This window comes from Paludisphaera mucosa (genome assembly GCF_029589435.1).
GTDB lineage: Bacteria > Planctomycetota > Planctomycetia > Isosphaerales > Isosphaeraceae > Paludisphaera > Paludisphaera mucosa.
This window is the reverse complement of the sequence record NZ_JARRAG010000002.1, coordinates 4,253,663-4,481,399: the sequence shown is the minus strand read 5'-3', so window position 1 is coordinate 4,481,399 and position 227,737 is coordinate 4,253,663. Positions and strand designations below refer to the sequence as shown.

186 protein-coding genes and 6 pseudogenes (2 of these 192 cut by a window edge) are annotated in these 227,737 nt (G+C 70.1%); 101 read left to right on the top strand and 91 right to left on the bottom strand.

Features of this window, described 5'->3' with window-relative positions:
• On the bottom strand, positions 1-764 hold the 5' end (the start) of the coding sequence (locus PZE19_RS27315) for a hypothetical protein (protein ID WP_277863768.1). 1,123 nt of this gene lie to the left of the window's left edge; 764 of the gene's 1,887 nt are visible here — the first part of the coding sequence; it begins with the start codon at positions 762-764; its stop codon lies off the left edge, out of view.
• A gap of 298 nt (positions 765-1,062) precedes the next feature.
• Between PZE19_RS27315 and PZE19_RS27310 the strand changes: the two genes are divergently transcribed.
• Positions 1,063-1,335, top strand: a complete 273-nt coding sequence (locus PZE19_RS27310; RefSeq protein WP_277863767.1) for a hypothetical protein — start codon at positions 1,063-1,065, stop codon at positions 1,333-1,335.
• A gap of 107 nt (positions 1,336-1,442) precedes the next feature.
• Positions 1,443-3,653 (top strand): annotated as a pseudogene (locus PZE19_RS33225) (AAA family ATPase); the annotation flags it as partial.
• Between the two features lie 51 nt (positions 3,654-3,704).
• Here the strand turns inward: PZE19_RS33225 and PZE19_RS27300 are convergent.
• Positions 3,705-4,871 carry an ISAs1 family transposase gene (locus tag PZE19_RS27300; RefSeq protein WP_277862715.1) on the bottom strand — a complete coding sequence of 389 codons (1,167 nt, stop codon included), beginning with the start codon at positions 4,869-4,871 and terminating at the stop codon, positions 3,705-3,707.
• Positions 4,872-5,010: 139 nt separating this feature from the next.
• Here PZE19_RS27300 and PZE19_RS27295 point away from each other — a divergent pair, with 139 nt between their 5' ends.
• Complete coding sequence (locus tag PZE19_RS27295; protein ID WP_368411342.1) at positions 5,011-5,697, top strand: tetratricopeptide repeat protein; 687 nt, start codon at positions 5,011-5,013, stop codon at positions 5,695-5,697.
• Here PZE19_RS27295 and PZE19_RS27290 read toward each other — a convergent pair whose 3' ends face one another.
• The gene (locus PZE19_RS27290; protein WP_277863764.1) at positions 5,698-6,636 is read right to left on the bottom strand and encodes an alpha/beta fold hydrolase; all 939 of its coding nucleotides are present in this window, start codon (positions 6,634-6,636) and stop codon (positions 5,698-5,700) included.
• Positions 6,637-6,861: 225 nt separating this feature from the next.
• Between PZE19_RS27290 and PZE19_RS27285 the strand changes: the two genes are divergently transcribed.
• Genes PZE19_RS27285 through PZE19_RS27275 form a run of 3 tightly spaced genes read left to right on the top strand, consistent with a single transcriptional unit; the run spans position 6,862 to position 8,688 of the window.
• On the top strand, positions 6,862-7,353 hold the full coding sequence (locus tag PZE19_RS27285; RefSeq protein ID WP_277863763.1) for a dTDP-4-dehydrorhamnose 3,5-epimerase family protein: 492 nt from the start codon (positions 6,862-6,864) through the stop codon (positions 7,351-7,353).
• A gap of 34 nt (positions 7,354-7,387) precedes the next feature.
• Positions 7,388-7,813, top strand: a complete 426-nt coding sequence (locus tag PZE19_RS27280; protein ID WP_277863762.1) for a hypothetical protein — start codon at positions 7,388-7,390, stop codon at positions 7,811-7,813.
• Positions 7,810-8,688 carry an alpha-1,2-fucosyltransferase gene (locus PZE19_RS27275; protein WP_277863761.1) on the top strand — a complete coding sequence of 293 codons (879 nt, stop codon included), beginning with the start codon at positions 7,810-7,812 and terminating at the stop codon, positions 8,686-8,688. The genes PZE19_RS27280 and PZE19_RS27275 overlap by 4 nt, the downstream gene beginning before the upstream one ends.
• A gap of 84 nt (positions 8,689-8,772) precedes the next feature.
• Here PZE19_RS27275 and PZE19_RS27270 read toward each other — a convergent pair whose 3' ends face one another.
• Entirely contained in the window at positions 8,773-9,327 is a 555-nt protein-coding gene (locus PZE19_RS27270) for a superoxide dismutase family protein (RefSeq protein WP_277863760.1), read from the bottom strand.
• A gap of 66 nt (positions 9,328-9,393) precedes the next feature.
• A complete protein-coding gene (locus tag PZE19_RS27265; RefSeq protein ID WP_277863759.1) occupies positions 9,394-9,903 on the bottom strand; it encodes a transposase in 510 nt (169 codons plus the stop codon).
• Between the two features lie 599 nt (positions 9,904-10,502).
• On the opposite strand from PZE19_RS27265, the gene PZE19_RS27260 reads away from it, so the two are divergent.
• The 7 genes from PZE19_RS27260 to PZE19_RS27230 all read left to right on the top strand — a co-directional run bounded on the left by PZE19_RS27260 (position 10,503) and on the right by PZE19_RS27230 (position 19,430).
• On the top strand, positions 10,503-10,709 hold the full coding sequence (locus tag PZE19_RS27260) for a hypothetical protein (protein WP_277863758.1): 207 nt from the start codon (positions 10,503-10,505) through the stop codon (positions 10,707-10,709).
• Positions 10,710-10,767: 58 nt separating this feature from the next.
• Positions 10,768-11,844, top strand: a complete 1,077-nt coding sequence (locus PZE19_RS27255) for a DUF1559 family PulG-like putative transporter (RefSeq protein WP_277863757.1) — start codon at positions 10,768-10,770, stop codon at positions 11,842-11,844.
• Between the two features lie 350 nt (positions 11,845-12,194).
• Positions 12,195-13,472 carry an IS701 family transposase gene (locus tag PZE19_RS27250; RefSeq protein ID WP_277863756.1) on the top strand — a complete coding sequence of 426 codons (1,278 nt, stop codon included), beginning with the start codon at positions 12,195-12,197 and terminating at the stop codon, positions 13,470-13,472.
• 305 nt (positions 13,473-13,777) lie between these two features.
• Positions 13,778-14,830, top strand: coding sequence for a hypothetical protein (locus PZE19_RS27245; protein ID WP_277863755.1), 1,053 nt, complete (start codon positions 13,778-13,780; stop codon positions 14,828-14,830).
• The gene (locus PZE19_RS27240; protein WP_277863754.1) at positions 14,827-16,638 is read left to right on the top strand and encodes an AAA family ATPase; all 1,812 of its coding nucleotides are present in this window, start codon (positions 14,827-14,829) and stop codon (positions 16,636-16,638) included. Before PZE19_RS27245 ends, PZE19_RS27240 begins: the two co-directional genes overlap by 4 nt.
• A 26-nt stretch (positions 16,639-16,664) precedes the next feature.
• On the top strand, positions 16,665-18,089 hold the full coding sequence (locus PZE19_RS27235) for a hypothetical protein (RefSeq protein ID WP_277863753.1): 1,425 nt from the start codon (positions 16,665-16,667) through the stop codon (positions 18,087-18,089).
• A gap of 249 nt (positions 18,090-18,338) precedes the next feature.
• Positions 18,339-19,430 carry a YiiX/YebB-like N1pC/P60 family cysteine hydrolase gene (locus PZE19_RS27230; protein WP_277863752.1) on the top strand — a complete coding sequence of 364 codons (1,092 nt, stop codon included), beginning with the start codon at positions 18,339-18,341 and terminating at the stop codon, positions 19,428-19,430.
• Between the two features lie 34 nt (positions 19,431-19,464).
• Here PZE19_RS27230 and PZE19_RS27225 read toward each other — a convergent pair whose 3' ends face one another.
• The 6 genes from PZE19_RS27225 to PZE19_RS27200 all read right to left on the bottom strand — a co-directional run bounded on the left by PZE19_RS27225 (position 19,465) and on the right by PZE19_RS27200 (position 27,623).
• A complete protein-coding gene (locus PZE19_RS27225) occupies positions 19,465-19,770 on the bottom strand; it encodes a hypothetical protein (protein ID WP_277863751.1) in 306 nt (101 codons plus the stop codon).
• Between the two features lie 160 nt (positions 19,771-19,930).
• Positions 19,931-20,959, bottom strand: coding sequence for a hypothetical protein (locus PZE19_RS27220; protein ID WP_277863750.1), 1,029 nt, complete (start codon positions 20,957-20,959; stop codon positions 19,931-19,933).
• 119 nt (positions 20,960-21,078) lie between these two features.
• Positions 21,079-23,814, bottom strand: coding sequence for a bifunctional acetate--CoA ligase family protein/GNAT family N-acetyltransferase (locus tag PZE19_RS27215; RefSeq protein WP_277863749.1), 2,736 nt, complete (start codon positions 23,812-23,814; stop codon positions 21,079-21,081).
• A gap of 176 nt (positions 23,815-23,990) precedes the next feature.
• Positions 23,991-25,118 (bottom strand): DUF1559 domain-containing protein, encoded by a 1,128-nt coding sequence (locus PZE19_RS27210; protein ID WP_277863748.1) that lies wholly within the window; start codon positions 25,116-25,118, stop codon positions 23,991-23,993.
• Positions 25,119-25,294: 176 nt separating this feature from the next.
• The gene (locus PZE19_RS27205; RefSeq protein WP_277863747.1) at positions 25,295-25,513 is read right to left on the bottom strand and encodes a hypothetical protein; all 219 of its coding nucleotides are present in this window, start codon (positions 25,511-25,513) and stop codon (positions 25,295-25,297) included.
• A gap of 499 nt (positions 25,514-26,012) precedes the next feature.
• On the bottom strand, positions 26,013-27,623 hold the full coding sequence (locus PZE19_RS27200) for a sigma-54-dependent Fis family transcriptional regulator (RefSeq protein ID WP_277863746.1): 1,611 nt from the start codon (positions 27,621-27,623) through the stop codon (positions 26,013-26,015).
• A gap of 474 nt (positions 27,624-28,097) precedes the next feature.
• On the opposite strand from PZE19_RS27200, the gene PZE19_RS27195 reads away from it, so the two are divergent.
• The 6 genes from PZE19_RS27195 to PZE19_RS27170 all read left to right on the top strand — a co-directional run bounded on the left by PZE19_RS27195 (position 28,098) and on the right by PZE19_RS27170 (position 33,779).
• Complete coding sequence (locus PZE19_RS27195; RefSeq protein ID WP_277863745.1) at positions 28,098-28,517, top strand: hypothetical protein; 420 nt, start codon at positions 28,098-28,100, stop codon at positions 28,515-28,517.
• A 113-nt stretch (positions 28,518-28,630) separates the two neighbouring features.
• The gene (locus PZE19_RS27190) at positions 28,631-29,638 is read left to right on the top strand and encodes a DUF1559 family PulG-like putative transporter (protein ID WP_277863744.1); all 1,008 of its coding nucleotides are present in this window, start codon (positions 28,631-28,633) and stop codon (positions 29,636-29,638) included.
• A 121-nt stretch (positions 29,639-29,759) separates the two neighbouring features.
• Positions 29,760-30,812 carry a sulfate ABC transporter substrate-binding protein gene (locus PZE19_RS27185; protein WP_277863743.1) on the top strand — a complete coding sequence of 351 codons (1,053 nt, stop codon included), beginning with the start codon at positions 29,760-29,762 and terminating at the stop codon, positions 30,810-30,812.
• Positions 30,813-30,815: 3 nt separating this feature from the next.
• On the top strand, positions 30,816-31,646 hold the full coding sequence (gene cysT, locus PZE19_RS27180; protein ID WP_277863742.1) for a sulfate ABC transporter permease subunit CysT: 831 nt from the start codon (positions 30,816-30,818) through the stop codon (positions 31,644-31,646).
• Positions 31,633-32,538: a sulfate ABC transporter permease gene (locus PZE19_RS27175; protein WP_277863741.1), complete on the top strand. Its 906-nt coding sequence runs from the start codon at positions 31,633-31,635 to the stop codon at positions 32,536-32,538. The genes cysT and PZE19_RS27175 overlap by 14 nt, the downstream gene beginning before the upstream one ends.
• Positions 32,535-33,779 (top strand): sulfate/molybdate ABC transporter ATP-binding protein, encoded by a 1,245-nt coding sequence (locus PZE19_RS27170; protein WP_277863740.1) that lies wholly within the window; start codon positions 32,535-32,537, stop codon positions 33,777-33,779. Before PZE19_RS27175 ends, PZE19_RS27170 begins: the two co-directional genes overlap by 4 nt.
• 677 nt (positions 33,780-34,456) lie before the next feature.
• On the opposite strand, the gene PZE19_RS27165 is transcribed toward PZE19_RS27170, so the two are convergent.
• From PZE19_RS27165 to PZE19_RS27155, 3 genes are all read right to left on the bottom strand, one after another.
• Positions 34,457-35,284: a hypothetical protein gene (locus PZE19_RS27165; RefSeq protein ID WP_277863739.1), complete on the bottom strand. Its 828-nt coding sequence runs from the start codon at positions 35,282-35,284 to the stop codon at positions 34,457-34,459.
• A 14-nt stretch (positions 35,285-35,298) separates the two neighbouring features.
• Positions 35,299-36,348 carry a DUF1559 domain-containing protein gene (locus PZE19_RS27160; RefSeq protein ID WP_277863738.1) on the bottom strand — a complete coding sequence of 350 codons (1,050 nt, stop codon included), beginning with the start codon at positions 36,346-36,348 and terminating at the stop codon, positions 35,299-35,301.
• Between the two features lie 66 nt (positions 36,349-36,414).
• On the bottom strand, positions 36,415-36,612 hold the full coding sequence (locus tag PZE19_RS27155) for a hypothetical protein (protein ID WP_277863737.1): 198 nt from the start codon (positions 36,610-36,612) through the stop codon (positions 36,415-36,417).
• A 452-nt stretch (positions 36,613-37,064) separates the two neighbouring features.
• Here PZE19_RS27155 and PZE19_RS27150 point away from each other — a divergent pair, with 452 nt between their 5' ends.
• The 3 genes from PZE19_RS27150 (at position 37,065) to PZE19_RS27140 (ending at position 39,805) form a co-directional block, all read left to right on the top strand.
• Positions 37,065-37,331 carry a hypothetical protein gene (locus PZE19_RS27150; protein WP_277863736.1) on the top strand — a complete coding sequence of 89 codons (267 nt, stop codon included), beginning with the start codon at positions 37,065-37,067 and terminating at the stop codon, positions 37,329-37,331.
• Between the two features lie 90 nt (positions 37,332-37,421).
• Entirely contained in the window at positions 37,422-38,351 is a 930-nt protein-coding gene (locus PZE19_RS27145) for a ketopantoate reductase family protein (protein WP_277863735.1), read from the top strand.
• 95 nt (positions 38,352-38,446) lie between these two features.
• Positions 38,447-39,805, top strand: coding sequence for a sulfatase family protein (locus PZE19_RS27140; protein ID WP_277863734.1), 1,359 nt, complete (start codon positions 38,447-38,449; stop codon positions 39,803-39,805).
• 29 nt (positions 39,806-39,834) lie between these two features.
• On the opposite strand, the gene PZE19_RS27135 is transcribed toward PZE19_RS27140, so the two are convergent.
• The 4 genes from PZE19_RS27135 to PZE19_RS27120 form a co-directional block, all read right to left on the bottom strand.
• Entirely contained in the window at positions 39,835-40,464 is a 630-nt protein-coding gene (locus PZE19_RS27135; RefSeq protein WP_277863733.1) for a DNA alkylation repair protein, read from the bottom strand.
• Positions 40,465-40,529: 65 nt separating this feature from the next.
• Positions 40,530-41,207, bottom strand: coding sequence for an alpha/beta hydrolase family protein (locus PZE19_RS27130; protein ID WP_277863732.1), 678 nt, complete (start codon positions 41,205-41,207; stop codon positions 40,530-40,532).
• Between the two features lie 10 nt (positions 41,208-41,217).
• The gene (locus PZE19_RS27125) at positions 41,218-41,625 is read right to left on the bottom strand and encodes a hypothetical protein (protein ID WP_277863731.1); all 408 of its coding nucleotides are present in this window, start codon (positions 41,623-41,625) and stop codon (positions 41,218-41,220) included.
• Between the two features lie 369 nt (positions 41,626-41,994).
• A complete protein-coding gene (locus tag PZE19_RS27120; RefSeq protein WP_277863730.1) occupies positions 41,995-42,555 on the bottom strand; it encodes a TetR/AcrR family transcriptional regulator in 561 nt (186 codons plus the stop codon).
• 131 nt (positions 42,556-42,686) lie between these two features.
• On the opposite strand from PZE19_RS27120, the gene PZE19_RS27115 reads away from it, so the two are divergent.
• Positions 42,687-43,421, top strand: a complete 735-nt coding sequence (locus PZE19_RS27115) for an SDR family NAD(P)-dependent oxidoreductase (protein ID WP_277863729.1) — start codon at positions 42,687-42,689, stop codon at positions 43,419-43,421.
• Between the two features lie 80 nt (positions 43,422-43,501).
• Here the strand turns inward: PZE19_RS27115 and PZE19_RS27110 are convergent, their stop codons facing one another.
• Positions 43,502-43,969 carry a MarR family winged helix-turn-helix transcriptional regulator gene (locus PZE19_RS27110; RefSeq protein ID WP_277863728.1) on the bottom strand — a complete coding sequence of 156 codons (468 nt, stop codon included), beginning with the start codon at positions 43,967-43,969 and terminating at the stop codon, positions 43,502-43,504.
• Between the two features lie 154 nt (positions 43,970-44,123).
• On the opposite strand from PZE19_RS27110, the gene PZE19_RS27105 reads away from it, so the two are divergent.
• The 5 genes from PZE19_RS27105 to PZE19_RS27085 all read left to right on the top strand — a co-directional run bounded on the left by PZE19_RS27105 (position 44,124) and on the right by PZE19_RS27085 (position 48,575).
• Complete coding sequence (locus PZE19_RS27105) at positions 44,124-44,759, top strand: NADPH-dependent F420 reductase (RefSeq protein ID WP_277863727.1); 636 nt, start codon at positions 44,124-44,126, stop codon at positions 44,757-44,759.
• Between the two features lie 46 nt (positions 44,760-44,805).
• Complete coding sequence (locus tag PZE19_RS27100) at positions 44,806-45,771, top strand: SDR family oxidoreductase (RefSeq protein WP_277863726.1); 966 nt, start codon at positions 44,806-44,808, stop codon at positions 45,769-45,771.
• Between the two features lie 56 nt (positions 45,772-45,827).
• Complete coding sequence (locus tag PZE19_RS27095) at positions 45,828-46,226, top strand: nuclear transport factor 2 family protein (protein ID WP_277863725.1); 399 nt, start codon at positions 45,828-45,830, stop codon at positions 46,224-46,226.
• 527 nt (positions 46,227-46,753) lie between these two features.
• Positions 46,754-48,121, top strand: coding sequence for an LbetaH domain-containing protein (locus PZE19_RS27090; RefSeq protein ID WP_277863724.1), 1,368 nt, complete (start codon positions 46,754-46,756; stop codon positions 48,119-48,121).
• 16 nt (positions 48,122-48,137) lie between these two features.
• On the top strand, positions 48,138-48,575 hold the full coding sequence (locus PZE19_RS27085) for an SRPBCC domain-containing protein (RefSeq protein ID WP_277863723.1): 438 nt from the start codon (positions 48,138-48,140) through the stop codon (positions 48,573-48,575).
• Between the two features lie 132 nt (positions 48,576-48,707).
• Here PZE19_RS27085 and PZE19_RS27080 read toward each other — a convergent pair whose 3' ends face one another.
• The 4 genes from PZE19_RS27080 to PZE19_RS27065 form a co-directional block, all read right to left on the bottom strand.
• The gene (locus PZE19_RS27080) at positions 48,708-49,322 is read right to left on the bottom strand and encodes a GDYXXLXY domain-containing protein (protein ID WP_277863722.1); all 615 of its coding nucleotides are present in this window, start codon (positions 49,320-49,322) and stop codon (positions 48,708-48,710) included.
• Positions 49,309-50,694 (bottom strand): DUF2157 domain-containing protein, encoded by a 1,386-nt coding sequence (locus PZE19_RS27075; protein WP_277863721.1) that lies wholly within the window; start codon positions 50,692-50,694, stop codon positions 49,309-49,311. Before PZE19_RS27075 ends, PZE19_RS27080 begins: the two co-directional genes overlap by 14 nt.
• Positions 50,695-50,871: 177 nt before the next feature.
• Positions 50,872-51,618 (bottom strand): hypothetical protein, encoded by a 747-nt coding sequence (locus tag PZE19_RS27070; protein ID WP_277863720.1) that lies wholly within the window; start codon positions 51,616-51,618, stop codon positions 50,872-50,874.
• Positions 51,619-51,714: 96 nt separating this feature from the next.
• Positions 51,715-52,677, bottom strand: coding sequence for a hypothetical protein (locus PZE19_RS27065; RefSeq protein WP_277863719.1), 963 nt, complete (start codon positions 52,675-52,677; stop codon positions 51,715-51,717).
• A gap of 416 nt (positions 52,678-53,093) precedes the next feature.
• Between PZE19_RS27065 and PZE19_RS27060 the strand changes: the two genes are divergently transcribed.
• From PZE19_RS27060 to PZE19_RS27045, 4 genes are all read left to right on the top strand, one after another.
• Positions 53,094-54,446: a lactate racemase domain-containing protein gene (locus tag PZE19_RS27060; protein WP_277863718.1), complete on the top strand. Its 1,353-nt coding sequence runs from the start codon at positions 53,094-53,096 to the stop codon at positions 54,444-54,446.
• 52 nt (positions 54,447-54,498) lie between these two features.
• Positions 54,499-54,822: a DMT family transporter gene (locus PZE19_RS27055; RefSeq protein WP_277863717.1), complete on the top strand. Its 324-nt coding sequence runs from the start codon at positions 54,499-54,501 to the stop codon at positions 54,820-54,822.
• Between the two features lie 110 nt (positions 54,823-54,932).
• Entirely contained in the window at positions 54,933-55,388 is a 456-nt protein-coding gene (locus PZE19_RS27050; protein ID WP_277863716.1) for a hypothetical protein, read from the top strand.
• A gap of 191 nt (positions 55,389-55,579) precedes the next feature.
• Positions 55,580-56,068 (top strand): YciE/YciF ferroxidase family protein, encoded by a 489-nt coding sequence (locus PZE19_RS27045; RefSeq protein WP_277864391.1) that lies wholly within the window; start codon positions 55,580-55,582, stop codon positions 56,066-56,068.
• A 30-nt stretch (positions 56,069-56,098) separates the two neighbouring features.
• On the opposite strand, the gene PZE19_RS27040 is transcribed toward PZE19_RS27045, so the two are convergent.
• Positions 56,099-57,892, bottom strand: coding sequence for a glycosyltransferase family 39 protein (locus tag PZE19_RS27040; protein ID WP_277863715.1), 1,794 nt, complete (start codon positions 57,890-57,892; stop codon positions 56,099-56,101).
• 835 nt (positions 57,893-58,727) lie between these two features.
• On the opposite strand from PZE19_RS27040, the gene PZE19_RS27035 reads away from it, so the two are divergent.
• On the top strand, positions 58,728-58,901 hold the full coding sequence (locus PZE19_RS27035) for a DUF1328 family protein (RefSeq protein WP_277863714.1): 174 nt from the start codon (positions 58,728-58,730) through the stop codon (positions 58,899-58,901).
• A 208-nt stretch (positions 58,902-59,109) separates the two neighbouring features.
• On the opposite strand, the gene PZE19_RS27030 is transcribed toward PZE19_RS27035, so the two are convergent.
• Positions 59,110-60,075, bottom strand: a complete 966-nt coding sequence (locus PZE19_RS27030; RefSeq protein ID WP_277863713.1) for a PLP-dependent cysteine synthase family protein — start codon at positions 60,073-60,075, stop codon at positions 59,110-59,112.
• A 259-nt stretch (positions 60,076-60,334) separates the two neighbouring features.
• Between PZE19_RS27030 and PZE19_RS27025 the strand changes: the two genes are divergently transcribed.
• Positions 60,335-62,014: an OprO/OprP family phosphate-selective porin gene (locus PZE19_RS27025; protein ID WP_277863712.1), complete on the top strand. Its 1,680-nt coding sequence runs from the start codon at positions 60,335-60,337 to the stop codon at positions 62,012-62,014.
• A 7-nt stretch (positions 62,015-62,021) separates the two neighbouring features.
• Here PZE19_RS27025 and PZE19_RS27020 read toward each other — a convergent pair whose 3' ends face one another.
• Positions 62,022-63,008, bottom strand: coding sequence for a DUF4349 domain-containing protein (locus PZE19_RS27020; protein WP_277863711.1), 987 nt, complete (start codon positions 63,006-63,008; stop codon positions 62,022-62,024).
• A gap of 268 nt (positions 63,009-63,276) precedes the next feature.
• On the opposite strand from PZE19_RS27020, the gene PZE19_RS27015 reads away from it, so the two are divergent.
• Positions 63,277-64,728, top strand: a complete 1,452-nt coding sequence (locus PZE19_RS27015; protein WP_277863710.1) for a glycosyltransferase family 39 protein — start codon at positions 63,277-63,279, stop codon at positions 64,726-64,728.
• Here PZE19_RS27015 and asnB read toward each other — a convergent pair.
• Both asnB and PZE19_RS27005 read right to left on the bottom strand, forming a co-directional pair.
• The gene (gene asnB / locus PZE19_RS27010; RefSeq protein WP_277863709.1) at positions 64,710-66,623 is read right to left on the bottom strand and encodes an asparagine synthase (glutamine-hydrolyzing); all 1,914 of its coding nucleotides are present in this window, start codon (positions 66,621-66,623) and stop codon (positions 64,710-64,712) included. The two genes, PZE19_RS27015 and asnB, sit on opposite strands and share 19 nt — an antisense overlap.
• Before the next feature lie 78 nt (positions 66,624-66,701).
• Positions 66,702-66,893, bottom strand: coding sequence for a hypothetical protein (locus PZE19_RS27005; protein ID WP_277863708.1), 192 nt, complete (start codon positions 66,891-66,893; stop codon positions 66,702-66,704).
• Positions 66,894-67,061: 168 nt separating this feature from the next.
• Here PZE19_RS27005 and PZE19_RS27000 point away from each other — a divergent pair, with 168 nt between their 5' ends.
• Complete coding sequence (locus PZE19_RS27000) at positions 67,062-68,408, top strand: hypothetical protein (RefSeq protein ID WP_277863707.1); 1,347 nt, start codon at positions 67,062-67,064, stop codon at positions 68,406-68,408.
• Between the two features lie 250 nt (positions 68,409-68,658).
• The gene (locus tag PZE19_RS26995; RefSeq protein WP_277863706.1) at positions 68,659-69,402 is read left to right on the top strand and encodes an Npun_F0296 family exosortase-dependent surface protein; all 744 of its coding nucleotides are present in this window, start codon (positions 68,659-68,661) and stop codon (positions 69,400-69,402) included.
• A 107-nt stretch (positions 69,403-69,509) separates the two neighbouring features.
• Here the strand turns inward: PZE19_RS26995 and glgC are convergent, their stop codons facing one another.
• The gene (gene glgC, locus PZE19_RS26990; RefSeq protein ID WP_277863705.1) at positions 69,510-70,742 is read right to left on the bottom strand and encodes a glucose-1-phosphate adenylyltransferase; all 1,233 of its coding nucleotides are present in this window, start codon (positions 70,740-70,742) and stop codon (positions 69,510-69,512) included.
• 297 nt (positions 70,743-71,039) lie between these two features.
• Here glgC and PZE19_RS26985 point away from each other — a divergent pair, with 297 nt between their 5' ends.
• Entirely contained in the window at positions 71,040-72,782 is a 1,743-nt protein-coding gene (locus PZE19_RS26985; protein WP_277863704.1) for an alkaline phosphatase, read from the top strand.
• 443 nt (positions 72,783-73,225) lie between these two features.
• Here the strand turns inward: PZE19_RS26985 and PZE19_RS26980 are convergent, their stop codons facing one another.
• From PZE19_RS26980 to PZE19_RS26965, 4 genes are all read right to left on the bottom strand, one after another.
• Complete coding sequence (locus tag PZE19_RS26980; protein WP_277863703.1) at positions 73,226-73,624, bottom strand: hypothetical protein; 399 nt, start codon at positions 73,622-73,624, stop codon at positions 73,226-73,228.
• A 544-nt stretch (positions 73,625-74,168) separates the two neighbouring features.
• Complete coding sequence (locus tag PZE19_RS26975) at positions 74,169-76,655, bottom strand: Calx-beta domain-containing protein (RefSeq protein WP_277863702.1); 2,487 nt, start codon at positions 76,653-76,655, stop codon at positions 74,169-74,171.
• Between the two features lie 432 nt (positions 76,656-77,087).
• Positions 77,088-78,584, bottom strand: coding sequence for a sulfatase family protein (locus PZE19_RS26970; protein ID WP_277863701.1), 1,497 nt, complete (start codon positions 78,582-78,584; stop codon positions 77,088-77,090).
• A gap of 22 nt (positions 78,585-78,606) precedes the next feature.
• Complete coding sequence (locus tag PZE19_RS26965; protein ID WP_277863700.1) at positions 78,607-79,437, bottom strand: glycerophosphodiester phosphodiesterase; 831 nt, start codon at positions 79,435-79,437, stop codon at positions 78,607-78,609.
• A gap of 186 nt (positions 79,438-79,623) precedes the next feature.
• Between PZE19_RS26965 and hisD the strand changes: the two genes are divergently transcribed.
• Positions 79,624-80,952 (top strand): histidinol dehydrogenase, encoded by a 1,329-nt coding sequence (hisD, locus tag PZE19_RS26960; RefSeq protein WP_277863699.1) that lies wholly within the window; start codon positions 79,624-79,626, stop codon positions 80,950-80,952.
• Positions 80,953-80,994: 42 nt separating this feature from the next.
• Entirely contained in the window at positions 80,995-81,546 is a 552-nt protein-coding gene (locus tag PZE19_RS26955; protein WP_277863698.1) for a hypothetical protein, read from the top strand.
• A 162-nt stretch (positions 81,547-81,708) separates the two neighbouring features.
• Here PZE19_RS26955 and PZE19_RS26950 read toward each other — a convergent pair whose 3' ends face one another.
• The gene (locus PZE19_RS26950) at positions 81,709-82,173 is read right to left on the bottom strand and encodes a hypothetical protein (RefSeq protein ID WP_277863697.1); all 465 of its coding nucleotides are present in this window, start codon (positions 82,171-82,173) and stop codon (positions 81,709-81,711) included.
• Between the two features lie 148 nt (positions 82,174-82,321).
• The gene (locus PZE19_RS26945; RefSeq protein ID WP_277863696.1) at positions 82,322-83,143 is read right to left on the bottom strand and encodes a M15 family metallopeptidase; all 822 of its coding nucleotides are present in this window, start codon (positions 83,141-83,143) and stop codon (positions 82,322-82,324) included.
• Between the two features lie 190 nt (positions 83,144-83,333).
• Here PZE19_RS26945 and PZE19_RS26940 point away from each other — a divergent pair, with 190 nt between their 5' ends.
• The 3 genes from PZE19_RS26940 (at position 83,334) to PZE19_RS26930 (ending at position 85,664) form a co-directional block, all read left to right on the top strand.
• Complete coding sequence (locus tag PZE19_RS26940; protein ID WP_277863695.1) at positions 83,334-84,245, top strand: alpha/beta hydrolase fold domain-containing protein; 912 nt, start codon at positions 83,334-83,336, stop codon at positions 84,243-84,245.
• Between the two features lie 104 nt (positions 84,246-84,349).
• Positions 84,350-85,051 (top strand): metal-dependent hydrolase, encoded by a 702-nt coding sequence (locus PZE19_RS26935; protein WP_277863694.1) that lies wholly within the window; start codon positions 84,350-84,352, stop codon positions 85,049-85,051.
• A 373-nt stretch (positions 85,052-85,424) separates the two neighbouring features.
• Positions 85,425-85,664 (top strand): Imm32 family immunity protein, encoded by a 240-nt coding sequence (locus PZE19_RS26930; protein WP_277863693.1) that lies wholly within the window; start codon positions 85,425-85,427, stop codon positions 85,662-85,664.
• A gap of 126 nt (positions 85,665-85,790) precedes the next feature.
• On the opposite strand, the gene PZE19_RS26925 is transcribed toward PZE19_RS26930, so the two are convergent.
• From PZE19_RS26925 to hpt, 4 genes are all read right to left on the bottom strand, one after another.
• Positions 85,791-86,675 carry a cysteine hydrolase family protein gene (locus PZE19_RS26925; protein ID WP_277863692.1) on the bottom strand — a complete coding sequence of 295 codons (885 nt, stop codon included), beginning with the start codon at positions 86,673-86,675 and terminating at the stop codon, positions 85,791-85,793.
• Positions 86,676-87,074: 399 nt separating this feature from the next.
• On the bottom strand, positions 87,075-88,232 hold the full coding sequence (locus PZE19_RS26920) for a glycosyltransferase (protein ID WP_277863691.1): 1,158 nt from the start codon (positions 88,230-88,232) through the stop codon (positions 87,075-87,077).
• Positions 88,233-89,402 carry a glycosyltransferase family 4 protein gene (locus PZE19_RS26915; RefSeq protein ID WP_277863690.1) on the bottom strand — a complete coding sequence of 390 codons (1,170 nt, stop codon included), beginning with the start codon at positions 89,400-89,402 and terminating at the stop codon, positions 88,233-88,235.
• Between the two features lie 28 nt (positions 89,403-89,430).
• Complete coding sequence (hpt, locus tag PZE19_RS26910) at positions 89,431-89,946, bottom strand: hypoxanthine phosphoribosyltransferase (protein WP_277863689.1); 516 nt, start codon at positions 89,944-89,946, stop codon at positions 89,431-89,433.
• 123 nt (positions 89,947-90,069) lie between these two features.
• On the opposite strand from hpt, the gene PZE19_RS26905 reads away from it, so the two are divergent.
• From PZE19_RS26905 to PZE19_RS26895, 3 genes are all read left to right on the top strand, one after another.
• Positions 90,070-90,648 (top strand): RNA polymerase sigma factor, encoded by a 579-nt coding sequence (locus PZE19_RS26905; protein WP_277863688.1) that lies wholly within the window; start codon positions 90,070-90,072, stop codon positions 90,646-90,648.
• A 21-nt stretch (positions 90,649-90,669) separates the two neighbouring features.
• The gene (locus PZE19_RS26900) at positions 90,670-91,143 is read left to right on the top strand and encodes a hypothetical protein (protein WP_277863687.1); all 474 of its coding nucleotides are present in this window, start codon (positions 90,670-90,672) and stop codon (positions 91,141-91,143) included.
• Between the two features lie 116 nt (positions 91,144-91,259).
• Complete coding sequence (locus tag PZE19_RS26895) at positions 91,260-91,730, top strand: hypothetical protein (protein ID WP_277863686.1); 471 nt, start codon at positions 91,260-91,262, stop codon at positions 91,728-91,730.
• Positions 91,731-91,781: 51 nt separating this feature from the next.
• On the opposite strand, the gene PZE19_RS26890 is transcribed toward PZE19_RS26895, so the two are convergent.
• A complete protein-coding gene (locus PZE19_RS26890; protein WP_277863685.1) occupies positions 91,782-93,683 on the bottom strand; it encodes a sialate O-acetylesterase in 1,902 nt (633 codons plus the stop codon).
• 370 nt (positions 93,684-94,053) lie between these two features.
• Between PZE19_RS26890 and PZE19_RS26885 the strand changes: the two genes are divergently transcribed.
• The 4 genes from PZE19_RS26885 (at position 94,054) to PZE19_RS26870 (ending at position 97,585) form a co-directional block, all read left to right on the top strand.
• Positions 94,054-94,233: a hypothetical protein gene (locus tag PZE19_RS26885; protein ID WP_277863684.1), complete on the top strand. Its 180-nt coding sequence runs from the start codon at positions 94,054-94,056 to the stop codon at positions 94,231-94,233.
• A gap of 52 nt (positions 94,234-94,285) precedes the next feature.
• Positions 94,286-95,386 (top strand): DUF1559 family PulG-like putative transporter, encoded by a 1,101-nt coding sequence (locus PZE19_RS26880; RefSeq protein WP_277863683.1) that lies wholly within the window; start codon positions 94,286-94,288, stop codon positions 95,384-95,386.
• Positions 95,387-95,993: 607 nt separating this feature from the next.
• The gene (locus PZE19_RS26875; protein ID WP_277863682.1) at positions 95,994-96,614 is read left to right on the top strand and encodes an RNA polymerase sigma factor; all 621 of its coding nucleotides are present in this window, start codon (positions 95,994-95,996) and stop codon (positions 96,612-96,614) included.
• Between the two features lie 32 nt (positions 96,615-96,646).
• The gene (locus PZE19_RS26870) at positions 96,647-97,585 is read left to right on the top strand and encodes a hypothetical protein (protein WP_277863681.1); all 939 of its coding nucleotides are present in this window, start codon (positions 96,647-96,649) and stop codon (positions 97,583-97,585) included.
• A 486-nt stretch (positions 97,586-98,071) separates the two neighbouring features.
• Here the strand turns inward: PZE19_RS26870 and PZE19_RS26865 are convergent, their stop codons facing one another.
• A complete protein-coding gene (locus PZE19_RS26865) occupies positions 98,072-99,136 on the bottom strand; it encodes a class I fructose-bisphosphate aldolase (RefSeq protein ID WP_277863680.1) in 1,065 nt (354 codons plus the stop codon).
• Between the two features lie 329 nt (positions 99,137-99,465).
• Complete coding sequence (locus PZE19_RS26860; RefSeq protein WP_277863679.1) at positions 99,466-99,909, bottom strand: hypothetical protein; 444 nt, start codon at positions 99,907-99,909, stop codon at positions 99,466-99,468.
• Between the two features lie 331 nt (positions 99,910-100,240).
• Between PZE19_RS26860 and PZE19_RS26855 the strand changes: the two genes are divergently transcribed.
• Positions 100,241-100,432 (top strand): hypothetical protein, encoded by a 192-nt coding sequence (locus PZE19_RS26855; protein ID WP_277863678.1) that lies wholly within the window; start codon positions 100,241-100,243, stop codon positions 100,430-100,432.
• Between the two features lie 59 nt (positions 100,433-100,491).
• Here the strand turns inward: PZE19_RS26855 and PZE19_RS26850 are convergent, their stop codons facing one another.
• The gene (locus PZE19_RS26850; protein WP_277863677.1) at positions 100,492-102,687 is read right to left on the bottom strand and encodes a DUF1254 domain-containing protein; all 2,196 of its coding nucleotides are present in this window, start codon (positions 102,685-102,687) and stop codon (positions 100,492-100,494) included.
• Positions 102,688-103,021: 334 nt separating this feature from the next.
• On the opposite strand from PZE19_RS26850, the gene PZE19_RS26845 reads away from it, so the two are divergent.
• Positions 103,022-104,092, top strand: a complete 1,071-nt coding sequence (locus PZE19_RS26845) for a tagatose 1,6-diphosphate aldolase (protein WP_277863676.1) — start codon at positions 103,022-103,024, stop codon at positions 104,090-104,092.
• 21 nt (positions 104,093-104,113) lie between these two features.
• On the opposite strand, the gene PZE19_RS26840 is transcribed toward PZE19_RS26845, so the two are convergent.
• The 3 genes from PZE19_RS26840 to PZE19_RS26830 form a co-directional block, all read right to left on the bottom strand.
• Positions 104,114-107,989: a hypothetical protein gene (locus tag PZE19_RS26840; protein ID WP_277863675.1), complete on the bottom strand. Its 3,876-nt coding sequence runs from the start codon at positions 107,987-107,989 to the stop codon at positions 104,114-104,116.
• Between the two features lie 106 nt (positions 107,990-108,095).
• Positions 108,096-108,662, bottom strand: a complete 567-nt coding sequence (locus tag PZE19_RS26835) for a KdsC family phosphatase (RefSeq protein ID WP_277863674.1) — start codon at positions 108,660-108,662, stop codon at positions 108,096-108,098.
• Positions 108,663-108,667: 5 nt separating this feature from the next.
• Positions 108,668-109,690: a KpsF/GutQ family sugar-phosphate isomerase gene (locus PZE19_RS26830; RefSeq protein WP_277863673.1), complete on the bottom strand. Its 1,023-nt coding sequence runs from the start codon at positions 109,688-109,690 to the stop codon at positions 108,668-108,670.
• Positions 109,691-110,148: 458 nt separating this feature from the next.
• Here PZE19_RS26830 and PZE19_RS26825 point away from each other — a divergent pair, with 458 nt between their 5' ends.
• Together PZE19_RS26825 and PZE19_RS26820 are read left to right on the top strand one after the other, a co-directional pair.
• Positions 110,149-110,676 carry an RNA polymerase sigma factor gene (locus tag PZE19_RS26825; protein ID WP_277863672.1) on the top strand — a complete coding sequence of 176 codons (528 nt, stop codon included), beginning with the start codon at positions 110,149-110,151 and terminating at the stop codon, positions 110,674-110,676.
• Positions 110,666-111,292, top strand: a complete 627-nt coding sequence (locus PZE19_RS26820) for a hypothetical protein (protein ID WP_277863671.1) — start codon at positions 110,666-110,668, stop codon at positions 111,290-111,292. Before PZE19_RS26825 ends, PZE19_RS26820 begins: the two co-directional genes overlap by 11 nt.
• Before the next feature lie 68 nt (positions 111,293-111,360).
• Here PZE19_RS26820 and PZE19_RS26815 read toward each other — a convergent pair whose 3' ends face one another.
• On the bottom strand, positions 111,361-112,290 hold the full coding sequence (locus tag PZE19_RS26815; protein WP_277863670.1) for an exosortase-dependent surface protein XDP2: 930 nt from the start codon (positions 112,288-112,290) through the stop codon (positions 111,361-111,363).
• A 402-nt stretch (positions 112,291-112,692) separates the two neighbouring features.
• On the opposite strand from PZE19_RS26815, the gene PZE19_RS26810 reads away from it, so the two are divergent.
• The 3 genes from PZE19_RS26810 to PZE19_RS26800 are packed head-to-tail and all read left to right on the top strand — an operon-like array spanning position 112,693 to position 115,140.
• Positions 112,693-113,472 (top strand): lysoplasmalogenase, encoded by a 780-nt coding sequence (locus tag PZE19_RS26810; RefSeq protein WP_277863669.1) that lies wholly within the window; start codon positions 112,693-112,695, stop codon positions 113,470-113,472.
• A gap of 13 nt (positions 113,473-113,485) precedes the next feature.
• Positions 113,486-114,232: a peptide-methionine (S)-S-oxide reductase MsrA gene (gene msrA / locus PZE19_RS26805; RefSeq protein WP_277863668.1), complete on the top strand. Its 747-nt coding sequence runs from the start codon at positions 113,486-113,488 to the stop codon at positions 114,230-114,232.
• Between the two features lie 8 nt (positions 114,233-114,240).
• Positions 114,241-115,140, top strand: a complete 900-nt coding sequence (locus PZE19_RS26800; RefSeq protein ID WP_277863667.1) for a hypothetical protein — start codon at positions 114,241-114,243, stop codon at positions 115,138-115,140.
• Positions 115,141-115,230: 90 nt separating this feature from the next.
• On the opposite strand, the gene PZE19_RS26795 is transcribed toward PZE19_RS26800, so the two are convergent.
• Both PZE19_RS26795 and PZE19_RS26790 read right to left on the bottom strand, forming a co-directional pair.
• Entirely contained in the window at positions 115,231-117,234 is a 2,004-nt protein-coding gene (locus PZE19_RS26795) for a S53 family peptidase (RefSeq protein WP_277863666.1), read from the bottom strand.
• Between the two features lie 421 nt (positions 117,235-117,655).
• Positions 117,656-119,755 (bottom strand): hypothetical protein, encoded by a 2,100-nt coding sequence (locus tag PZE19_RS26790; RefSeq protein ID WP_277863665.1) that lies wholly within the window; start codon positions 119,753-119,755, stop codon positions 117,656-117,658.
• A 162-nt stretch (positions 119,756-119,917) separates the two neighbouring features.
• On the opposite strand from PZE19_RS26790, the gene PZE19_RS26785 reads away from it, so the two are divergent.
• Positions 119,918-120,718: a YkgJ family cysteine cluster protein gene (locus tag PZE19_RS26785; protein WP_277863664.1), complete on the top strand. Its 801-nt coding sequence runs from the start codon at positions 119,918-119,920 to the stop codon at positions 120,716-120,718.
• A 148-nt stretch (positions 120,719-120,866) separates the two neighbouring features.
• The gene (locus PZE19_RS26780; RefSeq protein ID WP_277863663.1) at positions 120,867-121,874 is read left to right on the top strand and encodes a Gfo/Idh/MocA family protein; all 1,008 of its coding nucleotides are present in this window, start codon (positions 120,867-120,869) and stop codon (positions 121,872-121,874) included.
• 123 nt (positions 121,875-121,997) lie between these two features.
• Here the strand turns inward: PZE19_RS26780 and PZE19_RS26775 are convergent, their stop codons facing one another.
• Complete coding sequence (locus tag PZE19_RS26775) at positions 121,998-122,735, bottom strand: hypothetical protein (protein WP_277863662.1); 738 nt, start codon at positions 122,733-122,735, stop codon at positions 121,998-122,000.
• A gap of 420 nt (positions 122,736-123,155) precedes the next feature.
• Here PZE19_RS26775 and PZE19_RS26770 point away from each other — a divergent pair, with 420 nt between their 5' ends.
• Positions 123,156-124,691, top strand: a complete 1,536-nt coding sequence (locus tag PZE19_RS26770; RefSeq protein WP_277863661.1) for a hypothetical protein — start codon at positions 123,156-123,158, stop codon at positions 124,689-124,691.
• Between the two features lie 148 nt (positions 124,692-124,839).
• A pseudogene (locus PZE19_RS33220) lies at positions 124,840-125,808 on the top strand (sulfatase-like hydrolase/transferase); the annotation flags it as partial.
• Between the two features lie 354 nt (positions 125,809-126,162).
• On the opposite strand, the gene PZE19_RS26760 reads toward PZE19_RS33220, so the two are convergent.
• Complete coding sequence (locus PZE19_RS26760) at positions 126,163-127,581, bottom strand: IS4 family transposase (RefSeq protein WP_277862227.1); 1,419 nt, start codon at positions 127,579-127,581, stop codon at positions 126,163-126,165.
• A 238-nt stretch (positions 127,582-127,819) separates the two neighbouring features.
• Complete coding sequence (locus PZE19_RS26755; RefSeq protein WP_277863659.1) at positions 127,820-129,781, bottom strand: beta-L-arabinofuranosidase domain-containing protein; 1,962 nt, start codon at positions 129,779-129,781, stop codon at positions 127,820-127,822.
• 208 nt (positions 129,782-129,989) lie between these two features.
• Here PZE19_RS26755 and PZE19_RS26750 point away from each other — a divergent pair, with 208 nt between their 5' ends.
• On the top strand, positions 129,990-131,216 hold the full coding sequence (locus PZE19_RS26750; protein WP_277863658.1) for a glycoside hydrolase 5 family protein: 1,227 nt from the start codon (positions 129,990-129,992) through the stop codon (positions 131,214-131,216).
• 78 nt (positions 131,217-131,294) lie between these two features.
• Here the strand turns inward: PZE19_RS26750 and PZE19_RS26745 are convergent, their stop codons facing one another.
• Complete coding sequence (locus tag PZE19_RS26745; RefSeq protein ID WP_277863657.1) at positions 131,295-133,049, bottom strand: hypothetical protein; 1,755 nt, start codon at positions 133,047-133,049, stop codon at positions 131,295-131,297.
• A gap of 558 nt (positions 133,050-133,607) precedes the next feature.
• On the opposite strand from PZE19_RS26745, the gene PZE19_RS26740 reads away from it, so the two are divergent.
• Positions 133,608-134,249, top strand: coding sequence for a PEP-CTERM sorting domain-containing protein (locus tag PZE19_RS26740; protein WP_277863656.1), 642 nt, complete (start codon positions 133,608-133,610; stop codon positions 134,247-134,249).
• Positions 134,250-134,332: 83 nt separating this feature from the next.
• Here PZE19_RS26740 and PZE19_RS26735 read toward each other — a convergent pair whose 3' ends face one another.
• Together PZE19_RS26735 and PZE19_RS26730 are read right to left on the bottom strand one after the other, a co-directional pair.
• Positions 134,333-135,073, bottom strand: coding sequence for a hypothetical protein (locus PZE19_RS26735; protein ID WP_277863655.1), 741 nt, complete (start codon positions 135,071-135,073; stop codon positions 134,333-134,335).
• A 20-nt stretch (positions 135,074-135,093) separates the two neighbouring features.
• Complete coding sequence (locus PZE19_RS26730; protein WP_277863654.1) at positions 135,094-135,867, bottom strand: sugar phosphate isomerase/epimerase family protein; 774 nt, start codon at positions 135,865-135,867, stop codon at positions 135,094-135,096.
• 178 nt (positions 135,868-136,045) lie between these two features.
• Here PZE19_RS26730 and PZE19_RS26725 point away from each other — a divergent pair, with 178 nt between their 5' ends.
• Positions 136,046-136,648 carry a DUF1877 family protein gene (locus PZE19_RS26725; RefSeq protein ID WP_277863653.1) on the top strand — a complete coding sequence of 201 codons (603 nt, stop codon included), beginning with the start codon at positions 136,046-136,048 and terminating at the stop codon, positions 136,646-136,648.
• A gap of 38 nt (positions 136,649-136,686) precedes the next feature.
• Here PZE19_RS26725 and PZE19_RS26720 read toward each other — a convergent pair whose 3' ends face one another.
• Positions 136,687-138,555 (bottom strand): glycosyl hydrolase family 28-related protein, encoded by a 1,869-nt coding sequence (locus tag PZE19_RS26720; RefSeq protein ID WP_277863652.1) that lies wholly within the window; start codon positions 138,553-138,555, stop codon positions 136,687-136,689.
• 221 nt (positions 138,556-138,776) lie between these two features.
• On the opposite strand from PZE19_RS26720, the gene PZE19_RS26715 reads away from it, so the two are divergent.
• The gene (locus PZE19_RS26715; protein ID WP_277863651.1) at positions 138,777-140,474 is read left to right on the top strand and encodes a glycoside hydrolase family 140 protein; all 1,698 of its coding nucleotides are present in this window, start codon (positions 138,777-138,779) and stop codon (positions 140,472-140,474) included.
• Positions 140,475-140,496: 22 nt separating this feature from the next.
• On the opposite strand, the gene PZE19_RS26710 is transcribed toward PZE19_RS26715, so the two are convergent.
• Both PZE19_RS26710 and PZE19_RS26705 read right to left on the bottom strand, forming a co-directional pair.
• Positions 140,497-140,871, bottom strand: a complete 375-nt coding sequence (locus PZE19_RS26710; RefSeq protein ID WP_277863650.1) for a hypothetical protein — start codon at positions 140,869-140,871, stop codon at positions 140,497-140,499.
• A gap of 54 nt (positions 140,872-140,925) precedes the next feature.
• Complete coding sequence (locus PZE19_RS26705) at positions 140,926-141,423, bottom strand: hypothetical protein (protein ID WP_277863649.1); 498 nt, start codon at positions 141,421-141,423, stop codon at positions 140,926-140,928.
• A 438-nt stretch (positions 141,424-141,861) separates the two neighbouring features.
• Between PZE19_RS26705 and PZE19_RS26700 the strand changes: the two genes are divergently transcribed.
• Both PZE19_RS26700 and PZE19_RS26695 read left to right on the top strand, forming a co-directional pair.
• On the top strand, positions 141,862-143,313 hold the full coding sequence (locus tag PZE19_RS26700; RefSeq protein ID WP_277863648.1) for a hypothetical protein: 1,452 nt from the start codon (positions 141,862-141,864) through the stop codon (positions 143,311-143,313).
• 112 nt (positions 143,314-143,425) lie between these two features.
• Positions 143,426-144,754, top strand: coding sequence for a glucuronyl esterase domain-containing protein (locus PZE19_RS26695; RefSeq protein WP_277863647.1), 1,329 nt, complete (start codon positions 143,426-143,428; stop codon positions 144,752-144,754).
• Here PZE19_RS26695 and PZE19_RS26690 read toward each other — a convergent pair.
• The gene (locus PZE19_RS26690; protein WP_277863646.1) at positions 144,739-145,503 is read right to left on the bottom strand and encodes a PEP-CTERM sorting domain-containing protein; all 765 of its coding nucleotides are present in this window, start codon (positions 145,501-145,503) and stop codon (positions 144,739-144,741) included. The genes PZE19_RS26695 and PZE19_RS26690 overlap by 16 nt on opposite strands.
• A 1,337-nt stretch (positions 145,504-146,840) precedes the next feature.
• Here PZE19_RS26690 and PZE19_RS26685 point away from each other — a divergent pair.
• The 8 genes and pseudogenes from PZE19_RS26685 (at position 146,841) to PZE19_RS26650 (ending at position 152,395) form a co-directional block, all read left to right on the top strand.
• Positions 146,841-147,215: a ParA family protein gene (locus PZE19_RS26685; protein WP_277863645.1), complete on the top strand. Its 375-nt coding sequence runs from the start codon at positions 146,841-146,843 to the stop codon at positions 147,213-147,215.
• A gap of 124 nt (positions 147,216-147,339) precedes the next feature.
• A complete protein-coding gene (locus tag PZE19_RS26680) occupies positions 147,340-147,564 on the top strand; it encodes a hypothetical protein (protein ID WP_277863644.1) in 225 nt (74 codons plus the stop codon).
• A gap of 39 nt (positions 147,565-147,603) precedes the next feature.
• Positions 147,604-147,831, top strand: coding sequence for a hypothetical protein (locus PZE19_RS26675; RefSeq protein WP_277863643.1), 228 nt, complete (start codon positions 147,604-147,606; stop codon positions 147,829-147,831).
• Positions 147,832-148,762: 931 nt separating this feature from the next.
• A pseudogene (locus tag PZE19_RS33215) lies at positions 148,763-149,194 on the top strand (efflux RND transporter periplasmic adaptor subunit); the annotation flags it as partial.
• 307 nt (positions 149,195-149,501) lie between these two features.
• Positions 149,502-149,795: an efflux RND transporter periplasmic adaptor subunit gene (locus tag PZE19_RS26665; RefSeq protein ID WP_277863641.1), complete on the top strand. Its 294-nt coding sequence runs from the start codon at positions 149,502-149,504 to the stop codon at positions 149,793-149,795.
• Positions 149,796-149,888: 93 nt separating this feature from the next.
• Positions 149,889-150,212, top strand: a pseudogene (locus PZE19_RS26660) (efflux RND transporter permease subunit); the annotation flags it as partial.
• Positions 150,213-150,486: 274 nt separating this feature from the next.
• Positions 150,487-152,253: an efflux RND transporter permease subunit gene (locus PZE19_RS26655; RefSeq protein ID WP_277863640.1), complete on the top strand. Its 1,767-nt coding sequence runs from the start codon at positions 150,487-150,489 to the stop codon at positions 152,251-152,253.
• Entirely contained in the window at positions 152,198-152,395 is a 198-nt protein-coding gene (locus PZE19_RS26650; RefSeq protein WP_277863639.1) for a hypothetical protein, read from the top strand. The genes PZE19_RS26655 and PZE19_RS26650 overlap by 56 nt, the downstream gene beginning before the upstream one ends.
• 124 nt (positions 152,396-152,519) lie before the next feature.
• Here PZE19_RS26650 and PZE19_RS26645 read toward each other — a convergent pair whose 3' ends face one another.
• On the bottom strand, positions 152,520-155,888 hold the full coding sequence (locus PZE19_RS26645) for a PAS domain S-box protein (RefSeq protein ID WP_277863638.1): 3,369 nt from the start codon (positions 155,886-155,888) through the stop codon (positions 152,520-152,522).
• Between the two features lie 288 nt (positions 155,889-156,176).
• Here PZE19_RS26645 and PZE19_RS26640 point away from each other — a divergent pair, with 288 nt between their 5' ends.
• Complete coding sequence (locus tag PZE19_RS26640; RefSeq protein ID WP_277863637.1) at positions 156,177-157,112, top strand: hypothetical protein; 936 nt, start codon at positions 156,177-156,179, stop codon at positions 157,110-157,112.
• 264 nt (positions 157,113-157,376) lie between these two features.
• Positions 157,377-158,447 carry an RNA 3'-terminal phosphate cyclase gene (rtcA, locus tag PZE19_RS26635; protein WP_277863636.1) on the top strand — a complete coding sequence of 357 codons (1,071 nt, stop codon included), beginning with the start codon at positions 157,377-157,379 and terminating at the stop codon, positions 158,445-158,447.
• Between the two features lie 72 nt (positions 158,448-158,519).
• On the opposite strand, the gene PZE19_RS26630 is transcribed toward rtcA, so the two are convergent.
• Positions 158,520-158,945, bottom strand: a complete 426-nt coding sequence (locus PZE19_RS26630) for a ribosome-binding factor A (protein WP_277863635.1) — start codon at positions 158,943-158,945, stop codon at positions 158,520-158,522.
• Between the two features lie 1,155 nt (positions 158,946-160,100).
• Between PZE19_RS26630 and PZE19_RS33210 the strand changes: the two are divergent.
• Positions 160,101-161,204, top strand: a pseudogene (locus PZE19_RS33210) (recombinase family protein); the annotation flags it as partial.
• Between the two features lie 848 nt (positions 161,205-162,052).
• Here PZE19_RS33210 and PZE19_RS33205 read toward each other — a convergent pair.
• The 3 genes from PZE19_RS33205 to PZE19_RS26615 all read right to left on the bottom strand — a co-directional run bounded on the left by PZE19_RS33205 (position 162,053) and on the right by PZE19_RS26615 (position 165,519).
• Positions 162,053-162,367 carry a transposase gene (locus PZE19_RS33205; RefSeq protein ID WP_368411387.1) on the bottom strand — a complete coding sequence of 105 codons (315 nt, stop codon included), beginning with the start codon at positions 162,365-162,367 and terminating at the stop codon, positions 162,053-162,055.
• Positions 162,368-162,443: 76 nt separating this feature from the next.
• Positions 162,444-163,355, bottom strand: a complete 912-nt coding sequence (locus tag PZE19_RS26620) for a class I SAM-dependent methyltransferase (protein WP_277863633.1) — start codon at positions 163,353-163,355, stop codon at positions 162,444-162,446.
• A gap of 103 nt (positions 163,356-163,458) precedes the next feature.
• Positions 163,459-165,519: a TerD family protein gene (locus tag PZE19_RS26615; protein ID WP_277863632.1), complete on the bottom strand. Its 2,061-nt coding sequence runs from the start codon at positions 165,517-165,519 to the stop codon at positions 163,459-163,461.
• 215 nt (positions 165,520-165,734) lie between these two features.
• Between PZE19_RS26615 and PZE19_RS26610 the strand changes: the two genes are divergently transcribed.
• Positions 165,735-166,127 (top strand): hypothetical protein, encoded by a 393-nt coding sequence (locus PZE19_RS26610; RefSeq protein WP_277863631.1) that lies wholly within the window; start codon positions 165,735-165,737, stop codon positions 166,125-166,127.
• Positions 166,128-166,298: 171 nt separating this feature from the next.
• Positions 166,299-168,437 carry a hypothetical protein gene (locus PZE19_RS26605; RefSeq protein WP_277863630.1) on the top strand — a complete coding sequence of 713 codons (2,139 nt, stop codon included), beginning with the start codon at positions 166,299-166,301 and terminating at the stop codon, positions 168,435-168,437.
• Positions 168,438-168,452: 15 nt separating this feature from the next.
• Here PZE19_RS26605 and PZE19_RS26600 read toward each other — a convergent pair whose 3' ends face one another.
• The 7 genes from PZE19_RS26600 to PZE19_RS26570 all read right to left on the bottom strand — a co-directional run bounded on the left by PZE19_RS26600 (position 168,453) and on the right by PZE19_RS26570 (position 175,991).
• The gene (locus tag PZE19_RS26600; RefSeq protein ID WP_277863629.1) at positions 168,453-170,129 is read right to left on the bottom strand and encodes an alkaline phosphatase family protein; all 1,677 of its coding nucleotides are present in this window, start codon (positions 170,127-170,129) and stop codon (positions 168,453-168,455) included.
• 1,019 nt (positions 170,130-171,148) lie between these two features.
• Complete coding sequence (locus PZE19_RS26595; RefSeq protein WP_277863628.1) at positions 171,149-172,165, bottom strand: lipase family protein; 1,017 nt, start codon at positions 172,163-172,165, stop codon at positions 171,149-171,151.
• Positions 172,162-172,521, bottom strand: coding sequence for a hypothetical protein (locus PZE19_RS26590; protein ID WP_277863627.1), 360 nt, complete (start codon positions 172,519-172,521; stop codon positions 172,162-172,164). Before PZE19_RS26590 ends, PZE19_RS26595 begins: the two co-directional genes overlap by 4 nt.
• Complete coding sequence (locus tag PZE19_RS26585; protein ID WP_277863626.1) at positions 172,460-173,518, bottom strand: hypothetical protein; 1,059 nt, start codon at positions 173,516-173,518, stop codon at positions 172,460-172,462. The genes PZE19_RS26590 and PZE19_RS26585 overlap by 62 nt, the downstream gene beginning before the upstream one ends.
• A gap of 344 nt (positions 173,519-173,862) precedes the next feature.
• Entirely contained in the window at positions 173,863-174,363 is a 501-nt protein-coding gene (locus tag PZE19_RS26580) for a DinB family protein (RefSeq protein ID WP_277863625.1), read from the bottom strand.
• 110 nt (positions 174,364-174,473) lie between these two features.
• Entirely contained in the window at positions 174,474-174,866 is a 393-nt protein-coding gene (locus tag PZE19_RS26575; RefSeq protein WP_277863624.1) for a hypothetical protein, read from the bottom strand.
• A 93-nt stretch (positions 174,867-174,959) separates the two neighbouring features.
• Positions 174,960-175,991 (bottom strand): DUF3500 domain-containing protein, encoded by a 1,032-nt coding sequence (locus PZE19_RS26570; RefSeq protein WP_277863623.1) that lies wholly within the window; start codon positions 175,989-175,991, stop codon positions 174,960-174,962.
• Positions 175,992-176,258: 267 nt separating this feature from the next.
• On the opposite strand from PZE19_RS26570, the gene PZE19_RS26565 reads away from it, so the two are divergent.
• The 4 genes from PZE19_RS26565 (at position 176,259) to PZE19_RS26550 (ending at position 182,254) form a co-directional block, all read left to right on the top strand.
• Positions 176,259-176,840 carry a sigma-70 family RNA polymerase sigma factor gene (locus PZE19_RS26565; RefSeq protein WP_277863622.1) on the top strand — a complete coding sequence of 194 codons (582 nt, stop codon included), beginning with the start codon at positions 176,259-176,261 and terminating at the stop codon, positions 176,838-176,840.
• The gene (locus PZE19_RS26560) at positions 176,837-180,250 is read left to right on the top strand and encodes a WD40 repeat domain-containing serine/threonine protein kinase (protein WP_277863621.1); all 3,414 of its coding nucleotides are present in this window, start codon (positions 176,837-176,839) and stop codon (positions 180,248-180,250) included. The genes PZE19_RS26565 and PZE19_RS26560 overlap by 4 nt, the downstream gene beginning before the upstream one ends.
• Before the next feature lie 258 nt (positions 180,251-180,508).
• Positions 180,509-181,369 carry a hypothetical protein gene (locus tag PZE19_RS26555; RefSeq protein ID WP_277863620.1) on the top strand — a complete coding sequence of 287 codons (861 nt, stop codon included), beginning with the start codon at positions 180,509-180,511 and terminating at the stop codon, positions 181,367-181,369.
• A gap of 216 nt (positions 181,370-181,585) precedes the next feature.
• Positions 181,586-182,254 carry a CAP domain-containing protein gene (locus tag PZE19_RS26550; RefSeq protein WP_277863619.1) on the top strand — a complete coding sequence of 223 codons (669 nt, stop codon included), beginning with the start codon at positions 181,586-181,588 and terminating at the stop codon, positions 182,252-182,254.
• Positions 182,255-182,479: 225 nt separating this feature from the next.
• On the opposite strand, the gene PZE19_RS26545 is transcribed toward PZE19_RS26550, so the two are convergent.
• Positions 182,480-183,475, bottom strand: coding sequence for a malate dehydrogenase (locus tag PZE19_RS26545; protein WP_277863618.1), 996 nt, complete (start codon positions 183,473-183,475; stop codon positions 182,480-182,482).
• A gap of 78 nt (positions 183,476-183,553) precedes the next feature.
• Positions 183,554-185,035 (bottom strand): MFS transporter, encoded by a 1,482-nt coding sequence (locus PZE19_RS26540; RefSeq protein ID WP_277863617.1) that lies wholly within the window; start codon positions 185,033-185,035, stop codon positions 183,554-183,556.
• 450 nt (positions 185,036-185,485) lie between these two features.
• On the opposite strand from PZE19_RS26540, the gene PZE19_RS26535 reads away from it, so the two are divergent.
• From PZE19_RS26535 to PZE19_RS26510, 6 genes are all read left to right on the top strand, one after another.
• Complete coding sequence (locus tag PZE19_RS26535) at positions 185,486-186,379, top strand: hypothetical protein (protein ID WP_277863616.1); 894 nt, start codon at positions 185,486-185,488, stop codon at positions 186,377-186,379.
• A 267-nt stretch (positions 186,380-186,646) separates the two neighbouring features.
• Positions 186,647-187,732, top strand: coding sequence for a hypothetical protein (locus tag PZE19_RS26530; RefSeq protein WP_277863615.1), 1,086 nt, complete (start codon positions 186,647-186,649; stop codon positions 187,730-187,732).
• A 137-nt stretch (positions 187,733-187,869) separates the two neighbouring features.
• Entirely contained in the window at positions 187,870-188,400 is a 531-nt protein-coding gene (locus PZE19_RS26525; RefSeq protein ID WP_277863614.1) for a hypothetical protein, read from the top strand.
• A gap of 328 nt (positions 188,401-188,728) precedes the next feature.
• Positions 188,729-192,292, top strand: coding sequence for a Tex-like N-terminal domain-containing protein (locus PZE19_RS33385; protein WP_277863613.1), 3,564 nt, complete (start codon positions 188,729-188,731; stop codon positions 192,290-192,292).
• 401 nt (positions 192,293-192,693) lie between these two features.
• Positions 192,694-193,911 (top strand): ABC transporter permease, encoded by a 1,218-nt coding sequence (locus PZE19_RS26515; RefSeq protein WP_277863612.1) that lies wholly within the window; start codon positions 192,694-192,696, stop codon positions 193,909-193,911.
• A gap of 46 nt (positions 193,912-193,957) precedes the next feature.
• Complete coding sequence (locus PZE19_RS26510) at positions 193,958-194,677, top strand: ABC transporter ATP-binding protein (protein ID WP_277863611.1); 720 nt, start codon at positions 193,958-193,960, stop codon at positions 194,675-194,677.
• 18 nt (positions 194,678-194,695) lie between these two features.
• On the opposite strand, the gene PZE19_RS26505 is transcribed toward PZE19_RS26510, so the two are convergent.
• Positions 194,696-195,679: an NAD(P)H-quinone oxidoreductase gene (locus PZE19_RS26505; protein ID WP_277863610.1), complete on the bottom strand. Its 984-nt coding sequence runs from the start codon at positions 195,677-195,679 to the stop codon at positions 194,696-194,698.
• Positions 195,680-195,914: 235 nt separating this feature from the next.
• Between PZE19_RS26505 and PZE19_RS26500 the strand changes: the two genes are divergently transcribed.
• The 4 genes from PZE19_RS26500 (at position 195,915) to PZE19_RS26485 (ending at position 201,086) form a co-directional block, all read left to right on the top strand.
• Positions 195,915-197,228, top strand: coding sequence for a M48 family metallopeptidase (locus PZE19_RS26500; RefSeq protein ID WP_277863609.1), 1,314 nt, complete (start codon positions 195,915-195,917; stop codon positions 197,226-197,228).
• A gap of 208 nt (positions 197,229-197,436) precedes the next feature.
• Positions 197,437-199,461, top strand: coding sequence for an MMPL family transporter (locus tag PZE19_RS26495; RefSeq protein ID WP_277863608.1), 2,025 nt, complete (start codon positions 197,437-197,439; stop codon positions 199,459-199,461).
• Complete coding sequence (locus tag PZE19_RS26490) at positions 199,446-200,390, top strand: MMPL family transporter (RefSeq protein WP_368411386.1); 945 nt, start codon at positions 199,446-199,448, stop codon at positions 200,388-200,390. Before PZE19_RS26495 ends, PZE19_RS26490 begins: the two co-directional genes overlap by 16 nt.
• A 258-nt stretch (positions 200,391-200,648) precedes the next feature.
• Positions 200,649-201,086 carry a hypothetical protein gene (locus tag PZE19_RS26485; protein WP_277863607.1) on the top strand — a complete coding sequence of 146 codons (438 nt, stop codon included), beginning with the start codon at positions 200,649-200,651 and terminating at the stop codon, positions 201,084-201,086.
• A gap of 106 nt (positions 201,087-201,192) precedes the next feature.
• Here the strand turns inward: PZE19_RS26485 and PZE19_RS26480 are convergent, their stop codons facing one another.
• Together PZE19_RS26480 and PZE19_RS26475 are read right to left on the bottom strand one after the other, a co-directional pair.
• On the bottom strand, positions 201,193-202,275 hold the full coding sequence (locus PZE19_RS26480; RefSeq protein WP_277863606.1) for a TPM domain-containing protein: 1,083 nt from the start codon (positions 202,273-202,275) through the stop codon (positions 201,193-201,195).
• A gap of 184 nt (positions 202,276-202,459) precedes the next feature.
• A complete protein-coding gene (locus tag PZE19_RS26475; RefSeq protein WP_277863605.1) occupies positions 202,460-202,741 on the bottom strand; it encodes a hypothetical protein in 282 nt (93 codons plus the stop codon).
• Between the two features lie 183 nt (positions 202,742-202,924).
• Between PZE19_RS26475 and PZE19_RS26470 the strand changes: the two genes are divergently transcribed.
• Positions 202,925-204,406 carry a hypothetical protein gene (locus PZE19_RS26470; RefSeq protein WP_277863604.1) on the top strand — a complete coding sequence of 494 codons (1,482 nt, stop codon included), beginning with the start codon at positions 202,925-202,927 and terminating at the stop codon, positions 204,404-204,406.
• A gap of 43 nt (positions 204,407-204,449) precedes the next feature.
• On the opposite strand, the gene PZE19_RS26465 is transcribed toward PZE19_RS26470, so the two are convergent.
• The 3 genes from PZE19_RS26465 to PZE19_RS26455 form a co-directional block, all read right to left on the bottom strand.
• Positions 204,450-205,244 carry a class I SAM-dependent methyltransferase gene (locus tag PZE19_RS26465; protein WP_277863603.1) on the bottom strand — a complete coding sequence of 265 codons (795 nt, stop codon included), beginning with the start codon at positions 205,242-205,244 and terminating at the stop codon, positions 204,450-204,452.
• 85 nt (positions 205,245-205,329) lie between these two features.
• The gene (locus PZE19_RS26460) at positions 205,330-205,923 is read right to left on the bottom strand and encodes an SMI1/KNR4 family protein (protein WP_277863602.1); all 594 of its coding nucleotides are present in this window, start codon (positions 205,921-205,923) and stop codon (positions 205,330-205,332) included.
• Positions 205,924-205,959: 36 nt separating this feature from the next.
• Entirely contained in the window at positions 205,960-208,206 is a 2,247-nt protein-coding gene (locus PZE19_RS26455) for a glutamine amidotransferase (protein WP_277863601.1), read from the bottom strand.
• 801 nt (positions 208,207-209,007) lie between these two features.
• Here PZE19_RS26455 and PZE19_RS26450 point away from each other — a divergent pair.
• Positions 209,008-210,354 carry an NPCBM/NEW2 domain-containing protein gene (locus PZE19_RS26450; protein ID WP_277863600.1) on the top strand — a complete coding sequence of 449 codons (1,347 nt, stop codon included), beginning with the start codon at positions 209,008-209,010 and terminating at the stop codon, positions 210,352-210,354.
• 406 nt (positions 210,355-210,760) lie between these two features.
• Here the strand turns inward: PZE19_RS26450 and PZE19_RS26445 are convergent, their stop codons facing one another.
• The 3 genes from PZE19_RS26445 to PZE19_RS26435 form a co-directional block, all read right to left on the bottom strand.
• Entirely contained in the window at positions 210,761-212,983 is a 2,223-nt protein-coding gene (locus PZE19_RS26445) for a BatA domain-containing protein (protein WP_277863599.1), read from the bottom strand.
• 5 nt (positions 212,984-212,988) lie between these two features.
• Complete coding sequence (locus tag PZE19_RS26440) at positions 212,989-213,885, bottom strand: DUF58 domain-containing protein (protein ID WP_277863598.1); 897 nt, start codon at positions 213,883-213,885, stop codon at positions 212,989-212,991.
• Between the two features lie 164 nt (positions 213,886-214,049).
• On the bottom strand, positions 214,050-215,015 hold the full coding sequence (locus PZE19_RS26435) for an AAA family ATPase (RefSeq protein WP_368411385.1): 966 nt from the start codon (positions 215,013-215,015) through the stop codon (positions 214,050-214,052).
• A gap of 643 nt (positions 215,016-215,658) precedes the next feature.
• Between PZE19_RS26435 and PZE19_RS26430 the strand changes: the two genes are divergently transcribed.
• Both PZE19_RS26430 and PZE19_RS26425 read left to right on the top strand, forming a co-directional pair.
• A complete protein-coding gene (locus tag PZE19_RS26430; RefSeq protein WP_277863596.1) occupies positions 215,659-216,777 on the top strand; it encodes a hypothetical protein in 1,119 nt (372 codons plus the stop codon).
• A gap of 124 nt (positions 216,778-216,901) precedes the next feature.
• Positions 216,902-219,229, top strand: a complete 2,328-nt coding sequence (locus tag PZE19_RS26425) for a DUF4159 domain-containing protein (RefSeq protein ID WP_277863595.1) — start codon at positions 216,902-216,904, stop codon at positions 219,227-219,229.
• 131 nt (positions 219,230-219,360) lie between these two features.
• Here PZE19_RS26425 and PZE19_RS26420 read toward each other — a convergent pair whose 3' ends face one another.
• The 8 genes and pseudogenes from PZE19_RS26420 to PZE19_RS26385 all read right to left on the bottom strand — a co-directional run bounded on the left by PZE19_RS26420 (position 219,361) and on the right by PZE19_RS26385 (position 224,084).
• Positions 219,361-219,924: an IS5 family transposase gene (locus tag PZE19_RS26420; protein WP_277862100.1), complete on the bottom strand. Its 564-nt coding sequence runs from the start codon at positions 219,922-219,924 to the stop codon at positions 219,361-219,363.
• Positions 219,885-220,184 (bottom strand): annotated as a pseudogene (locus PZE19_RS26415) (transposase); the annotation flags it as partial. The pseudogene PZE19_RS26415 and the gene PZE19_RS26420, both read right to left, overlap by 40 nt.
• Before the next feature lie 109 nt (positions 220,185-220,293).
• Positions 220,294-220,704, bottom strand: a complete 411-nt coding sequence (locus PZE19_RS26410) for a hypothetical protein (protein WP_277862101.1) — start codon at positions 220,702-220,704, stop codon at positions 220,294-220,296.
• Positions 220,705-221,305: 601 nt separating this feature from the next.
• Positions 221,306-221,722: a transposase gene (locus PZE19_RS26405; RefSeq protein WP_277863594.1), complete on the bottom strand. Its 417-nt coding sequence runs from the start codon at positions 221,720-221,722 to the stop codon at positions 221,306-221,308.
• A 180-nt stretch (positions 221,723-221,902) separates the two neighbouring features.
• The gene (locus tag PZE19_RS26400) at positions 221,903-222,037 is read right to left on the bottom strand and encodes a winged helix-turn-helix domain-containing protein (RefSeq protein ID WP_277863593.1); all 135 of its coding nucleotides are present in this window, start codon (positions 222,035-222,037) and stop codon (positions 221,903-221,905) included.
• A complete protein-coding gene (locus tag PZE19_RS26395) occupies positions 222,034-222,336 on the bottom strand; it encodes a helix-turn-helix domain-containing protein (protein ID WP_277863592.1) in 303 nt (100 codons plus the stop codon). Before PZE19_RS26395 ends, PZE19_RS26400 begins: the two co-directional genes overlap by 4 nt.
• Before the next feature lie 334 nt (positions 222,337-222,670).
• Positions 222,671-223,072, bottom strand: a complete 402-nt coding sequence (locus tag PZE19_RS26390) for a hypothetical protein (protein ID WP_277863591.1) — start codon at positions 223,070-223,072, stop codon at positions 222,671-222,673.
• A 583-nt stretch (positions 223,073-223,655) separates the two neighbouring features.
• Complete coding sequence (locus PZE19_RS26385; RefSeq protein ID WP_277863590.1) at positions 223,656-224,084, bottom strand: hypothetical protein; 429 nt, start codon at positions 224,082-224,084, stop codon at positions 223,656-223,658.
• Positions 224,085-224,692: 608 nt separating this feature from the next.
• Between PZE19_RS26385 and fabG the strand changes: the two genes are divergently transcribed.
• The 3 genes from fabG to fabF all read left to right on the top strand — a co-directional run bounded on the left by fabG (position 224,693) and on the right by fabF (position 227,555).
• The gene (gene fabG / locus PZE19_RS26380) at positions 224,693-225,472 is read left to right on the top strand and encodes a 3-oxoacyl-[acyl-carrier-protein] reductase (RefSeq protein WP_277863589.1); all 780 of its coding nucleotides are present in this window, start codon (positions 224,693-224,695) and stop codon (positions 225,470-225,472) included.
• Positions 225,473-225,926: 454 nt separating this feature from the next.
• Positions 225,927-226,166 (top strand): acyl carrier protein, encoded by a 240-nt coding sequence (gene acpP, locus PZE19_RS26375; protein WP_082858282.1) that lies wholly within the window; start codon positions 225,927-225,929, stop codon positions 226,164-226,166.
• Between the two features lie 129 nt (positions 226,167-226,295).
• A complete protein-coding gene (gene fabF, locus PZE19_RS26370; protein ID WP_277863588.1) occupies positions 226,296-227,555 on the top strand; it encodes a beta-ketoacyl-ACP synthase II in 1,260 nt (419 codons plus the stop codon).
• Between the two features lie 51 nt (positions 227,556-227,606).
• On the opposite strand, the gene PZE19_RS26365 is transcribed toward fabF, so the two are convergent.
• Positions 227,607-227,737, bottom strand: partial view of a 3-keto-disaccharide hydrolase gene (locus tag PZE19_RS26365; protein WP_277863587.1) — the 3' portion only. 538 nt of this gene lie beyond the right edge of the window; the window shows 131 of its 669 coding nt (coding positions 539-669); its start codon lies beyond the right edge, outside the window; the stop codon is at positions 227,607-227,609.

The window sequence follows — 227,737 nt, the reverse complement described above, 5'->3', positions numbered from 1 at the left end:
CAACGGTCGCCGAACGGGGGCGTGTAGGCCGGATCGAAGTCGGTGACGCGGACGTAGCCGTCGACGGCGTGTCGGCCGCCCCCCAGCCGCGTCAGCCAGCTCGAGAAGAGGACGGTGAACCGGCCGTCGCCGTCGGCGTCGTCCGCCAGGCCGATGGTCCGGGCCGCCACCGGGCGGACGCGGGCGTCGAACGTCTCGACGGCGTCGGCGAGCGTCGCCGCGTCGACGAGCGCCACGTCCTCCTCGGCCACGTAGACCTGCACCCGCTCGCCCACGGCGCGGAGGGTGCCGCGGACGTCCTGGTAGTTGCTCGCCCCGGCGACGTCGCCCTCGCGGACCATGATGTGGAAGTCGCGATGCGGCTCCGGGGCCGCGCTCGGCCTCGGCGGCTCGGACCCGGGCCGGAACGGCGCCAGGGTGGGCGTGCGGCCGGGGCTGGCCTCGGCGCGCTCGGGGGGCGTCGCCCGGTCGACGGCCCGCGCCGAGAGTCGAACCGGGAACGGCCCGGCCTCGCGAGACAGCGACGAGACCACGACCAGCAATTCGTGCGATCCGCCGTCGTTGGGGGCGGCGAAGGAGGCGACGCCCTCGTGGACGGCGATCGGGACCGCTTCGCCTGGCCGCCAGCCGGCTTGCACGGGAGCGGGAGCGGTCGATCGGTCGTCGCCCCCCGTCGCGAGGCCCGTCTCGGACGTCGCCAGCCCCAGCGCGAGGAGCGCGGTGGCCGAGGCCCCCAGGGTCCGACGTCCGGAACGATTCGTCATCCCAACCCCTTCCCCGCGTGCACCTTGCCGACCCGACCCGGGCGGTTCCCCCGCCGCTCCGATCGGCCGCGACAGGCATTTCGATCGGTCGCGCCGCTTGTGCGGCTTGAATGGTTTGCGAGGCCCGCCGCGGTTCTCGCGAAGGCCCAGGGACTTGAGCTTTTCGGCGGGAATCGGCGGGTCTCGGGCGGGCGAAGTCCGGGTGGGGTGATGAGGATCAAGTCGATCGTCGCGGATCGCCGATACCTGGGGGAGAAGCCGTAAGATCGCTCCCCAGGACAGGAAAGGCCCGGCCGTCATGGACCAGCCCCAGCCCCGCCGTCCCCACCCGTTCGCGACGGTCGCCGCCGCGCTCGGGCTGGCCTGGGCCGCCGCCCTCTCCGGCTGCGCCCGCGACCGCTATTACACGTCCACCCCCGAAGCCGGAACCGGCGTCGGCCGCGTCGCCCAGCGTCCCGTGCTGGAGACCCCGCAGGCTAAGCCCCTCTTCGTCGGCGGCTACGCCGGCGCCGACTACAACCGCGCCACCCGGCCCACCCCGCTCCGCAATCGCCCCATGTCGGGCGAGTAAGACCCGACGGCTCAACCGGTTTTCCGTCGCCCTCTCGCCCCGTCCTCGTATGATGTGGAAAGTTCGATTCCCCTCATGCATCAGGTCGTTTTGGCGAGAGGTCCTTCATGGCGGGTCGGCGGGTCCTCATCATCGGCTCGCAGTGCGAGGCCCTGGGCAGGCTGAGTTTCCTGCCCGACGTCGCCCTGCGGCTCCACGCGCTGATGACCGACGGCCCCGGCGAGTGCACGGGCGTCGTCACCGAGGGTCATCCGGCGGGGCTGCTGATCGATCCGAGCGTCGATCAGGCCAGGGCCGCGATCGACGAGGCGATCCGAGGCGCGGCGCTGGCCGAGGAGGCGCTGATCCTCGCCTACGTCGGCCACGGCGACTTCCAGAACAGCCATTTCTTCCTGATGCCGACCGACGCCCAGAAGGCCACCAGCAAGCGTGCGGTGCATCTCGCGAAGTGCATCGGCGAATGCCTGGAAGAGTACCCGGGCTTTCGCGGGCTGAGCGTGCTCATCGACGCCTGCCATGCCGGCATGGGCGTCGAGCAGGCGATGGCCTCCTGGGCCGAGTTCGTGAAGGGCGTGAGCGGCTTCGAGCTGCTGACCGCGACCGATGACCTGGAGACGGCCGGCGCGCCGCTCTTCCGGACGTTGATCGAAGTCCTCGAACACGGCGACCCGAAGGCCGGCGATCGATTCACGTCCCTCGACGTCTTCCGCAGGCTGAGGGCCGCCCATCATCCCGCGCGACGGGCGGCCTTCAACGCCGATCTCGACCTGGGCCGCAACCCGGCGAGGGATCCCGGCGACGTCTTCTGGAAAGAGAGCGAGGGACGCCCCACGATCCTCCAGCGTACCTGGTATTTTCAACCCACCGAGCAACTTCGCCAGGCTGTCGAAGCGAGCCTGGCGGAGCCGGTGGTGGTCGTGATCGGCGCTGCGGGAGTGGGAAAGTCGACGCTGGCGTCGGCCCTCGTGAGGCCCGAGCTGACCGCCGGGGCCGTCCCCGAGGCATTCGTCCAGGCGATCGGGATCCTCTCGGCCCAGACGACCGAGGTCGGCCTCGCCCGCGACCTGGAGGCGCAACTGAAACGATCCGTCCCCGGCTTCGCGGAGGCGGTCCGGGCGTTTCACTTCGCCATGACGGACGAGGAGCGGAAGCGGCTCGACCACCTCGCCCTGAAATTGCTCCGTCCGCTCGCCTACCTGCCGGAAATCGCGGCCGTGCGGATCGTCCTCGACGGCTTCGATCAGCTCGGCGAGGCGACCCGGACCTTGACAGGGGCGGCGTTCGGGGCGAGGCCGAAGTCCCTGAGCCTGATCGTCACGGCGCATCCGGAGACGCCGGGATGCCCGCCGGGGCGTCGACTCGCGCTGGAGTCGACCGACGGATCGGCCCTCGACGCCTATTTGACGGCCCGCGGCATCCCGAAGGCGACGCGCTCGGCCATCCTTGCCAGGGCGCAGGGCCAGTGGCTGGTCACGACGCTTCTGGCCGACGCCGTGATCGCCCAACCGGACCTCGATCTGACCCGACTGCCCGGCACCCTCGCCGAGGCGTATGCGAAACGCCTGGAGCAGACGACCGGCGGGACGGCCGCCGGCTGGCGCGATCGCTTCGGTCCCGTCCTCGCCTCCCTGGCCGTCGCCGGCCCCGGGCCAGTCCTGCCCCTCCCGCTCCTGGTCCACGCCGCCACGACCCTCGAAGGCCCCGCCGACGAGGCCGCCGTCCGCGCCGTTCTCGACTCCCTGGGAGGCCTCGTCGTCCGCGGCGACGCCGGAGCGGCCGTCGAACACGTCGGCCTCTTTCACGCCACCCTCCCCGAATACCTCCTGAGCCCGACCGCGGCCGATGCGGGCTATGACATCGACGCCACCGCCGCCCATCGCGCCATGATCGAGGCCATCGACGCCCTCGCCCCGAGCACGGAACGCCTGCTCGACGGCCCCCTGCACCGCTATGCGTTTCTGCGCGAGGTTCACCATCACTGGATGAGCGGGAACGCTGATCGGACGATTGCCTGCACCGGTCAGCGAATTGCAGACGATCCCCGTGCGAATCTTGCCAGATGGCAGGAATGGCTTCCCGCGTTTTGTGAACGATACGAGGACTCCCACCCTTGGATTTTTGAAGTTAGATCGGAGATCGCGACATGGACGGGTCGGGCTGGCGACGCGCGGGCGGCTCTGGCTGCTTTTGAAGCTCTTTTACGCGATCAAGAGCATTCCCTGGGCGTTGGGCATCCGCTTGTGCTCACAACCCGCAGCAACATCGCATCCTGGATGCGCGAGGCAGGAGATGTGTGGAAGGCACTGCAGGCATACGAGCGATTGCTCGCGGACGAGGAGGTTCAACTAGGTGTCCAGGGCCAGCGCTCACTAACATGTCGATCCTCTAACGACTTCCATCAAGTAGTCGTCGCTCCATCCGCATCCGCGTCGCTTCATGGCGACGCTGTCCCGCCCGGGGTGCCGCTTGAGCAGGGACAGGCAGAAGCGATTCAGCCAGGCCATGTTCTGGCGCAGGTGCTCCTCTCGGATTCGCGACTCGTCCTCGCGGAAGGTCACGTCGAGGGTCCAGTGGCAGCCGTTCTCGATCCCCCAGCGCGAGCGGACCGCGTGGGCGAACGCCTTAGCGTCGGGCTCGACCGGCAGGCTGCTGATGTAGTAGCGGACGTCCTCCGCCGTCTTTCCCTCGCGGACGACCTCGGAGATCGCCACGCCGATCGACCTCAGCCCCCGCCACGCCTCGAAGCCGGGGAGGTCCTTCGGGGCCTCGAGCTGGATGTACGTCCGCGACTCGCGACGGCCGTGGGCCGCCTCATCGACCTGGAGGCGGCCGACCGGCTCCCCCGCGAACCCTTCGTCCCAACGCCCCAGGACGTGGGCGACGGCCGCCCGATGCAGCGTCCCCTGGTTCCCCTTCAGCGCCAGCACGTAGTCGCCGCCGGCGGCGACGACCGCCCCGGCGACCTCCCTCTGGCAGCCCATCGCGTCGATCGTCACGACGCCGCCGGAGACGTCGATCAGCTTCAGCAACTCGGGGATCGCAGCGATCTCGTTCGACTTCTCATCGCAAGCGACCTGGCCCAGCGACAGGCCGTACTCGCTCGCCCAGGCGGTCACCGAGTGCAACGCCCCCAGGCCGTTCTTGCGGTCGTGGCTGCGACGCAGGGTCTTGCCGTCGATCGCCAGCGTGGGCCGCTCGACGCCCGTCTCGGCCGCGGCCTCGTCGCGCAGCGACCGCAGCCAGGCGGCGAAGCACGGCTGGAACGCCTCGGGCCGCAGGGCCATCAACACGCGCCGGAAGACGTCCTTGCACGGCACCCCGTTCGGCAGCGGCAGGATCGACTCGAGCAGACCCCGCTTGAACGCCGCCCACCGCGCGATCGCCGTCGGCCCGGAGGCCCCCGCCAGGACCGCGACCAGGGCGATCACCACCACCGAGGCCAGCGGATGCTTGCGATTGATCTCCGACCGCGGGTCATCCAGGTCCTGGAAGAACGCCGCCACCTCGTCCATACCGAACCGGCTCGCATCCGCCATCGACCGACCCCCGTCCCCCGCGCCGTGACGCCGCCTGGAGATGGTCTAACCGATGACTCGATCCGGCGCAAGCCGCCAGACTCCGCCGAATCTACCTATAAGTGCGCGCTGGCCCTGACTAGGTGTCGACCCCGCCGATGTGCTCGCGACTCGCCACAATATCGCCACTCTCACGAGCGAGGTCGGGGATCGCGATCGCGCGTTGGAGGCGTTCGTGAGTCTTCTGCCTGACATCGTGCATACTTTAGGAGCCGACCATCGTGAGGTTTTCGCCGTCCGTAATAATATCGCGTCCCTTGTCGGGGAAAGAGGGGACGCGATGGGTGCCCTGTCGGCTTTCGAAGCCCTGCTGCCCGACCACCAACGAGTCTTTGGCGACGATCATTCAGATACTTTGAACATCCGCAGCAACATTGCAACCTGGAAAGGGCTCACTGGGAATAAGTGGGGAGCATTGGCAGCTTTCGAAGCCCTGCTTCGCGACCAAACGCGTGTCTTAGGAAGCGACCACCCCTACGTTTTCAGAACTCGCAGCAACATCGCGTACTGGAGAGGCAGGACCGGAAATCCGCTGGGAGCCTTGACGGCGTATGAGGCCCTTTTACCTGATCGCGAACAAGCTCAGGGTCGTGATCACCCCGATACGCTCGCGATGCTTGCCTCGATGGGGGACGTCTCGATTCAAGTCGGCTGTCGCGCTGAAGGATGCCGACGATTCCGCGAGGCTTTGGCGCGTGCGAGAAGGCGCTTTGGCCCCGATCACGACTTAACTCGTCGGTTTGAGCAGATGATCGACGAACATGGCTGTGAAAAGACTGACGGTTGATTACGTCAGAGCCCCGACGGTGGCTCGACCTACAGCCTTCCGTCCCAGGTAGGTCCGGGGGTCATGGGGGTTTCCGCCGGGCTCCTGGTAGCGGGAGCAGACGAGGCGGGAGCCTTCGGGCACGCTTCGGCCGGAAAGCGGATGCAGGTCGGGGTCGGCGGCGACGACGTCTTCGAGGTTGGCGTGGTTGAGCCAGGTCTGGACGGCACGCGGGAAGGACGGGGGCGGATCGAGGCGGTCGGCGACGATGGTGCGGAGGCCGAGGGGGGAGCCGAGGGTGACGAGGAGCGGCAGCGGGCGGGGCAGGCGGTGGGCGCACTCGTAGGCGACGACGGAGCCGAGCGAGTGGCCGATGAGGACCGCCGTGTCGACGTCGAGCCTGTCCAGGACGATCTGCCGGACCTGGTCGCGGAGGTCCTCCTCGGTCAGATAGCGTGTGACCTGCTTCAGGGTCGTGATCAGGAACCGCTCGACGAAGGCCATGCCCGGCCGGGCGACCAAGGGGAGGCGGGCGAGGGTCCTGAGGATCGTCCGCGTCGCGTTGCCGACGCCCTGGGCCCCGACGGCTTCGGGGTCGCGGACCAGGTCGAGGGCTCGGGACGCCTGGACGGCCGAGGCGCTCTCGTCGGGGGCGCGCTCGGCGACGCGTTCGAGCCACTCCGTTAGCAAGGCCGCGGCCAGGGCGGCCTGGTCGGCGGTCAGGTCGTCGAGGTCGTCGCGGGCCCCCTGCACGTCGGGGGCGCGGAAGAGGTGGCCGTAGTAGGCGACGCGGACGTCGATCCGCGCCGGGTCGTTCGTCGGGAACTGGAGCCGGTCCGCCAGGTCGCCCCGGCCCGCGAGCCGGACGCCCCCCGCCAGCGCCGGGATCCAGGCGGCCCGGATGCCGTCCTCGGTCTCACGCTGATTGTCGATCCCGTGCACCAGGACGATCCGCGCCATGAAGCCGCCTCCTCGAAGGGTCGTTTCTCGGGCATCGATGATACCCTCGACCTTCCGCCCGGCGCCGGCGGAAATCCGTCCCGGTGTTGACGGGTCGGGCGGGATCGGGGAAACATGGTGAGGCCGGGCGAAGGGATCCCGCCGACGGGAGCGGAGCGTCCGGGACGGTGGTTCGTTTCCATATTCAACGGAGGGCGGTCAGGGACGATCGCTCGGGGAAGACGCATGTCTGAAGAGACCATCCAGTACGTCGACGGCGCGATCGAGGGCGTCGAGATCCGCTATTTGAAGACCTTCAGCGACAGCCGCGGGTGGCTGATCGAGATCTTCCGCAACGACGAGCTGGCCGAGGACCGCTGGCCGGTGATGACGTACATCTCGTCCACCCTGCCCGGCGTCGCGCGCGGGCCCCACGAGCACGTCGACCAGACCGACGGCTTCGCGTTCATCGGCCCGTCCAACTTCAAGCTCTACCTCTGGGACACGCGCAAGGACAGCCCGACCTACGGCCGTCGCTACGTCGAGGTCCTGGGCGAGGTCAAGCCGGCCGCCGTCTGGATCCCGCCCGGCGTCGTGCACGCCTATCGCAACGTCGGCGACATCCCCGGTCTGGTCCTCAACGCTCCGAACCGACTCTATGCGGGCAAGGGCAAGAAGGAACCCGTCGACGAGATCCGCCACGAAGAGGCCGTCCCGCCGCGGTTCGTCCTGGACTGAGCCGAGGCCCGGCGTACCGCCGAAAGGGTCTGGCATGTGCCGCTACGCCTGGCATCGTTACCGCGACCATTTCGCCTGCTTCGTCTGCCGCAAGGCGTTCAAGCACCGGCTGTGGGCGAGGACCGACGGCGCGGGGACGGCCGGGTCGCGATGGTCTTACGTCGCCCGCGCGGTCCCCTGCCCCGACTGCGGCCGGCCGATGGTCGACGTGGGCCTGGACTTCAAGGCCCCGCCGAAGGCCGACCTCAGGGCCTGGAGGATCCTGGAAATCCTCGCGGGCCGCGGGTTCACGTTCGACGGCTGTGGCTGCTACGTCGGCTACTCGCCCCCCCATCGCCTCCGGCAAGTCCCCGCATGGATCGCGGATCGCCCCGGCGCGAACCCCGGCGAGACGCTCGCCCGCACGTTCGCGGCCCGCGCGCCGCGTCGCCGACCCCCCGAAACCAAGGGCCATCGATGATCGCGTTCTCCAAGCTGGGCCGCTACGGACGACTCGGGAATCAGCTGTTCCAGTATGCGTACCTGCGGACGACGGCCCGGCGGCTGGGGACGAAGTTCTACTGCCCGACCTGGGACGGCGACGCCATCTTCGACCTTCGCGACGAGGACGAGCGGGCTCTCGAGCCGTCGGGGATCGTGCGATCCTACGACCCGCATCCGGAGGCCGGCTACACGCCCGAGGCGCTCAAGGTCGGCGACGGGACCGAGATCCAGGGCTACTTCCAGTCCGAGAAGTACTACGACGACCCGGCCGCCGTCCGCGACTGGTACACGTTCCGCGAGCCCGTCGTCGCCGAGGCCCGGCGCAAGTACGGCCATCTGCCCCTGCGGGACTTCACGAGCTTCTCGCTGCGGCTGGACGACGACTACAACAACATCCGCGACTACCTGCCGCTCTACCCGGTGCGGTATTACGAGCAGGCCGACCGCCGGCTGGGCGGGACGTCGCCGCTCCTGATCTTCGCCGACGGCCCCGCCCGCGCCCGCGAGTTCCTCAAGGGCTATCCGACGGGCGGCCGCGAGATGATCTTCGTCGAGGGCCTGGGGGGCCCGGAGCAGCTCTACTTGATGACCCAGTGCGGGGCGAACGTCATCACCAACTCGACGTTCGCCTGGTGGGGGGCCTGGCTCAACGCCGCGCCGGGGTCCCGGATCGTCGCGCCTTCGCACTGGAACCGGCCGGGGATCCCGATCCCGATCCGCGACATCCTCTGCGAATCCTGGATCAAGGTCCCGGGGACCATCCCGGTCTGGGACCACTTCCAGGTGTGGCGACTCCGCCACCCGGTCGCTCTGATGCAGCGAGTCCGGGCGAAACTCCGGAAGGCGCGCTGAGCGTCCCCGGTCGACGCGAAGGGCCGCGGGCGCCCGATATGGGGCGGCCCCGCGGCCCGATCGTCGATCACATTTTCCGATCGATCAGGGCTTGGCGACGCCGACGACGCCGACGGCGAGCCGGCCGCCCGCGTTGCCCGAGGGCTGGGTGGTGAAGTCGTCGGCCTTCTCGTGGACGACCAGGCCGCGGCCCAGGATCGAGGTCGGCCCGTGGAACTTCAGGTGGGCGTCCTCCAGGTCGATCGTCGCCTTGCCGCCCTCGTCGGCCGTGATGTTGCCCAGGTCGCCGACGTGCCGCATCGGCGCCTCGAACGCGGCGTGCTTCTCCTCGGTCGGGTTGAAGTGGCCGCCGGAGGCCATCCCGTCCTCGGACCACGCGCCGTACTCGTGGACGTGGAAGCCGTGCTTGCCGGGCGTCAGGCCGGTGATGACGCCGGCGACCTTGACCTTGCCCTCGTGCTCGGTGAAGGTGATGCGGCCCTCGACCTTGCTGTTCTTGGTCGGGATCAGGACCGCCACGGCCTTCGTGATCGGCGGCGCCTTGTGCGCCTTCTCCTCCGCATGCTGGGCGCGGGCCGCGGAGCCCGCTCCGATCAGGCCGCAGAGGGCCAGCGCCGCAGCGCTTCGATGGATCGCCATTGTCGCAATTCTCCTGGGTTGTTTCGATCCGACGGCCGGACGTCGCGCCGACGCGTCTTCGGGGGATCATCGAAGGTAGCCGCCGGGCCCACGGCCCTCAAGGGGGCGCACCCCGATGCCTCGGTACGACTCGCCAGCAAAGTCCGGGCCCATCGCGACGATTCCCCGGCCTCGTCCAGGGTGTGCTTCGTCCCCCTTCCGGCCGCGGTCGACGGGGCTCGGGCCGGTCGCCTCGCCGCCGCCGAAGGCCCGGACGGTCACCCCGTCGACGACGACCGTGTCGGCGTCGAGCTTGCCGGCCCGCTTCAACGCCCCGAGCAGTTCGGCGTGCAGCCGGGCCCAGACGCCGAGAAGTTCCCAGGCCCGCAGCCGTCGGGCCGCCGTCCGGCCCGAGCATCCCATCTCGACGGGGACGTCCTCCCAGCGGCAGCCGGTCGCCAGGACCAACCAGATGACCCGCAAGGCCTTGCGATGCTGGATCGGAGGCCGGCCCCCCTTGCGACCGACCGTCTGCTCCGGCGGCAGGTGGTGGGCGACCTGGTCGTAGAATTCCTCGGGCATGCGGGCGGCGACCATGGCGTGGGCCCTCCAGCGAAGGATCGACGCCCGTTCGATCCTTCAGATCGCATGCCGATCAGGAGGTTTCGTCCGAGACTATTAGGAGTCGTGGCGGTCCATATCTGTAAAGGGTTAAGGAATTTAGGTCTCGGATCGACAAATTGTCAAAACTGCCGAGACAATTATGTTCCGATTTCAGAAATGCACTTTGTATCCTGCGGCCCGAGGCTGTATAAAGTTCTTAGACACTGTCGGACATGCGGCCGACGGTCGCCAATCGTGCTCATCTTCGGCAATCGCCGAGACCGTGCAACTTCATCGCACCCCAAGGGTGATGATCTGGCCGAAGTACAGCCCCGAAAAGGGGTGAAGCTTCATGCTTTGGGTGGTGCCCTGCGGTCGCCATGCGAACCAGCCCGGCGATCACCATGCGCGGATGACCTGAACTAGTCGGCACTGTTCCGCGGGACAACCACAATACCGCCGCGTCCTCTCACCATGCGAGGCGAGTATTGGCAGGCGCAAGACTGCGGCTGTTTATCGGGCTCATGCTTTCCCCCGGGCGGCTTCTCGTCCAGGCCGTGACCAGAAGCCAATTATATCGAAAGAATGCAGACATGAGAATGTTGCGATTCGTCTTGGTGGTCCTCCTCTCGGGAATCGTCCTGGTCGGCGCCGGCTGCGGCAATTCCGACCAGATGGATGGTCAACTGGTGACCCCGACCGAGGATGTGGTCAAGTCGCGAGCCGCCATCGAAAAGGCGGTTCAGGAGCGGCCGAACATGTACGCCCCGTCGAAGGGCGAGCAGGCCAAGCGCCGGTGAGGCGGGCGAGGCAGGAAGCATCTGACTTCGATCGGTCCTTTATTCAAGGAATCATGAAATGATAACGAGGAATTTGCGGCGAGGGTTCACCCTGATCGAGCTGCTGGTGGTGATCGCCATCATCGCCGTCCTGATCGCCCTGCTCCTGCCCGCCGTCCAGTCGGCGAGGGAGGCGGCCCGGCGCTCGCAATGCATCAACAACTTGAAGCAGATTGGGCTGGCGATGCACAGTTACCACGGCGCCACCAACTCATTCCCGATGGGCTCGTCACGCGCCCCCATCGCGACCAACCCCCGGGAAAACGCCTGGTGGGGCGACTGGAGTGCGCATGCGATGCTCCTACCCTACCTGGAGCAACAGCCCCTCTACAACGCCAGCAACTTCATGGTCACGGCCATGGGCCATTCGCCGGCCGGCGAGATGAACTCGACGGTCGTCGACACGAGGCTGGCGGGCTTCCTCTGCCCGTCCGACGGCAACGCCGGCCGCAGCTACACCAACAGCTACTACGCCAGTGCCGGCACGACCACCCACCGGTATCACGATGTCGACTTCACGGGCGTCTTCGGGCGGAACTACTGCTACGGCGTGCGCGACATCACCGACGGCTCGTCGAATACCATCGCCTTCTCCGAGGGGCTGATCGCGAGCAACACCGGGGGGCGGACTCGGGCCCACTCCGTGGTGGATGTCGCGGCTGTCAATGGCGACCAGATCCGACTCCAGTCGGATGTCTACTCGCTGGTGCCGATGGGTGGCGCCCCTCCGGGGCCGGTGGTCTCCAGCGCCCTTCAGTCCTGCGTGACTAGTCTCCGGGACCCTGGGAATGCCAACAACGTCAAGAATAACAAGGGAGAGCGTTGGGCCTGGGGCGAGACCGGCATGACCATGTTCCACACGATCGTCCCGCCGAACTCGACGCAGTACGCCTTCGCCTCGTGCCGGAATGACTGCGCCGGCTGCAGCCCGGATGCGTCGGTCTTCACCAACGCCCAGAGCAACCACTCCGGCGGGGTGAACATTTTGATGGCCGACGGTAGCGTCCGCTTCGCCAAGGATTCGATCTCCTGGGGCACCTGGTGGGCCCTGGGGACCAGGGCTAACGGCGAGGTGATCGGCGCCGACAGTTATTGAGCGACTGTTTCACAAGGGGCGTCGGTCGCACGTTGGGTAGGTGAACCGCAAATCCTGTCCCAGCGCCCTGACCGACGCCCCGTCGCGACCGATCGATTCGAAGAGGAGTCGGTAACCAGCCGACCCACTACCTACTCAGTCCTCGTCCAAGCAAAGGATAGTGATTACCTGGCTCGGGTCGTCCCCCGGCCCACACACCGCACGCATCTTGACCAGGGGCGGGGCACCCGGCCTGTTGCTGTTCCTCACGTGCAACGAGAAGAAGACCGTATCGTCGTCCAGCCCCTCCCGCTTAGCACTACTCCGTTAGAGGGCACGAACGATCGGCTCGGGCGGCTCGTAAGAGGCGTATGAACCGCACCTACACCCCCGACCTCGCACCCGCCGTCCTCGACCGCCTGGCCGCCTATGCCGGGCGCTTCCGCCGCCACTTCAAGCACCCCAAGCAGGCCACCTATTGCTCGGCTTACCTCCAGGGCCTCCTCCTCGATGGCGAGCGCAAGAGCATCGAGCCCATGACCCGGCGGGTCCACCTCCCCAACGGCGTCAAGGTCGCCGACCTCGACCAGGCCCTCCAGCAGTTCCTGGGGCAGAGCCACTGGGACGACAGGGCCGTCATGCGGGCTTACCGCTCGGCCATGACCGAGGCCTTCGGCTCGCCCGCCGGCATCTTCGTCGTCGATGACACCGGCCTGCCCAAGCGGGGCGAGCACTCCGTCGGCGTGGCGCATCAGTACTGCGGCGCCCTGGGCAAGAAGGCCGACTGCCAGCTCGCCGCCTCGCTGCACTATGTCGGCCCTCAGGGGCACTCCCCGCTGGCCATGCGGCTCGACCTGCCCAAGAAGTGGGCCGAGGACTCGGAGCGACTGGAGAAGGCCGGCGTCCCGGTGGACCAGCGGCGGATGCTCACCAAGGGGCGGATCGCCCTGGAACTGCTCGACCAGATGAAGTCCGAAGGCATCGCCGGTCGGTTGGTCCTGGCCGATGCGGGTTACGGCGTGGCCGAGGTGTTCCGAGACGGCCTGGACCAGCGGGGCCTGCGCTATCTCGTCGGCGTCACCGGCGAGATGCCGGCCTTCCAGGATGAGCCGACGTGGGACGACCCGTCGCCACGGCGGGCGGGTCGCAACGGTCGCCCGCCGAGCCGCAGCAAGCTCGCCGAGGCATCGGCTCGCCCCGTGACACCGACCGCCCTGGCGGCCAAGCTGCCCCGATGTAAGGTGAGTTGGCGGGAGGGGGTCAAGGAGCGGCTGACGGGTCGATTCACCTGGGTGCGAGTCTGGCGGGCGGGCGGCTGGGAGAAGGGGGAGCGCCGGGGCAAGAAGCCGGTGTGGCTTCTGGTCGAGGAGCAGGCCGACGGGTCGATCCAATTCGCCCTCTCGAACTTGCCGCCTCGGACGAGCCGGATCAAGGCGGTGCGGTTATGGAGGAACCGCTGGAAGGTTGAGCAGGGCTACCAGCAGATGAAGGAGGAACTCGGGCTGGACCACCATGTGGGGCGGTCGTGGCGGGGCTTCCACCACCATGTATGCCTGGTGATGCCGGCCTTCGGCTTCCTGGCCCTGGAACGAGATCGAGAGGAGCGTGACTCGGCGATGCCGGGTAAAAAGGGGGGCACCGCCCGGTGATCACGCTGCCGGCGATCCGTCAGGCGTTGCAACGACTGCTGGCGCCGCTGTGCCTGCTCGACTGCCCCTACTGCAAGGGCCGATTTTACGCCCTCCAAACCATCCTAACGGAGTAGTATTAAAATCGATCGATTCATCATTCCCCGATATGAACGTCGTGAAGGTTCGCCGACGCCGCGCCCCGCGCCATCCGCCGCGCGGAGCCGAACCCGCCCGCTTGCCCCGGCCCCCGGCCGCTGGGATCATGGGGCCATGACCCGCCCCGCGCGCGACGCCCGGGGGGGGATGTGACGGAAAACCGGCCCATGTCGACGCCCGACGCCACCTCGCCCGCCCCGACCGAAGGCCTGATCCTGGCCCGGCTCCTGCTCGCCGGCGCGAAGGGGGCGAAAGCCGCGGACCTGCGCAAGGACCTGGAGCCGATCCTCGGCCGTCGATGGCCGGCCATCGAGCTGGCCGCGGTCGTCGATCGCGCGCTGATCAAGCTCGCCGCCGGCGGCCTGGCCGTCCAGACGCCGGGCAAGACGAAGCGCGCGCCGGCGACCTTCGCGACGACCGACGAGGGCCGCCGCGCCGCGCTGGCGTTCCTGGGCGTCGCGAGGCTGCCCGACAGGCCCAAGCCGACCTGGGCGGGCGTCAAGAAGTCGCTCCTGACGGCGAAGGCGCTGGGGCTGGACGCGACCGCGGCCGTCGCCAGGGACGACGTCCTCCGCGCCGTGCTGCTGGATCGCCAGGCCGGCCTGGGGCTGGGGGGCTCGCCCACCCTGAAGCAGGCCAGGGAGGCCTGGACGCGCAAGCACCTGGGCATGGACCCGAGGGAGAAGGTCACTCTGGAGACGGTCCAGGCGGCCCTCTTCCGCCGCGCCCTGACCGCCCCGCCGACGCCCCCCCCGCCCTCCAAGGGGGCCCTCGACCGGCTGCTCGCCGAGCGCCTGGGCGCGGCCGGCGCGGCCTTCAAGGACCTTCGCGACGAGGTCCTCCGCCGCTGGGCCGAGGGGGGCTCGTCCGCGACCGAGGCCGCCGACGCCCCGCCCGCCCCCGCGCTCGACCTGGCCGCGTTCGCCCGCCGGGTCCGCGAGGCGGCGAAAGGGTGCAAGACGGGCCGGCACGGCGACGACAAGGTGTTCGTCGTCCACGTCTGGAGGTCGCTCCAGGGCGACCAGGCGTTCCGCGGCGGCGACTTCGCGCTGTTCAAGAAGCGGCTCGCCGAGGCCAACAACGCGCGGCTGCTGAGCCTCTCCCGCGCCGACCTCGTCCAGGCCATGAACCCGGAGGACGTCCTGCTCTCGGAGGTCCCCTACATGAGCACGTGCTTCCATTTCGTGCGCGACGAGCCGGGACGGGAAGGCCCGCCATGACGACCGATTTCGACCGCCGCGTCGCCGGCTTCTGCTCGCCGACCGCACCCGACCCGTTCCACGCGGTCGCCTCGGCGACGGACGTCTGGCGTCCCGACCCGTTCGACGTCGAGACCATCCACGGCCGCGTCCGGGCCTGGTTCGACCGCGCGGTCGAGCGGGCTCGCGACGTCTCGGGGCCCTCGACGGGCCGCCTGCTGCTGCTCCTAGGCGAGTCCGGCAGCGGCAAGACGCACCTGATGCGCGCCTTCCGCAGCCGGGTCCACGGCGCGGGCCGTGGCTACTGCGCGTACATGCAGATGACCTCGTACACCGGCGACTACGCCCGCTATGCGCTCAACAACGTCATCGACTCGCTCGACCGCCCGTACTTCGAGGGACGCGACCCCGAGTCGGCCCTGCGGCGGCTCTCCGACCGCCTGGTCGACCTGCTGGGCGACGCCCGCCGCGAGGCCGTCGAGCGGCTCCGCGAGGGGGGGCTCGGCCAGGCCGCCGTCGACGTGATCGTCGCCGAGACGGCCGACGACCTCATCCGCGACGAACGTCTGGCCCGGGTCGACGTCTACCTGATCCAGGCCCTCCTGTACCTGCAGGCGGGCGACCCGGCCATCCACGCGCGGCTGGTGAAATACCTGCGCTGCGAGGACCTGAACGACCGCGACCGTCGCTACCTTGGGGACGTCGACCCGAACACCTACGCCGACGCCCCTTCGCGGATGATCGCCCGGATCGGCGGGCTGATCCACGCCGTCGAGCGCGCCCCGCTGGTGATCTGCTTGGACCAGCTCGAAGACGTCTTCGACCTGGACCAGGCGGCGGCGAAGTTCCGCCGGGCGATGGCCACGCTCTGCGACCTGCTGAGCCGCGTCCCCTCGGCGATCGTCGTCGTCTCCTGCCTGGAGAACTTCTACGACGAGCTGAAGCCGATGCTCACGCGCTCGACCCGCGACCGCGTCGAGAACGACCCCCGCCCCGCTGTGCTGGAGACCCCCTGCGGCCCGGAAGACGTCCGCGCCCTGATCGCGCGGCGGCTCGAATCCCTGTTCCGGTCGGGCGGCGTCGATCCCGACCCCGACGAGCCGACCGCGCCGGTCCCCGAGGCGCTCGTCTCGGCCCTGGTCGGCCTCCGCGCCAGGGACGTGCTCCAGGAGTGCCAGGCGTACCGCGAGCGCTGCGTCGAGGAAGGGAAGATGGCCGTGTACCCTCGTGACGACGCGGCGCGGGCACCCCGCCCGGGCCCGACCGACGAGGCTCAGCGGGCCCTGATCGAGATCGAGCAGGCCTGGAACGACTTCCGCTCCGCCCAGGTCGAGCCCGTGCCGACCGAGGAGCCCGAGCTGGCCCAGGCCCTGACGTGGGCGCTCCGCGACGCGAGCGACGAGGCCGGCGACGCCCCCGATGCGGTCCGCGTCCAGGTCGACGGCCGGTTCGTGACGTTCGAGGGCCCCCGCGCCCGATTTGTCGCCGGCCTCTGCAACCGGGCGGCCCAGGGAGGCTGGCTCGGCAAGCAGATCGATGAGCTGGAAGGTCGCGCCGCGGCGCTCGGCTGGCGCGCCGTCGCGGTCCGTTCGACGCCCTTCCCGCCCCGTCACGGCAAGACCCAGGTCGCTGCGACCCTCGCCGAGTTCGAATCCCAGCGCGGCCGCTGCGTCGTCGTCGAGGATTCCGCCTGGCGCGCCATCGCCGCGTTCGCCGCCTTCCGCGACCGCCGCGGCGCCGCCCCGGTCTTCGAAGCCTGGCGCCGGCGCAACCGCCCCTTGACCGGCCTGGATTCGCTGCGAACGATGCTGGATCAGGACGCGCCCTAGGTAGGATCAAGACGATCGGGACCGCCATGCTCAATCACACCCGCGCGCTCGACGCCCCTTTCTCCCGTCGCGACGTCCTCGGCGTGCTGGCGGCCGCGATTAGTGGCCCGCGGGCCCTGTCCGCCGGCCGCGAGGCGGGCCGGCCTTGGGAGCTTTTCACGTTCTCGGCCGACGTCACTCCGCCGATCGGGCACCCTTGCATGGGGGGCGGCATCGCGGCGGTCAAGGGCGTCGCCGACCCGCTGGAGGCGATCGGGCTCGTCCTCCGCGGCGGCTCGCTGGAGAAGCCCGTCGTGCTGGTCGCGGTCGACTGGTGCGAGATCCGCAACGACGCCTACGATCGCTGGCGTGAGGCGATCGCCGAGGCCGCCGGCACCGATCCGCGCTGCGTCCTGCTCTCGGCCGTCCATCAGCACGACGCCCCCATCGCCGACCTGGAGGCCGAGCGGATCCTGGAGCGGCACGGCTGCGCGGGGCGGGTCTGCAACCTGGCCTTCCACTCGCTGGTCGTCGGCCGGGTCGCGCGGGCCGTCGCCAAGGCCGTCGCGAAGCCGCCGCGGCGGGTGACGCACGTCGGCGTGGGCCGCGCGAAGGCCGAGCGGGTGGCGTCGAGCCGACGCTACGTCCGCCCCGACGGGACGGTCGTCCACGACCGCACGAGCGCATCGAAGGACCCTCGGGCGCGCGAGGCCGACGAGGGGCTCATCGACCCGTTCGTCACCGTCGTCGGCTTCTGGGAAGGCGACGAGCCGCTGGCGGCCTTCAACCACTTCGCCATCCACCCGATGAGCTACTACGGCAAGGGCGAGGTTTCGGCCGATTTCGTCGGCATGGCCCGCCGCGCCCGCCAGAAGGCCCTGCCCGGCGTGGTGCAGGTCTACGCGTCGGGCTGCGGCGGCGACGTCACGGCGGGCAAGTACAACGACGGCGATCCCGCCCGCCGGCCTGAACTCGCCGCCCGCCTCGAAGACGCCATGGCCCGCGCCTGGGACGCCGCCCGCCGCGAGCCCCTCGAACACGCCGCGCTCCGGATCGAGCCCCTGAAGTTCACCGCTCGCGACGACGCCGGATTCACCGAGGCCGACCTGAACGCGCGACTGCTCGATCATGCGAAGCCGTTCGGCCAGTGCCTCGCCGCGATGGGCCTGAGCTGGCGCAAGCGCCTCGCCGACGGCCGCCCGATCGACCTCCCCGCGCTCGACCTCGGACCCGTCGTGCTGGTCCTCTGCCCCGGCGAGACCTACGTCGCCTACCAGCTCCTCGCCCAAAAGCTGCGGCCCGACAAGGTCGTCGTCGCGATCGGCTACGGCGACGCAGCCACCGGCTACATCCCCACCGCCGACCGCGTCGCCGAGGACGACTCCAACCTCCGCGACTGGTGCTGGGTCGGCCCCGACGCCGAGGCCGTGCTGACCAAGGGCCTCGAAGCGGCGCTCAAGCCCGGGGCCTGATCGATGGCCCGCTGCAGCCTTGAGGCGCGGCCGGGTCTCGAGTTTTCCGCCTTTGCGGCGGCGGGGACGCTCGTCGACGTCGTGATTCTGACGACCACGGAAACGTGATCTATGGTTCGTGAGGATGGTTCGCGGTGAGGCCGTTCCCGGACGTCGGAGTCCGCCGCGGGCCTCAGGGCCCGCAGGCGGCCGAGGCGGCTGAGCGCGGGTGATTTTCGATTGCGAACATGAAGCGAGGGCTGCTTCACGATGCGGTACAGTCGACCGAAGAAGACCTGCAAGCCGTCGATGGACGTCATGGAGCGACGACAGCTCCTCTCCGCCGCCCCGCTCGGCGCGATCTCGTGGCGAGACCTTCATGGTCTGGCGACGGAGGTCGACCGGGCGCAACGCGGCCCGATCCAGGCGCAGGGCTCGGTCGCCCGGCCGCGGGCCCCGCTCGGTCATGGGCATCTCCGGTCGTCGCGACCGGGATCGGGCGTCGGCGCGGGGAGCATCGAGCAGCAGGCCGACATCGCCAATGCGATCCTGCGGATCGCGGATCCCGTTCTCCAGGATCTCGCGAAATCCCGGCCCGGGGCCGACGCCGCCGTCACCCAGGTGCGGCAGTCGCTGGCCCAGATCGTCGCGACGAGTCGGGCGCAGCCCTCCGCGGTCGTGTCGGCGGCGAGCGACGACGTGCTGGACACGCTCCTCGACACGTTCGGCCCGGGCGATCCGTTCGCCTCGCTCGGGGTCGTGTCGGCCGACGCGTTGAAGCCCGGCGACATCATCGTCCGCTGCACGCCGGGCCTGACGTCGCAGGGGATCGAGCTGGCGCACTGGTCGCGGTACAGCCACGTCGCGCTCTACATCGGCGACGGCCAGATCATCGACGCGGTGGGCGCCGGCGTCCATACGCGCAGCCTGGCCGACCTGCTGAGCGAGTCGAACCGCGTGGGCGTCCTGCGGGTGCCCGACCTGTCCGCGGCCCAGGCCCGCACGGCGATCCGCGCGGCCCAGGCCCAGGAGGGCGACGCCTACAACTTCGTGGGTCTCGCCGCCCTCGAGGCCCAGAAGCTGTCCGCCGTGATCGCCCACCTCTCCGAGGGGCTGCCGGGCGTCGTCGGCGTCCTGAGCCGGGCCGAACGGCTCCCTTCGAGCATCATCGACAACGGCACGTTCGCCTGCTCGCAGCTCGTGCGCTACGCCTTCATCAAGGCGGGCGTCACGCTGAGCCAGGCCAACGGCCTCGCGCCGGGGGACGTCGTCCGGCTGGGGATGGTGGGCGTCCTCGACGAAGTCGGCCGCCTGGAGATCCCCGCCCAGACCACGACCACGGCCGGCGCCTGGCTTCCCTGATCGCATCCATCGAACAGGCTGCCGGTCGTCGGCCTCAGAACCACCACCGGCCGGGGAACGTGCCGAAGCCCGGACGACGGTCATGGTGATGGTGGACTCCCGGGTGGCTGTAGAAGTCGAAGCCGCACCAGCAGAAACGAGGGCCGCGTCCCCGGCGGAAGTCGCCCGGGAACGGCCCGGAGTTGCGGGGGAAGCCCGGCCGGAAGCCGTCGTCGAAGTTCTTGAATCGGCCCGGGGGCCGGAATCCGCGGCGGTCGTCCGCCCGGGCGGGATGATGGTCGAACAGCCCGAGAATGGCGATCACCGCCAGGGTGGCCAGGAACCGTTTCGATCCGCGCATGGCAGCCTCTCCGTTCGTTCGTCAGAGGGGTAAACATCGGTTTCGCGGCTCGTTTCGGCCTTCGCGGCCGCGAGCCCCGTCCGTACTTACCTGTCTTCGGACGCTCGACGGAGACAACCCTGGGACGGATTCCCGGGCAGAAGCGGCCGTCTCCTCCGGGTTACTTCGCGAACTCGGCGTGGGGATGGGTCGTGTAGAAATGCAGGCCGCGCTTCGCGTCGAAGAAGCGATAGAGCGGCACGGCGCCCTCGGCCGGCGCGGAGAGGACGTGGAAGGCGACGCCCTCGGTGCGGTAGAGGCGGGGGCGGATGTGTTCGGACTTCGCGTCGGTCGTGTAGAGGTGGTCGATGCGGCCGCGGAGCAGCTCGACGGGGACGGCGCCCGGCGTCTCGGCGGCGGGGACGTAGCAGGCCACCCCTTCGGCGGTGAAGGCCCCGCCGACGTCGATCGTCTCCGAGAGCGTGTAGCGATGCCCGCCCGTCCGCACGTTCATCCAGCGGTGCAGCGGCAAGGCCCCCGGGCGCGGCTCGGCGTAGACGTATCCCAGTTGCCCCTGGCGGTCGAGCCGGGTCAGGTCGAAGCGGAGGACGACGAACTCGGGCGCGTAGTCGAGGCCGCAGAGGACGCCGTAGTCCTTGAACATGGCGGCGCGCTTCAGCAGCTCGGCGTTGAGCTTCTGGTTGACCGACTCGGCCTTGCCGTCGACGACCTGGGTGGCGATGGCGTCGAACTGCTTGCCCAGCAGCTTGGCCAGCAGGCCGGCGACGCCCTCCAGCTCGGTCCGCTTGACCTCGTCGACGTCGACCCGGAACTTGGGCGAGCCGTCGAGCCCGGCCTCGATGTTGACGCTCGCCTTGATCTCGAACCGGAACTTCCGCCAGCCGTCGACGTGGTCCTTGGCCCGCGCCGCGTTCTCGCCGATCGGCCCCGAAGCCGGCGGCCGATACTCCCCCTCGGCCGTGAACGCCGCCAGGAGCTTGCGCATCCTGGGGTCGATCCCCACGAGCCGGTACGAATGGACCGACCCGCGGTACTTCCCGTCCTGGTCGAATCGGTTCGGCGGCAGCTTCTCCACCACGCCGGCCAGGTAGCCCTTCTCCAGCTTGATCTCCGTCGCCGCCCGTGCGGGGACGGATGCGGCGACCGCGACCGCGAGCCCGATCAGAAGCCGATGGGGATTGCGCCTCATGCCCGCTCGATCCGAGGGTGGAAGATGGCCGCGACCCGACGTCCGCGGCGTTTTACCACCAAGCCCGGGATCCGGCCAGAGGAACCCGTCCCCTCGCCGGCCGCCGCGGATGGACGGGCCTACAACTCCATCTCCGCCCGGACGACGCCGTCGTCGATGTCGCGGGCGAGCCTGAAGCCGATCTTCTCGCAGACGCGGAGCATCTCGACGTTCTCGGGGAGGACGTCGCCCCGGACGCGGCCGACGTGCTCGTCGCGGCCGACCTGCAAAACCCGACGCAGCAGCTCGCTGCCCAGGCCGCGGCCCTGGAACTGGTCGCTGACGAGGAGGGCGAACTCGGCCTCGTCGGTGCCGCGGATCTTGCTCAATCGGCCGACGCCCAGCACCTTGCGCTCGCCCGTCTCGGGGTCCTTGCGGTCGGCCACCAGCGCCATCTCGCGGTCGTAGTCGATGAAGCAGATGCGCGTCAGGCGCTCGTGGGCGACGCGGGTGCTGTACTTCATCGCGTGGAAGTAGCGGAACGAGACGCTCCGCTCCGACAGCGTGGCGTGGAAGTCCACCAGCAGCGGCTCGTCCTCGGGGCGGATCGGGCGGATCGTCAGCGCCTCGCCCTTCTTCGAGGTCCACGGGAAGGTGTACTGCGAGGGATACGGCCGGATCGCCGTGCGCGGCAGGTCCTGGGCGTGGATCACGGGGCCGTGGACGATGATCCTGGCGTCGAGGACGATCAGGCGGTCGGGCGAGGCGAACAGCGGGTTGACGTCGATCTCCTTGATCCAGGGCTGCTCGACCACCAGGTCGCTGAACCGGACCAGCAGCCGCTCCAGCGCCGCCATGTCGACCGACGTCTGGCCGCGCACGCCCTTCAGGGCGGCGAAGATCCGGGTCTGCTCCATCATCCGCCGGGCCAGGGTCGTGTTCAGGGGCGGCAGGCCGAGCGCGCGGTCGCCCAGGACCTCGACGTGGCGGCCGCCGGCGCCGAAGAGGAGGACGGGGCCGAACTCGGGGTCGAGGCTGCTCCCCAGCAAGACCTCGACGCCCCCCTCGGGCTGCACCATGGGCTGGACGCCGACGCCCTGGAAGTGCCCGGGCCCGGCGTGGGCCTCGACCGACCTCTCGACGGCGCGGAAGGCGCCCCGGACGGCGTCGGCGTCGTAGAGGTTGAGCCGGACGCCGCCGACGTCGCTCTTGTGGGTGATGGTCGTCGAGTTCAGCTTGACCGCGACCGGCCAGCCGAAGCCCTCGGCCGCCGTCGCCGCCTCGTCGGCCGTCTGGACGACCGTCGTGGGGACGGTCGCCACGTCGTAGAGCGTCAAGATCCTCTTCGACTCGGCCTCGGTCAGGATCGTCCGCCCCTCGGCCCGGACGGCCGCCAGGATCGCCTCGGCCCGCTCGCGGGGGGAGTCGGCGGCCGCGTCGTCGGCGGGCCGCGTCGGGGTCTCGTAGAGGCCCTGCAGGTTGTAGGACGACCGCCACATGAGCGCGAAGACGCGGGCGGCGGCGTCGGGATGGGGGTAGGTGGGGACCCCGGCCTCGTTGAGGAGGGCCGTCCCCGGCTCGATCGACTCGCCCCCCATCCAGCAGGCGAGCACGGGCTTGCCGAAGACCTTCGCGTGCTTCCTCAGCCGGCCGGCGACGGCCGTGGGGTCGGTGACGGCCTGGGGGGTGAGGATCGTCAGCAGGCCGTCGACCGCGTCGTCGCCGGCGAGGACCTCCACCGCCTTGCCGAAGCGCTCGGCGTCGGCGTCGCTGAGGACGTCGACCGGGTTCTCGCGGCTCCAGCCCTCGGGGAGGAACAGGTCGAGGGCCCGGATGGCGTCCGGCGAGGGCTCGGCCAGCGCGCCGCCGTGCTCGACGAGGGCGTCGGTCGCCAGCACGCCCGGGCCGCCGGCGTTGGTGACGATCGCCAGCCTGGGCCCGCGGGGGCGGGGCTGCTTGGAGAGGACGTCGGCCATGTCGAAGACGTCGGCGATCGAGTCGACCCGCAGCACGCCCACGCGCCGGAAGGCGGCCTCCAGCACCTCGTCACTGCCGACGAGCGCCCCCGTGTGCGTCGCCGCCACCCGCGCCGCGGCGTCGGTCCGCCCGGCCTTCAGGACGATGATCGGCTTCGTCAGGGCCACCTCGCGCGAGGCCGACAGGAAGGCCCGCGCGTCGCCGATCGACTCCATGTAGAGCACGATGCTCTTGGTGTGCGGATCGTCGCCCAGGTAGTCGATCAGGTCGCCCCAGCCGACGTCGAGCATCGAGCCGACCGAGACGAACGCGCTGAAGCCCACGTTCTCCTTGCGGCTCCAGTCGAGCACGGCCATGTCGAGCGCGCCGCTCTGGCTGATGTAGCCGACGCTCCCCGCCCGCGGCGAGCGGGGGGCGAACGAGGCGTTCATGCCGCTGTGGGGCCGCATCACCCCCAGGCAGTTGGGGCCGATGATCCGCATCCGTCCCCGCCGCGCCCGCTCCAGGACCTCGTGCTCCAGACGGAGCCCGTCCGGCCCGACCTCGCGGAAGCCGGCCGAGATCACCACGGCCCCCTTCACGCCGGCGTCGACGCACTCCGAGATCAGCCCGGGGACCGTCGCCGCGGGGGTCGCCACGATGGCCAGGTCGACCGGGTCGGGCACCGAGGCGACGTCCTTGTACGCCTTGATCCCCAGCACGTTCCGGCGGTTGGGGTTGATGGGGAAGATCGTCGCGCCGAACGGGTTGCTGATCAGGTTCCAGAGCACCGCGCGGCCCGGGCTCCCCGCCTTCTCCGTCGCCCCCACCACCGCCACCGTGCGCGGCGCGAAGATCGCGTCCAGCGGCCGTCGCGCCTCCGGCTCGGCGTCGATCCGCCCTCCGCCCGAACGATTCATCCCGATGCCCCCCGGACGGCTGGTCCCCCACCTGCGCCTCATCGTAACGCGGCCCGCGGCGCTTCCATAGGCCGCTGCGGGGCGGGTCTCGGGATGCGCGCGAAACGACCCGCCGCGGGCGGGCCGCGACGGGTCGGTGTGGAGACGAGGGGAAACTCGCGGGGGCGTCCCGGCGATCAATAGGCGTCGGAGCTGATGATCTCGCCGCCGTTCTTGGTGCCGAGGGCCCACCAGATGTTCATGGCGACCGAGTTCTTGACGAACCGGGTGCTGCCGTCGCCGAAGAGGACGTTCACGCCGCCGGAGTGGTTGCTGTTGGCGTTCGTCAGGTGGGTGTGGTCCGCCGAGCCGACGCCGCAGGTGCCGCAGCCGAACCGGCAGGTCGACCAGGTGTACTGCGTCGAGTTGGGCGGGACGAGGGTGTTGAACAGCGTGAAGCCCTCGGTGCCCCAGGCCCAGTGGCCGCCGCGGTTGGAGGAGAGGCCGCCGCCCGACGTCGCGGTCTGGAAGGCCTGCGAGCACGTCTGCAGGACGCTTGAGAACGCGGCGCCCGGCGGCATCTCGCCCATCGCCAGCATGCCGCCGGCGTCCTGCGACTTCGTCGGGTCGGACCCGATGCTGCTCAGGCTGTCGACGTTGACGCCCGTGAGGAACGGCCGGGCGCGGTTGTCGTTCGCTCCGACCAGGCCCTCGCTGAAGGCGACCGTGTTGGACGTCCCGTCCGTGATGTCGGAGATGCCGTAGGTCGTCTGGTACGAGAAGACGCCGGTGCTCTTGGTGCCGCCGCAGTTCGGCGGCGCGTTCTGGCTGACCTGGTAGTCGGCGTCGAACGTCGTGCCCCGGCTGGCGTAGTAGCTGTTGTAGCCCGCCTTGCCCGCGTTGCCGTCGGAGGGGCACAGGAACGAGGCGATCTTGGTCGACCAGGAGGTCTGGTTGATGTCCCAGCCGACGCCCTGCAGCGGGTCGAGCTGGAAGTTGGCGGCGTTGTAGATCGCCGTCTGCTCCATCGACGTCAGCAGCAGCGAGTGGACGCTCCAACCGGACCAGGCGACGCAGGGGTTCGACCCGTTGAGCGTGTTGTACGAAGCCGCGACGCCCATCGGGAACGAATTGTTCGCCGAGTGGTAGTTGTGCATCGCCAGGCCGATCTGCTTCAGATTGTTGATGCACTGGGCGCGGCGGGCGGCCTCGCGGGCCGACTGCACGGCCGGGAGGAGGAGGGCGATCAAGACGGCGATGATGGCGATGACCACCAGCAGTTCGATCAGCGTGAAGCCACGCGCTTTCCTATCGGAACGTAGCATGAAGGAGACTCCTGAACGGAACCGGCCCGCAAGAGAGGCCGGGGGTGGGGAGGCGTCGACGCACCGCCGCGAAGGGCGGATCGATGATGACGAGGGCCGCGTCGGCCGGCCGTGGGTTTCCTTCCCTTCCGGCGTCCCCGTCCCCGCCCGGGGCCGGGAGCGTCGCGACGTCGGCCTCACCGCCGGGCGGTCGACCGCTTCGACGGCTTCTGCTTCTGATGCAGGGCCTGCGAATACTTGAGCGAATCCCTCAGGGATTCGCGCGGCGGCGTGTCGAACTGGGCCTGGGCGACGGCCCCCGAATCGCCGCACCCCGGCGCGGCCGTCAAGGCGCAGGCGGCGACCACCCAGGCGACGGCCGCCGTCGCCCAGCCCAGATATCCTCGTTTTCGCATGATCGACGGACCTTTCTCGGTATTCCTGCGGGTCGCTCCGACCCGGCGCGACGAACGACGAGAGGATCGATGACCCGACGAGGGGGCCGAGCCGGTCTCGGACCGGAATGCTCCGCGGCGACGACGTTGGGAACACGCCGGACGTCCGGTCGTCTCCCCGTCCCTGATCGGATCGGAGAAGACCACCGGCACGCCGAGGCCTCCGCTCGCACCGCGACGCGGGCTGAGCCGAGGAGCCTCGATGAAGGCGCGTCACGCCACCCACCCGCCCGCTCGCTGTCGAACGGGCCGCGGGCCCTCATCAGGGTCGATTCAAATCTCGCACTACTTATGAGTATAGGAGTCGATGGAACCCAGGCAAGTGCTCGTGAACGAAATTCTTAGGGGTCGCGGCCTGCGTCGACAGCGTCGGAAATCGACGCCTCTCGCAAGAATTCGCGACGCGTGGATGTTCCGCGGGCCGGATGTCGCCCGGCCGCCCGTTTGCCCGCCGTGCGGGTCAGGGCTGGGTCGGGGATGCGGAAACCCTGGCCGCGACGAACGGCTGCGGCATCGCATCCTGTCGGTAGCGCTCCCAATCGACACCGAGCTTGCGCATGCGGGACCGGAGGGTGTGCGGGTTGACGTCGAGGATGGCGGCGGCGCCGCGGGAGCCTTCGATTCGCCCGCCGGTGCGGATGAGGGCCTGCTCGATGTGGCGGGCGGCGGCCTGATCGAGGGTGGGCAACGGATCCAGGGCGGCGGACGAAGCGGCCCTCGTCGGGGAGGCCGTCTGCGGTCGCAAGCCGGCCGGGACGCCGAGTGCCCGGACGACGTCCAGTCCCGCCCCGTTGCCCAGGATGGCGGCGCGTTCGATGACCGCCGCCAGCTCGCGGACGTTGCCCGGCCAGGGGTACTGGACGAGCAGGCCGATGTCGTCGGCCGTGGGCGAGAGGTGGTGGAAGCCCAGCCGCTTCGCCGCGCGATGGGCGAAGTGAGCGGCCATGGCCGGCACGTCGGCCAACCGATCGCGCAAGGGGGGGAGGTGGACCGGGAAGACGGCCAGGCGATACCAGAGGTCCTGGCGGAAGCGACCGTCGTGGACCATCGCGTGGAGGTCGCGGTGGGTCGCGGCCACGATCCGCACGTCCACCCGCCGGGGCTTCTCGCCGCCGACCCGTTCGAAGCAGCCGTCTTGCAGGATTCGGAGCAACCGCACCTGCGCGGCCGGGGGGAGTTCGCCGCACTCGTCGAGGAAGAGCGTGCCGCCGTCGGCCCGCTCGAACCAGCCCTTGCGCTCACCGACCGCCCCGGTGAACGACCCCTTCTCGTGCCCGAACAGCTCGGAGTCGACCAGCTCTGACGGGATCGCGCCGCAGTTCACGCGGAGGAATGGGCCGGAGGCCCGTCGCGAGCGGGTGTGGATCGCCCGCGCGACGACCTCCTTGCCCGAGCCGGTCTCGCCCAGGATGAGGACCGGGGCGTCGGACGTCGAGACCAGCTCGATCTGCTCCATGACCTCGCGCAGGCCGGTGCCTGCCCCGATGATCGAATCGGCGACGTCCTCGCGATCGAGCTTCGAGCGCAAGGTGCGGTTCTCGGCCTCGGCCGCTTCCCTCAGCTTGACCAGCTCGCGGAGTCGGTGGTCGTTCTCCACCGCGACCGTCAGGGGATCGACCAGGGCCCGCACCAGCTCGACGTGCTCGGGGGCGAAGCGGTGCGGCGGGCGCGGTGCCAGCAGCAAGATCGCCGGGGCCCCCTCCTCCGGGTTCAGGGGGGCCGCCAGGATCGCCCCCTCTAGCCCGACCGGGGCCAGCCCCGGGAATCGGGCGGAGAACGCGCGAAGGTCCTCGACCAGAATCTCGTCCCGCTCGCACCAATGCCCAAGCCTCGCCAGGATTTCGGCCGCGACCGGCGTCCTGGCGTCGGCCCGGCCGTCGCTCTCGCCGATTCGCTTGAACGCCACCGTCTCCAGGCATCCCCCGGCCCGATCCACCGACCGGATCGCGGCGACTTCCAGGGAGAGGTGATCCGCCAGCAGCGGCACCGTCTCCTCCAGAGATTCCGTCAGCGTCCGGTGCCGCGAGACGACCCGCCAGATGGTCAATAAGAGAGGGCCAATGTCGTTCATTCCCCTAGTCAACCAGGAAATGTCATGGGTTTCCAGGAAATAGCAAGGGCGAGACCGTGATATTTCCCAGCAAGGTCGTTTGCCGGAGTATGCAAGCCAGGAATTCTTCGCCGTTAAGATTAGTTTTCCACCTTGGATAGTCAGGTTTACAGGGATTCGGCCCCGGTCGGGGTCCTTGGCACTCCGGTTGCTCAAAGGCATGCAGGTTCTCGATCTTCCCTACCGAGAAAGTTTGGTCCTGGGCTCGACAACGGACCGATTCTGGAAGTATAAGCGGCCGCAACGCCGCGGTGGTCCGGGTCGACGAGGACGGGACCCGGGTGGGGAAGCGAGGCGGGCGTTTCGATGGCATTCAGGACGACACGGACGATGGACACGGCGAGAGCGAGGTCGGGTGCGAGGCGGCGACGTGCCGGCGCGGGGCGGGACCGGTGGAATCCGGCCGACGTCGCGGGAGCCTTGGGTCGGGCCGCGATGCTGGCGGCCGCGACGGGCCTCTGGGGGTGTAGCGACGCCGGGCTCGCGGGCCCGGACGTGCCGGTCTACCCGGTGAAGGGCAAGGTCACGTTCGAGGGCGAGCCGGCCGCCGGCGCGTTCGTCGTGTTCAACCCCAAGACGGCCCCGAAGCCCGGCCAGCAGGCTTTCACGCCCCGGGCGACGGTCCAGGCCGACGGCACGTTCGCGCTCACCAGCGCGACCGAGGGCGACGGCGCCCCGGCCGGCGAGTACGCCGTCACCGTCCAGTGGCTGAAGCCGGTCAAGCAGGGCGCCGACCTGGTCGCCGGCCCCAACGTCATCCCCAAGGCCTACGCCACGGCCGAAACCACGCCGCTCAAGACCACGGTCCGCCAGTCGGACAACGCCCTCGAGCCGTTCGCGATCACCCGTAAGTGAGTACGGCGGCGGCGGCCGTCGACTAATCGACATATCGCTCTGCATTCAGGCCTGCGGCGAGCGTCGTCGAGGCCCGGTCTCCTTACGTAGCCAAGATATCCCAGGAGTCGAAGATGATTCGTTTCCGTCGCGTTCGGGCGGGCTTCACGCTGATCGAATTGCTGGTCGTCATCGCCATCATCGCCGTGTTGATCTCGCTCCTGCTGCCGGCCGTCCAGGCCGCCCGCGAGGCCGCCCGCCGCGCCCAGTGCGTCAACAACCTCAAGCAGATCGGCATCGCGTTCCACAACTTCCACGACGTCAACAACAACGTCCCCTACAGCCTGCGTCCGTCGGGCCTGACGACCGCGCCGCGGGTGGCGGCGATCCTGACCATGCTCAACTACATGGAGCAGACCCAGATCTTCAACGCCCTGAACATCGGCATCACCTGGGGCGACCCGTCCAACGCGACGGCCGTCAAGACGCGGATCAACACGCTGGTCTGCCCGTCGAGCCCGGCCGACGCGAGCCGGCTGGACGGCATCCCCGAGGTGCAGCCCTACTCGCCGACCTGGTCCGCCACGGTCGCCGCCATCACCGACTACTCGCCGATCGTCGGCATCGACGCCCGCCTGGGCGGCCCCCCGTACAACGTCTTCCCGGCCGGCGCCACCCCGCCCGAGTCGCTGATCGTCAAGAACAAGAAGACCCGCCTGGCCGACGCCACCGACGGGCTCTCGAACACGATCGTCTTCGTCGAGTCGGCCGGCCGGCCGTTCGCCTATCGCCGGGGCGGCAAGGTCTTCGGCTCGGTCCCCGACCACCGCGTCAACGCCGGCGGCTGGGCCCGTCCCGCCAGCGACGTCAGCCTCAACGGCTCGACGGCCGACGGCTCGGTCTTCCCCGGCCCGGTGGTCATCAACGCCGCCAACGGCGAGGACGTCTTCGGCCAGCCGTTCCCCCACCCGTACTACGTCAGCGAGGGGACCGGCGGCCTCTTCTCGTTCCACACCGGCGGGATCAACGTCCTGCTCGGCGACGGCTCGGTGCGGTACATCAAGGACAGCGTCTCGCTGCAGACGATCGCCGCCCTGGTGACCCGCGCCGGCGGCGAAATCGTCTCCGCCGACCAGTATTGACCTGGACGGCGAGGCGACGACGCCCGACCATCCGGATCGAATCGGCCGGCCCCCCGCGTCACCCCGACGCGCCGGGGCCGGCTCCTCCGCCTTCCCGCCCCGCCCGATTCCGAGGGATCCCATGGAGTTTCGCACCCCCCGCCCCGCCCGGCTCGGCCTCCCGGCCCTGGCCCTCTTCGCCCTGGCCGGCTGCGGCGGCGAGCCCGTCCCGAAGGCCGACGCGCTGAAGATCGGCGCCTACTCGGTCGTCAAGGAGGTCTTCCACGAGGGCCTCATCCCCGCCTTCGCCGCCAAATGGAAGGCCCAGACCGGGCGCGAGCCCGAGTTCGAGGAGTCGTACAACGCCTCGGGCGCGCAGGCCCGCTCGATCGCCTCCGGCTTCGACGCCGACGTCGCGGCGCTCTCGCACTCGGGCGACATGGAGCTGCTCGTCAAGGCCGGCAAGGTCGCCCCCGGCTGGAGAGAGGGGCCGTACAAGGGGATCCTCAGCAACAGCCTCGTCGTCGTCGGCCACCGCGAGGGGAACCCCAAGTCGATCCACGACTGGGCCGACCTGGCCAAGCCCGGCTTGGGCGTGCTCTATCCCGACCCCAAGACCTCGGGCGGCGCCCGCTGGAACATCAACGCCATCTACGGGGCCGCCCTGCTCGAGGCCCGCGCCAAGGACCCGGCCAACCCCGACCTCGCCGCCGTCCGCGACCGGCTGGCGAAGGTGCAGGCCAACGTCGTCAACATGGACCAGTCGGGCCGCCAGAGCATGGCCAACTTCGTCAAGTCGCAGAACGCCGACGCCGTGGTCACCTATGAGAACGAGCTGCTGCTGCGGGCCAAGGAGGGCGAGGCGATCCCCTACGTCGTCCCCCCCTCGACGCTCCTGATCGAGAGCCCCGTGGCCCTCGTCGGGCCGTCGGTCGCCAAGCACGGCAACGAGGCCCTGGCCAAGGCGTTTCTCGAGTTCCTGCTCTCGGCCGAGGGCCAGAAGATCTTCGCCGCGTACGGCTTCCGGCCCGTGAACCCCGAGGCCAAGGACGCCGTCGCCGGCCGTCCCGAGCCCGCCCACGTGTTCACGACCGACGACCTCGGCGGCTGGGCGAAGCTCGAAGAAGAGCTGTATTCCACGAACGGCCTCTGGTCGACCATCGCCGCCCAGGCCGTGCAGAATCGGGGGAAGTGAGGCATGGCCGCCAGCATCGCCCGACGTCGGCCGCACCCGGGCCTGATCCTCCGGGGCGGGAGCCTCGCCTACCTGGGGGTCATGGTCGTCCTGCCGATGCTGGCGATGACCTGGCAGGCGGTCCAGCCCGGCCCCCGCGCCTTCTGGGCGGCCGTCGCCGAGCCCTACGCCTGGCACGCCCTCAAGCTGACCTTCGTCACGGCCTTCATCATGGTCCTCGTCGGGGCGGTCACCGGCACGGCCACGGCCTGGGTGCTCGTCCGCTACGAGTTCCCGGGCCGGAACCTGGTCAACGCCCTGATCGACCTGCCGTTCGCCGTTCCGACCGTCGTCACCGGGGTCATGCTGGTCGCGCTCTACGGGCCCGACAGCGTCGTCGGGGCGATCATGGGGAAGGCCGGATGGAAGGTCATCTACGACCAGCCGGGGATCATCCTGGCGCTCCTCTTCGTGACCTACCCGTTCGTGATCCGCAGCGTCCAGCCCGTGCTCCTGGGGCTGGACAAGGCCGAGGAAGAGGCCGCCGCGACCCTCGGCGCGGGGCCCTGGACGACCTTCCTCCGCGTGACGCTCCCCACGCTCTGGCCCTCGATCCTGACCGGCTCGGCGCTCTCGTTCAGCCGGGCGCTCGGCGAGTACGGCAGCGTCGTGATGGTCGCGGGCAACCAGCCGCTGCTGACCAAGACGGCCCCGATCTACGTCTTCGGCGAGATCGAGAGCGGCAACCGCCACGGGGCGCTGGCCGTCTCGGCGGTGCTCCTGGGCTCGTCGCTCCTGATCCTCATCATCCTCAACGCGCTCCAGCGCCGGGGGGAGATCCATGACGCGGCCTGACCCCGACGCGGCGCCGGACCTCGAACGGACCTCCATGCCCCGGGCGGCCGACCTGCCCGCCCAAGGCCGCGAGACGGCCTCGTCGTGGGGGCGTCGGCTGCTGATCGGGGCGGTCCTGCTCTGGTTCGCGGCCCTGATCCTGATCCCCGGCGGGGCCCTGGTGAGGCAGGCGCTCGCGGGCGGCTGGAAGCCCCTGGTCGCGGCCCTGGGCGAGCCGGCCGTGCGGCGGGCCTTCGCGATGTCGCTGGGGATCACCCTGGTCGCCACGGTCGTCAACACGATCTTCGGCATCGCCATGGCGCTCGTCCTGGTCCGCCAGCGGTTCTTCGGCCGGGCCCTGGTCGACGGCATGGTCGACATGCCGTTCGCCGTCTCGCCGATCGTGGCCGGGCTGATGCTGATCGTCCTGTACGGCCCCGACACCGCGGTCGGCGGCTGGCTGGAGTCGCGGGGGTTCCCGGTCATCTACGCCCTCCCGGGGATGATCCTGGCGACGATGTTCGTGACGGTCCCGTTCGTGGTCCGCGAGCTGGTGCCGATCCTGCGCGAGCTGGGCGACGAGTACGAGCAGGCCGCGCACACGCTGGGGGCGGGCCGCTGGCGGACCTTCTGGAGCGTGACCCTGCCGTCGATCCGCTGGGGCGTGGCCTACGGCGTGACCCTGACGGTCGCCCGCTGCCTGGGCGAGTTCGGGGCCGTGCTGGTGGTCTCGGGCAACGTCATCGGCCACACCCAGACGGCGACGCTCTACATCGCCGAGGGGATCGACAGCTTCCACGCCGAGGGCGCCTACGCCGCGAGCCTCGTGCTGGCCGCCGCGTCGTTCGTGCTGCTGGTGGGGATGGACCTCGTCCGGGTCCGCCTGGAAGGGGCCAAGGAGGTGGAACCGTGAGCGCCGCGACGTCGCAGGGGACGGGGCTGGATCGCGCGAGATTGTCGCCGGGGGCCGACCTTTCGTACCATCGGGGGGCGTGGCTCTCGCCGCGGCGCGAGGCCGCGGCGAGGCCGGGGAGCGAGGAGAAGGCCGTGGCGATCGAGGTCCGGGGGCTGTCCAAGAAATACGGCTCGTTCCAGGCGGTGAGCGACGTCTCGTTCGAGGTCCAGGCGGGCCAGCTCGTGGCCTTGCTGGGCCCCTCGGGGTCGGGCAAGAGCACGATCCTGCGGACGATCGCCGGCCTGGAGGCCGCCGACTCCGGCAGCGTCCTGCTGACCGGCGAGGACGCGACCGAGCTGCCCGTCCAGCAGCGCGGGGTCGGCTTCGTGTTCCAGCACTACGCCCTCTTCCGGCACATGACCGTCCGCGACAACATCGGCTTCGGCCTGAAGATCCGCGGCGTGTCGAAGCCCGAGATCCGCCGCCGCGTCGACGAGCTGCTCGACCTGATCCAGCTCGGCGGCTACGCCGGCCGCTACCCCTCGCAGCTCTCCGGCGGCCAGCGCCAGCGCATCGCCCTGGCCCGCGCCCTGGCCCCCCGGCCCAAGGTCCTGCTCCTCGACGAGCCCTTCGGCGCGCTCGACGCCAAGGTCCGCGACGAGCTGCGGACCTGGCTGCGGCGGCTCCACGACGAGGTCCACGTCACCAGCCTCTTCGTCACCCACGACCAGCGCGAGGCCTTCGAGGTCTCGGACCAGATCGTGGTCCTGGCCGACGGCAAGGTCCAGCAGATCGGCCCCCCCCAGGTCCTCTACGAGAAGCCCGCCAACCCCTTCGTCGCCGGCTTCCTCGGCGCCGTCAACGTCCTGCCGCTGGCGTCCTTGAAGGCCGGCGCCATCGGCCGCGGCCCCGAGACCTGGCTCGACCGGCCCCCCGCCGAGCACGCCGAGGCCTACGTCCGCCCCCACGACCTCGACGTCTACTCCGAGCGCGACGGCAAGCCCTACTGGCCGGCCACGATCGAGCGCATCACCCCCCTCGGGGGCGTCGTCCGCCTCGACCTCCGCATCGCCCCCGACCACCCCCTCCAGATCGAGCTGCCCCGCAACCGCTCGCACGGCGTCGGCTTCGCCGCCGGCGACGAGGTCTACGTCTCCCCCCGGCACCTCAACGTCTACGACCGCGCCCAGGGCTCCTTCCAGCCCGTCGACGTCCACCGCGCCCTCGGACTCGCGCTCCAGGACGGCGCCGGGATCTGAGCCGGAGATCGGCTCCGAATTGGCTTCCTTCGGGATCGAGTTCGGCGTCGATTTCGACGCAAGTCGTTGTTGTGTCGATGCTTGAGTTTCTGAAAATCGGCTTCGATCCTCGTTTTCGGCGTTGAATTTTTCGGTTTCGCCATCGACCTCGTCGTCGCGTCTCGCCCCTCCGCGCGCAGGCCTCCACGGGATAGGATGGTCCCGATTCGCATTTGGGGGGACCAATTCCCCGCGGAGCATGCGGAGATCGGACGCGAGGTCGCGACGCCGGCGGAGGGTTGCTCCGTCAAGAAGCCCCTCGCGAGACCGCTCGCTCGTCCTTCCCCCCTCGTTGGAGAAAGTGGCCCGACGGGCGGGATGAGGGGGACCCCGATGGGCCTTCCGGACTTCGAGGTCGCTTCGGGCTTGTGAATGCGATCGCCCCCGTCGGACGAGGGGGATCCCATAAGGGACTCGGATTTCGAGGCCGGCGCGGCATCGTGGAATGCGAGAGGGCGGGGTCGGATGATGAGCCCCTCATCCGGCCTTCGGCCACCTTCTCCCACGAGGGGAGAAGGACGATTCGCCCGGGCCCGACCAATCGGGACCCACGGCGAAGGGCGCGACCCGCGACGGCTGGGGCGGCTTCGAAAAGACGCGAGGACGTGCGGTGTCCTCAGGCCGCACGCCCCCGGGTCTCACTTGTTCCCCCGCCCCGGCGCGGAGGGTTCGCGCCGGGGCGGGCGGGGCGTGGCGAGGGATCGGCCCTCGACGGGGCGGGCGGCGACGCCGAGGGCCGCGCCGGCCGAGGTGAAGGCGGCGACGAGCAGGTGGGCGGAGAGGCGGGCGGGGGCGGACGCGGCGACGGGCTTGCTGGTCTCGGCGAGCGGGAACGCCAGGGCGCCGAGCAACTGGTAGGCGACGACGCCCGCGACGGCGCCGACCAGGCCGCCGACGAGGGCGCGGGGGAGCGACCGACGGTCGAAGCCCAGGCCGAACGCCGAGCCGGCCGCGGCCCCGGCCAGGCCGGCGATCGCGCCCTGGAGCAGGACCGCGGCGACGAGGTCGTCGCCGTCCGGGGGCTGGAGCCGGAGCCCCAGCGGGACCGCCATCTGGACGGCCGCGACCGCGACCGCGGCGCCCAGGAAGCCGCCCAGGAGCGCCGCGGCCCCGGCGGATCGAGGCGAGCGGCCGGCGAGCCCGCCGGCGGCGCCCAGGGCCAGGCCCAGGAAGCCGCCCAGCAGGCCGAAGGCCAGCGACGATTCGGCGACGACGCCCGCGCGGTAGCGGGCCGTGGCGGCCGCCGCCTCGCCGGGGGTGGGGATGCCCGCCGTGGCGGACAGCCGCGGGGCGTAACGCCCGTAGACCGCCTCCCCCGCCGGCCCCGAGGCGAACGCCGCCAGCAGGCCGGCGGCCAGGGCGGCCCCCAGCAGCCGGGCCGTCGCGGGCCGGGCCCCCGCGACGACGGCGTCCGCCCCCGCGGGCGGCGGGGCTTCCGGGATCAGGTCGGCGTCGAGGGTCGACATGGTGGCCTCGCGCCTCAGTAGGAGTCGGAGCCGACGACCTCGCCGCCGGCCTTGGTGCCGAGCGCCCACCAGACGGGCATCGCGACCGAGCTCTTGATGAACTTCACGCTGCCGTCGGCCATGCAGGCGTTGACGCCGCCGGGATGGTTGCTGGTGGCGTTGTAATAGCCGCTGTGGAGCGCCCCGCAGTCGGGCCCGCAGTCCATCCGGCACGAGTTCCAGGGGTAGTCGTTCGAGTTCGGCGGGACCAGCGTCTGGAACATGCTCTCGCCGAGGGCGCCGAGGTTCCAGCGGAACCCACGCTGGCCCATGCTCCGCTGGGTCCGGAACCAGTCGTTGCAGATCTGCCAATCCGCCTTCAGCGCGACGATGTTGGCGGGGGTGGAGGGGGCGTCGAGCAGCGAGTAGGCGACGCCGGCCCCGCCGGTGTTGGAGGGGCCGTCGCGCCACTTCGCCTGCCTCGGGCTGTAGATGGGGCCGGAGACGAGGGCCTCGGAGTAGGCGATGGTGTTCGACGAGCCGTCGGTGACGTGCTGGATGCCGTAGTTCGCCTTGCTGGCGAAGATCCCCGTCGACTGCTGGTTCGGGTAGAACCCCGCGGTCGTGCCCACGGAGCCGAAGTAATTGTTGGTGTTCTCGACCCCGGTCAGGCCGTCGGAGGGGCACATGAACGCGGCCACCTTCGAGAGGAAGACGGTCGAATTGTGCACTGCGCCGGTCCCCTGCCAGGTCGTCCAGCAGAAGTTGGCCGCGTCGTAGAGAGGCCGCTGCTCCAGGTAGGGGAGGAGCATGGCATTGGCCCCCCAGGTGCCCCAGTCGGCCGTCTGGGCGGAGCCGATCTCCTGGTAGGCGATCGTCGCCGTCATGGGGAACGAGTTGAGGGCGCTGTGATAGTTGTGCAGCCCCAGCCCGATCTGCTTCAGGTTGTTGATGCACTGCGCCCGCCGCGCCGCCTCGCGCGCCGACTGCACGGCCGGCAGCAAGAGCGCGATCAGCACGGCGATGATCGCAATGACCACGAGCAGCTCGATCAGCGTGAATCCTCGGGAGACATGCCGTCGCATCGTCGACTCCTCTCAAGACCGAAGTACGTAATAATTAGCAGAAGAACGCTCGTCGAACGGTCCCGATCAGGGTCCCGCCTTGGGCTTGGACGCGGTCTTGGCCCCCGGCCGCTTGTCCATGTAGCCCCCCATCGCCTTCATCAGGTTCTGGTCCTTGCTGTTATCGACCTCGACCTTGCCGGACGCCTCGCCGCCGCCGCATCCCGCGATGGCGATCGAGCCGACCAGCACCCCGACGAAGCCCACTTTGCCTCGATACCTCATCAAAACCCCTCCCCCACCTCGCAAGTCGACGAATGATCGAATGAAGATACGGAAGCCGTCCCCGCCCTCGGCGCGCACCCCGACCGCCCGGCCTACCGGCCCGATCCGCGTCGGATTCCTTGCACGCATGAAGGGGGAGGGCGCCGCGGGCGACGGCCGCTCGGGCCGAACGCATCGACGTCATCGGTAGGTTTGTCATGCACGTATAAGATGGCAAGAAAAAAATCTTAAGGAGACCTCGATTTCGACACGGGGCGTGGATGCGGCCTTGCGGGCGCGAGGTCTTCGCATCCGTCTCCTAGACGGCCGGCGTCGTCGACTCGGGCCGCCGACCGGCAAGGCGGAATTTTCCCGAAACGTCGGATTTTCTCGTCCGGTCGCCGCGCCGACGTGGATAACCCCCCGTGGCGAAGACGAGACGCATCACGCGAATGACGCCGAGGGGGTGGGCCATGGTGGTGAGCATCACGACCTTGAAGCTGATCTGCGAGCTGGCCAGCGTGTGGATGGTGGGGATGGTGGCGATCCTGGCCTTCGTCGTGGTGACGGTCGACCGGCTCAACGTCCGGATCGCCGAGCTGGAGGATCGGATCAAGGTGCTCGGCGGCGAGACCCGGACGCCGGCGTCGGCCCAGGTCGTCCGTCGCGACGCGGTCGCCGCCCGGTACGACGCCGATCCCCGCGCCGATCGGCCGGCCCCGGTCCTCGTCCGGGCCTGACGGGGCGTTCCCGGCCGTCCGGCCGCCTGGTATCGTGGGACGCGGCGAGAAGCGCCCGCGAGCCCGGCGCAGCCCGAGGAGAGCAAGACGGTGCGAATCCTGGTCGTCGGCGCCGGCGGGATCGGCGGGTATTTCGGGGGCCGGCTGGTCGAAGCGGGCCGCGACGTCACGTTCCTCGTCCGCCCCGGTCGGGCGGCGAAGATGGCGGCGACGGGCCTGGCGATCCGCAGCCCCGCGGGCGACGCGGACCTGCCGGCGTCCTCCGCGGTCACGGCCGAGGGCCTGGCGACGCGCGGGCCGTTCGACCTCGTGATCGTGACGTGCAAGGCGTACGACCTCGCCGCCGCCGTCGAGGACTTCGCCCCCGCGGTCGGGCCGAGGACCGTCGTGCTGCCGCTGCTCAACGGTTTGCAGCACCTCGACGCGCTCGACGCCCGTTTCGGCGCGGGCGCGGTGTTTGGCGGCCTCTGCTTGATCTCGTCGCGACGCGACGAGCACGACCGGATCGTGCACCTCAGCGACGTCCACCGCCTGACCTTCGGCGCGCGCTCGCCGGGCCAGGCCGACGTCGTCCGCGAGGTCGCCCGGGCGTTCGAAGGGGCCCGGTTCGAGGCCGTCGCCAGCGACGACGTGACGCTCGCCATGTGGGAGAAGTGGGTCTTCCTCGCCACCCTCGCCGGCGTCACCTGCCTGATGCGCGCGGCCGTCGGCGACGTGGTCCGCGCCGGCGGGACGGACCTCGTCACGACCATGCTGGAAGAGGCCCGCGCGATCGCCGAGGCCAACGGCTTCGCCCCCCGGGCGCCCTTCCTCCAGATGTCGCGCTCGCGGCTCGTCGACCCGGATTCGACGCTCACCGCCTCCATGCTCGACGACCTGGAACGCGGCGGCCCGACCGAGGCCGATCACATCCTCGGCGACCTGCTCCGCCGCGGCGAGCCCGGCCGCGGCGCGACCCCTTCGCCGCTCCGGACGGCCCTGCTCGCGATCCGGGCCCAGGAGAACCGCGCCCGCCGCTGAATCGGGCCCATTCCCGACCCGCGCGACGCCCGGGTAGACTGCTCGGTCGCCGCGCGGGGATAGGTCCGGCGCGGGGTGGCGAGGAGGGTTCGGGCATGACGGGCTTGAGCGTGCTGGCGATCGTCGCGGGGCTGGTGCTGGCGTCGGACGCGCCTGAGGCGGACGTCCGGCCCAACATCGTGGTCGTATACGCGGACGACATGGGGTACACCGACCTGGGCTGCTACGGCGGCGACCTGGCGAAGACGCCGAACCTCGACCGCATGGCCCGCGAGGGGGTCCGGCTCACGCGGTACTACTCGGCCTCGCCGATCTGCTCGCCCTCGCGGTGCGGGCTGCTGACCGGTCAGTTCCCGGCGCGCTGGCGGATCACCAGCTACCTCCAGACCCGGGCGGGCAACCGCGCGTGCGGGCAGGCCGATTTCCTGGACCCGGCCGCGCCCAGCCTGCCGCGGACGCTGAAGTCGGCGGGCTACGCGACGGCTCACGTCGGCAAGTGGCATCTCGGCGGCGGCCGCGACGTGGTCGACCCGCCCAAGTTCGCCGCCTACGGCTATGACGTCGGCCTGGGCACCTGGGAGAGCCCCGAGCCCCATCCCGACATCACGGCGACCGACTGGATCTGGTCGGACCGCGACCCGGTCAAGCGATGGGACCGCACGCGATGGATGGTCGACCGGACGCTCGACTTCCTGAAAGGCCACGCCGACCGGCCCTGTTTCGTGAACCTGTGGCTCGACGACCCGCACACCCCCTGGGTCCCCTCGGCCGAGGACCAGGCGGCCGGCAAGGAGGGCCGGACCGTCGGCAAGGCGTCGACGCCCGGGCGGCTCCGCGGCGTGCTGGAGGAGGTCGACCGCCAGGTCGGTCGGCTGCTGGACGCGGTCCGCGCGGGGGGCTCGGCCCGGCCCACGCTCGTGCTGTTCCTCTCCGACAACGGCCCCCTGCCCACGCTCGACCGCCGCCGATCGGGCGTCTTCCGCGGCAGCAAGCTGAGCCTCTACGAGGGGGGCGTGCGGCTGCCGTTCCTCGCCTGGGGGCCGGGCCTGGTCCCCTCGGGCGTGACGAACACGGCGACCGTCCTCTCGGCCGTCGACCTCTTCCCGACGCTCTGCGCCCTCGCCGGCGCCCCCCTGCGCCCGGGTTACGAATCCGACGGCGAGAACCTGCTGTCCGTCCTCCGCGGCGAGCGTCCCCGACGCGCGAAGCCCCTCTTCTGGGAGTACGGCCGCAACCCGTCCTCGTTCGACTACCCCCCGGGCGACGACCGCTCGCCGAACGTGGCGATCCTGGACGGCGACTGGAAACTGCTGGTGAACGCCGACGGCACCGGAGCCGAGCTGTACGACCTCGCCCTCGACCCCGAAGAACGCCACGACCGCGCCGCGGCCGAGCCCGCCCTGGCCCGCCGCCTCGCCGACCAGGCGCTCGCCTGGCGGCGCGCGATGCCGTGAAGTCGGGCGCCGGCTGATCGTCGCCCGCTTCAGGCCTTCTTGCGCTTGAGGATTGCGGCGATCCAGTCCGGCGCGTAGAACGGCGTGCATCCCTTCGGAACCGGCCGGTCGTCGATCAGGCCCCAGCGGGTGCCGATATCGATCGCTCGCGGCCGGTGTTCCGGGAAGCGCACGCCGATCTCCACCAGGCACCGCATCATCGACTCCGCCTTCTCCACCGGGGCCGACTTGCAACCGGACTCGATGGTCTCCAGGATGTCCGCGCACTCCCCGGCGGCCAGCCGCTTGCTGAGGAGTTTCGCCACCAGCAAGTTCCAGCCCGCTCGCCCGATCAGCGGCTGCTCGGCGCCCGCCCACTTCCGACACGACTCGTCCGCGCAGGGCGCTTCCGCGACGACCTTGTAGGTCAGCTCGTCCACGACCTGGACGTCGACGACCGAAGCGAGCATCGACTCGGCGTCCTCGGCCGTGAGTCGATCCGGCGTCATGGCCATCGTGGCCAGGAGCCTCGCATCGAGCCGCCCGGTGTCCCACAACGCGAGCGCGAGGGCGTGGTCGGCCTTGAGCTTCGCGCCCAGCGCCCGCAACGGCCCCATCATCACGCGCGTCTTGCCCGCCGCCTGGGCGTCGAGCCGTCCGAGCACCTCCGCAAGCTCCATCGCGCCACCCTCCTTGTTTCGTCTCGGCCAGCTCTGCGTTTCGCAAGTTCGTCGGCATGTCGTCTTTACCTCAAGCCCGCCGCCCAGGCCTGAGCGACGCGAGCCATCTCGACGAAGACGTCCTCGTCGCTCGCGCGGGATTTCTTGAGGATCTTGTAGCCGTGATCGGCCGTGTCGAGGAGATGAAGCGTCGCGCGGCGCCCGAGCCTCTCGCAGACCGGCCTGAGCAGGTCCAGGTCCGCCAGTTCGTCGCGCGTCCCGCTCAGGAAGAGCATCGGCGCGGCGACGTCCGCGAGGTGGTCGGCCCGCTTCGTCTCGGGCTTGCCCGCCAGGTGGAGCGGGAAGGAGAAGAAGACCAGGCCGTGAACGCCCTCGATCGGCGATTCGGACGCCGCCGTCGAGGTCATGCGTCCGCCGAAGGAATGGCCGCCCGCCAGCAAGGGCAGGTCGGGAGAGGCCTTCCGCGCCGCGGCGACCGCCGAACGGATGGTCTCCGTGCAGACGGCCTGCCCGTCCCGGCCCTTGCCGTGCTCCGAGTAGGGGAAGTTGTAGCGGAGCGTCGCGACCCCGACCTCGGCCAATCGATCGGCGATCGACTGCAGCGTGGCATGCCGCATGTTCGTGCTGGCGCCATGGCCGAGGACGAGCAGATGCGTCGCGCCTTCCGGCCGGATCAGGAGGGCGGAGACATCGCCCTTCTCCGGCGTGGCGAGGAACTTCAACTCCTGGACGTCGTGCGGCATATCAAGGGCCTCAGGACAGGGCGTGCATGAACGAGACGTGTCCACCGAGGAGCCATACGAACCAGCCGATCGCCCAGAACGCCAGCCGAACCGCCCGCCGGCCCCGTCCGAAGGGCGGCGCGACGACCTGGACGGTGAGCCCCAGCGCCAGCGCCGGGCCGCAGACCGCCGCGAGCCGGAGCGAGGATTGAAGACAGCAGGGCTGTCCATTGCGGGCGATGGCCCCGATGAAGGGGCCGGTGATCGTCGCCAGCGTCGTGAGGGCCACGGGGCGGTCGCGGACGTCGCCGGGTGATCCCGAGCTTACCGCGAGGTAGGTCAGGACCGTGAAGGGCGCGAGCAGGCCCAGGAAGATGAACCGACGAGCCCGGGACGTGAGGTTCTTCGGCGGCCCGAAATCGGCGAAATCGGCGTGCATGGCTGTGCCTCGATCGGACTGAGCGAAGCCCCGAGTTTGCGGAATTCGAGGGGGGGCGTCTGCCGGGCGGTGCCGCGTATGACCCGGATCTTTAGGAGTCTCGCAAAATAACCTATCCAATTCGGCACCCGATTGGCCTTCGTGGACGGGGGGCCGGATACACGGCTTGGAGGCCGCCGAATGCTGGAAAATACAGATGGAAATTCTTGGGCGAGAAGGTCCATCCCGCCCCTGAAATTTCACCAGCCGAATTCCAGTTCGGTCTTTCGTGCGTCTTCGCACTCGGACCCGCCATGTCGTTGGCGATAAAAACGCTCATCCCGCCGAATTGCACCTGCGCCTCCGCCGCAGGTAGGAATCTCACCGATCTCATCCAGCTGGTTGCTGCTTAGTCAGGATGGAACTCGTGATAACTTGAGAGAGATGATCCCCCCGTGGCGCGAATGAGGGTTGGCCGTAGAGCCAGGCGAGCGCGGACACCAGGGCGAAAAGGTCGACCCCATCCATATCGGCGCGCGCCGTCCCCTCGGCTTGAGCACGGAGCAATAGTCGCGCGCCCGCCGAGTGCACCGCTGAGCATGTGGCGTAAAGCGCGGAGTCCGGGTCCGCGTGGGCGCTCGCCATCAAGGCGACAACGCCGCTATAGCTATGCGTGAATGCCACCACTTCTCGAAACCAGGAGACGAGTGCTTCATCGGGTGAGTTCTCCGTTTCGAGCTCGTCTGCCTTCTGCGTCAGCGCGTCCAGATTTGAACGCAGCAACGCTTCGAACAAGGCTTCTCGCGTCGGGAAATGGCGTAGCAGCGTGGCAAACCCGACGTCGGCCCGGCGGGCGATTTCTCGCATGGACGTGTCCGCGCCATGCTCCGCAACGACGTCACGCGCGACTTCAAGCAGGTGGCTGTAATTCTTTTTGGCGTCGGCTCGCATGAGATGCCTTGACAAACGGACCAGTGGTCCGAATACTCCGGGTCGGGATCTGGACCGGTGGTCCATTATGCACCGCCCTTGTCGCGATGGGAACAAGGGCGCCAGCCGACGACACATTAGGGAGGAATGTCATGGGAAAGCTTGAAGGTAAAGTGGCGGTCATCACGGGTGGGGCTACCGGCATCGGCCGCGCCGCTGCAAAGCGCTTTATCGATGAGGGCGCCATCGTCTTCATCTTCGGCCGCAGGCAGGAGGCGCTCGACGCCGCTGTGGCGGACCTCGGGCCCAATGCCCGCGCGGTGAGGGGATCGGTCGCCGATGAGGCCGACCTCGACCGATTGTACGCGGCGGTGAAGGCCGAGCGCGGGACCCTCGACGTCGTCTTCGCCAATGCCGGGGCGGGAAGCCAGGCTCCGCTCGGCAAGATCACCGCCGAGCACATCGACGAGACCTTCGACACCAATGTGAAGGGTACGATCTTCACGGTCCAGAAGGCGCTGCCGCTCTTGCGCGAGGGCGGTTCGATCATCCTGACCGGGTCGAGCGCCGGCACCACGGGCGCACCGGGAATGAGCGCTTACAGCGCGAGCAAGGCGGCAGTCCGCAACCTCGCGAGGACCTGGGCGGAGGACTTGAAGGGCACCGGCATCCGGGTCAACGTGCTCTCGCCCGGGGCGACGGCGACCGAACTCGCGAAGGCAGCGCTGGGCGAGGAGGGCCAGAAGGCCTATGCCGCGATGACTCCGCTTCAGCGCATGGCCGATCCGGCGGAAATCGGAGCGGTGGCCGCCTTCCTCGCGTCGTCGGACAGCAGCTTCATGACTGCCAGCGAAGTCGCCGTCGACGGAGGCCTGGCTCAACTCTGACGCCCTACGTCGCTCCATCCGATTATTCCGAGCGACGTTGGGCGTGCTAAGCCCAAGGAGAATAAGAGCTACGGACGGCATCACGTCTCATCCTGCTTGCCCCTCGTGTTGCGCAGCAGATTGTCGCGCAGCCTGACGACGTTCGTCTGCACGGCGGAGAACTCGTCACCCAAGCCGCAGGACTCGACCAGCGCCCTACCGAGATCGTTCTTGAGCAGGCGCCGGCCGGCCGCGGTCAGGCTCACCCTCACCTGCCGCTCGTCGGCGGGATCGCGGGTGCGGCTGATCTTGCCGGTCTGCTCCAGCTTTTTGAGGATCGGCGTCAGCGTGTTGGATTCCAGGAACAGCTTCTCGCCGAGCTCGCTCACGGTCTGCTCGTCCTGCTCCGACAGGGCCACCATCGCGATGTACTGGGTGTAGGTCAGGCCGACCGCATCCAGGATCGGCTTGTAGGCGCGGCCGAACGCCAGATTGGCCGAATAGACCGCAAAGCACAGATATTTCGAGAGTTTCGGGCCTTCGGCTTCGGCCTTTGGGGAACGGGTCATGGGTCCCTCCGGAGCTTGTGACGTCGCGGCCACCATGTATCGCACCCGATTATAGCGGATGCGATTGACTTGATCCAGGCGCGAGCTAACATTGAAACGCACACGATTAAGTCGGACGCGATTTAACAACCCGACTGGAAGGGGGAACACGAACATGAGCACCATCAGCATCATCGGATCAGGCGGCATGGCCGCGGCGATCGGCGGCCTTGCCGCCAAGGCCGGACATGCCGTCGAGGTGATGAGTCGCGACGCCGCGAAGGCGCGGGCGCTGGCCGAGCAAGTCGGAGCTGGCGCGACGACAGGAACGTTCGGCGCCGCCCCGGCCGGGGACATCGTCATCCTGGCGGTCCCTTACGCTGCCGTTCTCGACGTGGTGAAGCATTACGGTGAAGGGTTGGCGGGCAAGCACCTCGTCGACGTCACCAACCCCGTCGCCTCCGACCACATGAGCCTTGTGACCCCCGAGGACAGTTCCGGCGCGCAGGAGATCGCCAAGGCCGCCCCTGCCGATGCGGATGTCGTCAAGGCGTTCAACACCCAATTCTCCCACGTCCTGGCTGCCGGTCCCACCGAAGGCCACCCGTTGGACGTGTTCCTCGCCGGGGACAACGCGGAGGCGAAGGCACGCGTCTCGGCGTTCATCGAGAGCCTCGGACTGCGCCCGAGGGATACCGGGCCGCTGAGCCTGGCACGGACGCTGGAGCACGTCGGCCTGCTGTCGCTGGGCCTCGTCGCCCACTCCATCAAACATACAAACTTCTCAATTGGCGTCAGTCTTCTCGGCTGAGCGCGCCCGGAGGCCTACTACTCACATCCCTCACAAGGAGCATGAAATGCGTGTTTTCGTCACTGGCGGGACCGGCCATATCGGTTCGTACATCATCCCCGAGCTCATCGCCGCCGGCCACGAGGTCACCGGCCTGGCCCGATCCGACGAGTCCGCGGCGGCGGTGTCCGCGCTCGGCGCCAAGGTGCGTCGGGGGGATCTTTCCGATCTCGAAGGGCTCAAAGCGGCGGCGGCGGAGTCCGACGGCGTCATCCACGTCGCCCACAGGCAAGACTTGCTTCCCTCCGGTGGGATGGACGCAGTGGCCGCCGCGGAGCTCCAGATCATGCTCGCGTACGGCGAGGCCCTGGCCGGAACCGGAAAGCCCCTGGTCGCGTCGGGGAGCATTGGCTCGCCCACGAACTTGGGCTGGCCAGCCCCCGGGGCCCACTTCCTGGGACGACCCGCGACCGAGGAGGATCCGGCCCTTCCCCCCGGCGGCGGTGAGTACAAGGGTTCCCTGCGGGTTCGCAACGTCGTGGAGCTCGCCGTCGTCGGCCTCGCGGAGCGGGGCGTGCGGTCTTCGATCGTGCGGATCCCTCCCATCGCGCACAGCACGACCGATGCCGGCTTCCTCCCGCTTCTGATCGGGCTCGCGAAGGAGAAGGGCGCCGTCGGCTACCCCGGGGACGGAGCGAATCTGTGGCCGGCCGTGCACGGCCGCGACCTCGCCTCCTTGTTCCGCCTGGCGCTGGAGAAGGGCCCGGCCGGCAAAAATTGGCACGGGATCGAGGGCGAGGGCGTCCGGTTCCGCGAGATCGCCGAGGCCATCGGCAGCCGCCTGGGCCTGCCGGCCGTCAGCATCCCCGCGGACGTGCTGATGCTGCCGGGATACTTCGGGTTCCTCGCGAATTTGGTCACGCTGGACCTCCCGGCGTCCAACCTCATCACGCGCCATGCCCTGGGCTGGGAACCCGCTCAGCCCGGCCTGCTCGCCGATTTGGACAACGGCCACTACTTCCCTGCCCACTGAGCTGAACTGAACCAACGCCACCACGAATCCAATCTAAGAGAGAGGGAGATATTTCAATGAGCCTTCAAGAGAACGTCCTGACGGTGAAAGACTTCTTCGCCGCGATCGGCCGCGGCGACGAGGAGAATCTGCTGGCGCTGGTCGCCGAAGACATCGAGTGGATCATCCCGGGCGAGGACTGGCCGCTGGCCGGCACGTACAGCGGGCACGCGGGATTGGCAGCTCTGCTTCAGAAGGCTTCCGAGACGGTGGAAACTTCGACAGAACCCCGCGAATTCGTGGCGCAAGGAGACCGGGTTCTGGTCGTCGGCTTCGCCACGGGGAGAATCAAGGCCACGAATAGGACGTTCGAGGACCATTGGGTCTTCGCCATCACCGTTCGAGATGGCAAGCTGACGAACATCCGGGAGTATATCGACACCCAAGCGTTAATGCGGGCCTCCGAGATGGCGTGATCCCCGGGCCTGAACGATCGGCACCGATACAACGCGTAAAGGCACGTTGCAGGTCGACCTCAACGAGGCTGGCTCGTCCCTCGGTCCCAACCCAACAGGATTGCTCGGCGCGAATCGAGAACCGCTCGAGCGGGGGGGCGGCATGTGAACTTCGAGCCGTATTTCCGGCCCCCGGCGACGACGGCCAATCGGGTGCCGAGTTGGATAGGTTACTCTGGCGAACCACCTTGGTATCGCAAATCCCCCCCTGCTTCCTCTTGATGGCGATCGGGACCGAATCGATTTGGTTTCGTCAGCCCGTGCGACGAGAGCCGAACTCGCGTGGGTGCCGTTCTGGTCATTCCGGCCTCGCCGACCGGCTCTCCAGGGGTTACCTCGCCACGCGACGTCCTCAGGCCGTTGGCGGCTATAAGGATTAATGTTCAATCAGGAAGACTAGAGAGACGGCGGGGGTGCGTCGATATAGGTAATCATCGCGTCGAGTCCAGGGGGCCAGAGCCCGACGAATTTGATCACGGATGATCATGATGCTCAAACGATCGCAACCCTCGAAGCGGCGTTCGCAGGCGCTCCTTCCGGGGGCCGAGGGCCTGGAGGCGCGACGGCTGTTGACCTCGGGCAACTGGCCGACTTACATCTCGTCGGCCGAGTTGAAGTCGTTGCTGAACCAGCCGGTGGGCTACCCGGTGGTCCGGCCGAACACGCCGGTCCTGCCGTACGGCTACACGGCCGCCGCGGCGACCTACATCGACCCGTCGGTGGGCGTCACGAACGGCTACGCGGTGATCGTGAGCGCCCGCAGCTTCATCGGGCCGTACGCCAAGCTGAATGCGTCGGACGGCGTGGTGAAGATCGGCGGCGGGACGGCGATCCTCGACAACGTCGCGATCACGGCGAACCCGACGCACTCGAAGGGGTCGGACGTCCCCGAGGTGCGGATCGGCAGCCAGGTCGAGATCAGCTACGGGGCGACCGTGAACGGCCCGGCCGTGATCGGGGCCTACGACGAGGCTTCGAAGCCGACCTACATCGGCCCCGGCGCGGTGATCGACGGCGCCGCCATCGCGCCCGGCGCGTTCGTGTCGGCCCTGGCCCGCGTCGGCCCCGGCGTCACGGTCCCGGCCGGCATGAAGGTCCTGGCGGGCGCGAACGTCACGACGGACGCCGAGGCGTCGGACCCCGCGCTCGGCAAGGTGACGCCGGTCACGGCCGCGGACCTGTCCGACCTGGGCAAGACGATCACCGCCAACCTGCAACTGGGCGTCGGCTACATCACGCTGTACCAGGGGCAGTCGGCCACCGGCGTCAGCCCGGGCGTGCCGACCACCCGGACGGGGATCTTCAACGGCAACCTGTCGACGATCCTGGGCTCGAACTCGCAGCCGGGGCCCGCGACGACCTTCCTGCCGGCCGGCACGGCGCCGAAGTTCCCCTCGCCCCACCGCGGCCAGGTTCCCGCCGCCCTCACGAGCTTCCCCGCCCGCGCCACCGGCAACGCGTCGATCACCCAGCGGGCCCACCAGGTCGCGTCGAGCGTCGGCCGCCGCAACGCGATCCGGGCCGACCAGGGCCAGTCGATCACCATCGGCTCGATCGCCCAGACCGCGAACAGCGTCACGATCAACGCCCCCAACGGCGGCGCGCTCGCCATCGGCCAGCGGTTCGTCGCCGGCCCCGGCGTGGTGATCCTCGACGGGGCGAGCGGGACCAGGTCGGTCCTCGGCGACGACGTGACCGTGGGCGGCGGGGCCGTCGTCCAGGGCTCGTCGCTCGGCGCCGGCTCGACCGTCGGCCCGATGGCCTACCTGCTCAACTCGACCTTCCCCGCCGGGACCAACATCCCCGCCGGCGCGATCTACGTGAACAACGCCCTCGTGGGCTTCGTCAGCCGTTGACGACAGGGAGGCCTGGATGACGACCTTCTCGACGGAACGCGCGATCCCCGCCGGCCCGAGCGCCGTGTTCGCCGCCTTCGAGGATCCCGCCCGCCTCGCGAGATGGTGGGGCCCCGACGGCTTCAGCAACACCTTCGACACGTTCGAGTTCCGTCCGGGCGGCCTATGGATCTTCTCCATGCACGGGCCCACGGGGACGACGTATCCCAACGAAGCCCTGTTCGCGTCGATCGTCCCGGACCGCGAGGTCGTGATCCGGCACGTCTCGCAGCCGCATTTCGAGCTGACGGTCCGCTTGCAGGAGCATCCCGCCGGCACCCTCGTGGCCTGGGATCAGGCGTTCGACGACGATGCCGTGGCCGAAGCGGTCCGCCACATCGTCGTCCCCGCGAACGAGCAAAACCTCGACCGCCTGAGCGCCGAAGTCGCCTCCGACGCCCTCTCCGCGACATGACGGACGGCTCGTCCCGCGGCCCCTCCCCCGGGGACGGTCGCGACGCTTGATTTACGTTCCGACCGCGGGGCCGTGAGCGATGAACCCCATCGCACCGGCCCCGCGTCGTCGTTTCGAAGGTCGTCGCGCCTCTCACTCGATCGCGAGGCCCTTCAGGATCCCCTGGCCCTGGGCGGTCAGGCCGATCTCGGCCCAGAGCTTGTGGTCGCGGGCGGCGGCCTCGTACTCCGCCCCCCGGCCCTCCTGCACGTAGAACGACTCGACGCCGAACGCGATCTGCGACTCGTCGTCGAGCGTCCCCTGGAGGTACGGGACGTCGCCCTCGGGGGGCGTGCTGCGGGGGGGCCCGGAGCGATAGTGTTTGCCGTCGGGCTCGGCCGTCAGGGGGACGAAGACGGGGTGGTTGCGCCAGGCCGACTCGTTGTCGTAAGTGTAGGGACCGGGGAGGCCCTCGACCCCGCCCGGCGGGACGCGGCTGAAGTCGTACGACAGCGTCACGTATTCGCCGCGGAATAGGTCCCGGGGGTCGACCGGCGCAACCTTGACGTAGACGGTCCGCGTCTCGCGGAACGTCCACAACGTGCCGGCGATCATCCAGCCCAGGACGGCGAGCTGGAAGGCCGCCGCGGCGATCAGCAGGGCCGACTCGCGGCCGGCGAACGGGCCGAGGGCGCGACGGGCCGGCGCGTCGAAGTCGGGGTCGATCGCGGCCGAGGCCGGCGCGGGGCGTGGTTCAGGCGGGAGCATGCGGGACCTCCTTCAGCCGGCGCCAGAGCAAGGCGGCCCCGACGAGGCCGGCGCCGCAGGCCAGGAACATCAAGGCGGCCCCCGGCATGCCGCCGAACCCGCTGAACAGGTCGAGGTAGCGGGCGATCGCCCAGAGCAGGAAGTAGGCCACGCCTGCCGCGAACGGCCGGCCGCGATCCTCGCGGGTGCCGACGATCGTCAGCCAGATCGCCAGCGAGGCCATCGCCGCGTTCGCCCCGATCGTCGTCGCGATCGGCTCGTCGACCACGGCGTTCCAGAACCCCAGCGCCGCGAAGAGGGCCAGCATCGCCAGCGGGAACCACCGCCCCGGCGCGGCCAGCACGCTGCGGCCCAGCGAGACCCCCCTCCCCTCGCGGCGGCGGTCGCGGTCGGCCGCGACGACGAACAGGACGGCCGCCAGCACCACGGCCGCCGCCGTCTCGATCGCCAGCGGCGTGGGGAGCACCTGCCCCCGAATCTCCGAGTTGAACGCGTACGTGCTCAGGGGGATGAGCACGCCCCCCACCAGCAGGACGCCGAGGAACCGGTACGGGATCCCCAGGCCGGCCTCGGGCGGATGGCACGCGGCGATCAGCATGAGGATCGCCCCGACCAGCCCCGCCCAGTAGATCGGCGTCGCGTCGAACTCCCAGGCCGACGGCTGCACGAGGACCCAGAACGTCCCGAGCGCGACGTACAAGGCCAGCACGCTCCGCGACTTCCTCGCGTACGCCCAGGACAGCCCGAACGCCGTCAGGATCGGCACGCTCCAGGCCGGCTCGGCGACCTTCCAGGCCGCGCCGAACCAGCCGAGGGCCGGTCCCAGGGCCGCGCCGGCGGTGTAGGCCGCCAGCGTCGTCGCGACCAGCGCGTGCAGCGGCCAGGTCCCCACGATCAGGGCGAACGGCAGGACGCCGACGGCCCACCACCAGAAGCCCTCGACGCCCGTGACGTTGAAGTTGAACATCTGCGCGACCAGCCAGATCCCCGCGCCGTAGAGCAGGCAGCCGAGGAAGCAGACGACGTCCGACGCCGTCCTCGCGCCCGCCCGATACCGCAGGGCCCAGGCCCCCGCATACGTGCCGCCGAGCGTCAGGAGGATCAGGGCGATCCGGACCGACGTCGACAGCTCCTGCCAGTTGAACGCGACCGCCGTGAGGACGGCCAGGCCGATCATCAGGGCGCCCAGCCCCATGACCGCCGAGCTGGCCCGATCGGTCCGCCTCGCGGCCTCGCCCTCGGGCGTGCCCCCCTCGTACAGGCCGAGGACGCCCTTCGCCTGGTCGCCCGAGAGCAACCCCTGCGTCGTCCAGGCCTCCAGCTCGCCCACCAGCCAGGCGCGCCGGTCGGCCGTGATCTCGCGACCGCCCATGGTCCGTTCCCGTGCGCCGACGCCGGCGCGGCCCGTCCTCGATTCCCGGCGCGCGCACGACGCCGCGCCCCTGAAGACTCTCTAGCACGCCTATGGCGAGATGGCGCGAAATTGTGACGGGCCCGTCCAGGGCGACTCGTCCGGTCGCCCGCCGCCTCGATCGTCGCTGCGGGCCGATCAGCTCATCGTTCCGGCCTTGCCTCGACCGGATCGGAGCGCCTTCCAGGCCGTCGCCGCAGCCTTCCAGACGAGCCATAACATCAGCGGGACGATGAAGACCAGGGGCAGGAAGACCGCCGTCAGGCCGTGATACCAGCGTGCGGGACGCGCCCCGCTTTCCTCGGACGTGGTGCAGGCGGGCAGGTAGGCCATGAGCCCGTACACCCAGACCCACATGCCGACCTGGATCAGGTTGTGCGGGCCGAAGCTGAGCGTCTCGGCGAGCGTGCCGTTCAGGCCGAACAGGAGGAGGACCTCGGCCGGCCGGAAGTCGTAGCGCGAGAGCAGCCATCCCCAGGCGAGGAACATGGGGACGAAGGCGACGACGCTGTTCAGGAGGACGACCTCGAAGTAGTTCCGGGACGCGGTGATGCGGGCGGCGTCGGTCGCGGCGCCGAACAACGGCGCGAGGTTGGTCAGCGAGGTCGTCACCGCCTCTTCGAGCAGGGCGAAGCCGATGCAGAGCACCACGAACCGGGTCCGCCATCCGAGCGGGAGGCGGGTCACGAGGCGGACGAACCGATCCCGGAGCAGGCGCATCGCCAGGCCGCCCAGGACGCACCAAATGAGGATCAGCGCGACCCCCATCTTGATGATGGCGCGGTGGTCGGGGTTCGTTTCGTTCGTGAGGATGAAGACCGTCACGGCCGAGGTCGTTAGCACGCCCCAGGCGGAGATCGCGATCAGGAGTCGCCGAACCACCATCGCTCTCTCGGGCGGTCGCAACCCCAAGGACGCCTCCGCTCCCGCGACCCGGGCCCGGACGAGGGACCCTCGTCGGGGCGGGGTCGTCTCACGGTTTCAGTCTTCCTCGCCTCCCAGGTCGTCGTCCTCGCGCTCCTCGACCGCGTCGCCGTTGATGGAGCCGGGGCGGCGGGAGGAGGCCTCGGCGGCGAGGCGTGCGCGGGCGTGGGTCGGCTGCTCGGCGGCCTCGGCGCGGGCGCGGCGCTGGGCCTCGACGGCCTGGGCGAGCTGCTCCTGGGCCTCGGCGACGTAGGCGGCCCAGTCGGTGGAGAAGTCCTGGCGGAAGGCCTCGATGTAGCCGGGCTCGTACTGACGCGAGAGCCATTTGAGCTGGTGGAAGACCTTGTGGGCGAGCGTCTGGACGTCCTCGCCGTTCTCGGTCTCGCGGTCGGGGCCGGCCTGGTGGTAGCGGAAGCGGCCGATCCAGACCTTCAGGCGGGCGTACTGTTCGAGCTTGGCCAGGTGGGCGTAGGCGTTCAGGCCGGCCTCGACCTCGTGGGCGAGGAGCTGGAGCTGGCCGCCGGGGAAGTGGCTCTCGGCGTCCCAGAGGAGGCGGTCCTCGTCGGCGAACTGCTCGATCAGGCCGGGCTGGAGCCGCTCCAGCTCGCGGCGGAGCTGGCGGTACGCGTCGACGGCCGCGCGGAGGTCGCGGCGGGCCTCGTCCAGCTCGCGGCCGGCCGAATCCAGCTCGGCCTTCGCATCCTGTCGCGTCCGGTCGATCTCGGCCTGGGACGTGGCGATGAGCTGCTCGGCGTCGGCGTCGGAGGTCAGGGACGACTTGAACTGGGCGAGCTTGCGGACCAGGTCCTTCAGCAGTTGCTCGTCGGCGTCGGCCTGCTCGAGGGCCCGGGTGCAGGTCGGCCGGGCGACGCGCATCCGCTCCAGCGCCTGGCGCGACCGCTTCTCGGCGACGCGGAAGTGCTCGGCCGCGTGCTGGGTCTCGGCCTCGATCTTCCGGGCGCGGGTCTTGGACTCCGCCTGACGGACCAGCTCGGCGAGTTGTGCCAACGATGGAGTCATTTTCCGATCTCTTCCACGATTTCTTTCGTCGCGATGGATCGAGCGGCGTCCGGGGCCGGATTCGAACGACGTCGCGACCTGAAAAGGGCGAAACTCGGCTGGAACTCGCGTGGGGACGGTCGGACGACGTCGGCGGGCGGTCGAGACCGCCGGGGACGTCGCGAGGCGTCGAGGATGGCCGATTCCTTGGGGGATTGCGTGGCGCTGGGCGGCGTCTGAGCCGACGGCCGCGCGGGGCGTCCGTCCCCGTCATCATACACTCGACCACCCGAAAGTTGAACGGCCGGGCCCCCGCGCCCGAGGTTTCCCGGCGGAGGCCGTCCCGGTTGCGGGCCGGGCCGACGATGCCGTACCGTGGCGGTCCCGGCGGCCCGCCGCAGTCCGCGTCGGCGTCGCCGGGAGGATGGGGACGACGGATGACGAAGGGAACGATCGAGGCGCCCTGGGGCGTCGAAGGCAGCCTGGCCCTGGACCTCCCCCGCGCCTGGGGCGTGGGCCGCGACGACGTCGTCGAGCCCGACCTCGCGGGCACCGTGGACGACTATCCCGCGGCGCTGAACGGGGCCCTCGACGCGCCCCGGGACGCCCCGCGGCTGGAGGAGCAGGTCCGGCCCGGTTCGAAGGTCGCGATCGTCGTCGACGACCCCTCGCGCTGGACCCCGGTGCGCGAGGCCCTGCCGATCGTGCTCGACCGAATCCTCCGCGCGGGGGTGGCGGCCTGTGACGTCACGATCAGCGTCGGCGTCGGCCGCCACCACGCGGTCGACGACGCGGCGATGCGGCGTCGGCTGGGCGACGGGCCGGCGGCGGCGCATCGCTGCTACAGCCCGCCCGTCGACGACCTCTCGGCGTACGAAGATTTGGGGACGACCTCGCGGGGGATCCCCGTCCGCGTCTTCCGGCCCGTCGCCGAGGCCGATCTGCGGGTCCTGATCGGCTCGGTCCTGCCCCACCTCCAGGCGGGCTTCGGGGGCGGATACAAGCTGATCTTCCCGGGCACGAGCCACCGCACGACCCTGGGCGCCCTGCACCGCCAGGGGCTGGGCCGCGACGCCGACGCCGGCCGGCTGCTGGGGGGCCTCGCGGCCGAGAACCCGATGCGCCAGGCCGTGAACGAGGCGGCGGGGTCGCTCGGCCCTTGCTTCTCGATCAGCCACCTGATCGGCGCGCCCGGGATGATCTTCCGGGCCTGCGCCGGGCGTCCCGAATCGGTCCAGGATACGCTCGCGGACGAGGCCCGCACGCGGTTCCGGGCCCCCCCCGCCCCGCCGGCCGACGTGGTGGTCGTGGGCAACAACCCCTGGCCGGGCGACCCGATGCAGAGCTTCAAGACGCTCCTGCACCACCGCGCCGCGAGCGTCCCGGGGGGCGTGACCGTGGGCCTCTTCTGGACCGACCCGGACGAGATCGACCGCTCGATGCCGCGCACGGCGATGCGGCTGATCGCCGGCTCGGGCGCGCCCGGGGGCTGGGCGATCCGCCGGCTCGTGCCGCTGATCGAACGGGTCCTCTCGGCGCGCGAGTCCTCGGCGGCGTTCATGCTGCGCTGGGCGCGCGAGCTGGTGGTCGACCGCACCGTGATGGTCTACTCGCCCCCGCTCCACGCCCGGCTCGGCGGCCGCCTCGGCCCCGTCCGCCTCTTCGCCGACCAGGACGCCCTGTGGCGGGCCGTCCGCCGCGCCCTGCCCCGCGACCGCCGCGACTCGCCCCGCGTCCGCATCTTCCCGCGCGGCGGGCTGACCTACGCGCCGCAGGACGCATCGGGATGATTCCGACGACGGCCGATTTCCTCGTCCTTCCTCTCCTCTCCGAGGTGTTTCGATGGCCTGGTTGATCCTGATCGTGGCGGGGCTGTTCGAGGTGGCCTGGGCGTACTTCCTGAAGACGTCCAAGGGGTTCACGCAGCTCGGGCCGTCGCTGGCGTTCCTGGCCACGATGGGCGTGAGCATGGCCGGGCTCGGCTGGTCGCTGAACCACCTGCCGATGGGGACCGCCTACGCCGTCTGGACGGGCGTCGGCGCGGTCGGCACCGCGCTGCTGGGGATCTGGCTGTTCGGCGAGCCGGCGACGGCCCTGCGACTGGGCTCGATCGGCCTCATCTTGCTGGGGATCGCCGGGCTGAGATACGCCGCCGGCGCGGGTTGAGCGCCGGGGCGGTCGCGACGACGGCGCGGGAGTTGCGGATTATGAAGGGCTTGTCGAGAGGGTTCTCCTCGAAGGTCCCGACGAAACGCCTCCAGCCAGGAGCCGCCACGATGCGCCGATCGACCGTCCGCAACAGCCTTTTCGCCTTCGCAACCATCCTCGCGGCCGCCGCCCCGGCCCGCGCCCAGGCCGTCAACGAGCTGAAGCCGGCCGACCTGGTCGGCGGCTACGAGATCGTCTCGGGCGAGAAGTTCGGGACCCCCGAAGCGGCCGATCGCATCAAGGGGTCGACCGTGCTGTTCACCGAGGACCGCGTGGTCGTCATGGACAAGGACAGCAAGGAAGTCTACGGCGCGAGCTACTCGATCGAGCCGGGCGAGTCGGCCGCCAAGATCAAGATGACCAGCAAGCTCGCCGACGCCGAGAACCAGGTCGCCCTCGGCCTGATCGACAAGGACGGCGACAAGGTCCGGCTCATCTACGGCCTCCCCGGCGCCGAGACGCCCCGCGAGTTCAAGACCAAGGACAAGCAGCTCATGTTCGTCCTCAAGAAAAAGGCGAGCTGACGCCGGCCGCCGCGCACGCCGCTTCCCGACGGCCTCCCGGACGCCCCGCCCGCGCGGGGCGTTTCGCTTTCGAAGACGGCGAAATCGCGGCCGACGAGCGACCGTCGTCCCCCGGCGCGTCGTTTGCTAAACACCTGGGCATGCCCCGCCCGAGTGAATCGACGACCCATCCAGGAGACGACGAAGTGAAGATGCAATCGCTCAATGATTTGTTCGTGGACGTCGCCCGCGACATGCTGGACGCCGAGAAGCAGCTCGCCAAGGCGCTGCCGAAGATGGCCAAGGCGGCCTCGAATCCGGAGCTGCGCAAGGCCTTCGAGAAGCATCTCGAGGAGACCAAGATCCACGCCGAGCGCCTGGCCCAGGTCCTGGAGGCGCTCGGCCAGGCCCCCCGGGGCAAGAAGTGCCACGCGATGGAGGGGCACATCGAGGAGGGGAAGGAAATCCTCGAACTCGACGCCGCGCCCGAGGTGAAGGACGCCGCCCTGATCGCCGCCGCGCAGAAGGTCGAGCACTACGAGATCGCCGGCTACGGCACGCTCAGCACCTGGGCCGCCACGATGGGGATCCCGGAGGTCAAGAAGCTGCTGGGCGACACGCTTGCCGAGGAGAAGACCACCGACGACCTCCTGAGCGAGATCGCCGAGACGGTCGTCAACGCCCAGGCCGCGACCACCTGAGGCGGCGCGGATCGACCCGCCCCCGGGTCCTCAGCGCCTGGCGACGCGGCTCGACGCCGTGGCGTAGGCGTCGAGGATCCCGGTCCGGCCGGGGTGGATGGCCTCCAGGCCCAGCCGGGACTGGAGGCTGTACGACAGCCGGCTGCCCGCCCCGTAGAGCACGACCAGCCGCTGCTCGTCGGGGAGCGTGAGCAGCTCGTCGACGTCGGTCAGGTCGATCTGCGGCAAGGCCGGCAAGGCCGTTCGGAGGATGAAGCGGAGCCGGCCGCCGGGATAGGGCGCGGTGAGCGACCCGGGCTCGCCGTCGGACTCGAACCGCGACGACGGCGGGCTGACGACCGCGATGTGGTTGAACGGCCGCTCGCGGTTGCGGCGGAGGATCATCGTCCGGAGCATCAGCAGGTCGCTGGTCTCGCTGTGGCGGAAGACCATCTCGCGGACGCCCAGGCCGACCGTCGCCACGAGGGTCGCCAGCAGGAACGTCGCCAGCACCTGGCGCTGGCGGTCGTCGCGGTTGCGGGCCCAGCGCTCGACGCCGCGGCCCAGGATGATCGAGACGACGATCAGGTCGAACGTCATGTGCAGGCTCAGGGTCGTCGCCGCGCTCGCCCGGCCGGCGAGCAGGTCGTCGAGGGCGCTGCGCAGGTCCTTGCTGGACCACCAGGCGAGGCAGAGCGCCGCGGCCGGCGCCAGGCCGATGAGCGCCCGGACCGAGACCCGACGGTTGACCAGGTCGGCGACGGTCGCCGCCGCCAGCAGGTTGAGCGGGATGAGCAGGAAGATCTCGAGCGCTTGCCGCGGGCCGGTCGTCCAGAGCGAGAGCGTCAGCGCCGCGACGCCCGCCCAGGCGGCCCAGAGCGACCCGCCGATGGTCTCGCGGTCGTCGCTCTCGGCGATCAGGGCCGTGCGGACGGCCCGCGCCGCGCCGAAGACGGCCAGGGGCGCGGCCACCGGGGCCAGCTCCAGGATCCGCGCCGCGAGGTTGTACGAGTCGGCCCAGCCGGAGGCGGGGAGCGTCAGCGGGGCGAAGAGGCTCCAGCCGTGGGTGAGGAACATGCTCAGGTGCCAGGGCGCGGCGATCGCCGTCGCGACGCCCAGCGCCAGCGCGGCGTCGATCGCGCCGCCGTCGCGGATCCAGGCGTGCCGTCCGCCCGTCGGCGAGGGCCGATAGCTCGGGTCGGCCGAGGCGCTCACCCGCACGTAGACCTGGTGCAGGCCGATCGCGGCGACCACGATCAGGCCGAAGGCCTCCACCGTCAGCAGCGACGCCCCCAGGGCCACGCCGCCGGCCGCCGACCAGAGCAGCGAACGCCCCCGCGGGTCGGCCGACTCGGCGGCGATCCGCGTCCGCGCCGCGTAGGCGTAGAGGGCCGCCAGCGCGCCGGCCGTCGCCAGCAGGTGGGGCGTCATCTCCTGCTCGCGCAGCAGCAGGCTCGGGCTGAACGCCATCAGGAGCGCGGCCGTGAAGCCCATGCCGCCGCCCCGCCACAATCGGCCGTGGAGGTAGACGAGCATGACGATCGCCGCGCCCGCCGCATAGCTCGGGAGCACGCAGGCGAGCGGGTCGCAGTCGCCGCTCAGGGTGAGCCCGACCGCGGCGAGCCACGGGTAGAGCGGCGGCTGGAACGCCACGCTGCGATACCCGGCCGACTCGCGCTCGGGCTTGATGGCGTCGCACGCGCCCGTCTGGTCGACGAACATGCCGTCGACCGCGACCGCCATCGCCCGAAGTCCCCAGAGCGGCCCGGGGACGGTCAGGTCCCACGACCGCATCGCGGCCAGGCCCGGGAGGATCGCCGCGAGCACGACGAGCGGGAAGAACATCGCCGAACGCGGCGCCGGGCGGATCAGCGGACGCGGCGGTCGCGGGACGGCCGGTTCGAACCGGGTCCTCGGCGACGCCGACCTCCGCACTGGTCGCAGCACGCGCGTTCCCATCGTCTCATCCGTCCGGATCGTGATGGAGGGCGACCCTGCGCCCGGGGCCTTGACCTCGGGCGTACGTCCCATCGAAGCCGAAGTGGGTTTCGACGGACCATACCATATCCGAAGAGTCCGGGGGATAGGCGTTCGCTCGGTTCCCAGATGCACAGGGCCGTCCTTATCCCGCCTCGTCGCGACCCCTCTTCGGCCTCGGCGGAATCCCGCGAGGCGGCCGGAGTCGGGACGAAAGTCGAATGCGACGTGACCTCCGGCCCATCGCGTCGGCCGTCGAAACGGCCTGGGCCCGACAATTCATTCGAAAGTCGCGACTGCGACGCGTCGCTCGCGCCGTCGTCACCCCTCGATATCGGCCGCCCTCCGACCCGCGGTCCATTGAATTCCCTTCACGTCGAGTTTCGGGTCGGCGACGGCTTGGCCCTGCGCACCCCGCTGCGCGATGGGCGCGTCGTCCCCTGCGAGTCCCCGCAAGAGGGTCGGAGTCGCGTCCGGCGCAATCGTCGCGACGCCACTCGGACGTCGCGGCGACGTCGATGACCGGGAACAAAAATGCTTGCGCCGATTTCTTTGGATGGAAGTCGGCGCTATGGCATCACGTTTGCCTTACAGATCCAGCAAGAACGACGGCGTCGTAGAGACCCGCCGAGGATCGAAACGATCCGGGCGAGGTCGGCCGCCGAAGACTTCCCCATGCCATTGAGGCGAAAGGACCCCGACCATGTTGCGCTGGGCTATCGTATTCTTCGTGCTCGCTCTGATCGCGGGCTTCCTGGGCTTCGGCGGCCTTCAGGGCGACCTGGCTTCGATCGCCAAGATCTTGGTCTTCGTCTTCCTGGTCCTGTTCGTCGTCTCGCTCGTCTTCGGCCGATCCGCCGGTCCGCCGGCGATCTGACGCCGGACGAGCGCCGAAAATAAGGGCCGGGCGGGGAGGATGCGAGGATGCTCGCGTCGTCTCCGGCCGGCCCTTTTCGTTTTCTTGCTTGTGGGGGAAGGCGGTCGTCGGGGAGGCGGAGCTTCACAGGTTGGCGCCGTAACTTCGTCGACTCACGGACGTCCTTCCCCCACAAGCAGGAAAACGAAATAACCGCCCGCCCCCCCCGTCAAGCCTTCGACGCCCTGGCGAACAGCTCCGTGGAGAAGTAGCGCTCCATCCGGTCGGGGAAGACGGTGACGATGTGCGCGTCGGGGCCCAGGCGCCCCGCGACCATCAGGGCGGCCTGGAAGTTCAGGCCCGAGCTGGGGCCGACCGGGAACCCCTTGCGGATCAGGCGGCGGGCGACCTCGACGGCCTCGTCGTCGGGGACGTCGATCTCCACCAGCGACGCCGAGCGCTCGGCGCGGAACTTCGTGTAGATCGTCGACAGGCCGTCGACGACGCCCGGGATGCGGCCGCTGAACGAGCAGCACTCCGCCCCCCCGCCGCCCAGCGACGTGCCGGTGACGGGCCGCGCGGCGAAGGCCGTCGGCGCGCAGCCGTGATCGCACAGGCCCTCGAACAGGCCGACGAGCGTGCCCCCCGTCCCCACCCCGCTGACCACGGCGTCGACGCAGCCGCCGGGGATCTGCGTCAGGACTTCCTGGGCCGTGCGGCTCCGATGCGCAGCGGGGTTGTCCGGGTTCTCGAACTGGAGCGGCAGGAAGGCCCCGCGCTCGGCCGCGGCGGTCGCCGCGCCGGCCAGGGCCCCCAGGATCCCCTCGGCCCGGGGCGAGAACTGGACCTCGCCGCCGTACGACTCGATGATCATCCGCCGCTCCGGGCTGACCCCCTCGGGCATCACCGCGACGAACCTCAGCCCGAGCTGCGCCGAGGCCAGCGCCATGGCGATGCTCGTCGAGCCGCTCGACGCCTCGACGACCGTCCCACCGGGGGCCACCCTGCCGGTCCGGACCGCCTTGTGGAGGATGTAGCCGGCGATCCGGTCCTTGGTCGAGCCGCTGGGGTTGAGGAATTCGAGCTTGCACCAGATCGTCGGCCCGCTCGAGTCGAGCCGGACCGGGATGAGCGGCGTCGCCGCGATGCGGTCGAGATAGTGGTTGCAATCGGGCAGCCGGGCGACGGTGTTCACGGGACTCCTCGCGGGATGGCGTCGGGACGCTTCGATATTCGTCCCGATCAGGTTACCACACCGCGGGCGTCGGCCGTCGGGGCCGCTTGCACGGCGCAATCGGCGGATTCGTCAAAGTCGACGCGTTCCGCGCGCCGATGAAGGATCATGGCTCACGAATGCGTCGACGCCCGTTCGGGCCTCGGACGCAACACGTCTCGTCGTGGCCGCGCCCGGCTCGAAGGCATCCTCCCGCGGACCCCGGAAGCCCGATCGAATCATGTGCACGTACGTCTTCAAGAGGCCCGGCCTCGCCGTTCTGCTGGGTTTCGGCGTCGTCCTCGGCGGCTCGCGAGGGATGGCGCAGGAGGCTGCGGCCCCGCCCCTGCCGGCCGTCGATCCGACGCCGGGCCCCGAGGACGTCTCGACGGCCGAACGCCTGCGTCGGATGGAGGCGATCAATCAACACCTGATCCAGAAGCTCGAAGAACTGTCCAGGAAGAACGACGAGCTGTCGGGCAAGGTCGACGAGATGGCCCGTGGCGCGGCCGGCTCGACGAGCGCGGGCGAGGCGGAGGGAGGGAAGGACGGCGGCGGCACGGGGACCGACGACGGATCGTTCCCGTCGGCGGCCGGCGGCGGTTCGAAGGCGAGCGGCGGCGACCCGACCGACACCGGGACGGCCCAGGAGGTGGGCTCCCCCGCCGTCGCCACGATGCCCCTCAGGTCGTATTACGACTTCGCCCACGACGGCTTCAAGTGGACGACCCACGACGACGAGTTCACGTTCGGCATCCGGGGCATGACGCAGGTCGACGCCCGCATCTACCAGCAGCCCAACCAGAACCCGGTCTCCTCGGGGTTGTACAACCCCCGGAGTCGCATCTATTTCTTCGGGAACTTCACCAGGCCGATCCAGTACGAGTTCTCATTCCAGAACACGTTCGACAGCGTGGGCCTGCTCGACGCCTATCTCAACTTCAATTACGACTCGCGGTTCCAGGTCCGCGTGGGCCGCTACAAGACGCCCTTCTCGTACGAGTGGTATCGCATCCACGTGTGGCACCTGCTCGCCCCCGAGCGGTCGCTGTTCGCCAACAACTACGAGGGGAATCGGCGTTTCGGCCTGATGGGGACGGGCGACCTGTTCGAACGCCGGATCGAGTACGCGGTCGGCACGTTCAACACCCAGCGCAATTCGTTCAAGCCGTACGACAACCGCCAGGACGTCATGGCGTTCATGAACTTCAAGCCGTTCTACAACCGCGAAGAGGGCTTCCTGCTGCGCGACCTGCAATTCGGCGGCTCGGTCGACGCGGGCCGCGAGAACCAGCCGCTGTCGCCCGCCGCGCTGCGGCTGAGCGCGCCCCCCGCGACCTCGGGGATCACCGGCGACACGGCCGCCAACTCCGCCAACGTCCCCTGGATGGTCTTCAACGACAACGTCCGCGAGCGGGGCCGGCGGGCGCTCTGGGAATTGCACGCGGCCTACTACCTCGGCGGCCTGACCCTGATGGGGGCCTGGCAGGGCGGCCGGGAGAGCTATTCCACGAAGACGTCCGGCCCGTTCACGACCGTCCCCATCAGCGGCTGGTTCGCCCAGGCCGGCTACATCCTCACCGGCGAGACGATCCGCGACCGCACCCTGATCCAGCCGCTCCACCCCTTCGACCTCCGCAAGGGGAAGTTCGGCCTCGGCGCCTTCGAGGTCACCGGCCGCTACAGCACGCTGGCGCTCGGGGAGCAGGTCTTCACCGCCGGCCTGGTCGACCGCAACAACTGGACGAACCACACCCAGATGACCGACCTCGGCTTCAACTGGTACATGAACAAGTTCGTCAAAGTCTACTTCGACTGGGAGCACGCCATGTTCGCCCAGCCGGTCCTGTACAACGTGCAGCAGGGACTGCGTCAGTCGACCTCGGACCTCTTCTGGATGCGGTTCCAGGTCTACTTCTGAGCCCCGGTCAGACGCTCGGGGGGACGGGCCGGGCGGGGACGAGGAGCGGCCGGAGCCGGGCGATCAGCCGCCGCACGCCGATCCAGGCGACGAGGAGCCCCACGATCCAGAACGGGGCCCAGACCGCGTTGGCCACCGCGAACAGGATCAGGCCCTTGCCCACGTCGACGAGCTGCGTGATCGAGGCGTGCCAGGTGCGGGCGACCTGGGTCGGGAAGTCGGCGACGACCGGCGCGGGGGGCTCGAAGCGGTCGCGCTCGCGGAGCGTGAGCGTCAGCGTGGCCAGCGACGAGAGGGCCTCCAGCACCCGCATGCGGCCCTGGAGCTGCTCGATCTCGCCCCGCACGCGGGACAGCTCGACCTCGACCTTCAGCACCTCTTCGAGCTGGCCCGATCGCTCCTCCAGGATCTTCTGGAGCGTCAGCTCCTGCACCTTCTTGTTCTTGACGTGGGCCTCGATGTCGTAGAACTCGGCGGTCACGTCCTGCGACTTGCGGTTGAACTGCTCCAGCTCGCCCAGGGCCTTGACGGCCTCGACGAAGCCGTCGAAGCGGTCCACGGGGATGCGCAGCCGCCAGAAGAGCGCCCGATTGGCGCCCGGCGAGCCGGACATGTTCTCCTCGGCGATGTAGCCGCCCGACGACCCGACGAGCGCGACGACCTTCGAGGCCACGGGGTCGACCTTGTCGACGGCCAGGTCGAGCGTCGCGTCGTAGATCACCTTCCGCGTCACTCCCGCCGGCGCCGCCGCGGTCGGCGGGGCGGCCTCGGACTTCGCCTGGGCCTGGCCGGCCATCCCCATCATTCCGCCCATCATGGCGGGGCCGGCCGCGGGGGCCGGGCTTGAATCGGCCAACGCCGGGGACCTTGCGGCGACCATGGCGCTCTTCGGGGCCGCGAAGGTTCTCGAGGCGGTCGTCGCCACGATCCCCTCGCCGCATCCGGTGAGCGGCAGGTACGCCAGCGTCAGCAGGGTGGTCGTCAGTGCTCGCATCGGCTTCGAGCCTTTCGGAGAGAGGCGGTCTCGGCGGATTCGCAGGAGCGTGGTTCTCAATACCATAGACGACGAGTGCGGACGATTTGTTAGAGGGAAATTGCCGATTCGTCCGATCTTGAGGATCGGTGAAGGCGTCGTCCGGGGGACCTTTCGTATCTTTCAAGGCGAGATCGACATGCCGGGCCGCGAACGAAAGCCCGATGACGGCCGTCCCTCGCCCTCTGGGGATGACGCGTCGATCCCGCCTACGGGGTCAGGCCCCTGGATGCGGCGGACGTTCGGGATCTCCCTGGGGGTCATTTTGATTCTCGGCGCGGCCCTGAGATTCGGCGCGCTCGGGATTCATAGCTTCTGGTTCGACGAGGTCGTCGCGATGCGCGTCGCCGGGGCGCCGACCCTGGGCGAGTTCGCGGAGCGGCTGGCCCGGCTCGACATGGTCGCTGCGCCGTTGCATCCGCTGCTCCTGAGGTACTGGACCGCCGTTTGGGGGACCTCGGAGGCGGCCGCCCGGGGCCTCTCCGCCGCGATCAGCGTCCTGGGGTTGGGCGCCTTTGCGGCCGCCGCCTGGCAGGCGTTCCGATCGCGGGCCGCCACGTTGACGGCGACGGCCCTGCTCGCCGTCTGCCCGCTCGACCTGGCCTACGCGATGGAAACCCGGATGTACAGCCTGCTGGCCTTCTGGACGACCGCGTCGTGGGCCCTGCTCTTCTCGTTCCGTCGCGGTCGGAGCCGGGGCCGGGAGCTGGCCTTCGGGCTCTGCCTCGTGGGATTGGCCTACACGCACCCGCTGGGCGGGCTGATGATCGTGGCGCTGGCCGCGGCTTACGGGATCGACGCCCGGCGGTCGATGCTGCGGCCCTCGCGGTGGCTGGCCATCCAGGCGCTGGCGTTCGCGGCGATCCTGCCCTGGGTCGGCCGCTACCTCGACCATCCGCCCGACCCGAAGACGGCCGGAGGCCTGGGCACGGCCTGGCTCAACTGGGTGGCCTACGGCCTCGGCTGGCCCGTCGGATGGCTGCCCCCGGTGCTCGGAGTGGTCGCGCTGGCCTGGCTCGTCCCGGACCGGCGTCGACCTGCGGGCGCGACCACGGGCGACGGGACGTCCGGCGAGGAGCGGCTGCGCACCGGCCTCATGCTGTGCGCGTGGGTCGCCTCGCCGATCGGCCTGATGACCGCGTATACGTGGCTCCGCCATCCCATCCTGGGGCCCCTACGATATCATCTCTTCCTGATGCCCGGGGCGATCCTGCTGGTCGCGGGCGCCGCGAGGTTCCGCCCCCTGGCCGTCGGCGGCCTGGCGACGGCCCTGGTGCTCGGGTTCACGCTGCCTTCGCTCAAGTCCGGGGTCTACGACGAGCAGAGGAAGCCCGCGTGGCGCGAGGCGACTCGCGAGATGCTCCGGTCGGCGCGGAACCCGGTCGTCGTCCTCGACGCGCGTGAGCCGAACATGTATTTCCAGACCGTCGCTTACTACCTTCCCGAGCGGGTGCCGGTGATCTCGCTCCAGGTCTACCTGGACCGGCTCGCCGCCGGCACGCTGGACCGCGCGGGCGACTACTGGCTGTTCCGCGACGCCCTGATCGACAAATCCCGCGCCGTCCCCGAGCCGGCCTCGGCGACGGCGGGCGTGCGACCGGTCGTCGACCTCGGCAGGCTGACCGTCGCGAGGCTCGCCCCGCTGGTCAGGGCCGCGTACGCTCACGACGCGTCGAGGTAGTTCCGCATCCAGAGTTCGAGCATCAGCAGCGCCCAGAGGCGGTGGCCGTGCTCGCGGCGGCCGGAGACGTGCTCGTCGACCAGCTCGCGGATCCGCTCGGGCCGGAAGAGGCCGCGGCCGAGGGTGGCGGGGTCGAGGAGGATCTCGGTCAGCTCGGCCTTCAGCTCGTGGCGGAACCAGCGGCCGACCGGGACGCCGAAGCCCATCTTGGGGCGCTTCCGGATGGATTCGGGGATGAGGTCGGCGAAGGCCCGCTTGAGCACGACCTTGGACCGCCCCGGGCGCAGCCGCAGCTTGCGGTCGAGCGGCATCGCCGCCGCCAGCTCGACGACCCGATGGTCCAGGAACGGCCCCCGACACTCCAGGCTGTGGGCCATGCTCGCCATGTCGACCTTGTACAGCAGGTCGCCGGGCAGGTAGGTGAGCAGGTCCGAGACCATCGCGCGCGTCACCACGTCGCGCCCGCCCGCCTCGCCCATGGCGCGGGCGAGCACGGCGGCCGGGTCGGTCGCCTCCGCGGAGGGCTGGAACCGGTCGATCAGGTCGTTCGTGTAGAGGCCCATCGCCTGGTCCTCGTCGAACGTCGCCATCCAGCCGAGGTAGCGGTCCGACGCGGGCTCGTCGATCCGCTCGGCGAGCCGTTCCAGGGCGCGCAGCCGCGACTTCGCCTTGCCCGTCCGCGGCACCAGCCTCCTCATCGTCCCGCCCAGGAGCCGGCGGGGCCCGGCGGGGATGCGCTGGTAGAGTTCGGTCAGGGCGAGCGCGCGATAGCGGTCGTAGCCGCCGAACAGCTCGTCGCCGGCGTCGCCGGTGAGCGCCACGGTGACCTCGCGGCGGGTCTCGCGGGCGACGTGCCAGGTCGGCAGGGCCGAGCTGTCGGCGAACGGCTCGTCGAACTGGCGGGCGAGCGCCGGCAGGGTCTCCCAGGCTTTGGGCTCGACGATGAACGTGTGGTGGTCGGTCCCGAGCGCCTTCGCGGCGGCGGCGGCGAAGGCCGTCTCGTCGTAGGCGGCGTCGGGGAAGCCGATGGCGAACGTCTTCACCGGCCGCGTCGACGCCCGCTGCATCAGGCCGACGATGATGGTCGAGTCGACGCCCCCCGAGAGGAACGCGCCCAGGGGCACGTCGGCGATCATCTGCTCGCGGACCGCGTCGTCGAGCGTCGCGCGCAGCTCCTCGGCGTCCTCCTCGAACGGCCGCCGGCGTTCGGCGTTCCAGTCCGGGCTCCAGTAGCGCTCGACGCGCAGCTTTCCGTCATGCCAGACCGCGTAGTGCGCCGGCGGGAGCTTGCGTACGCCTTCGAGGATCGTCCGGGGCTGCGGGACGTATCCAAATGTGAGGAATTGATCGAGCGCCGCCGGGTCGATGCGGCGGGGGACGTCGGCCTCGGGCAGCACCGTCAGCGCCTTCAGCTCGCTGGCGAAGGCCAGCCGGCCGTCGTGCTCGCGGTAGAGCAGCGGCTTCTGGCCCATCCGGTCGCGGCCCAGGACCAGCGTGCGGCGGGGGGCGTCCCAGATCGCCAGCGCGAACATGCCCCGCAGCAGCTCGAACATCCTCGGACCTTCGTCCTCGTAGAGGTGCACGAGGACCTCGGTGTCGCCGGTCGAGCGCAGGACGTGGCCCTTCGCCTCCAGCCGGCGCCGGAGCGCGGGGAAGTTGTAGATCTCGCCGTTGAAGACGGTCCAGATCGTGCCGTCCTCGTTCGAGAGCGGCTGATGCCCCCCCGGCAGGTCGACGATCGCCAGGCGACGGAACCCCAGCGCGGCGTGCCCGTCGCGATAGACGCCGGAATCGTCGGGCCCGCGATGGACGATCCGGTCCATCATCGCCTGCAGGCGGTCCTCGCCCAGCGCCTTGCTCGGATCGCCCCAGACCGCCCCGCAGATGCCGCACATGGCCCGCGCCTTTCGCCAGATCCCACCCGCGCCGCTCGATCGGACGGCCGAAATCCAGGATAGCAGGCGGAGGCCGGGTCAGCGACGTCGGCTCGACATGGTCGTGGAATCGGGCGCGAACTCGGGAGTCCAGGGCCCCCAGTGCGCGCCACCCAGCGGGCCGCGCAGGAAGTCGACGAGCCCGTTCTCCTCGCCGACGTCCGTGTGTTGCGTTGTGGCGCAGCCTGCGAGGAACAGTATCGCGACGAGCAACCCGGCGAGACGTCTCATGCCCAGCCCTCCCCCGCGTCGGTCGGATCCCGAGGCCGAGCATAGAAACCCTTCCCCTCGCGTCAAGTTCGACCGGCGGCCGGCCGATTGTCCGGACCCCGCGGCCCGGGTAGCCTGGAGCCCGCTTCCCCCCCGGATCGTGCGGGCTGGTTCTCGGAGGTTTGTTCCATGCGTCGGTCCTGGCTCCTGGCGGCCCTCCTGGTCGCGTCGACGTCTCCCCTGCCCGCCCAGACCCTCCGCGCCGGGTTCGGCGAGGTGGACGTCACGCCGCCGGACGGGACGCCGCGGCAGGGGTGGAACACGAAGCTCACGGGCGAGGGGGCGCTCGACCCGATCTTCGCGCGGGCGGTCGTCTTCCAGCTCGATCGCGACGGCGTGGGCGACGAACGCCCGCTGGCGATCGTCCAGCTCGACGTGGCGCTCGTCGGCGAGAAGGATACGGCGGCGATCCGGGGGGCCGTCGAGACGCAGCATCGGATCCCGGGCTCGCGGGTGATGGTCGCGGCGACGCACAACCACGCCGGGCCGGCGATGATCGACGAGGCCCTGCCCCGCGACGAGAACTACATCGCCCGCATGGTCGCCGCCGCGGCCGAGGCCGTCGCCAGGGCGCTCGCCGACCGCGAGGACGCCGAGATCGCCGTCGGCAAGGCGGTCGAGTGGGACGTCGCCTACAACCGCCGCGTCGTCATGCGCGACGGGACCGCGCGCACCCACGGCTCGTTCCGCGACCCCGACGCCCTCGCCCACGAGAGCCCCATCGACCCCGAGGTCGGCGTCCTCGCGGTCCGCGGCCGCGCGGGGAAGATCAAGGGCGTCCTCGTGAACTTCGCCTGCCACCCGACCCACCACGGCGGCGAACGTTTCTTCAGCGCGGGATACCCCGGCGTGCTCGCCCGCGAACTCAGGACCCGCGGCTTCCCGATCACGCTCTTCCTCCAGGGGGCGGCCGGCGACGTCGCCTACGACGACCCCCGCGGCAGGCCCGACAAGACGATGGAGGAGATCGGCCGCATGCTCGCCGCCGACGTCGCCAGGGCCCTCGAATCGCCGAAGTGGACGACGCCCGCGACGCTCTCGGCCGCGACGACCCGGGTGGCGATCCCCTATCGCCGGGTCACCGACGACGACGTGAAGGGGACGGCCCGCGGCGCGCAGCGATTCGGCGAACCGGGCTACTACGACCGCAAGATCCCCGGCCTGCTCGCCATGATGAAGGCGAAAGGGAGCGTCGAGGCCGAGGTGCAGGTCTTCCGCGTCGGCGAAGCCGCGTTCGCCGCCCAGCCGAGCGAGTCGTTCACCCGCCACGGCCTGGCGATCAAGGAAGGGTCGCGGCCGGTGCGGACCTTCGTCGTCTGCTATGCGAACGGGATGCTCGGCTACCTCCCCCACGAAGAGGCCTTCGCGCGGGGCGGCTACGAGTGCACCTTCGGTCCCCCCAGCCTCATGGCCCCCGAGGCCGGCCGCCTGCTCGCCGAGGCCGCCGTCGCCCTGATCCGCGCCGCGACCGAGTGAGGCCCGGAGGCGGCCTCGGGCGGATGCGGAGTGGATAAATCGCGACGCCCCGACATGTCGGGCACCCCGCGACCTAGTCCTTCTCATGTGGCGACTTGCAAAAGCCGGCGGCGAAGGCGCCGCAACGCCCCGACGCGATCGGCCGGGTTCGATCGACGTTTCTGCACCCTCTCGATCGTCCCCGGCCCCGTCCGCGTCGCGCGGCCCGCCGCCCCGTGGATTCACCGATTAAGAAAGAAGGATTGGCTTGATGCGAATGGCTTCCCTGCGCATGCAACTTGGGATTGCGTCGGTGGTGCTGGGCCTCGGGACGGGGACGGCGTATGCGGATCTGGTCCTCAGCGTCGAGCCGCCCAAGGCGCAGCAGACGTCGGTCGCCGACGTGACGACCGAGGATTTCGACGGCTTCGAGACCGGCTGGCAGTCGTCGTTGACGACGGCCGTCGGCACGATCACCTCGGACAGCATGTTCGTGAGGACCGCCGACCAGTACGGCGGCGCCGGGGGCGTCGGCAAGTACCTGGCGGTCGCCGGGGACGCGCCCACCACCCTGACGTTCAACACGGCCCAGTCGTTCTTCGGCTTCTGGTGGTCGGCCGCCGACCCCACCAACGCATTCGCGATCTACTCGGGCTCGACCCTGCTCGCCAGCTTCAACCCGACGACGGCCCTGGGCGCGCTGGACTACCACTACAAGGGGAACCCGACCGATGACTTTTCGGGCCAGGATTACGGCGAGAAGTTCGCGTACCTGGATTTCACGGGGACCGATGGGACGACCTTCGACAGGATCGTCTTCATGAACCCCAACGGCGGCAGCCGGCTCGAGCTGGACAACTTCAGCATCCGCGCGGAGGCCCTCGAGACCCCTCCGGGGACCGGAATCGACGGCGTCGGCGTGGTCCCCGAACCGTCGTCGCTCGCGATGGCCGGGGCGTCCATGCTGGCCGCCTGCGGCTTCGCCGCCCGCCGGCGAGGCCGCCGCCCCGCCTGATCGGCCGACCGCCGATCGTCATGGTCTTCCAAACAGACCCACGAGCCGCCGCGACCGGACCGCCGCGAGGCCCGTCGCGGCGCCCCCGCGCGCCGGCCGACGGCCTCTCAGACGAACCGTTCGAGGTCCTCGTCCTTGGAGACGACCGTGACGCCCTCGGGGGTGATGGTGAAGCCGCGTTCGAGGTCGAGGCGGCGGTCCCAGCCGATCGTGAAGCCGGCGGGCACGCGGACGTGCTTGTCGACGATGGCGCGGCGGATCTTGGCGTGGCGGCCGACGTCGACGCCCTCGAAGAGGATCGAATCCTCGACCAGCGAATAGCTGTGGATCCGGACGCCGGGCGAGAGGATGCCGCGGTAGACCTGGCCCCCGGAGACGATCACCCCCTGGCAGACGATCGAGCTGTACGCCGAGCCCCGGCGGTCGGGGTCGGTGTGGACGAACTTGGGCGGCGGCGAGGCCGGCTGGTAGGTGTGGATCGGCCATTCGCGGTCGTACAGGTTGAGGATCGGGTCGACCGCGATCAGGTCCATGCTGGTCTGGAAGTAGGCGTCGAGCGTGCCGACGTCGCGCCAGTAGGCGGCGGTCTTGCGGTTCTCGTCGCGGAACGGGTAGGCGTACACGCGCATCCCCTTGGCGACCATGCGGGGGATGATGTCGCGGCCGAAGTCGTGGTCGCTGGCCTCCTTCCGGGCGGCGTCCTGGAAGAGCAGCTCGTACATGGCGTCGGTGTTGAAGACGTAGATGCCCATCGAGGCCAGCGCCTGGTCGGGGTGGCCGGGCATGGGCGGCGGGTCCTTCGGCTTCTCGACGAAGCGGGTGATCCGGCCCTCGGCGTCGGTCCCCATCACGCCGAAGTCGCGCGCCGCCTCCAGCGACGAGGGCTGGCAGGCGACTGTCAGGTCGGCGCGCTGCTGGCGGTGGAAGTCGATCATCCGGGCGTAGTTCATCTTATAGATGTGGTCGCCGGCCAGGATGATGGTGTCGCGGGGCGCGGCCTTCTCGATCGTGTAGACGTTCTGATAGATCGCGTCGGCCGTCCCCTGGTACCAGGTCTCGGCGATCCGCTGCTGGGGCGGGATGACCTCGATGTACTCGTCCAGCTCGCGGCAGAGGAAGTTCCAGCCCTGGTCGATGTGGCGGTTGAGGCTGGTGGCCTTGTACTGCGTGAGGACCAGGATGCGCCGGATGTCGGAATTGATGCAGTTGGAGAGCGTGAAGTCGATGATCCGGTAGATGCCCCCGAAGGGGACGGCCGGCTTGGCGCGGTCCCGCGTCAGGGGATCCAGCCGCGATCCCCGCCCGCCCGCCAGCACGATCGCCAGTACGTCGCGATACACCGTCCCCCTCCGTTCGTCGCCGTCCCGTCCGTCGGTTCGCGGCCCTTCGCCTTGTACGGCGTCCTCCATCTTAACTCGCGCCGCAGGCCGCCCCAACCTACCGCCGCGCCCGGCGCTGCGGAACCGGCGCGTCATCCGTTAAGCTATCGTCCGAGCCGCGGCCGCCGTCCCTCCCCCAAGGCTCGCGGGATCCACCCGGAATCTTCGCGGGCCGTTCGTATCCTGGGGTGCGGACGACGCGACGTCGGCCCGCCGCGGGCCCCCCGGAATTCGTTGATTCGAAAGGCGCGACGCTTGATGACCCGACACGCATCCCGACCCGTTCGCGCGACCGTCGCCTCGCTGGCGGCGGCGCTGCTCGCCTGGGGATCCGCCTGCACGGCCCGGGCCGAAGACCTCTTGAAGGAGCTGCAGACGGAATATTCGACCCACGCCGGCGAGAAACGCGACCGCGTGTATCATTTCGGCTCGCAGGGGCCGGGCGACGTCTTCTCGAACCACGGCAGCCACTCCAACCGCCAGATCCCGGTCTACGCCTGGGGGGCCAAGGCCGACCTCGGCCTCATCATGGGGCCGGCCAGCAGCTATCGCGACGCCGAGAAGCTGCGCGCGATCTACGGCTACGTCCCCGAGAACACCGTCAACCCCGAGGCCGACTACGCCGACCAGAGCGACATCCGCAAGGTCCTCGAATCGGCCGCGGCCAGGGGGGGCAAGCATATCTTCATCGTCTGGTTCGACGGCATGGACTGGGTGACCACCCAGGCCGCCGCCGTCGCCAAGTCCAAGAAGGTCTACACCGAGGGCAAGGGCGCGGGCCTGATCTTCCAGGACTACGCCGGCGCGGGCTCGAACCCGCAATACGGCTACGTCGTCACCAGCCCGACCCACGACGACAGCGACCTCGACGTCGACGCGCAGACCGTCTCCATCCCCAAGACCAGCATGAAGGGGGGCTACGACGCCCAGATCGCCGGCCCGAACCCCTGGACCCTCGGCCCGCTCGGACCCCAGGCGCCCGGCTATTTCAAGGGCCAGTCGGCGAACGACAAGGATAAGGAGGGGGTGAAGGCCGTCGGCCGGCTGCTGCACTCGTACACGGACTCCTCCCAGAGCGCCGCGGAGATCGTCAGCGGGGTCAAGTCGTACAACAACAGCCTCAACGTCACCGACGACGGCCGCGTCGTGACGACCCTCTTCCACGACCTCCAGGCCAAGGGCTGGAAGACCGGCGTCGTCACCAGCGTGCCCTTCCCGCACGCGTCGCCCGCCGGCATGTACGCCCAGAACGTCTATCGCGACGACTACCAGGACATCGCCCGCTCCATGCTCGGCATCCCGGGCGCCATCCAGGAGGCCCGCAAGGTCCCGCTCCACCCGGGGCTCGACGTCGTCGTGGGCACCGGCTACGGGATCATGATGGAGGAGAAGCACTTCAAGGCGCAGGGCAAGAACTCCGTCGACGGCCACCTGTTCCTCGCCGACGCCGACCGCGCCGCGATCGACGTCAAGAACGGCGGAAAGTACACCGTCGTCGAGACGAAGCTGGGCAGCAACGGCGGCGAGGCCCTCGCCCGCGCCGCCGAGGAGGCCACCAGGACCGGCTCGCGCCTCCTCGGCCTCTTCGGCGACAAGGGGCTGGACCACCTCCCCTTCCGCACCGCCGACGGCAACTACGACCCGCCTCCCAACCCCGCGAAGCTCGGCAAGGAGCCGGTCGCCGAGGTCTACTCCAAGGAGGAACTCGACGCCCAGCCGACCCTCGCCCAGATGACCGACGCCGCGCTCGCCGTCGTGGCCCGGCCCGATCAGCGGTTCATCCTCTTCGTCGAGGCGGGCGACGTCGACTTCGCGCTCCACGCCAACAACCTGGACAACGCCGTCGGAGCCGTCTACAGCGGCGAGGACGCCATCAAGCGGATCATCCGCTGGGTCGAGACCCGGAGCAACTGGGAAGACTCCGTCCTCGTCGTCTCGTCCGACCACGGCCATTACCTGGTGCTCGACCACCCCGAAGGATTGCTCGCGCCCGCCAGGTGAGCAGGCCGCCGCCCGACGCGTCATCGACGGCCGCCGCGCCCCGCCCGGCGGCCGTCCCTTTGCGCCCCGGCGGACGGCCCCCCGACGATCCTCGCCGACTCCCCGACGCGGCCTGCGCAATATGGCCTTTTGTTCATTATCTCCGCTCGGTCGTTGCGGGCCCGCGACGCAATCCATTGGTCGGATCGCGAACCCCTGAAATCCCCCAATCGTTCCGACTCATGAGTGGCCGAATCAATGTGGCCGAATCAATATTGTCGGATTCTGCGTCGCGCATCGTAGAGGCCGGAAGCGTGTCGAAAAATCATGAGTTGTGCGATTGCACGATGCGATTCGTCCCACCCTCTTCGGCGAGCGAGAGGGAGGCCTGAGGCGGCGGGATTCGAGATGGAGGAGATGGGCGGATGCGAAATCCGCCCGGAGGGGGGCGACGGATCGGCGGCTCAGGAGAGCAGTTCGGCGAGCTTCTTGACGTTCTCGACGCCGACCTTGGCGACGAGCGGCTTGAGGGCCCGCAGCGCGTCGATGAGGTCGCCCTCGCCCGTGGGCGTGAGCCTGGCCGGGGGGGCGAGGTAGCCTTCGACCGCGCCCTTGGGGCGGCGTCCCCGGCGGGGGGCCTCGCCGGCCTTGCGCTTGGTCTGCGACTTGTAGGCGGAGATCTGCTGCCTGGGGATCTCCTTGCCGTACTGGGTCCGGACGAAATCGTCGATCTCGTCGATCTTCTCGTGGCCTTCGGACAGCGCGTTGCGGACGGCCTGCGCGTTGGAGAGGCCGTCGCTCTCGGCCGCGATCTCCTCGATCGGATCGGGCTCGATCACGGCCGTCTTGCTCTTACGACTCATAGAAAATCCTCCGGTAAGATCCGCAAGGCGCAGCAGGATCGTCATCCGGCCCGATCGGGCCGACGATGTCCTGGAATGACGACCCGAAGGGATGCCTCGGCTTGGGACTTACGATATTTCCTACGCTATCCGCGGATGGTGGCGAATTCAATATAGCTTCTTGCGCGAATATCGACGAACGGCCCCCGCAAGTCGCACAGCCCGACCTGCACCTGCGCAAGCGGACGATAGCCGCAATGCTCTCATCCCCGGCCTGGACTCCCGGGGCCGAGAGCCGCGAAGACATTCAAGGATGATGCTGCTTGTCAGCGATTGGTCCCTGTTCGGCGGTAGCCTCGCGCGCGGCCCACGCCGGCCGAGGCGCGTCGGGTCGGTGAAGGCGTCGGGGGGACCCGGCCGCGCCCGCGAAGGCGCGCGGCCGGAGGTCCTCATCGCTCATGGGCCTCGCGCCGCGCAACGACCTTGGCGGGATCGAGAGGTTCTCGATGGGCCGTAGGGATGGGGCGTCCCCGTACATGATCGCGGAGACGCCCCTCCTCCGCCGTCAGCCTTCGAGGCGCTGGGAATCGATGGGGTCGATCATCTCGAACAGGCCGGAGGGGCCTCGGCGCCAGACTCCGAAGGGGCCGAAGTCGATGTAGATGAATCCGTCGCGGGCGACGTCGAACCCGTCGGGGTTCGCTCGATTGATCTGGCTGAAGCCGCCGGCCTTCCAGCTCCACAACCCGTAGGCGCCGAAGTCGATGTACAGCGAGCCGTCCGGCGCGGCGGCGAGGGCCTCGGGATCGGCGGCGTTGAGCTGGACGAATCCGTTGCTCCAGCGCCAGAGGCCGTAGGGGCCGAAGTCGACGAAGACGGACCCGTCGGCCGCGGCGACCAGGGCCTCGGGGTTGGCCGGGTTGACCTGCGCGATCCCGGCGGCGTCGCGCCGCCAGAATCCGTACGGGCCGAAGTCGACGTAAAGGATCCCGTTCGGGGCGACGGCCAGGTTCTCGGGATCGGCGGCGTTGATCTGGACGATGCCTTGCGCGTCCCGCCGCCAGAGGCCGTAAGGCCCGAAGTCCACGTACAACGTGCCGTCGGCCGAGGCGGCGAAGCCCTCGGGGTTGGCGACGTTGAGCTGCGCGAGGCCGGCCGCGTCGCGGCGCCAGAGGCCGTAGGGCCCGTAGTCGACGTAAAGCGAGCCGTCGGGGGCCGCGGACAGGCCCTCGGGGTCGGCGGAGTTGATCTGCACGAGATCGGCGCCGGTCCGGGTCCAGAGGCCTCGGAGACCGAAGTCGACGTACAGGGTCCCGTCGGCCGCGACGGCCAGGCCTTCGGGATCCCAGGCGCTCAACTGCTGCGAGCCGACCCCCTGGATCCAGGCCCATAGGCCGTCCGCGCCGCGGTCCAGGTAGACGTTCGGGAGCGTCGGCCCGCCGGTCCCGTCCGGGTCGTCGACGATCGTCACGCGAAGCGCGAGCGTGTCGCCGAACGCGACGCCGATCGGGTCGCTGAGCGTGACGAGGAACGTCTCGTCGCCTTCGACCTCGCGGTCGCGCAGGATCGGGATGGTGATGCTGGCGGTGGACTGCCCGGCGGCGAACGTCGCCACGCCCGAGGAGGCCGTGTAGTCGAGCCCGCCCGAGGCCGACTCGGAGAGCGTGGCGTAGCGGACGCTCGCGGCCGCCGCGGCCGAGCCGTCGCGCGCCACCGTGAGCGTCGCCAGGCCGCTCGACTCGCCGACCCGGATCGCGGAGGTCGTGAAGCCGATCGTCGAGACGTCGGCGAACGCCTGGGCGTAGATCTCGCCGTTGTACGGCGGGTTGGCCTGGTCCCCCCACGCGATGACGAAGGACGACCCTCCGGTGGGGGCGATCCGGACGTTGCCGAGGTAATAAGCCGTCACCGAAGGCATAGAGATCCGCGGCGTCAGGGGGTCTCCCTCCGGGTTGAAGACCCGGAAATCGCTGGTGTCGGCCTCGAACGCGGTCTCCTGGACGGCCGCCGCCAGGATGTTGCCGTCGCTCAACTGCTTGAGGGTGACGGTGTCGCCGTGTCCGTAGCTGGCCGAGGATGTCGGCGAGAACGTGATCAGCCGGTCCTGGGGCGTCGCCGACGCGTCGAACCGCCGGCCGACGAACGCGGATCCGCCGGGGCTGTAGGCGTACCAGGCCGCCAGGAACCCGCCGTCGGCGAGCCCCGTGACGGCCGGCTTGAGGTTTTGCGCCACCTGATAGTCCGTCTCCGCCTCCTTCGAGACGACCAGCACGTCGGGGCCGACCGCCTGGCCGTTCGCGTCGATCCGCCGCGCCCAGACGCGGCCGTCGTAGCGGGTGCCGACGTCGGGTATGCTCTGGGTCCGGATCTCCAACCACGTCACGACCAGGTTGTTCCCCGCCATCGCCGAGGGGAGCTCGCCGGAAAAGGTCTGGAAGCTCCATCCCGGGCGATCCAGGGGCAGGGTGGAGCTGGCCGCCAACTCGCCTGCCGCGGTATAGCGGCGGTAGGCGGCCGTTCCCCACGCGCCGACGTCGTTCCCCAGCACGATGAAGCCGCCGTCGGGCAGCACCCGGAGGCTGAAGTAATTGATGATGCCCGCCGTGCCCGGCAGCAGCGTGTTCTCGCCGAGCTTCCGGCCCTGCGGATCGAAACGCTGGACGAAGAACGAGGTGCCGCCCTGGTCGTCCTGCCAGAGCACGAGGACGTTCCCCTGCGCGTCCGACCCGACCGTGGCGGCCCCCTGGTTCCCGACCGTGTTCGCATTGACGCGGAACTGCGAGCCGAGCGGGCGCCCCGTGGCGTCGATCCGCCGGGCGTAGACGCCGTTGCCGTCGCCGTCCAGGCCGAAGTCCGTCCAGACGATCGTCGTCACGCCGTCGGGCCCGGTCGTGGTCTGGGCGCCGTACTGGCCCCCCTCCGCCACCTGGTTCACCTGATAGGCGGCGACCGTCGGCGCGTACGACAGCAGTTGACGCCGCTCAAGGCCGAACTCGCCGAAGGCGAATCGCCTCGAACGCCTCGGCCCTCGTCCTCCCCGGATCCCGCGCATCGGCCATCTCCCTCGCTTCGGTGCATCGAACGGCGATGTCAAATGATCGAATTCATTCGACGATTTTTCCGCATTCTCGACGAATGAGTACGCAAATGAAAGATTGCATGTTACAAATGATCGAAAATTCAGGGCGCGTCGAGCCGCGCGATCAGGTCCCGGACCTGGGCGGGACGTCCGGCGACCGATCCGGCGAGGAGGTGGGCGGACGCGGCCCCGACCAGGGCCCGGCGTGGAGCCGGAGGTCGACGAGGACGGGCTGGCGGCCGGAGGCGGTCGCGGCCGCATCGACCCCGCCCGAGCCCGCGACGAGGCCCGGGGGGGATGGTTCGGATGTCGAGTCGGAGCCCTGGCTGCGCTGGATGTTGATCGCCGCCCCCGCGATCGTCGCTGGCGCCGGGGCGGGTGGGCGCGATCGCGGCCGGTCGACTCTCAACGGCCTTTCCGTGCCTCGGCCAGGTCCTTGCGGAGCCGGTCGAGCGCGTCGGGGTGGTCGTCGGCGACGTTGCGCGTCTCGCCCGGGTCGGCGTCGAGGTCGTAGAGCTGGGGCTTGTCGTCGTTGCCCAGCTCGGTGTTGGTCGCGGGGTTGGTCTTGCGGCCGTCGGTCGCGGGGATGAACTTCCATTTACCCCGCCGCACCGCCAGGCCGCCGGCGTGCTCGATCAGGACCTCGCGGCCCTTCGGGTCCTCGCCCAGCAGGGCGCGAAGCTGGTCCTGCGCGTCGGGAGCGGTCGCTCTCGGGGCGGTGCGGCCGACGAGCGCGGCGAAGGTGGCGAGGAAGTCGACCTGGCCCACGAGCGCGGCCGACTCGCCGGGCTTCACCCGGGCGGGCCAGCGGACGACGAACGGGACCCGCGTCCCCGCCTCGAACTTGCTGTACTTGCCGCCCCGGAACGGCCCGGCCGGCTTGTGGCCGCCGAGTTTCTCCGCGGCCTCGTCGCGATAGCCGTCGTCGACGACCGGGCCGTTGTCGCTCGTGAGGACGACCAGGGTGTTCGCGGCCAGCCCGGCCTCGTCGAGCGCCTTGAGGACCTCGCCGACGGACCAGTCGAACTCGACGATCGCGTCGCCGCGCGGGCCCATGCCGGACCGGCCCAGGAAGCGGGGGTGCGGCAGCCGGGGGACGTGGACGTCGTGGGTCGCGAAGTAGAGGAAGAACGGCCGTTCCTTGTTCCGCCCGATGAATCCCACGGCCTCGCTCGTGAACGTCTCGGCCATCGTCTCGTCGCGCCACCTGGCCTTCGCGCCCCCCTTCATGTGGCCGATCCGGCTGACGCCGTCGACGACGGCCATGTCGTGGCCGTGGCTGGGACGGAGCCGGAGCAGCTCGGGGTTCGCCTTGCCGGTGGGCTCGCCCGCGATCGGCGCGTCGTACCGGACGACGATCGGGTCGGCCGGGTCGCGGCCCACGACCTCGTGATCCTTCACGTAGACGCAGGGGACGCGGTCGCCGGTCGCGGCCATGATGAAGCACTCGTCGAACCCGACCTCCAGCGGCCCGGGCTTGATCGGCCCGTTCCAGTCGAGCTTGTCGTCCCCCAGCCCGAGATGCCACTTGCCGACCGCCGCCGTGCGATAGCCGGCGTCTCGCAAGACGCTCGCCAGGGTGGCCCGGCCGGGCTCGATGATGAGCCGCGCGTCGCCGGGGAGGACGCCCGTCCCCTGCCGCCGCCAGGGATACTCGCCGGTCAGGATCGCATACCGCGACGGCGTGCAGGTCGCCGACGACGCGTGAGCGTCCGTAAATTTGATCCCCTCCTTCGCGAGCCGGTCGACGTTCGGCGTCAGCCCGGTCTTCGCGCCATAGCAGCTCACGTCGCCGTAGCCCAGATCGTCGGCATAGATCACCACCACGTTCGGCGGCGCGGCGGGGGCCGGAGAGGCGAGGAGGACCACCAGCGACGTCAGCGCCAACGCCCATCGGGACATGCTTCGGGGCTCCATCGTTCGCTCAAGGGGACAGGGATTTCTTGACGTCCAGCAGCAGGCGGGGCCGGCCGGTGTAGATGCGGTCGACGCCCATGCCCAGCAGCTTGCGCATGAGGTCGGCCTCCTGGACGGTCCAGGCCCCGGCGGAGAGGCCGGCGGCGTGGATCCTGGCGACCTTCCCGGTCGTGAGCCCGGCGTGGTTCACGACGAGCGCCTCGAAGCCCCGCTCGCGGGCGATGCGGAGGTCGGCGTCGACGTCCCAGCCGGCCGGGCGGTCCCAGAAGACGGGGATCCCCGGCGCGAGCCGCTTCACCTCCGACATGTAGCCCAGGTCGCCGTCATTGAAGCCGACCCACGCCTCGGCGCCGAGGGCCTTCACGAGCGCGACGGCCTCGCGGACGCAGTCCATCTTGGGCTGGATCGAGACCCGCGCCCGGCGCTGGGCCATGGCCAGCCGCAGCACGTCTTCGAGCCGGGGCGTCGCCAACGGCGGGAGCTGGGCGAGCGTCAGCCCCTCGCGGCGGCGGAACTCGGTCGCCACGTCGACCGTCTTCAATTGATCATAGGTCGACTCGACGACCACGAGGTCGCGGTCCCCGACCCGGCCCGTGGTCTCGTCGTGGGTGACGACGAGCTGGCCGTCCTTCGTGCGGAAGATGTCCAGCTCGACCCAGTCGGCCCCCGATTCCAGGCCGCTGGCGAGCGCGGGCATGGTGTTCTCGGGGTGCTCGCTCGAATTCCCCCGGTGGGCGGTGACGCCGTTTTCGAGGAACTGCTGCGGCCCGTCCTCCGCTCGCGGGGACGTCGCGAGGCCGAGGGCCAGGAGCAGGCGGCACAGAGAGCTTCGGGGCATGGTCGAGGTCTCGCCTCGTCGGGGAGGTCTTTCGCGACGGAGGTCCAGTATCGGCGAATGCGGACGGCTTGGGTAGCCTCGGGCGCGGCCCCTCGGCCCTGGTGTCGAGGCCGGCCGACGCGTAAGATCCCAGCCGGGATTTCGCGTCGCCTCGGATCGTCGGGGGCCCAGGGTGAGGAGCGCGGGGTGGAGAACTGGCTGAAGCGCGGGGCCGATCAGGCGGAGACGGCCGAGGCGGACGCGAAGGTCCGCGAGACGGTCGAGCGCATCCTGGCCGACGTCGCCCGTCGCGGCGACGAGGCGGTGCGCGAGCTTTCCGTCCGCTTCGACGGCTGGGACCGCGACGACTACCGGCTGTCGCCGGCCGAGGTCGAGGGCTGCCTCGCCCAGCTCAGCCGGCGCGACGTCGCCGACGTCCGGTTCGCGCAGGAGCAGGTGCGGAACTTCGCCCGGCATCAGCGCGAGGCCCTCCGCGACGTGGAGGTCGAGACGCTGCCCGGGGTCGTGCTGGGCCACAAGAACATCCCGGTCGGCTCGGCCGGCTGCTACGTCCCGGGCGGGAAGTACCCGCTGCTGGCCTCGGCGCACATGTCGGTCGTCACGGCCAAGGTCGCGGGCGTGCCCCGGGTCGTCACCTGCGCCCCGCCGTATCAGGGCCGGCCCGCCGCCGCGATCGTCGCGGCGCAGCACCTGGCGGGGGCCGACGAGATCTACTGCCTGGGGGGCGTCCAGGCGGTCGCCGCGATGGCTTTGGGGACGCGATCGATCGCCGCGGTCGACCTGCTGATCGGCCCCGGGAACGCCTACGTGGCCGAGGCCAAGCGCCAGCTCTTCGGCCGCGTCGGCATCGACCTGTTCGCCGGCCCGACCGAGACCCTGGTCATCGCCGACGAGACGGTCGACGCCGAGCTGTGCGCCACCGACCTGCTGGGCCAGGCCGAGCACGGCCCCGACTCGCCGGCGATCCTGCTCACCACTTCCGAGAAGCTGGCGCGCGAGACGATCGCCGAGGTCGGGCGGCTGCTGACGATCCTCCCCACGGCGGCCGTCGCCCGCCAGGCGTGGGACCGCCACGGCGCGGTCTGCGTGGCGGCCGACGACGCCGAGATGGTGCGGGTCGCCGACCGGATCGCGTCCGAGCACGTCCAGGTCATGACCCGCGACCCCGACTACTTCCTGACCCACATGCGCAACTACGGGGCGCTCTTCCTGGGCCCGCGCACCAACGTCGCGTTCGGCGACAAGGTCATCGGGACCAATCACACCCTGCCCACGAGGAAGGCCGCCCGCTACACCGGCGGGCTCTGGGTCGGCAAGTTCCTGAAGACGTGCACGTATCAGAAAGTCCTGACCGACGAGGCCGCGGCGCTCGTCGGCGGCTATTGCTCGCGTCTCTGCGCCCTCGAAGGCTTCGTGGGCCACGCCGAGCAGGCCAACATCCGGGTGCGACGATACGGGGGCGTCGACGTCCCCTACGGTGGGGTCGTCGCCGGGGACGAGCCCGGGCCCGGTTGATCTTTCGCCCGCCGCACTCGAAACGAAACAGGAGCCGACGTCATGGCCGGAACCGGTCCTCGCCTCGAAACGCTGTCCTTCAAGCCCAACGGCATGGTCCCCAACAGCCGCTTCCCCGTGCTGATCCACCGGGGCGTCGTGACGGCGGCGGCCGGCGAGGACCTCGCCGACGCCATCGAGGCCACCTTCCGGCGCAACGACTGGCTCAACAACTGGCGCGAGCTGGGCGTCTACGACTACTACCACTTCCACTCGACGAGCCACGAGGCGCTCGGCATGGCGCGCGGCAGCATCACCCTGCAACTCGGCGGCGAGGGCGGGACGATCGTGAAGCTGACGCCCGGCGACGTCGTCGTCCTGCCGGCCGGGACGTCGCACACCCGCCTGGACAACTCGGCCGACTCGCACATGGTCGGCGGCTATCCCGAGGGCCGCGACTGGGACCTGATCCGCGACGAGCTGGTGACCGAGGCCGAGTCCCGCGCCGCCGTCAAGCTCATCGGCAGCCTCCCCATCCCGGCCCGCGACCCCGCCACCGGCGAGATCATGACCCTTTGGCGCGACGCGCCCCGGACCTACGGCATCCAGTTCTGACGTGCGAAGCTCGATCGCGAACCGCCCCACGCCTGTTGAAGGGCTGAAGATCCGCCCGCCGTCCGGATCGACCTCCGGGACCGATTGGCTCAACTGGCCCACGTCGGCGGTTCTCATTCGCGTGACGCAGCCTCGCCTGGACTGGTGGGCGAGCTTCTCGGTTCAGGGCTCGTAGGGTCGTAGGGAAGTCGGCAGGCGTGGATTCGCCGGACGCCTCACCAGCTTACCCTCGAAAAGGGCGTGGACGATCGCATTCAGCGCGTGCGTCGTAGGCGGATTTTCGGGATCCCCCTTGGACCACTCGTTTGCAAATGAACGGAGCCCGACCGCCAGGTCGTCGACCAGCCGTTCGACGACTTCCGCAGGGACCTGGGGGTTCAGCCGCCGGGCTTCCGAGTTTGCGGTGGAGACGAGCGCGCGCCAATCCGCAAGGACCCTCACTTCGGCCTTGAGCTGGCGTGGGACGGGCGAGACGCGCCAAGGGCTGGAGAAGATCCGGAACAGGACGGCGAGGGTCGAATCGACGTCCTGGGCGTCCGCCGCTCGCACCGACCACGAGTCGGCGGCGGACCTCACGATCCCGAGCGCGATCCGGAACTTGACGTCCCAGACGCGGTCACGAGTCATATATCGAGCCCCAGGCGACTTGCGTGACGACTTCGCCTCCCCAATCGTCGTGGGGACCCAGCGTGCCTTTCATGTAGACTCGAGGGAAGGCCGGCGGGTTCACGGCGATCCGCTCGTCCGAAGTCTTCTATCGGCGGCGAACCCCTCCTCAATCCTGGGCCCCCAGCTTCTCGAACGCGACGTTCTGGATCGGGTAGCGCCGCCAGTCCCTGTAGTCGTAATGCCACCATTCCTCGGGGAGGTGCAGGAAGCCCTCGGCCTCCAGCGCCTGGCGCAGGATGGCGCGGTTGGCGGCCTGGGTGGGGGTGGCGTCGGGGGAGTCGGAGTAGGCGCGTGCGGAGAAGTCGTCGTAGCCGGTGGGCATGTCGAGGGGGGCGGACGACTTGAGGTCGTAGAGCGTCAGGTCGACGGCGCAGCCTCGGTTGTGCCGCGATCCCCCGGCGGGGTCGGCGACGAACGCGTGGTACTTCTCGGGCGTGGCCACCCGAAAGAGCTTGGTGACGTGCCAGGGTCGGTAGCCGTCGTAGATCAGGAGGCCGAAGCCCCGCTCGGCGAGCCTCGCCTGGGCCCGAGCCAGGGCCTCGGCCGCCGGCCGTTGCAGGAAAGCCCGCGAGGTCGTGTAGACCGGGACGCCCAGGAAGTTGTCGGCCGTGGCGTAGCGGATCTCCAGCCTGATCCGCGGGTCGAGCGTCGCCAGGTCGACGAGGTCGGGCCTCTCGAACTCGCCCGTCTCCCGAGGCGGCTCGGCGGCGAGGGCCTCGGCGCGGATCTCGGCGATGGGCCGCGTGGGCTCGATGTGGAACGACTGATGGGGCTCGTCGACCTCGGCCTTCGCGGGCGCTTCCGCATCGGCGGCGACCGTCGCCGGGGGGGCCGGCTCCTGGCGGGCGCAACCGACCGCGAGGCCGCCCGACAGCAGCAGGACGGCCCGGGCGATCCGACGGCCCGCGTCGCGTTCGCTGGAATTCATCGCCACGTTCCCTCGCCCCACTTCGGTAATCCCCCTCGTCCGAGCCGCGACGGATGCTGAGGTTATGGTACCATCCCCGGGGGGCGGTTTCATGGCGTTGAAACCCGTCCGGGCTCGCGCAAGTATCCCCTTGTGGTCCTCGCCGACGGCGGCGGGGCGGGCGTCGGTCCAGCGAAGGGAGCGTCGGCACGTGAAGATCGGGTTGAAATGGGCGGGCCTGACGGCCTTGATGGTCCTCTGCGTCACGTTCGTGCTGGCCCGCCAGGAACCGACGCCGCCGGAGTCGATCGTCTTCGAGAAGGACGTCGTGTACAGGGAGGTCGACGGCGAGACGCTGCACGTCGACTTCGCGCGTCCGAAGGCCGGCGAGGGGCCGTTCCCGGTCGTCGTCTTCATCCACGGCGGCGGCTGGCGCGCGGGCGACAAGCGCGACTTCCGCGACGGCCTCTTCGGCGTCGCCCAGCAGGGCTGCGCGGGGGTCTCCGTGCAGTACCGGTTCGCCCCCAAGCACCCGTTCCCGGCGCAGCTCGACGACGTCAAGGCGGCCGTCCGGTTCGTCCGCGAGCACGCCAAGGAGTGGAAGCTCGACCCCGATCGGATCGCCGTGATGGGCGGCTCGGCCGGCGCGCACCTGGCCCTCTTGCTGGCGACGACCGCCGACGAGGACCCGAAGGACGCGAAGACGTCGAGCGCCGTCAAGGCCGCCGTCTCGCTCGCCGGGCCGACCGACCTCACCCGGCCCTACCCCGACGCCTCGCGTGCCATGGTCGAGGACCTGCTGGGCCAGGCGCGCAAGGCCGACCGCGCGGCGCAGGACGCGGCCAGCCCGCTCCACCACCTCAACGCCGGCGACGCCCCGGTGCTGCTGATCCACGGCACGAAGGACCAGCTCGTCCCCTACGATCAGGCGACGGCGTTCGAAGAGGCCTGCAAGAAGGTGGGCGTCGAGGCCGAGCTGTTCACGATCGTCGGCGGCGACCACGGCGGCGGCGGCGACAGGCCCGAGGAGTGGAAGACCGCCGTGGTGAAGTCGGTCGTCTTCCTCCGCAAGCACCTGGGCATGCCCCCCCTGCCGGGGACCGAGGCGGCCCCGAAGCCCTGACGCGGCGGCTGGCGGCCCGGGATTCGCGGGGTATGATGGGGGCCGGCCGTCGACCCGGGACAGAGAGGTCCCGACGGCCCGCCAACCCGGAGAGACGAACCGTCATGTCCACCCGCTTCCGCTGGCTCGGCCATTCCGCGCTGCTGTTCGAGAACGACGGCAAGCACGTGCTGATCGACCCATTCCTGACCGGCAACCCCAAGGCCGCCATCCAGCCCGACGACGCGCAGGCCGACCTGATCCTGATCTCGCACGGCCACGGCGACCACGTCGGCGACGCGGTGGCGATCGCCAAACGGACCAAGGCGACGGTCGCCAGCAACTACGAGATCGGCGAGTGGCTCAAGCAGCCCGAGCAAGGGCTTCTGAAAGTCGAGGGCCTCCAGCACGGCGGCGGGTTCACGTTCGACGACTGGGTCCGCGTCAAGTTCACGCTCGCCTTCCACGGCTCGGCGCTCCCCGACGGCTCGAACGGCGGCAACCCCTGCGGCTTCATCCTGACCTTCCCCGACGGGACCAAGGTCTACGACGCCGCCGACACCGCCCTCTTCGGCGACATGGCCCTCATCGGCGAGGAGGGCCTCGACCTCGCGCTGCTCCCCATCGGCGACTACTACACGATGGGCGTCGACGACTCGATCCGGGCCGTCAAGCTGCTCAAGCCGAAGTACGTGATCCCCATCCACTACGGGACCTTCCCGGGCATCGCCCAGGACGCCCGCGCCTGGGCCGAGCGCGTCAAGAAGGAGACCTCCGCCCAGCCCGTCGTGATGGAGCCGGGAGACTGGTTCGACATCCCGAAGTGAGGCCGGCCGGCACCGGATCTCGACGGCCTTCTCCCCTCGTGGGAGAAGGTGGCCCGCAGGGCCGGATGAGGGGGACCCCATAGTCGGGGCCTCGGACTTCAAGGCGGGCGCGGCGTCGTGAAATGCGAGAGGCCGGCGTCGGTTGACGAGCCCCTCATCCGGTCTCCGGCCACCTTCGCCCACGGAGTTGTTTTTTCCAGGAGATCACAGAGGCCTGGCTAGTTGCGTGATCCACTGGAACGGGGTGGGAGCGGATGCGAGGATGTCATCGGGGGCCCGCTCCGTTCGGGGGGGCAGGCAGTGTGGTAAACGCCATCGTCCCGACCGGGCCGGCCCCGTCCACTCAACGCCGAAGCGGCGAGGGCGAGGTGCGATGCCGGCCTATGGCTACCAGCGAGCGGTCGTCGATGCCGAGTACGGATTGCTGGAACTACGCGAGGTGAGCTTCGACCTGAGCCCCGACGGCCTGCGACGACTCGCGACCTTCCTCCGAGAATGCGCCGACAGGGCTGAGGCGGGCGACCTCCGTTCCGGCCACGTTCATATCGAGGAGTTCGACCGAGCGTGGAGGCGAGTCAGTCCCGACTTGGACGTCGTCGTCCTGAGACGCTGAACTAAGACTCCCGCGCATCCCTCGCGAAGCCGTATGACAAGGGAACGCTCCGACTTCCCAGTTGTTACGAAGTCCCGGAAACTGCAGACGAAGGGGAGAAGGACGATCCGCCCCACGTGACGAAGGTCATTCCTGAGCGGGCGGCGCCCCGTCGAACCGGAAGCGGGGCTTCCCCGTGATGGCCGAACTGGTGAACGTCGGGCACCAGTAGCGTTCGACGTGCTCGATCATCAGGTCGGTGCCGGTGAAGTGGGCGACGCCCGGGGGCCGGTCGGGGTTGTACATCGTGTCGGTCATGTCGCGCATCAGGGCGACCTTCTTGCCGAGCACGGTCAACTGGCGGATGGCGAACGGGCGGCCCAGCACGCACATGTTGAGGTGGACGCCGCAGAGGATGACGCGGTCGATCCCGCGGGCGGCGAGGAGGTTCCAGGTCTCCTGGCCGTCGTCCGTGATCGCGTCGGCCTCGGCGATCTCGATCGCGGCGGTCTGCCGGGTCCAGGGGGCGGTGATCTCGCACTTGACCTTGCAGTCGCAGCCCATGTCCGAGTCGTCGATCGGCAGGACGCCCTCGCGCTTCGCGTCGGTCCAGTACCAGGCTGTCCCCCAGCGGGGCGTCGTGACGAGCGGGACGGGCGTCGGGGCGTACGGGGCCTGCTGGGCGCGTCGTCGTTGCGGTGAGTCCTTGTAGAAGGCGGTCGTCGTGCTGGGGGCGTGGATGATGAAGACGCCGCGGTCCCGGGCGATCTTGAGGGTCTCGTTCAGCGGCCCGGCCATCTCGCCCACCCGGCTGGCGGCCGACCTGCACCAGTGCTGGTCCCACATGTCGCAGACGACGATCGCCGTCGTCTTCGGGTCCCAGTCCTCGGTCTTCTCGACCACCGTGACCTTGCCGGCCTCGACGCCCCGCGAGCGCAGCGTCAGCCGCAAAGGGGCGTCGTCGGCCAGGGCGGCGATCGGCAGGAACGCCAGGATCAGGGTCGGGACGAGGCGCGAGGATGTCCGGGTCATCGGTTGGTCCTGGGCGAGGTGTGGCCGCGATTCGGCGACGGGTCGTCCCCGCCATGATCGCGGGGCCGAGGGTCGAGGGGAAGGGCCTCCCTCTCATCCCGGACGGCGTCCCCGGCCTCGTTTCGACCCGGCCGGGAATCGGCTCCGTTCGCGCCAGGACGCCAAGGAAGCCGATCGACGCAAGTGGCTTGAAGGTATCGCGTTAAACCTGGAAAACGACTCGAAAAATTGGGTCCGGTCGTCGCATTTTTTTTATCCGCCGCACCCCGGGTCGTGGATCTCGCTCGCTTCCTGGTCCTGCTCGGGGCGCACCATCCCCCATGGAGATCATGGGCGACGAACGCCGATTGCGCACGCCGATCCCGAGATTTCGGGCGGATCCCGGCTGCCGCGGGGGCGTCAGGACGCCGTCGGCGACGGGGCGACGGCCAGGCCCTTGGCGGCGGCGAGGCGCTCGTAGAGGTCGGCGAAACGGGCGATCATGGCCCCGTCGTTGAACTCGGCCAGGGCGCGCTCGCGGCCGGCCGCGCCGAGGGCCCGGGCGCGGGCGGGGTCGCGGATCAGGTTGCGGAGCACCTTGGCGAGCGCGGGGATGTCGCCGATGGGCGCCAGCATGCCGGTCAGGCCGTCGGCGACGACCTCGGTCGTCCCCGGCGCGGCGGTCGCGACGACGGGCTTGGAGAGCATCATCGCCTCCAGGACGACGTTGGGCAGGCCTTCGTATTCGCTGGTCAGGACGACGACGTCGGCGGCGGCCATCAGGCGGGGGACGTCCTCGCGGTGGCCCAGGAACCGCACCCGATCGACCAGGTCGTAGCGGCCGGCGAGCTTCTCCAGCTCGGCGCGCATCGGGCCGTCGCCGACGATCGCGGTGCGCAGGTCGGGCTGGACGTGCTGCAACAGGTCGAGCACCTTGAGCAGGTCGCCCACGCGCTTCTGGGGCGCGAGCCGGCCGGCGAACAGGGCGAGCGACGCGTCGGGCGGGAAGCCGATCTCGGCGCGTACGGCCGCCGGGTCGACCTGCGGCGGGGCCTCGTCGGCGACGCCCGAGTAGATCATCTCCAGCCGTTCCGCGGGCACGCCGAGCTTGCGGTAGTAGTCGACCACGGCGTTCGAGTTGCCGACGAGCTTGTCGCAGGACGTCGCCAGCCGGCGGTCGACGGCCCGCTCGATCCGCCCCTTCCACAGGTCTACGGCCATCTCGGCGGTCACCACGACGGGCGTCCCGGCGCGCCTGGCGGCGATCCGGCCGTAGGCGTTGGCGGCGAAGATCCAGGTCTGGACGACGTCGAACTTCCCGGCCCGGATCAGCCGGGTCAGCCGCCCCAGGGCGAAGGGGTCGACCTTGCGGCGCTTGGCGATCGACGTCACCGGGATCCCGGCGGCGACCAGCTCGGCCTCCAGCGGGCCCGGTCGCGTCAGCACGGCGGCCTCGACGCGGAAGCGGTCGCGGGGGAGGCCCTTCGAGAGCATCACCATCTGCTTCTCGGCGCCGGAGCGGTCGAGAGTCGGGATCAGTTGCAAGACCTTGAGCACGGCGGCGGACCCCGTTTCCACTCAGCCCGATCGCTCGCGGGCGATCAGTTCCCGGAACAAGTTGAGATGACGCCGCGCGACCGTCCGGATCGAGTACTGCTGCTCGACGCGGCCCCGGGCCGCGCGGCTCATGTGGAAGGCCCGGTCGAACGTCGACCACTGCTCGACGACCGTCCGGGCGAGCGTCTCGGGCTCGCGCGGGGGGGCGAGCCGGCCGTGCTTGAAGTCGGCGATCAGGCGGCGGTTGCCCGGGATCGCCGAGGCGACGACCGGCACGCCGAGCGCCATCGCCTCCATCAGGGCGATGCTCATCCCCTCCTCCGTCGAGGGGAGCACGAACAGGTCGGCCCCGCGCAGCTCGTCCTCGACGTCGGCCGACGGCCCGGGCATCGCGAAGGCCGGCCCGGCCAGGCCCAGCTCGCGCGCCAGGCGGTCGAGGCCCGGGCGCTCGGGCCCCTCGCCGACGAGCGTCAGCCGGGCCTCGGGGAACGTCTCGCGGACGATCGGCCAGGCGCGGACGAGGGTGTCGAGCCCCTTCTCGGGCGCCAGGCGGCCGACGAAGATCGCCCGCGGCGACCGCTGCCAGCCCTCGCGGCGCTGCCAGGCCCGCGACGGGATCGGCACGCCGTTGGGGAGGTCGTGGATCGTCGCCTCGTCGTAGCCGGCGTCGACCAGCTCGGCGCGGACGGGCGGGGAGATGGCCACGAGGGCGTCGGCCCGCTTGCAGCGGCGGGCGATCCGCGCGCCGAAGTTCCCCTTCGCCTGCCAGGCGACGTCGCCGGTGGCGCCGGCGCCCTCGGGCCGGAGGACGACCGGGAAGCCTCGCTCCGCCCCCGCCGCCACGGCGACGTAGGCGTCGTGCTTGAGCATCGAGACGTACGCCAGGTCGACCGGGTTCGTCGCCAGCCAGCGGGCCAGGTTCCGCATGTAGGCCCAGGTGCCGACGAACCGCAGCGGCGACGTCTTCAGGCGGTGGATCGTCAGCCGGCCCCCGCCCTGCGACCGGGGGTAGTCGACCTCCTCGCGCGGGGCGAGCGCCGCCGCCTCGGCGACGGCCGAGGTCAGCACCGCGACGTCGGCACCCTCGCGCGCCAGGGCCTCGGCCAGGTAGCCCAGCACGCGCTCGGCGCCGCCGATCAACGGCGGATAGCGTCGGGAGAGGAGGGCTAGCTTGGGGGCTCGTTCGGTCACGGAGGGCGCTCGACTCGGTCCGGCTCGGTCAGTCCTGGAGGACGCCGACGTAGGGGAGGTGGCGGTAGTCGTCGTCGTAGTCGAGCCCGTAGCCGACGACGAAGGCGTCGGGGATCGTGAAGCCGCAGTAGTCGGGCTCGATCGGGACCGTCTGCCGGCCGACCTTGCGGAGCAGGACGGCCGTCTTGACGCTCTTCGCCCCCCGCGCGGCGATGTGGTCGACGAGCGCCGCGAGGGTCTGGCCGGTGTCGAGGATGTCGTCGAGCAGCAGCACGTCGCGATCGACCACGTCGGGGGCGAGGTTCTCGTTGATGATCAGCGTGGACGAGGTCGTCGACGCCCCGCGGTAGCTGCTGGCGTGCAGCAGGCCGATCCGGTGGGGGACGTCGACCGCCCGGACCAGGTCGGCCAGGACCATCAGGCTGCCGGTCAGGATCGCCACGATCGTCAGCGGCTTGCCGGCGTAGTCGCGCGCGACCTCGCCGCCCAGCTCGCGGACGCGGTCGTGGAGGGCGGCTTCCGGGATCAGGACCTCGACGGGCACGGCGGTCGGGACTCCTCGCGTTACAATGGGATGCGGCGGCCCGCGGAGGATCTAGTGTAACCGATGGCCCGGGGGATCGAATAGGAGCCGGGCCGGGATCGTCTCGTCTGGGTAGGAGATCGTATGCTGGACGCCCCGACGGTCGCATCCATCCCCGACGAGGTGCTGGTCCAGCGGGCGCGGGGGCGGGATCTCGCGGCCCGCGAGGAGCTGTTCCTCCGCCATCGGGACGACGCGTATCGGACGGCCTACCGGCTTTTGGGAGACGAGGCCGACGCGCTCGACGCGGTCCAGGAATCGCTCCTGAAAGCCTTCTCCCGGCTCGACGAGTTCGACGGCCGCGGCGGGTTCCGGTTCTGGCTGCTGCGGATCGTCGTCAACACGGCGCTCGACCAGGGGAGGCGGAGGAAGCGGCGTAAGTTCGTGACGCTGGAAGGGGATCCGACGAGCCCCAGCCCCGACGACGACCCGGCTCGGGGCCTCCAGCGGCAGGACCTCCGGCGGACGCTCGACGAGGCCCTCGGCCGGCTCTCCCCCACCCTCCGGGCGACGTTCGTGATGTTCGCCGAGGCGGGTCTGAGCTACAAGGAGATCGCCGAGGCCCAGGACGTCCCGATCGGCACCGTGATGAGCCGGATCAACGCCGCCCGCCGCAAGCTCCAGGAGATGCTCGATTGGGACCGCCTGAAAGGGCTCGATTGAGAAGATAGGATAGGAAGACCCATGCAAGCCGACCGCGACCGCAACGAGGCGACCGGCCTCGACCGACTCTGGGAAGCGACCCGGCCCCCGGCCCCCCCGGCCGAGGCCTGGGACCGCGTCTGGGCGTCGTTGAGCCGGCTGGACGACGAACCGGCCGCCCACGCCCGCCCCCTGACCCTCGTCATGCCGCCGCCCCGCGCCGGGCGCTGGGCCGCCGCCGGCCTCGTGCTGATCGCCCAGGCCGCCGCGATCCTGCTGGCGGTGGGGATCACCCTGAGGAACGGCTCCCGGCCCGACGCCGACGACGTCTCGCGCACGGCCACCGCCGTCGTCCGGATCGAGGAGGGCCAGCTCGTGCTGATCCGCTCGAACGCCGACGTCCTCCAGACCACCGACCTCTCCCCCCAGGCCGGGCCCGCCGGCGTCGACGCCTGGTACCTCGTCTACAACCTCCTCGAATCGATGGCCGGCCCGGTCGTCGCGATGTCGGAGTGAGCGGGAAGCGAGGGGCCCGGATGGCCGCTAACCACCGTCCGAACCCTTCTCCCCCCGGGGGAAGGTGGCCCGAAGGGCCGGATGAGGGTCGAGGCGCTTCGCGGACGCCTTACTCGTTGCTCGCGGCCATCCTCGTGCTCGCCTCGGGATGCTCGCAACGCCCGCCGTCGCCGGGAGCGGACCCCGTCCCCCCGCCCATCGTCGCCGTCAGCCCGGAAGACGCCCGCCAGGTGACGGTCTTCGCGATCAAGGCCGTCCCGGGGTCGTCGACGATCGACCCTCGGCTCTCGACGGTCCGCACCCAGCTCCGCAAGATCCTGCCGGACCACGGGTTCGAGCTGATCGTCTCGCTCAGCGAACGTCTCAACCCCGGCGCGACGCTGACGTGCGACCTGGGGGGCGGCCGGCTCGCCGACACCACGTTCGAGAAGGACGAATCCGGTCGCGTGACCCTCCGCTGCACCTTCAAGGACGGCGACGCCCCCCCCTTCTCCACGCTCGTCGACGCCCCCGAGAACCAGCTCTTCTTCTACGAGCGGGCCCTCCGCGACGGCACGCGGGTCCTGATCGGCGTCGGGGCCCGGTGACGAGACGCCGTCCCGCCCCGTCGGTCGGTCGCCGCCCTGCGGGGCGGATCGTCACCGATCCGGAATCGACAGGGAGAGCCGCTTCGACGCCTGGCCGCCGATGACGGCCTCCAGGACGGGCCCGCCTTCCGAGTCGCTCACGACGTCCACCCCGGTCACGAGCACGGCGGCGGCGTCGCGGCGAAGCTCCACCGGCTCGGCGTCGCCCCGTCGACGGACCGCGACCCTCGGGTGCAGGGCGATCCGGAGCCGGATCTCGTCCTTGCCCCGGTTGGCGACCGTCCAGTCCATGCGCCCGTCGCCGAACTCCAGGACCAGGTCGACGAGGTCGTCGCGGAACGCGACGCAACCCGGGCCGGGCTCGTGGACGTCGGCCAGCTCGCGGGGGGCCAGCCCCCCGGTGATGGTCGTGCCGCCGCCCCATCCCGGCTCGTTCGAGAGGAACTGTCGACCCCCGACGACCAGGCTCGTCACCGAGCCGACGCCGTTGATCGCCGTCTCGTAGGACCTCGTCCGGACGATGCGGCCGACGGGCGGCCGCTGGACGTCGGCGTCGGGACGGGTCGCGCCGTCCGTCCGGAACGGCGCGGCCGGCAGCCCGGCGCGATTGACGAGGTTCGCGCCCGGGGCGCCGCCCCAGGCGTAGCGGACCGTGAGGGGGGCGGGGACCGCCTCGCTGCGCAGCACCACGGCGTCGCCCTCGACGACGGCGTCGGCATACCGATATCGGCCGTCCGCCCCGGCCACCGCGAACCCGCGGATGGGGCCGCCGCCCCGCGAGGCCAGCCCGTCCCCGGCGGCGTCGAACGCCACGCGCAACGAGCCCCCCTCGGGCGTCGCCCTCTGGAACTCCGGGCCTCGCGCGACGACCGGGCGGCCGTACACGTCGTGGAGGGCCAGGAGTGCGGCCCTCCGGCCGATCTCGCGCTTCCGGCGAGGGTGCAGGTCGGACCCGTCGTTGGTGTCGATCCCGACCGCCAGCGAGGCGTGCTCCGTCGCCCGGACGGCCGACGCCTGGGCCTCGCGCATCCAGGCCCACGACACCCCGCCCCAGCCGGCCGCGTAGTCCGGCAGCTGGACGACGATGAACGGCAGGTCCGGGGACTCGAACCGGCCCCTCCACGAGGCGATGAGGGCCGCCAGGAGCCTCGGATAGCTCGCCGGGCGGTCCGAGTTGCCCTCGCCCTGATACCAGACCACCCCCTTGATCGGGGCCTTCCCCAGCGGGGCGATCATGCCGTTGTACAGCGCCGACGGTTTGACGCCGAACATCGAATCCCGGAGGTCGTCCCGGGCGAAACCCGCCAGCGCCTCCGCGGGCGTCCAGGCCTCGCACATCGTGCCGCCGAACGAGGCGTCGAGGACCCCCAGAGGGACGTCCCGGAGCGCGGGATCGGCCGACAGGTCGGCCGCGAAGAAGAATCCGACCCCGGAGAAGTCCCTCGCGGAATCGCGCGAGGCGACGCGCCAGCGGACGTCGCCGCCCGATTCCGGGGCCGCGCTCGCCCGACGGCCGATCGAGCCCAGGCGGAGCTTCGCGAGCGCCCCCGCGGCTTCGGCGGCCTCGAGCCCGCCGTCGCATTCCTTCAGGGTCATCTGCATGTTCGACTGGCCGGAGCAGAGCCAGACGTCGCCGACGAGGACGTCCGCCGCCCCGGCCTTCTCCCCGCCGGACTCGGCCGCCAGGACGTACGGCCCGCCGGCCGGCAGCGCCTCCAACGTCGCCGACCAGCGGCCGTCGGCCGCGGCCGCGGCCCTCGCCATGCGCGGCCCCAGGCGGACCTCGACGCCCGCCCCGCCCGCCGCCTCGCCCCACACCCGGACCGGGCGGTCCCTCTGGACCACCATGTGGTCGCCGAACGGGGCCCCGAGCCGGATCCCGGCGGCCCCCGCGGGCGAGGCCGCCGCCAGGATCAAGAGCGCAAACGCCGCGGATCGTCGTGGAGCGGGCATCGCGAACCCACCGAATAGCGACGGACGGAAGCGCGATCTCGGTACGGTCGGCGCGACGCCCGGCCGTCGTCCTCGATCGCCGTACGGCGGGACCGAGCGCCCGCCCGACGCGCAGTCTACCCCCGGGCGGGGCGGAGGTCGAGGCCTCGATCGCCCCCGGAGGGTCGTCCCCCGATCGGGAGCCTCGATCACATGTTAAGAATCAAAATATCTTGTTAATATGAATTGTATGTATACTAAATATTAGTTGGTTTGCATAACCTTCCTGTTTTACTCACGAAATCTTCGCGGCGACGGGATATCATCATCCTCCCTCGGGCCGATCGACGTCGATCCGCCGATTCGCTCCCCGCCCCCCTGAGCACCACCCATGCGCCCCAGCCTCTTCCTCGCCTTCGCATGCGCCCTCCTCTTCTTCGCAGGCCCCGGATGCTCGATCCAGGATCCGGATCAACCGGCCGTCGGGTCGATCTCGGTCGAGAACGACAAGACGCCGACGCCGGAGAAGAAGGGGCGGCTGGGGAAGAACGCGGGCTGGGGCAAGCCTTGAGAAAAGCAAGCCATCGCCCGTTCCCCAGCCCATCCTTTTCGCGGAGACATTCGTGATCGCCCATGCCCACCCCGAGGCGCGACGTCGCGCCTTCACGCTGATCGAGCTGCTCGTCGTCATCGCGATCATCGCGGTGCTGATCGCCCTGCTGCTCCCCGCCGTCCAGTCGGCGCGCGAGGCGGCCCGCCGCGCCCAGTGCGTCAACAACCTGAAGCAGTTGGGCCTCGGCCTGGCCAACTACGAGAGCTCGAACAGCTCCTATCCGTGGGCGTTCGCCGGCCAGCTCGCGCCGGGCTCGTCGCTGGGCTACGACAACGCGTACAGCTGCCTCGCCCAGCTCCTGCCGTACGTCGAGCAGGGTCCTCTTTTCAGCGCCTATAACACGTCGTTCGCCTACCGGACGAATGCCAATGTGACGGTCAGCGGCACCCAGGTGAACCTGTTCTTCTGCCCGAGCGACACCGAGATGGCGGGGAACACGTATACGGAAGACCCCAACGGCCAGCACGGGATCCCGCAGAAGTTCGCGTTCACGAGCTACGCCGGATGCTACGGCTACTGGGCCGGCAACTGGTACGGCACCGCGGCCACGAACCCGTACGACGTCGCGCAGGCGACGGCCGCCATGAACCAGCACAACGGGCCGATCGTCACGGTGGGCTACACCCAGATGCTCCCCGGCGCGAGCCGCAGCATCGTCCGGCTGGCCGCGATCACCGACGGCACCAGCAACACGTTCGCGTTCGGGGAGCGGGCCCACGGGCTGCTGAGCAAGTCGGACGCCCGGTCGTTCTACCGCTGGCACTGGTGGATCTCGGGCGACTACGGCGACAGCACGTTCACGACCTACTACCCGCCCAACATCCAGAAGAAGAAGGTGAACCTGCCGACGGTCACCGGCGGCTCGGCGTTCGTGCAGGCGGCGTCGAGCTTCCACCCCGGCGGCGCCAACTTCGCCTTCTGCGACGGCTCCGTGAAGTTCGTCAAGGACTCGATCGCGAGCTGGACCCTCGACGCGACGACGGGCGCGCCGGTCGGCGTGACCATCGGCGGCTCGGGCTACACCTCGGGCGCGGGCGCCCAGGGCCCGGGGATCTATCAGGCCCTCGGCTCCATCGCGGGCGGCGAGATCATCAGCGCCGACGCCTTCTGAGCCGACGCAGCGAGCGTCGCATCGCATCACATCACGCCGCGGCCGCGGGACGACTCACGCGTCGTCCCGCGGCCGCCGTCGGTTCGTGCGGATGCCGATCGAGGGCCCGCATCCGGACGACCCCATTTGGGGGCCGTGGCGCAAGGTCGAGGTGTCGTCCGCAGGTCCCGGGCGATGCGGCTGCTCCTCTCGGCGCGCGCAGCGTAGCAGGAGGGGGGCCGTCGAGGGGGACGCGGCGTCGCGAGCGAAGCGGCCGCCGCGCTCCGAATTCCGCCGGACCTCCCCTCCCCCCTCCCGATCGTCCGGCCCTTGCGAGCCACCTCCCCTCGCGAGGAAGGCGATTGCGGTCCGATTCTCGACGGCTTCGGCCCCTCGTCCAGGGGCTCCCCGAGGCGCCGTCGCCTGTGAGGACGATTCGCCCCACTCGCTCCGGAGTCCTCGACGGAGCGAGGGCCGTGGGAGAATGTCCGCGGGGGTCGACGTCCTCCGGATCGGGCCGGATGGCGGGGCCCGATCATGCCCGTGCAACCGAATGGGCATTGCGGCATCTCTCTTTAAGAGAGCTGGCCTGGGAGGCGATTGCGTGCGAGACGTGGCGGGTATCGACTTGGGATCGCCACCCGACGACCGGACGGCCGCCGCGCGAGGGATCTTGCCGGAAGTCGAGCTGGTCGCCCGCGCCAGAGCCGGCGAAGTCTGGGCGTTCGGCGTGCTGTACGAGCGCCACTACGACCGCGTCTTGGGCTATTTGTACCGCCAGACCTTGCGGGTGGCGACGGCCGAGGAACTGACGAGCGACACGTTCTACGCCGCCCTGCGCGGGCTGGGACGCTTTCGGGGCGAGGCCCCGTTCGGCCTCTGGCTCTACCGGATCGCTACCAACCAGCTCCGGATGAACCGACGTGCCCGGCGCCGGCATCCCGAGCCCGAACCGCTAGACCTGCGCGCCGAGGAGTCGGGGCGCGTGCGATTCAGTCGCGAGCCCGGCCGGGAAGACCCGGGGGCGGCCCGCGAGCAGGCCGAACGGTTCGCCAGGGTGCGTCGGGCCATCGGGCGGCTCGGCGAGTCCTACCAGGACGTGCTCGTCCTGCGCTACTTCGAGGGGCTCAACAACGATCAGGTCGCCCAGGTGCTGGGTCGTCGCGTCGGGACCGTCAAGTCGCTCGTCCACAGGGGCCTGAGCCAGCTCCGGGCGGCGCTCGACGATGGCGATGCAACCGGGACTTGATATCGGCATCACCTCCTCTGGAGGACATGGTCATGGCAAGCGACGACCGGGACATCGAGCGACGTCTCTCGCAGGCCGAGGCGCCGCGCCTCGTCGCGGGCGTTCACCGGGTGAGCCTCCGTGACGAACTGATGAGGCGGATGGAGGCGAGCCCCCGCCGTAGGGCTGGTCCGGTGGCCGCCTGGAGGTGGTGGGTCATGAATTTTTGCCCGTTCGGGCCGGTCCCGACGCGCCTGGCATGGGCGCTCGGCGCGGTCATCCTGTTGGGAGCGGCTGCCTGGGGCGGCGCCCAGGTGGCGAAGAAGGTCGAGAAGCTGTTCGTCATCGACGCCGGGAAGGCTTCGTCCCGGATCACCCGCACCGTGGAGAACCCCGATGGGACCACGACATGGTCCTCCATGGTTTCGGCGGAGTTTTTCGCTTCTGACGACCCGAATATGACCGGGGAGAAGGTCAAGGCGGCCCATGAAGAGGTTGACCGGCTCGTGGACGAGGGGAAGGCGACCGAGATCCGCCGTGAGCCGGACCCGCTCGGCACGCGCGTCTACCTGCAGGGGAAGCGGGCCGACGGCGCCGTATTCAATACCTCGCGCCTCCTGCCGGACGCTCCCGAGGCGCGCGAGCGGAGGATGACGATGTTTCTGGACGCGGTCGCCGCCGGAAAGACGGAATTCGTGCGCAGAATCGTCGGGGGCGATGGCACCACGATTTACGAGTACCGCGTGAAGCTGGCCGATGGAACCGCCGTCCCCCATTTCGAGAATCTGCCGATCCACGACAAGGCGCTGACGCAGCGCCATCGGGACGAGATCGAGCAGGCCCGCGTCGCGCACGCGGGCCTGTTGCTGCAAGATTTCGAGATGCCCGACAACCAGAGAATGAAGATCTATCAGGTGCGGCTGTCGGATGGCGACGTGGCCGTGTACGCCAGCCCCGAGCCCCCGCTGGCGAAGCCGTCCCCGGGGAAGTAGGAGCGTCGAGGGCCGGGTCAGGGAAGCGAAGCCGACGCACAGCTCGCGCAAGGTAACCACCTCCGACCGGCGGGACTCCCGCACCGAGAGGCCGCCACGCCGCCGGCAAGGACCCGTCGCCGGCGGGTCTCTCGTCCCAGGTCCCACGCGCCTGCGCCAGGGATCATCCCCTCTCCGTCGGTGCTCTGATCGTAGCATGGGCCGCAGGAGGGGGGGCCGGACGCATAACGTCGAGGTCCGGCCCGGCCTTCGAAAACGCCGGACGCCCCGGGCGGCTGGTGGGCCGTCGGGGCGTCCGGGATGAAACGCAGATATCGTGAGGCGGGGCCTTCCCTGGCCCTTCGGCCTTCGGGTCGCGCTTCCATCCTTGGCGGCGACCGCGGAGCGAGGGCCTTCGTCGTCCGGTCGTCCTTGACCGGCTCGGCGTCCCAGCCGACAACCTTGTTATCGGCGTGGGCCGGAATCCGCTTTACTTTTTCGGGATCGTCAGGCGATCGTGATCGCCTTGTCGAGGTAGACGTCCTGGATGGCGTTGAGCAGCTTGACGCCCTCGGCCATCGGCCGCTGGAAGGCCTTGCGGCCCGAGATCAGGCCCGTGCCGCCGGCCCGCTTGTTGACGACGGCGGTCCTCACGGCCTCGGCGAAGTCGTTCTTGCCGCTGGCTCCGCCCGAGTTGATCAGCCCGGCGCGGCCCATGTAGCAGTTGGCGAGCTGGTAGCGGCAGAGGTCGATCGGGTTGTCGCTGCTCAGCTCGGTATACATCCGCTCGTCGAGCTTGCCGTAGCTGGAGCCGCCCATGTTCAGGGCCTTGAAGCCGCCGTTGTTCTCCGGCAGCTTCTGCTTGATGATGTCGGCCTCGATCGTCACGCCCAGGTGGTTGGCCTGGCCGGTGAGGTCGGCGGAGACGTGATAATCCTTGTCGGTCTTGAAGGCGTTGTTCCGCAGGTAGCACCAGAGGACGGTCGCCATGCCCAGCTCGTGGGCCCTGTAGAAGGCCTCGGCGACCTCGACGATCTGCCGGCCGCTGTTGTCGGAGCCGAAGTAGATCGTGGCGCCGATCGCCGCCGCGCCCATGTTGTAGGCCTCTTCGACCTTGCCGAACATGATCTGGTTGGCGACGTTCGGATACGTCAAGAGCTCGTTGTGGTTGATCTTGACCATGAACGGGATCTTGTGGGCGTACTTGCGGGCGACCATGCCCAGCACGCCGAACGTGCTGGCGACGGCGTTGCAGCCGCCGTCGAGGGCGAGCTTGACGATGTTCTCGGGGTCGAAATACGCCGGGTTCTTGGCGAAGCTGGCACCGCCGGAGTGCTCGATGCCCTGGTCGACGGGCAGGATCGAGAGGTAGCCGGTGCCGGCGAGGCGGCCGGCGTTGAACATCCAGGCGAGGTTGCCGAGCACCCGCAGGTTGCGATCGCTGGGGACGAAGACGCGATCGACGAAGTCGGGGCCGGGGAGGTGCAGGGATTCCTTGGGGATCGCCTTGCAGGTGTAGTTGAGCAGGTTGTCGGCTTCGCTACCGAGCGCGTCGTGGATCGCGGACGCCATGTTCCTGGCACTCCGATGCGCGGGCGTCGCGGCGATCCCTCTCTGGGGGCGGAGGCCGGCGTCGGTCCGCGGACACGTGGAAAATTGGGGATGCGCGAGCGATGGAGTTCATCCATCACGCCCCGGACGACGGCCCCAGTCGAGCGGGCCCGGGGGCGATTCGCTGCGTCCGGCGTGGGATCCGTCCGGCCGCACGGTCCCGAGACCAGGACCGCCCTTGGAAGGGGCCCCGGACACGTTCAGGACAAGGCTTCATCATAGGGCCCGCCGGGCCGCGATGCAATGAGCGATCTCGGCCGTCCGCCGCGATTGTGGCCCCCCGCGCGCGGTCATCGCCGGCCCTTGCCCGCCGCGCCCGAGGGGGCGAGCAGGCTCGCCGGCGGCTTGGGGGCCTCGCGAAACTGCTCGGCCGTCATCGCGGCCGTGGCCCCGTCGCCCAGGATGACCACGCCCCCCCGCTCCGGCGTCTGCTTCTCGTAGCCGATCACCGACGCCCCGCCGTACTCGTCGAGGTTCAGCCCCCAAAAGATCACCACCGCGCCGGATCGCAGCGCCTCCAGCGCCTTCGGCAGGGCCGAGCCCGACTTTTCGGCCTCCTTCAACGATTTCGGGACCGGCCTGTTCTTCTCGCGATACATCCGCAAAAGTTGCCCCACCTGCTCCACCGCCGCCGGCTCCGCGCCGGGGGCGCCCGTCTCCGAGGCCGGCCCGCAGGCGGAGAGGAACGCGATCGGGCCGATGAGCAGGAGGCCGAGGGTCGTTCGAGCTGTCATGCGAGATGCGTCCGCGCGGGAGCCTGAGAGAATCGCCGAGGGCGCGGCGGTCGCGCCCCTCGACCTCCCAGGGGACCGTCGCCGCGCCTCGCCGTCAAGCGCCGGGGCCGTCGCAATCTCCATGAGGTCGCCCGATCTCGCCTGGAGGGCAAGCTCCGAGCCTCAGGATTGCAAACCTCCCCCGCCGCAGGGATGATCGGAGCCCGGCATATCGACGACGTCGGAAAGCCATCCACGCCTCGCGCTTCGGGGCGCACCGTGGCAGCCGACGGACGCCGCAACTTCGTGGACCGCCTCTCGCCTGAGACCAACCATCGGAGGATCGGCGACCATGCTCACGATGAAACACAAGACTCTGCAATCGGCGATGCGTTGGAAATGGAACGTGGTGCAGAACATGGAGGGCCCCGAAGGGGCTCGGGCGCAAGCGGAAGCCTTCATCAACTCGGTGGGGGCGGAAAAGGTGGTCTCCATCGCGGAAGACTCGCGATTCTTCACCGTCACGGTCTGGTACAGGGAGTAGCTCGGGCCGCCTGGTGCGACGGCTCGATTGCGCGCCCTCTCGGCTCGTGGTGAGTCCGTTCAGCTAATCTGCACCAGGGACGGCGGGATGTAGCTCTCGGGCAGCTTCGTGGTCCCCGATCGGTAGGGCAGGATCGAGGGGGCGGAGTCGCCGGGCGTCGGATAGTACATCCGCATGATGATCTGCAAGGCGGTGCTCACCGTCTTCCCCGGGTAGAGCGTGTTGAAGTAGGCGGTGGACGGCGTGGGGATCCAGTTCGAGGCGGCGGCGCCGGCGGGCAGCGTGGGGCCGACCCAGATCGTGAGGGAGCCGTCGGCGTTCTTGGCGAGCTGGCCGTCGACGAGCTGCGGCGAGCCGAGCTGGGCGACCGGCTTGACGACGCCGTAGCTGAGCGCGCCGGCCGCCGAGCCCTGCTGGAGGTCGACGATGGCCCCCGGGCCGCCCGAATACTGGATGGGGACGCCGGCGGACGACAGCGTCTGGATCCACTGCGGCGACACCGTGAAGGAGTAGGTCGTCGCCCCCGTCGTCGCGTCGACGTTCGTCGTGGGCGTGCTCGCGATGTAATACACCGTGTTCGGGCTCAGGCCGTAGGCCGCGGCGTTCGAGCCGAACAGGAGCGGCGTGCTCGCCTGGATCACGCCCCATGAGGGTGCACTCACCGTCATGACGTCCGTCGCGGGATCCACCGAGACGACGGCCGTGTCGGCGGTCGAGTAGGACGTGTTCAGCACGCCGGCCTGGCTCAGGTAGGGGGCGGCGACCTCCGAGGGGTCGGGCTGGTACAGGGTGATCGCCCAGAAGCCCCTGGGGTCGCCCTGGGCGTCCGTGACCAGCGGCGGGTAGATGCCGTCGGCCGGCAGGGTCCCGGCGGAGGCGGCGGGCGGGGTGAAGGTGATCGAGTAGGTGTTGTTGCCGTCCAGCTGCGTCGTGCCCAGGTACTTGTTCATGCTCGGGTAGACCGCGTCGAGCGGGACGTTGGCGGAGCCGCCGTTGAGCACGATCGCCGAGCGGATCTCGTATCCCCGCTTGTCGTTGGGATAGGTGCCGATGATGGTGTTCAGGATCGTCCAGTAGTTGGTGCCGGCGGACGTCGTGCCCTGCGAGATGAACGAGTCCAGATCCTGCTGGCCCTGCTCATACCCCGCCTGCAAGGCCTGGAGCTGCGCCTTGCCCCAGTTCCTGGGGATCCGGTAGCCGTTGGCGGTGAGGCCCAGGGGGGCGAACGCGCGCAGGACGGCCTGCTGGCCGTAGGAGGGGGCGAGGTAGCGTAGCCGGGCGTCGTACTGGGGCACGACCCAGGCCGGCAGCCGACTCAACGCCGAGCCCGACAGGCCGGCGTTCCGCGCGGGGATCGGGCTGGTCTTCACCGACGATCCGAGCTGGTTGAAGAACGCGACGGCCTGCGTCGGCGTGTTCCGGAAGGGCTCGGCCCTGATCAACTCCTCGGTGGTCGGCGCGGGCGTGTCGTAGCTCGTCGGGTAGACCGGCTGATGGCCGTTGGCTTCGAACTGCGCCAGGGTGTTGAGGGCGAATTTCTTGACGACGTTGTTGTAGACGTTGGGGACCGAATCCGCGGCCGAGGCGTCGGCCAGGGTGTTCGTCGCGACGCGGATGAGCATCCAGTTGACGTTCGTGTCCGACGCCATGACCCGATAGCGATAGCCGTGGACGTCGACGGTCCGGAACTTGGCGTACGGCGAATTGGGGCCGACGAGGAGGTACGAGGTCGCCGTGTCGGAGGGCGTCGTCCGCGTGCCGATGCTGCCGACGGTGTTGAGGTAGTCGTCCAGGTAGTTGACGACGTAATACTGGCTGCTGGACGGCGGGACGGTGAGCACCAGCGCGGGGGCCTTGGTGAAGTCGGTGAAGCCGTTGATGTACAGCACCGAAGCGTCGCCCGCGTTGGTGGCCGCGTCGTTCCAGGCCGCGGGCTGCGACACGTACTCGAGCGCGTTGAACGGGGCGCCGAGGGTCGTGTTGTACGTCGAGAACCGCTGGAGGAACTCGGGGGCGAGGCCCCACACGTAGGCGGCCGCCGCGAGCTTCTGGATGGTCGCGGGATCGGTGGCCGCGCGCGCCGGGGAAGGCGACGCGTGCGCGGTCATCAGGGTGCGGTCCTCGAGCCGTTCCGGGACGGCGGCCGGCGAGGGCCGGTTCGCGCGTCGGGGCCGCGGCGAGCGCCTCGCGAGCCTCCGGTCCTCGTCGCCGTAAAGGGTCCGCAACGTCGCGGCGAGTCTGTTGAGGGGGCTCATGTCGGCGACTCTTCCTGGGAGGGGATCGGGGACGTCCGGATCGCGCCACGGACGCGACGTCGAATCCGTGGGGTGGGAACGCCTGCGCGAGGGGCGACGTTTCGAGGCCGGTCTGCGGCATCGACCGTGAGGAACAAAGGACACGGTCGCGGCCCTGTCAAATCGACCGCGCATTCGGCGGGCGCGGGGAGCGCGTCCGGCCGCTCGCGGCCGGGGGGCGGCCGGGCCCGGTCCCCGGGCGGGGGCCGATCGGTTAGAATCGGGGCGATAGGGGTCGCGCCGGGTCGCGCGGCCCGGTCGGAGACGCGGCGACGAACCGGGAAGAAGGCGGGCCATGACGTTCGGGGACGGATCGAAGAAGCAAGGGGCGTTCGTGCTGGCGTCGAAGGGGCTGACGCCGGGCAAGCTCCGGGGCCTGCAGCGGATCAGCAACCCCGACGGCACGCTCACGATGCTGGCGCTCGACCAGAACAACTCGGTCGTCGACATGGCCGGCAAGGCCCTCCGGCGCGCCGGGGAGGACCGCGGCGCGACCTATGAGGAGGTCGTCGAGGCCAAGCTCGACCTGATGCGGGGGCTCGCGACGGCGGCCTCGGCCGTGCTGATCGACCCGTACTACGGCGCGTGGTCGGCGGTGGCCTCGGGGACGATCCCGCCCCACGTCGGCCTGCTCCTGCGCCTGGAGCGGACGAAATACGAGATGAGCAAGAAGGGCGCGCCGCTGGCGACGATCGAGCCGGGCTGGGGCGTGGAGAAGGCCAAGCGGATGGGGGCCGACGGGATCAAGTTCCTGGCCCAGTTCGAGCCCACCGAGCCCGAGTCGGCCGACGCCAACTTCGCGCTGGTGGAGCGGGTCTACGAGGAGTGCAAGCGGCACGACCTGCTGCTGCTCCTGGAGGCCGTCGCCTTCCCGCTCGACGGCGAGACCAAGCAGGACGCCTCGTTCCTGGACCGCAAGGCCGAGACGGTGATCGAGACGGCGCGGATGCTGAGCCGGTACTGCGACGTCTACAAGGCCGAGTTCCCCGGCACGCTCGACCGCGAGAGCGACCAGCAGCTCGAGGACAACCTGCAGGCGCTCGACGCCGTCGCCGAACGGCCCTGGGTGCTGCTCTCGGCCGGCGTGGACTACGACCAGTACCTCGAACAGGTCGAGATGGCCCTGCGCGCCGGGGCCTCGGGCGTGCTGGGCGGCCGGGCTTTCTGGAAGGAATACTTCCAGCAGGCCGACGCCCCCGCCCGCGCCTCGTTCCTGACCGACGTGGCACGCCGGCGCCTCGTCGACGTCGACGCCCAGGTCCGCGCCCACGGCTCGCCGTGGTTCGCCCGCTACGGCTTCACCCGCGAGGACCTGAACGCCGTCCGGGCCATCGAAGGCTGGCACTTCCGCTATCCGGGCGCGTGAGCCGGACGGCCCCGCGGCGGATCAACGTCCGGTGAAGCCCTTGCGCTCGGCCGGGTTGGTCTGCATGCGGACGGGGGGCTTCTTGGGCTTCGGGCCGGCCTTGGGGTTGGGATCGTAGGGCTTGACGATGCCGGGCCGGACGCCGGTCTCGTTGTCCACGAGGGCCCAGACCTCGGGGCCGACGAGGTCGGCGGCGCCCGACTTGGGGTTGAACCGGACGGCCTGGGCGCGGCCCGGCGACATGGTCTGGCCGGGGGCGTTCTGGCGGACGATCTGCACCGGCTGGCCGTTGAGGCCGTTGGCGAAGACCAGGTCGTTGAGCGAGTCGTAGGTGATGACGTCGGCCTGCAGGGCGGTGTCGCGGGCCTTGACGTAGGCGTTATCCCACGCCTTGAGGAAGTTCCGCCCGTTCGCGGTCTTCGCGGCGCCCGGCGGCGGCGGCTCGTTGATGACCCGGAGCATCTCCGAGGTCATGAAGTAGGCCTCGGGAGGCAGGCGGTCGAAGTCGAATCGGACCGCCTCGTTGGCGACGGTGCCGCGGGCCGTCTCGACGGCGCCGAAGAACTCGGCCCAGCGCTGCTCGTCGACGTCGTCCTGCTTGCCGGAGCCGAACCGGCCCCGCATCTCGCGGACGAACTTGATCTGGGTCAGCACCAGGGGCGCGAGCGCGGGCTTGGCCCCGGCCGCCCCGGCGCGACGGGGGGCGTCGGGATTGGCGGCGAGCTTCGGCTTCGAGCCGCCGGGTTCGTCCTGGCCGGGATCGAACGCGGTGGGGCGGACGACGGGCCCCGCGGCGACGGCCGCGTCGGCGTCCGGGTTCTGGGCCTTGGTCGGGTCGGCGTTGCGGTCGTAGAGGAAGACCTCGCCGGGGCCGGGCGCCTTGAACGTCCCGGTGCGGCGGTCGTAGATGAGCATGCCGGCCTCCAGGCGCTGCTGGCTGAGCAGCACCGGGCGATCGGGATGGACCTTCCGCGAGACCGCCAGGGCCGCGATCTCCTTGGTGCCCCGGACTTCCAGCATGGACAGGTCGGCCCGCGGCTCCGGCTCTTCGGCCCCGGCCTCGGCGTTCGGGTCCTTGGGCTTGGCCGGGGTCGAGAACTTGCCGGCGTCGACGAGCGGGATCGGCTTGTCGGTGTAGGCGGTCAGCGATTCCTCGCCGTGCAGGAGGGCGTCCTCCATCTGGGCATGGGCGCCGCCGATGAACTTGATCTTGGCCGCGGGCCGCTTGAGCGGGTCCTGCGAGACCCCCTCGAAGGTCATCATCTTCTTCCAGGTGATGACGATGGGGACCTTCTCCGAGAGCGTCTTGCCGCCGCGCTTGCGGATCTTCACCACGGCGGCCTCGGGCGCTTCGCCGTCCTTCGGCGCGTCGGCGGGGCGGTCGGTGAACAGGCCGCGGTCGGTGAGCTGGATGAGCTTGCCTTCGCCGTAGGCCCACGCCTGGTCGGCCTTCTGGTCGACGCCGATGGTGTCGGCCTCGATCGTCATCGTGTCGGTGGTGACGCGGGCCTTGGGGGCCTTGCGGGCGTCGACCATCCGGCCCTTGGCCGAGTGCTGGTCGTGGTGGTAGAGGTCGAAGACGACCTGGCCCTTGGCCTCGGTGCGGAGGACGAGGACCTCGCCCGTGGCGTCGGTGCCGACCTTCTTGCCCTCCCCGGGGTCCTGGTGGAGCTGGACGTCGCCGCGCATCTCGACGTCGCGAAGCTCGTAGGCCGGCTCCTCGCCGGTCTTCGCCGGGGTCGCGGCGCCGGCCCGGGCCGCCGACTTCGCCCCGACGATCACCACGGCCTGGGCGCGGTCGGCGCGGGCGGTCATCTTCGGGCCGGCGGGCTTCTCGGCCGCGGCCTGGCCGGGGACCGGCGTCAGGTCGGGCACGGCCTCGCCGTTCGCGGCGGGCGCCGGCTCGGGCGTCGGAGCCGGGTCGGCCTGCTTGGCGACCGGGTTGGGGTTCGTGATCGGCGGCGAGGCGGCGACGGTCCCGGCCTCGAAGTCGACGTCCAGGCGCTCCCGCAGGCGGAGGTCGCGGGTCGGGTCGACGAGGTGGACGTCCTGCACGGCCAGCAGCCGGCGAATGCTGGGGAGGGCCTCCTTGGGCGCGGCCGCCGCGGCGGGGTCGGGCTGGAAGAAGGCGGTGGGGACGACCTCGCGGCCGTCGGCCGTGAGCGCGGGGGCCTTCTCGGTCGGGTTCAGCCAGACCACGATGCGGTCGGCGGCCTCGAGCGACGACTTCTGGTTCCGGTCCTCGACGCGCGGGGAGCCCTTGAGGACCAGCACCTTGCCCGGCGTGCGGCCGTCCTCGGCGATCTCGTTCTGGAGCCAGAGCTGGTCCCGCCAGACGGCCGTGCGGGCGGGGGGGACGTCGTGCGGGGGGGCGGCGGCGCCGGGGGACGGACGGGTCTCCAGCAGCCCCGGGCCGTTGGCGACGAGCGCCGCGCGGCCCATGTCGCCGTCGTCGGTGAGCGTGGCGTCCGTGCACCAGACGTGCGTGACCGACTGGGACGCGGCGGGCTCGACGCCGGCCGCGGCGACGTCGCGCTTCTCGAACCAGAGCTTTTTGAGGCCGCCGCCGTTGAAGACGGTGGTGTTCTTGCCGGCCGCCGGATCCTTGTAGTGGAGCAGCTCCACGCAGCGGATCTTGACCCCCTTCGTCGGCGACTGGACCCAGACGACGTGGCCGCTCGCCTTGAGCCGCCGCAGCGTCAGGCCGCCGAACGCCCCGCCCTTCGCCTGGGCCTCCTGCGGCTCCCCGCCCTCGGCGGCCGTCGCGGCCCCGGCCTCGGCCTCGGCGACGACGACCGGCTTCTTCTTCTCGTCGGGGAGGAGCGTGAGGTGGAGGGTGTCGCAGTCGATCTGGTCGGGCAGCTCGGTGAGCTTGCCGCGGCGGACGACGACGTTGCTGCGGAACTCCACGTACGTCGGCGCGGCGGGCTCGGGGGGCCCGACCGAGGGCGCGGCGGGGCTGCGCGGCAGCTCGACGATCAGGGGCCCGGCGCACTGGACGTCGAGCGGGATCGCGTCGGCGGGGTCCTTCGGCCTGGGCTTCGCCCCGGCCTTGGTCCTGGCCTTGGCCGTCGCGCCGGAAGCCGGCTGGGCGTCGAGGTCGGGCATCATGCCGGTGCTGCCGACGTCGAGGAACGTGACGCGGATGTTCTTGAAGAGGGTCAGCCGCTGGGCGCCGTCGAAGCCGCTCCCCTTGCTCGCGCCGTGGATCTTGGGGCGGAGCTGGATCTCCATCCCGGTGCCGGTGACGCGGAGGTTGCGGTCGACGAGGACGACGTCGGAGTCGGTGCGGATGACCGGGTTGACGCCGTCGTCGACGTACTCGACGTTGGTCAACGGGCCGGCGACCAGGTCGTCGGACGGGTCGTCGGGCGTGCCGCGGTCGTCGCGGATCATGACGTCGCGCTCGAGGCGGGCCCGCTTGACGGTCAGGGGCTCGGCGTCGGCCTTGACGTTCAGGCCGAACGGCTGGTTGAAGTCGATGACGGCGTTCTTGCTGGTCATCGTCCGGGTGCTCCCCCCCTTGGGGGAACGCAAAACGACGGCCGCCGGATCGACCTCGATCCGCTTGCCGTCGAACCGGACGCCGTCGCGCTCGGTGGGCCGCGAGAAGTTCATGGCGAAGAGGATGACCCCCTTGTCGGGGGCGACGTATCGGAGCAGGTCGTCGGAGTTGGTCCAGTGGTCGGGCCCGAAGACCTGGGCGGCGACCCGCTTGACCATCGTCTTGCTCTTCGAGTCGTGCACCTGGAACGCCAGCTCGCCGCCGCCGCGGGCCGACCGCAGCCCGGCGACGGCGCGGTCGAACGCGCGGACGTACGCCAGGTGGGCCGCCGTCAGCAGGCCGAAGACCATCGCGAGCTTGGAGAGTTTCTTGAGCACGAATCGACTCGACATTCCGGAAGGTCGTCGGTCACCCGGCCCCCGCGTTCGAGGACCGGCCCGGTCGTTGGTGCCGGGGGATCGTCCCCCGGCGCGGGCGGGCGGACCCGCCGAAGCCTGCTCACGTCGCCGGCGAAAGGTACGAACCGCAAGCGACGTGCCACAGCCCCTGAGCCTTCAAGATCACCTCGACGATCTCGCGGATCACGCCGCTCCCGCCGGTCGAGCGGGTCGTGAGGTGGGCCGCGGCCCGGACCTCGTCGACGGCGTCGGCCGGGCAGGCCGCCAGGCCGACGGCCCGCAGGGCCGGCAGGTCGATCAGGTCGTCGCCGACGTAGCACACCTGCCCCGCCCCCGCGCCGGTCTCGGCCAGCAACGCGCGGAGCGCCTCGCCCTTGTCGGCGATCCCCTGGACGACGCGGTGGATTTTGAGCTCGGCGGCGCGGCGGTCGACGACCGCGGCCCGGCGGCCCGAGAGGATGGCCGACGTCTTGCCGACCCGGTGCCAGAGCACGAAGCCCAGGCCGTCGCGGACGTAGAAGTTCTTCGACTCGACGCCGGCGTCGTCGACGATGATCCGGCCGTCGGTCAGGACGCCGTCGACGTCGACCGCCAGCAGCTCGATCGCCGCGCACCGCGCTTCGAGGTCGGCCGGGATCGCGGCCGATCGGCTTGCCGGGGGCGTCATGCGCGTCACTCCTCGAAGTCCTCGGGGGACGTCCCGATCAGGTCGGTCACGTCGATCAGGCCCAGGAGCCGGCCCTCCCGGTCGACGACGGGGAGTTCGCTGATCTTGCGACCCTTCATCAGCTCGACCGCCTCGCCCAGCATCGCGCCCGCCGTGGCGCGGAACGGGTTCGCGGTCATGACCTCGCCGATCGGCCGGTCCAGCTCGGCCTCCCGGCGCTTCTCGAAGAGCCGCACCAGGTCGCTGTCCGTGAAGATGCCCAGCAGCCTGTCCTGGTCGTCGCGGACGAGCACCGCGCCCGAGCGGCGCCGCGGCCCGGCCAGGCGGACGAACACCTGGCGGACGGTCTCGCCGGGGGTCGCCGTGCGGACGTCGCGGCCGGTACGCATCACGTCCTCGACCCGCGTCAGCCGCCGCCCGAGCGTCCCCGCCGGATGATTGAGCGCGAAGTCCTCGGGGGTGAAGTCGCGCATCCGCGAGACCAGCAGCGCGAGCGCGTCGCCGACGGCCATCATCGCCGTCGTGCTGGCCGACGGGGCCAGGCCCAGCGGGCAGGCCTCGGCGATCGGGCCCATCGCGATGCAGACGTCGGCCGCCCGCCCCAGCGAGCTGCTCGCGCGTTCGGTGACGGCGACCAGCCGCGCGCCGATCCGCCGCACCGAGGGCAGGATCCGCAGCAATTCCTCGGTCTCGCCGCTCTGCGAGAAGGCGACGACGACGTCGCCGTCGCGGATCCGCCCCATGTCGCCGTGGACGGCCTCGCCGGGGTGCAGCGGGTAGGCCCGCGTGCCGGTCGACGCGAACGTCGCGGCCGTCTTCTGCCCCACCAGGCCCGCCTTGCCCATGCCGGTGACGATCACGCCCCCCTGGCACTGGTAGACCAATCGGGCCGCCCGCACGATCGAGCCGTCGAGCCGCTCGCGGACGCCGGCCAGCGCCGCGGCCTCGTCCCGCAGGACCCGGCGGGCGAACGCCAGGGCCTCGGCCTCCGTCTCCGGGACCGTGGTCGCTTCCGAGATCGTCGCCATCCTGGGCCTCCCTGCCCGGCTTGCGGCTCCATGCCCGACGTCGGATCGGACGAGGCCTTCGAGCGGCGGCACCATAGCCCATCCCCGGTAGGTCGTCAACGCGGAGTCCGGGGCGCCCTCGCACCCGCATCTCCCTGCTTCCCCCATCGCCCCTCTTTATCGTCCGACACTCAGCCTGAACTTGGGACGATTGCGAAAGATGAGCGAAATCCGGGGTTCCCTGGAAGCTGGCGAAAGATTGTCGAAATCGCAATAAATGCCGGTTGCGTCGAGGTGGCGGCGCGGTTGCGCGGGCGGCTTGTAAGAATTGCAAAAAAATGTAGAGCTTTTTGCTCAAGGAGGCCGCGAGAGCCACCGTCTTCTCGACGGATGTTCCTCTCAAGTGAAGGCGCGAGACGCAGGCTGATTCTTGTAAGGAACTGCGACCCGGGGCGACCAATACGGGCGGGAGGATCGCCGTGAGTCGCTGTGAAGACCCGGAATCGCGTTTCAAGAGCTGGCTCGACGAGCACGGCGGCGCCGTGTCGAAGGTGGCACGCGCCTATACGTTCACGAACGAGGATCGCCAGGACCTGGTCCAGGAGATCCTGCTCCAGGTCTGGCGGTCCTTGCCGCAGTTCCAGGGCCGCGCCGGCGCAGCGACCTGGATCTATCGCGTCGCGCTGAACACCGCGCTCGCCTGGCGCCGCAGGGAACACCGCCGCCAGGGGCCTCGACGATCGATCGTCGAGATCGAGGACCTATCGGTCGCCGGCCCGGACGGCCCCCAGCAGGCTCTTCAGCGCGAGGTCGTCGAACGGCTCTACGTCGCGATCCGCCGGCTGCCGAAGACCGATGCGGCGCTCGTCCTGCTCTACCTGGACGACCTCGGCTATCGCCAGATCGCCGAGGTGCTGGGGATCTCCGAGAGCAACGTCGGCGTGAAGCTGAACCGTGCGAAAAGAGCCCTGAGCGAACTGATGAAGGAGGATTCCCGTGGACCCTGACGACTTCCAGCAGGCCTGGCGGACGCAGTCGCCGCAAGCCGGGCCGACTTCCGAGGCCGCGCGACGGCTCGAAGACGTGCGTCGCGAGGAGCGGTCCTTCGCCACGATGATCTTCTGGCGGGACCTTCGCGAGGTCGGCGTAAGCCTTCTGATGATCCCCTTGTGGGTCTACCTGGGATCTCGGAACGGTTCGCCCTGGACGTGGTATTTGATGATCCCGGCCCTGGTGTGGGTCGCCGGCTACATGCTGGCGAACCGCCTGCGTCACAAGGCGCGACGGCCCGGGGCGGGCGAGCCGCTTCGCCGGTTCGTGGAATGCTCGCTGGCGGAGGTCGAGCATCAGATCCAGCTGCTCCGCAGCGTGCTGTGGTGGTGTCTGCTGCCCTTCGCCCTCGCCGCGCTGGCCTACTTCGCCCAGATCACCTGGCGGGAACGTTCGGGAGGATGGTTGACGGCCCTGGTCGCGGCGACGGCGACCGCCTTCGTCATCGCCGTCCTCTCCGGCGTCTACTGGCTGAACCTCCACGCCGTCCGCACCGACCTTGAACCGCGACGTCGGGAGCTTGAGACGCTGCTGAGGGGGCTCGAAGACGAAACCTCCGACGTAAGCCGATGAACCGCCGAGCGCGGGCGGGCGACGGCGCCGCAGCCCTCCTGGGACGAGGGCTGCGGCGCGGGGGCGGGTCAGACGTCGTTGCGGCGGCGGCGAAGCGCGGCGATCGCGACGCCGGCGGCGCCGATGCCCGCGAGGGCGAGGCTGGCCGGCTCGGGGACGGCCTGGGCGTGCACGGTGCCGACGAAGCCCAGGAAGTCGGGACCGTCGAAGTGGAGCGACGGGGTGTCGGCCTGGGCGAAGAAGCGGTAGCCGATGACGGCCTGGCCCGCCGTCAGGCCGAAGGCCCCCAGGTCCAGGCCGATGCCCGACACGGCCTGCGCCCCGTCGATCTCCAGCGTGTCGAGCTCGTAGTCGGTCAGGCCCCCGTTGCGGGCGACGCCGTAGTCGGAGCCCGTCCCGGTGCGGAAGTTCAGCAGCACGGCGTCGGTCAGGCTGCCGTCCGTGCGGATGGCCTGCACGCCGAGGATGCTGTTGGCCCCGCGCTCCAGCAGGAACAGCTCCATCGTCGAGGAGTCGCCGTCGGCGAAGACGCCCATCCCGGGGGCGTAGCGCAGGTCGAGCGTCCAGCTCACGTCCGACTCGCCGTCGAGCAGGTAGGCGAGGTTCTTGGGCTCGAACACCTCGGACAGCTTGGCCCCGCCCAGGTTCTCGGACGGGAACGGGGTGGCGGTGTCGCCGCGGTCGGGGTTCTGGGGGTAGAGGTTGCCGTCGCCGAAGTCGCTGGGGACGACGTCGTTCCAGTTGTACGTGCCGCTGCTGTTGACGAGCGTGCCGCTCTTGAACGTGTCGATGTCGGCGGCCGTCAGCGTCGAGGAGGTGCCGACGAAGCCGGTCTCGATGAAGGCGCGGTTCCCGGTCGTCGCGTTGCCCGAGGCCACGGACGTGAAGCCGCTGACGGCGCGGATCGAGTCGCCCCGCGCCGGGGCGGCGACGGCGACGGCGACGGCGGCGAGGGTGAACGCGGAACGTCGGAAGGCGGTGGCGGGCGAGGAAATCAAGGCGGTCTCCATTCGGCTGGGGTGGTCGCTGCGTCGTGAGGAGCAATCTCGTGCGGGGCCCCGCGCCGCAACCATTGCGACGCGGACGGCGGAGGCGTCCGGCGCCCCCGGGTCGTCGACCCACCGGCCGGGGCTCCGGGCCGGGGATGCACCCAAGCTACAGTCGGTCGCCCGCCGGCGTTCTTCGCGCTGCGGAGAAGCGACGAGCGTGGAGGCTCGCGCGCATCACGGCGTCGCCGCGACGAATCCTCGACGACTTTCGAGGACGTCGCGAGGCGGCGGCGATGCGTCGGGCCGACGGTGCCGCCTTGAACGAGCCGACCCGGTGTGCGACTGAAGATGAACCGCGCCGAGGGCCTCGGGCGGAGCGTCCCGCGTCACATTCCCGTCCGGAGCCGTCGGATGACGTTCAGGCGAGGTGGATTGGAGCCGGCGGCGGCCGTCGCGGCTGCAGTCGTCTACGGACTGGGCGCGTCGACGTCGATCGCGGGCTGGAGCCCGCCGCCCTGGGCGTGGGTCGCCGTGAAGATGGTCCCCGCCCTGGCCCTGGCGGCCTACACGGCGAGGCGGCTGGGGGAGTCGGGCCGGCCGGTCGCGGTGGGTCTGGCCTGGCATGGGCTCGGGGACGGCCTCCTGGAACTCGGCCCCGCCCTCTTCCTCGCCGGCCTGGGGGCGTTCCTGGTCGGGCATCTCTTCTACGCGGAAGCCTTCGCCCGGCGGTTGGGCCGGCTCCGCGAGACGCCGGCATGGCGGAAATTGGCCGCGGTCGGGACGATCGGCGCGTCGGTCGGCGTCCTGGTCGCGATCCGTCCCGCCCTGTCGGGCCCGCCGGCCGTCGCGGTCCCGATCTACGCCGTCACGCTCGCGGCCACGACCGTGCTGGCGCTCCTCGGCCGCTGGCGGCGCCCCTGGGTGGTCCTGGGCACCCTGCTCTTCCTGGCCTCCGACGCCTGCCTCGGCCTGCGTCTCTTCGGCCCGAGCACCCTCCACGGGGCCGGCCTCGCCGTCTGGCCGACGTACGCCGCGGCGCAATTCCTGATCGCCACGGGCTATGTCGCGGAGGTCCGCGACGAGCGGTGGATCGGTCGCCGCGGAGATCGGGGCTGGAATCCGCCGCGATCTCGGCGACAATGCTCCTGGACGCGCGTTCGTCGTCGCGGGCCGGATCGAACGTCTTCATGAGGAGCGCAGACGGATGAGCACGCTTCATCGGGCTTGGGTCTTCGGCCTGGCGTTCGGCCTGGCGCTCGTCGCGGGGGTCGCGCGGGGGCAGGACGGCAAGGCGGCGGAAGGATCGAAAGACGCGCCCAAGGCCGAGGGCAAGGACGATCCCGCTTCGAAGAAGGACGACGCCGGGAAGGCCCGGCCGGCCCGGCCGAAGCTGGAGGAGGCGACCTTCGGCGGCGGCTGCTTCTGGTGCACCGAGGCGGTCTTCGAGCGGATCCCGGGCGTGAAGTCGGTCGTCTCGGGCTACTCGGGCGGGAACGTGCCGAACCCGACGTACGAGATGGTCTCCACCGGCCTGACCGGCCACGCCGAGGTGATCGAGATCGCCTTCGACCCGAGCGTCATCTCGTTCGACCACCTTCTCGACTATTTCTGGATGGCCCACGACCCGACCACGATCGATTCCCAGGGGCCCGACCACGGAACCCAGTATCGCTCGATCATCCTCTATCACAACGAGGAGCAGAAGGAGATCGCGGCGAAGACCATCAAGGACCTGAACGCCAAGCGCGGGCGGAAGTCGCCGATCGTCACCCAGGTCGTCCCGTTCGAGGCCTTCTACCCCGCCGAGGACTACCACCAGGACTTCGCCCGCAACAACCCCTACCACGGCTACGTCGAGACCTACATCACGCCCAAGATGTACAAGCTCCGTTCCAAGCTGAAGGCGGAGGCGCAGTCGAAGAAGGCGGAGGCCGAGCCGAAGCCGAAGTGACGTCCGGCATGGGCGACGAAACAGGCCGGATCGGCCAGGAGTTCACCTTCCGGGGCAGCCCGGTCGGCTGCTTCATCGGCGAGCGCGCCCCGCTCTCTCCGGGGCTTCGCCGCTACGAGCCTTACCGCTGCCGCGGGCACTACGACATGCACCACGCCCTCCGCGAGGGGGGCTCGCCGCGATGCCGGTACGTCCGGGACGGCGAGCGTGTGGAGTTCACCGTTCGTGCCTGTCCGGAGCACGGCGTCCTGGATCTCGCGGATTTCGCCTACTTCCCGCCCGGACACCCCGGCGACCCGGCTTCCTGGAAACATCGGATGCCGCGTCCGCTCGCATCGCGGAAGGCCGGGAAAGAAGCCCATCGTAGGTATCGGCCCGAGGACGGCGGCGCCCACGATCCCGCCGGCCCCATGGACGTCGCCCTTGCCGGCTTGCGGATCGACCCCGATGCCGAAGGCCCCGACCTGTTCGCCGTCATGATCTTCGACCCGGGAGGCGAGGACCGCCCGGTTCTGGTCGATGGACGTATGGCCTTCGTGGCCGACCCTTCCCGCGTCGGTCGCGTGCTGGAACGGACGACGCCCGAGATCCGCTCCGTCGCGACGGCCCCGGAGCGCATCGCCGTCGTCTGCGACCTCGCGGCGGCGCTCTATCGCGTCCAGAGCGAGGATCGTGACGACGGCTCCCTGATCGTCGATGCCGTGAACGTCCTGCTCGATCTCGTCCGTGGCGCGGGCGCGGAGCCGCCGGCGGAACTCGGCCGCATGCTCTGGCTGTTCGCAGGCCACCTCGCGGACTGCGACGAGTTTCGGACCTGGTTCGACGATCACCGAATCCCCCGGCGCGACGTCCTGGACGCCCTCGTCTGGTGCGTCGGCAAGGTCGGGACGCTCATGCGAGTCTTCTAGAGGACGATCGCGGAAGAGGCCTCCCGACGCCTTCCCCGCGAGGGGGGAAGGCCGCCGTCAGGGTCGCAGCCGGCTCATGGAAACGGCCTCTCAATTCGGCGACGGCACGGGGGGGACGAACCGGCGGCGGTCGTCGTCGCGCCGGGCCCGATTCCGGATGCTCTGATGCCAGAGGAAGGCGGCCGATCCGAGCGTGATCGTCATGCCGGGGGCGCCGCCGCCCTCTTCCTCGTCTTCGGTCGCGCGGACGATCCCCGGCTCGGCGGCGGCCGGCCGCGCGATCCGGACCTCGGCGAGGGCCTCGTCCCACGCCTCCATCTCGTCGGCGGGGTCGGCCGCGGGCGCGGCGTCCTTGGGGTCGCGGTCGGGGACGGCGTCGGTCGGCTCCGGCGCCTCGTCCTGCGCCGGGGGGGCCTGGGCTTCGGGCTCCTCGGCCGCCTGCGGCGGGGTCGGCGTCGATTCGGTCGCCGGGGGTGCGGGCGGCGTTTCGAGCTCGGAATCGTCGGAGGCGGCGGTCCAGGGGGCGGTCGCCGAGAGCGACTGGTTGGGCAAGGCGGCGGGCGTCGCGGCGGCCGCGAGGATCGTCGTCACGCCCGCGCCGGCCGCGGTCGTCGCCGCCGGCGGGGCGATGGTCGCGGTCGTGCTCGTGGCGGTCGTGCCGATCGTCGTGGCGATCGCGACGGCCGTGGCGGTGGGGTCGGCGGTCGTCGCGGCGGTCGCCGTGGACGAGTCGTCGATGTCGTGGGCGCGAGCCCGGGCGCGGGGGCGGACGACCCGGACCGGGGCCGCGGGCGTCGTGGTCACGGTGGTCGCCTTGGCGGTGTAGCCGGCCGCGGCCGAGATGATGACGGAGGCGTTCGGCGAGCCCAGGCCCGTGACGACGTCGTATCCGCTCGTCGCAGCGCCGGCGAAGTTGCTCCCCGACGTGACGTCGTGGAAGGCCGCCGCGTAGCTCGACGACCGCGAGGTCGACGTGCCGTACAGGCTGTAGAGCAGCGTCAGCGTCTGGCTGGACCCGAGCGCGGCCTTGCCGGCCGCCGCGCGGGCCTGGTCGGCGTCGGCGATCAGGCCCGCCCAGACCGGGGCCCCGGCGCTGGTGCCGCCGAGCTGGAACCACCCGGACCGGCCCAGGCCGCTCGCCGTGGAGTAGACCGCCAGGCCGGTGCTCGGGTTGGCGTCCGACGCCACGTCGGGGACCACCCGGCCGCTGGCCGCCCGCGTCCCGAGGGCGCTCGCCTGGTAGGTCGGCAGCGACTCGACGCGGCTCACGCCGCCGGTGCTGCCGCTGTAACCGGTCCAGAGCGACCCCGACGCGCTCCAGCCCGACTCCGAGCCCGACGTCGACAGCGTCGTGCCGCCGACGCTCAAAACGTAGGGCGAGCTGGCCGGCCACGACACGCCCGAGGCCCCGCCGTCGTCGCCCGAGGCCGCCACGAACGTGACGTTGGAGTTGGCGAAGTACGACGCCGTGTCGTACGCGGTCTGGCCCGTCCACTCGCCCCCGCCCCAGCTCATCGAGACCACGTTGGCCAGCTTCGACGCCGTCTGCACGGCCGTCATCAGGTCCGAGGCGCTCGCCGAGGCGGCCTCGACCAGGACGATCCGGGCCCCCGGCGCGGCCGCGTGGGCCCACTCGACGTCCATGGCCGTCTCCAGCGACCAGCCGGCGTCGGCCTTCGGCAGGTTCGTCGTCTGGCCGTACTGGTTCACGACCGTCAGCGAGGCGGCGGCCAGGCCGTAATAGCTGCTGAAGGCCGCCAGGTCGGCCTGGATCGTCGGGTTGTCGTAGGCCCCCACGATCGCGATCGTCGTCCCCAGCCCGGCCGTCGACGACCCGCTGAAGCCGTAGGCGCTCAGCAAGGCCGAAGGCGAGAGCGCCGACGCGGCCGGCGTCGGGTTGGTGACCGCGGGGCCCATCGTCGTCGCGCTCGAATCGGTCGACGTGCTCAGCGTCGAGAGGTAGGCGGCGAGGCTCGGCAGGATCGTGGTCGTCGAGAGCACCGTGCGGGTTTCGAGCGATTCCAGGCGGACCTGAAGCCCTCGGGAATCGCGGCGGGGACGGCGCGCGAGGGACCGGCGGCGCAGCATGTTCATCGGTGTCGACCTCGGTTGTGTATCGATGATGTCGAACGCGGTCGGATGCAGATGCGCAAGCGCGGGGCGGATCAAGTCGGCGAGACGCCGGCGCAAAGGGGCCGCCGGAAGACCCCGCCGAAATCGCGGCGGAGGCCGACCGGGCGCGTCGCCCCTCGTCAGCTTCATGAAGCCATCTAAAGGAGAGATCGTTCGGAGCCGCCTCCGACCGACGCGTTTTTCCGCAAATTTCCTGTAACAGATTGTTAAGCGGCCGTATCTGCATCCACACTCGGCGGATGCGGCCGTTCAGCCTTCACGCCACGCGAGAACACGCGTCGCAAGGGCCGGATGAATTTGTGGAAGTCCAGAAGCCGCGGCGGGACTCACCCGCGTCCCGTACCGTGCTTGCGCACATCCTCCAAACCGAAAGCCTAGGTCATCATGGGGCCGCTCGCATGAACGCGACGCCGAGGCCGCCGAGCGAGACGATGACGCCGTCGGGATGGGCCGGGTCGGGGGCGAGGGCCGAGACGGCATGTTTCCCGATCCCGGGGACGGCGTCGAACGATCCGACGGATTTCGCGCCGGGGACGGCAAGGCGGAGCCCGTCCTCGCCGCCGAGCCACACGCGGCCGAGGCCGTCGCGACACAGGGTCGTCGCGGGCTTCGGCGGATCGGGGATATCGATCCTGGCGAGCGCCCCGGCGGTGGGGTCGTAGGTTCGCAGGCCCGCGTCCGTCGACAGCAGGACCGAGGCGTCGGTCCAGGGGGCCGCGGCCCGCACTCGCGGCGACGTCTCGCCTTCCTGCGGCTCGACCTCGAACAGCCACGAGCCCCGGGCCGACCTGCCGGGTTCGAGCCGCCACAGGCCCGCGACCCCTTCTCCCTCGACGATGTCGAGTAGGAGCCAGGGGGGGCCTTTCGCCCCGAACGGAGAGAGCCGGTACGGGTCCCGGAACGGTCCGCTCGGGGCGACGCGGCGCCATCGGCCGTCCTCGAATCGTCGAAGCCAGTCGCCGCTGTTCCACAGGCTTCCATCGGCCGTGAGGAAGGTCGACGACGCTCGCAGGCTCGACGTCTCCCGCCCGAGTCGGACGGATTTACCCCCCTCCCGCCGGCAGGTCTCGACCGTCCCGGGATAGACGCCGCTGTCGCTCACGGTGAAGGTCGCGCCGTGGGGATCGACGAGGACCCGGGTGCTGCCCCAGACCTTGAAGTCGCGCTCGAACTGTGGGGCGTCGCTGGCAGGGTCGACCTCGAACGGAGGTGCCAGTTCGATGGTTTCCCAGCCGTTCGCCCTGAACCTCCAGACCGGGAATTCGTCACCCTCGATGAAGAGCGTCCCTTCGTTCGCGTCCTCGATCCTCGCGATGCTCGATGCGCCCAGCCGACCAGGGACGACGTTCGGAGTCGCCTTCGCGCCCTTCAGAACGATGAGACCCTCGCCCGCCGTGGCGACGACGCAAGGTTCGAAGTCGCGGGCCGGCGGCAGAAGGGCGCGAACGGCCGGGTACGACCCCATGGCATCGGGCCGGCCCCACTCGTAGCGGATCGTGAGCCCGTCGCCCAGCCTCCAGCCCTTCAATCCCCGGTCGACCTGGAGGACGTCGCTGTACGAGACGACGAGGAGGCCGTCGTCCTGCTCGACCATGTGCGTGATCGGCATCGTCGGCCTGTCCAGGGGGGGAGGCGCATTCGGGTCGTCGTGCTGGTCGTACCGGTACAACATCCGGGCCGTCAGCCCGTCCACCCGGATGATCTTGCTGTCGCTGAGCCCCATGTGCGACGTACCGCCGAACGCCCAGACCTGACCGTCGCGCAGCTCGATGAAACCGTAAACGCCCGGCCAGGAGGGCTTTTCGAAGCGGCCGCGACGGTCGGGAGGCTCCGGCGGCGGGGGGACCTCCGAGACGGTCCCGCCCCGCAGGTCGACGCGCGCGACCCGGCCGCCCCACTCGCCCTTGTCGCCGCCGACCCAGAGGAGCCCCTCTCGGTCGACCAGGCCGGTGGTCGCGGTGTCTTTCGTCTCGATCGATCTGCCCGCAGCCAGGTCGTGGACCGTCCCCCAGGCGACGGCGACGATCCCCCCCTTGCCATCCCCGGCCGCCGGGCTCCAGCCGATCCAGGACGGCTCCTTGGGCAGCCGGGCGACCTCTGTAATCACGAGCGACTTCGGGTCGACGCGGCACACGCGGCCGTCGGCGAAGCCGGCGAGCACCGAGTTTCCCTGGCCGCGGCCCAGGCAGGCGATCGATCCGGCGTCGGACTCGTAGCGCTCGTCCGCCAGCCGCAGGCCCGGCCCCTCGAACCGCAGGAGCCCGCCCGCGGCCGTCGCGGCGATTATGGAGTCGCCCACGCGGACGGCGTCTCGCAGCTCGTTGACCGGCCGGTGGAGCACGACCTCGACGGCCCGACCGCTCGACAGCTTCGCATCGATGCGGAGCGGCGAGGCGGGCTGACCGCTCGCGGCCGTCGGCGCGAGCCCGACGAGGATCGTCGCGGAGAGGAGTCGCAGGGCCGGGCAGGCTGGGCGTGTCATGGGCGAGGCTCGCTGGGAAATCGAGGGCTCCGAATCCGGTCGACCCACGATCCGAGACGCCGGGGGGCTTGATGGTATTCGGCCGGCGGCGGAAGATCGATCGACGACGGCCCGGGATCGCCTGGCCGTTCCCCCTTCTCCAGCTCGGGTTCGGAGGCTCGCATGGCCGATCGACGTGCGGCGACGGCGGCGGTGGAGGTCGTGCTGGACGCGGGGGCGTGGGAGCTTCGCGGCGAGATCGGCGTGCCCACCGGGCCGACGACGCTGACCGACCTGCTCCCTGCGGCGCGGGCGGTCGCCGACGCGGTGGTGGGCGAGACCTCGGCGGCCGTCGAGGGGCTGGGCGCGTGCGTGTCGTGCGGGCCCGGCTGCGGGGCCTGCTGCCGGATGCTGGTGAACGTCTCCGAGGTCGAGGCCCGCCGCCTCCGCGCGGTCGTCCTGGCGATGCCCGAGCCCCGCCGCGCCGAGGTGCTCGCGCGCTTCGCCGCGGCCCTGAGGCGCCTCGACTCCGCGGGGCTCCTGCCCGCCCTCCGCCGCGCCGGCGGGCTCACGCCCGACCAGATCGACGCACTGACGGGCGAATACTTCCGGCTCAAGATCCCCTGCCCGTTCCTCGAAGCCGAGTCGTGCTCGATCTACGACGAGCGGCCGGTGACATGCCGCGAATACCTCGTCACGTCCGACCCGAAGCACTGCGCGGGGGGCTCGGCGGCGGACGTCGTCCGCCTGCAACTCCCCTTGAAGACTTTCAACGCCCTGGCCCGCTGGGACGTCGCGCCGGCCGCCCATTTCCTCGAACGGTTCGTGCCTCTGATCCTCGCCCTCGAATGGGGCGAGGCGCATCCCCGCGACCCGCACCCCCGGCCGGGCGTCGAGCTTTTCAAGGAATTCGTCGGCCTCTTGAGGGAGCAGATCGAGCCGGCGGCCGCGGGCGACGAGGGGCCGTCGACGGCCGGGGCCTGACGGCGGGCCGCGTCGGCGGCCGGCCCGCCCACGCCCCCGCTTGGATCGCCGGGCCCGGGCTGGTATCCTGGTGCGATCTGCGGGGCGCGACGCCGGCCCGGGGCGGCGACATCGAAGTCATCTTTCAAGAACATCGAAGGACGTTTTTATGATTCGGGTCGGGATCGTCGGTCTGGGCTTCATGGGACGCATGCACTACCGCTGCTGGAAGGCGCAGCCGGGGGCGACGATCACGGCCCTCTGCGAGGCCAACCCCAAGGTCCTGGCCGACGCCGGCGGCGCCCCCAAGGGGAACGTCCAGGGGGCGGCCGACCACATCGACCTGACGGGCGTCGCGACGTTCACCGACTTCGACGCCATGCTCGCCTCGGGCCAGGTCGACGCGATCTCGATCACCCTGCCGACGTTCGTCCACCCCGACGCGACCGTCAAGGCGCTCGAGGCGGGCGTGCACGTCCTCTGCGAGAAGCCGATGGCCCTGGATCCGGCCGCGTGCGACCGCATGATCGCCGCCGCCGAGGCGTCCGGCAAGGTCTTGCAGATCGGCCACTGCATCCGCTTCTGGCCCGAGTACGTGGTCGCCCGCGACCTGATCCGCTCGGGCGAGTACGGCAAGCCGATCGCCGCGACCTTCCGGCGGTTCTCGACCGCCCCCAACTGGAGCCCCGACAACTGGTTCGCCGACGAGTCGCGGTCGGGCGGCCAGCCCCTGGACCTGCACATCCACGACACCGACTACGTCCACCACGCCTTCGGCCTGCCCGCCGCCGTGTCGAGCATCGCCGACCCGCCGCTGGCGTACATCTCCAGCCAGTACTTCTACCCCGGCGGCCCGGCCGTCGTCGCCGAGAGCACCTGGCGGATGGCCCCGACCTTCGGCTTCGAGATGAGCTTCAACGTCGTCCTCGAACGGGCCACGATCGTCTTCGACTGCACACGCACGCCGGCCTTCCGCGTCTGCCCCGCCGAGGGCGAGGCCTTCACCCCCGAACTCCCCCCCGGCGACGGCTACACCCGCGAGATCGACCACTTCGCCCGCGTCGTCGCCGGCGAGACCCTCGACCCCGTCGTCACCCCCTTCCAGTCCCGCGAGACCGTCCGCCTCGTCCTGGCCGAGAAGCAGTCGGCCCGCGAAGGCCGGCGGGTCGAACTCTGAGGACGCGGATCCTCTCCCCATCGCGATCGGGCCGCCGCCCGTCCGAGACCCGACGTCGCGTAGCCGGCGACGCGGGCCCAGGACGGGCGGAAATCGGGGCGTCGAGCCCGGAGCGATCTCGGGTCAAGACCGCGATTCGGGCCTGCGCCGGCGACGGAGGGCGAGGCCGCCGGCCGCGGCGACGGCGAGAGTCGCCTGGACCAGGGCGGCGGGTTCGGGGACTGCGGCGGCGGTGACCGTCGAAGTCCAGGCGGTGTACACACCGTCCGGGAAGGTCGGATAGTCCGCGGGCTGATCGTAGAGGACCCCCCCCGCCCCCCCCAGGGAGAAGGCGCGGTCCCTTTCCTGGACGACGTCGATGCCCTCGACGTACCACCTCTGGAACGACAGGCCGTTGAGCCCCTGGTTCGACGACATCCAGGCGAAGAACGGGTTGAAGGCGTCCTGGATCGAGAGTACCGAGAGCCAGTACGTCGAGCCGCCGGAAAGATCGACGGGGCCCGTCAGGTCGGCGTGGAAGTCGTAGACGTTGACCGTCGATCCCGCGAAGGCCAGGGTCCCGGCGAGGGTCGTGGTCACGCTCGCGGCCGAGAGCGTCTGCTCGGAGATCGCACCGCCCGGCGCGCCGCCGCCGTCCCCGTAGAAGCCCACCTGCCATTGCGACGTGTCGGGGCCGACCGGGTTCGCGCCGGTGTTCTGGGAATCGTAGTAGAAGCCCTGCCAGTTCACGCTGGTGACCGCCGCGTCGCTCCCGAGCCGGAAGTCGTCGTACGTCTGATAGCCGATCCAGCCGCCCATGCAGGACGGGGCCGCGCAGAGGCCCACGAGGAGGGCGGCGATCGACTTGAGCTTGGTCGTCATGATGGTGTTCGTCCTGTGGTTCGGTCGGGGACGGATGGGCGACGCGTAAAAGTACGGGATCGTATACGATCGACCTTCGCTCGATCCGGAAGACCCTTGGCGGGTCGGTCGCCGTTGCGGACGCTCGTCCGCGAAGGAGTGGGCCGAAGCGATTGAAAACAGTTTTGAAAGATGTTCTGTAAAGTGCAAGGATCAGGCCGATGAAATTCAAAGATTTTGGACGACCTCGACGGCCTATGCGAAAAGCGTGATGTGAGCAAACAAACGGAAAATCCGACGGGGGAACGTGGCGGCCGTCCGGCGCGGGGGGAGCGCCCCGCGACGTCGTCCTCTCAAGGAGCGGGCGCCCCCTTGATTCTCGCGAAGGCTTGCCGCACCCTCGTGCCCAATGGTGTTCACGAACTCGAAAGGGGGCGCGCGATGATGCGGGTGGCGACGCGACGGCTCGCGGTGGCGGTTCTGGTGATGGGGGCCTCGCCGTGGGCCTGGGCCGCGGGGCCGGTCTTCAAGGCGGGGTTCGCCGAGCGCGACGTCTCGCCGGCGATCGGGGCGGAGCAGCCCGGCGGCTACGGCAAGGCGCACCACGCGAAATTCCACGACCCCTGCAAGGTCCGCGCGGCGGTGTTCGACGACGGGACGAACCGTGCGGCGGTCGTTGGGCTGGACGCCCTGTTCATCCGCGGCGCGACGGTCCGCGAGGTCCGCGCCGCGATCGAGGCGAAGACTGGGATCCCCGCGGGCTCGATCCTGATCGCCGCCTCGCACACGCACAGCGGCGGGCCGACGGGCCTGTTCCTCCCCGGCGAGTTCGCCGACGCCTCGCCGCTGGTCAAGGGCCTGGTCGAGAAGGAGACCGTGATCGCCGACGCCGCGTACCTGGAGAAGGTCAAGGCCGGCATCGTCGAGGCGGTCGTCGAGGCCGACGCGAGGCGCGTCCCGGCGCGGGCGGGGGCGGGCTTCGGCCTGGCCGAGGGGGTGGCGTTCAACCGCCGCTTCAAGATGAAGCAGGGGCATGCGATGACCCACCCCGGCGTCGGCAACCCCGACATCGTGGAGCCCGCGGGCCCGGTCGACCCCCAGGTCGGCGTGCTCGGGGCCTGGGACGAGAAGGGGAAGCTCCTGGGCTGCGTCGTCAACTTCGCCTGCCACGCCACGACCGGCCCCGAGGGGATCTCGGCCGATTACGTCCACTACGTCGAGAAGGCCGTCCGCGGCCTGATGGGCGACGACGTGACGGTCGTCTTCGTCCCCGGCTTCTCGGGCGACGTGACCCAGGTCGACAACCGCATGCCCTACCTCGCCAAGCAGTTCGGCGAGGGCTCGGCGCGGCTCGTCGGCGGCACGGTCGGCGCCGAGGCGTGCAAGGCGCTCCTGGCGATGGAGCGGCGGGCCGGCGCGCTCGTCCCGGTGGCGGTCGCGAGCCGGTCGCTCCGCCTCAAGCGCCGCAAGCCCTCGGCGGAGCACCTTGCGGCGGCCCTCGCGCTGGTGCAGAAGCCCGACAAGACGGGCGTCGACGGCACGGAGTGGACGTTCGCGAAGGAGACCGTGGTCCTCGACGCCCGGATCGCCCGGGAGCCCGAGATCGACGCCGAGGTGCAGGCCGTTCAGGTCGGCCCGGCCGTCTTCCTCTCCTCGCCGGCCGAGTACTTCTGCCAGTACGGGCTCGACCTGAAGGCGGGCTCCCAATTCCCGTTCACGTTCCCGGTCGCGCTGGCCAACGACGCCGTCGGCTACGTCCCGCACGAGAGCGCGCTCGACCCCGACACCGGCGGCGGGTACGAGACCCGCCTGACCAGCTACAGCAACCTGGAGCCGGCCGCCGGCCGCAAGATCGCCGACGCCCTGCTCGAACTCTCCGCCGGCCTCAAGCCCGGCCCCGCCCCGCGCGGCACCCCGCTCCCCCCCTTCCAGGGCAAGCCGTGGGGCTACGGCGACCGTCGTCCCCAGCTCGACTGATCGAAAAAGCCGTCCAGGAAGCGGGGCTCGTCATGGGTCGATCGAAGGTCGAGATCCTGGTCCCGGCCTGCGTCGCCGAGGGCGAGGCGCGGCCGGCGATGGGCGCGTTCGCCCTCCCGACCGACCCCCCACGACCGGAGAACGCTCGATGATGCGACGATGGCTCCTGTCGGCCCTCGCGGCGCTCGTCGTCTCGACTGCCGCACACGGCGGGGACGCGAAGCCGGATCGCCCCAACGTCGTGGTCTTCTTCACCGACGACCAGGGTTACGGCGACCTCGGCTGCCAAGGTTCGAAGGACCTGCAGACTCCCAACATCGACCGGCTGGCCGCGGAGGGCGTGCGGTTCACGACCTGGTATTCCGCGGCCCCCGTCTGCTCGCCGTCGCGCGCGGCGATGCTGACGGGCCGGTCGCCTCAGGGCGCGGGCGTGCCCGGCAACGTGTCGTCTTATCCGGGCCAGCCCGGGATGCCTCCCGAGCAACTCACCATCGCCGAAAGGCTCAGGCCGCTGGGCTATGCGACGGCGGCCGTCGGCAAGTGGCACCTGGGCTCGGCCCCGGGATCCAGCCCCAACGAGCAGGGGTTCGACCGCTTCTTCGGCTTCTACGCCGGCTGCGTCGACAACTTCAGCCACACCTTCTACTGGGAAGCCCCCCACGTCCACGACCTGCGCCGGGACGATCAGGAGGTCCACGAGGACGGCACGTACCTGACCGACATCGTCACCCGCGAGGCCCTCCGGTTCGTCGACGAGAATCGCGCCCGGCCGTTCTTCCTCTACGTCGCCTACAACCTGCCGCACTACCCGCTGCAGGCCCCCCAGCGATTGGTGAAGAAGTTCGCATCGCTCCCCCCCTCGCGCGGCCGGTACGCGGCGACGCTGGCGGCCGTCGACGAGAGCGTCGGCGACGTGCTGGCGCGACTGGATCGGCACAAGATCGCCGATCGTACGCTCGTCGTCTTCCTGAGCGACCACGGCGCGACGGCCGAGGCCCGCGGCGACGGCCCCATCGGCGACAACGGGCCGTTCCGCGGCCGCAAGTTCAGCCTCTTCGACGGCGGCCTGCGCGTCCCTTGCATCGTCCGCCGCCCCGGCGTCGTCCCCGCCGGCCAGGTGCGGAATCAGGTCGCGTGCACGTACGACCTCGCCCCGACCATCCTCGCCGCCGCCGGCGGTCCGGCCGAGCCGGGGGCCTTCGAAGGCGAGGATCTCGCCGACGTGCTGGCCCGCGACGCCCCCTCGCCCCACGAATCCCTGAGCTGGACTTCGGCCGGCCAGGACGCCGTCCGCGAGGGCCGCTGGAAGCTCGTCCGCAACGGCCGCGACGACCAGAACCGGCCCCTCACGGGTCCCGACGCCCTCTTCCTCGCCGACCTGGAGGCCGACCCGGGCGAGACCCGGAACATGGCCGCAGAGCATCCCGACGTCGTCGAGCGGCTGTCGAAGGTCCACGCCGACGAATGGCACTTAGATTTTGCTAGCTCGTTTGAGGATCTGGAGCTTGATCTCCTTCCGCGGTCGCTTCAGCTCTTCATACCCCCTCGGCCCCTTCTTGGTCATGCGGGGCTCGAACCGGTCGGGTCGGTCGCCGACCCGGTGCACGGCGATGGCCCGCAGCAATCGCTCGTAGAGCGCCGCAAGCCGGCCCGCGCCGCGGCCGGCCGGGTCGGCGAGCTGCGGCCGGAACGCCTCCAGCACCTGCAGCGACGCCTTGAAGCTGATCGAACGCGGCGCCACCCCCACGCCGGCCGCCGCCTGGGCCATGACCGTGCGGATCAGGTTGTACGCCAGGACGTGGGCCCAGATCTCCTTGCGAACAAGTTCCGGGGTCTTGCAGCGCAACCTGTCCATCTGGAGCGTGATCTTGATCGACCTCAGGTCGAGCTCGTTATTCCACCGGGCCCGGTACAGCCCGGCCAGTTCCTCCCGGCTCGCCTGCGCCGGGTCCAGCAATGTCGTCACCACCACGATCGACCGCGTCCGGAACCCCGGCTGAACGACGCGGAAGCGGGTCTCGCGCACGGTGATCGAGCCGGGCAGCTCGTTGTAGGTCTTCCGGTCCACCGAGCGGATCGAGGTCGGCTTCTTCCAGACGACTAGGTGGTCGTCCTTGCCCAGGCGGGCCCCCTTGCGGAAGTCGGCCCGGCGATGAGCCGAGAGGCGGCTGACGGTGTCCACCCCGCGTTCCTTCAGCAAGTGCATGCCGACCCAGCCCGACATCAGGCGGTCGCCCAGCAGCACGTCGCCGGGGCGGAGCACGTCCCACAGGCGCCGCAGCAGGCTGACCTCGCCCTGGCCCTTGCCGGCATAGCGGCAGACGCCCAGGTCGAGGATCGCGCCGCAGGACAGCGAGATGATCGCCCCGATGCGAGCCGGGGCGAAGCTCGTCCCGGGGACCTGGTTGTAGGCCAGAGGGTACTCGCGGCGGTTCTCCGCCGTGTCGGGCATGGAGACCGTCGAGCCGTCGAAGAGGCAGACGCGGCGGCCCTTCCAGAGCCACCGCCGATCGACCCGGGCGTCCAGCGACTGCCCTACCCGGCGGGCCACGGCGGAGAAGAAGCCCTCGGGCAGTCGCTTCCTCGCCTGGCAGTACGCCCCGGTCTCGGAGCTGCAGGGCGGCAACCCCCGCGCGGCGCGATCGGCGACCAGCCGCGCGACGGCGGCGCGGCAGGAGTGGTCGGCGTTGAGGGCCTGGCCGAGGAAGACCCAGAGCGTCACCAGCGGGGTGTAGATCCGGTCCTTCCAAGTCGCCTTGATCTCGCGGAGGGCCTCTTGGAGGCAGTCGGCGGTGAGGACGTCGGTGAACGGGAGGCCGCCCTCCTGGAGGAACTGGCGGCGAAGGGCGTCGACCTGATGGCGGAGGTGACCGTTGGAGGGTAGTCGCATCGCTCGGCCCCGGAATGGTGGAGGATGAATCCCTTACCCATCGGAGCCGGATCGCCGGCAGATTCCCATCCTGCTCTCGGCGTAAAGCTTACGGAAATCTACGTGCCATTCGTCCACGCCGACTGGGCGAAGTCCGTCTCGTCCCCTCCCATTCGGCCGTGAGCCAGGGCATCCCGACGCGTCGCCTCACGAGGAAGGCGACGCGTCGGCGGCGGGCTCGCCCCGAAACCGCGCCCGATCACTCCTGCGGCGGGCCCGTGCGGAACGTGTGCTCGCGAGAGAAGGGGGTCGCCGAGGCGTGCTCGACGCGGAGCCACGAGCGGTAGCGGGAGCCGTCGGCGCCGGCGGAGGCGAAGTCGCAGAGCTTCACGGTCTTGCCGTCCGCGGTCTTCGCCTCGACGAGGACGATGGGCGGCTGCGGGCCCTTCGCGTCGGTCGTCGGCAGGATGCGGAGCGAGCGCGCGTCGATGGGCTCGGGGTCGTCGGGGCCGTTGTCGTCCCGGCTGGCGTCGTAGGCCAGCAGGGTCGGGCCGACGAACAGCGAGGCGCGGCCGGCGTACCCCTTCTCGCCGACCCAGACGCGCGGGCCCATGTCCAGGTCCAGCTCGATCAGGTCGCCGTTCTTCCATTCGCGATCGATCGTCTGGTAGGTCGCCGGCCTGACGTCGGCGACCGCCGTGCCGGCGACCGTCAGTTTCGTGGCCGTCGACCACTGGGGGATGCGCAGGCCGAGCGCGAACTTCGTCGGCTGGTCGACGGCGACCTTGATGCGGACGCGACCCGAGCGCGGATAGTCGGTCTCGGTGTCGAAGCCGACCGACGCGCCGCCGCCGAGCCGGCCGGCGAGCTTGCCGGCCCCGTACCAGTTGAGGACGAGGCCTCCCGAGGCCGCGTCGCTCAGCAACGCCCACTGCGAGACCAGGCCGATGCCGCGCGCGGCGTTGACGGAGCAGCAATTCAGCTCGGGCGAGCCGGGCCGGGCCTGGAAGACGATCTCGTGGAAGTTCGCCTGGCGGACGCCGTCCATGGGCGTGTTGTACGTGCTCCAGCGTCCCGACGGCGAGAACATACCGAGCGCCGAGTTCATCGTCGACAGCTCCAACTCGTCGGCGACGACCGGGTCGCCCGACTGCTTGAGCATGTCGACCGAGAGCGCGAGCCAGGCGATCGTGCAGCAGGTCTCGATGGCGCCCGGGTGGTAGGGGTCGCCCTGCGCCTGCTCCCCGGAGGAGAAGCCGCCGTTGTTGTGGCGGTCGAGCTTGGCGATGCTCCACCACAGGTTGGCGTACGCCTTGCGACGCTCCGCGTCGTTCTCGACCCGGCCGATCGCGGCCAGGGCCTGCATCGGGTGGAGGCTCTCCCAGCGGGGCTTGGGCGTCTGGAAGAACTCGTCGCCGGCCAGGCCGCGGCGGAGGTAGTCGCCGGCCAGCGGCTTGCCGTCGGGGCCGGCCGCGGCGAACTCGTCGACGATCTGCTTCGCCAGGTCCAGGTACTTCGGCTGGCGGGTCTTCTCGTACAGCAGGACGAGCGCGTGCGCCGGGGCGAGGTTCATCTCGGTCGAGCCGGTGTCGACCAGCCGGGGCTTCTTGTCGCCCAGGAACTTGGCGCAGAACAGGTCGGCGATCTTCACGGCGGCGGCCAGGGACTCGGGAGAGCCGACGGCCTCGTCCCAGGTCATCAGGCCGAGCATCATGTGATAATGTCCCCAGGCGTCCCACGACCCGCCGGGCTTCCCCTGGATGTTGGGGGCCGTACCCGTCAGCCGATGCTCCTTGGAGAAGGGCCCGAAGTAGCCGTCGACGTCCTGCAGCGGCAGGAGCGCGCGGACGTAGCCGTCGAGCGAACGCTTCAACTCGGGGTCGCGGGTCGCCTGGTACACCTGCGCCGCACCCGTGAGGAACTTGCCGGCGAACTCGCCCGACCAGGGGAGCAGGTCGCGGGTCGGCGGCCGGTCGCGGTCGGCGAACATCGCCAGGATGGCGGGATTCGCCTTCGGGCCCGGGAGCAGCCAGTTGGCCGTGACCGCGTCCAGGTACGCCCGCAAGGGCCCCGAGGGCTCCGCCCGCAGGCCGGCGGGGCGTCGCAGGGGCCGGTCGGGAGGCGTCTCCGGCGGCGCGGCGGCGGCGATCGGCAAGAGGCTGGCGGTCAGGACGGCCAGGGCCGCGATCCCCAGCGGCTTCGTCGTCGGCGTCGACTTCATGACGTCGTCTCCCAGGTGTTCGATCTCGGGGGCGTTATGGAACAGAATAGACCCGATTTCCGGGCCCTCCGCCAGCCTCCGCCGACCGGCGGCCCCTCGACGCCGGCGTACCCCTTCGTTACCGTCGAGGTGGCCTGCTACCGGACCTCCCACGCCCTCCGCAGCCGCGACGAACCCGAATCGCGCGGCGGCGAACAAGGATCGAATCATGTGGAAATCCGCCCTCGCGACGATGGCCGTCGCCTGGTGTCTCGCGGCGCAAGCGGGGCCGCCCCGGCCCGTCGCAGGCTTCGTCTTCGTCCGCGGCCCGCAGCTGATGTTGAACGGCCGCGAGTACCGCGCCGTGGGCGTCAACGTGCCACACCTGAGCCAGATCTACCTGGGGACCTGGTTCCACCTCGGGCAGCTCTATGGCACCCCCGAGGCGGCGAAGGCGGCCGCCGTGGCGGCCGTGGAGGACGCCTCGCGGGGCGGCCTGGCGTTCATCCGGTTCTTCGCCGGGCCGGGCTATCCGATCGAGGCCGACCGGCTCTACGCCCGCGATCCCGACGCCTACTGGCGGGGGATGGACGAGCTGTTCGCCCTCTGCCGACGCTCGGGCGTCCGCCTCGTCCCCTCGTTGAACGTCACCACCTGGAACGCCCACTGCGGCGAGCCCCGGGGCGCGATCCTCGACCCGGCGTCGAAGACCGCGCAGGCGAACCGACGCTACGTCCAGGCGTTCGTCACTCGCTACAAGGACGACCCCACCGTCCTCATGTGGGAGCTGGAGAACGAGGTGATGCTCGCCGCCGACGTCGACGCCCAGGGCTCGCCGCTCCTCCCCCGGGGCGTCTATCCCGAAGGCGCGACGGTCCGCGAAACGGGCGAGCGCGAGGACTCGCTGACCTGGGCGATGACGCAGCGGCTCTATCGCGAGCAGGCCGCGTTCATCAAGTCGCTCGACCCGAATCACCCGGTGACCAGCGGCGACGCCGGCGTGCGTCCCGAGGCGACCAGCCGCCGCGAGACCTTCCCCGAGTTCCGCTTCCGCGACGACGCCTGGCGCGAGCACCTGGCGAACGAACTGGCCGCCCAGCCCGAGCCGCTCGACGTCTTCAGCCTGCACCACTACGGCCCGGCCGACCCCGGCCCCAGGGGCTCCGGCCTCGACGCGCTCGAACGCGCCCGCCTCACCGCCCGGGCCGTCAAGGCCGCGCGAGTCCCCCTGTTCATCGGCGAACTCGGCCAGGACGTCCCGTCGTTCAAGTCCGACCCCGAGGCGAAGTGGGCCCGGGCCTACCTCGACATGGCCGACGAGGAGGGGATCTCCCTGATCGCCTTGTGGGTGTGGCGATTCCCCTGGCAGCCCGAACTGACGTTCGACGGCCGCTCGCATCCCCTGCTGGTCGAACGGGCCGCCGCGTTCAACCGTCGGTACGCGGGGATCGAGTGAAGCCGCACCCGGGAGCGACGGTCCCGGCCGCGGCGGTGGTAAGACCCGCGACGGCCGGGACCCTCCCGAGGACCCCCGTCAGGGTTGGGGCTTCGGCTGCATGCTCTGGAAGACCGGCAGCATGCCCTTCTCGAAGACGGGCACCACCGGGCTGGGGAGCGAGATCCGGAACTCGTGGCCGGTCGGCTCCTTGAGGGTCCACGAGAAGCCGAAGAAGGCCGGCTCCGGGGGGACGCCGGCGAGCTCTTTCAGCTCGGGCTTGTTCAACGACGCGGCCAGTTGCGACGCGACCATGCGGACGAAGCCCTGGGCGTTGAGGATCATCAGGAAGTTCGCCCGATCCGCCAGGGCCGACCGCACCGCCTGGAAGGCCGGGACGGCGCCGACGGTCGACTCCGCTTTCAGGTGGCGGTCGATCTGGGCCCTGGCCTGGTCCCACGTCGGCGTCGTCACCTGGATCACGCGCTTGCCGTCGGTGCCGATCCAGTAGCTCAGGGAATCGCCGCTGAACATCGTCTTGATGCCGGCGGCACCGCCGCCGTTGCCCGCGGCAAACTTCGCCAGCTTCTCCTGGTCGAATACGGCGACGACGTGGGTGAAGCTGATCCCCTGGTGATTCTGGGCGTCCGGCTCGACCTTGACCTCCTTGTAGAAGTTGAGCGGGCCGTCCGCCTCCTTCATCGCGGAGAGCATCGCCTGGACCGCCGCGATGTACGCCTTGGGGTCGGCCGCGTTGATCACGTTGAAGGCGCGCATGCCGCCCTCGAACGAGGCCGTCCCGAGCGTCTCGATCTGCCCCAGCCCGTGGAACTGCTCCATGGCGCGGGCCATGGCGGGGCCGAGCTTGCCGCTCGGGTCGACCATGCGGAGGCTCAGGTTCTGCAACTTCTCGATGCTTGAGGCCGGCATGTTCATGTACACGTAGAACGCCGCGTCCGAGGCGAGCCCGCCCAGCTCGGCCGCCCCGCCCTGGTCGACGGCGACCGGCTTCGCGGCGTCGGCGCCCGGCTTCAGGTCGAGGCGGCCGGCGACGTCGAGGCCGGCGGCGGCGAAGTCGAGGCCCAGGGTGAGCGTCTCGGCGCCGTCGAGCGCGTCGAAGAACGCGCCGTACATGTCCTTCACGGCGTCCATGTTCGCCCCGTTCGGCATCCTCTGGGCGCCCTGGTCGAGGGCCGCCATGAACGCCTGGCGGGCCTGGGCGATCTGGTCGGCGTACCGCTTCGCGAGCCGCGCGACGTTGACGAAGACGCCGAGATCCCCCGTCAGGAGCGGCCGGGCCGCGGCGGGCGTCAGGATCGCGCCGAGCGACGTCTCGCCCGGCTTCGCGATCGCGGCGATCAGGTCGCGATCGGGCCCGAACGCCGCGAACCCCGCGCCCTTGACGGCGTACCACGAGCCATCGCCGTGGGGGGCTTCGAACGCGTCGAAGCCTCCGTCCTGGGGCTTGAGGGCCAGCTCCTTGCCGGCGGCGACCTTCGCGAGGACCCCTCGATAGTCGTCGGTCAGCATCAGGACCGCGAACGGCATGACCCCGCCGGGGGCCGGCGGGACGGCCCGCACCACGCCCACCCACGGCGTCTTGACGGCGTCGTCTCCGTACTGCCCCCGGGCCTGGTCGAGGAGCTGCGCGAGGGCGGGGGCCGCCGTCTCGGCCGCTCGCGGGCTCATGGCCTTGATCATGTCGGTCAGGTCGCCGGAGGTCGACTCGACCCCCCGACTCCTCACGACCAAATCGACGTCTCCGGGGACGGCCTTGAGCCAGGAGGCCGCGGTCTCGGCGGGGGCCTGCCCCAACGTCGCGAACAGAAGCCAGGTCGATATCTGCGCCAGCATCGTCAACTCTCCCCATGTGGGGAGGGGCGGCGGCCGATCTCATCTCGGACGTCTCACGGGCACGAGCCGTCGTCCCCCCGCAGGCCGTCACTCTATCGGCGGCCATTCATGGTTGCAAGCGAGCCCCGGGGTCGCCGCGGGCGTGACGCCTTGTTTCGGATTTTCGACCGGCCGTCGGTCGATCGAGGTCGCGGCCCCACGTCCGACGCCCGGACGCCGCCGCGGAGGCACGCATCCGCCGCTCTTCGATCACATCGCGCCGGTTCGTTGCATCGGGGGCTTCGCCGAGCTTTACTTGTCTCGGGACCACTCCAAATAATCCCCTCGTGAGTGCATGAGAAGGCCCCGGCGGGCTCGGGATCGGCCGGGCGTCGGGACGGCCCCCCTGGTTGCACGAGGGGGCTTCCCCCGGGCGCGATCCGTCTGGGAAGGGAACGGCGTCGTGGGCGACGTCGCGGCGGCGATCCGCGCCTATTCGAGACCGACGGCGAGTGCCGGCGGTCCGCCCACGCCCCTATTCATGGAATGAAAAGATCGTAATATGAAAGCCTAAAAAGTATGATTGCAAAATGGTTCCTCGCCCTGGGTCTGGTCCTGGCCGTCGCGGGCTCCGACGTCCGGGGCGGCAACGTGACGATCGCCGACCTGTACAACACCGGTGTGAACTCCTCGCACGGCCTCCTGGCCGACGGCGCTTCGGACCTGCATTACACGGTCGCCTACGAGGCGGGCGCCGCCACGGCCCCCGTCGTGGGGCGGCTCGCGGGGAGCTGGGTGGCCAACACCTCGACGGCCCAGTGGATCGTCCCCACGGGCGGCCAGCCCAACGGGACCTACACCTACGCCACCACGTTCACGGTGGGCGGCGGCGCCGACCTGGCCTCCGCCGTGATCGGCGGCCGGCTGACCTCGGACGACATGATCCAGGACGTCTTCCTCAACGGCCAGTCCCTGGGGATCACCACGACCGACGAGTCTTACGGGTCGTGGTTCAACTTCTCGGCCGCCAGCAACTTCCAGATCGGCGTGAACAACCTGGTCTTCGTGACGAAGAACACGCACGGAGCCCCCACGGGCCTCATCGTCGAGATGACCGGCTCGTACAACGCCGCCGTCCCCGAGCCGTCGTCGATGGCCCTCCTGGGCCTCGGCTCGGTCGGCCTGCTGGCCGGCCGTCGGTTCCGCCGCCGCCCCGCCTGACGCTTCCCGGCGTCGAGGCTCCCGGAATCCCGCGGCCCTGGGGCCCGCGTCCGTCTCCCTCGCCGGGGAGGTCGGACGCGGCCTCAGGGCCTTTCGCCGTCCCCGCCGGCGGGCGCGATCGACCACAGGCGTTTCAGCAAAGCATGGGCTTCGGGGTCGTGCTTCGCCAGCTCGGCGCGGACGAAAGGATAGAAGTCGTTGGTCCCGAAGAGCGACTCGGAGGACTCGGCGAAGAACTCCATCGGGTTGGTCAACGCGTAATGGCGCTGCTCGCTCCCGTTGATGTGGAGCACCTTTTCATAGGTCTTCGCAGCTCGGGCCCGCTCCAGGGCGGCGGCGATTTCGGCGTTCTCGAAGCCGCCTTCCAGGGCCTGGTGGTGATAGCCGTGGGCCAGCTCGTGAAAGACCATCCAGGGCTGGTCGCGGCACCAGTCGAGGAAGTTGCGGGCGTTGGCGATCTCGACGCAACGGGCCTTGTCGGGGTTCATGTCGTGCTCGCGCAGCCAGCCGGCGTCGGGGTGGTACGCCATGCAGGGATGGTGCGGCTCGGCCTTGTCGACCCAGATCGGGATCGTCCTGAGCTTCGCCACGGCCTCGGCCGGCACGGCGCGGACGATGGCGCGAAGCTGATCGGCCAGCAGCGACAGGACGTGGTGGGCCAGCTCGGGCTCGTCGCGGGGGAAGTCGCGGTGGACGCGGACGGTCCAGCCCACGACGTCCCGCGTCTCGTAGTTCGCGGTGGGCTCCTGCGCGGCCGAAGGGCGGGCGAGCAAGATCGAAAGGCCCGCCAGTGCGGCGAGCGGGACGCGGAGGGTGGTGCGCATGTCGGGTCCGAAGGAAGGCTTCAGCGTGCGGGTTGATCGGCCAGCCACAGGGCGCGGAAGTAGCGGAGGACGCGGTCGGGGTCGGCGCTCTCGGGGATCTCGGCGAGGGTGTAGCCGTCGAAGCCGCTTGCCGTCAGCAGAGCGAACAGCTCTTTCCAGGGGTACGCCTCGTCGGTCAGGTCTCGGAGGTGGACGGTGCGGATCTTGCCCGCGACCAGGCGGAAGTTGGTCGCGATCGAGCCGCCCTCTTTGGGGACGTCCTGCGGGTTGGAGTTCCAGCAGACGCCGACGTTGGGATGGTCGGCGTACTCGATGATTTTAGCGAACCCGGGCCACTCCGCGGTCCCCGCGCCGTGGACCTCGACGCGGATCTCGACCCCCTGTCCCTCGGCGTCCTCGCCGACTTCATGCAGGGCTTCGCCGATGCGACGGAAGACGGCGTCGGCGACCTCGCCCTTGGGGATCCCGTTGGGCCGGACCTTCACGCCGGGGGCCCCGACGTCGTGCGCCAGCCGCACGTACTCCTTCGTCTCGGCGACCTGCTTGCGGACCTCCGCCGGGTCCGCGCTCTGATACTCGAACGCGCTCCCCAACCCCACCAGCTCGACGGGCGAGTCCGCGAACCGCTTGCGCACCTCCCGGCGGGCTTCGGCCGAGAGCCCGACCTCGACGCCGTGGCGATGCGTGGTACGCAGCTCGACCCCGCCGTAGCCCAGGGCTTCGAGCTTCTGAAGGATCGTGGGGAGGTCCCAATCCTTGGCGATGTTGTAGGTCACGATCCCGAGCTGGAGCATGGCGTGGGGCCTCGGTCGACGAGATAGGCGGGCGGCCGGCTCCCGACATTGTGACCGGCCCGCACGGCCGCACAAGGGGCCGGTCCGCTGACGTGCGGCGGCCGCCCGCTTCCCCGTGTTACAGTCGAGGCGCCCGACCCGCGTCGTCGGCCTGGCGAAACCCAACCTGGAGCGTCCGATGGGCATCGAGCGTTGGTATGTCGCGATCGTCGACGAAGGCCCCCTCCTGACGCGCGCCCTGGCCGACCCGACGTTCGGCGAGAATCTCAGCCTGCCCTGGCTGTTCGAGCCGGATAGGCACGGTCGCAATCACCGCGGCTTCTACTCCGAGTTCCTGGCGGCGGTCGACGCCATGAACCGCTCGCACCCGGGGATCGACGGCCGCGTCTTCACCCTCGACCGCCTCTTCGACATGCTCCATTTCCTGCTCTCCGAGGAGCGACGACGCGGCGAGCCCGACGCGGCCGATCTGGGCTCGAAGGCGATCCTCGGCGCGAACGGCCTCCCCGGGCACCTCCTGGGCGGCCAGGGGCATGCAATCCGCTACTCGCCCCCCGCCGAGGTGGGCGCGATCGCCGCCTGGCTCGCCGGGCAGGCGGTCGAGGACCTCCGCTCGGCCTACGATCCCGGGATGATGCTGGAGCAGCACGTCTACAAGATCTGGGGCGCCGGCGACGACCCCCAGACCTGGGATCGGATCGCCGCGGGCTTCGAGGGCTTCCGCTCGCTCTATACCGACGCGGCTGCCCGCGGCGAGGGCGTCCTGGCGATCGTGACCTAGCCGGCAAGCCGCCGCACGAGGCTCGCGACGGGACGGCGTCAGCGGCCGTCGCGGCGTGCGGCGGGATTGGCGACGTAGGGCGCGAGGCTCCCCTCGCCGCGCCGGACGATCCGGGTGGCGTCGCCCCGCCGCTCGCGGATGAGCGTCCGGAACGGGTCGCCGCTGAAGCAGACCTCGTTGAAGAAGGCGAAGACCGACGCGTCCTCCGTGACGAACATCGGCGCGAGCGAGCCGGCGGTGGTGGTGTAGCTGAAGTTGCCGAAGATCTCGGTCGCCCCCCCGTTCGACGTCCGCACCAGGCAGCCGCCTCGCTCGGTCTTGTAGCCCAGGACCCAGAGCTTGCCGCCGGCGTTGGTCAGGTGCGTCCCCTGGTTCTCGATGTCGAGCTGCCTCGCCCAGACGTTCTGGCCGGGGCTGTGGCGCAGGTCGGCGGTGGCGACGTCTTCGAGGAAGAGGTCCCCCGCGGCGACGGGCGCGATGAAGGCGTCCTGCACGCTGCGGAAGACCACCGACCGATCGGTCTCGACGGCGACGCCGCCGTTGACCGACGCGAAATGCTCCATGACCACCACGGGGGCGTCGCCGTCGGCGATGATCAGGTCGGGCGCGGAGTGCTTGTTGTAGTCGAGCCAGTTGCCGACCCCCAGCAGCCGCCGCACCTTGCCGCGGACCCGGACGGGCGACCGGATGTCGTAGGAACCCGGGAAGAACACCGTCTCGGTGCCCGAGTCGATCGCCTTCTGGATGGCGGCCGACGAATCGGCGTCGCCCGTGGGGTCGGCGCCGAAGGCGTCGACGACGGCCCAGCCCGCCGGGTCGCCGTATGGGACGTCGGGAGTCTCGCGCACGGGGAGTCGGAGCGACGCCGACGAGGAGCCGAAGGGGTTCGTGGGCCCGCCGCTGCAATACTCGGCGAGGTTCTCCCCGGCGGGCGCCGCGCCGCCCCCCTCCGCCGCCAGCGCCGCCTTGTAGCCGCGGGTCGCGACGTCGCGGGCGAAGAACGGGGCCTTGCCGACCTGCACGGCGGGCGCTCCACCGGCGACGCCCCGACCGATCAGCTCGCTCTCGAGGATCGCCGTGAATCCCTCGGTTCGAAGCGCCACGACCGCGTTGTCGCTGGCGAGGCCGCGGATCGCGACGGCCTGGCCGAAGTTGGCGAACCCCACCTCGCGCTGGCCGGACAGGCGGAGGTGTTCGAACGTCTGGCTGTTCACGACAGCCCCGGTGCGGATCCCGACGTCGAAGCCGCGGACCTCGACGTTCCGGACCAGCAGAGGGCCGTTCATGTCGCGATGGCCCAGGTCCAGACCGACCGCCCCCCGGCCGTCGCCGGACACGATCGCGACGTCGCGGACCGCCCCGGTGTTGTTCGAGTAGAACTGCAGCCCGATCGCGCCCGGATTGCCGCGGCCCACGTCGATGGTGACGCCCTGGACGTAGTTGTGGAACCAGTCGGCCGAGCCGAATCCGCCGCACCACATGACGGCCTTCGGCGCGCTCGCGTCGGTGAAGACGGCGTCCTTCAGGCGGATGACGCTGCGTCGCGGGTGCCGGCCCTGGACCGCGTTGAAGCCCCAGGCGTCCCGCCCGTCGGCGTTCTTCTTGGACCATTCGAGGGTGCGGGACACCAGGTAGACGCCCTCGGGGAGGTAGAGGATCTTGCGCCGGCCCATCGTCTCGGACAGGGCCTCCTGGAGGGCGTCGGTGCAGTCGGTCGCGCCGTCGCCCCTGGCGAAATAAGGAGCCTTCGTGACGTCGACGACGGCCGAACAGACGGGATAAGACCGGCTTTCGACCGAGTCGAGATCGGCCCCCGCCGCCGGGAGCCCGGCGCCGCGGGTCGACGTCGCGGCGCTCGCGACGACGAACGCGAGGAGGCCTGCGCGGGCGTTTTCGAATACCCTCATGAGGATGCACCTGCCAGATACGGCGGAGCGGGTGAGGATGCGACGCGGAGCGCGGATCCGGACGACGTCCGGGGCCGTCCAGTATCCTACGCGCCCGGCTCCGTTTCCAGGCTCGCCCGCCGCCGCACGAGGGGCCGCCCCTTCCCGCATCGGTCGGGGCGACTTATCATGACCGTCCGATTTCATGCGGGGCGAGAGGGTCGGCGATCGGGAGGACGAGGATGCGACACGAGCCGCGAGGTCATGCAGCGAACCGGGCCGTCTGGACGATGCTCGCGGGGATGGCCGTCGCGGGCGTCCCTTCGGGGGCCGCGGCCGACCCCGTCCGCGTCGAGGCGGGGAAGGTCGCCGAGGTCGCGTTCACGTCGGCGAAGGATCGGGCCGACCCGTTCAACGAGATCACGCTCGACGTCGTCTTCACGGCCCCCGACGGCGCGACCCTGCGTGTCCCGGCCTTCTGGGACGGCGGCAAGTCGTGGCGCGTGCGGTTTTCCAGCCGGCAGGCCGGCGAGCATCGGTTCGTCTCGGCGTGCAGCGACGCGGGCGACGCGGGGTTGAACGGCGTCGCGGGCGTCGTCGAGGTCGTGCCTTACACCGGCGACATCCCCCTGCTCCGCCACGGCGCGCCCCGCGTGGCCGACGACAAACGGCACTTCGCCCACGCCGACGGCTCGCCCTTCTTCTGGCTGGGCGACACCTGGTGGATGGGCCTCACGGATCGGCTCGCATGGCCCGCAGACTTCCAGGCGCTGGCCGCCGACCGCGTCGCGAAAGGGTTCAACGTCGTCCAGATCGTCGCCGGCCTCTATCCCGACATGCCGGCCTTCGACCCGCGCGGCCGCAACGAGGCGGGGTTCCCCTGGGAGCCGGAATACGCGCGGATCAACCCGGCCTATTTCGACGCCGCCGATCGCCGGATCGCGTATCTGGTCGACCAGGGCCTCACGCCCTGCGTCGTCGGCGCGTGGGGATATCACCTCCCCTGGCTCGGCGAGGCGAAGATGAAGGCGCACTGGCGCAACCTCGTCGCGCGGTGGGGGGCGTATCCCGTCGTCTGGTGCGCGGCGGGCGAGACGACGATGCCCTTCTACCTGTCCAAGAGCCCGAAGGAAGACGCCGAGCGGCAGAAGCGCGAGTGGACCGAGATCATGGCCTACCTCCGCTCCGTCGACCCGTTCCACCGCCTGGTGACGTGCCACCCATCGCGGACCGCGCGCCAGTCGGTGACCGACCCGTCGGTCCTCGACTTCGACATGCACCAGAGCGGCCACGGCACGCCCGCCGAGCAGCAGGCGGCGCTGGGGTTCGAGGGCTGGAAGACCGCGCCGACCATGCCCGTGCTCAGCGGCGAGTCGCGTTACGAGGCCCTGGAGATCAACCCGACGCTCACCGACGCCGACGCCCGCAAGGCGTTCTGGGCCCACACGATCGCCAGCGGCTGCGCGGGGCACACCTACGGCGCCAACGGGATCTGGCAGGTCAACGGCCGCGACAAGCCCTACGGCAACTCGCCCGGCGGCAACAACTGGGGCACGACGCCCTGGGACGTCGCCATGAAGCTCCCCGGCTCCGCCCAGCTCGCCGCCGCACGCCGCCTGATCGAATCCATCCCCGGCTGGAACCACCTGGAGCCGCACCCCGAACTCGTCGCCTGGGCTGATGCCGCGACCAGGGCCCCCGCCCCGCTCTGCGCCTCGACCCCGGCCGGCGCGCGGCTCGTCTACCTGATCTCGCCCGGCCCGATCGCGCTCTCGGGCCTGCCCGCTGGCGCGACCCTCAAGGCCGCGTGGTTCGACCCCGTCTCAGGGAATAGCAACACTCCCGTCGACCTCACGGTCTCGCCCGATGGGCGCGCGACGGCCTCGCCCCCCGATGGGGATCATGACTGCGTCCTGGTCGTCACGCCGAAGACCCCCTAGCCGACGGCCGCCCGCGCCGGCCTCAGGTCGCCGCCAGGACGAAGCCCAGGACGGCGGCCACGATCAGGAGGACGACGCCGCCCGCCGCGAAGCCGCGATCGCTCGCCTTGCCCATGCTTCGCAGGGCCGCGTCCGGCGCGAGGAAGCAGACGGCTCCCTTGAGCACCAGCATCCATCCTAAGATGGTGAGGGCCATCGCGAGGCCCTTCCACACGGGATGGAAGGCGACGAGGGCCGCGCCCGTGAAGAGGCTCAACCCGCCGTTGAGGAGCGCCCCGGGCTTTCCAAGCCGGTGGAGGCCGACGTACGTCTCCGTCCAGACCCGGCGTTGCAGGATATGCGAGAGCCCGACGACCAGGCAGGTGATCAGGGCGAACTCTTCGGTCGCGCGTTCCACGGCCGACCCCCGCCGGCTCGGCCGGCCCGTTGATGATCCCGAGGCCCATCGACCTCACCCCTCGAGGTCGCCCGCGCCCGTCGCGAACGTCAGGGTTTGACTCGGCGATGCCGGATCCTCCTCAGGACCGATCGGCAGAGAGTCGACGGCGTCGAGGTCGGCTGTCGCCGGCTTGGTCTTCCGCACGCCTTCCGCCGCCAGGTACGCGCAGGCGGTGAGGGCTGCGGCGCTCGCCTGCCAGAGGAAGTATCCGATGAACAGAGATGCCGGTTCCAGCAGGTACCACGTCGTCAGCGCGAAGATGAAGGCGACGAGGCCGATCACCCGGGCGGTTCGGTAGCATCGGAAGAGGTAGGCTCCCCATCCGGCCAGCATCAAGGGGTTCGCCATCCATGCGAAGATGTACGGCGGCAGCCAGCCCATCATGAGGAGCGTCCAGCCGTAGATGTAATTTGCGGATTCGCCGTCACCCCCGTTGCGCAACGCCGGCGTGGCGCACGCCCCGGCGTAGAGGCCGAGGAACGCCAGCATCAAGACTCGAGTGGATTTCATGGTGTGCTCCACGGCGATGAAGTCGGAGGCCGGGGGCGCGGGCGACCCCTGGGAGAAGTCCCTCCGGGGCTCATGGCGAGACGCGCCGGCGGTGAGCCACAAACCGAGATGGAATCGACGGACCTGGGATCCCTTTGGAGGTTCGTCGGCCTCCGCCGCCTCCCCCTTCGACGTGACTTCGAGGCGTCAGGCGGCACGACGAGCGGCGGGGATGCAAGCCAGGTCGGCGACGACGATGCTCCTCGATCGTCGAGGATGCGCGAGCGGCCGGCTCTCGAAATCGTGACGACTCCGCTGCGCCGCACGCGAGGCCGTCCCTTCCGGTGTCGATCGTGTCGACGTATCATGATCGACCGATGTCACGCGCGACGACGTCCTCCGGCGATCAGCGTCGCGTGCTGGTAATGTGGCCGGCCGACGTTTCCTGGGAGGTTTGCCATGGGCCGGATCGTCTGCGTGTGCGTGGGACTGGCCGCGGTCGCGGTCGGCGCGGCGGTGGGCGAGGAGCCTCGGAATCCCGGCGCGGTGGTCTCGTGCCCGGACTGGCTGAAGGCCGGGGCCCCGTTCGACGTCGAGGCGTTCTTCACCTACCCCGCGCCGGGGAGGAACGCCGCCCCGCTGTACTTCGAGGCGTTCGCCGAGTTCGGGGCGGACGCCGACGCCTGCTTGACGGCCGCCGGCATGACCCCCGTCGCGGCCGCCGGGGGTCGCCAGGAACGGATCGGCGCCCTGCATGAAGCCAACTTGAAGCAGCCCGAGAAGATCGACCGCGAGGCGGCCGACGCGCTGCTGGCCGACCTGAGCGAGGGCTTCCGGAAGCTCGCCGCCGCCCAGCGGCGTCCCGAGTGCGTCTTCGCGACGGGGCTCGCGACCGACATGCGCATCCCCCACGCCCAGCTCGCCCGCGTCGTCGCGCGGGCGGCTCGGCTGCGCGCCTTCCGCGACGTCGAGGACGGCGAGATCGAGCGGCCGATCCGGGACGTCGCCTCGCTCCTCCGCCTGAGCCGCGACCTTCGGCCCCGCGGGATCTACATTTCTCAACTCGTCAGCGCTTCGATCGACCATGTGGCGCTCCTCCAGATCCTGCCCGCGCTCCTCCGCTCCCCCGCTCTGAAGGTCGAGCATTGCGACCGCCTGACCGCCGTCCTCCGGGAGCACGAGTCGACCGGGCTGGATCGCTTCGCGACCGGCGCGAAGGGCGAGTACGTCATGCTGCGGACGCTCCTGCGCGCCCTGCAGGATCGGCGGTTCCCCGCGGCGGGGCCGGACGGCCGCCCCGTCGACGAGCCGGTCTCGGACGACCGGGCCGCCTCGCTCCTGGGTCCGACGGCCAAGGTCGACGCCGAGGGCGCCTGGATCCAACCCAGGGAAGGGATCGAGGCCCTGATCCTGCACGCCTGGCCGGACTGGATCCAGGAGCACCGCGTGCTGGACGATTTCGCGGCGGCGATGACCGCGCCCGCGACGTCCCGATACTCCGAACGGATGCGTCGGTTCCATGAGCTGGCGGCCCGGCACCTGGTCGACGAGATCCCGGCCCCCCTCTGGCTGGCGCAGTTGTTCACGCCGGCGTATCGGGACATGGCCCTGTCCGCGGCCCGGAGCGACTTCTACATCGACGCATCGCTGAGCCTGATCGCGATCCGACGCTGGCGATCGACGCACGGCGGGGCCGACCCGGACGATCTGGCCGCAGCCTGCAAGGAGGCCGGCCTACCGACCGTCCCCGCCGACCCGTTCGGCGACGGCCCCCTCAAGATGACGGCGCTCGACGCCGGGCTCGTCGTCTACTCCATCGGCCCCGACGGGGTCGACGACCGCGCCCTGGAGGACTCCGACCTCGCGCGCCGTCCGCAGGGGGACGTCATCCTGAGCATGCCGGGGCGGTGACGGCCCCCCGCGGCCTCGTCGGATTTCCCGGGACGCCGACCCACCTTGTTGCACGAGCCCGTCGCGCCGGGCATCATCGACGGAGCCTGGGCCAACGAGGGGAGGTCGACAGATGATCGACGGATTCGCACGCGTTCGATGGTGGATGATTCGCGGGTTCGTCGCGGGGGGCTTCATCATGGCGACGGCGGACGGCGTCGACGTCGACGCGCAGACGAACTACGACGAGGCGGCCGTCAAGCCCTACACGCTGCCCGACCCGCTGCGGACGGCCGAGGGCCGGGGCGTGACGTCGCCCGAGCTGTGGGTCAAGGTGCGACGCCCGGAACTGCTCCGGCTCTTCGAGACGAACGTCTACGGTCGGACGCCCACGCCCCCGAAGCCGATCGCCGTGGCCTATGAGATGGTCTCGGAAGACCGCGAGGCGCTCGGCGGCAAGGCGGTGCGGCGCGAGGTCTCGGTCAGGTTCGGCGACGGGGCCGACGCCCCGCGGATGGAAGTGCTCCTCTACCTGCCGAAGGATGCGGCGGAAGGCCGTCGCGTCCCGGCGTTCCTCGGGCTGAACTTCGAGGGCAACCACGCCGTCAGCCGCGACCCGGGCGTGCGGCTCTCCACGGCCTGGATGCGCGCCGATCACGGACCGGGGATCGTCGACCACAAGGCGACCGAGGCGGCCCGCGGGACGGTCGCCGACCGCTGGTGCGCCGAGCGGGTCGTCGAGCGTGGCTATGCGCTCGCCACGGTGTACTACGGCGACCTCGACCCCGACTTCGACGACGGCTTCCACAACGGCGTCCATCCCCTGTTCTACCGCCCCGGCCAGACCAAGCCCGCCCCCGACCAGTGGGGCGCGATCGGCGCGTGGGCCTGGGGCCTGAGCCGGACGCTCGACTACCTGGGGACCGTCCCGGAGATCGACTCCGCGAAGGTCGCCGTGATGGGCCACTCGCGGCTCGGCAAGGCCGCGCTCTGGGCCGGCGCGCAGGACACCCGCTTCGCCCTGGTCGTCTCGAACAACTCCGGCGAGGGCGGGGCGTCGCTCTCGCGGCGCAACTTCGGCGAGGACGTGGCGCACCTCAACAAGAGCTTCCCGCACTGGTTCTGCGACAACTACAAGCCGTATTCCGGCCGCGAGGACAAGCTCCCCGTCGACCAGCACGAGCTGATCGCCCTGATCGCCCCGCGTCCCGTGCTGATCAGCAGCGCCGAGGACGACAAGTGGGCCGACCCCCGCGGCGAGTTCCTCGCCGGCCAGGCCGCCGATCCCGTGTATCGCCTGCTCGGGACCGACGGGCTCCTGCTCCACGGATGGCCTTCGCCCGCCGAGGACTCGCTCAGCAAGGGGACGATCGGCTACCGCTACCGCCCCGGCAAGCACGACGTGCTGCCCAGCGACTGGGAGGCGTTCCTGAACTTCGCGGATGCTCATCTGAAGAAGTGATCGATCCCCAAAACGAGGGCCGAGTCGCGACGGCGGAGGCCGACGACGACCCCGACCATCCCCAACCCGGCCGGCGCGAGGCTCGACGGCTCGGGGACGGCGACGGCGGCGGGCTCGACGTAGAGGAAGTCGTCCATGACGACGACGTCGTCGTTGGGGTTCCCGAGCTGGCCGTTGGCGACGATCGTGTCGAGGCCCGACGTGATCCGCACGCGGGCGATTCGCTCGCCCGCGTCGGCCACGCCGCCGACGAAGGACAGCCCCTGATCGCCGCCGATCAGGGCGTCGCGGGCGAAGATCAGGTTGTCGCTCCGGTCGAAGAACTCCATCCTGGTCAGCCCGCCCACCTCGACGTCGACGAAGACGACCCCGAAGGCGCTGGTGGTGGCGACGGCGTCCGTCCCCGGCACGACGAAGTGGACGTCGGTGACGTTGCTGTTCACGGCCGTGAAGAGGCGCTGGGCGCTGAACGCCTGGAAGTCGCTCGGGAAGCCGAAGAGCGGCGGCGCGCCCTGGCCGGCGCCGGCGCTGACCAGGAAGCCCGTGCCCGGGGTGGTGAACACGGCCCCGCGTCCCGCGAAGAACTCGCCGGGGAACGGGTCGGGGTCGGCCTGGGCGTCGGGGACGCCGTCCCAGTTGATCTCGCGGCGGAGGCCGCCGACGCCGCGACCACGAGCAGCGAGAGCGCCGCGCCGCGCCAATCGAGCGAGGTTGGAGAGGTTGAACTTGAGAGTCTCCCTGGATGGCATTTCGACGGGCGTGCCGTTTCGATCTGACGCGGGCGTCGAGATCGTCGATCAAAACATGCGAAAGACAAAATAGTTAGATTATAACGAACCTATTCTTTCGGTCCAGGCACGCATGAGACCATGCGGCTCCGGCCGCGAGGCTCCCCGACGGGGGAGCCTATGAAAGCCCGCCCTGGGGATGGCTCATTTTCGATGACGATTCAGAGCCTCCCAGAACGAGAGATTTAGAACCGGGGGGATTCTCCCTCTCCGGGGGGATGAAGACGAGAAGAACCCCGATCCCAACCCGACGCCCGCCGAGGGCCCACGCATCTTCGCGGCCGGGAAGTACGTCCCAGGCATTTTCGAGAGTAAGACGACGTCGGCCGCCCCCATGCCCCGCCGCCCACCAAGGATGCGCGCTCCATGCGCCCCCTTCGCCGCCCCCAGGGGCTCGCCACGACGACGTCAGGCGCGGAATGGCCGAGCGGATCGGCGGCGGCTTCGCGGCGGGCCGATCAGAGGCCTGGCGCAGCACCCCCGCCCAGGTCCGAAAGCCGCGCAGCTTCCTTCGGCGACGCATTTCGGCGTGGGCGAAATCCGGCGGGGGGGTGAACGGCGACGTCCGCCCGAGCGACGTCACGCCCCACTTGCCCTCATCTTGCTCGGATCGTCCTGCGCGCCCGCGAGCCGCGGCCTAGGCTTCCATCAGAGGATGGGCGCGATCACGATCCAATTTCAGAGGAAGGACCATGTCTCCAGACGAAGAAGCGCAACGGGCGAGGTGGACGCGCGAGAAATTTCGGTCCGCGTTATTCCTGGCCGCCTATGGACCGCCGACCTCCGGAGCGTCCCGATCGTCGGGCGAGATTCCGGAGTCGCAACGCCGGGAGTTTCCGCCCCACTTCCACCTCGGCCCGATGGCTCCGCATGCCGATGTCAACCGCCATGACTTCTAGGCGCCGCGTCGCCCAGGTCTCCCGACCTTGGAGCGTGCAAGGCCTTCGACGTCCAGCCGCCGCGACGACTCGGCCCCAACGCCCAGGCGTCGAGGATGCCGGCGGCCGTGAAGGCTCGACGTGGCAATCCCTGACGTGGGAACGCTTCGGCCGACGAAACGTCCAGCCGCTGGGCCGCCGCATCATCCGAGCACCGGAGCGATGACGTCCCGCCGCGTAGCCGCCGGAGCGTCGAGCGCCCCAGACGCCTCGAGGTCCTGACGCCGGGCCATTGGAGCCTCAGGGCGCCAGCATGCTTTGAAGCACGGCACTTGGGACGCCTGACGGTTGGGAGGGTTGTCGCCGCGGTCTCCCGACGTTTGGTCGTCCCGACGCTCAAGCCCCACGCCGTCGCATCCGATGATCCTTCCAGCCGGGGATGGGGGACGAGGCCGATGCGACGGATCGCGTTCGTCATCCTCTAAGTGCGGCGTCGGCAAGTCGGCCTGCGCGGCGACCATCGCCGTCGGTATGGCGAAGCGCGGCCGGCGCGTGCTGCCGATCGACGCCGACGCGGAGGAGCATGCGACCCGGACCGTGACGCGAGGGCATGGAGGCGGAGACGTCGGCCTGGGTGAGGTTCTCTTGCGCCACGCCGCCGCTATCGACGCGATCCGGCCGACGCCCGCCGATGGGCTCGACGTCCTCTCGGCCGGGGCCTCGCTCGGCGGGGCGAACATCGCCCCGGCCCAGGAGTTGGGCCGGGCCACCTGCCGGTTGACATGTTCGAGCTGATCTTGGTCCAATCCCACCGCCGCGGCCGGGCGATCTCCGAATACGTCGCGGCGCCGCTGGACCGCCGCGTCCCGGACCATCGCGTCGTCCGGCCGTCGGGGTCGGATGAAATGGAGGACGCCGCATGAAGTATGTGATGCTGTTCGTCGACGCCGGCGGCGAGGGTATCGACGTCGTCGGCTCCGAGGTCGAGAGCGACCAACCGCCGCTGGTGCCCGAGGTCGGCGACCGCGTGAGTTTCGCCGAGAGCGACGACGTCTATACGGTCGTCGCGCGGGAGTTCTCCTACGGTGGTCCGGATTGGACGGTGATCGTCATCCTCGAGGACGCCGGGCGACGATACGATTGAGTCTGGAGCAACGGGCGGCTCGTTCGGAAGGAAGGCGTCTTGATCGCTTATCGCGACTTCCAACAGAAACTCCCCCGGCCGGGGTTCTTCGGCCTCGGCAAAGACGACGAGGCGATGACGTTCGACCAGGCCGTCGAGGCCGCGAACGACTGGATCGCCTCCGAGGGGATCCGGGTGCTCAACGTCGAGACGATTTCGCCGTGGGAAGGCGGACTCTCACGCCTCCGCGTCTGGTACGAGGGGGAAGACGCCTCACGCGCAGAATAGCCCTCGGCGTGGCTTGGCAGACCCATGAGCAAGTCAGCTCATGTCATCGATCGTCTTGCCATGGGCGTCGAGGCCCAGCGCCGCCATGACCGACTCGACGGACTCGGCGGCGATCACGTCCGCCCCCGACGAAGTAGACCCCGGTGCCTTGCGACTCGGCCCAGATTATGTCCGGAGCCGCCGAGACGCAGGCCACATGCTCGGCGGCCACGTCGACGGGCCCGCCGTTCAAGGCGCCGGTCGGCTTGATGAACCGGATGGCGAGCCCTCGATCCGTGAAGCGTCCGCGAAACGCGGGGCCGAAGGCCCACGATCGGACCCAGCTGCGTCGGCCCCGTCTCACCCCGTATTGCGGATGGTGCGTCTCGACCCGACTGCTGGGAGGGATCGGGCCCGCTGAGCGGTCCGCCGGTCGGAGGCTCGCCGAACCATCCGAGGCCTGGGCTTGCGGCTCGAATCCAGGGCCTCCGGCGAGCAAGGTGCGCTGCGCCTCGAAGGGGACGGACGAACTCCCGAGAGGGGTGGTGGGATATTTTGCGATCATCCCCGACGCAATTTCCGAGGGAGGGCCGAATGGGCCGCCGTTCCCGCACGCTGCTGCTCCTCGGCGCCAGCGGCCCTCGCGCTCGGCGTCCGGGGGCGGATCTTGCGGGCGATCGAGTCTTTCGGCCGCGAAGAGGAAAGGATCGGCGTAAACCCTCCCGCGGCACCGCCTGAGGCCGGACGCGACGCGGCCGAGCTCGTCGCGGGCCGCGACGACGTGCTGAAGGTCCCGCCCGACGTGGTCGATGCGCTCCGGATCCGGACGACGGAGGCGCGGGCGTCGGACCAGGTCCGCAGCCTTTCGCTCTCGGGATCCCTGGCCCTCGACGCGAACCGGCTCGCGCGCGTCCACCCCCGCTTCGACGGCGAGGTGGTCGAGGTCGGGACGATGCCCGACCCGGAGGCCGCGGCCGCCGCTGGCGGGACCGCCACGCGCCCGCTCCGGTTCGGCGACGAGGTCAAGGAGGGCCAGCTCCTGGCCGTCCTCTGGAGCACGGCGCTGGGGGAGAAGAAGAGCGAATACGTCGACGCGCTCTCGCAACTCCGCCTGGAGCAGGAGACGCTCGAGCGGCTGCTCAAGGACCAGGCCATCCCCGATCGCAACGTCCGCGAGGCCAAGCGGGCCGTCGAGGCCGACGAGATCGCCGTGATGCGGGTCGAGCGGACGCTCCTGTCGTGGCGGCTGACCGACGAGGAGATCGCCTCGGTCGAGGCCGAGGCCGACCAGATGCACGCCAACAAGAACACGCGCGACAAGGCCCGCGAGCGGTCCTGGGCCAGGCTCGAGGTGCGGGCGCCCTTCGGCGGGACCGTCGTCGAGAAGAACGTCACGGTCGGCGACATCGCCGCGACGACCTCGGACCTCTTCAAGATCGCCGACCTCCGGCGCCTGTCCGTCTGGGCCCACAACTACGAGGAGGACCTGCCGGTGCTGCTCGCGCTGCCGTCCCCCATCTCGTGGACCGTCCGGCTCAAGGCCGACCCGGCCGCCGAGCCGCTGGCGGGGCACATCGAGGAGATCGGCGACATCATCGACTCGAACCAGCTCACCGCCCTGGTGACCGGCCACGTGGACAACCCCACGGGTCGCCTGCGGGCCGGCCGGTTCATCACGGTCTCGATCCCCCATGCCGACGGATCCGAACGAGATCGAGATCCCGACCTCCGCCCTCGTGGAGGACGGCGACGAGAGCGTGGTCTTCGTCCAGCCCGACCCGGGTCGGCCGTCGTACGAGCTGAGGCATGTGGCCATCCTCCGCCACACCAGCGACGTCGCCTTCGTCCGGGCCGCCGCCCCACGCGCCGGCGAGGGCGACCTCGCCAAGGCCGTCGCGATCGGGGAGCGAGTCGTCGTCTCGGGGGCGCTGGAGCTTCGGGCGGCCTTGAAGGAACTCCGGGCCGCGGCCCGCGACCGGGAGTGATCCGGGGACGAGTGATCCGCCGGAAGAGGGGCGATCCGATAGGTGCACAAGCTGTTCGACTGGTCGGTGGACAATCCCCTGCTCGTGCTCCTCATGGCCGTCGCGCTCGCCGGGGTCGGCGGCTACTCGTTCCTCCACATCAACGTCGAGGCGTACCCCGACCCCGCCCCCGCGATCGTCGAGGTGGTCGCGATGTACCCCGGGGCCTCGGCCGAGGAGGTCGAACGGCAGGTCACGATCCCGCTGGAGGTCGCGCTGGCGGGGATGCCGGGGCTGACGGCCTCCCGGAGCAAGGCCCACTTCGGCCTGGCGTTCGTCAACAACCAGTTCGACTACGGCGCCGACTACAACCAGGCCCGCCAGGAGGTCATCAACCGCCTCCGCTCGGTCGAGCTGCCCGAGGGGGCGGTCCCCGAGATCTCGCCCCGGTCGCCGATCGGCGAGATCTTCCGCTACACGCTGAGCAACCCGAAGGACGCCCTCGGCAGCCCGATCTGCTCGCGGATCCGCGAGATCCGCCGGATCGTCGTCGCCTCGACCGACAACGTCCCGGTGCGCGTCGAGGACGTCGTCGAGGGGGGGGGGCGCGCAAGCCCTGGGAGGACGTCGGCTCCCAGGGGGTGGCCGTCGGCAGCCACACCCGCCTGGGGCGGGTCATCCTCAGCCGCCCCTCCTCTTCTCGACGATCGTGATGGTCTGCGCCATGCTGCCCCTCTTCACGATGACCGGGCCCGAGGGGCAGATCTTCGCCCCGATGGCCGACACCTACGCCTTCGCCCTGGCCGGGGCCTTCTTCCTGGCCGGCACGCTCTCGCCGGTGCTCTGCCTGCTGCTGTTCCGCCGCCTCAAGCCCTCGCGGGAGAACTTCCTCGTCCGCGGGATCAAGGCGGCCTACCTCTGGCAGCTCGGCTTCGTGCTGCGTCACCGGGGCCTGGCGCTCGCGTCCTTCGCCGCCCTGGTCGTCGCCACGGCGGGCTGGGCCGTGCCGCGGCTGGGGCGCGAGTTCAGGCCCGAGCTGGACGAGGGGCACATGTGGATCCGCAGCATCTTCCCGATCAACATCTCGCTGGGCGAGGTGTCCGACAAGGCGAAGCTGGCCCGGTCGATCATGCGGAAATATCCCGAGGTGGAACTGGTCGCCGCCCAGCTCGGCGGCCCCGACGGCGGGACCGACCCGACGAGCTTCTACAGCGCCGAGTTCTTCGTCCCGCTCAAGCCCGGGGAGGAGTGGCCCGCCGTCAAGGAGCAGGTCGGCTGGAGGCGGTGGTTCTCCGCGAAGCGCCCGCGGACCAAGCCGGAGCTGGTTTCCGAACGGAGCGCCGAGCTGTCGCGGACCATCATCGGGGTGAACTGGAACTTCTCGCAGCAGATCCGCGACAACGTCATGGAGGTCCTCTCCGGCGTGCAGGGGGAGAACTCGGTGAAGATCATCGGCCCCGACCTCGACGAGCTGGAGAAGACGGCCGCCCGCGTCGAGGCGACGCTCTCCGAGGTCCGCGGCCTCACCGACGTCGGAGTCTACCGGATCAAGGGCCAGTCGAACCTCGAATTCCCCATCGACCGCGAGAAGTGCGCCCTCTGGGACGTGAGCGTGCAGGCCGTCGAAGACGTCATCCAGACGGCCGTGGCCGGCAAGCCGTTCACCCAGATGATCGAGGGCGAGAAATCCTTCGACGTGACGCTCCGCTGGCCCGAGCGGCTCCGCCAGAGCGACACCGCGATCCTCGACATTCCGGTGGACGTCACCGGCCACAAGGTCAGCGGCGGGCTCGCGTCCGCGGCGCAGGGTACGACCTTGACCGGACCGAGCCGGAGCGTCGCCTCGATCGGAACGAGCGGCGACATGCCCGCATTCGCGGGGAGCTCGCTGAGCGCCGGGGTCAGCGACTTCGGCGACGCCCCCTGGAGGCGCCTGGGCGACCTCGTCACCCCGACCGACTCCCACGGGGACCCCGACCCCGCGGCGTCGTTCATCCACCCGGGGGCCTCGATGATCTACCGCGAGGAGGGCAACCGGATGATCGCCGTCAAGTTCGGCGTCCGGGGCCGCGACCTGGCCGGGGCGGTGGCCGAGGCCCAGGCCAGGGTCGGCCCGCTGGTCGAGGCGCTGTATCGCGTCGAGTGGAGCGGCGATTTCCGCCAGATGGAGCAGGCCGAGCGGCGGATGGGCCTCGTCATCGCCGTCGCCTTCGCCCTGATCGTGGTCCTGCTCTACCTCGCCTTCGGCTCGCTCCTGGACGCGTGCGTCATCTTCGCCAACGTCGCCGCGGTGTCGCTGGGGGGCGTCTGGGCGCTCCTCCTCACGGGCACGCACTTCAACAATCTCGGCCGCGATCGGGTTCATCTCCGTCCTCGGCGTGGCCGTCATGAACGGCCTGCTGCTGGTCTCCTCGTTCAACGCCATGCGAGCCCAGGGGGCCCGGCGGATCCGCGACGAGACGCTCCGGCGCTACAATGAGGGCGAGGCGGCCCTGGTCGACTTCGCCGTCGCCCAGAGGGAATACAACGAGATCGTCCGCCAGTACCACGACACCCAGGTCCGTCACCGTCGCAGCATGATGGGGCTGAACACGGCCGTCGGTCGACGCGTCCTGCCGTGATCCAGGCCGCGCGTCATCTGCATGGATCCCGTCCCACCACCACCGACGGAATCCTGTGGAGACCGACGCCGCGAGGGGGGAAGGCCGTCGCCCGGGGACGCAGCCGACCCTTGGGAACAGCCTCTCATTCGGCCTCGCCCGCGAACGAGGCCGAGTTCCGGAGCGACCCCGGCACGGCGTCGGCGGGGGCGTCTTCGGCCCACTCGAGGGAGGCGACGACGGCGAGGATGGCGTCGGGGTCGACGGGCTTGACGAGGTGGTGGTCGAAGCCGACCTCGTGGGAGAGGCGGCGGGCCTCGTCCTCGGCGTAGCCGGTGACGGCGACCAGGGGCAAGGCGGCCAGCTCGGCGCGGGCGCGAAGGTTGCGGGCGACCTCGTAGCCGTCCATGCCGGGCAGGCCGATGTCCATGAAGACCACGTCGAAGGCGCGCGAGCAGATGATCTGAAGCGCGGTCGGCCCGTCGTGGGCGACCTGCACCTCGTGGCCCTCGTACTGGAGGATCATCGCCAGGCTCTGGGCCGAGCCGATGTTGTCGTCGACCACCAGGATGCGCCGCGGCGAGGTGGACGCGGTCGCGGGGGCGGGCGGTCCCGCCACGTCCGCGGCGTCGCCGGCGTCGTCCGGCTCGGCGGCGGGCTGGCCCATCCAGATCGGCAGGCGGACGATGAACTCGGAGCCCAGGCCCAGCCCCTCGCTGCGGGCCTCGACGGTCCCCTCGTGCATCTCGACCAGGCTGCGGACCAGCGTGAGGCCCAGGCCCAGGCCCCCTTCCGAACGGTCCAGGGTGCGGTCGACCTGGGTGAAGACGTCGAAGACGCGGTCGAGCATCGGGGCCGGGATGCCGATGCCGTCGTCGCGGACGCGGAAGACGGCCCGGTCGCCCTCGACGCTCGCCGACAGCCGGATCGTGCCGCCGTCGTCGGTGTACTTGGCGGCGTTGTGCAGCAGGTTGGAGAGGACCTGCGCCATGCGGATCGGGTCGGCCATGACGAGCGTCTTGGCGGGCGGGATGGCGATCGTCAGGCGGTGGCGGTGGGCGTCGATCTCGGGCCGGCTGGTCTCGACGGCGGCCGAGACGACGGCGGCGACGTCCGTCGGCGAGAGCTGCAGCCGGATCTTCCCCCGGTTGACCCGGGCGATCTCCAGCAGGTCGCCCACCAGGTGCGAGAGCTGGCCGACCTGGCGCTCGATCACGTCGCTGGCCCAGGCGAGGTCGGGGTCGTCGCCGCCGCGCTGCTTCAAGATCCGCACGGCGTTGCGGATCGGCGCCAGGGGGTTGCGCAGCTCGTGGCCGAGCATGGCGATGAACTGGTTCTTGCGGTGGTCGGCCTCGGCGAGGTCGGCGGCGTGGCGGCGCAGCTCGTCTTCCAGGGCCTTGCGCTCGGTCAGGTCGAGGCAGAACGCGACGATCGGGGCGCGGGCGTCGGTCCGCGCCTCGTCGAGCCGGGCGAGCCCCAGCAGGATCGGCAGCGTGCGGCCGTCCTTGCGGCGGACGACGATCTCGAACGGGGGGCAGCTGCCGTGCTTGGCGAGCTGGACGCGGCAGCGGCGGACCCAGCGGGTGGACGTGTCGGCGACGAGGTTGAGCCAGTGGACCCCGCCGTCGATCAGGTCGTCGCGCGAGTAGCCGAGCATGTCGAGGAAGCCGTCGTTGGCGTCGGTCAGGGCCCCGGTCATCTCGCCGAAGGCCACGCCGAAGATGTTGGCCTCGACCAGCCGGCGGAGCCGGGCCTCGCTGGAGCGGACCTGACGCTCGGCGGCCTGCCGCTGGCTGAGGTCGGTGGCGATCGTCAGGAAGCCGCGGAGGCTCCCCTCGGGGTCGCGGACGGCGGTGACGGCCAGCAGGACCGCGATCCGCTCGCCGTTCTTGCGGATGTAGGTCCACTCGCGGACGTCGTGGCCGTCGCGGCGGGCGCGGGCGACGAGGGCCTCGAAGCCCTGGACGGGCCGGCCCGACTCGGCCGCCAGCTCGGCGGCGCGGCCGGCGACCTCGGCCGGGTCGTGGAGGATCAGGGGCGTCGACCGGCCGACCATCTCGCCGGCCGCGTAGCCCAGCATCCGCTCGGCGCCGGTGTTGAAGATCGTGATCACGCCGCCGGGGTCGACCGCCAGGATCGACGACTGGGTGGAGGCGTCGAGCATGGCGTTGAGCCGGGCGTTGATCTCGACCTGCTCGCGCACGGCCTTGCGGCGCTCGGCGAACATCCCGATCTGGCGGCCGAGCGTCGTCAGGACCTGCAGCAGGGGCTCGTCGCGGGCGAGCGGCTCGCGGCTGAACAGGACCAGCACGCCGATCAACGCGCTCTTCTCCGAGTCGGCCACGGGGACGATGACGGCGCTGCGGAGGGCGAGGCGGGCCCGCGGGGCGGCGGCCTCGGCCTCGTCGGGACGGTCGGGGGCGATCTCGGAGACCCAGGCGGGGGCCCCGCTGGTCCACACCCGCTCCATCGGGCCCACGAGCGAGGCGGCGAGGGCCGCGGCCTGGGCCTCGCCGGCGCCGACGGCCTCGAGCCGCGCCGAGATCCAGGGCCGGCCGGCCGGCTTGGGCGCGCGGGCCTGGCGGTCCCACGTCCAGAACGCGACGACGTCGAAGTCGAGCGTCCGGCCGATTGTCGCCAGCAGGTGGGGCGACGCCTCGTCCAGCCGGGTGCAGTCGCCGAGGATCCGCATCACGGCGTATTCGGCCTCGAGCCGGCGTTCGGCCCGCTTCCGCTCGGTGACGTCGGTCTGGACGGAGAGGAAGTTGACGAGCCGGCCTTCGGCGTCGAAGAGGGGCTGGATCTCCATCGCCGCCCAGTACGGCCGGCCGCTCTTGGCGTAGTTGAGGATCTCGGCCCGGACCGGCTTCTCGGCGCGCAGGCGCTGGCCCATGAAGGCCCGGACGGAGGGGTCGGACCCGGGCCCCTGGAGGAGCGCGCCGGGGATCCGGCCGACGACCTCGGCGGGCTCGTAGCCGGTGATCCGGGTGAAGCCCTCGTTGACCCACTCGATCCGCCGGCGGGCGTCGGTGACGATCATCCCCTCTTCGGTCCGGCTGGCGAAGAGCTGGAGCCATCGCGCGTCGCGCCGGGCGCGGTCGAGGGCCTCTTGCAGGGACTCCAGATCCGCGGCGGGACTCGCCGTACCCGCCCCGGCCGCGCCCGCCGCCGGGGCCGAGCCGCCCCGGGCCCGCCAGGCGCGGGCCGCCAGGCCGCCGGCGACGGCCCAGGCCGCGACGGCCTGGCCCGCGCCGAGCGTCAGCCGCAGGCCGTCCCGCACGTCGAGGCCGAGGGCCGTCGCGAGGGCCCCCGCGCCGGCCAGGGCCGCGAACGCGGCCAGCCCCCGGACGATCCCGCGCGAGAACCGGCGGGGCGACTCGTCGGCCCCCCGGAGCAATTCGCGCCCCAGCAGCAGCGCCGACGCCAGGCAGCCCGCGCCGATCGCGACCCCCAGCGGCCGTGCCACGGCGTCGTGTCCCGCCGGCGACGACAGGATCGCGAGGAGGGGCGTCAACGTAGGGACCTTCCGTGTCGGTTCATGACCTGGTCGCGCGACCCCTGGGGTTCATCCTGAAGCACGGCGTCGTGGATCGGAGGCGGCCGGACCGGGCCCGGCCGTCGACACAGGTATACCCGCCCACCGGCCGGATCTCAACCGGATCAAGTGAACAGGAGGTGGACGCCGGGCCCCGGCGCGGGCGACTGCAATTGACGGCGTCGTCGACTCTTCCTAGACTCGCCCCCGTCGGCGGGGAAGATGCGGTCGGAGGAAGGGTCAGCCATGCGGAAAGGATTCCGCCCCATGCGTGCGAAATGGGGGTTTTCGGCCGTCGCGTCGCGGCGGGCCGTTCTCGGCCTTCTGGCCGCGGGGGCGGCCGGCGTCTGGGGCTGCAACCCGCACAAGGACCAGATCCGCCCCGACAACCTTCTGGACCGGATCGGCCGCCGCCAGGGCGAGGTCATCGAGCCCAAGAAGTGCGCGCTCCGCATGGCGGTCCTCACCCGCCCCTTCCGCGACCCGCTCGTCAACGAGGCCGCCTGGAGGGCCGTCGACGAGCAGGCCGTCGCCCCCGAGGAACGGCTGGCGCTGCAGGCCAACGGCATCCGCATGGGCCGGATCACCGGCGACCTCCCCCGCGAGCTGGAGGCGCTGATGAACGCGCCGCCGCCGAACAAGGTCGAGCCGGTCACGTTCCTCGTCCCCGAGGGGACTCAGGAGCTGCTCACGCTCAGCGACGGGGTCGACGAGGCGAGCCTGCTGCTGAACCTCGACCGCCACGTCACCGGCCGCGACTACGCCATGGCCAGCGGCTTCTACCGCGTCACGCCCGAGCACCACGAGTCCGACGCGGTCTCGCTGCGGTTCACGCCCGAGATCCACCACGGGCCCGTGCAGCGATCGTACCAGCCCCTCCAGCAGCCCACGCCGTACGCGCTGCAGGAGTTCAAGATCGCCGACGGCCAGCAGCAGGACGCCCTCCGCGACCTGACCACCACCCTCGTCGTCGAGCCGACGCAGGCCGTCGTGCTGGGCTGCCTCCCCGACCAGGAGCGGAGCCTCGGCGCCTTCCTGTTCACCGCGGCGGGCGAGCATCCCGACCAGCGCAGCCAGCGGCTGGTGCTGATCTGGGCCGAGCGCAACCAGCGCGGCGTGATCGACGAGAAGCCCGCGAAGTCGGCCGCCGGCCGCGACGCCGGCCCCCGGCCCACCCCGGCCAAGGACGAGGTCGCCGGCTAGGACGACCCGCAAGAGCGTGAAGCACCGGATCCGGCCGCCGGGGTCGGCGTCCCGTTGACCCCGCATCGAAGGAGCGCGACCATGGAAGGCGACATCGGACCCGGGGACCGGCGGGAGCGCCCCTCGACGGAGATCGAACCGAACCCCGCCGGGGCGTGTCGGAAGCGCTGGACCAGCCATGCGGCGCATCAGGCGGCCTCGGGACCGTTGCGGCCGTCGTGGGCCTCTCCCCCCAGCCCCCGGATCTCCAGGGAATCGCGCGCCGTGTCGTCTCCCCAGCCCCCGTCGGAATCACTCGTCGTCCTCGACGGCTCGCGCGGCGAGGGGGGCGGGCAGATCCTCCGCACGGCCCTGTCGCTTTCGCTGCTGACCGGCAAGCCGTTCCGGATCGTGAAGCTCCGCGCCGGCCGCGACAAGCCGGGCCTGCGTCCGCAGCACAAGATGGCCGTCGAGGCCGCCGCCCTGCTCGGCCGCGCCGAGGTCCTCGGCACCGAGGTCGGCTCGCGCGACGTCGTCTTCCGCCCCGGCGCGGTCGATCCCCGCGACCTGACGATCGACATCGGCACCGCCGGCTCGACCGGCCTGGTGCTCCAGACCCTGCACCTGCCGCTGGCCATGCGCGCCGAGACCGCCGCCCGCGTGGTCCTGACCGGCGGGACGTTCAACCCCAAGGCCCCGCCTTACCCCTTCCTCGAGCAGACCTGGCGGGCGCACCTGACGCACATGGGCCTGGCCGTCGCCCTGGCGACGCCCGCGGCCGGCTTCTACCCCCGCGGCGGCGGCCGCCTCGAGGCCTGGATCGAGCCCGGTACGCCCAAGCCCTGGGTCCGCACGACCCGCGGCGACCTGCTGCGGATCCGCGGCGTCGCCGGGACCGCCAACCTCCGCGAGGACGTCGCCCGACGCCTGCGCGACCGGGCCCTGACCCGCCTCGCCGAGGAGGGCTGGAACGTCGACCTGGAGATCGAGACCGCGACGTGGCCCAGCCCCGGCCAGGGAGCGGCGATCAGTTTGACGGCCGAGCACGCCGGCTCCGCCCCCGCGACGTTCGTCGCCGTCGGCGAGCGCGGCAAGCCCGCGGAGCTGGTCGCCGACGAGGCCGTCGACGAGCTGCTGGATTTCCTCGGCGTCCCCGACGCCGCGGTCGACCCCCACTCGGCCGACCAGATCCTGCTGCCGCTGGCCCTCGCCGAGGGCCGCTCGGTCTACACCGTCTCGCGCGTGACCGAACACCTCCGCACCAATGCGGGCACCATCCGCGCGTTCCTCGACCGCGAGGTGGCCATCGAGGAAGCCGTGGCCGTCGACCAGCCGGGCCGGGTCGTCGTGGGCTGACGCCCGACGCGTCCGGGATTCGTCGCGAGATTCAGGCCGCCGCGCCGAAAGGCGCGGCGGCCTCGACCGTTTTCAGGCCTCGATCTCGACCGGGGCGATGTGATAGATCAGCACCGGCGCGCGCTTGCGGGTGATCGCCTGGGCGATCTCGCCGCGGAGGTGGCCCGAGGCCCGCGACAGGTGGTCCTCGACGCGGCCGAAGGCCCCGGCGTCGTCGCACGCCAGGGCGACGGTGAGCCGCGAGGCGTCGGGCGCGGGCTCGACGTTCAGGACCCGGAGGCTCTGGAGCAGCGGATCGCCGCAATCGGCGAGGACCTCGCTCAGCGTCACCGCCACCTGGTGGCAGAGCTGCATCGCCTTGCGGCTCGTCGGCTCCGAGGGCCCGCCGCCCCGGCCGGCGCGGCGTCGCCGCGCCCCCGGGAGCCGCGAGCCTTCGCGGTCGATCGCCTCGCCCGGGATCCAATCCTCACTCCGGCGCAGGGGGAAATGACGTCCCATGATCGTCCTCGTTCCTCATCATTAAGCAAGCGGCTACGCGTAAAGAATCCCTTGGCTCAGCCCGACGCCGCGCAAGGAAAAGCGACGCCGGCCGCCGGCGCGATTCGACGCGCGGCGGGACGAAGGGGAGACGGCCCGATTTTCGAACGGAGCTTCCGCGAAAGGCGCGGCGATCCGCACGATCATCCGCCCGGGGTCGAGACGCGCGAGGGCGTCGCTCGGCTCAGGGGCGGTCCGTTGCAGGTTCGAACGGAGAAATCGGGCCCGACGAGTCAATAGGGCGGGTGGATGGAGACATCGTCGGGCTCCTTCGCGTGTGGAAAGGAGAGGTGGCAACGCGTGCGATACGCAAGAACTACGATCGACCGTGCGCCTCCATTCTAGCCCCGGGATCGCCGGCCGGCAACACGGCCTTTCCGGACGCGCCGCCTCCGCGGCGGGTTCGCGCCGAGGCCGGCGGCCGGCCGGGGGGGCGGAGAAACTCGGCCGCGATCCGATCCTGGTCGAACGTCGCGGCGGCGCCGACGACCCGAGCCGGACGAACTCGAGCCCTGATGACTCGATCCATTCCGCCGTCCGCTCGTCCCACCTGAGCTTCCTGCCGATCCGCCGGGCGTCTTGCCGCCCGTGGTGGTCGCTGATCGCGACTCAGAGGCTATCCGATAACCAATCCCTGATTTCCTCGGTATTTGAACGGCGTGGGAGGATTGCGCGAGTCGGGGCCGACGTGCGAAGCACGCGGTGGATCGAACCGACTATGATCATGGCCTCGGATGACCGCTCCAGCCGCTCGAAGTCGCGGCTGTTGCGCCGCGAGCGACCGATCCATGCGAACGTCCGCTCGATGGTCTAATCGCAAATGACAAATTCTGCCTGGCACGCTCCCGCCGGCTGGCCCTGAGGCCGCGCCGGCCCAGATGATCCGGGCGGGCCCTGGGCTTGTCCCGTACCTTCTCCCCGAGGCACATCGCCTCGGGGAGGCGGCCATGCACCACGACTGGCGGACCACCCGCCGATTCGCGTCCCGCCCGGACGGGCAGCGCCGATGGGATCGCGCCTACCAGCTGCTCCTGGGCTGGTCGCCGTCCGGCCCCGGGCCGGCGCGAGCCAAGCCCGACGAGCCGGGCCATCCCACCACCGCGGAGGAGACGACCGATGAAGATCGCGATATATGCACGCGTCTCGACGCAGCGGCAGGCCGAGGCGCAGACCATCGACGAGCAGATCGGGCGGCTGCGGGAGCATGCCCGAGGCCGGGGCTGGGACCTCCAGGAGGCGAACGTCTTTCGTGACGACGGCTACAGCGGGGCCGCGCTCAAGCGGCCCGGACTCGACCGCCTCCGCGACGCGGCGGCCATGGCCTCGTTCGACGCGATCCTCCTGACCGACCCCGACCGGCTGGCCCGCAACTTCGTCCACCAGACCCTCCTGCTCGAGGAGCTGCAGTCCAAGGGCTGCAGGGTCGAGTTCCTCGACCGGCCGATGTCCCGGGACCCGCACGACCAGCTCCTGCTCCAGATCCGCGGCGCCGTCGCCGAGTACGAGCGGACCTTGATCGCCGAGCGGACGCGCCGCGGCCGCCAGCGTCGATATCGGGCCGGGGAGATGCTGCCGTGGACCCGGGCCCCGTACGGCTACCGGATGGCGGTCGACAGGCCCCGCGACCCCTCGGGCGTCCACCTCGACCCGTGCGAGGCCGCGGTCGTCGCCGAGATGTTCGCCTGGTACTCCGAGGGACGACGCACGCTCCACGGCCTCGTCGACCATCTACGCGACCTCGGCGTCCCTTCGCCCTCGGGCAAGGCGTGCTGGAGCGACGCCTCGGTCCGCGGGATCCTCCGAAATCCGGCCTATACGGGCCGCGTCTACGCCGGACGGCACCGATACCGCGAGGCCCGAGCGCGACGCTCGGCGACCCACCCGATCGGCCGCCCCCACGGGACGGCCGAGCCGACGCCGCGCGACGAGTGGATCGACGTCGGGCCGATCCCCGCGGTCGTCGATCCGGGGCTGTTCGAGCGAGTGCAGGCGAAGCTGGCGGCCAACCGGTCGTTCTCGTCCCGCAACAACAAGGTCGGATCCTATCTGCTGCGGTGCCTGGTCAGCTGCGGCCACTGCGGCCTGGCGAGCATCGCGAGGCGACGCCCGCCCCACTACGGCTACTACACCTGCACCGGCAAGTCCCGGGCGGCGCGGAATCGCAACGGGGCGACCTGCGGCTCGCGGTTCATCCCGGCGGCGGTCCTGGACGACCTGGTCTGGGGCGACCTATGCGAGCTGCTGCGAGATCCGGCCGCGGCGGGCGGGGCGTTCCGTCGGGCGGCCGCCGGGAGCTGGCACCCGCAGGAATTCCAGGCGAGACGGGAGCGGCTGCGGCAGGGGAAGGCGTCGTTGTCGGGCCAGCTCGATCGGCTGACCGAGGCCTACCTCGGCGGCGTCGTCCCACTGGAAGAGTATCGCCGCAGGCGCGGGGAATTGGAGTCGAGGCAGCAGACCCTGGCCGAGCAGGAGGCCCGGCTCGCCGGGGAATCGGAACGCCTCGACGAGGTCGTGGGCATGGCGGCGACGCTCGAAGCGTTCTGCGGGCGGATCGCCGCCGGGCTCGAGACGGCGACGTTCGACGGGAAGCGGCAGTTGGTCGAACTGCTGGTCGACCGAGTGGTCGTCACGGGCGACGAGGTCGAGATCCGCTACGTCCTGCCCACGAGCGATAAAAGCGAGAACATCCGCTTTTGTCATTTGCGTTCAGACTATCTCGACGACCCACCGCTTGGCGACCTTCACGAACCCGACCGATCCGGGCGGCCGCTCGACGACCTCCACGGCGTAGGCGCCGGTCCGGTCGTCGCCCGCGAGCCAGGCGGCGAGCGAATGGTTGCGATACTTCGCGTCGCCTCGCACCGACTCCCGCCGCGCGCATCGCCCGGCCGTCAGCCTCGCCAGGACGTGCCGCGCGTGCGTCCCTCGTCGAGGTCCGCCGCCGCCAGCGCGACGAGCAGCAGCCCCCTCGAGTCGATGATGTGGCGTCTGCGGCCGCGGAGCAACTTGCCGCCGTCGCAGCCCCGCGTCCCGCCGACTTCCGTCCCCTTGACGGTCTGGCTGTCGATTCAGGCGACCCGCGGCGCCGGGTGGCGGCCGGACGCCTTGCGGACCTTGCGACGCAACTCCTCCTGGATGCGTTGCCAGGTGCCGTCGTCCCGCCAGCGGGCGAAGTGGTCGTGGACGGTGCTCCGGGCCGGCAGGTCGTGCGGCAGCATGTCCCACTGGCAGCCGGAGCGGTTAAGGTGCAGGATCGCGTCGACGACCTCGCGCACGTCGACGACCCTCGGCCGTCCGTCCGCATTGACCGGGATCAAGGGCTCCAAGACCGCCCATCGCTCCTCGCTCAGATCCGAGGGGTAGGGCTTGCGCACGGCGGCCATCCTTGGGGGCCGGAGATGAAGCTGCGTCCCTTCACCCCTTCAGTTTACGGGCCCCACGGACTTACCGGATAGCCTCTCACCCTTCCGTCGGCCGCAATGACGTCGCGGTCCCGACGCCCTTGGGCTCCATGCCGAACGGCTGCCAGCTGGTCCCGTGCTTCGCCGCGACCAGCGACTTCACAGGGGACGCGTTCTTCTCGATGACGAGCGCGAACGGATAGAAGTGGATCGAATGGATGGCCTCCTGGAAAGGAGTCGCGTCACTGACGACTCCGGCCTGCACGCCATCGGGATGGGTCCTGGCGGCCATAGCATTCAGATTTTGGACCAGCCCGGCCGCGTAGGCTCCGAATTGGTTCGTGTCGCCGTGGATATCTTCGCAGATGAACACCCCGCCGGGCCGAAGATGGGGCAGGATCTCCTCCAGGGTGATCCGTTGTTGATGGGGGGCGTGTCCGCCGTCGTCGATGGCGATGTCCAACGTCGGGACCTCGCGACGGAAGCGTTCCCAGAATCCACGATCCCCCTGGTCGCCGATGAAAATCCGGGTGTCCGGCCCTTCATAACATCTGGTCGACGGCTCGATGTCCAGCCCGTAAATCTGCGACCCGGGCCCGAAGTAGTCCCGCCACATGCCGAGAGATCCGCCGCTGTAAATCCCCACCTCCAATAGGTGCGGGCTTCGGCCGACGAATTTCTCCAGGTGCCGGCGATAAAGCTCGAAATATTGTCGCCACTTCCAGATGCCGGGCCCTTCCATGTTCGCGTCATAGTAGCGTTCCAGCCCGCCCGGCGGCTCGGGGTCGGTCGGGCTCGTCCCCTGTCCCATGTAATCGCGCGGGCTGCGCGGCCAGGTCAGGCCGTCGGCGAGATCTCTCGCCATCAGCCAGCCCCGCCCCCAACGACGAACCTGCCTCGGGATGAATCGTCTGATTGTAAACCTCTCGGGCATCTTGGTTTGACTCGGGCTGGTGGTGGCGAGCTCCATGCCCGACCAGTCTAATCACATCTCACCTGCGAGGGCAAGCGAGAACGACCGCCGCGCCATGCGCGCTGCGGGTTCACGCCGAGGATGGCGGCCGGGCCGGGCGTCAGAGAAACTCCGCCGCGATCCGATCCTGGTCGAACGGCGTGAGCCCGCGGTCGACGGCGAAGACGGAATCCGCGGCGTCGGCGTCGCCGGTCTGCTCGCCGCGGGCGCGGGCGTGGAGGTCGAACAGGGTGTAAAGGTCGGGCTTGCGCAGGCTGGTCAGGGCCCGGACCAGCAGCGAGACGCCGCGGAGGTTGCCGGCGACGTTGTTGAAGAAGAGCGGATGTCGCCTCAGGGCCACGTCGGCCCAGACGACCTCGCGCGACTCCAGGTCGAAGATCGCGGGCAGGCAGATCGTCGTGTCGGCGGCGAGGTCCACGCGGTCTACGACGGTCCTGGGCTCGAAGACCTCGCCCGAGGCCGGCTCGCTCCGGGCCATCCAGCCGGCGAAGCACTCGGGGAGGTCGCGATACGCCTGGCCGCTGAAGCTGTTGAGGCTCATCACGACGTAGCGCACCCCCTGCTCCGCGCAACGGGCCATGTCGACGTCGATGAACTCCGCCGCGCCGTGGGGGGCGTCGACGACGTCGCCGCTGTGATGGGCGGCGAAGTTCTTGAGGTTGTAATACGTCACGCCGTCGATATAACGATAGTCGCGGCCGTACATCGCCGCCGAGAGGTCGACGTCGACGCGGCGCGTTGCGTTGCGCCACCAGACGAACATGCGCAGCGTCGTGCAATCCGGCAGCGGGAGGCGGCTGCCCCGCGTCAGCGTGCGGAGCGACTTCGAGGCCGATCGCCGCGCGAACGGCACCAGATACGACTTCAGGCGCGGGTCGACGTAGCAGGCCCCGAGCGGCGGCAGCGCGGCGAAGCGATCGAGGAGCGCCCGCTCGCAAGCCTCTGCGACCCGATCCGCGACGCCGGCCGGCAGCGGCGGCAACGTCTTCTCGGTCGCGTAGACCTTGGCGACCTGGCCCTTGGGGAAGAACGCGCGCAGGGGCTCGGGCTCGTCGCGGCGGCGGAAGTGGGCGTGGACCTGCAACAGCACCGGCGTCGAGACGTCGGCCGCGCGGCGCGCGAACGTCGCGATCACGGCGTCCGGGGCGTCGCCGAGGCGGAGCAGATGGTCGAGCCTACGGGCCAGCTCGCCGGGCCGGGCGTGGAGGAAGTCGAGCACGGCCCCGACGTCCCCCTTCCCGAGCCCTGCCTCGACCAGGCTGTTGAACGAGCGGTGGGGGCGGTCGTTGCGGAGGACGTCGAACGCGTCGGCGGCCTGCGGGAACCGCTTCGCGTATTCTCCCGGGTGCAGGCGCTCTCCCAGCCTGATCCAGCGCGGCTTCCAGCGGAGCATGTCCTCGACGCGATTCCCCGCCCGTTCGACCCAGCCCAGGAGCGTCGCCCGCTCGCGGCGGGAGAACGGGCCGAACTTGCACGCCTCGGCCAGCGAGACGTCGCCGTCGCTGAGCGCCACGGCGACGCGCAGGGCGTCGGTCGCGGTCTTGACGTGCGGGTCGACGACCTCGACGAGCCCCGGCGCATGCCGCATGAGGGCCGCGGCCAGGGTCGCCAGGTTCTCCTTGCAGGGGAAGCCGTCCGGCAGGCGGGGGCGGATCGCCTCGCGGAACTGGGCGACGAACCACCGCACGTCGGCGACGTCCTCGGGCGAGTACGCGACCTTCGACGCGGCCAGGGTCGCGAGGATCGATCGGAAGTCCTCGCGATCGCCGAGGCGCAGGACGCGGAGCGGCGTCGATTCGACCAGCGCCGGCCGCTCCGCCGCCTCGTCCTCGGGGCGATCGAGCGTCGTGTAATGGACGATCGCGTTGAAGTACAGCTCGGCGTCCGAGGCCGACATCACCTGCTCGGGGAAGCCCGGGTAGAACGGCTTGAACGGTCGGTGGGCGCCGACGAGCGTCTCCAGGTCCTTCACCAGGCGGCGATAGAATTGCTCGACGCGATGCGGCGGCGACGTCCTGAGCCGCTCGATCACGTCGGCCGCGAGCACGAAGCCGAGGCTTTCGAGGTTCTTCTGGAGCGTCGCCAGGACCTCGAGCGGCGTGGTCCCGGAGCCGTCGGGGATGAGGACCCGGGAGCGCCTGCGCACGTAGATTTCGTTCATGCCCAGCCCCGGGCCGAGGGAAGTGGCGTGGCGGAAAGCGGAGACCCTAGAACGGAGTTGGTAGAGAAGGAAGGACCTCCAGAGCCGCCACGCCTGTACGCTAACCGATCGCCGACGCGCCCTCAACCCTCCCGCGGACTTGCGGCGAGGGCGAGCCGATGCAACAAGAGACGTCGGGGCAGGCGCAGGTTCGCGCCGACCGGGGAGGATCGATCATGAATCCGCACGAGCTGCGCGTCGTCGAGAGCCTGCAGGCGGGCAAGGTCACCTGCAAGACGGCCCACGGCCATTCGATGGAGCCGATCGTCCCGAGCGGGTCGCGCCAGACGCTCGTCCCCGTGCTCGCGCAGGCCGAGGCCGAGCGACTGGGATGTCGGCATTACGAGGCGGGCGTGGAGGTGAATGAGGGCGAGTCGTGGTACATCACCCCGGATGAGGTCCAGGTCGGCGACCCCGTCTTCTGCAAGGTCGCGAACTTCTACACGCACGAGGTCCACAAGATCGCCGGCAAGCCGGGCGACCGCGAGTTCTACATCGGCCGACACGACAAGAAGCGCTACAACGGCTGGACGCGCAAGGTCTACGGCAAGTGCATCAAGGCGGAGTAGTCGCGACGTCGACGGCCGAGTTATGGAAAGAAGAGCCCGGATCGGATCCGCAAACTGGATCGCCCGGGACGCCCGGCTTACAATCGCCGCGCCGCGCAACGCCATTCGGCGTTTTCTTGCGAGCGATCCATTCGGCCTCTCGGCCGTTGTTTATCGGGGAAGGGAATTCCGATGCCGCGTCCCGAACGAGGTCTCCGCGCGCCGTCGTCGAGCCTGAGGATCGTCCTCGCGTGCGGCCTGCTCGCGACGGCCGGCGCGACGGCCGCCCAGGACGCGCCGGGTCGGTCGCCGTCTCGTCTGGCGCCGGCTCAAGGGCTGACCTTCTACCTCGAATACGACGGCCTCGACGCGCACGCCGAGGCGTGGAAGGGCACCGCGGCCCGGGAGGTCCTGAACGGGACGCCAGCGGGGGCGCTCATGACGGAGTTCGCCCGCGGGGGGCTCGATCGATTGCTCAAGGTTGCGACGACCGGTCCGCTGACCGCGGCCGACCTGATGGCTTTCGAAGATCAGCTCGTCCACCGCGGGTTCGCCGTCGCGTCGTACGAGAACCGGGGCGTCTCGCGTACGGTCTTCATCCTGCCGAGGGGCGAGGACCCGGAGGCGCTGGGCCGCTTCCATCGCATCCTCCGGTTCCTGCTCAAACCCGAGGACGGCATGGAGCCGATCGCGACGCGGACGCGGGGACGCGACGTCTATGCGTTCCGCCGGCCCCAGGTTCCCGACGCCCCGGCCGGGGACGAAGGCGCGGACGAGGGGCCGACGTGGTGGATCGAGGACGGCTCGCTGATCTTCCTCGGCGGGCCGAACGTCGATTATGAGAAGGTCTCGCAGGACCCCGACGTCCTCAAGAAAATTCGCGACGCCCTGGAGAAGAAGGGGGCCGACGACGCGGTGGACGCCATCGATCCGCACGCCGGCCTGCTCAAGAAGGCCCTCGCCGCCCTGGAGAAGAAGGGCCCCGACGTCGTCCTGGACGCCATCGAGGGGAAGACGCCGAAGGCTTCGAGCCACCCCGGGCTCGCCGCGGCCCGGGAGCAAGGGCGGGACCTCGCCGGCTTCGTCCCCGCCGGGCTCTTCCTCTTCGAATCGGTGACGGGCGGCGGCGTGGTCGCCGAGCAGCGCGCCCGGTTCGCGACGCCGTTCCCGGTCGATGCCGACGTGGCGGACGCCGCGGGACTGGGCCGATCGGGCCGGGTCGTCGGCCGCTGGGGGTTCCGGGGCAAGGCCCTGCTGACCGACGTCCGCTTCGAGGCGAACGGGCCGTGGAGCGGCATGGCCGGCATGCTCGACTCGGCGGGCCTCCGCAAGGACCGGCTGCCGCCGATCCATCGCGGGTCGGGGGCGTTCGCCGTCGGTTCGTTCCGCCGCGGCCTCGATCCCGAGTCGCTGGCCGTCCTGCGGGTCATGAAGTTGACCGCCGGCGCCGCCTGGTACTTGGAGGTCGCCGACCGCGTCCTGGCAGATCCGGAGAACCGTCGGCTCGTTGCGGCGGTGGTCGACCGGCTGGGGCCGACCGGGTGCGTCTACAACGCAGTAGGGGAACGGGCCGCGGGCGTTACGTTGCTCATGAGCGACCGGGACGTCGCGGCGCTCGACCAGGCGCTGGGAACGGCGGTCGCGCGGCTCAACGCGTTCTTCCGCGAGGAGGAGTTCGGCCCCGGCGACCTGGCGAAGCCCGACGCTCGGCCGCCGGCCCTCGCCCTGGAGCGCCTGCCGGCGCCCGATCGAGGCTACCGCCTGACGTCTCCATCCGGCCGGATACCGTGGATCACGGAGCTGGCGCAGCCGACCATCCTGCTCGGCGAGGCCTTCGCGGTCGTCGCCTTCAACCCGGACCTGGCCCGCGCAGCCGTGACCGCGGAGTTACAACCCGCGGCTCGTTGGGAGCCGTCGGGCGCGGTCGTCGAGGCCCTCAAGGTCCTGCCGTCGAATCCGTCGCTCCTGATCGTCGGCGCCCCGAGGGATTCGCCCTGGCCGGACCTGATCGCCGATCTTTCCGATGCGTGTGGGGACTTCTCCACGACGTTGGACGGCATCCTGCAGATGGCCGATCCGGCCGGCGTCGGGAACTCGGGGCTGCTCACCTTGCTTGGCACGCGGGAGCCGTCCGCCCCGGCCCCATCGCCGAAGGCCGACGACTTGCGGCGACTCCTGTTCCCGAGCGTCCTCGCCGCGACGATCGACGACCGCGGCCTGCGCATCACCAGCCTTGAGGCCCTCCCCTTCGCCTGCCTGCCCGTGACCTACGAGACCGAGGGGACCGGCCCCGCCATGACCATGAAGTTCGGGCTCAAGTCGAAGCGATGAGAGGGCCGTCGGGCTTCAGAGGTATCCCAGGTCGGCCAGGCGGCTCTGGATGGCGGCGTCGTCCTCGGCGGCGTAGGCGGATGCGACGGCGGCGGCCTGGTCGTCGGAGTGCTCGTCGCGGCGGTCGGCCGTGGCGGCGAGTTCGGGGGTGAGGAGTTCCGAGAGGACGCGGCCGTCCATGTCGGCGGGGACGGGGACGCCCAGCAGGTGGAGGACGGTCGGCGCGATGTCGAGCAGGTTCGCGCCCCGGGGGGCGGTGTGGGGCTCGACGCCGGGGCCGCCGGCGATCAGCACGCCTTCCATGCGATGGTCGCCGGTCGGGCCGAAGGCGGGCGAGACGACCTTGTGGGTGGTGAAGTCGTGCAGGCCGATGGTGCGGTACTTCCAGTCCTTGAGCGTCACGGTCAGGTCGGGCGCCTTCTCGGCGTACGGGCCGTGGTAGAGGTCGGCGGCCTCGTGGACGTGCTCGACCAGGGGCTCGCCGGTCTCGGGGTTGGGGATCGCCGTCAGGCCGGCCTTGATCTCGTCGAGCAGGGCGCGGGCCTCGGCGGGGTCGACGCAGCCCTGGGGCTGGCGGCCCTTCAGGTTCAGGAAGATCTGGCCGAAGTTCCCCTGGGCGTAGGCCCGGGTGCGCGACCAGTCGATGTGCTCGCGCGAGAGGAACGTCTTCTCGCCCAGGCGGTCGATCCAGCTCTCCTGCTTGCCGCGGAACCGGGCGACGCGGTGGCCGGCCATGCCGAACTTGCTCATCAGGCCGTAGAACCACTCGGGCGTCACGCCCCGGCGGTAGAACCAGTGCTTCTGCTTGACGTACAGGCTGTCCTTGAGCGCGATGTAGCCCTTCTCCAGCAGCCAGACGTTGAAGTTGACGTAGTGCTCGATCGCGCCGAAGCCGTGGTCGCTCATCAGCAGGAACGTCGTGTCGGAGTCCGCCCTGTCGATGATCGCGCCCAGGCCGCGGTCGAGCGTCTTCCAGAACTCCAGAAGCTTGGGCCGGAGCGCGTTCAGGGCGGTCTCGCGGCCCTTCGCCGCCGCGTGGGTCGTGTCCCAGGCGTGCCACAGCTCATGGCCGAAGCGGTCGGTGGCCATGAGGTCGAACATCAGCAGGTCCCAGGGGCAGCGGCCCATCAGGAACTCGATCGTCTTCAGATGCTGGTCGAGGAACGCCGTCAGGTCGTCGACCACGGCCTCCTCGTTGTCGCCGTCGTGGATCGTGGTCGACCAGGCGCGGTAGGGGCCGACGGCGCGCTCCAGCTCGGCGAAGAGCGCCGGGTCGCTGGAGAAGTCGGGCGCGTTCTCGGGGCTGAGGAAGTCGCCGAGGTAGAAGCCGGGGAAGTCCTGGGCCGGCCGCGGGGGGTAGCTCATCGGCACGCCGCCGGCGATCGTCTTCTTGCCGTGCCGCGCGGCGACCTCCCAGATCAGGTCCGAGCGGATGGCCCGCGACGAGTTGACCCGGCCCTTCATGGGGTCGTGGCCGTGCTCCAGGAACTCGAAGACGCCGTGCTTGCCCGAGTTCTTCCCGGTCATGACGCCCGTCCAGGCGACCGGGCTGAGCGGGGGGAAGACCGACCGCAGCTCGCCCGACGCCCCGCCCTTGCGGAGGCGTTCGAGATTCGGCAGGAGCCCCTCGGCGGCCAGGGGGCCCAGGATGTCCCAGGTCGCCCCATCCAGCCCCAGCACCATGACCTTCATCGCCGATCGATCCTTTCCCTTATGCTCGCCCGAACTCCGAAAGTCCGCGTGTTTTCCTCAGCTTCCAAGATTTCGGCCGCCGGCGTCAACGGCGCTTGATCCTGGCGAGGCGCAAAGGAGCACGCAGGGCGGTCGATCCATTGTGCCACCCGGAATCGCCGAGCGCCTGATCTCACGCTTCGAATTTGTGCACGAATTTCGGGCAGGATCGGATGACTTCGTGGGCAAGAACGAGATGGTTGATGGGTTCCGGGCGGGCGACGAGCGGCCTGTTGAAGGCAGTCGAAGAAATTTATCGGGGCCTATATTCTGGCCTGGCAAAGATTTAAGGAAGAAATGCGCGGGGTTTGCGAGAATCTTCAAGTCTTGGGCACGGCTCGTGCTTTACACCCTCTCATCGCAAGCGACAAGGGCCTGAAGGAGACGGATGGCTCGGTCGCTTCTCCAAATCCCACCTAGAGATCCGGCGATTCGTCGGGTCTCGGCAGCCTTCACGAGCAAGCGTCGTTCTCCCTGGCTGTGCCCGGCTCCCTCGGGGGGAGCCGGGCTTTTTTATTTCCACCGTAAATCGATACTTGTAAGCGAATTTAATCCTCTGTATTTCCCATTGATTTTCGTGGATCGAAACGCTTTCGGCTCCTAAGCGTATCAAGTTCTAGGGATCAAGTCGCAGCCAAGGTCCCCGGGGCGGATGGTGTCGCCTTCTCGAACCTCGCCACAGTCGCCATCGGCTCGATGATGGGTGCCTGAGCGTTCGACCGCCTCAAATCCTGGACGGCGCAGGTTGGAGCCTGATGATGAGCCCGAGTCGGGCTGGTGTCGATGAGCAACCTATTAACCGACGTGGGGATCAGGCCGACCGGATGGGGCAGCGGAACGGGATGGAGAATTTCCAGAAGCCGGTGCTTTACTGACAGGCGTTTACCGCGGCCACCAGCGTCGTCCAGATGCCATATCACACCTGGATGGACATGGTGCGCGAGCCTAGGCGGGAGGTGCCGCAAGGCAGAGGCCGATGATCAACCCCTGAGCCAGCGATAAACGAAGAAAGCGGCGATGGCAATTCCCAGGGTCACCATCGTCCAGAAAAATCGACGATTTGGCCCCGCGTCTGGGAGGTTGATCGCTTGCCTATGCGGCTGGCCACGCAGGAAGGGTACCCAGGTATCCCGGTAGGTCGGAGTGGAGAAATAATCTGAATGGCGGAAATGTGCGTGGCATATCTGCGCCAGCCTTCCATCCTGTTCGCCAAATCCGTAAATCCCGGCTTGGCCCGCGTCTTTCACGACGTAAGTGGCGACCCACGCCCAGAAATCCTGGCTGCCGTGATCGTTCAGCGCGGCATTCGCCAGCCCTTCATCGAAGCAAGTCTTCCAGGGGTAGTCGGTTTCAACGATGCAGCCGCAAAGGATGATCCGATTGAACCGTAGGTTGTGAACCCGCATCGCCTTGGCGACGAGATACGTTCCAAAGCTGTGCGCCACGATCGATGGACGCGTGTCGCCCGTGTCCTCGCAGATTTCGTCGTAGAGGCGCTTGAAATGCTCGACCTTGCGACGCCGGAGGAAGGGGAGGAGCAGCCAGACAAAGATGAACACGTCGTAATCCATCGTACGCGGGCGAAACCCTGCGTCCTTCAGCTCTCTCGACAGGTCTTTCATCCAGGGCGCGATCGTCTGAATGCCGTGGATGATTATGACGACGGGAGGTTTATACGAAGCGGGTCCTTCCATGGTCGCATGCGAAGTCGCCAACGCGCTGCCCTCTCCGAAGTAACTCATGCTTAAGAGAAGGCCTTCCTCGATCACCTCTCGCGCATTGTCAATCCTTCGAGATCCCTGAGGGGGGGAAGTTAAGGCGGAGACCATCAACCTCAGCGTTTTGCATGTCTCTGGGATTGCGCCCATGCTCGCCCAACGTCGTTCGGCTTCGAGCAGTTGGATGCTGGTCACATGTCCGTCGCCGATAAGCTTCAAGGCGTCGTCCACGATCCGCGCCGAGAGCATTTCCGCATCGGGGGCTTCCCCTTCGCTCATCGATCGGTGCCCACGTAGATCGGGATGACCTCCGCATTGTCCGTCGGAAACACCCGGTCGGTGGTGTCGAGGGCCTTTGTAGGAATCTCCTCAAGCGAATCGAAAAACCGATCGGCCAGCGCGTAGTTGGTGGGGGCGATAAGGCCGAACTTGCCTTTGATCAGGCCGTGCTTCTCAAGCACCACGAGCGCGAACGCGAGCTGCGCCGCATTCACCTCGGGGCGTTCGGAGACGATCCGCCGGATGTCGATGTAATCGACGTGCGGGTTCGCCATCCTCCAAGCGGCGAGCGATTCAAGCGCCGGGCGCGCCTGCGGGATCTTGTCGTAGAAGTCTGAGAAATTGGTCGGTAGCATGCTGGACCGCCCTTCCGGTAGTCCTCGCCCTGACATGAATCGTATGCGCCCCGTGCTTTCCGACGACGGTCCTGAGGTCGCCCGACGCATCGTGGCTGTCCCGGTCGAGATGCCAGGTGACCACCAGTTCGCTGCACAATCGATACAGCCGGATCGCCTTTTCGCGAGTGATGTTGCTCATCAAGTGGTCTCGACCTGATGGCGTGGAAAATTTAGCGAATCCCATCTGCTCGTCCCGCACGCGGGCGTCGCCGAGCCTGCACAGATCCACGTAGGATTCGTGCTCCTCTATCAATCTCATGCAGGCAGGCGTCAGATTCAAGGGCTCGAAATCGCCTTCCTTCAGGCCGCCGCCGATCGCCGTCCAAAGGCCGGCCACCTCCGCGTAAAGCTCGTTCCGGGTCGGTCGCTGCGGGATGCGCATCTCCAGAATGCCTTCAGGCCGCCATCGAACCAAGAGCACTTCCCGCCTGAGCCGCTGCCGCCACATCTGGACTTCCAGGCCCGCGCTGACGGGCTTGCGCTCCGATGGTTCCCATCGCTTCTTCCCCAGGTATCGCTTGGCCACCCACCCCGACCCTAGGCTACCTGTGGGACCGATGCGAAAATCGGCCCAAACCTCCCCTTCGGGCCTGGCGAGGACTTTGGGGAACTCCAGCCGCTCTTGCCAACCCACCCCCAGAACGCCCTCGGCCACCGCTTCCGCATCGCTAGCCGCCGCCGCGACGTCGGGAGTGTTGGCCCTATAGAGGAATACGTACTGCCGCCCCGATTCTTCGGCGTCCACGAGCATGTCGATGATGGCGTCAGCCAGGCTCTCTTCTTTCGCCGCTTCCTTTAGCGACTCAAATACAATTTGGTCTTTCTTTCCAGAAGATTTAATATCTGGATTGATTTTTTTGGCGTCTCGGAGGAAATTCTCAATTCGCGTATGGCTGCAGATGTTGGAAACCTGCTTGAGGATGGGTTCGAAATCCTCGACGCGGTATTTCGGCATCAAGCTAATCCCGGTTTGGAGATTGGGACTCTGTCGAACGCATGCGGGCAAGCACGATTCTTCCCCAGGGTAACTCGCCCGTACTCTGAGTTGTAGGGGCGAAGTACTGGAAAATCGGGTGTCAGACGCCGCATGATGGCTGACTTTATGGTGTACAAATGGGTCATCCGCGGGATATAGCCGTCCCAGGCCTTCTCCATCGAAAATTGTCCTTCCTCAAATCTATTGAAGAAAGGGTTACGGCGAGCTTCCATTTCCCTCGGGGGGAGCCGGGCTTTTTTGCACGCGTCGATCGCGCTGGTCAGTGCCCTGCCCGCTCCCCTCTACGGGATGTCGCCCAGCTCTCACTCGTCGCCCGAAGGCCCGTACATCCCGGGGACCGGGAGGTCGTTCAGGCGGAGGTAGACGCAGAGGATGGCGCGGTGGTGGATCAGGTGGTTGAGCACGAAGCCGCGGATCATGGCCGCGCGCGGCATGGTGAAGATCGGTTGGCCGCCCTTCGCCAGCGTCCACGGCGCGCCCACGTCTTCGTCCTTGGCCTCCTGGATCGCCTTGCGGCCGGCGGCGACGTTGCGGTCGAAGTGTTCCAGGACCTCGCGGGTGGTGGTCAGCTTCGGTGACGAATACGCCTCGCCGCCGACGGGGGCGATGTCGAGCGAGGGCGTCGTCAGCACCACGGTGAGCCAGTGGGGGAGGTCCGCCATGTGGTTGGCGTTCCAGCCGATCGTGTGCGACTTCGGGTGGGCCTTCCAGTCGAACTTGTCGTCGGGAATTCGTTCGAGCACCTTGCGGGTGTTCGCCATCTCCTGATCGAACTCGGGCAGGAGGGTTTGCGCGTAAGTCATGAGGACCTCCCTGGGATCGGGGCGTACGGGCGTCTTCCACGAACCGCCGTGGATGGAAATCACTTTATCGGTGATTTGTCAACGTCTGTACACTGAATTCCGGGAGAGCTCTAGGCGTCGTCGCTCGGGACCTCCTCGATCTCGTCGGGGTAGTCGCAGGCCGCCTCGCCGAGCGCCTTGAGCAGGTACATGAACTGGAAGCCCGCCTGGGGCCATTGGGTCTTGAAGGTGTCGAGCCAGGCGTTGATCTCGCCGTCGCGAGGAGCGACCACCCTCACGAACTCGCGGACGTCCGCTTCGGGTTGCTTCTCGAAGTAGTCGCCCCGGGTGACGTCGCAGGGGATCGCCCAGCGCTCGACGTAGGGGATCAGGTCGCGAAGGGGCTCGGGCACCTGATCGGGCTCGACGTGGATGTCGGGCCGATTCTCGGCGTACCAGCCGTATTTGCGCTGCATCTCGTCGCCGGGGCCCACGTCGAATTCATGGCGATCGTCGTCGGGCATGAGTGTCGTCTTTGATTTCGAAAGTCGCTTCGACCGTTGCGCAAGATGCCGAGCCGGCGGCGTCCCTGGCGAACGCCGCCGGATCCGCGGCGATCAGACGGGGCGGGCGACGTTGAGCCAGGCGTGGACGTGAGGGGCGCCGCGGAAGTACCAGGAGAAGGCGGGGCCTTCGAGCTTCCAGATGTCCCAGACGCCGTCGTCGCCGATGTCGTCTTCCTTGTAGAAGGTGAGGCGGAGCTTGTCGACGCCGCCGCTGGCTTCGAGGCAGCGACGGACCTCGGCGGCGTCGACCTCGCGGAAGATGGCGAGCATGGTCTCGACGAGCTTGCGGGTCATGTCCTTCTGCTGGCCGTCGAGCGTGCCGATCGAGAGGCCGGTGGCGGCGAGCGCCTGGCCCTTGAGCTTGATCGTCTCGGAGTCGTCGGCCTCGGCGTCTTCCATGAGCGCCTGCTTGCGCTGGGCCTCGTCGAGGGTGGAGAAGATCTTGTTGGCCTGCTCGGCCTGGGGCCACCAGACGTTGTTCGTGTGCTTGGCGTCCTCGTCGAAGTTTCCGTTGGCGGCGTGGCCGTAGAAGATCGGGCCGCCGAAGGCCGAGCCGACGACGCTGTCGCCGTCGACGCGCAGGGTGTCGTGCCGGCCGGTGAGCACCCACTCGAACGGCTTCTCGCTCTCGGGTTCGCCGAAGACCGCGACGTGGTAGGCGTCGAAGCCCCCCGCGTCGTCCTTCATCTGCCGCATGAACCGCTCGTAGCCGTCCTCGCTGGAGAGGTCCTTCATGATCTCGCGGCAGAGCGCCTGCTGCTCCTTGTCGAGGTCGCGGATCGTCGGCTTGACGATGCTCCAGTTGTTCTTGACCACCGTCCGCAGCTGGTGGTCGAACGGGAAGCAGATCGCCTCGCGCTGCGACTTGGAGAGCGACTTGTAGAACCGCGCCACGGCCGTCTCGGCGAGGTCGGAGGGGCTGGGGCCGGCCTTCGCGGGCTTCTCGTCGGCCGCCCAGGCCGCGGCGCCGAGGCCCGGGACGGACGCCCCGAGCATCCCCGCGCCCAGGCTCCGCACGAAGTCGCGCCGCGACCAGTTCTCGCAGCATTCGGGCTTGTCCGACAGGGGGGCGTCGTTCGCCATCGCTTCGTCTCCTCGGCCCAGGGGCGTGCCCGGCGCGACCGCCGTGGGCCGTCGCGTCGCGATCCAGGATGTTCCACGGAGGTTCAACATAGTGCCGCCCCGGATCCCGCGTCAACAACGTCGAAGGCCGGCCGCGAAACCCGACGGCCCGCCGCGGAATCGCCGGTCCTTCGATTTTTGGCGTGAGAATCGACCCCGGACGTCGTCATCATGGGACGGTGGCGTCTCGGGAGCGGCTGCGGACCCCCGACGAGGGAGGACGGCGCGATGATCGAGCGGGCGAGGCGGGGCGACGCCGACGCGCTGGGGGAGCTGCTGGACCGCCATCGCGACCGCCTGCGCTCGGCGGTCGGCGGGCTGGTGGGGCCGTCGCTGCGGGCCCGGATCGACCCCTCGGACGTCGTCCAGGAGGCCTTCCTGCGCGCCGGCCGCGACATCGCGAGCTTCGAAGGGGGCGGCGAGCGCGAGTTCCTGGCCTGGCTCCGCCGCATCCTGGCGAACTGCCTGGCCGACCAGGTCAAGCACCACCGCCGCCGGGCGCGGAGCTGCGACCGCCAGGAATCGCTCGACGCCATGATCCGCCGGCCGCGGGGGCCGGCCCCGCGGGCCCTGATGGCGCGCGGGCCCTCGCCCAGCGAGGGGGCGGCGCGGCGCGAGCGGGCGCTGCTGCTGGCCGAGGCCGTCGAGCGGCTGCCCCACGACTACCGCGAGGTCTACCGCCTGCGCACGCTCCACCACCTGCCGTTCGAGGACGTCGCACCCCGCATGGGCCGGTCGCCGGGGGCCGTCCGGATGCTCTGGGCGCGGGCCCTGGAGCGGCTCAACGCCGAGCTGGAGGGCCGCGCGTGAGCGTCCCCGGCGAGGCCCCCGACGCGTCCGGGGGCGACGGCGATTCCGAGCTGGCCCGCGCCCTCGACGACTATCTCCGCGCCCTGGAATCGGGACGGCCGGTCGAAGCCGAGCTGCTGGCGGCCGTCCACCCCGAGATCGCCGAACGGCTGTTGGCCTGCATCCGGGTCCTCGACGTGACCGGCCGGCTCCCCGCCCCGCTCGACGACTCAGACGACGTCCCGGCCGGGGCCCGGCTCGGCGACTTCGTCCTGGTCCGCCCCGTCGGCCGCGGCGGCATGGGCGTCGTCTTCGAGGCCCGCCAGGTCAGCCTGAGGCGGCGGGTGGCCGTCAAGGTCTTGCCGTTCGCCGCGGCGCTCGACCCCCTGCGTCTGGGCCGGTTCCAGGTCGAGGCCCAGGCCGCGGCGCGGCTGCACCACACCAACATCGTCCCCATCTTCTCCGTCGGCTGCGAGCGGGGCGTGCACTATTACGCCATGCAGTTCATCGAGGGCCGCTCGCTCGCCGACTGGATCCGCGAGCGCCGCGGCGAGGCCCGCGACCTCGGGCTCGGCGGGACGGCCCGGACCGACGCCCCGCCCCCCACCGAGCCCGCGACGGACTTGGTCTCGGCGGCGGCCGGCGGCCCCCTCGCGTCGAGTTCCGAACCCCCGTCCGACTCGGGCCCCTGGCCGCGAGGCGTCGCCCACCACCGGGCGGCGGCCGGGTGGTGCGTGCAGGCGGCCGAAGCGCTGGAGCACGCGCACCGCCAGGGGGTGGTCCACCGCGACGTCAAGCCGTCGAACCTGATGCTCGACGCCCGCGGCGTCCTCTGGGTCACCGACTTCGGGCTCGCCCGCCTGGAGTCCGACCCCGGCCTGACCCTCACCGGCGACCTGCTGGGCACCCTCCGCTACATGAGCCCCGAGCAGTCGTCGGGCGACCCCTCGCGCGTCGACGAGCGGACCGACGTCTACTCGCTGGGCGCGACCCTCTACGAGCTGCTGACCCTCCGCCCCGCTCGCGAGGGCGCCGACCGCGACGCCCTGCTCGCCGGCCTGGCCTCGGGCGAGCCCCGCCGCCCCCGCGCCTGGGACCGCTCGATCCCCCGCGACCTGGAGACGATCGTCCTCCGCGCCCTGGGCCGCGACCCCGACCAGCGCTACCAGACCGCCGGCGAGCTGGCCGCCGACCTGCGGCGGTTCCTCGACGGCCGCCCGATCCTCGCCCGCCGCCCCAGCCCCTGGAAGCGCGTCGAGCGCTGGGTCCGCCGCCACAAGCCCCTCGCCGCCGCCCTGACCCTGTCCCTGCTGCTGGCCGCCGTCGGCTCCGCCGCGGTCCTCAGCCTCTCCTCCCGCAATCGCGACCTGGCCCGCATCCAGCGCCGGGCCGAGTACGTCCGCGACGTCGCCCAGGCCGGCCAGCACGTCCGCCGCAACAATCTTGAAGAGGCCGTCGACATCCTCTCCCGCCACATCCCCGTCCCCGGCGCCGAGGACGACCGCGACTTCGCCTGGCACTATCTCTGGCGTACCTGCCACGTCCAGCCCCGACGCCTCGAAGGCCACAAGGGCGACGTCTACCACGTCGAATACGCCCCCGACGGCCGCACCCTCGCCACCTGCGGAGCCGACGCCACCATCCGCCTGTGGGACGCCGATTCCGGCGCCCTCCTCCGCACCTTCCGCGGCCACGAGGGCGACGTCGACTGCGCCACCTTCGCCCCGGACGGACGCTCCCTCGCCAGCTGCGGCAATGACGGCACCGTCCGCCTCTGGAACGCCGACGACGAGACGAAGCCCTCCCGAATCCTCGGCCGGGTCGACGTCGAGGTCGTCTCGGTCGTCTTCTCGTCCGATGGCCGTTCGCTTTTCTCGGGCGATCACGCGGGCCGGCTGACGCGCTGGGAGCTCGCGACGGGCCGCGGGACCCTCGCCCCTGATCCGCTTGGATTTCGCATCCAGGGCCTGTCCATCTCCCCGGACGGACGAACGATCGCCGCGGCCTGCGATCCACCGCTGGGGATGCGCTGGTACGACGCGACCTCGCTGGAGGCGACCCGGAACGACGTCGCCCACGCCACCCGATGCGTCGCCTTCCATCCCTCGGGTCGCTGGGCGGCCACGGGGCACGCCGACGGCGCGGTGCGGGCCGGAGACCGCGAGGGCGAGGCCGGGGCGCGATATCGCATCTTCGCGAGCATGCCGGGCGGCGTCGAAGGCATCGCCTTCTCGCCCGACGGGCGACGGCTGGCCGCCTGTGGAGGCCGCGGCGCCCTGAACGTGTACGACGCCGCGACGGGGAGGATCCTCGACCGCCACACCGGCCCGACCGGTCGATACTGGTCCGTCGCATTCCCGCCGACCGGTGCGACCCTCGCGGCGAGCGGCGTGGACGGCGCCGTCGACCTCTGGATCCCGGAGGAGTCATCGACTCGCCGAGAGGCCGTCGCCGAAACCTCGATGAGCCAGGATCTCCGCCCGGCCTGGACCCCGGAGGCGCTGATCGGCGGCGAGACGAGGGCTGACTTCGTCCGGTTCTTCCGCTGGACGTTCGCCGACGGCCGCGTCGAGGACCTGCGCAAGGTGGGCCGATACTGGATGAATGCGGTCGCCGTCTCGCCCGACGGCTCCAGGGCGGCCGTCTCGTGGGACACCCCGGACGCTCGCCGATTCTGCCTCGTCGCCCTCGACGGTCGGTCCGAACCCCCGGACCAGCCCTTCCCACCGCCCGGCCACCCGCCGGCCGATCTCCGGCAGACCATCCGGTTCGAATTCTCACCGGACGGCTCCCGCCTCGTATCCAGCTATCGATCGCTCGCCCCGATCCAGGTCACGACGACGGTCGCGTGGGACCTATCCGACTGGCGAACTACTTCGATACCGCGGGGCTCGGAGGCCCCGCCGCGCTTCTTCCCGGACGGCCGGTGTCTGGCCCTGGCGACCACCGGGGGGCTCACCGTCTGGGACGTGGCGGGCGAGGTCGCCTCGGATCTCTGCGGCCGGAAGACCGGGTGGCCGAACGCGCTCGCGATCAGCTTCGACGGGACAATCGCGGCCGTGGGCTGCGAGTCCGGCGAGATCACCCTCGCGCCGACCCGACCCTCGTCCGACACCCCCCTCGTCATCGAGATGGGCTCGTCAATTCGATGTCTCGAATTCGACCCCGGCGGCCGACTCCTCGCCGCCGTCGACGGCGACGGGACGACGACCCTCCTCGACGTCGCGAGCGGCCGGCCCCTGCTCGCCCTCGACGGCCCCCCCTCCCCCCGGTCCGAACTCCGATTCTCCCCCGACGGCGCGACCCTCTCGCGCCTCGCCTACGGCCACGAACCGCCGATCCGCCTCATCACCTGGTCGACCAACCCGGCTTCCGCTCATGCCTTGCCTGCCCTGCCGGCCGGAACGACGGGATCCGCCCCGAAGCCGTGAAAACCGGCTGCGAACGTCGTCTCTATAGTCGGAAGGACCGAGCTGACTTGCAAAACGCAGCCGCGGTCTTTTGAAGCCTCCCTACGCTCTCGGTGAAGAGGCGAATTTCATCACGCCGTCCGAGGTCAAGGACAGGCTTGGGAAGCTACATCCTCACGGGGTTCAAACGCCTGGCTGGGTGCTCTCCCAGGTGGGGGATCGATCAGGTGTACTCCGAGTGCCGCCCCTCTCAATCCGATGGAAGGCGTCAGCATCATTATGAACAGAAAATCGCTTTGCATTCTGGGAATCCTCTGCTGTTGGACCGATGCGGCGGACGCCGGATTCGCCACCAATCCCTGGGAGATGAGAATCTCGTCCCAATATACTAACGATCGCGGCGCCCACGTACTCGGCTCGCTCGGCGGGCGTACCCCGCTGACGCTGCCCGAAACCACATTCACGTCGAGCCCGGGGACGGCGACGGCCGTCGCTGAGGCGAGTACAGACTATGTCGGGTCGGCCCATGCCGCCGGAGCCCTGCTCGACGGCTCCCTGTCGGTCGGGGGATACGACCCGCAGGCCACGAACTATAGCTGGTCGACGTTGAGCATCACCAGCTCGATCCGGGTCACCCTCGGCCCACCCAGCGGGCCTGCAGAAGATTCGAGTTCCATCGGCTTCGATTCTTTTTATCACCTCAAGGGGGTTGTCGCTGAGGGCGACGTGCTCATGTTCTCGGTGTCGTCGTCGGCCCAGACCACGTCTTCGGGTGGGGGTATCGTGGGCCTTTACAGCTATTTTCCCACCAGTACATGGCAAACCGTCACTCAACCCGGAGACTTCGACTTCATCTTCAGCGATGACAAGATCCTTGGTGAAACATATGGCTATTGGTACAGAAACTTCAACTATTCGAGGACATGGACGATCCAGGCGTCGGTGAGCGTCCTCATCTACCACTACAACGGGGCGGGCATCACTTCCATCGACATCGACCCCGGCGTCATGATTCGAAACGCCTCGGTGGTGCCGGAACCCGGCAGCTTCGGCCTGAGCATCGTGGGGAGTGGATGTCTCGCTTTGGGATGTTTCTTCCAGCTACGCGGGAGTCGGGATGTCGCGACGGACACTCGCTGACCGGTACCGAGGCGATGAGACTCCGTCGATTCGCCGGGACGCTCGCGTTGGAAAAACGCGACTTCGCGTTGGAATGATGGGCGGGGTGAGGATCGTCATGTAAGATTGCGACGCTTCCCGGCGTCTGAGTGTCACATACGCCGGGCCTCTCCTTGGCGGGTGGGACGATCCGTCGGACGTCGCCGTCGCCGCGGAATCCTCACGCCGAGATCCATCATGAAAGCCCTGTCCAAGGCGCTCGCGATCGCATGCGCCCTGAGTTTCCTGGCCACGACCGACCTGGAGGCGGCGAGGCCACCGGTTCGGAGGGCGGCCCGACCGGTGCCGCAGCGGCCTGCGCCTCGGGTCAAGGCTGCGGCCGTCACGAAGGCTCGGGGTCGGCTCACGCGGTCGGCGGCGAGCGTCGCGACCCCGGCGATCGCCGCGCCGGCACCGACACCGACCGTCGCGCCGGCGGCGGACCTGGCCCCGGCGATCGCGCGGCGGATCCTGGACCTGACGAATCAGCAACGGGCGTCGGCGGGGCTGGCGGCTGTGGCCTGGAGCGATCGGCTGGCGGCCGCGGCGCAGGGGGATGCGGTGGATCTGGCGGCGCGGGGGATCGTCGAGCACGTCGTGGACGGGGTCACGCCGTTCGACCGCGCGGCGGCCGTCGGCTATCCCGCCGCGGCGATCGGCGAGAACCTCTTCCGCGAATTCCCGGTCGCCCCCGACCTGGCGCTGGCCGACGCCGTCGTCGCCGCCTGGATGGACTCGCCGGACCACCGCGCCAACATCCTGGACGCCGAGTTCACCGAGCTGGGCGTCGGCGCGACCCTCGCTCCGTCGTCCGGCGACCTGCGCGACCTCTTCGCGGTGCAGCTCTTCGGCCGTCCCCTGCCCTGAGCGTCCCGCGCTCGCAATTGGGCATTCGTGACTATAGTGACATCAGGAATGCCGCGTCCTGAAGGCTTCCGAGGTGAGGCCGGCCGAGGCGACGCGGCCAAGAAATCGTAAGCGAATTCGACCAACGAAGCCGAATCGAAAAGAGGCAAATCCTTGGATCGCAAGGACTTGCCTCTTGAGTGCGAATGGCTTGGTTGGGGAACGAAGCCGGTTGTCAGGCCGGGCTCAGAGGGCGGGGCCGAGGAGGTCCTTGACGGCGTCGCGCTCGGAGATCAGCTCGGCCGCCGAGGCGTCGAGGCGCTTGCGGGCGTCGTCGTCGATGGGGACGTTGGGGACGATCGACCAGGCGGCGTCGCCCCGGGACTGGAGCGGGAAGCTGTAGATGAGGCCCGAGGGGATGCCGTAGCTGCCGTCGGAGACGACGGCCGTGCTGAACCACTCGTCGGTCGGGGTCGGGTGGTACAGGTTGGCGACGGTGTCGATGGCGGCGTTGGCGGCCGACGCGGCCGAGGAGGCGCCGCGGGCCTTGATGACGGCCCCGCCCCGCTTGGCGACGGTCGGGATGAACGTCTCGGTGAACCAGGAATCCTCGCGGAGGACCTTGGGGGCCGGCACGCCGGCGATCTCGGCGTTCTTGTAGTCGGGGTACTGGGTGTCGCTGTGGTTGCCCCAGATCGTCACCTTCTTCACCGAGGAGACCGGCACGCCGGCCTTCTTGGCGATCTGGGCGGTGGCCCGGTTCTGGTCGAGCATGGTCATGGCGAACCAGCGGTCGGCCGGGACCTTCGGGGCGTGCGACTTGGCGATCAGGCAGTTGGTGTTGCAGGGGTTGGCGACGGTGACGACCCGGACGTTGGGGCCGGCGGCCTCGTTGATCGCCTTGCCCTGGCCGGTGAAGATCGGCCCGTTGGCGCGGATCAGGTCGGCCCGGCTCATCCCGTCCTTGCGCGGCAGGCCGCCGACGAGGATGACCCAGTCGGCGTCGGCGAAGGCGACCTCGGCCTTGTCGGACGCCTTCACCTCGGTCAGCAGCGGGAACGCGCAGTCCTCCAGCTCCATGATGGTGCCGCCCAGCGAGGGCAGGGCCGGCGTGATCTCCAGGAGCTGCAGGGCGACCGGGCGGTCGGGGCCGAAGAGGGCGCCCGACGCGATCCGGAACAGCAGGGCGTATCCGATCTGACCGCCGGCGCCGGTGATCGCGACGCGGATGGGGGTGGACATCTCGACTCTTCTCCGATCTTCACGAGTGATGATGCGATTGCGGGAAACACGTGTTCCGACGGCCCGGGGCGGCCGGGCTCAGGGCCCCGGGGGCGTCGCGACGCGGGCGGCCCCGGCGGGCGGGGGCGCGGCGCGAAGGTTGGCGAGCATCAGGGCCGACTCCCGGGGCAGGTGGCGGGCGCCGGCGAGCAGGACGAATCCGGCCGCGGCCAGAGTCGGCGCGGCGAACAGAAGCGCGGCGGCGACGTTCTCGGCCGGCCGGCCGCCGACGACCCGGGGCGTCGCGCCCAGGGTGGCGAGCGCCTTGCCGAACGAGGTGGCCATGGCGTCGGGCTGGCCGAAGACCTCGGCCCCCCAGGCCATCAGCCGGGGCGACCAGACGTCCCCCAGCAGGTGCGAGACGGCCAGGGCCGAGCCGCAGGCCACGCCCCGCATGTTGGGCGCGGCGACCGCCGCCACGATCGCGTAGCAGGGGCCGAGGTTGGCGAACAGCAGGGCGATCGTCGCGAAGAGCACCCCGAACTGCCAGGGCCGGGCGGGCCCCAGGGCCGTCGCCAGCCAGAGCGGCAGCGCGAGCGAGGCCGCGAGGGCGGGGACGAGGAAGTAGGCGCGGGGGTCGGTCCGCCCCCAGAGATCGGCCAGCCAGGCCCCCGCCAGCAGGCCGACGGCCGCGGCGGCCGGGGGGATCGTCGCGGTCAGGATCGTCGCCTGGGGCCCGGTGAAGCCCCGGACCCCCGTCAGGAAGGTCGGCAGCCAGGCGGTCAGGCCGCCGATCGCGAACCCCGTGAACGTCAGCCCGAAGACGGCGTAGGTGAACGACGAGTTGACCATCAGGTCCACGTAGTCCTCGCCCCGCGCCCCCCTCGCCTCGTGGAGCCGGAGCCTGGGGACGGGCGTCCCCTCGCTCACGCCCCGGACGGGGTCGGGCAGGGCCAGGCTCGCCAGGGCCAGGACGAGCGCCGGAGCGCCGGCGATCAGGAAGGCCGTGTGCCAGGTCGTGGCGACCGCCAGGGCCGGGCCGAAGTTCAGGGCCGCGGCCGCGCCGACGGGGCCGGCCAGGAAGTAGATCGCCAGCACCCGGGCCCGGACGGTCCGGGGGAACAGGTCCATCAGGATCGTCAGGGCGACGACGCCGAACGTCGCCGTGCCGACCCCCACGAGGGCCCGCGCCCGCTGGAGCGGCTCGAACGAGGTCGCCAGGGCGGTGGCGACGCTCGCCAGGCCGAAGACGGCGATCCCCAGCGCGAGCAGCCGGGGCCGCCGCACGTGGTCGGCGAAGTAGCCGAGCGTCGGCGCCCAGAGCGCCGCGGCGATGAGGGGGAGGGTCTCCAGCCAGTCGGCCTGGTCGTCCCAGAGTTCCAGCTCGCGGCCCAGCGGCAGGGTCAGGGCGGTGAACAGCCAGTGGTCGACGGCGGCGAGCACGTTGGCCAGGAAAAGGAACCCGAGCAGGGCCCAGGCCCACCACGGCGCCGGTCGGGGCCCGGGGAGGTCCCGGAAGGGGTCGGCCCGCGTCGGCGACGGCTCCCCGCCCGCGATCGGCTCGTTGCTCGGCTGGGTCACGGACCTGGGTCTCCGCTGCGGTCGTCCCCCGGTCGCTCCGAAGGTGGGCCGGAGTCGGTGGCCGAGGCTCGATCGTAACCCGACGCGGGGACGGGGTCCAGGGGCGCCCGGACGCGGTCGGGGGCCGGGCCGGCGCGTCCCCGGCGGCCGCATTCGACGTCTCGGGCCGGTCGGGGCGGTTTTTCCGAAAGCCCGGGGGCGGGCGTGCCGATGATAGGGGATGTATCGGGATGGCCCGGCGCGGGCGGTCGATCGCGGCGCCGAAGCGTTTCCAGGCCGGAGGCCCGGGGCGCCGGTCGGGCGGGCGGGGGGCGGAGCCCCTCGACGAGCCCGATCGCTCTGGTCAAAGCAAGATGGCCGACCCGGTTTCGACCGCAACGGCCGCGCCCCGCACCCGTCCGCTTCCCGGACGCGTCGGCGGCCGCGGCCCCATGGGAGAGGAGTTCCCGCATGCGTACCCCCTCACGGTTGGTCCCGGGCTTGCTCGGGCTGGCGCTCGCCGCGTCGGCCGCCGACGCGGTCGGCCAGGATTCGTTCGCCCCGGGCCCCCAGGCGGCCCCGATCGTCCTCGAACACGGGACGGCGCCCGCCGGCCCGTCGCGGGCCTACCCCGGCCGGACGACGGCCGCGGCCCCCAAGGCGGCCAAGCATGAGCACAAGGGCCTGTTCGGCTCGCGGAGCTGCACCCAGTGCCAGCGGGCCCGGGCGATGGCCCGCGACGGCGTCAACGTGCCGCCGCCGCCGGCCGCGCTGCCCCCGGGCGCCCTCCCGGCGGGCGTCGCGGGCCATCACGGCCACGCCCACCCGAAGGCCCTCGCCGCGGCCCCCGGCTCGACCGGCTGCGCCTCGTGCGAGGCCGACGCGGCCGCGATGGGCGGGACGATCGTCCCCGGCTCGATCGTGGTGACCGACGTCCACCCGGCGGGCAAGGCGGTCGTCGGCGGCGGCGGCGAGGCCGTCGCGGCCGAGTTCCCCACCGGCCGCGCGGTCGTCGGCGGCGGTGACCCGACCCCGGTCGGCGTGGCGCGGGCCAGCCAGGGGAACTTCACGCCGGCCGCCGGCAACATGGCCGCCGGCCCCCAGCCCGGGCTCCGCGACCCCTCGGTCATGCCTTCCGGCATGGTCCCCCCCGCCCAGACCGCCGTCGGCGGCAAGGAAGCCGGCCGTCCCCGGATCGTCAAGCACCTGCTCGACCTGCCCGACCTGAGCCGGATCGGCCGGGGCGCCCGCGAGGGCCGCGTCCTCGCGGAGCGCAGCGCCCACGCCTCGATCTCGTACGGCGACGCCGCCGGCCCCGTCACCGAGCTGCCCGCCTCGATGGTCTTCGGCAAGGGCGGCCGCTGAGCCCGCCGGCCCGCCCCGAGTGCGACGCCTGATCCGGATGGTCCGCTCCCTCGGCCTGTAGCGAGGGGGCGGGCCTTCCCGGCGTTTCGAACGTCGGATTCCTTCGAGGCCGCCCCCGCCCGGGGCCGATCCCTTGAGGCAAGGCCAGAAATGGCCGCAGGAGATCGGCGGCGACGCCCCGCGCAGGACGCACGGGGAGCCACGGTCCTCATCGCTTGATTCCGGACGATTCAGGAGGATTCATGCGACATAGGTAAGGGATTGACTATGCGTTGCTTCGGAAAACGGCGAGAGGCGTCGATCGCCCTGGGCCTGGCCGCCTTGCTCGGGATGAGCCTGTGCGCCTCGGCGCGGGCGGACGGGTGGCACCTGTTCCCCACGCTCCCCGGCGAAGTGCCGGCCTACGACTTCAACACCGGCGGCGAGTACTTCGCGCCCCCGGTCCCCTACGGCCACTACGCCAAGGACCCGCACGGTGCGGCGGCCAAGGCGCTGGGGCACGTGACGGGCCCGGTCCACGGGGCGGCGGGCCACCTGAAGGGCAAGCTGGCGGGCCTGCACGGCCTGGGCCACGGCGCCGGCTGCGGCGAAGGCTGCGGCCTGGGCCACGGCCACGGCCATAGCCTGGGAGACGGCCTCGGCCACGGCGGCGGCTTCGGCAAGGGCTGCGGGCTTTGCTCGGGCCTGGGCGGCTGCAAGCACGGCGGGTCGGGCATCGGTTCCGGCCTGGCCGGCCTCTGCGGCGGCGGCCCCTGCGGTGCGGGCGCGGTGATCGGCGGCGGCGGGTCGTTCCCGGCCGGCCACGCCAAGAGCTTCGGCCCGTACCATCCCGCCGGGGTGGTCGCCACCAGCCAGTCGATCCCCTCGGGGCAGGCCGTCGTCCTGCCCGCCGGCCAGGGGGCTTGCGGCCAGAACGGCTGCGGGCTCGCGGGCCTGCACAACCACCTCTCGGGGCTGGTCGACAAGCTGAAGTGCAAGGGCTGCGGCGGCAACGGTTGCGGGTTCTGCGGCGGCGCCGGCTTCGGCGACCCCTGCTCCTCCTGCCACGGTTCCGGCCACGGCAACGGCCAGGGCGGCGCCTGCGGGGCGTGCGGCGGCTGCGGCCTGCTGTCCAAGCTCAAGCGGTGCCTGCACTGCGGCGGCGCGGGCTGCAAGCACTGCCTCGCGGCGCTCGGCGGGCTCAAGGGCAAGCTTCACGGCCTGCTCGGCGGCCTGGCCGGACCCAAGTACGATTACTTCGTCGGGGCCGGCGGCCCGGTGCCGCTGACCCCCGGCTACGTCCCCTATATCGTCACGACCCGCTCGCCCCGCGATTTCTTCGCCTTCCCGCCGCGGACCCCGGACGGCTTCTGACCGATGACTTGTTCCATGGAACCGTGACGGCCGCGAAGGCCCGGCGCGCGAACCGCGCCGGGCCTTCGTCGTCGCCCGCGATCACGCCCGGGCAGGACCTCCGGGCGGCGACCATTCTTGGGATGGAAAGGAATGCCATGCCAGAGCCCCTGCCCCGCCCCGCGGCCCCCCTTCGCCTCGTCCTCGCGCTGGCGCTGACGTCCGCCCTCGGCGGCGTCGCCCGCGCCCAGATCCCCCCGCCCCGCGTCCCCGAACTCGAGGAACGCAGCGGCCTGGTGATGCGGTTCACCGACGTCCCGGGGTCGTTGCCCCCGGACAAGTATCGCGACAACTTCTACGCCACCCGCTACGCCGACAAGGGCGCGGTCAAGCACCTGCGGATCAACCCCAAGGACCAGGGCCTCTACGGCCTGGGCTGGAAGGCGGCGGATACCGAGAGCGTCTACCCGTTCTTCTACGGCAACCCGGGCTCGTCGACCATCACGGCGGCGACCAAGCCCTGGCCCCGGCCCCTGCGCGTCTTCCAGGGGATGGCCCACCCGTACAAGCCCGTCGGGATGTACTACAGCAACGGCAGCTACGTGCCGATCTACGACGTCGACCCGGTGGTGCCCGGCCCCGGCCCCTACCCGTTCCCGTTCTACTTCAACTGGAACAAGGGCGGCTGACGCCCTCCAGGGAGGCCGGCCGGCCCTCGGGGCGCGGCCGGCTTTCGGGCGTGCGAGGAAGTCGACTCGCTTTGCCCATCTTTCCCAGTTCCCATCCCAAAGTCCGATCGCGGCACGACTTGGGCTTGCGACCGGGCTCGACGGGGTCCTTGACACGGAATGGACGATGATATAAGTTGTCCAAACTTGTTACAAGGCTAGGCGTCTTCGTGCGCTCGGATCGAACCGCGAGCCGTCTCCTTGGGGTGCGAGCCTGCTCCCGGCCGAGGCCGGCCAGCCTCGCCCCCCCCATCGCCGTCGTCACACCTTGGTGCAGAGTAGAGGCTCCATGGACAACCCGATTCAGGTCGACCTGGGCCGAATCGCGCAAGACCTGCAGATCCGGCGCGTTCAGGTGGAGAGCGTCGTCCACTTGCTGGACGAGGGCAACACCGTCGCCTTCATCACGCGCTACCGGAAGGAGCGGACAGGGAACCTCAACGAGGTCGTGATCCGCGAGATCCAGGTCCGGATCCAGAGGCTGCGCGACCTCGCCGAGCGCAAGGAAACGATCCTCAAGGCGATCGACAAGCAGGGCAAGCTGACGCCGGAGCTCGACGTCGCGATCCGCTCGGCCGAGAACCTCAAGCGGCTCGAAGACCTTTACCTGCCGTTCAAGGCCAAGAAGCGGACCAAGGCGTCGGAGGCCCGCGAGCGCGGCCTCGAGCCGCTCGCCGCGCGGATCTGGAACCGCGACGAGACGCTGACCGACCTGCCCGCCGCCGCGGCCGAGTTCGTCGACGCCGAGAAGGGCGTCGACTCGCCCGAGAAGGCCCTCGAAGGCGTCCGCCACATCCTGGCCGAGGCCATCAGCGAGATGGCCGCCGTCCGCGAGGCCGTCCGCAAGGCCGTGTGGAAGACCGGCAAACTCGTGACCACCAAGGGCGAGGTCCCCGAGGGCCAGGGCCTGGAGTATCGCGACTACTTCGACTACAGCGAGCCGGTCGCCCAGGTCCCGCCCCACCGCGTCCTGGCGATCAACCGGGGGGACAAGGAAGGGCCGCTCAAGGTCAAGCTCGAGGTCTCCCGGCCCGACCTGGAATCCGCCTTCTTCGGCCAGCTCCCGCTCGAAGGCCATCCCCAGGCCGACGCCTTCCACGCCGCCGCGGTCGACGCGCTCGAGCGCCTGATCCTGCCGAGCATGGAGCGCGAGGTCCGCCACGACCTGACCGAGGCCGCCGAGAAGCACGCCGTCGACGTCTTCGCCCGCAACCTCCGCAGCCTGCTGCTGCAGCCGCCGATCCCCAAGCAGGTCGTCCTGGCGATCGACCCCGGCCTGCGCTCGGGGTGCAAGGTGGCGGTGCTCGACCCCAACGGCAACCTTTTGGAGCAGGGCATCGTCTACCCCCACGCCCCCCAGGGCCGGCGGTCGGAGGCCAAGGTCTTCATCAAGGACCTCGTGGGCAAGTACCAGGTCGGCGTCGTCGCCATCGGCAACGGCACCGCCTGCCGCGAGACCGAGGAGCTGGTGGCCGAGATCATCGCCGAGGGCCACGAGTTCAGCACCAACCCCGAGGCCCGCGCCGCCGCCGAGGCCGCCGTCGCGGCCGCCGCCTCGAGGCCCGTCGCCGAGCCCCAGCACGAGGCCCCGGCCGAGTCCGGCGACGACGAGGCCCCGTCCGAACACGACGACGAGGCCCCGGCCGAGGAGACGCCGCAAGTCGACGAGACGCTCCAGGTCGACGAGACGCCGCAGGTCGACGAGACGTCGTACTCCGAGGCCGAATCCCCGGCCGTCGACGAGCATCAGGCCCACCCGCACGACCTGCAGGAAGAGGCGATGACGGCCGAGGCGCCCGCCGCGGATCCCGGCCCCTACATCGTCCCGGACGACGCGGAAGACGAGGATGAGGCCGACGACGGCGTCGCCGCCCCGCACGACCTCCAGAGCGAGGAGCTGCCGCCGATCTCCGGCGGCGCCCCCGAGTCGACCAGCCCCGAGACGCAGGCCGGCGAGGAGGTCCACGAGGGCGCGAACAACCATCCCGCCCACCCCACGGCCGACGCCTCGCACGAAGCGCCCCCCTCCCCCGCCCACGAGGCCCCGGAATCGCCCGTCGCCGAGGCCGCGCCGGCCGCCGAGGCCCATGCGCACGCCCCCGAAGCCGCCGCCGACGCCCCCGCGGGCGAGACGCCGGCCGAGGTGCCCGCGGGCGATGTGGTCGTCGAGCATCAGGCCGTCCCCGTCCCCGCCGAAGGTGGCGAGTCGGCCGCGACGCCGACCCCGACCTCGTCCCGGCACGAGGGCGACCGCCATCGGGGCGAGGGCCAGGGCCGCCGCGGCAAGAGCCGCGGCTCGCGGTCGCGGAACCAGCCGCCGCCGCCGCAGACGCCCCCCGCGCCCCACGCGGCCGACGCCCAGCTGGCTCAGCTCGCGTACGTGATCGTCAACGAGGCCGGCGCCAGCGTCTACTCGGCGAGCCCGATCGGCCGCGAGGAGCTGCCCGAGTTCGACGCCACGCTCCGCAGCGCCATCTCGATCGGCCGTCGGCTCCAGGACCCGCTGTCCGAGCTGGTCAAGATCGAGCCCCAGAACATCGGCGTGGGCCTCTACCAGCACGACGTCAGCCCGAAGCAGCTCAAGGACTCGCTCGATGCGGTCATCGCCAGCTGCGTCAATTTCGTCGGCGTCGACCTCAACACGGCCAGCGTCCCCCTGCTCCGCTACGTCTCGGGCCTGAACCAGCTCACCGCGCGTCGGATCGCCGACCGCCGCAAGGAGAAGGGCCCGTTCGCCAACCGCGAGGAGCTGATCGAGGTCGAGGGGGTCGGGCCGGCCACGTTCACCCAGGCCGCCGGCTTCCTCAAGATCGGCGACGGACCCCAGCCGCTCGACCGCACCTGGATCCACCCCGAGAGCTACGCCGCCGCGTCCCGGCTGCTGGAGAAGTTCGAGTCGGCTCCCGACGTCGTCCGCGACAAGGAGAAGCTCCCCGAACTCCGCGCCAGGCTCGCCGAGGCCGACGTCCCCGCGATCGCCCAGGAGCTCGAGGTCGGCGAGCCGACCCTCAAGGACATCATCGAGGCCCTCGGCCGCCCCGACCGCGACCCTCGCGACGACCTGCCCAAGCCGATCTTCAAGAAGGGCATCCTCAAGCTCGAAGACCTCACGGCCGGCATGGAGTTGAAGGGGACGGTGCTCAACGTCGTCGACTTCGGCGCGTTCGTCGACATCGGCCTGAAGGACTCGGGGCTGGTGCACATCAGCCAGCTCGCCAACCGCTACATCAAGAGCCCGCACGACGTCGTCAGCGTCGGCGACGTCGTCACCGTTTGGGTGATGTCGGTCGACCAGGACCGCAAGCGGGTCTCGCTGACGATGGTCAAGCCGGGGACCGAGCGGCATCGCGGTGCCGGCCAAGGCGGCGGCGGCGGCCGTCGCGGCGAAGGGGCCCCGCAGCAGCAGGGCCAGGGCGGCGAAGGCCAGGCCCGTCGCGGCCGAGGCCCGCGTCCCGGCCCCTCGAACCTCACGAACCCGCCGGTCGGCGCCCCGCCGATCGACGCCCGGCCGGAAGGCGGCGGCGACGCCGGCCCGCGCCGGTTCGCCGGGCCCGCCCCCAGCGGCCCGGCCCAGGCCCCAGGCCAGGGCGGCGGCTATCGCACGGGAAGCGGCGGCCCCAGCAGGGCGGCTATCGTCCGGGAGGCGGCGGCGGGCCCGGCCAGGGTCGCGGAGGCCCCGCGGCGGCGGCGGCTTCACCCGCGACGGCGGCGGCCGGTTCGGCGGCCCTCGCCCCGACAATCGCAACGAACCGCCGGCCGCACCCCGCCCGGCGCGTCCCGCCCCCCCGCCCCCTCCCCTCTCCAAGGACGCCCTCACCGGCAGCGTCCCGCTCCGCACGTTCGGCCAGCTTAAACAGCTCTGGCAGGCGCGCGAGGAGGACGGCCCCAACCCCGAGGACGCGGGAGGCTCGCCGCCCCCGCCGTCCGAGGCCCCGAACCCGGAGCCGGACGCGACGTGATCCGCCGCAAGCCGACCCAACGCCGACGCCGAGCCGACCTCTCTCCTCGGGGGGAGTCGGCCGAGGCGTCGCGATGACGCGCGGGGCGTCGGCGCCCGCCGATCGCCGCGACGTCGGGTCGGGCCTTCGGGCCGCCTTTCCAACGGTCGGGCGGCGGAGACGAACGGATTCGGTCGAGTCGATCGACCAGCTCGCTTTCCTCCTCCGATCCTGCGGGCCGGCTCCCGCGGGCGCGGGGGGAAGAAGTGGGGGGCCGGCCTCCGACCTCGCCCCATACAGGACGGACGACTGATCCATGGGTGTCTTCGCCTGGCGCAACCTTTTGACCCGTCCCATGCGGACGCTCCTGGCCCTGATCGGCCTCTCGATCCCGATCCTGGGCGTCCTGGGCCTCTTCAGCCTGTCCGACGGCCTGCGCAACATGGTCGGCGACACGCTGAGCCAGATCGAGGGCGTGATCGTCCTCCGCGAGAACACGCCCAGCCCCGTCGCCAGCACGCTGTCGACGAGCGTCGTCGACAAGATCCGCAAGGTGCCCGGCGTCCGGGCCGTCGCGCCCGAGGTCTGGGGGATCGCCCCCAACGTCGAGGGCCAGGGGATGCTCATGCGGAGCGTCGGCGGCCTGATGACCAAGGGGGCCGGCTCGATCTGGGACCAGCCGGTCATCTCCGGCCAGGACATCCCCTCGCACAAGGGCCTCAAGAGCGCGGTCTTCCCCCGGGCGCTCAAGGAACGGGGCGAGGGGCGGTTCCTCGACGAGCGCGACCTCGGCCGGCCCAACATCGTCATCAGCCGCAAGATCGCCCGCAACTTCCCCAACGCCGAGGGCTCGCCGCGCAAGGTCGGCGACCACCTGCGGATCGGCGACGAGGACTGCGAGATCGTCGGCCTCTACGAGACCGGCTCGATGCTGCTGGACGTGGTCATCGTCATGGACGTGGAGACCGCCCGCAAGATCCTCAAGATGCCCAAGGAGACCGTCTCCAGCATCTACGTCGAGGCCGAGACGCCGCCCGGCTATCAGGCCGTCTGCGCGGCCATCGAGGCCTCGGAGCCGGGCGTGAGCGCCCGCAGCATGAACGAGGTGCAGGCGAATTTCGGCATGCTGATGGGCCAGGTGGACAAGGTCCTGATGCTGGTCGTGAGCCTGGCCCTGCTCGTCGGCATCGTGGGGATCGTCAACACGATGCTCATGAGCACGACCGAGCGGTTCGTGGAGTTCGGCGTCCTTCGCACCAACGGCTGGTCGCAGGGGAACGTGCTGGGCCTGGTCACGCTGGAGAGCGCGTACCTCGGCCTGCTCGCCGGGGTCGTGGGCTGCCTGCTCGCCTGGATCGGGACGGTGGTGGCGAACCAGTTCCTCGGCGGCGGGCTGAGGCTGGGGGTGTCGCCGTTCTCGCTGGTGCTGGGCCTGGGCCTGTCGGTCGCGACGGGCGTCCTGGGGGGCCTGTACCCCGCCTGGCGGGCCGCGAGGATGGCGCCGATGGAAGCCATCCGCGTGGGGTCGCACTGACGCCGGCCCGGGGTCGGGTCACCTGTCGCAGTACCGAGGACGGCCGATGATCGACGTGGTGGACGTCTGGAAGTCGTACAAGAGCGGGACGCGGACCGTGGACGCGCTCCGGGGCCTCACCTGCCACATCGAGAAGGGCCGCTTCGCGTTCATCGTCGGCCCCAGCGGCTCGGGCAAGAGCACCCTGCTCTACATGCTCGGGGCCGTCGACCGCCCCACCCGGGGCGAGATCCTGGTCGAGGGCCGCAACCTGATCGCCATGTCCGAGGCCGAGCAGAACGACTACCGCCGCGAGAAGGTCGGGTTCATCTTCCAGTCGTTCAACCTGATCAGCAACCTCTCGGCCGTCGACAACGTTTTGATCCCGTTCCTCCCCCGCGGCGTGACGGCCGAGCAGCGGGCGCGGGCCGTCGACCTGCTGACCCGCGTGGGCCTGGGCGACCGCCTGGACCACCACCCGTACCAGCTTTCGGGAGGCGAGCAGCAGCGCGTGGCCATCGCCCGCGCCCTGGTCAAGCAGCCCCTCCTCGTCCTCGCCGACGAGCCCACGGGCGAACTGGACAGCAAGACGGGCGACGAGATCTACCGGATCCTCCGCGCCCTGCAGGAGTCGTCCGACACCACGCTCGTCGTCGTCACCCACGACCGCCGCTTCATCACCCCCCGCGACCTCGTCCTCGAAATCCAGGACGGCCTTCTCGCCGGCGACGACGCCGAGCCCGCCTCGCCCCACGGCCTCCCCTCGGGCGTCAGCGCAGCAGAGTGAGGGTTCCGCTCGCGTCGCTCAGAGCTTCAACACGACCTTGCCGAAGCCCTCGTTCGAGGCCATGCGCTCGTGGGCCTTGCGGACGTCGTCGAGGGCGAACGTCGAGTCGATGACCGGTTTGACGACGCCGCGTTCGAGCCAGGGGACGACGTGGGCCGCGAACAGCCGCGTGGCGGCGATCTTCTCCTCCAGCGGCCGGGCGCGAAGGGTGGTGCCGATGATCGCGGCGCGACGGGCGAGGAGCGCGTTCAGGTCGATCTCGGTCTTCGCGCCGGTCAGGAGGCCGACCACCACGATCCGCCCCCGGCGCGCGACGGCGGCGAGGTTCTCGGCGAGGGCCCTGGCGCCGAGAAGGTCGAGGATCACCTGCACCCCCTCGCCGCCGGTGTGCCGCTTGACCTCGTCGGCGAAGGCCCCCGAGGGGTTGACGATCGCGAAATCCAGGCCGAGGGCTTTGGCCTTCTCCAGCTTGTCGGCCGTGCGCGAGGTCCCCAGCACCGAGCAGCCCATCGCGCGGGCGATCTGGACGGCCGCCGTGCCGACGCCGCTGCCCGCCGCGTGGATCAGGACGCTCTCGCCGGGCTCCAACCGGCCCTGGGTGATCAGGGCGTCGTGGGCCGTCAGGAAGGCCTCGGGGACGGCGGCGGCGGCCTCGTAGTCGAGGGCGTCGGGGATCTTCGCGAGCATCCGGGGATGGGTCGTCAGATACTCCGCCTGCGCCCCGCCGGCCACGATGCCGAAGACCCGGTCGCCGACCTGGACCGCATCGTGGACGTCGGGTCCCAGGGCCTCGACCACGCCGGCGAACTCCAGGCCCGGGATGTCGGCCGGCGCTCCTGCGGGAGCGGGGTACATCCCCTTGGCCTGCAGCAGGTCGGCCCGGTTCAGCGCCGCGGCGTGGACGCGGACCAGCACCTGCTCGCCCCGCGCCTCCGGAGTGGCGACGTCGACGACCTCCAGGACCTCCGGCCCCCCCTTGCCCTTGATCACGACCGCCTTCATGACGAACCTCCGAGTGTCCGACGCCGAACCGCGAGGATGGACCGACGACCCGGACGACGGCCGCGATGCGCGTCCCCCTCGCTCCGTCCCAGTCTACCGGGCCCGGGGCGCTTCCGTAGCCCTCGGGACCGCGACGCCCGGGCGGGCCGGGGGATTCCCCTGTCCCGGCACGCCGACGGCGTGCTAAAACCACCTTCTCCAGGGAGGGCGGCTTCAAGGCGTGGGGGCTCGGCGTATGGCGAAGGTGTTTCTCGGGTTCGCGGCGGTCTTCCTGGTCGGCCTCGGCGCCGTCGGCACGGCCCGATCGGAAGAACCCCCTCGGCCCGCGGCCGTCGCGGCCGTCGACGAGAGCGAGCCGGTCGCGGTCCCCGAGCCGTCCGAGAAGGCGATGACCTTCTATCGCACCGGGATGGGATTCTGGGCGTTCAACCGTCTTTGGGCGATCGCGCTGCCGGCCGTCATCCTCTTCTCCGGCTTCTCGGCGCGGATCCGCAACCTCGCCGCATGGATCGGCCGAAGTCGGTCCGGGACGGTCGCCGTCTACGTGGTGCTCTACCTGTTCCTCACCGCCCTGATCGAGCTGCCGTTCGACTATTATCAGGGTTTCGTCCGCCTCCACGCGTACGGGCTGTCGAACCAGACCCTCGCGAAATGGGCCCAGGATCACGCCTTGGACCTGGCCGTCAACACGGGGGTCGCCGTCCTGATCGCCCTGGGGGCGTACGCGTTCCTGCGGTTCGACCCGCGGCGGTGGTGGCTCTACATGGCGCTGGCCTCGATCCCCTTCCTGTTCCTGGGCGTATTCGTGAAGCCGCTCTGGATCGACCCCCTGTTCAACGACTTCGGGCCGATGCACGACAAGGCCCTGGAGCGGTCGATCCTCGACCTGGCCGACCGGGCGGGCATCGCGTCGGGGCGGGTGTTCGAGGTCGACAAGAGCGTGGACACGAAGGCGGTGAACGCCTACGTCACCGGCTTCCTGGGCTCCAAGCGGATCGTGCTCTGGGACACGCTGCTGAAGCGGCTCGGCGAGCGCGAGGTCCTGTTCGTGATGGCCCACGAGATGGGCCATTACGTGCTGGGCCACGTCGTCCGCTCGATCTTCCTGTCCTTCGCGGTCACGCTGGTCGGCCTGTATTTCGTCCATCGCCTGGCCCATCGCCTGATCGAGCGGCATCGCGGGCGGTTCGGGTTCGACGACCTCCGCGACGTGGCCTCGGTGCCGCTGATTTTGGTGCTCTTGCAGGTCGCCGTCCTGGGCCTGAGCCCGGCGGCCATGGCGTACAGCCGCTACCAGGAGCACGAGGCCGACCGGTTCGCGATCGACCTGACCGGGATGAACCATTCGGGCGGGACGGCGTTCGTGAAGCTCCAGCAGGAGAACCTGGGAAACCCCCGTCCCGGGTGGGTGTACAAGATCTTCCGGGCGTCTCATCCGAGCATAGGCGACCGCATCGATTTCTGTAATAATCATCGGCGGACGACCGACGGCCCGGCGACCCCGGACGCGGGACGGCCGGGGCCGCTCGCCGAGCCTCCGCACGATTGAGGGCGACGTCCCCGGGCGGCCGGCGCGGGGATTCCGGTCGGCGGGCGCGAGCGGCGAGCTTGCGACCTGGAGAGGATGAGAAGCCCACCGCCGCCTTCCCGACGCTGGGATCCAGGAGGCGTCGACCCCCGGCTCTCTCCGGCACGAAGTTTTCTGGTGTGATGGGCGATCGGCGGACGGAGCGACGCAGGCCCAGGAGTCGGGAGCGATGCCCCTGTTGGAATCGATCAAGACGTTCTCCAGCCGCCGCCCGCTCTGCGTGGCCGCGGCCTGGCTGGCGATCGCCCTGGGGGTCGGCCTGACGGCCCCCGACTTGACGCGGTTGGCGGCCGAGGGCCAGTCCAAGCTGCTGGGGACCGAGGCCGAGAGCCGGCGGGCCGCGGAGCTGGTCCGCCAGTGCTGGCCGGACCAGGCGTACGAGTCGACGGCCGTCGCGGCGATCCACCGGCCGGGGGGGCTCGTCGAGGCCGACAGGCGGTTCGCCGCCGCCCTGGCCGGGCGGTTCGAGGCGGCCGACCGCCCCGCCGCCATCCTGCGCGTGCTGGGCCCCGGCTCGCAGCCCGAGGTCGCCGAGCGGCTCGTGAGCCGCGACGGGACGACCCTGCTGATCGTCGCCCCGCTCGACGCCGCCAACGTGGCCCCGGCCGCCCACGAGGCCGTCGACTGGCTGCACGCGCAGGCCGACGACCTGCGGAAGGCGACCTCCGACGTGGCCGGCCTCCAGGTCCTCTGGACCGGCGACTCGGTCATCGGCCGCGACTACATGCGGCTCGTCCAGGTCTCGCTCGACCGCGCGGCGATCGTCACCGTGGTCCTGCTGCTGATCGTGCTGATCGCCGTCTACCGCTCGTTCTGGCTAGCCCTGGTGCCGCTGACGACGATCGGGGCGAGCCTGGTGGTGGCCCGGGGCGTGCTGGCCTGGCTCTGCGGCGTGGGCTGGCAGATCTCGCCCCTGGTCGAGCTGTTCCTGATCGCGATCCTCTTCGGGACGGGGACCGACTTCTGCCTCTTCCTCTCCTGGCGGTTCGGAGAGCACTTCAACCCCCGCAACCCGGCCGGCGTCATGCGGATGACGATGGCGCGCTCGTTCGTCCCCCTGGTCACCAGCGCGGGGACGATCATGATCGGCCTGCTGCTGATGGGGACGACCAAGTTCCGGCTCTTCTCGACGACCGGGCCTAGCGTGGCCCTGGGGCTGGCGATCTCGCTGCTGGCCACCCTCACCCTGACCCCCGCCCTGCTCGTGCTGCTGGCGCGGATCCGCCCGGCCTGCTTCGAGTCGTTCGGCGGGCCGTCGAACGGCTTCTGGGAGGCGATCGGCCGCAAGGCGATGGCCCGGCCCCTGCGGAGCTGGGCCCTGACGCTGGGGGCGATGATCCCCCTGGCCGTGCTGGGGGGCCAGACCCGGTTCGTGATGGACATGCTCACCGAGATGCCGCGGGAGGCCCAGTCGGCGGCCAACTTGCGGCTGATCCTGGCCAAGTTCGACCCCGGGATGACGGCCCCGCTCACGATCGTCCTGGATTCGGACGTCAACCTGCGGAGCTCGCAGGGGCTGGCGCTCATCGACGACGTGAGCCGGCTGCTCTCGCACCAGCGGCGCAACGAGGAGGTCCGCTCGGCCACGCAGCCCCTGGGGAGCCCGGAGCCGCTCAGCCGGGCGCGGCTGTCGTCGCGCCTCGGCGAGGTCGACGAGGGCTTCCGGCAGCTCGCCGAAGGCGGATCGAGCCTGGAACGCGGGCTCAACGCCGGCGCCGCCAAGCTCCAGGCCGCGCTCTGGATGGAGGAGAAGCTGGGGCTGAACTTCACCGGCGGCCCCGCGGCGAAGAAGGCCGAGGCCCCCCCGGCCGCCCCGCCCTCCGCCGCCGACCCGGCGGCCGCCGCCCCCGAGGCGCTCTCGCAGGGCCTGCGGACCGCCTCGGCGGCCCTCCTCTGGTCGCAGGGCGTCCCGCCCACCTGGAACACCCCGGCGCTCGCCTCGGCGTTCAACCAGGTTTTGCTCCAGGGCGCGAAGGAAGGCGCCCGCCGCCGCGTCGGCGACAAGGGCTCGGGCCTGTTCGACGCCGCCGTCCGCCTGGCGAACGCCCCCAGGGAAGCCGCCCCCGCCGAACGTCCGGCCCCCGCCCCGGCCCCGCTCGCCCCGCCGGTCGTGGCCGCGACCCCCGCCCGGCCCCGGCGGCCGCCCCCGCGACGCCCCCCGAGAAGCCGGCCCAGACCCTGCTCCGCGAGCTGACCCGCGCGGCGGAGGGGGCCGGGCAGATCGCCAGGGGGGCGGAACGGGCGCATCGCGAGGTCAGCGCGATCCTGGCCGACCCGCTGGGCCGCCGGGCGCTCGACCGGCTCCTGATCACGCCCGAGACGGTCAAGGAGAACCCCGACCTGCTCAAGAGCTTCGACGCCTACATCACGCCCGACGGCCGTCGCGCCCGGATCGACGTCACGCTGGCCGACCGGGTCTTCTCGGACGGGTCGATGAACCAGGTCGAGACCATCCGCCGCCGCCTGGCCGACTACCTGGTCGAGTACCAGGGGATCCACGTCACGGCCGCCGTGGCCGGCGCCAACGCCGAGTCGGCCGACGTCCGCACGCTCACCCGGGCCGACCAGGTGCAGAGCTGGTTCGTCGTGCCCATCGGCGTCTTCCTCGTCCTGATGATCGCCCTCCGCGACCCCCTGGCCTGCTTCAACCTGGTCGCCACGATGGTCCTGACCTACGCCTTCGCCCTGGGGGCGACCCACCTGGTCTTCGTCACCATGCTCGGGGCCGACGGCCTGGACTGGAAGGTCCCCTACTTCCTGTTCGTCCTGCTGGTGGCCGTGGGGGTGGACTACAACGTCTTCCTCATGACCCGACTGCACGAGGAGACGGCCGGGCACGGCTTCCGGGGCGGGATCATCCGGGCGATCGGCCAGACCGGCGGCCTGATCTCGTCGGCCGCCGCGATCACGGCGTGCAGCTTCGCCTCGTTCCTGTTCAGCCCTCTGGGCTCGCTCCGCCAGCTCGGGTTCGCCCTGGTGGTCGGGATCACCATCGACGCCGTGCTGGTCCGGCCCCTGCTCGTCCCCTGCGGCCACTGGCTGCTGCGGCGGTCGCGCGAGGTGCTGGCGCCGCGCTACAGCGTCTCCAGCGAGAATTTCCGGCTGACCGGGGTCCCCGACTGATCGGACCGACCGTGCCGGTTTTCCCACTGGCGGCGAACCTGCATCGCCGATATAATGCAGGCGTCGTCATGCTGTGACGGCCTCGACGAACCGTCGCAACCGTGCCCGGACCCCTCCTTCGCCGGCCGGTGGACCAGACCCTGCCGCTACGTGAACCTCGAGTTCCGGCGCGCCGAAGCGCCCGCCTCGCCCCACCCGCCTCAATCGCCCCGCCACGGTCGCCCGACCCCGCGGGAGCCCTAGCGTATGGAGCTGAACGTGAATATCCATCGTTTCAAGGTCTCGCTCGCCCTCCTGACGTTCCTGGGATTCGGCTATCTCGTCTACGACTACGCCTCGCAGGGCGACGATTCGCTCCAGGGCCTCTCCGGATACGTCCGCATCGACGGCAAGCCCCTGGCCAAGGGGATGGTCCGGTTCATCTCGGTCGACGCCACGCACCCCTGGGCCTTCGGCGGCTACGTCAAGGACGGCCGCTATGAAGTCCCGGCCGAGTACGGCCTGGCCCCGGCCCGCTACCACGTCGAGTTCAGCAGCATCCGCAACGACGACGTGAACAAGATGATCGCAGCCCGGGGCCGCGGCGAGGAGATCGAGCTCAAGGAAGAAGTCCCCGCCCGCTACAACCTCAACAGCGAAGTCCAGATCGACCTGACGTCCGGCAGCGTCCTGGAAGCCGACTTCGACCTGCGCTGAGCGGGGATCTTCCGCCGTTCGAAAGCGAAGACGCCCCGACCGGGCCGGCGGCTCGGTGGGGCGTCTGTTTGTTACGAGGTCCGCAGGCTCGGGCCGCTTCGGCGGATCACCAGCTCCCGCCGTCGTCGCCTCCACCGCCGCCCCAGTCGCCGCCGCCGGAGCCGCCGCCCCAGTCGCCGCCTCCCGAATCGCCCCAGGACCCGCCCTGGCTGTCATCCGAGCCGCCGATGATGGCGTCGCCGCCGTCGGGGGAAGTGGGGCCGAAGTCGTCCTGGCCGGTCATCGGGGTATAGCTGGAAGCGTCGCTGTGATGGCCGGAATTCCGGCCCGAGAACTGGTCGTAGATCCAGTTCCCCGCCATCGCGCCGCCGATCCCGCCCAGCATGCTGGAGAAGAACCCGCCGCCCCGGCCGCCATAGCCGCCGCCGTAGCCGGGCCCGCCCATGCCGGGTCCGTAGCCCGGGCCGCCCATGCCGGGGCCCGGTCGGGGCATGCCCTGAGGATAGCCGGCCTGGCCGCCGCCGAACGCCCCGCTCAGCAGGCGGACGACGAACAGGACGCCCAGGATGCCCAGGGCGATCATCAGGAGCGTGCCGAACCCGAACTGGGCGCCCTGCTGCGCCCGGCGCTCGACGACCACCCCGCCGCCCGGGGCGGGAGCGGCCGGCACCAGCCTTCGCGGCCCGGCCGCGCGGGCGGCGGCGACGGGCTCGTCCGGCAGCGCGGCGTCGATGGCCGTCGCCGCGGCGGCGAGGCCGCCGTCGTAGTCGCCGTCCTTGAACGGGGCGACGAAGGCCTCGCGAATCGTCCGGCGGGTCGACTCGGGGAGCACCCCGGCGAGCCGCTGACGCACCAGCACGTGGGAGAGCACCTTGTCCTTCTTCGAGAGCAGGATGTAGATCCCCTCGTCATGGAGCTCGGCGTCGCGCTTCTCGGCCAGCGAGTCGATCGCGCGCTTCTTGGCCTCGATCGAGGCGTCGGCCGCGAGGCCGGGGATCGACTCGATGGTCTCGATGATGATCGGGACGCCGGTCTGCTTTTCCACGCGAGTCAGCTCGACCTGGGCCTTCTTCACGGCCTGCGGCGAGAACATCCCGGCCTGGTCGCGGACCTCGGCGGCCCGGGCGGGGGCCCAGGCGAGCGCGGCGGCGACCAGCGGCAGGGCGGTCCAGCGGAGAGATCGAAACATGGCCTTCTTCCTTCCTGGGACGGCCGCGTGGCCGCCCCTGATCGAACGTCGCCCGGATGCGAAGCCGTCTTCACGGAGCCGGCGGCGAGGCGAGGGTGGTTCGCTTCCTGCGACGGTTTCTTGCACGAATATGGTACGCCCGCATTCCCGGTCGGTTCGCTCGCGATCGGGACGGATGTCCCGTTCAGGTGGTCGCGACCTCGTCCAGCCGCGAGACCGCGACGACGTCGGCGAGCCGCAGCAGGACGCGGGTGCGGTTGTGGCGCACCCCCAGGGTCGCGGACTCGTAGGTGTAGACCTCGCGGGTGGCCGCCCCATGGCGGAAGTCGTGCAGGTCGGCGTCGCGCATCTCCAGGAAGAGCGGGTCGACGCCGGTCAGGACTCCCAGGCAGACGTAGGTGGAGATCAGGTCCACGACCACGACCTGGCCGATCAGCTCGCGGAGCATGGGGGATTCGTCGAACACGGCCTCACGCCCTCGGATGAAACATCTTGGAACTTCACTGTTTACAAACAAATTCCGCGCCGTTGGTTCGGCTTGACGAATTGTAGGACCCGGGATAACGTCCCGCCACCATATCCCCCTCAAATTCTCGACGCGACGCACGGGGCCGGCCGGCCGAAGGCGTCGTGATAGGGCCTAAGGGTCATGATCCAGTCGAATCGAACGCTCGTCGTCGTCGCCCTCTCCGCCCTGGGGCTCGCGGGCTGGAAGGGCCAGGATCCCGCCGAGTCGGACGAGCCCGCGGCGTCCCCGCCGGCGGCCGGAGCCCCGGCGCAGGCCGACGCCAAGCCGGCGAAGGCGCCGGAGAAATTCGTCCTGATCGTCGATGGCCGGCTCATCAAGGGCGTGGTCACCGAGGACCCCGAGGAGGACAAGGTCGTCGTCACCCAGCCCGTCGGGGCCATGCGGTTCCCCAGCAAGAAGGTCGAGCGGGTCTTCGACTCGATCCAGGAAGTCCACGCGTTCAAGCGCGAGCAGGTCCCCGACGACGACATCGACGAGCAGGTGAAGCTGGCCAAGTGGTGCCTCGCCAGCGGCCTCCAGGCCGAGGCCAAGGAGCACCTCGAGCTGATCCTGAAGCTCGACCCCAAGCACATGCAGGCCAGGGCCATGACGACCTCCATCCTGATGGAGGAGGCCCGGGTCTCGCGGCGGCAGCCGGTGGACGACCAGGTCCAGCAGACCGGCGCGGACGTCGTCGACCCCGCCCCCGCCGCGCTCGACATGGCGATCGTCCGCGGGGCGCGCCAGGGGATGGGCGTCAGCGACCTGCCGGTGGTCTTCGACCTGCCCCCCAACGCGGCGATCAAGCGGGCGCAGGAGTTCAAGAACTACGTCCACCCGGTCCTGCAGACGTATTGCGCGAAGTGCCACGACGAGCGCTACGACGGCGCCTTCCAGCTCGTCCACGTCCGCAAGAAGGCCGACCAGACCCCCGAGGCCCTGCGCGCCAACCTCGACGCCGCGCTCCGGCTGGTCGACCGCGGCAACCCCGGCCGCAGCGAGCTGCTGGGAAGCTCGCTGCGCCCCCACGGCAAGGGGCCGAACACCCGGCCCATCTTCCAGGGCTCGAACGACAAGGCGTACCAGATCCTCGCCGCCTGGGTAGGCAACCTCCGCGCCCGCCCCGTCGCCAACCCCCTCGCCGGCGAGGCGCCCAAGGCGGCCCCCGACGGCGAGGAGACCTTCGCCGTCGACCGCGGCCGCATCAGCCGGTCGTCGGTCGACGTCGACCCGATCGTCGGGGCCGGCGGCGCGAGCGCCCCGCCCGTCACGGTCCGCCGGATCGACGTCCCCCCCATGCGGTTCAACCCCGGCCAGGGCTGGGTCGACGACAAGAACGCGAATCCCGACGACGCCCCCGTCCCGTTCGCGGTCTCCGGCGTCATGCCCAAACTGCCCGGGCAGGCCGGAGCCGAGCCCAAGTCCTCGCCGAAGATCCCCCGCCCGAAGACCGTCGCCCCCGCCCCCGCCCCCGCCCCGGCCGAGGACGACGCCCCGCCCCTCCCCGTCGCCGACGAGGACGACGAGGTCCCGGCCCCGAAGCCCAAGAAGCCGGCCAAGCCCCTGAAGCTCGACCCGGCCCTCCTTCAGAAGGCCCTCCAGCAGAAGAACGGCAATCCCTGAGCGGCCCGACCCACGGCGCCCGACAAGTCGGGCGTCGCGGTCATCAGGGGCCCTCGCGCGAGGCGATCAGGGCCGACGCCGCGATAACCTCGCTCAGCAGGCCGTCGCGGGCGAAGGGCGTGATCGCCTCGCGCACCTCGGCGGCGAGGTCCTCCGCGCGGTCGCCCACCCGGGATCGCGCCACGCTCGACATCGAGCGCAGGCGCAGGACGAGCGCGTCGACCGGGATCGACGACCGCTCGAAGACGGTGATCCGCTCCAGCCTGCGGAAGGGCGAGTCCAGCAGCACGGATTCGTGGCCGGCCCTCCCGGCCCGTACCCGCTTGGCGACGTCGTCGGCCGCGTGCCGCGCGACGATCTCCTGGAAGGTCGCGAACCAGGCGTTGTCGGGGACCGTGGGGTGGTCGTCGTGCAGGAAGGCGACCGCGCCCTCGGGCTCGATCATCGCGTCGAGCCGGCGCAGGGTCTCGGCCCGGTCCATCCAGTGGAACGAACGCCCCATCGCCACCAGCCGGAAGGTCCCGAATCGGGGCCCCAGGTCGTAGGAGCTGGCCTGGACGAACTCGATCTCCCGCCCCGCCCGCTCGGCCTCGCCCGCCGCGATCTTGAGCATCTCGGGCTCCGGGTCCACCGCGACCACCCGCCCCACGTAAGGCGCGAGGGCGATCGCGATCTGCCCCGGCCCGCAGCCCAGGTCCATCGCCCGATGCGACCGATCGAGCCCGCAAAGCTCGACGATCCGTCGGAACAGCCGCGGCGGATACACGGGCCGGCCCACCAGATAGCTGGCCGCCGCCGTCTTGAACCGCCGGGGATCGAACGGGATCACGTCCATCATCGATCCGTTCCCAGGGTCGGCTTTTGACATCCCAAGGGTGTACCCGTCCACGGCTCGAAATGATATCGCGATTCAGGGGCCGGCTTTATCGGTCGGCCTTGCAATAGATGGGATAGCCGGGATTCCATTGCTTGGCTGAAGCCATGACCTGATCGTCATCCTTCGGCTGGAACCCATATTCATCTTCTTCCCACATTCCTGATTCCAGCGTAGTCACGAACGCTTCCAGCCACTTCTCCAGCGACGGGAATCGAATGACCCTGTCTTCCGAATCGTGATAGAAGTAGAGCAACTGGCCTGGTTTGCCGCCGAAGCTGCCGTCCATGTCCACGCACAGCAGATCGCCGCCATGGTGCGCCATGAAGGGGACCCACCTGGCATTCCACCGATTCTCCCCCTCGAAGCCGCCGCTCTCCAGCAGCTCGTTCATGATGGTCCGGCTCTCAGCCGCATCCTCCAGGCTTCGGAACATCGTGTTGTACTGGAAAGCGTCCGAGCAATCCGAACGCTGCCCGTTTCGCCATAAATAGAGATCCTTGAATGACTGCGGGACCCCGAACCCGAGCGAGTCTTCAAACGCGTCGAGTTCAGATTCCGTCCGCCCGGGGAGGAGCTGCTGATGATACCGCGGCCGGTAGTTTCGGAGCCACGCGTCTAATCGATCGACCAACGTCTTCATGAGTAGCGCCTCGACGTACGTCGGCGAGCCCCTCCCTCACACCCAGCCGTGGCGCTTGCGGAGCCACCATTCGAGGGTCAGGCAGAGGGTGAAGAGGAGGAAGAAGGGCCAGTTGTCCCAGACGCGGTGCTCGGTGGGGCTGACGTACTCGGTGAAGGCGGCCTTGTCGAGGCCGGCGAGGTGCTTGGCGAGCTGCTCGGGGGGGACGGGCTCGCCGGCGGTGATCTCGGCGATCTGGCGGGCCAGCTCGGGGTCGGCCGAGGGGTTCTCCAGCTCGCGGTCGTCCTGGTAGACCAGGAACCGCGCGGTGTCGCGGCCGACCTCCTGGCCGTTGCGGCGGCCGATGACCGTGACCTTGTAGTCGCCGGGCTTGCCGCGGGCGGGGTACGAGGCCAGCGACTCGTCGCCGCGGATGTAGTCCTCGACGGCCTCGCTCGTCGCCTCGGCCCCTTCGCCCTCGCGCTCGACCTTGACGTCGTAGTCGACGTCCTTGAGCGGGCCCCCCTTGGCGTCGCGGCCGGCGATGGTCATCTCGACGGACTGGCCCACGGCGGCGCGGCGGCGGTCGATGCTCAGCTTGATCTGGTCGCTCCCCTGGTTCTCCTTGTGCGAGAGCCAGAAGACGACCTGCCGCCAGAATTTGCGGTGGGCGGGGCGGCCCAGCTCGGTGCGGGCCCAGACCCAGGTGTCGCCGCCGTAGGCGATCGTTCGGCCGCGGCCGGTCTCGATCGAGAGCATCATCGGCTCGGCGTCGACGCCGTTGGCCGTGCCCAGGATCTCGGCCCCGCGCTTGGGCTCGCCGAACCGGTTCGTCCCCTGCACCGGCTTCAGCGCCTCCCAGAGCCTGGCGGTGTTGGCGGGGTCCGAGCCGATCTGCAGCAGGTAGCTGTTCAGGCCGATCGCGTTGGGCTTGAACTGCACGCCGCCGGGCGGCTCGATCTGGCCGTCGCCGGGATGGACCTCGACGGGGAGGACGTCGGCGATCTCGGTCCGGCCCCAGCCGCCGGGGCCGAAGCTGTTGCGGCCGCCGAGCATGATCATCCCCGCCGCGCCCTTCTTGATCGCGTCGGCCAGCAGGTGGTGCTGCCTGGGGGTCAGGAAGTCGGCCGGCATGTCGCTGACGACGTAGACGTCGTACCGGCCCGGCGTGAACTCGTCGTCGTCGAGCTCCCCCTTGTCGCCGACGGCCGGCTTGCGGATCAGGGCCCCCTTGACCTCGATGTCGGGGGAGGTGCCGATCGAGTTCATCAGGTACTTGTAATCCCAGGTGAAGTTCGGCCCCTGAACGAACAGCACGTTCAGGCCGCCGCTGAGGACGGTGACGAAGGTGCTGATCTCGTTGTTCGAGAGCACCAGCTCGCCCTCGCGGGGGGCGACCTTGAGCGTCACCTTCTTCTCGCCGGGCGTCTGGGGGATGTAGTTCAGGCCCGTGATGGGGACCGAGTCGGCCCCGTCGGGGACCTTGACCTGGGCCTTGGCGACGGCCGTGGGCTGGTCCTCGACGAACAGCTCGACGTCGAGCGTCTGGCCGCCGAACCCCCGCGCCGAGAGCGCGCCGCGGACTTCGAGCTTGTTCTTGACGAAGACCGTCGGGCCGGCGGTGATCTCGCGGACCGCGACGTCGCGCGAGCCGGCCCCCGCGCCCTGGGTGCCGAAGACGACCGTGGAGACCGGCGTCTGCTGGTCGCGGTACCGCCGCGCGGCGACCAGCGGGTTGGTTCCGTTGTTCGAGCCGAAGTCGGACAGGACGACCAGGCGGGCGATCCGTCGGGCCCCCTGCGCCTGCCTCTTGTCGATCTCCAGCAGGGCCGAGCCGAGCTGGGTCTCGCGGCCGTCGGGCTCGGGGGGCGCGGCGGCCTCCTCGTCGAGGTTGAGGTCGCGGACGGCGGAGTCGAAGCCGTAGGCCTTGACCTCCAGGTCGCCGCTGAGCTTCTTCGCGGCCTCGACGCCGGCCTTCAGGGCCTCGCGGGCCGACTTCCAGCGGGCCGTGCTGTTGGCCTCGTCCTGGATCTTCATGCTCGTGCTCGAATCGAGCAGGAACACGATCGACGCCGCCTGCTTCTTCTTCTCCTGGAGGATCACCGACGGCCGCAGGGCCGCCAGCAGGCAGAGCAGGAGCGCGAACAGCCGCAGCCCCAGGGCGACCCACCGCCAGCTCGCGCCAGGGCCGCGGAGCTTGCGCGCGTAGGCCGCGATCGTCAGGCCGACGACGGCCGCCGACGCCACGACGAGGAACGGCCACGGGGCGATCGGGTTGAGGCTGACGCTGAATCCTGAGTCCATGGCGTCGGGGGGACCTGCTGATGGGTGAGCGGGGGAGGCGTCCGGACGGGCGAACGCCCTGGGACGATTGTCTCATCGAGGGCCGCGCCGCGTCCAGGGCGGGCCGGCCGGGCCGAGCGGCCGACCTCGTCGCCTCGCATCTCGACGAGACCGGATGAGAAGCTCGAGCCAGACCGACCCGAAAAACAGCAGGGAGCTTGAGACGACCGTGATCGCCGGCCCGTAGACGACTTCGGCCCAGGGCAGACGGTCGGATTGGGGCGGCGAGAACACCTTCCAGAGTGCATGGACGCCGACCAGGGCGACGTACGTGACGGCGAAGGCGACCCCCGACACGCGAACGAACTGACTTGGAGTCGACGAGAAAGTCCTGGGTGTTCACCAGGATGCGGCGGCTCGAGAATCCGATCGCGGCGGCGGTCAAGCCCGTCCAAGACGTTCGATCTTAGCGAATCGGATGACCAGACGCCCCATGACCCCGGAATCCGTGTTGGGCCATCCTGATTTACAATGGCTCGCTTTGTGCCGTTGCGGTTAAGATGCTTCGGCGGGTGCGAAATTGCTACCAGCCGGTCCACCGGCTCCGCTCACTGTTTCCCAGGGGGGCACGATCGCTCATCAAGCCTTGATGGGGAATTCAGCCCACCAGTGAAACATTTATGGAATCAATATATGAGTTTAAGTGTAATACGTTTTGCCTGCTTCGTTGCCCTCTGTTCGTCAGCCTCAAGCCTCTCTTTCGCGGCCGATCCGCCAGATTGGCTCACGCCTCAGGAGCGGCAGTTTTTCACGATGCTAGGCATGCGGGCGAAGATCGACGATCGATTCGAGCGAAAGCCGCCTGATTTTCGAATCATGCCTCAGCTCGTCTCGGAAGCAAAGGACCCGCTCCGTCAGGATCTTAATGCCATAATCAAGGCGAACGACGACGCATTCGCGTCGCCGGACGAGTTGACGCGATACATGAATTTGTACCTACAGGCTAATAATGTTGCATACAATGGTGCCGGGCCTGATCTACAGATGGTCAACAATGTAAGAGGTGCCATGCTTGAGAATTTGGTCTCCACAGCCTTTGGTATGGAGCCTGATGCATTCGTAAAGAATATGATGTCAACCATGAATCGAGAAATCGGCCGCAGCGCCCAAGCACAGGCAATCGCAGTTGCGAATTCACGTGCGCAGCAGGAGGCGGTCAGGGAAATGCAGTCGATGGAACGCTCTCACGCTGAACGCTGTTATGCCGCAGGTCGCGTCGTGAACAAGTCGATATCAAACAGTATGGAAAAAATTGCCAGCAGGAACAGAAGAGTTCAGTGGCTAAAGTGCGAATTCGTTGTGATCGATAGAAACAAGGAGGTCGTGCTCAGGCTGTCCAATAGCGATCGGGATGTCTCGGACTCTCTCGTGCAAGTCACGACGAGAGGGCCGAGGATGCCGCGTCAAGAGATGGTCGACGCTTCAACCACGGGCGTTTTCGTGCTTCCGCCCTTCAAGTCGGGTGAAGTCGTCTCAATCCCGTTGGGCTTCTCAACGGGTATGGCGGCCGGAATAGACGAGGTCGACATAACTCTATTTGGCCCAGAAGGATGGTTCGTACTCGAAGACGTCCAGGGTGTAAATCGCAGGCAGAAAAAGTTCAAAAAGCTAAATCAATTCGTCAAACGGAAGGTCGAGTCAAAAGACGGTCTTGATCTACGCGCGATTCCGTATGAAGGGCTCACTGGTCCGGAATCCTGGTTCTCGAACAACGGCATGATTGAATTACCTTCCCGACAACGGCGACCGATCCTCATGAATGGGCTGCGGATTCGCGGTATCGCAACCCGGCTTTTTTCGGGTGACGGCGAAGTTACATATGCGATTAACGGCAACGCGAACCAATTCAAAGGTTCAGTTGCATTGTGCCGCATGCCCGACGAAAAATGGGAGAAGCCTCCTGGGCCTTTGGTTTTCCAGGTTCTCTCCGGCGACCGCTTGCTCTGGGAATCGCCGCCGGTAACCAAGTTCGACGAACCGATCGCATTCGAAGTCGACGTGAGCGGGGTTCACCATCTACGGTTACGAGCTGTACCTAGAGGCGGTGAGGAATTCGTCCCTGTCTGGCTTGATCCAGTCTTGACGGTAGATCGCTCTGCCAAGAAGTAAGATTCTCCATTCTGACCTCAGGTAAGTTCGACGCAGGAACACATCGGAATTCGGCCCTTTCCGCTCGACCGAGCTCGCGACATCAACTTTCGCTTGATTAATACGGTCAAAATGCCCTACTCTCCGCCTGCGCCGTGCGATGAAGCCCGGCGGTAGAATGTGCGTGAACTTCTCAGGGCTGGACTTGTGTCGATGGGTCCGGCAACGCGGCGCGGGCCCCCTCCATAGGCCGTTTGCAGGATGTGGCGGGGGGACTTGCTCGTGTTCACATCTCAATTCTACACCCCCGAAGTCGACGCCGGTTCACTGGTTTTCTACAGAGCAAACTGCCTTTCTTTCGGCCCCACTGGCGTGCCCCCGAGCCGGCCGGAAAAACCCCATGCGTCGGACGGCCGAGCCCGGATGCTCAGGCGGCGGCCGGGGCCGGGGCCGAAGACCCGGTGGGCGTGATCGTCGGGCCCGTGGCCTCCTTGTAGAACGTGTTGGCCAGGTAGTTCTCGGCTGTGACGAGGATCAGGATCAGGAACATCAGCCAGGGGAAGATCTCGTGGCCCACGCGGATCAGCTCGGTGACCTTCTGGAGCGCCTTGTCGTCGCCGGCCAGGGCGTAGCCCTCCTTGCCGAAGAGGGCGTCGAGGTCGGCCTTGTCCAGGTCGACGAACTGGCTCTCGGCGCGGGGCGGGTTGAGGCTGAAACCCATGAGCGCCTTCTTGTCGCCGGGGCCGACGGCGGCCACCGTCCACTGGCCGAGGAGCTGGGGCGCGGTGAGCTTCAGGGGCTCGCCGGCGGGCGGGGGCGACGTCCGCTCGGTGGTCTTGCCGTCGGGGCCGGTGACGAGCACGTCCTGGGGGTGGGCGTCGGGCCCGAGGTTCAGCATGACGTCGTCGCCGGCCTCGAAGTCGAGGCGGTCGCCGCTGGAGCCGGCGAGGTAGGGGATCGTCAGGTTCATGACGACGGGGAAGGCCCAGTAGCTGGAGTTGGGGAACTCGTTCCAGGCCGCGGGGTCGGACCGGCGGACGCGGCGGGCGAGCGGGGTCGCCCACATCAGGACGCGGCCGGTGCGGGCCCCCTTGAAGTTCCGCTCCTGCAGCGCGGGGGCCCCGTCGGCGAAGTTCAAAAGCGTCCGGCCCGGGCCCCCCGCCTGGATCTTCCAGTAGCGGTAGACGGGCATGACGGCGAACTGGGCGTCGATCTCGCGGGCGTAGCGGTCGAACATGGGGTGGGTGACGTCGGCGATCTTGCCGAAGGTCGTCCCCTTCCCCGGCGGCGAGGCGGCCTCGGCGAGCTGCGCGGGGAGCACCTGGCCGGCGACCGGGCCGTTGTAGTTCTCGGCCTTGCAGCGGTCGCCCAGGCCGACGACCAGGCCGCCCCCCTCGTGGACGTAGGCGTTGATGAGGCCCCAGGCCGCGGCGTCGAGCGCCTCGACGTTGAGCAGGAAGACGGCCGCGTAGCCCTTCAGCGACTCGCGGTAGCGGGTCGCCAGGTCGGCCGCGCGGGTCGTCTCGGTCTGGTAGCTGCGCGCGGCGCCGGGGGCCTGGTCGGGGTCGAGCGCCACCGAGACGAACTCGGCGTCGACGTTCAGGTCGGAGACGAGCAGGACCTTGAGCGCCGGGCGGACCTCGAAGCTGAGGAACCGCTGGTCGTCGAACTTGAGCGGGTCGGGGGCCCCGGTGACGCGCAGCTCGGCGCGGTGGACCTCGCCCTCCTTGAGCTTGGCGGGGGTGAGGAAGCGGACCTCGGCCTGGCCGCCGGGCTGCAGCTCGACGGGCTTCTGGTCGCGCTTCACGCCGTCGAGGTAGAACTCGACGATCCGCTCGGCGGGCTTGGGGCCGTGCGCGCGGAGCAGGCCGCGGACCTCGACGGGCTCGCCCTGGGGGGCGACGTTCGCCGGGAGCGTGGCCTCGTCGAGCGAGACGTTCTCGCGCTCCGGGGGGCCCAGCCGGAGGACGACCGTGGCGATCTTGCCGCCGGCGGACCCGGCCTTCTCGACCTTGTCGAGCCCCTCGGCGGGGCGGCCGGAGTCCCACGCCGACTTGGTCAGGTCGGTCAGGACGTAGACCTCGCGGCGGGGGCGGTCGCATTCGGCGACGGCCGAATAGACCTGGCCCATCGCCATGTTCAGCGGGCGGTTCACCGGCCGCACGGCCAGGTCGTCGATCCACTTCCGCGCCGTGGACGGCGAGAGCCCCACCGGCGCGCCCGGGTCGGCCGAGTTCACCGCGAAGACCAGGCTCGAGTCGGGGATCCGGTCGATGATCTCGCGGGCCCGCTCCTTGGCCTGGTCGAGCAGCGACTTGTCGTTCTGCATGTAGCCCATCGACAGGCTGGTGTCGAACACCAGCCCCAGCGCCGTGGGGACGGAGTCGTCGCCCAGCGGGGTCTCGGAGTGGAGCCGGGGACGGGCCAGCGCCAGGGCCATCAGGGCGAGCAAGAGCATCCGCGCGGCCAGCAGCAGCCAGTTCTTGATCCGCATCTTCTTCTTCGAGCGCTTCTGGCGCTCGCGGATCAGTCGGAGGGCCGGGAAGACGACGTGCTTGGGGGTCGGCTTCATGAACAGGTGGAGGATCACCGGGACCGCCGCCATCGCGGCACCGGCGGCGAGCCCCGCGTGCATGAGCGAGAATTCCATGGGCGTCAGCCTCGCGCCTGCCGGGACAGCAGGTAGGACATCAGGGCCTTGTCGAACGGCATCCCCGTGTGCAGCGGCACGTAGTCGATCCGGGCGCGGACGCAGTCGGTCTTGTAGGCGGCGCGGAAGCCCGCGACCTCGTCCAGATAGTCGGCCTTGATCGCGTCGGCGTCGACCTCGAGCACCTCGCCGGTCTCGTTGTCCTCCAGCAGGACCATGCCTTCGAACGGGAAGGCGGCCTCGGCCTCGTCGAGGATGTGGAAGACGATGACGTCGTGCCCCGAGAACCGCAGCCGGTACAGGGCCCGGCGGATCGGCTCGGGGTCGGCGAGCAGGTCGCTGAAGATCATCACCAGGCTGCGATGCCGCATCATCGAGGCCACCTGGTTCAGGCTGGCCTCGAAGTCGGCCTCCCCCTCGGGCTTGAGCTGCGCCAGCAGCGAGAGGATGTTCGCGAGCTGCGACCGCCGGCTCCCCGGCGCGAGGCTGCGGCGGACCTTCTTGTCGAACGCGACCAGGCCGACGGGGTCCTGCTGGTGGATCATCAGGTAGCCGAGCGCCGCGGCCAGGCTGATCCCGTACTCGAACTTGGTCAGCTCCTGGCGGTGGGTGTAGCCCATCGACGCCGAGAGGTCCATCACCAGGTAGCCCGTGAGGTTGGTCTCGGCCTGGAACTTCTTGGTGTAGAAGCGGTCGGTCTTGGCGAAGACGTTCCAGTCGATGTCCGAGATGTTGTCGCCCGGGCTGTACTTGCGGTGCTCCGAGAACTCGACCGAGAAGCCCTGGAACGGGCTGGCGTGGAGCCCGGCGATGAAGCCCTCGATGATGAACTTGGCGCGCAGGTCCAGCCGCGAGACCTGGCGGATCACCTCGGGCTTCAGGAACTTCTCGGCGTTACCCATCGGTGCTCCGCGGGGGTGGTCGCGACGCGCAAGGCCGGCCCGCCGCCCGGCGCCGGCCGAGTCTTCCGATCGCGCAAGGCCGCCGCCCGTCTCGTCCTCGGGCGCGGCGGCTTCCCCCTCATCCTACGACGAGCGGGGCCGGATCGCCCAGACGCAGGGGCGAATCACGCGCCTTTTCGCTCGTATTTCGGCGTCTCGGGCTCGCGGACCTCGGCGACCAGGCGCTGGATGAGCGACTCGGTGGTCTGGCCCTCGGCCTGGGCCTGGAAATTCACGCTGAGGCGGTGGCGGAGGACCGGGATCGCGACCTTGCGGACGTCGTCGAGCGAGACGCTGTAGCGGCCGTCCATCGCCGCCATCGCCTTGCCGGCCAGGATCAGGTTCTGGCCGGCGCGGGGGCCCGCGCCGTAGTCGACCAGGTCCTTGATGAACTGGGGCGCGCGCTCGTCGGCCGGCCGGGTGGCCCGGACCAGCCGCGCGACGTAGTCGACGGTGTACTCCGACGCCGGCACCGAGGTCACGAGCCGCTGGAGGTTCACGATCGCCTTGGCCGAGAGGATCTTCTTCAGCTCGGGCGTCTCCCCCTTGGTCGTCCCCGAGAGGATCTTCTTCTCCTCCTCCAGCGAGGGATAGCCCACCCGGACGTCGAACATGAAGCGGTCGAGCTGGGCCTCGGGGAGCGGATACGTCCCCTCCTGCTCGATCGGGTTCTGGGTGGCGATGACGAAGAACGGGTCGGGGAGCTTCAGCGTCTCCTGGCCGACGGTCACCTCGCGCTCCTGCATGGCCTGGAGCAGGGCCGCCTGGGTCTTGGGGGGCGTCCGGTTGATCTCGTCGGCGAGGATGATGTTCGAGAACAGGGGGCCGGGGACGAACCGGAACTCGCGACGGCCCGACTCGGGCTCCTCCAAAACGTTCGTCCCGGTGATGTCCGAGGGCATCAGGTCGGGCGTGAACTGGATGCGCTTGAAGCCGACGTCGAGGATCCGCGCGATCGAGCTGACCATCAGGGTCTTGGCCAGCCCGGGGACGCCCACGAGCAGGACGTGCCCGCGGGTGAAGATGGCCGCCAGGATCAGCTCGACGACGTCGTGCTGGCCGATGATGACCTTGCTCAGCTCGGCGGCCATGACGTCGCGCGAGTGCCGAAACTCGTCGAGGAGCTGCGTGATCCGGTCGGTCGCGTTGGACATCCGGTGGTCCGTCTTCTAGGGTTCGAGGGGGGGCGAGGTTGCGTGGCCGTCCGCGCCCGTGAAGGCGTGGGCAGTCCGCAATTGTAGGGCGTCGCCGATCCGGGATTCAAGCGACCGCGGCGACGCTCGTCGCGGATCTCGACGACGCCCAAGAATCCGGCGGCCCGCCCAGGTCCTCGACGCGCCGAAGCCGCCCGAACGTCCTCCCGGACCCGTCGCGAGGGCGCCTCGGTCGTTTTTCGGCGATTCGCAAAGGCTCGTTTTCCAGGGTGTTGCGTCGCGGTCGAGGAGGATCCGCGGCGTTCCGGACCAACGGTCGGCCCCCGAATTGCGTAGTAGCATGGTGTCGGACGAACGCGGACTTCACCCTCCCTCCGACCCCCCCACCCCCTGATCGCCCCTGCCCCGCAGCCCTCTCCAGGCCGGGTTCGGGCGGCCCACGAACGGCTCGCCGACCGGCGACGCCAGTCCCGCAGCCGGGCCCCGGCCCGCTCCCGCCCCCGATCGTCCACCGCCTCGAAGTCGCGGCGGCCCCCCGGCACGGGGGTGAGAACGAAACAATTAAGACGGGTGCCTTACCATGCTGACCAGCCTGCACACGATCGCCCGAATGAGCGTCCTCGCGTTCGCCGGCCTGTCGCTGGCCGCCCTGACCGCGGCGCAGTTCCAGCCCCGCCCGGCGACGACCGTCGCGACCGCGCCGAATCCCTGGGAGATCCTGGGCGCCGAGACCGGGCCCGGCGGTTCCGTCGACCTGGTCCACCGGGAAGACGGCCGGGTGCGGCGGGTCGCCACCCCCGACGCCGAACGCTGGGAGTACCTGACGCCGTCGCCGTGGATGGCCGACGACGGCTCGATGGAGGCCGTGGGCCGGTTCGCCACGCCGATCGCCGGCGACCCGTACGACGCCGAGGGGGCCGTGGGCCTGGTCCGGCTGCGGCTCCCGCAGGCCGAGGTCCTGGAGCGCCTCGAGCTGGAAGTCATGCCGACGGGCCGGCCCGCCTGGGATCCCTCGCGCGACGACCGCGTGATCTTCCCCGGGGCCACCGGGCGGCTCTATTCGTATCGCTTCGCCCCCGAGCCCGCCGACGGCCGGAACGCGGCGGGCGGCTCGTCGGTCGTGGCCCTGCAGTGGCGCTGCGACCCGCCGGGCGGGCGCGAGCCGTTCCTGATCGATCCCGTGTGGTCGGGGCTCCCCGAGATGCGGAACCGGCTGATCGTCTCGCTCACGGTCCTTCGGAAGGGCGTCGAGACGAGACTCACGCCGTCGATCGCCCCCTGGTGGCTCGAGCTGAGCGATGACGGCGAGGCGATCGTCGCCGCCGGCCCGATCTTCGAGCCGTCCGACCCGGTCGCCGCCGAGCCCAGGGTGCGGCTCCGCTACCCCAGCGTGGTGCATTGCGACGGCCGCCTGCAGCTCATCTTCCTGCGCCACGAGCCGGCGAAGAACCGGGGGACGGTCTACGCGGCCGACCTGGAGTTGGCGCCGGCGACGGGCCTGCCCCGCGTCCGGCCGGGTTCCGCCCTCCCCGTCGGCGACCGTCCGATCGCCTTCGGCACGCTGATCCCGTCGCTCGACGCGCACTGGGCCTTCTCCTTCCCGGTCGGCGGCCATCAGGTCATGTCGCTCGCCCTCGGCCCGCGGCCGGGCTCGGCCATGCCGAAGCTGCCCCCCGACCTGCAACAGGCGGCCCGCTGAGGCCGCGCCGGGTCGCCGCCGGCTTCTCGGCTTGCCGCCGGGGCGATGCGCGCGGGATAGTGGGACGAGGGGGTTCTCGCCCGCCGGTTCTCGGCGGCGGCCGCCCGGGCAGGGGAGGCTCGCCATGTCGCACAGGTTCCGGTTCCGGGTCGTGATCGGGGCCCTCGTCGGCCTCGCGGTCGGGTCGGCGATGGGCGCGGCCGGCGGCGTCGCCCGCGCGGCCGTGACCCACGAAGAGGTCGAGCGGGCCATCCGCGAGGGGGTCCGCTGGCTCAAGAAGCAGCAGAACCTCGACACCGGCGCGTGGAAGGACTACGTCGCCAACGAGGCCCGCACGGGCCTCAGCAGCCTGGTCACCCTCGCCCTGCTGACCGCCGGCGAGCCGGTCGACTCGCCGGCGATCCGCGCGTCGCTCGACAACCTCCGCAAGTGGGGCCCCGAGCAGCTCGACTCCACCTACGCCGTCGCCCTCCAGACGATGGTCTACGCCGCGGCCGACCCCAAGCGCGACTTCCAGCGGATCGTCGCCAACGTCACCTGGCTGGAGCGCGCCCAGATCGTGCCCTCCGACGAGGTCGACTGGCCCGGCTCGTGGACCTACAACCTGGGGAAGCGGGGCCGCCGGGGCGACAATTCGAACACCCAGTACGCCCTGCTCGGCCTGCACGCGGCCTCCGAGGCCGGCGTCCAGGCCAAGCCCGCCGTCTGGAACCTGGCGCGGGCCTACTGGGAGGGCGCCCAGCGGGGCGACGGCGGCTGGGGGTACTTCCACAAGCAGCAGGACCAGCTCTCCACGTCGAGCATGACGGCCGCCGGCATCTCCAGCCTGGTCATCACCGGCCTGCGGCGATACCAGGGGTCCGAGGAGATCCACGGCGAGGCCATCCAGAACTGCGGCAAGGGGACCACGAACATCAACCTCCAGCGCGGCATCGCCTGGATGGCCAACCGCTTCCAGGTCGGCCAGAACTTCCCGACCGGCCAGAGCTGGCGGCTTTACTTCCTCTACGGCGTCGAACGCGCCGGGCGGCTCGGCGGCGTCCGGTTCTTCGGCGACCACGACTGGTACCGCGAGGGGGCCGAGGCCCTCGTCCACGAGCAGGACAAGCTCGGCGGCTACTGGAAGGGGGCCGTCAACGAGGGCGACCCGCTGATCGCCACCAGCTTCGCCCTCCTCTTCCTCGCCAAGGGCCGCGCGCCGGTGCTGGTGAACAAGCTCCGCCACGGCCCCCGGGGCGACTGGGACAACGACGCCGACGACGTCCGCAACATCGTCAACCTGGTCTCTCAGGACTGGAAGCACCTTCTAACCTGGCAGGTCGTCGACCCGGGCTCGGCCAGCGTCCAGGACATGCTGCAGGCCCCGATCGTCTTCCTCAACGGCCACCAGGCCCCCGAGTTCTCGGACCTCGCGGTGCACAACCTGCGCGACTACGTCGACCAGGGGGGCTTCATCGTCGCCGACGCCTGCTGCGGCCGCCCCGAGTTCGATGCGGGCTTCAAGAAGCTCATGAAGCAAGTCTTCCCCGAGGAGGCCTACCAGCTCAGGCCCCTCTCCGACGACCACCCCGTCTGGCGGGCCAAGCACCTGCTCGCCCCCAACGCCTACCCGCTGATGGGGATCGAGCACGGCTGCCGGACCGTGGTCATCTACTCGCAGAAAGACCTGTCTTGCTTCTGGAACCAGATGGACCGCACCGACCGCGACCGCAAGAACCCGGCCGTCGGCCTGGCGACCAAGGTCGGCCAGAACATCATCGACTACGCCACCGGCCGCGAGCTGCCCGCCGACAAGCTGATCGTCCGCGAGGTCCACGACTTCAAGGCCGACGCCCCCAAGCGGGGGTCGCTGCGGATCGCCAAGCTCCAGCACGGCGGCGACTGGAACATCGCCCCCCTGGCCGTCCCCAACCTGATGGAAGCCCTGCGCAAGCCGCCGCTGGGCTTCGACGTGGCGGTCTCGCAGAAGGACCTCGCGCCCGGCGACCCCAACCTGATCTACTACCCGTTCCTCTACTTCCACGGCCGCGCCGCGGCCTCGTTCTCGCCCGAGGACCTGGACGCCCTCCGCAAGCACGTCGACCCCGGCGGCGGCACCATCTTCGCCGACGCCGCCTGCGGCAGCCCCGGCTTCGACGCCTCGTTCCGCCGGTTCGCCGCCGAGCTCTTCCCCAACAACCCGCTGATCCCGATCCCCAAGGACGACGAGCTGTTCTCCGAGAAGGTCTACTTCAACCTCAAGGACGCGCAGTACACCAAGGCCGCCGGCGGGGGCAAGGACTACCCCCAGCTCGAAGGGGTCAAGATCAACGGCCACTGGTCGATCATCTATTCCAAGTTCGACATCGGCTGCGCCCTCGAACGCCACTCGGGCCTCGACTGCAAGGGCTACGTCTACGAGAGCGCCCTGCGGATCGCCGCCAACGTGGTCATCTATTCGACCCTGCCCTGAATGGCGGGCGTCGTGCGATTATTATCGATTTACGATTGCATTTCGTGAGTGCCGAGCAGCCGACTTCGGCCGTCGACGGCCTCTTGCCGAGATCTCCTTTCAGACCGTGTGCCATTCGACTGTTCGGCGCTCTACGGCGTGTTGACGGATTGAGCGAGCCTCCGGACGTGGATGAAGCCGAAGACGAGGCGGGCCACGCCGAGGTAGACGTCCTTCAGCTTCTCATATCTCGTGGCGAAGCGGCGGAACTGCTTCGCTTTCGCGAACGCGCGTTCGACGCGGTTCCGCTGCTTGTAGACCTCCCGCATCTCGTCGTCCCACGGCCAGGGCTCCTTCCGGTTGCTCCGGTTCGGGATCACCGGCAGGGCGTCGAGGTCGTCCAGGACGACGTCGCGGACGGCGTCGGAATCGAACCCCTTGTCGCCGAGCACCTCGGCGACCTCGCCGACCGCGTCGCGGGCCTCGATCAGCACGCCTTTCGCCAAAGGGGCGTCGTTCCTCTGGCCCTCGGCCACGTCCAGGGCGACGACGCCGTCCTCGTCGCAGGCGACGGCGATCACCTTCGTCGTGAAGCCGCCGCGCGACCGCCCGAGGGCCTGCGCTTCGCCGCCCCCTTTTTCCGCCCGGCCCCGGCGGCGTGCTGATGGGCCCGCACGACCGTCGAGTCGATCATCAGCCGGCGGGCGTCCTCGCACTCGGCCCGCTCGGACATCAGCTCGAACAGCCTCTTGAGCCGGCCCGAGTGGATCCAGCGGCGCAAGCGGTTGTAGACGGCGTCCCACGCCCCGAACTCGGCCGGCAGGTCGCGCCAGGGGATGCCGGTCCTCGCCCAGTAGAGGACCGCCTCGAAGAACATGCGGTCGGGCAGCTCCGGCTCGGGGCCCAGCTTCGAGCGGCACTTCTCGACCATAGGGCCGAAGACGGACCAAGTCTCGTCGGTGATCAAGTATCGCATGGCGGCGTCGGCCCCCCTCCTGGGTCGTGATCCGCCTTAAACCTTTACCGTAACAGCCTCCGGACAGTCAACAGGCCCTAGAAACCTGAATGGACGGCCGTCGGAAAGTTCACTTGGCCGAAACTCGGCTGATCGATTGGAAGAACCGGAGCAAGGGGAAAACCGCCTGCCCCAACTGATCCAACGCCACTTTCCGACCGTCGCTCAGGTCAAGGATCAATCGGTGCCAATGCGTTCGCTTTAGCCGTGCGGCTTCCCACGGGTCGGCGTGATCGGTGATCCAATGACAACGGCTCACCTCGCCGTACCTCAGGACGGTCCGATCGCCCTCGACGATCCGATCGCTGGTCAGGACGAGCTGGCGGCCGTCGGCCGTCTGGACGAGCGCTATCGTCCGTTCCGCCTCCTCAAGGCGGATGGGCGGTACCCCACCATTCTCGGTCAACGCGACGTTCGGCGTGTATCCCTGGCGGTCCCACCGGCGCATCAGCGTGGCGAGCCACTCGGCGGTCGAGAACATTCGCGGCACCATACGCCCGTCCTTCTCCCCGACCTGACAGCCCGAGCGACGAAGGCTTTACGCTGCACCCACGACCGCAGGACCTCGTCCCCCTCCCCGCGACGGCGGTCGCCGGGAGCGACGACGGGTCCGGCGACGCCGCTCCTGGGACGCGGCCCGTCTTAAACCTTTACCGGATCAACCCCCGGGCAGTCAACAGGCCCTAGCGACACGAAAATATTACATAGCACGTGCTGTTGGTTGAATCGTGTACACCGCTTATGCCGCATTCGCCCTTGGTGCTGAAAGTCCTTCCGTTGCTGACGGGGGCCACCTCGGTCGTATAGATGTCCTTGACGTGGGTCGCCGCACCAATTTCCCCTTGCTTTATCGGTGTATGGTCAGCGTTGATCCTCCGGCACCAGTCGAAGAACCGTTTAGCATCGAGAGTAAATTGGACGTAGGAGTATTCGACGCTCGATATGTAGCTTATTATGACTGGCTTCCGGGGGAATGTCTAATTTTTGATGAATCAGATCGTTTGCAGTTTTGGGGTCTGTGTCGATTCTAGATCTCCTGGATCCGGAAACTACTGAGTCCAGCGTGGCCAACGGGACAATGCTCACAAGCGTGGCGGGATCTCGGCGTGGCGGATGAACGAGGCCAGGAGATCGGGCCGGCGACGCAGGCCCGCGAATTCCGCCGCCAGACGGCATCGGAGTCCCCTCGTCCCGTCGGGGGCGTAGTTCGGCAGGCGATGGTATCTGGTCCAGCCCCAGACGCCTTCGTCGGGGTTGGCTTCGGGGGCGTAGCCGGGGAAGTCTTCAGCGACGATCTCCGGATGCTTCGACAGGTAGGCCTTCACGAGACGCGAGCGGCCGTGGATCCGGCTCCGATCCCACAGGATGGTCATCGGCCCGCGGATCTCGGCGCGAAGTTGGGCCAGGAACGAGACGACGTCTTCGGCGCGGGCGTTGGCCTCGTCGGAGAACAGCCGGAAGTAGAGGTTGGGCCGGCTCCGCATGGGGCTGATGGTCACGGCTCTGATCGCCGAGACCTTCCCCTTGCGATGTCAGGCCTTCTGGACGGGCGTGCGGCCCCTGGGGGCGTAGGTGCGGCGAACCGTCGGCGTGAGTTGGAAGCCCGATTCGTCGAGGAACGCCAGGTGGGCCCGGCGGCGTCGGGGCTCCTCGACGACCCGGGGCAGTTCCTGACCCCTTCAGCGGGCGATCGCCTCTTCGTCGCGTTGCTTGGCCTTCAACTGCGGCTTCTGACTGCTCCACTTCAGCCGCCGTCGGAGGATCTTGCGGACGTGCTCGGGGTGGAAGTGGACCTGGAAACGCCGCTCGATCAACTCGGCGACCCGGCGGGCGCTCCAGGGTCGTTATGCCAGCCGTGAGCCCCGGCCCGCTGGAGCAGGAGCCCTTCGAGTTCCTTGACCCGCTCGTCCGAGAGCCGGGGCGTCGGGCCGGGATGCGGCCGGGCGGCGACGGCCTCGGAGGCCGTTCGAGCGGCCTTCAGCCGGGTGCAGACCGAAGATCGCCCGCAGCCGAGGAAGTAGGCGACCTCGGCGGGGGACTCGCCGCGCTTGACCAGTTCCACGGCCCGACGACGACGGCGTTCGAGTTCTTCAGGGGTGCCTATGGGTCTCATACCTATGGTACGTCCCAGTCGGAACCCCTGTTCAGTTCGCCGAGTGGACTCAGTAAACCCTTACTCGATCAGACTCCGGACAGTCAACAGGCCCTGGCAGACGACCCACAACGCAATATTATGGTTTGTCGATTTTAATTGAATTGTAATTAGGATTCAAAATAAATTCTCCAACAATGTTGCCGCGATCGTCGACTTTCCAGGCACCAATAATCGCCTCGGGTGGGAAATAATCTTTGCGATTGTATTTCGCATCAATTTGATCAACCCAGCCATTCGGGAATCTCTTTTGCTTCCTTGATTGCCTCGTCCGATGGCGCAATAGGCGTTTCGTTCATGATAAACTCTCCAGCCATTGTTTATGATAATCGGCTTGCTCTTTAACGGTTCCAAGCTTATCAGCGGTCGTTTCGCCAAAAATGGGAACGAGATCTTCGAATACTGCTCTCGATCCTATTCTTGTCACGTAGAGCTTTCTCGCTCCTCCCATCTGGCGAGCCATGCTCGAAGGCCAAGCGTCAATGCGTGCCCCATTAACAAGAATTCGAAAATCTTTGGAGGCTAACCAATGTCGCAGTTGGCAAAGACATTCGAAGAGATCCGGCCCGGCCAAGGCAATTCGACCTAAGACATCATTCTCAAACTCCAGAGACCACGGAGGTGAATCAGAGGACGACACCGAACAATTGAACAAAACTCCATTGCTATCGACGATATACATCTTGTGTACGCTCATCGTCTTGGGCCTTTGTAGCCTGGATTAGCTATAAATCCATCTGGGAGCAGTTTCTCGCCGGGCCCCACAGGGATTGCGCCAGATATTGTTGATGGATCGATAGGGTGGGGAGTTGCGAATTCCCCCTCGCTGCCATGCGGTCCGTATCCACTCAATGTGCTTTTTCACATCAATTGCATCATGGGGGGGTCATGTTCGTATGCCCATCCGCCATCTCCTGCGAACGGTGCTGCATCCTCGGGTGTCATCGTGCCTGACACGTAGCCGCTATCTGGATTGCTATCTATGTGAGAGTCTATAATGATGAGATTGTTGGATACGCTGCGGTGGCCGAAGGCGTTCGTCATGGCTCGTCTCGGAGGTTCGGGTCTATGTGACGCACGCGAATGGCAGTCTGCTGACAAGCTCTGACAAAACCCCCTGTAGTATGAGGATTGCGCCATGGGCCGGTAGCTCCCCTGTAATGTGGAGGCTGCGGCTATGAGGCCCGGACAACACTCCACTCATGTGGGCGGTAGCGCATCGAAAACCCAGGGGATTTTGCAACCGCTTCGGTGAGTTGGATGGGGTTTTGTCCGGGCCTCTATGAAAGACGAGGATCGTCGATATGCAGGCTCGTCCGACGCACCACGACCCGCGAGCCCCAAGAGCGGTTGTCGGTTCTATCGACTCCGGCTACGGTGCGAAACTGGCCGGGGTCGGCCGGACCCCATTCGACCTGGTCCGCCATCGCATTGGCCTCGGCGCCATCATCGTCGTCATTGATCCGGATCTCAAATCGACCCGCCTCGACCCAGCCGCGTTCCACGGACGAAATCTGGAGAACCGCTAGGCAGCGGGTGTGGGCGAGCGTGTGCAGGAAGGCCTTTTCGGGCACGGTGTCAAGGGTGAGCGAGAAGGGCCGGCCAGCGACCTCGAAGAATAACTCGGTCGCCAGCCCGGCTTGGCCAGGCTGAATGACGGTTCGGAGCCATCGGATGTCAGCAGCGATGCGAAGCAATTCCTTCGGCATGCGTACTCCCGCCTGTTAAGCGGTTCATGGACGGGATCCGGCCCCGCCGGGATGATGGCGGTCACCACACTGCCTGAGAAACCGAACGGAGCCGGCACGCGATGACATCCTCGCATCCGCTCCCCACCCCGTGCCAGTACATCACGCAACTGGCCAGGCCCCTGGATCGTCGATCCGCGCCCCGGCTTGCCCTCCTACTCCTCGGCGGGATCCATGCCCGGGGCCGGCGGACGGTCACGAGGTGGATCAGGGCGACTAATTGATCGCCCGATCCCCGTGTCAACCGCCGCGGCCGGGCCCGAAAGACTCGGGGGGGGGTGGGCGGGCTCCTCGATAGCCATTCGGAGGCGCTCCGAACGACCGCCGGCCGCGAGACCTCGGCGCCGGATCCTTCCGGCGGTTCCCCGACGATGCAAACCCGTGGTACGTCGGCCCCGCCCCCAGGTCCCGTTTGGGGTTGCCGGGGATCTCGGGGCGGGATTATAACCGGGGCGAATCCCGGCGACGGGAGGCCGGCGGGACGATCGGACGCTCGACGCGGACGGGCGTCGCCGCGCCGGCCCGCGCCTCGCGGACGCCGACACCCTAGCTGGCAGGACTATCGCGCCATGGCCGAAGAAGCGGGCTCGCCGAAGACGGGCTGTCTCGTGGACCTGAAGGGGCAGACGGCCCTGGTGACGGGGGCCTCGCGGGGCATCGGCCGCGCCGTGGCGGTGAAGCTGGCGGCCTGCGGCGCGCGGGTGGTCGGGGTCGCCCGGACGCTCGAAGGGCTGCAAACGACGCTGGAGGCCATCCGGGCCGCCGGGGGCGAGGCCGAGGGCTATGCCGCCGACGTGGCCTCGGCCGAGGACGTCAAGCGGGTCGTCGACGACGTCGAGTCGAAATACCAGAAGATCCAGGTCCTGGTGAACAACGCCGGCGTGACCAAGGACGGCCTCATGCTCCGCATGGAGGACGACGCCTGGGACCAGGTGATCGACGTCAACCTCAAGGGGACGTTCCTGTGGTGCCGCGCCGTCGGCGCGGTGATGATGCGGGGCCGGTACGGCCGGATCGTCAACATCAGCAGCGTGTCGGGCATCCGCGGCAACCCGGGCCAGGCGAACTACTCGGCGAGCAAGGCCGGCGTGATCGGCTTCAGCCAGACCATCGCCCGCGAGCTGGCCTCGCGGGGGATCACCGTCAACGTGGTCGCGCCCGGCTTCATCACCACCGACATGACCGACGTCCTGCCCGACAAGATCAAGGCCGAGGTCAAGGACCGGATCCCGCTCAAGCGGCTGGGAGCCCCCGAGGACATCGCCGAGATGGTCGCGTTCTTCAGCGGGCCGGCGACCAGCTACGTGACGGGCCAGGTCGTGGCGGTCGACGGCGGGATGACCGTCTGAGCGCGGCGGCGGCGAAAATCGCTCCAGAAACCATGGCCAACGACCGATTGGGTTGGTTAGCCTGGTGAGGGTCGTGCGGCCGGCGCGGGATCTCGCGATCGCTCGCGGGCCGGTTGGATGGACAAGGCCCCCAGGCCATGCTATTTTGACTCGATCGATGACGGATCCGGAACGCGGCGGCCGCGCCCCAGGAAGAACGGGGCCCCCCGTGCGTCCCCGACCCAGGGAGGAACCGCTTCCCGTCGCCGACGGCCGCCGGAGCCGGATGGGGTGTACGCCCCGTCCCCGACCGGCGGGCTCCCGCCTCGTGCCTCGCCCCCCTGCGGGGAAGCGGGGAAACTCCCGAACGTCTCCCGAATCCCGACACCTGCGGCCCCACGGCTCGCGCCCCGGCGCGGGCGATGGACCGGCAGGTTCGAATACTCGAATCGTCCCCGAACCAGGAGGTCCGCCCGTGTCCGTGGAAGAGCGCGTGATCGAAATCGTCAGCGAACAGATGGGTGTGTCGAAGGATCAGGTCAGCAAGGAGACGTCGTTCGTGAACGACCTCGGCGCCGACTCGCTGGACACCGTCGAGCTGGTCATGGAATTCGAGGAAGAGTTCGACATCACCATCCCCGACGACGAGGCCGAGAAGATCCAGACGGTGGGGCAGGCGATCGATTACATCGAGCAGCACGCGCACGCCAAGTGAGCCCGCGGCCCCGGTCCGCGCGGCCGCGATCGCGCCGGGCCGCGCCGCCGCGCGCGTCGGCGGGACCCGTCGATCGATCGCCGGATCCGTCCGTCCCTAACGCCTAGCCATCCCCGAGACGAGATGATTATGGGAGAGTCGCGACGCGTCGTCATCACCGGCATGGGGGTGGTCACGGCGCTGGGTGAGGCCCTGGACCCGTTCTGGGAGGCGCTCTGCGCCGGCCGCAGCGGGATCGGCGAGCTGACCCTCTTCGACACGACCGAGTTCAAGGTCCACTTCGGCGGCCAGGTCCGCGACTGGGACGGCCCGGCGCGGTTCGGGGTCAAGGAGGCCCGCCACCTGGACCGCTTCGCGCAGTTCGCGCTGGCGGCCTCGGAGTCGGCGGTGGCCGACTCGGGGATCGACTTCTCGACCCTCCCGCCCGAGAACTGCGGGGTGATGATCGGCTCGGGCATCGGCGGGCTCAACGAGTTCGAGTCCCAGCACACGATCATGATGCAGAAGGGCCCCTCGCGGATCAGCCCCTTCACCATCCCCAAGCTGATGGTCAACGCCGGCAGCGGCCAGGTCTCGATCCGCTGGGGCCTGCGGGGGCCGATCTCGGCCATCGCCACGGCCTGCGCGTCGGCCTCGAACGCCATCGGCGACGCCATGAACCTGATCCGCTGCGGCGACGCCGACGTGATGATCACCGGCGGCAGCGAGACCGCCATCACCCACATGGGCCTGGGCGGCTTCGCCTCCATGCGGGCCCTGTCGATGCGCAACGACGACCCCACCCGCGCCAGCCGCCCCTTCGACCGCGACCGCGACGGCTTCGTCATGGGCGAGGGCGCCGGGATCCTGATTTTGGAGGCCGAGGAGATCGCCCGCGGCCGCGGCGCCCGGATCTACGCCGAGCTGCTCGGCTACGGCACCGCCGGCGACGGCTACCACATCACGGCCCCCGACGAGCAGGGCCGCGGTGCCGCCCGCGCCATGAAGCGCTGCCTGGCCGACGCCCGCACCCCGCTCGACGCCGTCGACTACATCAACGCCCACGGCACCAGCACCCCGCTCGGCGACCTGGCCGAGACCGTGGCCATGAAGACGGTGTTCGGCCCCTACGCGAGCAAGCTGCAGATCTCCAGCACCAAGAGCCAGCTCGGCCACCTGCTGGGGGCCTCCGGCGGCGTCGAGCTGATCGCCTCGACCCTGGCGATCCACACCGGCGTCCTCCCCCCCACGATCAACCTCGACGAGCCCGGCGAGGGCTGCGACCTCGACTACATCCCCAACGTCGCCCGCGAAGCCAGGGTGGACCACGTCATGTCCAACAGCTTCGGCTTCGGCGGCCACAACGCCAGCCTCCTCATCGGCCGCTACGAGCCCTCGCGGCGGGGCTGAGAAATCCGGGCCGACCCCGCGCCCGGCGGGCGCGGGGTCGGCCAGCGGCGCTCAGGGCGTCTTGAGCGTGACGTTCTTGAACCAGCAGTCCTGGCCGTGGTCCTGGAAGCCGAAGTAGCCGGCGTGGTCGAGCTTGCCGATGGCCACCTTCTCGAACTTGTGGTTCGAGCCGTCCGGGCGCT

Excerpts from the sequence above, each read along its gene's own strand:
- PZE19_RS27310 (WP_277863767.1), top strand. The coding sequence starts at position 1,063 with ATGGACCAGCCCCAGCCCCGCCGTCCCCACCCGTTCGCGACGGTCGCC.
- PZE19_RS27300 (WP_277862715.1), bottom strand. The coding sequence starts at position 4,871 with ATGGCGGATGCGAGCCGGTTCGGTATGGACGAGGTGGCGGCGTTCTTC.
- PZE19_RS27290 (WP_277863764.1), bottom strand. The coding sequence starts at position 6,636 with ATGGCGCGGATCGTCCTGGTGCACGGGATCGACAATCAGCGTGAGACC.
- PZE19_RS27285 (WP_277863763.1), top strand. The coding sequence starts at position 6,862 with ATGTCTGAAGAGACCATCCAGTACGTCGACGGCGCGATCGAGGGCGTC.
- PZE19_RS27280 (WP_277863762.1), top strand. The coding sequence starts at position 7,388 with ATGTGCCGCTACGCCTGGCATCGTTACCGCGACCATTTCGCCTGCTTC.
- PZE19_RS27275 (WP_277863761.1), top strand. The coding sequence starts at position 7,810 with ATGATCGCGTTCTCCAAGCTGGGCCGCTACGGACGACTCGGGAATCAG.
- PZE19_RS27270 (WP_277863760.1), bottom strand. The coding sequence starts at position 9,327 with ATGGCGATCCATCGAAGCGCTGCGGCGCTGGCCCTCTGCGGCCTGATC.
- PZE19_RS27265 (WP_277863759.1), bottom strand. The coding sequence starts at position 9,903 with ATGGTCGCCGCCCGCATGCCCGAGGAATTCTACGACCAGGTCGCCCAC.
- PZE19_RS27260 (WP_277863758.1), top strand. The coding sequence starts at position 10,503 with ATGAGAATGTTGCGATTCGTCTTGGTGGTCCTCCTCTCGGGAATCGTC.
- PZE19_RS27255 (WP_277863757.1), top strand. The coding sequence starts at position 10,768 with ATGATAACGAGGAATTTGCGGCGAGGGTTCACCCTGATCGAGCTGCTG.
- PZE19_RS27250 (WP_277863756.1), top strand. The coding sequence starts at position 12,195 with ATGAACCGCACCTACACCCCCGACCTCGCACCCGCCGTCCTCGACCGC.
- PZE19_RS27245 (WP_277863755.1), top strand. The coding sequence starts at position 13,778 with ATGTCGACGCCCGACGCCACCTCGCCCGCCCCGACCGAAGGCCTGATC.
- PZE19_RS27240 (WP_277863754.1), top strand. The coding sequence starts at position 14,827 with ATGACGACCGATTTCGACCGCCGCGTCGCCGGCTTCTGCTCGCCGACC.
- PZE19_RS27235 (WP_277863753.1), top strand. The coding sequence starts at position 16,665 with ATGCTCAATCACACCCGCGCGCTCGACGCCCCTTTCTCCCGTCGCGAC.
- PZE19_RS27230 (WP_277863752.1), top strand. The coding sequence starts at position 18,339 with ATGCGGTACAGTCGACCGAAGAAGACCTGCAAGCCGTCGATGGACGTC.
- PZE19_RS27225 (WP_277863751.1), bottom strand. The coding sequence starts at position 19,770 with ATGCGCGGATCGAAACGGTTCCTGGCCACCCTGGCGGTGATCGCCATT.
- PZE19_RS27220 (WP_277863750.1), bottom strand. The coding sequence starts at position 20,959 with ATGAGGCGCAATCCCCATCGGCTTCTGATCGGGCTCGCGGTCGCGGTC.
- PZE19_RS27215 (WP_277863749.1), bottom strand. The coding sequence starts at position 23,814 with ATGAATCGTTCGGGCGGAGGGCGGATCGACGCCGAGCCGGAGGCGCGA.
- PZE19_RS27210 (WP_277863748.1), bottom strand. The coding sequence starts at position 25,118 with ATGCTACGTTCCGATAGGAAAGCGCGTGGCTTCACGCTGATCGAACTG.
- PZE19_RS27205 (WP_277863747.1), bottom strand. The coding sequence starts at position 25,513 with ATGCGAAAACGAGGATATCTGGGCTGGGCGACGGCGGCCGTCGCCTGG.
- PZE19_RS27200 (WP_277863746.1), bottom strand. The coding sequence starts at position 27,623 with ATGAACGACATTGGCCCTCTCTTATTGACCATCTGGCGGGTCGTCTCG.
- PZE19_RS27195 (WP_277863745.1), top strand. The coding sequence starts at position 28,098 with ATGCTGGCGGCCGCGACGGGCCTCTGGGGGTGTAGCGACGCCGGGCTC.
- PZE19_RS27190 (WP_277863744.1), top strand. The coding sequence starts at position 28,631 with ATGATTCGTTTCCGTCGCGTTCGGGCGGGCTTCACGCTGATCGAATTG.
- PZE19_RS27185 (WP_277863743.1), top strand. The coding sequence starts at position 29,760 with ATGGAGTTTCGCACCCCCCGCCCCGCCCGGCTCGGCCTCCCGGCCCTG.
- cysT (WP_277863742.1), top strand. The coding sequence starts at position 30,816 with ATGGCCGCCAGCATCGCCCGACGTCGGCCGCACCCGGGCCTGATCCTC.
- PZE19_RS27175 (WP_277863741.1), top strand. The coding sequence starts at position 31,633 with ATGACGCGGCCTGACCCCGACGCGGCGCCGGACCTCGAACGGACCTCC.
- PZE19_RS27165 (WP_277863739.1), bottom strand. The coding sequence starts at position 35,284 with ATGTCGACCCTCGACGCCGACCTGATCCCGGAAGCCCCGCCGCCCGCG.
- PZE19_RS27160 (WP_277863738.1), bottom strand. The coding sequence starts at position 36,348 with ATGCGACGGCATGTCTCCCGAGGATTCACGCTGATCGAGCTGCTCGTG.
- PZE19_RS27155 (WP_277863737.1), bottom strand. The coding sequence starts at position 36,612 with ATGAGGTATCGAGGCAAAGTGGGCTTCGTCGGGGTGCTGGTCGGCTCG.
- PZE19_RS27150 (WP_277863736.1), top strand. The coding sequence starts at position 37,065 with ATGGTGGTGAGCATCACGACCTTGAAGCTGATCTGCGAGCTGGCCAGC.
- PZE19_RS27140 (WP_277863734.1), top strand. The coding sequence starts at position 38,447 with ATGACGGGCTTGAGCGTGCTGGCGATCGTCGCGGGGCTGGTGCTGGCG.
- PZE19_RS27135 (WP_277863733.1), bottom strand. The coding sequence starts at position 40,464 with ATGGAGCTTGCGGAGGTGCTCGGACGGCTCGACGCCCAGGCGGCGGGC.
- PZE19_RS27130 (WP_277863732.1), bottom strand. The coding sequence starts at position 41,207 with ATGCCGCACGACGTCCAGGAGTTGAAGTTCCTCGCCACGCCGGAGAAG.
- PZE19_RS27125 (WP_277863731.1), bottom strand. The coding sequence starts at position 41,625 with ATGCACGCCGATTTCGCCGATTTCGGGCCGCCGAAGAACCTCACGTCC.
- PZE19_RS27120 (WP_277863730.1), bottom strand. The coding sequence starts at position 42,555 with ATGCGAGCCGACGCCAAAAAGAATTACAGCCACCTGCTTGAAGTCGCG.
- PZE19_RS27115 (WP_277863729.1), top strand. The coding sequence starts at position 42,687 with ATGGGAAAGCTTGAAGGTAAAGTGGCGGTCATCACGGGTGGGGCTACC.
- PZE19_RS27110 (WP_277863728.1), bottom strand. The coding sequence starts at position 43,969 with ATGACCCGTTCCCCAAAGGCCGAAGCCGAAGGCCCGAAACTCTCGAAA.
- PZE19_RS27105 (WP_277863727.1), top strand. The coding sequence starts at position 44,124 with ATGAGCACCATCAGCATCATCGGATCAGGCGGCATGGCCGCGGCGATC.
- PZE19_RS27100 (WP_277863726.1), top strand. The coding sequence starts at position 44,806 with ATGCGTGTTTTCGTCACTGGCGGGACCGGCCATATCGGTTCGTACATC.
- PZE19_RS27095 (WP_277863725.1), top strand. The coding sequence starts at position 45,828 with ATGAGCCTTCAAGAGAACGTCCTGACGGTGAAAGACTTCTTCGCCGCG.
- PZE19_RS27090 (WP_277863724.1), top strand. The coding sequence starts at position 46,754 with ATGCTCAAACGATCGCAACCCTCGAAGCGGCGTTCGCAGGCGCTCCTT.
- PZE19_RS27085 (WP_277863723.1), top strand. The coding sequence starts at position 48,138 with ATGACGACCTTCTCGACGGAACGCGCGATCCCCGCCGGCCCGAGCGCC.
- PZE19_RS27080 (WP_277863722.1), bottom strand. The coding sequence starts at position 49,322 with ATGCTCCCGCCTGAACCACGCCCCGCGCCGGCCTCGGCCGCGATCGAC.
- PZE19_RS27075 (WP_277863721.1), bottom strand. The coding sequence starts at position 50,694 with ATGGGCGGTCGCGAGATCACGGCCGACCGGCGCGCCTGGCTGGTGGGC.
- PZE19_RS27070 (WP_277863720.1), bottom strand. The coding sequence starts at position 51,618 with ATGGTGGTTCGGCGACTCCTGATCGCGATCTCCGCCTGGGGCGTGCTA.
- PZE19_RS27065 (WP_277863719.1), bottom strand. The coding sequence starts at position 52,677 with ATGACTCCATCGTTGGCACAACTCGCCGAGCTGGTCCGTCAGGCGGAG.
- PZE19_RS27060 (WP_277863718.1), top strand. The coding sequence starts at position 53,094 with ATGACGAAGGGAACGATCGAGGCGCCCTGGGGCGTCGAAGGCAGCCTG.
- PZE19_RS27055 (WP_277863717.1), top strand. The coding sequence starts at position 54,499 with ATGGCCTGGTTGATCCTGATCGTGGCGGGGCTGTTCGAGGTGGCCTGG.
- PZE19_RS27050 (WP_277863716.1), top strand. The coding sequence starts at position 54,933 with ATGCGCCGATCGACCGTCCGCAACAGCCTTTTCGCCTTCGCAACCATC.
- PZE19_RS27045 (WP_277864391.1), top strand. The coding sequence starts at position 55,580 with ATGCAATCGCTCAATGATTTGTTCGTGGACGTCGCCCGCGACATGCTG.
- PZE19_RS27040 (WP_277863715.1), bottom strand. The coding sequence starts at position 57,892 with ATGTTCTTCCCGCTCGTCGTGCTCGCGGCGATCCTCCCGGGCCTGGCC.
- PZE19_RS27035 (WP_277863714.1), top strand. The coding sequence starts at position 58,728 with ATGTTGCGCTGGGCTATCGTATTCTTCGTGCTCGCTCTGATCGCGGGC.
- PZE19_RS27025 (WP_277863712.1), top strand. The coding sequence starts at position 60,335 with ATGTGCACGTACGTCTTCAAGAGGCCCGGCCTCGCCGTTCTGCTGGGT.
- PZE19_RS27020 (WP_277863711.1), bottom strand. The coding sequence starts at position 63,008 with ATGCGAGCACTGACGACCACCCTGCTGACGCTGGCGTACCTGCCGCTC.
- PZE19_RS27015 (WP_277863710.1), top strand. The coding sequence starts at position 63,277 with ATGCGGCGGACGTTCGGGATCTCCCTGGGGGTCATTTTGATTCTCGGC.
- asnB (WP_277863709.1), bottom strand. The coding sequence starts at position 66,623 with ATGTGCGGCATCTGCGGGGCGGTCTGGGGCGATCCGAGCAAGGCGCTG.
- PZE19_RS27005 (WP_277863708.1), bottom strand. The coding sequence starts at position 66,893 with ATGAGACGTCTCGCCGGGTTGCTCGTCGCGATACTGTTCCTCGCAGGC.
- PZE19_RS27000 (WP_277863707.1), top strand. The coding sequence starts at position 67,062 with ATGCGTCGGTCCTGGCTCCTGGCGGCCCTCCTGGTCGCGTCGACGTCT.
- PZE19_RS26995 (WP_277863706.1), top strand. The coding sequence starts at position 68,659 with ATGCGAATGGCTTCCCTGCGCATGCAACTTGGGATTGCGTCGGTGGTG.
- PZE19_RS26985 (WP_277863704.1), top strand. The coding sequence starts at position 71,040 with ATGACCCGACACGCATCCCGACCCGTTCGCGCGACCGTCGCCTCGCTG.
- PZE19_RS26980 (WP_277863703.1), bottom strand. The coding sequence starts at position 73,624 with ATGAGTCGTAAGAGCAAGACGGCCGTGATCGAGCCCGATCCGATCGAG.
- PZE19_RS26975 (WP_277863702.1), bottom strand. The coding sequence starts at position 76,655 with ATGCGCGGGATCCGGGGAGGACGAGGGCCGAGGCGTTCGAGGCGATTC.
- PZE19_RS26970 (WP_277863701.1), bottom strand. The coding sequence starts at position 78,584 with ATGTCCCGATGGGCGTTGGCGCTGACGTCGCTGGTGGTCCTCCTCGCC.
- PZE19_RS26965 (WP_277863700.1), bottom strand. The coding sequence starts at position 79,437 with ATGCCCCGAAGCTCTCTGTGCCGCCTGCTCCTGGCCCTCGGCCTCGCG.
- PZE19_RS26955 (WP_277863698.1), top strand. The coding sequence starts at position 80,995 with ATGGCCGGAACCGGTCCTCGCCTCGAAACGCTGTCCTTCAAGCCCAAC.
- PZE19_RS26950 (WP_277863697.1), bottom strand. The coding sequence starts at position 82,173 with ATGACTCGTGACCGCGTCTGGGACGTCAAGTTCCGGATCGCGCTCGGG.
- PZE19_RS26945 (WP_277863696.1), bottom strand. The coding sequence starts at position 83,143 with ATGAATTCCAGCGAACGCGACGCGGGCCGTCGGATCGCCCGGGCCGTC.
- PZE19_RS26935 (WP_277863694.1), top strand. The coding sequence starts at position 84,350 with ATGTCCACCCGCTTCCGCTGGCTCGGCCATTCCGCGCTGCTGTTCGAG.
- PZE19_RS26930 (WP_277863693.1), top strand. The coding sequence starts at position 85,425 with ATGCCGGCCTATGGCTACCAGCGAGCGGTCGTCGATGCCGAGTACGGA.
- PZE19_RS26925 (WP_277863692.1), bottom strand. The coding sequence starts at position 86,675 with ATGACCCGGACATCCTCGCGCCTCGTCCCGACCCTGATCCTGGCGTTC.
- PZE19_RS26905 (WP_277863688.1), top strand. The coding sequence starts at position 90,070 with ATGCTGGACGCCCCGACGGTCGCATCCATCCCCGACGAGGTGCTGGTC.
- PZE19_RS26900 (WP_277863687.1), top strand. The coding sequence starts at position 90,670 with ATGCAAGCCGACCGCGACCGCAACGAGGCGACCGGCCTCGACCGACTC.
- PZE19_RS26890 (WP_277863685.1), bottom strand. The coding sequence starts at position 93,683 with ATGCCCGCTCCACGACGATCCGCGGCGTTTGCGCTCTTGATCCTGGCG.
- PZE19_RS26885 (WP_277863684.1), top strand. The coding sequence starts at position 94,054 with ATGCGCCCCAGCCTCTTCCTCGCCTTCGCATGCGCCCTCCTCTTCTTC.
- PZE19_RS26870 (WP_277863681.1), top strand. The coding sequence starts at position 96,647 with ATGGCAAGCGACGACCGGGACATCGAGCGACGTCTCTCGCAGGCCGAG.
- PZE19_RS26865 (WP_277863680.1), bottom strand. The coding sequence starts at position 99,136 with ATGGCGTCCGCGATCCACGACGCGCTCGGTAGCGAAGCCGACAACCTG.
- PZE19_RS26860 (WP_277863679.1), bottom strand. The coding sequence starts at position 99,909 with ATGACAGCTCGAACGACCCTCGGCCTCCTGCTCATCGGCCCGATCGCG.
- PZE19_RS26855 (WP_277863678.1), top strand. The coding sequence starts at position 100,241 with ATGCTCACGATGAAACACAAGACTCTGCAATCGGCGATGCGTTGGAAA.
- PZE19_RS26850 (WP_277863677.1), bottom strand. The coding sequence starts at position 102,687 with ATGAGCCCCCTCAACAGACTCGCCGCGACGTTGCGGACCCTTTACGGC.
- PZE19_RS26845 (WP_277863676.1), top strand. The coding sequence starts at position 103,022 with ATGACGTTCGGGGACGGATCGAAGAAGCAAGGGGCGTTCGTGCTGGCG.
- PZE19_RS26840 (WP_277863675.1), bottom strand. The coding sequence starts at position 107,989 with ATGTCGAGTCGATTCGTGCTCAAGAAACTCTCCAAGCTCGCGATGGTC.
- PZE19_RS26835 (WP_277863674.1), bottom strand. The coding sequence starts at position 108,662 with ATGACGCCCCCGGCAAGCCGATCGGCCGCGATCCCGGCCGACCTCGAA.
- PZE19_RS26830 (WP_277863673.1), bottom strand. The coding sequence starts at position 109,690 with ATGGCGACGATCTCGGAAGCGACCACGGTCCCGGAGACGGAGGCCGAG.
- PZE19_RS26810 (WP_277863669.1), top strand. The coding sequence starts at position 112,693 with ATGACGTTCAGGCGAGGTGGATTGGAGCCGGCGGCGGCCGTCGCGGCT.
- msrA (WP_277863668.1), top strand. The coding sequence starts at position 113,486 with ATGAGCACGCTTCATCGGGCTTGGGTCTTCGGCCTGGCGTTCGGCCTG.
- PZE19_RS26800 (WP_277863667.1), top strand. The coding sequence starts at position 114,241 with ATGGGCGACGAAACAGGCCGGATCGGCCAGGAGTTCACCTTCCGGGGC.
- PZE19_RS26795 (WP_277863666.1), bottom strand. The coding sequence starts at position 117,234 with ATGAACATGCTGCGCCGCCGGTCCCTCGCGCGCCGTCCCCGCCGCGAT.
- PZE19_RS26790 (WP_277863665.1), bottom strand. The coding sequence starts at position 119,755 with ATGACACGCCCAGCCTGCCCGGCCCTGCGACTCCTCTCCGCGACGATC.
- PZE19_RS26785 (WP_277863664.1), top strand. The coding sequence starts at position 119,918 with ATGGCCGATCGACGTGCGGCGACGGCGGCGGTGGAGGTCGTGCTGGAC.
- PZE19_RS26780 (WP_277863663.1), top strand. The coding sequence starts at position 120,867 with ATGATTCGGGTCGGGATCGTCGGTCTGGGCTTCATGGGACGCATGCAC.
- PZE19_RS26775 (WP_277863662.1), bottom strand. The coding sequence starts at position 122,735 with ATGACGACCAAGCTCAAGTCGATCGCCGCCCTCCTCGTGGGCCTCTGC.
- PZE19_RS26770 (WP_277863661.1), top strand. The coding sequence starts at position 123,156 with ATGATGCGGGTGGCGACGCGACGGCTCGCGGTGGCGGTTCTGGTGATG.
- PZE19_RS26760 (WP_277862227.1), bottom strand. The coding sequence starts at position 127,581 with ATGCGACTACCCTCCAACGGTCACCTCCGCCATCAGGTCGACGCCCTT.
- PZE19_RS26755 (WP_277863659.1), bottom strand. The coding sequence starts at position 129,781 with ATGAAGTCGACGCCGACGACGAAGCCGCTGGGGATCGCGGCCCTGGCC.
- PZE19_RS26750 (WP_277863658.1), top strand. The coding sequence starts at position 129,990 with ATGTGGAAATCCGCCCTCGCGACGATGGCCGTCGCCTGGTGTCTCGCG.
- PZE19_RS26745 (WP_277863657.1), bottom strand. The coding sequence starts at position 133,049 with ATGCTGGCGCAGATATCGACCTGGCTTCTGTTCGCGACGTTGGGGCAG.
- PZE19_RS26740 (WP_277863656.1), top strand. The coding sequence starts at position 133,608 with ATGATTGCAAAATGGTTCCTCGCCCTGGGTCTGGTCCTGGCCGTCGCG.
- PZE19_RS26735 (WP_277863655.1), bottom strand. The coding sequence starts at position 135,073 with ATGCGCACCACCCTCCGCGTCCCGCTCGCCGCACTGGCGGGCCTTTCG.
- PZE19_RS26730 (WP_277863654.1), bottom strand. The coding sequence starts at position 135,867 with ATGCTCCAGCTCGGGATCGTGACCTACAACATCGCCAAGGATTGGGAC.
- PZE19_RS26725 (WP_277863653.1), top strand. The coding sequence starts at position 136,046 with ATGGGCATCGAGCGTTGGTATGTCGCGATCGTCGACGAAGGCCCCCTC.
- PZE19_RS26720 (WP_277863652.1), bottom strand. The coding sequence starts at position 138,555 with ATGAGGGTATTCGAAAACGCCCGCGCAGGCCTCCTCGCGTTCGTCGTC.
- PZE19_RS26715 (WP_277863651.1), top strand. The coding sequence starts at position 138,777 with ATGCGACACGAGCCGCGAGGTCATGCAGCGAACCGGGCCGTCTGGACG.
- PZE19_RS26705 (WP_277863649.1), bottom strand. The coding sequence starts at position 141,423 with ATGAAATCCACTCGAGTCTTGATGCTGGCGTTCCTCGGCCTCTACGCC.
- PZE19_RS26700 (WP_277863648.1), top strand. The coding sequence starts at position 141,862 with ATGGGCCGGATCGTCTGCGTGTGCGTGGGACTGGCCGCGGTCGCGGTC.
- PZE19_RS26695 (WP_277863647.1), top strand. The coding sequence starts at position 143,426 with ATGATCGACGGATTCGCACGCGTTCGATGGTGGATGATTCGCGGGTTC.
- PZE19_RS26690 (WP_277863646.1), bottom strand. The coding sequence starts at position 145,503 with ATGCCATCCAGGGAGACTCTCAAGTTCAACCTCTCCAACCTCGCTCGA.
- PZE19_RS26685 (WP_277863645.1), top strand. The coding sequence starts at position 146,841 with ATGATCCTTCCAGCCGGGGATGGGGGACGAGGCCGATGCGACGGATCG.
- PZE19_RS26680 (WP_277863644.1), top strand. The coding sequence starts at position 147,340 with ATGAAGTATGTGATGCTGTTCGTCGACGCCGGCGGCGAGGGTATCGAC.
- PZE19_RS26665 (WP_277863641.1), top strand. The coding sequence starts at position 149,502 with ATGCCGACGGATCCGAACGAGATCGAGATCCCGACCTCCGCCCTCGTG.
- PZE19_RS26655 (WP_277863640.1), top strand. The coding sequence starts at position 150,487 with ATGGTCTGCGCCATGCTGCCCCTCTTCACGATGACCGGGCCCGAGGGG.
- PZE19_RS26650 (WP_277863639.1), top strand. The coding sequence starts at position 152,198 with ATGCGAGCCCAGGGGGCCCGGCGGATCCGCGACGAGACGCTCCGGCGC.
- PZE19_RS26640 (WP_277863637.1), top strand. The coding sequence starts at position 156,177 with ATGCGTGCGAAATGGGGGTTTTCGGCCGTCGCGTCGCGGCGGGCCGTT.
- PZE19_RS26630 (WP_277863635.1), bottom strand. The coding sequence starts at position 158,945 with ATGGGACGTCATTTCCCCCTGCGCCGGAGTGAGGATTGGATCCCGGGC.
- PZE19_RS33205 (WP_368411387.1), bottom strand. The coding sequence starts at position 162,367 with ATGGCCGCCGTGCGCAAGCCCTACCCCTCGGATCTGAGCGAGGAGCGA.
- PZE19_RS26620 (WP_277863633.1), bottom strand. The coding sequence starts at position 163,355 with ATGGAGCTCGCCACCACCAGCCCGAGTCAAACCAAGATGCCCGAGAGG.
- PZE19_RS26615 (WP_277863632.1), bottom strand. The coding sequence starts at position 165,519 with ATGAACGAAATCTACGTGCGCAGGCGCTCCCGGGTCCTCATCCCCGAC.
- PZE19_RS26610 (WP_277863631.1), top strand. The coding sequence starts at position 165,735 with ATGAATCCGCACGAGCTGCGCGTCGTCGAGAGCCTGCAGGCGGGCAAG.
- PZE19_RS26605 (WP_277863630.1), top strand. The coding sequence starts at position 166,299 with ATGCCGCGTCCCGAACGAGGTCTCCGCGCGCCGTCGTCGAGCCTGAGG.
- PZE19_RS26600 (WP_277863629.1), bottom strand. The coding sequence starts at position 170,129 with ATGAAGGTCATGGTGCTGGGGCTGGATGGGGCGACCTGGGACATCCTG.
- PZE19_RS26595 (WP_277863628.1), bottom strand. The coding sequence starts at position 172,165 with ATGAGCGAAGGGGAAGCCCCCGATGCGGAAATGCTCTCGGCGCGGATC.
- PZE19_RS26590 (WP_277863627.1), bottom strand. The coding sequence starts at position 172,521 with ATGCTACCGACCAATTTCTCAGACTTCTACGACAAGATCCCGCAGGCG.
- PZE19_RS26585 (WP_277863626.1), bottom strand. The coding sequence starts at position 173,518 with ATGCCGAAATACCGCGTCGAGGATTTCGAACCCATCCTCAAGCAGGTT.
- PZE19_RS26580 (WP_277863625.1), bottom strand. The coding sequence starts at position 174,363 with ATGACTTACGCGCAAACCCTCCTGCCCGAGTTCGATCAGGAGATGGCG.
- PZE19_RS26575 (WP_277863624.1), bottom strand. The coding sequence starts at position 174,866 with ATGCCCGACGACGATCGCCATGAATTCGACGTGGGCCCCGGCGACGAG.
- PZE19_RS26570 (WP_277863623.1), bottom strand. The coding sequence starts at position 175,991 with ATGGCGAACGACGCCCCCCTGTCGGACAAGCCCGAATGCTGCGAGAAC.
- PZE19_RS26565 (WP_277863622.1), top strand. The coding sequence starts at position 176,259 with ATGATCGAGCGGGCGAGGCGGGGCGACGCCGACGCGCTGGGGGAGCTG.
- PZE19_RS26555 (WP_277863620.1), top strand. The coding sequence starts at position 180,509 with ATGAACAGAAAATCGCTTTGCATTCTGGGAATCCTCTGCTGTTGGACC.
- PZE19_RS26550 (WP_277863619.1), top strand. The coding sequence starts at position 181,586 with ATGAAAGCCCTGTCCAAGGCGCTCGCGATCGCATGCGCCCTGAGTTTC.
- PZE19_RS26545 (WP_277863618.1), bottom strand. The coding sequence starts at position 183,475 with ATGTCCACCCCCATCCGCGTCGCGATCACCGGCGCCGGCGGTCAGATC.
- PZE19_RS26535 (WP_277863616.1), top strand. The coding sequence starts at position 185,486 with ATGCGTACCCCCTCACGGTTGGTCCCGGGCTTGCTCGGGCTGGCGCTC.
- PZE19_RS26530 (WP_277863615.1), top strand. The coding sequence starts at position 186,647 with ATGCGTTGCTTCGGAAAACGGCGAGAGGCGTCGATCGCCCTGGGCCTG.
- PZE19_RS26525 (WP_277863614.1), top strand. The coding sequence starts at position 187,870 with ATGCCAGAGCCCCTGCCCCGCCCCGCGGCCCCCCTTCGCCTCGTCCTC.
- PZE19_RS33385 (WP_277863613.1), top strand. The coding sequence starts at position 188,729 with ATGGACAACCCGATTCAGGTCGACCTGGGCCGAATCGCGCAAGACCTG.
- PZE19_RS26515 (WP_277863612.1), top strand. The coding sequence starts at position 192,694 with ATGGGTGTCTTCGCCTGGCGCAACCTTTTGACCCGTCCCATGCGGACG.
- PZE19_RS26510 (WP_277863611.1), top strand. The coding sequence starts at position 193,958 with ATGATCGACGTGGTGGACGTCTGGAAGTCGTACAAGAGCGGGACGCGG.
- PZE19_RS26505 (WP_277863610.1), bottom strand. The coding sequence starts at position 195,679 with ATGAAGGCGGTCGTGATCAAGGGCAAGGGGGGGCCGGAGGTCCTGGAG.
- PZE19_RS26500 (WP_277863609.1), top strand. The coding sequence starts at position 195,915 with ATGGCGAAGGTGTTTCTCGGGTTCGCGGCGGTCTTCCTGGTCGGCCTC.
- PZE19_RS26495 (WP_277863608.1), top strand. The coding sequence starts at position 197,437 with ATGCCCCTGTTGGAATCGATCAAGACGTTCTCCAGCCGCCGCCCGCTC.
- PZE19_RS26480 (WP_277863606.1), bottom strand. The coding sequence starts at position 202,275 with ATGTTTCGATCTCTCCGCTGGACCGCCCTGCCGCTGGTCGCCGCCGCG.
- PZE19_RS26470 (WP_277863604.1), top strand. The coding sequence starts at position 202,925 with ATGATCCAGTCGAATCGAACGCTCGTCGTCGTCGCCCTCTCCGCCCTG.
- PZE19_RS26465 (WP_277863603.1), bottom strand. The coding sequence starts at position 205,244 with ATGATGGACGTGATCCCGTTCGATCCCCGGCGGTTCAAGACGGCGGCG.
- PZE19_RS26460 (WP_277863602.1), bottom strand. The coding sequence starts at position 205,923 with ATGAAGACGTTGGTCGATCGATTAGACGCGTGGCTCCGAAACTACCGG.
- PZE19_RS26455 (WP_277863601.1), bottom strand. The coding sequence starts at position 208,206 with ATGGACTCAGGATTCAGCGTCAGCCTCAACCCGATCGCCCCGTGGCCG.
- PZE19_RS26450 (WP_277863600.1), top strand. The coding sequence starts at position 209,008 with ATGCGGGCGAAGATCGACGATCGATTCGAGCGAAAGCCGCCTGATTTT.
- PZE19_RS26445 (WP_277863599.1), bottom strand. The coding sequence starts at position 212,983 with ATGGAATTCTCGCTCATGCACGCGGGGCTCGCCGCCGGTGCCGCGATG.
- PZE19_RS26440 (WP_277863598.1), bottom strand. The coding sequence starts at position 213,885 with ATGGGTAACGCCGAGAAGTTCCTGAAGCCCGAGGTGATCCGCCAGGTC.
- PZE19_RS26435 (WP_368411385.1), bottom strand. The coding sequence starts at position 215,015 with ATGGCCGCCGAGCTGAGCAAGGTCATCATCGGCCAGCACGACGTCGTC.
- PZE19_RS26430 (WP_277863596.1), top strand. The coding sequence starts at position 215,659 with ATGCTGACCAGCCTGCACACGATCGCCCGAATGAGCGTCCTCGCGTTC.
- PZE19_RS26425 (WP_277863595.1), top strand. The coding sequence starts at position 216,902 with ATGTCGCACAGGTTCCGGTTCCGGGTCGTGATCGGGGCCCTCGTCGGC.
- PZE19_RS26410 (WP_277862101.1), bottom strand. The coding sequence starts at position 220,704 with ATGTTCTCGACCGCCGAGTGGCTCGCCACGCTGATGCGCCGGTGGGAC.
- PZE19_RS26395 (WP_277863592.1), bottom strand. The coding sequence starts at position 222,336 with ATGAGACCCATAGGCACCCCTGAAGAACTCGAACGCCGTCGTCGTCGG.
- PZE19_RS26390 (WP_277863591.1), bottom strand. The coding sequence starts at position 223,072 with ATGAGCGTACACAAGATGTATATCGTCGATAGCAATGGAGTTTTGTTC.
- PZE19_RS26385 (WP_277863590.1), bottom strand. The coding sequence starts at position 224,084 with ATGCCGAAGGAATTGCTTCGCATCGCTGCTGACATCCGATGGCTCCGA.
- fabG (WP_277863589.1), top strand. The coding sequence starts at position 224,693 with ATGGCCGAAGAAGCGGGCTCGCCGAAGACGGGCTGTCTCGTGGACCTG.
- fabF (WP_277863588.1), top strand. The coding sequence starts at position 226,296 with ATGGGAGAGTCGCGACGCGTCGTCATCACCGGCATGGGGGTGGTCACG.